The following is a 226,116-nucleotide window of genomic DNA, read 5'->3' on the forward strand; positions in this document are numbered from 1 at the left end:
AGCGGGCCGCCGGGGCGCCCGGCCGCAGGCGGTAGGAACGACCCGGCGCCCGCCTCCGGACGCCCTCCGGCCCCCGGCCGGCACCCGCCCCCGCGACACCAGCAGCACCGCCACCGCGACAGGAGAAGCCCGTGGACCGACCCGACACCGAGCCCCGCCCCAGGACCCTCGACCTGCAGGACTACCTGCGCATCGTGCGGTCGTACTGGCTGGGCGCCTTCCTCATCGTGCTGCTCGGCGTGACCGCCAGCGCCGGCTGGACCCTCACCCAGACCCGCGTCTACGAGTCGAGCGCGTCCGGCGTCGTGCGGGTGGCGGCCGGGGGCGACGCCAACCTCGCCTTCGCCGCCGACCAGCTGGCGAAGTCGCAGGCGCAGTCGTACGTCGAGCTCGGCGGCTCGCTCGCGGTGGCCGAGTCGGCCGCGGCGGCGCTCGGCGGAGCGGCGTCGCCGGCGTCGCTGCTGGGGCGCGTGACCACCTCGCTGCCCGAGGACACGGCCATCATCACCGTCACCTCCCGCGGCTCGACCCCGGCCGACGCCGCGGCGCTGACCGACGCCTGGCTCGCCGCGATGGGCGAGCAGATCGCCGCGATGCAGGAGGAGAGCACCGACACGGGCTGCTCGGCCACGTCGTTCGTCGCGCTCTCGTCGGCGTCGGTGCCGACCTCGCCCGCGTCGCCGAACGTGGAGGTGGCCCTCCTGCTCGGCGGGCTCTCGGGCCTCCTGCTCGCCGGCGTCTACCTGCTCGTCCGCAACACGCTCGACCGCCGGATCCGCTCCGCGGCCGAGGTGGAGTCGCGGTTCGGCGTGGGCGTGATCGGCACCATCCCGCAGAACGACGCGCTGGCAGAGCACGGCGGCCTCGTCGCGGCGCTGCCGAACGCCACCGCCGACGACCGGCACGTGAACTTCGCCATGTCGGAGGCGCTGCGCGAGCTCCGCACCAACCTCGCCTACGTCAAGGTCGACGCCCAGCCGCGGGTGATCGTGATGACGAGCCCGCAGCCCGGGGACGGCAAGTCGACGCTGGCGGCCAACCTCGCGGAGTCGCTCGCCGTGTCGTCCGACCAGCGGGTCGTCGTCATCGACTGCGACCTGCGTCGGCCGACCCTCTCGAAGGTGCTCGGCGTCTCCGAGGGCGCGGGCCTCACCGACGTGCTCTCCGGCCGGGCGCAGCTGCACCAGGTCATGCAGCAGACCGAGGCCGCGTCGAACCTCTGGGTGGTCGGCGCGGGGCGCATCCCCCCGAACCCGAGCGAGCTGCTCGGGTCGAAGACCTTCCAGGACCTCGTCTCGACCCTCGCCGAGCACGCGACCGTCATCCTCGACGCTCCCCCGGTGCTCGCCGTGACCGACGCCGCCGTGCTGGCGGCCAAGGCCGACGGCGTGCTGATGACCGCCTCGGCCGCGCGCACCACCTTCGACCAGCTCGACCGGGCGCTCCAGCTCGTGACGCGCGGCGGCGGCGACGTGCTCGGCGTCGTGCTGAACCGCGTGCCCACCAAGGGCCGCGACGCCCGCGAGTACGGCTACTTCGGCGGCAGCTACTACTACTACGAGGGCGACGTCGGCACGGGCGGGGAGGTCGGGCCCGGCGCGGGCTCCGGCCCGGTGGCTCCCTCGCCCGAGGCCGTGACGGCCCCCGCGCCCGTGGTCGCCGCGACGCCGGCGGCGACCCCGGAACAGGCACAGGCACCGGCTCCGGCTGCGGCTCCGGGTCCGGCCCGCGTCCCCGCCTCGCCCGGGGCCCCCGCCTCCCCCGCCGAGGCCGCCGAGGTCCCCGAGGCCCCCGGCGGCGCGCTCACCCGTCGCGAGATCCGCGAGCGCGAGCGCACGCGGTGACCGGGCCGGCCGTCGTCGTGGCCGCCGCCCCCGTCGTCGAGCTGGCCCACGCCCTCGTCGCCGACGTGGCCGGCGGCGTCGGCCTGCGGGCCCTCGTCGTCAAGGGCGACGGGGCCGCCCACCACGGCCTCCGGCCGCCCCGCGTCAGCGCCGACGTCGACGTCCTGCTCCGCGGCCGGGACGACGCCGCCCGGTTCGGGGCGGAGCTGGCACGACGGGGCTGGCGCACCCGCCCCGCCGACGCCGACCTCACGGCCTTCCCCCGCCACTCCGAGACCTGGTTCCACCCGGGCTGGAGCTGCGACCTCGACGTGCACCACCGCTTCCCGGGGCTCGACGACGACCCCGGGGCGGCGTTCGACGCCCTCTGGGCCCGCCGCGTGGTGCTCGACCGGGCCGGCCGCGACGTCGCGGTGCCCGGCCGGGTCGACACCCTCCTCGTGCTGGCCCTGCACTGCCTCCGCAGCCCCTGGGTCGAGCGCCACGCCGACGAGCACGACCGCCTGGTCGAGCACGCGCGGGCGCTCCCCGTCGCGGAGCTCGTCGACGCCGCGCGTCGCCTGCGCGCCCTCGCGCCGCTGCGCCCCTTCGTCGAGGAGGCCGCGGGTCCGCTCGACCTCGCCTGGGGCGCCCCGTCCGCGGAGTGGCGGCTGCGCACCCGGTCGGCCTCGCCCCTGACGCGTCGGCTCGTGGCCTTCCGCGACGCCGGCGCCCGCGAGCGGCTGCACGCCGTGCGCCTCGCGCTGCTGCCGCCGCGGGCGACCCTCGTGAAGGACGGCCTCGGCGCCGACCTCCGGGGCGTCGACCTGCTGCGCGCCTACGTCGTGCGCTGGGCGCGGGGCCTGCGCGGGCTGCCCGTGGCCTGGCGCGACGCGCGGCACGGCTGAGGCCCCGCCGGTCGCCTCAGGCGGCGAGCGCCGGGCGGCGGTCCTCGCGGGCCGGGTCGTCCTCGACGCTCGCGTCCTCGCGGTCCCGGCCCTGCTGCTCCGCGCGGTCCGACGCGGCCAGCGCCGCGGCGCCCGGCAGGGCGAAGAAGAGCGACATCAGCACGCCGACCCCGAGCCAGACGACGAGGTCGAAGGAGGCGCCCATGCCGAGGAAGAGCACGACCACGGCGCGGGTCAGGCGGTCGCCGCGGGCGAAGGTCACCACGGCGACGAGCAGGAAGGCCGACAGCCCCAGCACCCCCGTGGTGCCGAGCAGGTACACGTAGAAGTTGTCGACGACCTCGAGCCCGAAGGTCAGCCGGATGTGCCCGTCGCGGAACAGCCCGACCTCGCTGCCGAAGCCGGTGCCCCAGAGCGACTCCGCGAGCGGCCGGGCCAGCAGGGCGGGCACCGCCTGCACCGACTCGAGGCGGTGCACCCACGAGCCCGAGGCGAGCAGGTCGTCGACGATCTCGGAGAGGCCGAGGTCGAGCAGCAGCACCCCGCTGCCGACCACCGCCGCGATCGCGACGTTGCGCAGCCACGCGGCGAGCCGCGACCGGAGGAGGAGGTGCACGCCGACGGCCACGACGAGGCAGGCCGCGATGCTCCTCGTGCCCGAGAGCAGCACGCCGCCCGCGCACACGGCGAGCAGGGCCCACCGGGCCCGGCCGGAGAGGTGCCACGGGTCGGCCCAGACGAGGAGGACGGCGAGCCCCTCGAGCAGGCCGAGGATGATCGGGTGGCCGAGGGTGCCCTGCACCCGGTCGACGGCGTCGCCGAGGAAGGGGTTGAGGCGCGTGCCGCCGCGGAGGCCCCACAGCAGCGGCTCGCCGACCGCCAGCTCGGCCAGGGCGAGGCCGACCTGGACCACCGCGACCGCGACCACGGCGCCGAGCACGAGGTGCACCTCCCGACGGGTGAGCTGGCCGGCGACGAGCGCGACGACGACGGCGAGCCCGAAGTACGCGACGAGACGGGGCACCGAGTACGTCCCCGCGACGAGCGCGCCCACGGCGAGCCAGGCCCAGAGGCCGGAGACGAGCAGGAAGGGCACGCCGCCGACGCGCCGCTCGAGGCCGCCGCGCGCCAGGGCCACGAGGAGGAGCACCGCCGAGGAGGCGAAGCCGGCCACCCACGCGGCGGGCGGTGCGCTGTTGTTGCCGACGGCCACGACGACGGCGACGGTCACGGCGAGCGCCGCCGCACGGACGCACCAGGCGGGCACGACGAGGAGGAAGACGGCGAGCACCAGCAGGCCGGCGCTCGCGAGCAGGAGGAGGGTCATCAGCATGGGGCGGTCTCCGTTCGGGAGGGGCCATCGCACCACGTCGCCCGGCCGCCGCCGGGCCCTCCGCCCGCCTCCGCGGGGCCGGGCGGCGCCCCTTCCACCCCGCGCTTCGCCCGGGGTGAGCGCCGGGATGAAGCGCCGCGCCGGCGGCCCCGTCAGCGCCCGGGGCGACCGGGGGAGGCGGTCGTCACGCCCCGCAGGATCACCGGGTGTCGATCACCCGAGGAGGACCCGTGACCCGCTCCGTCGCACCCGCACCCGCACCCGCCCCCGCCGCCCCGCGCCCCGCACGCCCGGCCCCGCACCTCGCGCTCCGCTTCCGCCCCGACGTCGAGGGGCTCCGGGCGCTCGCCGTGCTGCTGGTGCTCGCCGACCACCTCGTCGGCGCCCCCTCCGGCGGGTTCGTCGGCGTGGACGTCTTCTTCGTCCTCTCCGGCTTCCTCATCACCGGGCTCCTGCTGCGGGAGGCCGAGACCACCGGGCGCGTCGACCTGCTGGCCTTCTACCTGCGGCGCACCCGCCGCATCGTGCCGGCCGCGCTGCTCGTCGTGGTCGTCACCGTCGTCGCGTCGGCCCTCGTCCTGCACCGCGTCGGCGCCCTCCGCGTGCTCGGCGACGGGGTCGCGTCGGTGCTCATGGTGCAGAACTGGCACCTGGTGCGGCGCGGGGTGAGCTACTTCGGCGGCGACGGCACCGGCTCGCCCCTGCTGCACTACTGGTCGCTCGCCGTCGAGGAGCAGTTCTACGTGCTCTGGCCCTGGCTGTTCGTGGTCTGGGCCTGGTCACGTCGGCGTGCGCGACGGCGCACCGCGTCCGGGTCGACGACGCCCCGCCCGGGCACCGGGCGCCCAGCGCTGATGGTGGTCGTGCTCGCGGCGACCGCCGCCTCGTTCGGGGCCTCCGTCGCGGAGACCGAGCTGCGCCAGGGCTGGGCCTACTTCTCGTTCCAGTCGCGCGCCTGGGAGCTGGGCGTGGGGGCGGCCGTCGCCGTGGCGGCCCCCGCCCTCGCCCGGGCGGGCCGGGCCGGGCGCACCGTGCTCTGGTCGGGCGGCCTGCTCGCGATCCTCGCGTCGGCCGTGCTCGTCGGCCCCGAGCACGCCTTCCCCGGCGTCGCCGCGCTGCCGGTCGTGCTCGGCACCGCCGCCCTGCTCGCCTCGGGAGGTGCCTCCGGCGGGCGGCGCCTCGCCCCCGTCGTCCTGCTCGACAACCCGCCGATGCGCTGGCTCGGCCGCGTCTCGTACTCCCTCTACCTCTGGCACCTGCCCGTGTTCGTCCTGCTCTCGGCCGTGTGGCCCGACCGCGGCCTCGCCGTCGCGGGGCTCGCGGCCACGCTGTCGGTCGGCCTCGCCGCCCTCACCCACCGGTTCGTCGAGCAGCCCCTCCGCCACAGCGCCGTCGGGCGGCGTGGCGGCTCGGCCGACCCCCGGGCGGAGTCGCGGGCAGGGTCGCGCGCGGAGGCCCGGACGGAGGCGCGGCGCCGGTCGCACGGCTTCCTGGCCGGGACGACGGTGGCGGTGGCGGTGCTCGGCCTCTCCGCCGTGCAGCTCGTCGGCCCGGCGACGTTCCCGCTGCCCGCGCGGGCTCCTGCGGAGCGTGCCGCCGCCACACCGTTCCCCGATGAGGCCGCCCTGCGCGCCGCCGTGCAGGAGGCGGCGGACGCGGAAGGCTGGCCGGCCCTCTCGCCGTCGCCGGACGACGTGTCGCCGGCCGACGGCGCGGCCGCCTCGGCGGGCCCCGGCTGCCTCGTCGACCCGGTGGGCGCCTCCCCCCGGTCCGTGGCGGAGGCCGCGGCGTCCTGCACCGCGGGCGCCGAGCACGCCGAGCGCACCGCCGTCGTGCTCGGCGACTCCATCGCGACCAGCTGGCTGCCGGGGATCACCGGGGCGCTGGTGCCGGAGGGCTGGAGGGTGGTCGGTCAGGGCCTGCAGAGCTGCCCCGCCGTCGACGTGCGCACGACCGACCGGCTCGAGCGCGCCTCCTTCGCCGGCGACTGCACGGCCGCCCGCGACGCCGCCGTGGAGCGCGTGGTGGCCGAGGCCCCCGACCTCGTCGTGCTGTCGAGCTCCCTCGGCGCGTACCAGCGGCTGACCGGGCGGGGCGACGAGGCCGACGCGGCGGGAGCCTGGCGGGAGGGCACGGCCCGCACCGTGGCCGAGCTCGCGGCGACCGGAGCGACCGTCGTCGTGCTCAGCTCGCCGCCCGAGTCCGCGCCCGCCGCGGAGTGCGCCGTGCGCCCCCGCGGGCCCGTGACGTGCCTCAGCACGCCCTCCCGCGCGTGGGTCGACAAGACGGCCGCGGAGCAGGAGGCCGTGGCCGGCCTCGCCGACGGCTCGACGCCCGGGGCGCCGCTGCGCGCCCGGTTCGTCGACACGACGCCCTGGACGTGCACGGACGAGCTGCGCTGCCCGGCCTTCGTCGGCGACGGCCTGGTCAAGGTCGACGCCGGGCACCTCGCGGAGCGGTGGTCGGCCTCGCTGGCGCTCGTCCTCCGGGCGGCCCTGCTCGACGGGGCGGGTGACGCCCGGTGAGCGGGCTCACGACGGGGCCCGACGGGGTCGGCCCGGCCGGCGGCGAGGGGCCCGGGGCGGCGCTCCGCGTGGTCCACGTGCTCGACTCGTTCACGACCGGCGGCGCCCAGGCGGTCGCCGTGCAGCTGAGCACCTGGCTCGTCGCACGCGGCGCCGAGGCGCACCTGCTCGGCGTCGACGGCCCGCTGGCCCCGGACGCCCGACGGGCCCTCGGGCCGGCGCGCGTGCACGTGCGCCCAGGGACGGTCGCCGTCGGGGGCTCCGTCGGGCGCTTCGTCGCGGGCCTGCGCGCACTCGACCGGGCCTGCCGTGAGGTCCGCCCCCACGTCCTCCACGCGCACCAGCGCCGCGAGGCCCTGCAGTGCCTCCTGGTCGGCGCGCGGCACGGCGTGCCCGTCGTCGAGCACGCCCACACCTACCTGCCCCGCGCCGGCCTCCGGGCATTGTCGTTCCGGAGCGCCGCCGTGTTCGCGGTCAGCGACCACGTCGGGGCGATGATCGCCGACCGGTTCGGTCGTCGAGACGGCGTCCTCGTCGTCGGCAACGCACCGGCCCGGACGACCGACCGGTCCGTGCTGCCCGTCCCGCCGCCGGGCGACCGCCCGCTGCGGATCGTCGGCCTGGGCCGGCTCGTCGAGCAGAAGGACCCGCTCCGCTTCGTCCGCGTGGTGGCGGCGGCGGCCCGGGTCGTCGACGTCGAGGCGGTGTGGCACGGCGACGGTCCCCTGCTCGACGAGGCCCGGGCGCTCGCCTCCCGCCTCGGGGCGCCCGTCGTCTTCGCCGGCCACGCCGACGACGTGCCGGCGAGGATCGACGCGGCCGACGCCCTGCTCATGACCTCGGCCTGGGAGGGGCTCCCCCTCGTGGTGCTCGAGGCCTTCGCCCGGCACCGGCCCGTCGTCGCGACGGCGGCCTCGGGCGCGCCCGGCGCGCTGGGCGACGGCCGCGCGGTGGTCGTGCCCGACGACGCCGACGACGAGACCGCGGCCCGCCTGCTGACCACCGCCCTCGCCGACCGGGCGAGGACGACCGAGCAGGTCTCCCTCGCCGCCGGGTGGCTGGCCCGCCGGGCCACCCCCGACGCCGTCTTCGGCCCCGTGCTGCGGACCTACGATGAACTGCGGCGCCGCGCCGCACCGAGAGGGCGACGACCGTGAGCCACCAGACCGACCCCGCCGACCTCGACGCCCTCGACGCCCTGACCGTCACCGCGATCGGCTGCCGGGTGGTGGTCGGGCTCGTGGGCCTCGACGCCGGGCAGCGCGCCGACCTCGCGACGTCGTGGGCGTGGTGCGAGCCCGTCCTCGAGCGTCGACCCCGCTCGGAGTGCGACGCCGTGGCCGTGCTCGGCGGCGGCGCAGCCGACGACGCCGACGCCGACGGCCCCGCCGACGGGCCCGTGCTCGTCGTTGCCGACGCGCTCGACCAGCTCGCGGAGACCGTCACGACCGTGGTCACGCAGCTCGCCATCGACCAGCGCCGTGACGACCTCCTCCTGCTGCACGCCGGCGGCGTCGCCGACCCCGTCACGGGCGCCGTCGTCGCGTACGTGGCCCCGTCCGGGCACGGCAAGACGACCGCCTCCCGCGCCCTCGGCCGCACCCTCGGCTACGTGACCGACGAGACCGTCGCCGTCGACGACGACGGCCTGGTGGTGCGCTACCCCAAGCCCCTCTCGGTGCGGGGCCCGGCCGCGCCGGGGACGTCGCGGCCCAAGGCGCAGGTCTCGCCCGACGCGGCGGGGCTCCGACGCGCTCCCGACGGGCCCCTGACGCTCGCGCGCGTCGTGCTGCTCGACCGCGCCCCCGCCGCGACCGAGGTGACGGTCGGCCCGATCGGCCTCGCCGAGGCCGCCGCCCGGCTCTTCCCGCAGATCAGCTACCTCGGCGCCCGCAGCCGCCCGCTGCGCCGGCTGCAGGCCCTGCTCGAGCGCACCGGCGGCCTGCTCGTCGTGCGCTACGCCGAGGCCGCGACCCTCGAGTCGGCCGTGCGCGAGCTGCTCGCCGTGTCGGCACCGGCCGCGACGCCGGGGGGCGAGGGCCCCGGGGAGGCGACGGTCGGGCTCGACGCGCACCGCGCCTCCCCGGGGGCGCCGGGCCCGACGCACGGCGGGGGCGTCCTCGCCGCGACGGCGGTGGACGACTGGGTGGCCGACGGGGGCTCCGTCGTGGTGCTGCACCGCGACTCCCTGCGGACCCTCTCGGGCATCGGCGTCGCCGTGTGGCACGCGGCCCGGGCCGGCCGCACGCTCGACGAGGCCGTGGCCGCCGTCGTGCGCGAGCACGGCCTGCCGGGCGACGGGCCCGAGGCGGTCGCCCGGGCCCGCGAGCTCGTGCTGGCCGCCGTCGCCGAGCTCGTCGCCGCCGGCCTCGTGCGTCAGCGCTGACCGGGCGGCCGCGACCGCGGCACCGTCAGCGTCAGCGTCAGCGTCAGCGTCAGCGGCGAGCGCCGCGGCGACGCCCGGCGGCCGCGGTCACGGCCGCGGCGAGCGCGCCGTCGAGGCCCCCGAACTCCGCCCGCACGTAGGCGTCCAGTCGTGCACGGGCCCCGCCGACCGCGCCCGGCCGCCGCTCGGCCAGCCCCTCGACCACCCGCGCCAGCGCCTCCGGGTCGGCGGCGGGCACGGTCACCAGCTGCCCCCCGACGAGGTCGCGCAGCTCGTCGAGCGCCGCGCTCTCGCGCGTGACGACGACGCGCCCGGCCGCGAGCCCCTGCCAGACCTTGTTGGCGATCACCGAGCCCGCCTTCTCGGAGTCGCCGAACAGGCCGAGCACGACGTCGTGCTCGCCGATCAGCTCGCCGAGGCGCTCCGGGCTCGTGGCCGGCAGGAAGGCGACGCGGTCGCCGACGCCGAGCTCCGCCGCGAGGGCCGCGGCGTCGGCCTCGCCCCCGGCCCGGTCGGCGCTGCCGACGACGGTCAGGGCGACGTCGGACCGTCGCGTCGCCGCGAACCCGCGGACGATCGTCGGCACGCCGTGCAGGGGCAGGAACGACCCGTAGAAGAGCAGGCGGAGGCGCGGGTCGGCCCTCAGGGGCCGCTCGCGCGCCCAGGTCGGCGCTCCCACCGGCAGCGACAGGACGGTCGCGCGCGGGTGCCGCCGGCCGAGGTGCTCGGCCCGCACCCGTGTGTCGACGAGCGCGACGTCGGCGGCGCGGACGGCGACCCGGTCGACGAGCGCCCAGAGCAGCGCACGCGGAGACCACGGGGCCCGGAAGCCCTGATCGCCCACGAGGGTCTCGTGCTTGCCGATGAACACGTCGACGACCAGGGGCAGGCGGCGCACCCGGGCGACGACCCACGCCGCGGCGACGAAGTCGAGCGACATCTCGGAGACGAGCACGACGTCGGCCGCCCGCGAGCGCACGACGAGCGCCCGGAGGTCGACGAGCTGGCGCCTCGGGCCTCGGGCCCGCTCGTGGAGGTCGACGCGGTGGCCGCGGGCCTCGAGGTGCTCGCGCACGCGGACGTTGCGGGGGTAGCCCGGGTCGTGCACGCGCCACTGGAGCACCCGGAGCCCGGCGCCGGTCGCCGTGCCGTGCCCGTCGCCGCCCGCCCCGGCCCCGAGCGCCTGTGCGGCCGAGCGTCCGCGCCGCTCCGCGACGGCCCGCCCGAGCGACCGCAGCTGCACGACGAGCACGGCCGCCTCGGCGACCACCTCGCCCGCGAGGGCACCGACGACGCCGCCCTGATGGCCCAGCAGCAGGATGAGCGGAACGCCGACGAGCGCCCCGACGAGCGCGCTCCGCGCGAGCCCCCGCACCTCCCCCACCACGACGAGCGCGATGCCGCCGACCGCCCGCGACAGGCTCACGACCACGACGAGGGTCGCGCTGATCGCGGCCTCGCGGTGGCCGAGCGTCGCGACGCCGGAGAACACGACGGCGGACAGCCACGGGCCGGCCACGGTCAGCACGACGCCCGCCGCGGCCCCGACCAGGCCGTTCACGACGATCGCGACGCGGGCACGGTCGAGCCGGTGCTCGACGCCGGCCGGGGCCCCGACCCAGCCCTGGAGCGCGTTCGGCACGGCCTGCAGGCCGGAGAGCAGCATGCGCTGCAGCCGCTCCGCCGCGGCGAAGACGGCGGTCACCGAGGTGCCCGCCACCGCGCCCACGAGCACCACCGGGAGGGCGATGTAGGCGGCGCTCAGCGCGCGCCCGGTGAGCGCGTGGCGCTGCCCGGCGAGGGCGCTGAGCACGCGCCGGTGCGTCAGCCCGGCCGCGTGCCGGGGCCGCACCCCGACGACCGCGAGCCCGACGACCGGGCAGACGACCGAGGGCAGCAGGCACGCCGCGACGAACCACCAGAGCGACCCGCCGAGCGACACGGCCAGGGCCGCGACCACCATCGCGGCTATGCGCGGCCCCGCCTCGACGGCGAGCACGAGCGACGGGCGCCCCGTGCCGATGAAGAGCCAGGTGGCGTTGAGGCTGCTGAGGGCGCCGCCCGCCGCGATCAGCAGCGCCTCGGCGGGGTGGCGGGGCACGAGCAGGGCGACGGCGAGGGCGACCACCGCGAGCGTCGGCACCGCCGCGACGAGCTTGGTCACCGTCACGAGCGCGAGGAGGCGGCGGCGCGCCTCCGGGCCCTGTCGCGCCGCTCGCTGGGTGCCGGTGAGGCCCCAGCCGAGCTCGACGACGACGGCCGCGGCGGCGCCGAGCGACTGGGCCACGGCGACGCTGACCCACGCCCCCTGCCCGAAGGCGGCCGTGATCGCGGGGAGGACGAGCAGGGGCGCGACGGCGGTGAGCAGCGGCAGGGCGACGAAGCCGCCGAGCCGGGCCGCGGCGGACGAGACCGGGCCGCGCGCCCCTCCGCGTCCGGGAGCGGGCGGGTGAGGGGCGGGAGGTGCAGGAGGCGCGGCGGGCGCGGGGCGGTCGGCGGCGGTCGGGTCGGGCATCGGGGCACCTCGGTCGGGGACGGTCCTCGGCGGGACGGGACGGAGCAGGACTCCCAGGGTGCGACTCCCCCGTCACGCGCCCCGCGGGCTCGGGCCTGGCCCCGCGGCCCCGGCCCCGCGACCTCACCCCGGCCTTCACCCCGGGACGCCGCGAGCCCCCCACCCGGGTCGGGCAGGGGGCTCGGGTCGCTCCGAGGCCGCGGTGGCGGCGGGTCGGCCGGGAAGGCGGCCTACGCGGGCACGGTGCCCACGAAGAGGTGCGTGCTGCCGTCGGGGGCGCCGCCGATGGCCGTGGCCGGCAGGACGGTCGGGTTCGCCCCGCTGCCGAGCTGCCATGCTCCGCGGTTGTCGGTCGCGATGTACGAGTGGCCCCAGACCTCACCGGTCGCGGTCACCATCGTGTAGGCGATCTGCGGGTCCTCGCCGGCGCGGTGGGCGCTGGCCGCCGAGATGCCGACGACGGCGCCCGTCGCGCCCTCGGCCTTGCGCGCGATCGGGTCGAAGCCGTCGCCGTACGACCAGGCGCGCCAGAGCTGGCCGCCCTTGGCGTAGTAGTGCACGCTGCCCGTCGCGTTGCCGCCGATCGCCGTCGCGGGCCGCACGGCGCCGTCGACGCCCGTGTCCTGGAGCTCCCAGGGCACCTCGTTGGCGAGCGTGCTCGCCGAGGCCCACAGCTGGCCGGTGCTGGTGATCGCCGTGGCCGCGAGCTGGCCCGCCATCTCCGGGTGGTAGGCGTCGACCGCGTCGATCTGCACGACGGCGCCGTCGACGCCGTCGAGCTGGCGCTCGGGCGAGGCCGCCGAGGCCGCGGTGCTCGTGACGAGCCAGAGCTGGCCGTCCTTGACGTAGCGGTGCTGGCTCGTGCCGCCGGGGCCGCCGACCGTGGTGGCCGGGCGGACCGACGACGAGGCGCCGGTGTCGACGAGCCGCTGACTCGTGCCGGTGTTGAACGACGCGAAGGCCCAGACCTGGCCGGTGCTCGTGACGGCCGTGAGGGCGAGGGGGGTCGACGCGCCGGAGACGTGGCCGTTCGCGGCGGAGACCTGGGCCACCGAGCCGGTCGCGCCGGTGAGGAGGCGGTTCGGGCCCGCGCCGGTGCCGGCCCCGCCGTACCACCAGAGCTGGCCGTCCTTGACGTAGAGGTGGTAGCTCCAGCTGCCCGTGTAGCCGATGGCCGTGGCGCCCTCGACCGCGGGGTCGGCCCCGGTGTCGACGAGGCCCCAGCCGGCGCCGGCGCCCCGGGTCGCGCCCAGCGCCCAGACCTCGCCGGTCGTGGTGACCGCCGTGTAGGCGACCTGGCCCGGCTGGCCGGGCAGGGTCACGGTCGCGGCGGAGACGTGCGCGATGTTCCCCGTCGCGTCGGGGATCTGCCGGGCGGCCGGCTGGTCGCCCGTGCCCGCCGTGACGGGGACGAGGAAGAGGCCCTCCTGCACGACCGTGACGGTGGCGGTGACGGGCGCGACGCCGGCTACCGTGGCCGTGAGGGTGACGACGCCTCCCTCGGCGGCGCTCGCGACGAGGCCGGTGGCGACCGCCACTCCCGCGGCGTTCGTCACCGTCGTCCAGGTGGTCGAGCCGCCGAACGAGGCGGGGCCGGTGACGGTCAGGGTGACGGTCTCGTTCGCGAGCGGGACGCCGTTCTGCGAGAGCACGAGCACGCTGGCGTCCGACAGGTCGGAGCCGAGCGCCCGCGGCAGCTCGTTCGAGAAGCCGATGGTGGCGCGGGCGTTCGACGACGCGGCGTGGGCGGGGGTCGCGAGGGCGATGCTCACGACGGGCACGGCCCAGGCCGCGGCGGTGACGACGGAGCGGCGCGAGGGCCCGGCGTGCCCCTCGACGACGGACGGCGGGGCGGCCGGGTTCACGGGCAGGGAGCGATGACGATCGGTCACGGTGGGGAGTCCTCTTCGTAAGGGGGGTCGACGACGACCAGACGTCTCCCGTCTGGCTCGTGTCGGCACCCTGGACCCTCCGCCGGGGCCGGTCACCGCGACTCCCGCGCCCCCGCGCCGCCGGCGCACCGACATTTCACCCGCTCCGTCACCTGGCGGCGACCCGCGGACGGCAGGAGTCGCGGCGCCGGCGGCGGGGCGCGGTCAGGCGCGCGGCGGCCCGGCGCTCTCGCGGACGACGAGGTGGGTCGGCACGATGCGGTCGGCCGAGGGCTCCTGCCCCTCGAGCATCTCGAGCAGCACGTGCATCGACCGCAGCCCGATCTCGCCGAAGTTCTGGTGCACGGTCGTGAGCGGCGGCCAGAACGAGCCGGACTCCTCCGAGTCGTCGAAGCCGACCACGCTGACGTCGCCGGGGATGGAGCGGCCGAGCTCGTGCAGCGCGTGCATCACCCCGAGCGCCATCTGGTCGTTCGCCGCCACGACGCCGGTGACGTCGTCGCGACGACCGATCTCGAGGCCGATGCGGTAGCCGGAGGCGGTGGTCCAGTCCCCGCCGAGGGGCGCCTCCGGCTCGAGCCCCGCGTCGCGCATCGTGTCGAGCCACGACGTCGCGCGGCGCGTGGCCGAGTACGAGGTGGCGGGCCCGGCCACGTGCACGACGCGGGTGTGGCCGAGGTCGAGCAGGTGCCGGGTGGCGAGGCGCATGCCCTGCTCTTGGTCGGTGTCGACGACGACGTACGGGTCGCCGGCGTCGGAGTCGATGATGACGACGGGCAGGCCGACCGGGACGATGAGGTCGGCGCGGTCGAGCATCTGGGCCTCGATGATGATGACGACGCCGTCGACCGCCTCCTCCTGCAGGCGGCTGAAGGCGCCGGCGACCTCGCCCTCGGTGGGGTGCGCGACCGGCATGAGGGTGATCGTGTAGCCCGCGCCCGAGGCGGCCGTGACGATGGCGTCGAGGGTCTTCATGTTGCCGAGGGTCGAGAGCGTGAACATGATGACGCCGATGCTGCGGAAGCGACCGGTCTTCAGCGCCCGGGCGGCGCTGTTCGGCCGGTAGCCGAGCTCGGCCATCGCGTCGAGCACCCGCTGCCGGGTGCCCGCCTCGACGTTGGCAGCGCCGTTCGACACCCTCGAGACCGTCTGCGACGACACCCCGGCGCGCGCCGCGACGTCCGCCATCGAGACGGTGCGCGTGCGGGAGGGGCGCCGGTTGCTCGACTTGACGATCGGCGTCGAAGGTGTCATGGTTGCGAGCATCCCAGATGTTTACGCAAACACCCAATCAGTGGCTGCGAGACGAACCCCGACGAAGTGGATGGACATGACGACGTTGTCGACACCGGCAGCCCGGCCGAAGGCCGACGCGGCCCCGAGCCCCGTGGGCGGCGGCGCCCCGATCCGTCGTGACAAGCGTCGCTGGACGGGCTGGGGCTTCGTCCTCCCCTTCCTCGCCGTCTTCCTCGTGGTGCTCGTCGCCCCGGTCGTCTACGCGATCTACCTCAGCCTGTTCCAGGAGAAGATGATCGGCGGCAACGCCTTCGTCGGCATCGCGAACTACGCGCAGGCCCTCGGCGACCCGAACTTCTGGGACGCCCTCGGCCGCGTCGCGCTCTTCCTGGTCGTGCAGGTGCCGATCATGCTGATCATCGCCCTGGTCGCCGCGTTGGCCCTCGACTCGGCCCGGCTGCACCTCACGTCGTTCTTCCGCATCGCGATCTTCCTGCCCTACGCCGTCCCCGCCGTGGTCGCCGCCCTCATGTGGGGCTTCATCTACGGCAACCGCTTCGGGCTCGTCGGCAACCTCGAGGACCTCACGGGGTGGGCGCTCCCCGACCTGCTCTCGCAGGGCTGGATCCTCGCGTCGATCGGCAACATCGTCACGTGGGAGTTCGTCGGCTACAACATGCTGCTGTTCTACGCCGCCCTCCGCGTCATCTCGCCCGACCTCTACGAAGCCGCCGAGCTCGACGGCGCCGGACCGCTCCGCATCGTGAAGAACATCAAGCTGCCCGCCATCCGCGGGGCCATCGTGATCGGCATCATCTTCTCGATCATCGGCAGCTTCCAGCTCTTCAACGAGCCGAACATCCTGCAGACGCTCGCGCCGAACTCGATCAGCACGTACTTCACCCCGAACATGTACGCCTACAACCTCTCGTTCGCAGGCCAGCAGTTCAACTACTCCGCCGCGATCGCGATCATCATGGGCGTCCTGACGATGGTCGTCGCCTACGTGGTCCAGCTCGTCGGCTCGCGGAAGGACGCCTGACCATGTCGACCCTCACCGGTTCCCCCCTCGCGGCGCCCGACGCCGGCACCCCGACCGTGACCCCGACGCGCGAGACGCGCGACCGCAAGCGCCGCGCCGGCGCCCCGCGCGACAAGCGCAGCGTGCTGCTCACGCTCGTCATGGCGCTGCTGCTCATCTACTCGGTGCTGCCCCTCTTCTGGCTCCTGGTCAACTCGACCAAGACGCAGGAGGCCCTCTTCAGCTCGTTCGGCCTCTGGTTCAGCGGCGACTTCGCCCTCTTCGACAACATCGCGGGCGTCTTCACCTACGGCGACGGCGAGTTCATCCGCTGGCTCGGCAACACGCTCCTCTACGTCGTCGTCGGCGCCGGCGGCGCCACGCTGCTCGCCACCCTGGCGGGCTACGGGCTGGCCAAGTTCGACTTCCCCGGCAAGAAGGCCGTCTTCGCCGTCGTGCTCGGCGCCGTGGCCATCCCCGGCACGGCCCTGGCCGTGCCGACCTTCCTCATGTTCAGCCAGATGGGCCTGACGAACACCCCGTGGGCGATCATCCTGCCCTCCCTGATCAGCCCCTTCGGCCTGTACCTGATCTGGACGTACGCGGTCGACTCCGTGCCGAACGAGATCCTCGAGGCCGCCCGGATGGACGGCTCCAGCGAGGTCCGCACCTTCTTCACGATCAGCCTGCGCCTCCTCAGCCCCGGCCTCATCACGGTGCTGCTCTTCTCGATCGTCGCGACCTGGAACAACTACTTCCTGCCGCTGATCATGCTGAGCGACTCGCGCTGGTACCCGCTGACGGTCGGCCTGAACCAGTGGAACGCCCAGTCGACCACCGTCGGCGGCGACCCGATCTACAACCTCGTCATCACCGGGTCGTTCCTCGCGATCATCCCGATCGTGGTCGCGTTCCTCTTCCTCCAGCGCTACTGGCAGTCCGGCCTGTCGGCCGGCGGCGTCAAGGCCTGACGCCGTCGCGGCCCGCGCCTCCCTCGTCCTCCCCCCTGCACCACCACCCGCACCATCACCACGGCACCACCTCCACGATGAAGTGAAAGGCACCACAATGTCCCGTTCCCTCCCCCGCTCCGCCAAGCGCGCCATCGCGCTGGGCCTGGGCGTCGTCCTCGCCGGCTCGCTCGCGGCCTGCTCCTCCGGCTCCGGCGGCGGCTCGAGCCCCGACACGGCGTCGGCCGACGAGCTCGCCGCGGCCCTGACGGAGAAGTCGACGATCACCGTCTGGGCCTGGGCCCCGGCCGTCGAGCCCATCGCCGAGGCCTTCGAGGCCAAGTACCCCGACATCACCGTCGACGTGCAGAACGTCGGCACCGGAGCCGACCAGTACACCAAGCTGCAGAACGCCATCAAGGCCGGCAAGGGCGCGCCCGACGTGGCCCAGGTCGAGTACTTCGCGATCCCGCAGTTCTCGCTCAGCGACTCCCTCGCCGACCTCAGCGGCTTCGGCTACGGCGACCTCGAGAGCGACTTCACCGCCTCGACCTGGAACGCGGTCTCCGACGACGACGCCGTCTACGCGCTGCCCCAGGACTCCGGCCCCATGGCGATGTTCTACCGCCAGGACGTCTTCGACAAGTACGGCATCGCCGTGCCGAAGACGTGGGACGAGTACGTCGCGGCCGCCGAGACCATGCACTCGGCCGACCCGAACCAGTTCATCACCAGCGACACCGGCGACGCCGGCTTCACCACGAGCATGATCTGGCAGGCCGGCGGCCAGCCGTACAAGGTCGACGGCGAGACCGTCTCGATCGACCTGCAGGACGAGGGCGCGAAGAAGTGGACCTCGACCTGGAACACGCTGGTCGAGAACGGCTCGCTCGCGCAGACCCCCGGCTGGACGGACGAGTGGTTCCGCGGCCTGAGCGACGGCTCGATCGCCACGCTGCTGACCGGCGCCTGGATGCCCGGCAACCTCGAGGGCCAGGCCGCCGAGGGCTCGGGCCAGTGGCGTGTCGCGCCCATGCCGCAGTACACCGAGGGCGACACCGCGACCGCCGAGAACGGCGGGTCGTCGATCGCCGTCATGCAGCAGTCGGCGAACAAGCTCGTCGCCGCCGAGTTCACCCGCTTCGCCACGGCGGAGGACGAGGGCAAGCAGATCTCGTTCGACGAGGGCGGCTTCCCGTCGACCACGGCCGACCTGAACGACCCGGCCTTCCTCGCCGAGGCCCCCGAGTACTTCGGCGGCCAGAAGATCAACGAGGTCCTGTCGCAGGCCGCCGCCGACGTGGTGCCCGACTGGCAGTACCTGCCCTTCCAGGTCTACGCGAACAGCATCTACAGCGACAGCGCGTCGTCGGCCTACTCGAACGGCACCTCGCTCGACCCCGTCCTCGAGGCGTGGGGCAAGGCGTCCGCCGACTACGGCACGCAGCAGGGCTTCGACGTCACCACGAAGTAGCGCCCGCGCTCCCGGGCACCGGGCGGGGAGGCACGACGCAGGTCGCGCCTCCCCGCCCTGCGTCCGCCGCACCTCCCCCGCACTCCCCCGCCACCGACAGGACACGCCACATGTCGAGCCCCGTGCCCGCCTCCGCCGCCACCAGCCGCCGCTTCGTCGTCGGCCCCGAGCACTTCGAGCTCGACGGCGCCCCGCACCGCGTCCTCGCCGGTGCTCTGCACTACTTCCGCGTCCACCCCGACCAGTGGGCCGACCGCATCCACAAGGCCCGGCTGATGGGGCTGAACACCATCGAGACGTACGTCGCCTGGAACGCCCACTCTCCCCAGCGTGGCGAGTTCGACGCGACCGGCGGCCTCGACCTCGGCCGGTTCCTCGACCTGGTGGCCACCGAGGGCATGCACGCGATCGTGCGCCCCGGGCCCTACATCTGCGCGGAGTGGGACGGCGGCGGGCTGCCCGGCTGGCTCTTCGACGACCCGGCGGTCGGCGTCCGCCGCAGCGAGCCCCTCTACCTGGCCGCCGTCGACGAGTTCCTCGCCCGCGTCTACGAGATCGTCGTGCCGCGGCAGATCGACGCCGGCGGCCCCGTCGTGCTCGTGCAGATCGAGAACGAGTACGGCGCGTACGGCGACGACGCCGGGTACCTGCGCCACCTCGTCGACCTGACCCGCGCCTCCGGCGTGACCGTGCCGCTGACCACGGTCGACCAGCCCACCGACGAGATGCTCTCGCGCGGCAGCCTGCCCGACCTGCACCGCACGGGCTCCTTCGGCTCGCGCGCCGACGAGCGCCTCGCGACCCTGCGTCGCCACCAGCCGACGGGCCCGCTGATGTGCTCGGAGTTCTGGGACGGCTGGTTCGACCACTGGGGCGAGCACCACCACACGACCCCCGTCGCCGAGGCGTCGGCCGAGCTCGACGCGCTGCTCGCGGCCGGGGCCTCGGTGAACATCTACATGTTCCACGGCGGCACCAACTTCGGCTTCACGAACGGTGCGAACCACAAGGGCACTTACCAGTCGCACGTCACCTCGTACGACTACGACGCCCCCCTCGACGAGGCGGGCTTCCCGACCGACAAGTTCTTCGCGTTCCGCGACGTCATCGCCCGCTGGGCGCCGGTGCCCGACGAGCTGCCCGCGCGGCGCACGCCGGCGCCCGTGCTGCGGACCGACTTCGACGCCGTCGTGCCGCTCGACCAGCTGGTCGGCGACGCGGGCGACGGCGACGCCCCCGGTGACGACGCCGGAGCGACCGCGCAGGAGTCGCGGGTCGACACGCGCGCGTCGGTCGCGACCGCGACGCGTCGCCGTGCCGCCGTGGCCCCCGCCGCCGGGCAGTGGCACCGCACCGCGGCCGTGCCCACCATGGACGAGCTCAGCGCCTTCCGCGGGTTCTCGCTGCACCGCGTGGCGCTGCCCGCCGGCGACGGCCCCCGGGCGCTCTCGTTCGCGGGCGTCCGCGACCGCGCCGTCGTCTCGGTCGACGGCCGCCGCGTCGGGGTGCTGCAGCGCGACCAGCACGAGCGCTCGATCGTCGTGCCGCCCGGCGCGCGGCTCGAGGTGCTCGTCGAGGACCAGGGCCGCGTCAACTACGGCCGCCACATCGGCGAGGCGAAGGGGCTCGTCGGCCCCGCCCTGCTCGACGGCGTGGAGCTGCTCGAGTGGGAGTCGCTGCCCCTCGACCTCGACGCGATGGTGGCGAGAGTCACCCGCCGGGTCGACCGCGCCGCGGGCTCGGTGCGGTTCCTCGACGGGCCCGTCTTCGCGCACGCGACCGTCACGGTCGAGGAGCCCGGCGACCTGTACCTCGACACGCGCTCGTGGGGCAAGGGCGTGGCCTTCGTGAACGGCTTCGCGCTCGGCCGGTACTGGACGCGCGGCCCCCAGCACACGCTCTACGTGCCCGGCGAGCAGCTGCGCGCCGGCGACAACGACCTCGTCGTCTTCGAGACCGGCGCCGCGGCGCGGCCGGAGGTGTCGTTCGTGGCCGAGCCCGACCTGGGGCACCTGGAGTCGTAGCGGGGGCGGCGAGCCCCCGAGGCGGGCCCTCGCAGGGCCTGCCTCCGCCGCCGGGCCGCCCGTATCGTCGTCGGCATGGACCCCCGAGCTGACGTGCGCGACTTCCTCTCCAGCCGCCGGGCGCGCATCACCCCCGAGCAGGCCGGCCTCGGTCGCGGCGGTGGTCGCCGGCGCGTGCCGGGGCTGCGCCGCGACGAGGTCGCGACGCTCGCCGGGGTGAGCGTCGACTACTACACGCGCCTCGAGCGGGGCGACCTCGGCGGCGTCTCCGACAGCGTCCTCGACGCCATCGCCGGGGCCCTCGAGCTGACCCGCGCCGAGCACGACCACCTCTACGACCTGGCCCGCTCGTTCGCGCCCACCCGACGCCGCGGGCCCGTCGTCGAGGCACGCGGGGCCGCGTTGGAGGCGCCGGTGCAGCACCTCCTCGACGCGGTCACCGCGGCGCCCGCGTTCGTCACGAACACGCGCATGGACATGGTGGCCGCCAACGCCCTCGGCGTCGCCCTCTACTCCGAGATGTACCGCGGCGACGAGCGGCCCGCGAACCACTCGCGCTTCATCTTCCTCGACCCGCGGGCGCGGGAGTTCTACCCCGACTGGGAGCGCGCGGCCGCCGTCAACGTGGCCATCCTGCGCCGTGACGCCGGCCGCGACCCCCGAGACCGGGGCCTCGCCGAGCTGGTCGGCGAGCTCTCGGTGCGCAGCGACGAGTTCCGCGCGCGCTGGGCCACCCACGAGGTGCGTCGGCACTACTCGGGAGCCAAGTCGTTCCGCCACCCGGTCGTGGGTCTGCTCGAGCTCGACTACCTGGTCATGGAGCTGCAGGACGCCCCGGGCCACTCGATGACCGTCTACCCGGCGGCGCCGGGCAGCCCGTCGGCCGAGGGGCTCGCCCTCCTGGCCTCGTGGGCGGCGACCGAGGGCGTCAGCGCCGTGCCGGAGCGCTCGTGAGCGCGACCCGCGCGACGGCCCCGGTCGCCCCTCGGCCGCCGCAGGGCGAGGTGACGCGCCTGCCGGTCGTCGCCCTCGCGCTGCTCGCCGCCATCGGCTTCGTGCTGGTCGCGATGGAGACCATGCCGGCCGGGCTGCTGCCGCAGATCGCCGCGGGCCTCGACACCGGCGAGGGCACGGTCGGGCTCCTGATCAGCGCGTACGCCCTCGGCACCGTCGTCGTGACCGTGCCGGCCATCACGCTGACCCGCGGCCTCCGTCGCAAGCCCCTGCTGCTCGGCGCGGTCGCGGGGCTCGTCGTCGCCAACGCCGTGACGGCGGGCTCGACCGAGGTGGCCCTGTCGCTGGCCTCCCGCTTCGTCGCCGGGGCCTTCTCCGGGGTGATCTGGGGCATGCTCGCGGCGTACGGCCGCCGGATCAGCCCGCCCTCGCGGGCGGGGCTGTCGCTCTCGATCGTCTCCACCGGCGCCCCGCTCGGCTTCGCGTTCGGCACGCCGCTCGGCTCGTGGATCGGCAGCACGCTCGACTGGCGCTGGTCGTTCGGCGGGCTGTCGCTCGTGGCCGCGGTGGTCGCGGTGCTCATCGCCCTCGTGGTGCCCGCCGCCACGGCGCCCGCGGCGACCGGCGACGCGGCGGCCCGCCGCCTCCCCCTGCTCCGCGTGGCACGGCTGCCCGGCATCGCGGTCATCCTCGCGGTGATCGCCACCTGGATGCTCGGGCACAACACGATCTACACCTACGTCGCCCCGTACCTGCGGTCGACGAGCGCGGACCTCTCGGTCGAGCTCCTCCTGCTGCTTTACGGCGTCGCGTCGATCGGGGGCGTCGTGCTGACGGGGGCCCTGCTCGACCGCCACCCGCGGCCGCTGCTGCACGGCAGCCTCGCCGTCTTCGTGCTGGCCGGGGTCGTGCTGCTCGTCGGCCGCGACGTCACCGCCGCGGTCGTCGTCGCCGCCGTGCTCTGGGGCCTCACCTTCGGCGGCGCCTCGGCGCAGCTGCAGGCCGCCCTGACGACGGCGGGAGGCGCGGAGTCGGACGTCGCGAACTCGTTCCTGCCCGTGGCGTTCAACGTCGCGATCTTCGCCGCCGGCATCGTCGGAGCGGTGCTGCTCCAGCACGCCGACGGGCTCGTGCTGCCCGTCGTCATGATCGTCGGGGGCTCGGCGGCGTTCGTGCTCACGCTGTGGGGGCGGCGCGCCGCCTTCCCCGCCAGACTGGTCGGGTGACCACACCGCACGACCTCGCCATCGTCGCCCGCCCGTACGACCACCCCGACGTGCAGCAGCTCGTCGAGGGCCTGCAGCAGCTGTACGTCGAGATCTACGGCGGCCGTGACGAGAGCCCGATCGACGCCGCCGAGTTCGAGCCGCCCCGCGGGGCGTTCGCGGTGGCGTACCTGTCGGAGGGCCCGCAGCCGGCGGGCTCGGACCGCGAGGGCTCGCCGGCGGGGCAGCCCGTCGGCATGGGCGCCTGGCGGCTGCTGCCCGACGGGCGCGGCGAGCTCAAGCGGCTGTTCGTGCGGCCCGGGCACCGCGGTCGGGGAGTCTCGCGCCGGCTGCTGGGCTGGCTCGAGGAGTCGGCCCGCGACTCCGGCGTGGCCTGGATGGTGCTCGAGACCAACACGGCGCACCCCGAGGCGATCCGTCTCTACCGCTCGGCCGGGTACGAGCCGGTGCCCGACTACGGCCACTACGCCGACGAGCCGGAGACGGTGTCGCTCGGACGGGAGCTCTGACACCGGCTCGTCGGCGGACGACCGACGGCGGGGGTCCGGCGCCGCTCGGGTGCCGGGCCCTCCGGCGGCGCGGCGTCTCCGCCGCGACGGTCGTCGCTACAGCTCGATCTTCTCGTTCTCGCCCTCGAGGGCCTCGCCGGTCACCTTCGACTTGACGAAGGAGAGCACCGAGGCGACCTTGCCGCCGGGGGTGTCCCAGTACTCGGCGCTGTCGGCGCTGAACTTCACCAGCCCGACGTTCGGGTCGGCGGGCCCGTCGGGGAACCACGCCTCGACGCGGCTGTTCCAGAGCTCCTCGAGCTTCGCGTGGTCGTCGACCACCGCGGCGGTGCCGGCGAGCGACACCCAGGAGTCGTTCGAGCTCAGCGTGACGCCGACCGTCCGCTCACGCGCCAGGTGGTGCACGGCCGAGGAGTCCTGCCCGACGATGAACCACAGGTCGCCGTCGAACTCGGCCTCCTGCACGGTCATCGGGTGGCCGACGAGGGCGCCCTTCTCGTCGATGGTCGTGAGCATCGCGAAGTCGAAGCCGCGGAGCAGCCCCGCGAGCTTGGCGACGTCGTCGTCGTGGGTGCTGGTGGTGTCGGTCACGGTGTGCTCCTTCGCGCAGGGCCGGGCACGGTGGGCGCCCGGGGTCGCCCCCATTCTGCTCTCCCCGGGGCGGGGCGTGCCCAGGCGGCGGGAACGTCGTGGCGCGACGACGCGGTCGGTGGTCAGGTCGAGGCCCCGGTCACCGCGCCCTGTCGTGGACGACGGAGACGGCACCGGTGCTGAAGTCCTCCTCGAGCTGCTCGAGCGACCGGCCGTTGGTCTCGGGGACACGGGTCACGGCGAAGAGCAGCGAGCCGGCGTTCAGAACGGCGAAGATGAAGAAGGTCGTGGAGATGCCGATGCCCGCCACGAGGACGGGGAACAGCAGGCTGACCGCGAAGTTCGTCAGCCAGAGCACGAGTGCGGTGAGCCCCATGCCGACGCCGCGGAGCCTGAGGGGGAAGATCTCGGAGAGCATCAGCCAGACGAGCGGGCCGATCGTGCCCTGCATCGTCCCGACGAAGCAGATGACGAAGATCAGCACGACGATCGCCCGGCCGAGACCTTCGGGGATGAGCAGCGACGACAGCCCGATGAGCAGGTGGAAGACGGCGATGCCGGTGAACCCTGCGATCAGCATCGTGCGTCGACCGACCCGGTTGATCACCCGGAGCGCCACCAGCATGGCGACGACGGCGATCACGCCGGCCCCGACGTTGGCGATGAGCGCGCCGCTCTGGGAGAAGCCGGACTGCTGCAGCACCTGCGTGCCGTAGTACATGATCGAGTTGATGCCGGTCAGCTGCTGCGCGACGGCGAGCCCGAGGCCGATCAGCAGGATCTTGCGCAGCCAGGGCTCCGCCACGAGGTCGGCGAACCGGGCCCTCTTCGCCTCGTGCTCCTCGTCGGCCAGGAGGCGCACCTCCGCCATCTCGGCCGTGGCGCGGTCGTCGCTGCGGATCTGGCGCAGCACGGCCAGGGCGTCGTCGTCGCGGCCCTTCGCGATGAGCCACCGGGGGCTCTCGGGCACGCGGAACATGCCGATGAAGAGGACCACGGCGGGCAGCGCCGCGACCGAGAGCATGTAGCGCCAGACCTGGTCGTGCTCGCCCCAGACGCTGCCGATCACGGCGTTGACGGCGAAGGCGGCCAGCTGCCCGGAGACGATCATCAGCTCGTTGCGGCTGACGAGTCCGCCGCGCTGCTCGGTCGGCGCCAGCTCGGCGAGGAACACCGGCACGGTGACGGACGCCCCGCCGACCGCGATGCCGAGCACGAAGCGCGCGGCCGTCAGGAACTCCCACGTCGGCGCGAGCACGCAGGCGAGGGCGGCGAAGAAGAAGAGGACGGCGAGCGCGTTGATCGTCGGCTTCCGCCCGAACGCGTCGGAGATCCGCCCGATGAAGAACGCCCCGACGGCCGCGCCGACGAGGATGGCCGAGACCATGAGGCCCTCGGTCGCGGGGGTGAGCCCCAGGCTCTCCTCCAGGGAGTCGAGCGCGCCGTTGATGACGCCGGTGTCGTACCCGAAGAGGAGACCGCCGAAGGTGGCGATGACGGCCACCGTGCCGAGGCGTCGCGTGTGGGGGCCGGAGACGAGCGCGGGCAGGGCCGGACGGGAGCCGACCGCGGGCCCCCCGCCGGGGCTGCCGCTGCCGGGGGTGCCACCGGGGGTGTTGCCGGATGTGTTCGTGACCACTGCTCCTCCATCGGTCTTTCGCGTACGTCCAGCGTGGTCCTCTTCGGGGCTCGCCGCGCTCCGTCGGGTGGAGACGAGTCCCGGGTGCGTGTCCTGTCACGGAACGGTCCCGGGGACCGGTCCCAGACCGGTCCGGTGGACCGGCGGCGATGAGGAGGAGCCTGCTCCGGTCAGCCGACCCGCGCCTCCGGGGCCCGCCGCAGGCCGACGAGCAGCCAGGCGACCCCGACGAAGGCCGCCGAGAGGACGGCGAGGATCTGCCCGCCCCAGGCGATCACGACGCTGGCCTCGCCCAGCCACACGGGCGACGTGAAGAAGAGCTGCCGCACCACGGCGAGGGCGGCCCACACGAGCAGCGACCACCCGGCGAGCGCGGGCACGACGCGCACCCGCACGACGACGACGGCGGCCAGCACGAGCGCGACCAGGCCGATGAACTCCACGGCGCTGGAGAGCACGGCGACCTGCCAGCCGAGCAGCGAGCGCGCTGGCAGCACCGCGGTCAGGGCAGGCACCACGACGAGGGCCACGGCGGCGATGCGCAGGCCGAGCCGGCCCGGGCGGCTGGGGCCCGCGATGCCCGGCTGGGACCGGCTGCCGCTCACCAGCCAGAGCGCGACCGACACGACGAGGGCGGCGGCGAAGAGCAGCACCGGCAGCACGGTGACGAAGACGAACGCCGACGACGCGGCCGCGACGACGACGAGCCGCAGGAGGACGAGGAGCGCCGCTCCGCCGAAGAGCGAGCCGGCGACGACCAGACGGGTGGACAGGGCCGGGGGCGTGGCGTCGGTCATCCCCCGACCGTACCGGCGCCCCGGCGGGCGCGGACGCCGCGTCGACGCTTTCCTGTGAGCGGGCGGCGGAAGGGGGCGTAGCGTCCATCGCTGTCCCCCGGAGGCACCTAGCCCTCGATGTACCCCGATCGATGTGCCCCACCGTCGGCTCGCTCCGACGGCGGACGGACGCCCCTCTCGGCCCGAACCGCGAGGGGCGTCACACCCTCTTCATGTCGAGGCATCGTCGTGCCCGTTCGCGCTCACAGCCTGTACTGTCTCTCTCATCGGGCGGCTCAGCCGTTCGCACGAGGTCGTGGGATTCGGGTCCCTGGCCTCGCGGTGGGGTCGCCGCGGAGGGGTCCGCGATGCCGGCCCCACCTCAGATCTCCTCCGGCCCCGGGGTGGTCTCCGTCGGGGCCGACCTCCCTGCTGCCGTCAGGTCGTGGGCCTCGCCGCTCAGACCGCCCGCACGGCGTCCAGCACGGCCTCCGCGACGACGCGCGGTGCGACCTCCGGCAGCCAGTGCCCCTCGTCGAGCTCCACGAACCGGTACGGCCCCGACACGTGACGCTCCGTGAGCTCGGCGGCGCGGCGCCCGAGCGCGGTGTCGTGGTGACCCCACAGGTACCGGGTGGGGACGGTGACGCGACCGGTCGCCAGCGACGGCCTCGCGCCTCCCCCCGGCAGCCAGAGGGCGCGGTACCAGGCGATCGCGCCGGTGAGGGCCCGGGAGTCGCGCATCGCGCCCGCGTACTCCTCCGCCCGCTCGGCGGGCAGCCCCATGCCCCGCAGCACGGGCGCCAGCCGGCGGCGCAGCAGCGCCTCGGGCAGCCACGGCAGCTGGAAGGCCACCATGTACCAGGAGCGCAGCGCCTGCAGCGACGAGATCAGCGAGGCGGCCAGGGCCGCGGGGTGCGGCGTCGACAGCACCGTGAGGCTGGCGACCCGGTCGGGGCGCTCGGCGGCGAGCTTCCAGGCGACGGCCCCGCCCCAGTCGTGGCCGACCACGTGGGCACGATCGACGCCGGCCTGGTCGAGCAGGGCCACGACGTCGGCGACCAGCTCGGTCGACCGGTAGGCGCGCCTCCCCCGCGGTCGCGCACCCGGCGAGTAGCCGCGCAGCAGCGGCACCAGGCAGCGCAGCCCCGCCGCCTCCAGCCGGGGCACGACGTCCCGCCAGCTGGCCCGCGTGGCGGGGAACCCGTGCAGCAGCACGACCACCTCGCCCTCCGCGGGGCCGGAGTCGGTGGTCTCGAACGCGAGTCCGTCACGCTCGTAGCGGGTCAGGCGGTCCATGGGCTCAGCCTAGGCAGCGAGGGCGGGCGCGTGCGCCCCGGCCCCGGCCCCGGCCCCGGCCCCGGCCCCGGCCAGGGACGCGCGTCGGCGACAGGCGGACCGACGTCGGCGCGGAGAGGCGGTGCCCCTGGAGGGACTCGAACCCCCAACCCTTTCCTTAGGACGGAACTGCTCTTCCATTGAGCTACAGAGGCTGACCCGGCGAGTCTACCGAACCCGCGCCTCCCCGCCCTCGGCCGACGAAGAACCGCGTTCCGCACGATGAACCGCACTAGAACCCGGTTCATCGTTCGGAACGAGGTTCATCGCACGCAGCGTGGGGCGGCAGCACCCGCACCTACGCGGCCGCGAGGAACGCGTCCCACTCCTCCTGCGGCCGCTCGACCCCGCGCACGACCCAGCCGACTCCGTGCGGCGCCTTCGGCTGCCAGCGCAGCGACCAGCCCATCTCGGCCGGCGTCCGGTCGCTCTTGACGTTGTTGCAGCGCAGGCAGCAGGCGACGAGGTTCTCCCAGCTGTCGGCCCCGCCGCGCGACCGCGGCTGCACGTGGTCGATGGTCGACGCCGTCGCACCGCAGTAGGCGCAGCGGTGGGCGTCGCGCCGCAGGACTCCGCGCCGCGACACCGGCACGGACCGCGAGTGCGGGATCTTCACGTAGCGCGTCAGCACGATCACCGACGGGCGGTCGTAGGCGAAGCCGGTGCTGACCACGGGGTGCTCGGCGTCGGCGGCCAGCACCGTCGCCTTCTGGGTCATGACGAGCACGAGGGCTCGTCGGAACGAGACGACCGCGAGGGGCTCGTAACCGGCGTTGAGGACGAGAGTGCGCATGCTTTCCCTTTCGAAGCACCCTGGACGGCTTCCAGGGATTCGACTGCCCTCGGTGAGAGCTGGGCCAGCAGTCCGCAGACGAGAAGAGCACCGTCACGCGTGACGGTGCTCTGGTCATCGGGCGGGGTGTCGTATGTGCTCGCTCGACGACGCACCCATGGTGCGGGCGGCGGTCGAACGGCTCATGTGACGCTCCTGGTCTCAGCAGTGCTCCGAGAGCGCCAGGTTAACCCGCGGGAGCCGCCCTGCCTAGAGGCGGGGCGGCTCTTCACAGTCCGTTCACGAGCGCGGGAGGCGCGGTGCGGGAGGCGCGGGTCGGCTCAGACCCCGAAGCGCACGTAGTGCACGGCGCTCGTCCACAGCGGGCGGACGCTGACCGAGCCGCCGGGCTTCGGTGCGTCGAGGATCATCCCGTTGCCGGCGTAGAAGCCGTCGTGCGACCCGTCGTTGAAGATGACGACGTCGCCGGGCTGGGCCTCGGAGGCCGAGATCGGCGTGCCGAGCGCGCCCTGCGCGGTCACCGAGTGCGGCATCGAGATGCCGTACTGCGCGTAGACGAACATGACGAAGCCCGAGCAGTCGAAGCCGGCCGGGGTCGCGCCGCCGAAGACGTAGGGCGTGCCGACGTACTGCAGCGCCGTCTGGTAGACGTTCGCGAGGCTGAACGCGCCGGGGGTCGCGGTCGTGCCCGTGGCGGTCGAGGTCGCCGTGGCGGCCGTGCCCGAGCCGGAGAGGTACTCCGACGCGGTGGGGCCGGTGTAGCTGTCGTACGACGCGGCGAGCTGGGCCCGCTCGGCCTCGCGCTGCGAGGCGAGGGCCACCGCGGCGGCCGCGGCGTCGAGCGACTCCTGCGAGGTGGCGGTGTAGCCGTCGCGCGACGCGTCGGCGGCGGCGACCGTGGCGTCGACCGCGACGGTCTGGCCGTCGGCCTGGCGCGACGCCGACTCGGCGGCGGCCTCGCTCGAGCCGGTCGAGGCCGGCGCCGTCTGGGCGAAGGCCGGCAGTGCCATCGTGCCGAACAGGCCGGCGGTGAGCGTCATGACGGCGGCCGTGGCGACGGTCCGCTTGCCTCGCGACCGGCGGGTCGGTCGGGCGGCGGCGGCCTCGGCGGCCGCTGCCGCGAGGGCGGCGGCACGGACGGAGGAGCGCGTCGGGAGGTCGGCTCGGGTCGGGAGAGCGCTGCGGGGCGTGAGGTCGGTGCGGGTCTGGAGGTCGGTGCGGGGAGTGCGGAGGGCGTCGGGTGCGCCTCCGGGCTGGGTGGGCTCGGTGAGGGTCAAGAGGGCGGGTCTCCTGCGTCTCGACAACCCTAGGGAAGTTGCCCCATCCGTTCGTCAGTTCACGACAAGCGACAGGAGACGGGTGCACGAGACGTCCTGCCACGGGCCTCCACGCCGGCTTCCTGGCGCGGGGACTCAGCGACCATACCCGAGGGAGTCGGTGAAATCATCCTCGAGGAGGACTTTTGTAACGAATCGGTAAAGGACCGATGTGCCCGCCGTGCGCCTCCTGGGAGCCGGCCGGGCGCCTCCCCCGGCTAGGCCGTGACGTAGATGTGCTGCGCGACCTCGGTCGGCAGCTCGAGGCCCTCGTCGTGGCCCTCGACGCGGACGAGCACGTAGGTGCCCGACTTGGTCACGGTCGCGACGCCGCCCGGGGTGACGCCCGCGTCGTGCAGCTGCTGCAGCAGCTCGGGCTCGAACTGAACCGGCTCGGCGAGGCGACGCACGGGGCGCGTGACGCCCTCGGGGTTCTCGGCGAGCACGGAGACGAGGTTGACGACGCCGTCGAGGAACCGCCCGGCCGGCGAGTCGCCGAGCTCGTCGAGCCCGGGGATGGGGTTGCCGTAGGGCGACTCGGTGGGGTGGTCGAGCATCTCGAGCAGACGGCGCTCGACCTGCTCGCTCATGACGTGCTCCCACCGGCAGGCCTCGTCGTGCACGTAGGCCCAGTCGAGCCCGATCACGTCGGCGAGCAGGCGCTCGGCCAGGCGGTGCTTGCGCATCACGTGGGTGGCCTTGCTGCGCCCCTCGGTCGTGAGCTCGAGGTGGCGGTCGCCGGAGACGACGACGAGCCCGTCGCGCTCCATGCGGGCGATGGTCTGCGAGACCGTCGGGCCGGAGTGGCCGAGTCGCTCGGAGATGCGCGCCCGGAGCGGCACGATGCCCTCTTCTTCGAGGTCGAGGATCGTGCGGAGGTACATCTCTGTGGTGTCGACGAGATCGGTCAACGGGGCCTCCCCAGGTGATGCGCGGACAACGTCGCAAGCTTACCCGGCCCGACGGGGAGCCTCGCGCGCCCCACTACGATCGACCCATGGCGGACATCTCCATTCCCACAGACCTGCTCCCCACCGACGGCCGCTTCGGCTGCGGCCCCTCGAAGATCCGCGGCGCTCAGCTCGAGCACCTCGTGACGGCCGGGGCCTCGCTGCTCGGCACGTCGCACCGCCAGGCTCCGGTCAAGCAGCTCGTGGGCCGCGTGCGCGCGGGCCTCGCCGAGCTCTTCGACCTGCCCGACGGCTACGAGGTCGTGCTCGGCAACGGCGGCTCGACCGCCTTCTGGGACGCCGCGGCGTTCGGCCTCGTCGAGCGGCGGGCCGAGAACCTCACGTTCGGCGAGTTCGGCTCGAAGTTCGCCGCCGCGACGGCGACGCCGTGGCTCGAGGCCCCGCACGTCGTCCGCGCCGAGCCCGGCTCGCGCGCCGAGGTCGAGGTGCTCGAGGGCGTCGACGTCTACGCCTGGCCGCACAACGAGACGTCGACCGGCGTCATGGCGCCCGTCACTCGGGTAGTCGGCGACGCGGGGGCCCTTACCGTCGTCGACGCCACCAGCGCGGCCGGCGGCGTCGACTTCGACGCCTCGCAGGCCGACGTCTACTACTTCGCGCCGCAGAAGAACTTCGCCTCCGACGGCGGCCTCTGGCTGGCGCTCTTCTCGCCGGCGGCGATCGAGCGCGTCGAGCGCATCGCCGCGAGCGGCCGGTACGTGCCCGAGTTCCTCAGCCTGAAGAACGCGATCGACAACTCGCGTCTCGACCAGACCCTGAACACCCCCGCCCTCACGACCCTGCTGCTCCTGGAGGACCAGACCCGCTGGATCCTCGACAACGGCGGCCTCGCCTGGGCCGACGCCCGCACCCGCGAGTCGTCGTCGGCGCTGTACGACTGGGCCACCGCCTCCGAGTACGCCACGCCCTTCGTCGTCGACCCGTCGCACCGGTCGCAGGTCGTCGCGACGATCGACTTCGCGGAGTCGATCGACGCCGCCGCCGTGGCCGCGGCGCTGCGGGCCAACGGCATCGTCGACACCGAGCCGTACCGCAAGCTCGGCCGCAACCAGCTCCGCGTCGCGACCTTCACGGCCATCGAGCCCGACGACGTGCGCCAGCTGATCCGCTCGATCGAGCACGTGGTGGGCGCCCTCTAGGCCCCACCTCGCCGAGACCGCGAGACGCCCCCGTCACCGAGAGGTGGCGGGGGCGCCGTCGTGGGCCCAGGGCCCGAGGAGTCGCGGGTCGGGTCGACCGGGTCAGCGGCGGCGACGTCGACGGCGCGGCGCGCTCTCCTCGCGGGGCGCGGCGTCGGAGTCCGCGTCGTCGTCGGAGTCGTCGTCGTCGGAGTCGTCGTCGTCGTCCGCGTCGTCGTCGGAGTCGTCGCCGTCCGAGCGGTCGTGGGCGTCGAGCCCGTCGATGTCGACGCCGTCGACGTCGCCACCGTGCACGACCGCCTGGGGCTCGCCGTCGTCCGAGTCGTCGTCGTCCGAGTCGTCATCGTCGTCGTCATCGTCGTCCGAGTCGTCGTCAGACTCGTCGTCGTCGTCGTCAGACTCGTCGTCGTCGTCGTCAGACTCGTCGTCGTCGTCAGACTCGTCGTCCTCGTCCTCGTCGGACTCCTCGTCCGCCCCCTGGGCGGCGAGGCGGTCGGCCCACGGCACCCACTCGGGCGCGACGAGCGCGTCGTCGCCGGGCAGCAGCTCGACCTCGAGCACGGTGGGCTCCTGGCCCTCGACCTGCGCGACGCTGACCGTCCACGCCCAGCCCGGGTAGCCGGGCAGCAGGGTGGCGAAGCGCACGCTGACGACGCCGTCGACCTCGTCGACCGGCTCGAGCTCGGCACCGATGGTGTCGGGCGGGGTGATCTCGGTGAGCGCCCGGCGAGCGAGCTCGGCGTGGGCCGACCCGGTCGGCTGCGCGGCGGCGTCAGACATCGAACGAGTCCGCGACGGTGCGGAGCAGCACGGCGATGCGGGCGCCGTTCTGCGGGTAGCGGCCGTGGCGCAGGTCGCCGCCGGCCTTGTCGAGCACCTTCACGAGGTCCTCGACGATGACGGCCATGTCGTCGGCGGAGCGACGGTTCATCTTGGCGAGGCTCGGGGCGGCCTCGAGCACCCGGACGGAGAGGGCCTGGGCACCGCGCTTGCCGTCGGCGATGCCGAACTCGAGCCGGGTGCCGGCCTTGACGCCCACGGTGCCGGCGGGCAGGGCCGACGCGTGCAGGAACACCTCGGCGCCGTCATCGCTGGTGATGAAGCCGAAGCCCTTCTCGTCGTCGTAGAACTTGACCTTGCCGGTGGGCATGACGTGACTCCTCGTCGGGGGTTGGTGTCGGTGCTCGGTGGGGGGTGCGCGGCCTCGGCCGCGGCTCCCGGGGGCTCCACCGCCCGGGTCTGCCGGACGGAGACCTCAGCTTAGGGCGCGCTCTCCGAGCACGCCCCACTATCCTGTGCACGTGGCAGAGATCAAAGACCCGACCGTGTCCGGCGGCGTCCATCGTACTGAACGCGTCCTGGTCTCCATGATCGCCGCCGTCGTGGGGCTCTCCGTGGTGGCCTTCCTGGCCCGCATCGTCGGCACCCTCGTCGGCGTCTCCGACTACACGGCGGGCGTCTGGCCCGCGGTGACCGTCCTGCCGCTGGTCGGCTTCCCCGTCGCGATCCTGCTCATCATCGCCTTCGTCGTGGCCACCGTCGTCCGACGCGGTCGAGACACCCGAGGCACCACACGCTAGCCGCAGCCGACGGCTGCGCGCCCCCAGGAGGACCCGCCCATGTCCAGTGCTCTCGACCTCGCCGGAGTCCTCCGCGACACCCCGCCCGACGAGCTGGTGCGGAGGCTCGCCCCGCGCCTCGTCCGCGCCTCCTCGGTGAACGACGCCTTCGACCTCGCCGACACCCTCCTCGACCCCTCGTCCGTCCGTGACGCGCTGACGCGCCTCGACCGGACGGAGCTGCTCGTGCTCCAGGCGGCCCGCGTCCCGGCCGACGTCGACGCGCTGGCCGCGCGGCTCGACACGGTCTTCGACGTCGACCGCGACGGCGTGCGGGCGGCCGGCGACCACCTCGTCGACCTCTTCCTCGCCGTCCGCACCGGCGACTCCCTCAGCACCCTCGACGCGGTGGGCGAGCGGCTCGACGACGACCCCGAGCTCTCCCCCGTGCGGCTCGGCGCCGTGCACCCGCCCGTCGTGCTCGAGAGCGTCGGCGACGTCGACCGCGCCGCCGTCGACGCCCGGTCGGCCGAGCGGCTCTACGCCGTGGTGATCGAGGTCGCCGAGATCCTGCGCGCCCTCGACCGCTCGCCGGCCCGCGAGCTCGCCAAGGGCGGGCTCGCCCTGCCCGAGACGCGCCGCCTGGCCGAGGCCGCGCACCTCGACGTCGACGACGTCCCCGTCGTGCTCGCGATCGCGGCGCGGGCCGGGCTCGCCGCCTCGGGGCCCGACGGCTACGCGACCACCGTCGACGCCGTCGACTGGCTCGCCGCCTCCTGGCCCGACCGCTGGGAGCAGCTCACCCGGGCGTGGCTCGCGACGCTGCCGACCGAGATCCTCGCCGTGCTGTCGCAGCGGGTCGAGACGTCGTGGGGCGAGCCCCTGGCCGAGTTCACCGCGTGGGCCTACCCGGCCGGAGGCGCGTGGATCGGCGAGCGCCTCGCCTCCTTCGAGCGGGCGGCCCAGCTGCTCGGCCTCACCTCGGGCGGCTCGCCGACCTCCGCCGCCGTCGCGCTCTTCCGCGAGGGGCCCGAGGCCGCGCGGGCCCGCGTCGCCGAGCTCCTGCCCGACGCGATCGACGAGGTGTACCTGCAGCACGACCTCACCGTCGTCTCGCCCGGTCCGCTCGCCCCGGCGCTCGACGCCCGCCTCCGCGTCGTCGCCGACGTCGAGAGCGCCGGCCTCGCCGCCACCTACCGCATCACCGAGGGCGGCATCCAGCGGGCGCTGACCCGGGGCGAGACGGCCGACAGCCTGCGCGAGTTCCTCTCCGGCATCTCGCTCTCGGGCATCCCGCAGCCGCTCGAGTACCTCATCCAGCAGTCGGCCGAACGGCACGGGCGCTTCCGCGTCGCCGCCGCCGACCCCGCGGCCACCGACCTGCCCGAGGGCACGGCCTCGGTCGTCAGCGCCGTCGAGCGCTCCGACGTCGACACCCTCGAGGTCGACCACGCGCTCTCGCCCCTCGGGCTGCAGCGGCTCGACGGCCAGCGCGTCGCGAGCCGCTTCGAGCGCGAGACCGTGTTCTGGGCGCTCAGCGACGAGCGCTACCCGGTCGTGCTCGTCGACCCCGACGGCGACGAGTCGGCGCCGCCGGTGCGCCGTCGCCCGCGACGGCCGGCCCCGGTCGAGGCCCGTGACCCGCTCCGCGAGATGGTCGAGCGCCTCCGCGAGGCCGGCGCCGCGGCGGCGTCGGGCGGCAGCCCCGAGACGACCGACCGCGCCTGGATCGCCCGCCAGCTCGACGCCGCCGTGAAGGGCCGGCTCACGGTCACCGTGACCATCGCCATGCCCGACGGCAGCACCACCCACCTCGAGATGGAGCCCACCGGCATCGGCGGCGGTCGCGTCCGCGGCCGCGACAAGAAGTCCGACGTCGAGCGCACGCTGCCGCTGTCGCACGTCGTCGCGGTGTCGAGCGCGACCTGAGCCGGCACCGGGCCGCTCCCCGTCACCCTGTGAGCGGTGTCGGGGGCCCCGCCTAGACTCGATCCTCATGACCGGCCCCCTGATCGTGCAGAGCGATCGAACCGTCCTGCTCGAGGTCGCGCACCCCGACGCAGGCGACGCCCGCCACGACCTCGCGGTCTTCGCGGAGCTCGAGCGTGCCCCCGAGCACGTCCACACCTACCGCATCACCCGACTCGGCCTCTGGAACGCCCGGGCCGCCGGCCACACGGCCGACGACATGCTCGGCACGCTCGAGAAGTACTCCAAGTTCCCGGTGCCGCAGAGCGTCAGCGTCGACATCGCCGAGACGGTCGCGCGCTACGGCCGCATCGTGATCGAGCGCGACGACGAGGGCGCCCTCGTGCTGCGGGGCACCGACTCCTCGGTGCTCAGCGAGGTCACGCGGGCCAAGAAGGTCGGCGAGCTGCTCGGCGTCCGCCGCAGCGACACCGAGTGGGAGCTCCTGCCCTGGGCCCGCGGCGAGGTCAAGCAGCAGCTGGTCAAGCTCGGCTGGCCCGCGGAGGACCACGCCGGCTACACCCCCGGCACGCCGCACGCGATCCAGCTCGACCCCGACGGCTGGGAGCTCCGCGGCTACCAGCAGCAGGCCATCGACAACTTCTTCGAGGGCGGCTCCGGCGTCGTGGTCCTCCCCTGCGGCGCGGGCAAGACCCTCGTCGGGGCGGGCGCGATGGCGAAGGCCGGCACGACGACGCTCATCCTCGTCACGAACACCGTGAGCGCGCGCCAGTGGCGTGACGAGCTCCTCAAGCGCACCTCCCTGACGGAGGACGAGATCGGCGAGTACTCGGGCTCCGTCAAGGAGGTCAAGCCGGTCACCATCGCGACGTACCAGATCCTCACCGCCCGACGCGGCGGCCAGTACACGCACCTGTCGCTGCTCGACGCCCTCGACTGGGGCCTCGTGGTCTACGACGAGGTGCACCTGCTCCCCGCACCGGTCTTCAAGCTGACCGCCGAGCTGCAGGCCCGGCGGCGGCTCGGGCTCACCGCGACGCTCGTCCGCGAGGACGGCCGCGAGAGCGACGTCTTCAGCCTGATCGGCCCCAAGCGCTTCGACGCCCCGTGGAAGGAGATCGAGGCGCAGGGCTACATCTCGCCGGCCAGCTGCTACGAGGTGCGGGTCGACCTGCCCCAGCACGACCGGCTCGAGTACGCCGCCGCCCCCGACGACGAGCGCTACCGCCTCGCCGCCACGGCGCCGGCCAAGCTCGACGTCGTCTCGCACCTGGTGCACCGCCACGAGGGCGAGCAGATCCTCGTCATCGGCCAGTACCTCGACCAGCTCGACGAGCTCGCCGCCGTGCTCGACGCGCCGACGCTCACGGGCGCGACGCCGATCGACGAGCGCGAGCGGCTCTTCCAGGCCTTCCGCGACGGTGAGCTCAAGGTGCTCGTCGTGTCGAAGGTGGCCAACTTCTCGGTCGACCTGCCGGAGGCGACCGTCGCGATCCAGGTCAGCGGCTCCTTCGGCTCCCGGCAGGAGGAGGCCCAGCGCCTCGGCCGCCTGCTCCGCCCGAAGAAGTCCGGCCTGCCGGCGTCGTTCTACACGCTCGTCAGCCGCGACACGGTCGACCAGGAGTTCGCGCAGAACCGTCAGCGCTTCCTCGCCGAGCAGGGCTACAGCTACACGATCCTCGACTCCCCCGCGCTGGCGGCATGAGCGACGCGCACGACCTGTCGCTGGGCGACGACGAGCTCTGGCGCGACAGCCTGCGGCGGGTGTTCCTGGCCGACCAGTCGGCGACGGCGACCTTCGGGCCGCTGGTCGCCTCCCTCGACCACGACGCCCTGGCCTTCGTCGGCCAGCAGGCCCGCGTCGCGGAGTGGGACTCCTCGGTGGTCGTCTCGGTCGAGCGCAGCTACGAGGTGCAGGGCGGGCTGCACGCCGGGTCCGTGCTGAGCGTCGTCACCTGGAGCCCCGACCCCGACGTGCTCGAGCGCTCCGACCTGCTGGCCGGCTCGCCGGTGAAGGACCACCTCTTCGCCGGCCTGAGCGCCCTCGGCGAGCTGGACGACGCGGAGGAGGCGCGGGTCGTCTCGGCCCCGGTCGAGGCCTTCCCCGGGTGGCAGATCGCCCGCGCCTCCGGCTACACCGCCGTCCTCGAGCACCGCGACGGCGTGGCCTTCACCCTCGCCGTGCCCGACGAGCTGCTCGAGCTGACGACGCGCATCGCGCTCGTGCCCAACACCGACTGGCCCGGCGAGCACACGGCCCGGTGAGGGCGGGCACGCTGCGCTCACCCGGGTGACTCGCGCTCGGCTCACAGACAACACCGAGGAGGCGCGCAGATACTTGCGTGCATGAGTGACGGCCCCAAGATCCTGATCGTCGACGACGAGCCCAACATCCGCGACCTGCTGACCACGAGCCTGCGCTTCGCCGGCTTCGCGGTCCGGGCGGTCGGCAACGGCGCGCAGGCCATCTCGGCCGTGCTCGAGGAGGAGCCGGACCTGATCATCCTCGACGTGATGCTGCCCGACATGAACGGCTTCGGCGTCACGAAGCGCCTCCGCTCGTCGGGTTACACCTCCCCCATCCTCTTCCTCACCGCGAAGGACGACACGGAGGACAAGATCACCGGCCTCACGGTCGGCGGCGACGACTACGTGACGAAGCCGTTCAGCCTCGACGAGATCGTGGCTCGCATCAAGGCGATCCTCCGCCGCACCATGAACGAGGACGAGGACGCGATCATCCGCGCCGGCGAGCTCACCATGGACCAGGACACCCACGAGGTCACCATCGGCGACACGGCGATCGAGCTCAGCCCGACCGAGTTCAAGCTGCTCCGCTACCTGATGCTCAACCCCAACCGCGTGCTGTCGAAGGCCCAGATCCTCGACCACGTGTGGGAGTACGACTTCAACGGCGACGCCGGCATCGTCGAGAGCTACATCTCGTACCTGCGCCGCAAGCTCGACCAGTTCTCGGCCGAGCCGATCATCCAGACCAAGCGCGGCTTCGGCTACATGCTCAAGGCCGCCAAGGCCTGACCGGCCGGCGCACCGCCTCCTCGGCGGCGCGCGCCCTGCTCCAGCACTCTCCCGGGCGCCTGGGGGCCTCACCGGCTCCCAGGCGCCTCGCGCTAGATTGACCCCTCTATGCACGCACGCCTGTCGCAGTGGTGGAACGAGATCTCCATCCGCACGAAGATCACCGGCATCACGGTCACGCTGGTGACCCTCGGGCTGCTCGTCGCCGGCCTGGGCACGATGACCGTGCTGAGCACGTACCTCTACGGCCAGGTCGACATGTCGCTCGAGGCCGCGGCCAAGGGCTTCACCGGGGCGACGCCGAACACGACGAACGCGCAGTCGTGCACCGTCACGTTCGGCGACACGCGGAGCAGCTACGTCGCCCTGTACCGGGCCGACGGCACCCAGATCTGCGACAACAGCGACGAGCTGGCCGCGGGCACGGCTCCCGACCTCTCGTCGGTGCACATCCCGGCCGACGAGACCAACGACGAGGCCGAGAGCGTCTTCAACGAGGCCCACGACCAGCAGTGGCGGGTCTTCGCCTACAACACCACCCTGCAGACGACGTCGGGAGGGTCGGTCGAGCGCATCGACGCGACCATCGTCACCGGCACGAACCTCGCGGTCACCACGGCCCTGATCGGCCGGTTCAGCGGCATCTTCCTGGGCTTCGGCGTCTCGGTCGTCGTGCTCGGCGCCGCGCTCACCCGCCTGCTCGTCACCTCGACCTTCTCGCCGCTGCGCGACGTCGAGGCGACCGCGGCGCGGTTCGCCGACGGCGACTTCAGCCAGCGGCTTGACTCGACGACGCCCAACACCGAGGTCGGGCGCCTCAACCGCTCGCTCAACTCCATGCTGAGCCGGATCGACAGCGCGTTCGACGACCGGGCGCGCACCATCGACCAGATGCGCCGGTTCGTCGGCGACGCGAGCCACGAGCTGCGCACGCCCCTCGTCAGCCTGCGGGGCTACGCCGAGCTCTACCGGATGGGCGCCCTGACGAAGCCTGAGGACGTCGCCCAGGCGATGGACCGCATCGAGAAGGAGGCGATCCGCATGGGCGTGCTCGTGCAGGACCTCCTGGCGCTGGCCCGCCTCGACGAGTCGAAGCCGCTCGAGCTGGGCCCGGTCGACCTCGTGACCATCGCCCGCGACTCCGCCCTCGACACCATGGCGTCGAACCCCGACCGCGACATCGCGGTGGTCGTGCACGACCCGGTCGTGTCGGAGACCGGCGAGGAGGCGCCCACCGGCCCGGACGCGCCCGCCAGCGTGCCCGAGACGGCCCTCGACCCCGGGGCGACGGGCCCCGTGTCGTTCGCGGGCGCGACCCTCGCCCGGCTGCGGAGCCTCCGCGCCCGCGCCACGCGGGCCGCCGACGAGGCCGCTGCCGGCACCGGTGACGGCACGGCCGGCCACGGCCCCGAGGCGCCCGCCGTCGTGCTCGGCGAGGAGAACAAGCTGCGCCAGGTGATCACGAACCTGATGGGCAACGCGATGCGCTTCACGGAGCACGACAGCCCCATCGAGCTCGTGGTGCAGTCCGACCCGGGCCGGGGGGTGGCGACGATCGACATCGTCGACCACGGTGAGGGGATCCCGCCACAGATCCGCGAGAAGATCTTCCAGCGCTTCTGGCGCGCCGACTCGTCGCGCACCCGCGACACCGGCGGCTCGGGCCTGGGGCTGGCGATCGTGTCGGGCATCGTGGCGGCTCACCGGGGCAGCGTCGACGTCTTCGACACCCCCGGGGGCGGAGCCACCTTCCGCGTGGCCCTGCCGCTCTTCCCCGAGAACGGCGTCCCGCCCGAGACGCCGGCGACCGGCGTGCCCGGCCAGGCCCCCGCCTCCCCCGGCTCCGTCACGCTCGCGTAGCCCGCGCTCCGCCGCCCGCTGCGTCTCGCTCGCGGCCCCTGCGCGCCTCCGGCCTGCCCGCCCCCGCCTCCCGGCTCGCGTCCCCCCGGCACGCCAGCCCCGTTCACCCGACGTTCGCCCTGTCATAATTTGAGAGGGATCGGGCGATAGAACGCCGGGGATCCCCGTGATCTGGTCGACGGCGGACGGATCGCTCGCGTTCTTCACCCGCACCGGGCAGCCCTCCTGCATGCCCAGAACGAGAGGGATGGCGGCGGCAGCCCGCGAGGACGTGGTGCCGCAGAGCCCGTGGCCCAGGATCACTCTCAGATCACGAGCCCCGACCCGAGCGGCCCGCCGGACGCGGGGAGGCCGGGCGGAGGCCGAGCGGACGGGCACACGGGGCGCACCCCGGGAACGCCGAAGGGCGGCTCCCCCGGAGGGGAACCGCCCTTGAGCGTGGAACCGTGCGGACTAGAAGTCCATGCCACCCGTGGGGTCGCCGGCCGGGGCCGCGTTCTTCTCGGGCTTCTCGGCGACGACGGCCTCGGTGGTCAGGAACAGACCAGCGATGGAGGCGGCGTTCTGCAGGGCAGAGCGGGTCACCTTGGCCGGGTCGATGATGCCGGCGGCGATCATGTCGACGTACTCGCCGGTCGCGGCGTTGAGGCCGTGACCGATCGGGAGGCCGCGGACCTTGTCGGCGACGACGCCGGGCTCCATGCCCGCGTTGAAGGCGATCTGCTTCAGGGGAGCGTCGATCGCGACACGGACGATGTTCGCCCCGGTCGCCTCGTCGCCCTCGAGCTGCAGCTCGGCGAGGGCGGTCTTGCCGGCCTGGATGAGCGCGACGCCACCACCGGCGACGATGCCCTCCTCGACGGCGGCCTTCGCGTTGCGGACGGCGTCCTCGATGCGGTGCTTGCGCTCCTTGAGCTCCACCTCGGTCGCGGCACCCGCCTTGATGACGGCGACGCCGCCGGCGAGCTTGGCGAGGCGCTCCTGGAGCTTCTCGCGGTCGTAGTCGCTGTCGGTCGCCTCGATCTCGCTGCGGATCTGACGCACGCGCCCGGCGATCTGCTCGGCGTCGCCGGCACCCTCGACGATCGTGGTCTCGTCCTTCGTGATGACGACCTTGCGGGCACGGCCGAGCAGGTCGAGCGTGGCGTTCTCGAGCTTGAGGCCGACCTCCTCCGCGATGACCTGGCCACCGGTGAGGATGGCGATGTCCTGCAGCTGCGCCTTGCGACGGTCGCCGAAGCCGGGGGCCTTGACGGCGACCGACTTGAAGATGCCGCGGATCTTGTTCACGACGAGCGTGGCCAGGGCCTCGCCGTCGACGTCCTCCGCGATGATGAGGAGCTGCTTGCCCGACTGGATGACCTTGTCGACGATCGGCAGGAGGTCCTTGATGTTGGAGATCTTCGAGTTGACGATGAGCACGTAGGCGTCCTCGAAGACGGCCTCCTGGCGCTCGGGGTCGGTGACGAAGTACTGCGACAGGTAGCCCTTGTCGAAGCGCATGCCCTCGGTCAGCTCGAGCTCGGTGCCGAAGGTGTTCGACTCCTCGACGGTGACGACGCCCTCCTTGCCGACCTTGTCGATGGCCTCGGCGATGAGCGCACCGATGGTGGGGTCGGCGGCGGAGATCGAGGCGGTCGCCGCGATCTGCTCCTTGGTCTCGATGTCCTTCGCGTCGGCGAGGAGCTGAGCGGAGACCGCGGCGGCGGCCTTCTCGATGCCGCGCTTGAGCGAGATGGGGTCGGCACCGGCGGCGACGTTGCGGAGGCCCTCACGGACGAGCGCCTGGGCGAGGACGGTGGCGGTGGTGGTGCCGTCGCCGGCGACGTCGTCGGTCTTCTTGGCGACCTCCTTGACGAGCTCGGCACCGATCTTCTCGAACGGGTCGTCGAGCTCGATCTCCTTGGCGATGGAGACGCCGTCGTTCGTGATGGTGGGGGCGCCCCACTTCTTCTCGAGGACGACGTTGCGGCCGCGGGGGCCGAGCGTGACCTTCACCGCGTCGGCCAGGATGTTCAGGCCACGCTCGAGGCCGCGACGGGCCTCTTCGTCAAAAGCAATGATCTTAGCCATGTGTTACTCGTCCCTCCCGGACGTCATGAAGCAGAGGTACTTGGCACTCACCTGCGGCGAGTGCCAGAGCGATTCTGGCACTCCCACCTTGTGAGTGCAAGCCGTCCGGGCAGGCCCACGGCGAGCCCCCGGACGTGACGACGCCGCCCGCCCCGGGGGCGGACGGCGTCGTGACGGAGAGGCCGAGGGGCCGAGGGGCGGGGCTCAGGCGAGCCGCACCGACTCCGCCTGCGGCCCCTTGCTCCCGGTGCCCACCTCGAAGACGACCGCCTGGCCCTCCTCGAGCACCTTGTAGCCGCTCATGTCGATGGCCGAGTAGTGCACGAAGACGTCCTGCCCGCCTCCCTCGACCGTGATGAAGCCGAAGCCCTTCTCCGCGTTGAACCACTTGACGGTCCCGTGTGCCATGGTGCTGCTCCCCTTGCTGTGTTCGTACGGCGGCCGGTCGGTGCCGGGGCCGGGTCGACGCAGTGGCCTGCGCACCCGAACGGTGCAGCCTCGCTCGTTCGGGGCGGGGCGGGCGGGCCGTAGGGGGCGACCAAGACCAGATGCTAGTGCGGCCCCCGGCGCCGATGACAGCCCCGAAGGCCGCAGAACGAACCCGCGGGCGCCCGTCGGCCCGATCCTTTACACGCCCGAAACAGAAGGGGCACGAGGAGGCCCCCGAGGAGGCGCGGAGCGGGGCCCGGCCCCGGTCGCGTCGACCCCCGCGCTCGCCCGCTACGACGAGAAGTCGGTGCCGAGCACGACGGTGATGGTCGCCCCCGGGAAGGCCGTGCTCTGCTGCGTCGCGTCGATGCCGAGCGACTCGGCGACGCCGAGCGCGGCCGCGCGGTCGGCGGCCGTGGCGTAGTAGACGGTGGAGGTGGCGGAGCGCTCGGGCGCGTTGCCCTGGCTGCCGACCGTCCAGCCGTCGGTGTCGAGAGTCGTCGCGGCCCGCCCGGCGAGGCCGCTCGTCGTCGTCGCGTTGAGCACGGCGATCGTCGTCGAGGCGGGCACGTCGGAGGGGTCGGCGGCGGTGGCCGTCGGGGTCGGCGTCACGGCGGGCGTCTCGCCGGCGGCGTCGGTCGACCCGTCGGTCGAGGCCCCGTCGCCGTCGGTCGCCTCGTCGGACGGCTCGGTCGTCGCGTCGCCGGCCTCGGCCGAGCTGCTCGCGCTGGGGGCCACGAACTGGAAGCTGTCGTTGAGGACGCCCAGGGCGACCACCCCGGCGCCGACGAGGAGGCCGGTGGCGAGGGCCGCCCAGGCGACGACCACCCAGCCGCGCCCCCGGCGGGGCTCGGAGCGGTGCGCCCCGACCCTCTCCAGGTCGCGGGGCACCTCGTCGAAACGGTCGCGGGGGTACTTCGGCATGGTCTCCGTGGTCTTCCGGGTCAGCGGGGCGTGGGCCCGAACGAACGGTCGGCGCGGGCCCGGGCGCGCTGGTCGCGCAGGCGCTGCAGGCGACCGACCACCAGGGGCGCGTAGGCCAGTGCAGCAGGTCGGTCGATGAGCGAGTTGAGCAACTGCTGATAGCGCGCGACGCCGAGCCCGAGCTCTCTCCGGATCAGCGCCTCCTTCTGGCCCGGCGTGGCCGGCGGCGACTGCTCCAGGTCGAGGATCGCGCGGTCGAGGGTCGACAACGCGCCCGCGCGCACGCCGGTGCCCCTGCTGCCCTCGTCGGTCACGTCCCGCCCTCTCGATCCTGGTCACCATAACGTCGGGGCGGGCCGTGACCGGGGAGGCGGGGCGCGGTTCGGCCCGTTCAGCCGACGGTCGTGAGGCGGGTGCCGTGGGCGTCGCCGACGGCGAGCGGCCGCCCGTCGAGCGCGAGCACCGCGAAGGCCGACGTGCGCTCGACGAGGGCCGGGTCGACGGCCCTGATGTCGTCGAGCAGGCCGATCCGCTCGTACGAGACCCAGGTGGCGCCGAGCCCCCGGACCGTGTCGACGAACTGCTGTCGTCGTCTGCCCGGCAGGTAGACGAGCGTGCCGGTCGAGACGACGACGAGACGTGCGTCGGCGGGCGCCGTCGCCGCGAGGGCCTCGAGGTCGTCGACGGCGTCGCCGCGGGCGACCCGGGGAGGCGCGGTGCGGGCGAGCGCGACCGCCCGCTCGAGCAGGTCGGCCCGCTCCGTCGCCCCCGGCGGCAGCAGCGCACGCAGCCAGGCGACGGCCGCGTCGTCGCGGACGTCGACGGGGTCGAGGTCGAGCCCGGCGCGCCAGACCACCTCCGGCAGCTCGACCGCGCCGAGACCGGTGCCCGCTCCGCCGGGTGCGGCGTCACCACGGCCGTCCGTCACGTCCAGCGTCAGCTTCACGGGGCTCTGCGGGTCGCCCCAGCGGACGTCGCCCGCGCGGTACGAGACGAGGTCGGGCAGGAGGCAGAGGCCGGCCGAGGCCCCCACCTCGAGCAGCGCGACCGGCTCGTCGAGGCGGCCCAGGGCGAGCGAGACCGGGCCGCTCCGGCGCAGGTCGTTCGTCTGCACGGAGCGTCGCCCGAGCTCCGCGACCACGGCGTCGGCGTGGTCGAGGAGCCAGCTCCGGAGGCGCGGCCAGGGCCCCGGGGGCGCGCCCAGCCACCGGCACGTCGCGAGCACCAGGACGGGCTGGCGCCGCGACTCCGGCGCCCTCTCGACGACGGCCAGCGCGGCCTCGTCGGCGGCGAGGCCGGCGGCCAGCTCGGCCCAGCCGGGCGACCCCTCGGCGGCGGCCTGCGCCGAGTAGGCGAGGAAGCGGTCGGCGAGCGTCACGGGCCCGAGTCTAGGGAGGGCCACGGGGGCGTCACCCGGGGAATGGGGCTCAGCGAGGCAGTGTTGGATGGGGAGTCCCCGAACGTGTCAGGAGTGCACCCATGACCAACGACAACAGCACGTACAAGGTCGAGAAGACCGACGAAGAATGGCGCCGCGAGCTCACCCCGGAGGAGTACTCGGTGCTCCGCCAGGCCGCTACGGAGCGCCCGTGGACGGGCGAGCTGCTCGACGAGGAGCGCGCCGGCACGTACGCCTGTGCCGCCTGCGGCGCCGAGCTCTTCAAGAGCGGCACCAAGTTCGACAGCGGCTGCGGCTGGCCGAGCTTCTACGAGTCCGTCCGGCCCGACGCGGTCGACCTGATCGAGGACTCCAGCCTCGGCATGGTCCGCACCGAGGTCCGCTGCGCGAACTGCGGCTCGCACCTCGGCCACGTCTTCCCCGACGGCTTCGGCACCCCGACCGGCGACCGCTACTGCATGAACTCGATCTCGCTGTCGTTCACCGAGGGCGACGCCGCCTCGACGGACTCGAAGTGACCGGCGTCGCCGACGCTGCCCGTCGGCGACGGTCACGGTCGAAGGTCACCGACGAGGCCCCGACGCGCGAGCAGCTGCTCAGCTACGTCGAGGCCGCGTCGACGGTGGCCGACCACTCGGGCCTGCACCCGTGGCGCCTGGTCGAGCTGCGCGGCGACGACCGCCGCGTGATCGGCCGGTCGCTGTCGGCGGCGACCGGGGCGGACGAGAAGTCGACCCGCAAGGCGGAGGAGAAGTCGCTCCGCGCGCCGCTCGTCATCGCGGTGGTGTCGTCGCCGGTGGAGAGCCGGAAGGTGCCCGAGTGGGAGCAGGAGTCGGTCGCCTCGGGCGTCGCCCACCTGCTCTCGCTCGTGCTCGACGACGAGGGCTGGGGCGTGATCTGGAAGACCGGGTCGGAGACCCGGCACCCGGTCGTGCAGGCCGCCCACGGGCTGACGGGCGACGAGAAGCTCCTGGGGTGGCTGTACGTGGGAGGCCACGGCGAGCGCGAGGCGAAGCCCCGCCGCCTGCTCGACCCGGCCGACTTCGTCAGGCCGCTGACCGCGGACTGACGGCGGCCGCTACCAGGTGCGGCGGCTGTTGCCCAAGACGGTCATCGGGATGCCGAACGAGGCCGTCATCAGCACGATGCCGGCGAAGAAGACGAGCGCGTTGGGCTCGCCCGAGCCGAACGAGTAGGCGAAGAGCGCGAAGCTCACGAAGAGCAGGACGATCGATCCGATCGCGGTCAGGATGTTGGTCATGGTGGCTCCTCGTCGTCACGGGCGGTGGCGCGCGGCCGACGCCGCCCGTCTACTTCACCACGTCGCCGTCGCCCGCGCCAATCCTGCGCCGAGCCTCGGCGGCGCCCCGCACCGCCCGCGACGGGCGCCGTGATCGGTAGGATGGCCGAGCCCGCCGCCTTGGCGCAGTCCGGTAGCGCAGTGCTCTTGTAAAGCGAAGGTCGTCGGTTCGAATCCGACAGGCGGCTCCCCCGGCCCCGTGCCCGCCCTCCGGCGGCACGGGGCCTCCCTCGTCCCCGCCCGGATCCCGCCCCCCTCTGACGCCCGCTCCGGCCCGACTCGGTCGACGACCGGGGTACAGCGATGCCGACAGACCCCGTCGCGCACCCCCGCGCGAGGGCGACCCGAGCTGGGGCTGACGGCCCCCGGCGGCACGGAGCACGCTGGGAGCACGCCAGGGACCCGACCTCCCCGGCGTGAGCTCCGCCCCCGGCCCGTCGTCGCGACCCGCTCCTCCCGAGCCCCGCGACCCGGTCCACCCGCTCGACGCGCACCCGCTTGCCCTTCCCACACGCCACGGAAGGGTCCACCACGCCATGAACACCCGTCACCACCGCCGGGGCATCCCGGTCGTCGCCGCCGTCACGGCGGGCCTCGTCGTCGCCACCGGCCTCGTCGCGGCGAGCACGGCCAGCGCATCGGCCGCCACCACGACCCTCGACGCGGCCGCCGCCTCCACCACCCTGGTCACCGGCGACCTGCCCGGCTGGAAGCAGGTGCTGAGAGACGACTTCAGCACGCCGCTCGCCGCCGGCTCCTTCCCCGGGCCGTACGCGTCGCAGTGGATGACGTACGACGGGTTCCCCGACACGTGGAAGATCGGCGCCTACGACGCCGACACCCTCTCGGTCAGCGGCGGGCTGCTCGACATGCACCTGCACACGGGCGCCGACGGGGTGCCGCGGTCGGCCGCGCCGATCCCGCTCGTGAACGGGCAGTGGGGCGGCCAGACCTACGGGCGCTACTCGGTGCGCATGCGCGCCGACGCCCTCCCGGGCTACGGCACGGCCTTCCTGCTCTGGGACGACGAGAACGTGTGGGCCAACGGCGAGATCAACTTCCCCGAGGGCGGGCTCGACGGCACCACCCACGCCTACAACCACCAGCTCGGCACCCCGTGGAACAACGACCTCGTGCACGACACGGGAGTCTCGTACCAGGCCTGGCACACCTACACGATCGACTGGACGCCGGGGCGCATCAGCTACCTGCTCGACGGCGTCACGGTCGCGACGACCACGACGAACGTCCCCCGCACGCCGATGCACTGGGTGCTGCAGACGGCGACGGACGGCACGAAGCCGGCCGCGTCGGTCGACGGCCACCTGCAGATCGACTGGGTGTCGCAGTACTCCTACGCACCGTCGACCGCGACCAGCGCACCGGTGACCGCGCCCGCACCGGCACCGGCTCCGAAGCCCACGCCCACGCCGACTCCCGCGCCCGCCCCGACTCCCGCGCCCGCCCCGAAGCCGACCCCCGCTCCGGCGCCGGCCCCCAAGGCCCTGACGACCACGACCCCGACGGTCAGGGGCGACGTCAAGGTGGGCTCCACCCTGCGGGCGAGCGCCGACGGCTGGACCCCGGGCACGGCGGTCACCTGGTCGTGGCGGGTCGACGGCACCCCGGTGCCCGGCGCGACCGGCAGCACCTTCCGGGTCAGGGCCGGCGACATCGACCGTCGCGTCACCGTCGTGGCGACGGGGTCGGCGGCCGGCTACACCACCGCCTCCCGCACCTCCGCGTCGCTGCTGGTGCTCCCGACGACGTACTTCAGCTGCGGCGCCCTGAACTCCGAGCACCCCGCCGGCGTCGCGAAGAGCACCAGCGCCCGCGACCAGGTGGGCACGCGGACCCTCGCCCAGCCCGCCGGCACGACCGTCTCGGCGACCGTCTACGCCGCGAACTCGAGGCTCGACGTCGACCGCGACGGCCTGGTCTGCGAGCGACGCTGACCGGCGCTCGCCCGGGGCGCTAGCCCTCGAGCTCGCGCAGCAGGGCCGGGAGGCCCCGCAGCAGGGCGTCCCGCTCGTCGCCGTCGAGGCCCGCGATCATCGCGGCCTCGGCGGCGACCTGCACGTCGAGGGCCTCGGCGAGCCGTCGGCGCCCCGGCTCCGTCGGCACGACCAGCCAGCCGCGGCCGTCGGCCGGGTTGGCCTCCCGGGCCACGAGCCCGGCGTCGAGCAGCACGCGGAGGCGCTTGGTGACGGCGGGCGCCGACAGCAGCGTCTCGTCGGCCAGGGCCGTCGGGGTCAGGGGCGCGTCGTGGCGGACGAGCGCGGCGAGCACGTCGAAGTCGGCCCGCCCGAGCCCCAGGTCGCGCAGCAGCTCGTCGCTGCGCCGCTGGATCAGGCGGCCCAGGCGCGTCACGCGGCCGACGACGAGCAGCGGCGACACGTCGAGGTCGGGCCGGAGGCGCCGCCAGCGGTCGTGGACGCGCTCGATCGCGTCGGGTGGGGCGGTGTCGGCGCGGGCGGGGTCGGCGGGGCTCACGCGTCGAGGGTACCGGTGGTTCACGGGTAAACTACCGACGACCATCTATTTCACCCGTGAAGCAGTTCGACGACGAACGCCCACCGTCGTCGAGAGGACCCCCGTGGCACCGTCCCGCCCCGAGCCCGCCGCCAGCCCTGCCCCCGGGGCTCCCGCCTCCCCCGCTCCTTCCGCTGCCCCGCCCGCCCCGGCCGCCCGCCCGGCAGTGCTCCCCCGCCCCCGCGACTTCGTGCGCCTCGGCCCGCACGACGGCGCCCACGTGCCGGCCGCGCGGGTGGCCGTCAGCGTCGTGCTCCCGCTCGCCGTGCTCGCGGCCACGGGCCACCTCGCCTGGGCGCCCTACGCCGTGTTCGGCGCCTTCGCGTCCGCCTTCGGCCGCGGGCTGCCCGTGGGCCCGCGGCTGCGGATGCAGCTCGAGGCCGGGGCCGTCCTCGTCGCCTGCGTGGTGCTCGGCGCCGTGCTCTCGACGAGCGGGGCCGACGTCGTGCTCGTCGTGGTCGTCATCGCGGCGGTCGCGGGCGTCGGGTCGCTGATCGCCGACGTGCGGCGGTGGGCTCCCCCGGGGCCCCTCTTCCCCGTCTTCGGGCTCGGCGTGTGCGCGTTCCTGCCCGCCGCCTCCTCGTCCGTGGGCGTCGCCGCGGTGGTCGCCCCGGCCAGCCTGCTCGTGGCGCTGGCGGCGTCGGCGGCCGTGCTGCTGCTGCCCTCCGGCCGACGGCGCGACCGGGCTGCGCGCACCCGTGCGGTGGCGACCGCCCCGGCCCTCGACCGTCGTCGGGCGCTCCTGCACGCCGCGGTCTGCCTCGTCGGCAGCCTGGCGGCGGGCCTCGTCAGCGTCGGGCTGGGCTTCGAGAGCCCGTACTGGGCGATGGTGTCGGCGGTCGTGCCGGTGGTCGGCCGGGCCACGTCGACCCAGCTCGTGCGCGCTGGGCACCGGCTCGTCGGCACGCTGCTCGGCGTGGGCGTCGCGGCCGCGCTGCTGGCGCTCCGCCCCGGGGAGGTCGGCCTGATCGTCGCCTTCGGCGTGCTGCAGTTCGCCGCCGAGCTCGTCGTCGCCCGCAACTACGGGCTGACCCTGCTGTTCATCACGCCGATGGCCCTGGGCATGCGGGCCCTGGCCGGGCCGGTCGACATCGCGCCCCTGGTCGTCTGGCGGGCCGTCGACACCGGCGTGGGCGTCGGCGTGGCCGTGCTGCTGCTGCTGGCGACGCACCGGCTGCGGCGGGCCGCCCTGCCGCCGGCGGCTGCGCCGGTCGCGGCGACGACGGCGGGGACGGCTGCTCCCGGCCCGGCGTCGAGTCGGGCGAGCTAGCCCTGGCGGACCGCCTCGCGGCGGCCGTCACGGCCCCACCAGACGAGGTCGGCGACGCCCTGGGCGATCAGCGCCACGGCGACCACCATGACGATCACGGTGGCGCCGGGTGTCTCCCGGTCGCTCGCGAGGGTCAGCGCCTGCACGACCAGGCCGAGCAGCCCGACCGCGATCTCGAGCGCGGGCGGCAGCACCGACCCCGTCTTGGTCAGGGTGAACCAGGGTCGGCGCAGCTCGCTCATGCCGACGACCGTAGTCGACCCGACGGCGAGCAGGGCCCCGGAGGCGCGGGCCGGGTCGGCCCCGTAGCCTGGCTGCGTGAGACGGAAGACTGTCGAGATCGACCCCGACGTGCCGAACTGGCTGCTGACGAAGCAGGGCGGCCTGGTGCGCCCCGTCGTCACGATCGTCTGTGCCCTGCTGGTCGCGGCGAGCATCGTCGCCGCCCTCGCCGTCGGCGGAGGGTCGGTGACGGTCGTCACGGTCGTCGTGCTGCTCGCCGTCGCCGGGGCCGTGGTGTGGGCGGTGGCCGACCTCGTGTGGTGGTCGCGCGACGACCGCCGCCGGGTCGTGAAGCTGCCCCGGGGTCCGCGCGCCTGATCGACCCGGGCCGGCGCGGCTCAGCTCGGCTCGGCTCGGCTCGGCTCGGCTCGGCTCGGGCGAGGGCGCTCGACCGGGCCCGCCGTGGGGCGGTCCGGCATCGCTGATCCACTCCGGAGTGGAGGAGCACCATGTCACCGGCACGACTCGCGTCCGGCTGTTCCACTCCGGAGTGGAGGAGCGTTCTCGGCGACCACTCCTGCTCCGCCCGACGGCCGAGCGCCGGAGCGCAGACGTCGGCAGGGCCCGCGGGACGCACCGTCGCGGTCGGCAGACCCACGCCTCCCGTGCCCCGTCCATGCCCTGATCGGCATGTCTGTGCCCCGGCAACCTGGCAACCGCCCAGCGACGACAGCCGTAAAGTAGGCGGGATGCACCCTCGCCGTGCACCCGACGCCCCGGCCCCCGACAGCCCCTCGCTCGCTCGTGCCCGGACGACGGTCGGACGAGACGCGCGCGGTCGCGACACAGAACCAGCAACGAGCCGACCCAGCACGACCCAGCACGACCCAGACACAGCACGCCCAGACACAGCACGCCCAGACACAGCCAGCCCAGGCACAACTCGACAGGGAGCCCCGTTGACCGGAGACGCCACGAGCGGCAACGCCACGACCCGCCACAGCAACGTCGCCCTGCTCGCCGTCACGAGCACCATGGCCGACCGGGTCACGACCTCCGCGAGCATCGACGAGAAGCTCCGCCCGGTGCTGAAGCGCCTGAAGCTGCCCACCGGCCTGCTGCAGCGCGTCGCCGGCGTGCACGAGCGCCGCAACTGGGGCGCCGACCAGAGCTTCGACGACGCCGCCGTCGACGCGGGCAAGCGCGCCATGGCCGAGGCGGGCATCCGGCCCGACCAGGTGGGCCTCCTGATCAACACCTCCGTCACGCGGCCGCACCTCGAGCCCTCCGTCGCCGTGCGCCTGCACCACGGGCTCGGCCTGCCGTCGTCGGCCACCAACTTCGACATCGCGAACGCCTGCCTCGGCTTCGTGAACGGCATGACCCTCGCCGCGCAGCTGATCGACGCCGGCCAGATCGAGTACGCCGTGATCATCGACGGCGAGGACGCCGACGACGTCCAGGTCAACACGATCGAGCGCCTGCTCACCAAGGGCTACGGGCGCGACGACTTCATGAGCGAGTTCGCGAGCCTCACGCTGGGCTCCGGCGCCGCGGCCGCCGTGCTCGGCCGGGCCGACCGTCACCCCGAGGGCCACCGCATCGTCGGCGGCGTCACGCGCGCCGCGACCGAGAACTACGACCTCTGCGTCGGCAGCGTCGACGGCATGTTCACCGACGCGAAGGCCCTGCTCAAGCGCGGCATGGAGCTCGTCGTCAGCGCCTGGCGCGAGGCGAAGCGCGACTGGGAGTGGCAGGGCATGGACCGCTACATCATGCACCAGGTCAGCGACGTGCACACGGGCGCCTTCGTGAAGGCCGCGGGCATCGACCGCGGGCGCGTCCCGCTCACGTACCCGACCCTCGGCAACGTGGGCCCCGCCTCCATCCCCATCACCCTCGTCGAGGAGTCCAAGACCCTCTCGAAGGGCGACCGTGTGCTGCTGATGGGCGTGGGCTCGGGCATCAACACGGCGATGATGGAACTCGCCTGGTGAGTCGCCTCCCCCGCGCCGCCCGGGCGACGTCGCCCGCGACGCTGCCGCCCGCGGGGCTCGACGGGCTCGACCCGGCGTGGTCCCGTCTCGTGACCGTGCCCGCGGGAACCGCAGGCCCCGCAGGCCCCGCAGGCCCCGCAGGACCCGCGGGCGGGCACGGTGCCGGAGGCGCGGAGCCGGTCGACCGCACCTGGCACCTCCTCGACACGGCGGGCTCGCTCGAGGCGCTCGGCGTCGAGCCCGTGGGCACCGTGCTCTGCGTGCACGGCAACCCGACCTGGTCGTACCTCTGGCGCCGGCTCGCCGCCCGCACCCTCGCGACCGCCGCCGCCGGCGGCCCCGCCTGGCGCGTCGTCGCCGTCGACCAGCTCGACATGGGCTTCTCCGAGCGCACCGGGGTCGAGCGCGGGCTGCCGCAGCGCGTCGCCGACCTCTCGTCGCTCACCGAGCACCTCGGCCTCGCCGGGCCCGTCGTCACGCTCGGGCACGACTGGGGCGGCGTCGTCTCGATGGGCTGGGCCGTCGACCACCCCGAGCTGCTCTCGGGCCTGGTGCTGCTCAACACGGCGATCCACCAGCCCGCCGACGAGCCGATCCCGGCTCCGCTGCGGCTGACGCTCGCCCGGGGCGTGCTGGGGCGGGCGACCGTCGCCACGACCGGGTTCCTCGACGTGACGCTGGCGATCGCGCACCCGCGCCTCCCCCCGGAGGTCGCCGCGGGCTACCGCGCGCCCTACCGCGGCGCCGAGCGGCGCGGCGGGATCGGCGGCTTCGTCGCCGACATCCCCGTCGACCAGCGCCACCCGAGCCGGCCCGAGCTCGACCGCGTCGCCGACGCCCTGACCCGCCTCGACGTGCCCGCGCTGATGCTCTGGGGCCCGCGCGACCCGATCTTCAGCGACCGCTACCTCGACGACCTCGTCGACCGCCTCCCGCACGCCGACGTGCACCGCTTCGAGGGCGCCGGGCACCTCGTCGCCGAGGACGTCGACTACGCCTCCGCCGTCGAGACCTGGCTCGGCGACCGCGTCGCGGCCGCCGTGCCCTCGGCCGCCACTGCCGCCGCGGCAAGCGACGCGCAGGAGGCGCCGCCCGCCGCGCAGGACCGACCGCTCTGGCACCACCTCGACACGCTCGCCGAGAGCGACGACACCGCCCTGATCGAGATGGTGCCGCACGGCGCGGCCCGCGCCTCCGGCCCCCGACGGGTCAGCTGGCGGCTCCTGAGCCGCCGCGTGACCGAGATCGCCCTCGGGCTGCGCAAGCACGGCGTCCGCCCCGGCGACCGCGTGTCGCTGCTGGTGCAGCCCGGCGCCGACCTCACCGCCGTGCTCTACGCCTGCGTGCGCCTCGGCGCGGTGGTCGTCGTCGCCGACGCGGGCCTCGGCGTGCAGGGGCTGACGCGGGCCGTCCGCGGCTCGTGGCCCGACCACGTCATCGGCCAGCTGCCCGGCCTCACCGCGGCGCGCGCGCTCGGCTGGCCCGGCCGGGTGGTCTCGACCCAGCGGCTGTCGCCGGTGGCCGCGGCCGCCCTCGGCGTCGAGACGTCGCTGCCCGAGATCGCCGCGCTGGGCCGTCGGGCCGGGCGGGCCCTCGCCTCGCTGCCCGACGCGCCCGCCGGCGACGCCCCGGCGGCGATCCTCTTCACCTCGGGCTCCACCGGCCCGGCGAAGGGCGTCGTCTACACGCACGGCCAGCTGACCGCGCTGCGCGACGCCCTCGCCGACCAGTACGGCGTCGGCCCCGGCACGGGCCTCGTCGCCGGCTTCGCCCCGTTCGCGCTGCTCGGCCCGGCGCTCGGGGCGACGAGCGTGACCCCCGACATGGACGTCACCTCGCCGCGCACCCTGACGGCCCGCGCCGTCGCCGCGGCGGCGGCCGCGGTCGACGCCACCGTCGTCTTCCTCTCCCCCGCCGCCCTGACGAACGTCGTCGCGACGGCCGACGAGCTCGACGCCCGCGACCGCGCCGCCCTGGCCGGGGTCGAGACCTTCCTGTCGGCGGGGGCGCCCGTCTCCGAGCGCCTCCTCGCGGCCGCCGGTGAGCTCATGCCCGGGGCGACGCCGCACACGCCGTACGGCATGACCGAGGGCCTGCTGATGACCGACGTCACGCTCGACGGCGTGCGCGCGGCCGCGGCCGACCCCGCCGCGAACGGGGTGTGCGTCGGCGTGCCGGCAGCGACCACCCGCGTGCTGCTCGCTCCCCTCGACGGGCGGGGGCGCGCCTCCGACACGGCCTCCGACGCCCCCGGCGTCACGGGCGAGATCGTCGTCTCGGCGCCGCACCTCAAGCGCGGCTACGACCGCCTCTGGCTGACCGACCGCGCGAGCGTGCGCGGCGTGCCCGGGGCCGCCGAGGGCGCGCCCGAGCGCTGGCACCGCACCGGCGACGTCGGGCACCTCGACGACCGGGGCCGCCTCTGGGTCGAGGGCCGGCTGCCGCACGTGCTCACCACCGCGTCGGGGCCGCTGACCCCCGTCGCCGCGGAGCAGGCGGTGGAGGCGCTGGCCGACGTCGGCCGCGCCGCCGTCGTGGGCGTGGGGCCCGCGGGCACGCAGCAGGTCGTCGTGGTCGTCGAGACCGCCGCCCGGTCGCGCCGCCCGGGGCTGGCCGCCGCGCCGCTCGCCGCCGCCGTGCGGGAGGCCGTGCACGCGGCCGTCGGGCACCGCGTCGCGGCCGTGCTGGTCGTCCCCGACCTGCCGACCGACGTGCGCCACAACAGCAAGATCGACCGCGCCCGGCTCGCGGCCTGGGCCGGCTCGGTGCTCTCGGGCGGGCGGATGGTGCGCCCGTGAGGCCGACGGCGGCGGGCTCGCCCGACGGTGCACGGGCGGGTTCGACCGTCCCGGGCGTCGACGCACGACCGCCCGAGTCGCACACGCCCGCCGTCGCGGCCGCCCGTGCGGGGGCAACGCCGTGAGGGTGCTCGTCACCGGCGCGAGCGGCCTGCTCGGCGGCGCCGTCGCGCGGGCCGTGGCCGCCGCCGGGCACGAGGTGACCACGTTCCAGCGTCGGCCCTCGGGCGTGCCGGGCGCTCGTGACGTCGCCGGGTCGATGACCGACCCGGCTGCCGTCGCCGCCGCGGTCGAGGGGCAGGAGGCGGTGGTGCACCTGGCCGCGAAGGTCTCGCTGGCGGGCGCCCCCGCCGAGTTCGAGGCCGTCAACGTGCACGGCACGAGGTCGCTGGTGGAGGCGATGCGCGCCTCCCGCGTGCCCCGCCTCGTGTTCGTGTCGTCGCCGTCGGTCGCGCACGGCGGAGCCTCGATCGTCGGCGACGACGCGGAGCCCGCCTCGCCCGAGCACGCCCGCGGCCACTACGCCCGCACCAAGGCCGCCGCCGAGCGGCTCGCCCTCGCCGCCGCCGGCCCCGACCTGCGCGTCGTCGCCGTGCGCCCGCACCTCGTCTGGGGCCCCGGCGACACGCAGCTCGTCGAGCGCATCGTCGACCGCGCCCGCTCGGGCCGCCTGCCGCTGCTCGACCACGGCGCGGCGCTGATCGACTCGACCTACGTCGACAACGCCGCCTCGGGCATCGCCGCCGCGCTCGAGCGCGTCGACGCCGTGTCGGGCGGCGCGTACGTGCTGACGAACGGCGAGCCGCGCACGGTCGCCGACCTGATGGGCGGCATCTGCGCCGCGGCCGGGGTGCCGGCACCGCGCCTCCGCGTCCCGGCCGGGGTGGCCCGGGCCGCAGGGTCGCTGGTCGAGCGCGCCTGGGCCGTGCGCCCGGGCAACGACGAGCCGCCGATGACGAGGTTCCTCGCCGAGCAGCTGTCGACCGCGCACTGGTTCGACCAGCGCCGCACGCAGCACGACCTGCGCTGGGCGCCGGCCGTCGACCTCGACGAGGGCCTGCGCCGTCTCGCGTCCTGGTACGCCGCGGGCTCGCCCGCCGTCTGACGGGGCGACGCGGTGCGGTGCGGTGCGGTGCGGTGCGGTGCGCCGAGTACGAACGAGGTGCCCCGATCGGGGCCCTGAGCAGCGCCCGGGGCCCAGATCGGGGCACCTCGCTGCGAGCTAGATCACGCCCTCGCTCCACGCGTCGGGGTTGCCGAAGCGGTGCGCCGTGATCGACACGGCCTGCTCGCGGAGGAACGGCAGCAGCTCGAGCCGGCCCGACGGCGTCACCGGGGCCGCGAACACCGCGACGGCGGGGTCGCCGCCGAGCGCGGAGGCGAGCTCCGAGGCGGCCGGCACCGAGGAGGCACCTCCCGCGTCGCGCACCCCGGTCACCAGCCGCACGCGCTCGGTCTGCACCGCACCCGCGCGCACCCGGTCGTGCCAGGTCGCGTCGTCCTCGACGACGAGCGAGCCGGCCGCGAGGCCGAGGGCCGGGGCGAGCCCGGCGGGCAGGCCGATCGACGTCGACACGGTGAGCGGAGCCCCGGCACGCAGCCCGGCGAGCAGCACCCGCACGGCGTCGGCGGGCGAGGCCCCCTCGGCGACGCGCACGGTCACCGGCAGGGCGCGGTAGCGCAGCAGGTCGCGCTCGAGGCCCAGGGCGCTGACGTCGCGGGCGACGCCGAACTCGTCGGCCCAGTGCTGCTCGTCGGAGGCGGCGGCCGCGGCCACCGCCGCCCGCTGCGCGGGGTCGGCGAGCAGGGGCGCCGCGGCCGAGAGGGCGGCGGAGACGGCCTGGCCGGGCCGCGCCTCCTGGGGGCCGGTGAGCTCGCCGGGCGTCCACGACCCGAGGTGCACGAGGTAGTTCGGCCCGCCGGCCTTGGCCCCGGCGCCGACCGACGACTTCTTCCAGCCGCCGAACGGCTGGCGGCGCACGATCGCCCCGGTGATGCCGCGGTTGACGTACAGGTTGCCGGCGTCGACCCGGTCGAGCCAGGTGCCGAGCTCGGCGGCGTCGAGGGTGTGCAGCCCGGCCGTGAGGCCGTAGTCGGTCGCGTTCTGCAGCTCGATCGCCTCGTCGAGGGTCTCGGCCGTCATCACGCCGAGCACGGGCCCGAAGTACTCGGTGAGGTGGAACTCGCTGCCCGGGCGGACGCCGGCGCGGATGCCGGGCGTCCAGAGCCGGCCCGAGTCGTCGAGCTGCCGCGGCTCGACGAGCCACGACTCCCCCGCGCCGAGCGTCGTGAGGCCGCCGAGCAGCTTCCCCGCGGCGGGCTCCACGATCGGGCCCATCTGCGTCGTGGGGTCGGTCGGGTAGCCGACGCGCATCGTCGAGGCCGCGTCGACGAGCTGACGGCGGAACCGCTCCGAACTGCCGACCGACCCGACGAGGATCACCAGGCTCGCCGCCGAGCACTTCTGCCCCGCGTGGCCGAAGGCCGACTTGATGACGTCGCCCGCGGCGAGGTCCAGGTCGGCGCTCGGCGTGACGATGACGGCGTTCTTGCCGCTGGTCTCCGCGAGCAGCGGGAGGTCGTCACGCCACGAGCGGAACAGGGCGGCGGTCTCGAAGGCCCCGGTCAGGACGACGCGGTCGACCGACGGGTGCGCGACGAGGTGCCGGCCGAGCTCGCCCTCCTCGACGTCGACGAGCCGCAGCACGTCGCGGGGCACGCCCGCCTCCCAGAGGGCCTCGACCATGACGGCGCCGCAGCGCTTCGCCTGGCCGGCCGGCTTGATGACGACGCTGCTGCCCGCGGCGAGCGCCGACAGCACCGAGCCGGCCGGGATCGCGACGGGGAAGTTCCACGGCGGGGTGACCACCGTGAGGCGCGCGGGCACGAACTCGGCGCCGTCGACCTCGTCGAGCTGCTCGGCGAGGTGGGCGTACCAGGTGGCGAAGTCGACGGCCTCGCTGACCTCGACGTCGCCCTCCGCGATCGTCTTGCCGGTCTCGCTCGCGGCGACCTCGATCAGGTCGGCGCGGTGGGCGCGCAGCGAGGCGGCCGCACGGCGCAGCACCTCGGCGCGGCCGCGGCCGCCGAGCGCGGCCCAGCCGGGCGCGGCGGCGACGGCGCCCGCGACGATCTCGTCCACCGTCGCGGCGTCCGTGACGCGGGCCTCCTCGATCGCGGCGGTGCCGAGCGTGCTGGTGCGGGCCCGGCCCAGGATCTCGCGGCCCCACGCCCGGTTCGCGGCGAGCGCCGGGTCGGTGTCGGGTTCGTTCTCGAAGGGGGCCGAGGCGCCGGCGACCGGCTCCGGGGAGGCGCCCCGCGCCTCCTCGAGGCGGCTCTGGACCCGGTGGGGCGCGGGCACGACGTCGTCGACCTCGGCGAGCGAGGCGAGGAACCGGCCCTCCTCCCGGGCGAACAGGGCCTCGTTCGAGGCGAGCTCGAAGACGGCCGACATGAAGTTCTCGCTCGAGGCGTTCTCCTCCAGCCGACGGATCAGGTAGCTGATCGCGACGTCGAACTCGCGGGGGTGCACGACGGGCGTGTAGAGCAGCAGCCCGCCGACGTCGGCCTTGACGAGCTCGGCCTGGCCCTCGGCCATGCCGAGCAGCATCTCGAACTCGACGCGGTCGTGCACGCCGCGCGCCGTCGCGAGCAGGTGCGCGAAGGCGATGTCGAAGAGGTTGTGGCCGGCGACGCCGACCTTCACCGCGCGCGTGCGCTCGGGCGTGAGCGCCCAGGCCAGCACGCGCTTGTAGTTCGTGTCGCTCTGCTGCTTCGTGCCGTAGGTCGCGAGCGGCCACTCGTGCAGGGTCGCGTCGACGGTCTCCATCGCGAGGTTGGCGCCCTTCACGACGCGCACCTTGATCGCGGCGCCGCCGGCGTCGACGCGGGCCGTGGCCCACTCGGTGAGGTGCTGCAGGGCGCCGAGCGCGTCGGGCAGGTAGGTCTGCAGCACGATGCCGGCCTCGAGCCCGCGCAGCCGCGGCTGGTCGAGGAGGCGCGTGAAGACCGCGATGGTCAGGTCGAGGTCGCGGTACTCCTCCATGTCGAGGTTGATGAACTTCGGCCGGGCGGAGCGGGCGGCGAGCTCGTAGAGCGGGGTGAGCTTCTCGACGACGCGCTCGACGGTCTCGTCGAAGGCCCACATCGAGAGCTGGCTGACGATCGACGACACCTTGATCGAGACGTAGTCGACGTCGTCGCGGGCGAGCAGGGCGCGCGTGCCGGCCAGGCGGTGCTCGGCCTCGCCGTCGCCGAGCACGGCCTCGCCGAGCAGGTTGAGGTTGAGGCGGGTGCCCTCGCGCTTGATGCCCGAGATGGCGGCGCCGAGCTTCGCCGGGCGGGCGTCGGCGACGAGGTGGCCGACCATGCCGCGCAGCACGCGGCGGGCGACCGGCACGACGACGCCGGGCAGCACCGGGGCGAGCACGCCGCCGCAGCGCACGGCGAGGCGCATGTACCAGGGCAGGAAGGCCGGCACGCGGTGCGCGAGGCCGGCGAGGTTGCGGGCGGCGACGCTGAGGTCCTCCGGGCGGACGACCCGGTCGACGAAGCCGATGGTGAACGCGAGGCCCGACTCGTCCTTGAGCACCTGCGCGAGCAGCTGGGCCGAGCCGGTGCTGGGGGCGCGCGACGCCTCCTGCGCCCAGCGGCGGGCGAGGGCGACGGAGGCGGCGCCCAGGTCGGCGGGCAGGGCCGGCGACCCGGCGGGGGCGGCGCTGCCGGCCGCGGGGCTCGTCGTCGAGGGAGCGGAGGACGGCCCGGCCGTCTGGTCGAGGGAGGTCATGCGAGAACGGTACGACCAGAACTTGCCACCTGGCAAGGTTCGTCACGAGACCGTAACGTGGCGCGCCGACGAGCCCTCCCCAGCCGACGGATCGTCACTGGCGCACGGCCCCGCGGGCTGATATTTTGCTGCCCAGCACGGGACCGCACCGAGGCGTTCGGTGGCGGCCCGGCGACCGGCGGAGGCCACCATGGCGATGATCGAGGCGCGGGGCCTGACGAAGACGTACCGCTCGAAGTCCGGGCCGGTGCACGCGCTCACCGGGCTCGACCTCGTCGTGCCCGAGGGCACGGTGAAGGCGCTGCTCGGCCCCAACGGCGCGGGCAAGACCACGACGGTGAAGATGCTCACCACCCTCGAGGTGCCCGACGCGGGCACGGCGACGATCGCGGGCATCGACGTCGTCGCCGACCCGCAGGCCACCCGCCGCACGATCGGCGTCTCGGGCCAGTACGCGGCGGTCGACGAGAACCTCACCGGCTTCGAGAACCTCGACATGATCGGCCGGCTCTACCACCTGGGCGCGAAGGTGTCGCGGCAGCGGGCGCGCGAGCTGATCGAGGTCTTCGACCTGAGCGCCGCCGGCGACCGCCCGGTCAAGGGCTTCTCCGGCGGCATGCGACGGCGCATCGACCTCGCGGGCGCCCTCGTGACCAACCCCCGCGTGCTCTTCCTCGACGAGCCGACGACGGGCCTCGACCCCCGCAGCCGCCTCGCCCTGTGGGAGATCATCACGTCGCTCGTCGCGGGCGGCACCACGGTGCTGCTGACCACCCAGTACCTGGAGGAGGCCGACCGCCTCGCCGACGACATCGCCGTCATCGACGAGGGCCGCGTCATCGCGGAGGGCACGGCCGACCACCTCAAGGCGCAGGTCGGCGGCCACCGGCTCGTCGTGGCGCTGGTCGACGAGGCTCGCTCGAGCCAGGCCGTCGAGGTGCTGCGGCGGCACGGCGACGCCGAGCCCACGGTCAGCGGCGACGGGCGACAGGTCGAGGTGGCCGTGACCGACGGCCCCACCGCGCTGCAGCGGTCGCTGGCCGACCTGGGCGCGGCGGGCATCGAGCTGCACGACGCGGGCATGCGCCGCCCCACCCTCGACGACGTCTTCCTCCAGCTGACCGGGCGGAGGGCCGTGGCCGACGACGACTCCCCCGACGACGCCGGCGCCCCGACCGGTCGGAAGGGCCGGTCGGCCCGGGAGAAGGAGGCCCGCCGATGACCGCCACGGCCCTCACCCAGACCCTCGTGCCGTCGTCGAGCGCCGGGCTCGGCACCTGGGCGTCCGACGGCTGGACGGTGACGAAGCGCAACCTGATCAAGGTGAAGCGCTCGCCCGACATGCTGATCTTCGCCGTGCTGCAGCCGATCATGTTCGTGCTGCTGTTCAGCCAGGTCTACGGCGGCGCCATCTCCGTCGAGGGCACCGACTACACGCAGTTCCTCATGGCGGGCATCTTCGCCCAGACCGTGGTCTTCGGCTCGACCTTCTCCGGCGCCGCCATGGCGCAGGACTTGAAGGAGGGCATCATCGACCGCTTCCGCACCCTGCCGATGAGCGCCTCCGCCGTCCTCATCGGGCGCACGGCCAGCGACCTCGTGCTGAACAGCATCTCGATGGTGATCATGATGCTCACCGGGCTGGCCGTCGGCTGGCGGGTGAACGCCTCGCCCCTGTCGTTCGTCGGCGGGGTGGCCCTGCTGCTGCTCTTCAGCTACTCGTTCAGCTGGGTGATGGCCCTGCTCGGCATGAGCGTCAAGACGCCGGAGACGATCAACAACGCGTCGTTCATGATCCTCTTCCCCCTCACCTTCATCTCGAACGCGTTCGTGCCGAGCGACACCCTGCCGACGGTGCTCCGCGTCTTCGCGGAGTGGAACCCCGTCTCGGCGCTCGTGCAGGCCGCCCGGCAGTCGTTCGGCAACGTCGGCAGCACCCCGGTGCCCGACATCTGGACGCTGCAGCACCCCTACCTCACGGTGCTCGTCGGCATCGGCGTGATGCTCGTCGTCTTCGTACCGCTCGCGGTGCGGAAGTTCCAGCGGATCAGCTCGAAGTAGGGCTCAGGGAGTCGCGGGCCGGGCAGGAGTTGCGGGCCGGGTGAGCGCGTCGCCCCGGTCGCGGTCGACGACCTCGGCCCGCACGGCGGCGTCGAGCTCGTCGGTCGGCACCGTGAGCACGGTCGCCACGACGAGCCTCATCGTCTCGGCGACGTGCACCTCGTCGCGGCGGTACAGCCACTGCAGCTGCAGGCCGTCCTGCACGGCGAGCACGACGCGGGCCGCGGTCTCGGCGGTGAAGCCGTCGCGCAGCCAGCCCCGGCGCTCGGCGACGCCGAGGTACGCCGACGTCGACGACACGATGCGGTCGTAGTGGTCGGCGTAGTAGTCGTGGGCGGGGTGGTCGCTCGACGTGGCCTCGGCCGAGGCCGTGATGAACAGCGAGATGACCGCGGGCACGTCGACGTTGTACTCGGCCAGCTCGACGAGCTCGGCGAGGCGCATGCCGCCGACGTCGTCGAAGTGCTGGCGCAGCCGCTCGTCGCGGCGGCGGAGCACCGCCATCAGCAGGGCGTCCTTCGTCGGGAAGTAGTGCATCAGCGACTGGTGCGACACCCCGCACTGCCGGGCGACCTCGCGGAGCGACGCGCCGTGGAACCCCACCTTGCCGAACACCGGCAGGGCGGCGTCGAGGATCGCCTCCCGCTTGGCGATGCCCTTGCGGTAGCGGCCCGGCGTGCGGGCGACGGGGTCGTCGGTCTCGGCGCTCATCGCGCCCAGCCTAGGTCGGGCGCCCGCGCGGCGGCGGCGTGTGACGCCGCGCGCAGGGCGGCGGCCGGGGCGAGGTGGGCGCGGGCGGCGGGCGGGCACGGGCCGCAGGCCCCGGGGGGAGCTCGCGGCCGCCGCGCGTAGAGTGCGCCGGGTGAGATGGTCGCTGCTGCGCATCCCGGCGTTCCGCGCTCTGTGGGTCGGGCGGCTGCTGTCGTGGGTCGGCAGCGGGCTCGCGCCCCTCGCCCTCGTCTTCGCGGCGATCGACCTCGGCGCCGACGCGGTGGGCGTCGGCCTCGTCGTCGCCGCCCGCTCCGTGCCGAACGTCGTGCTCGTCCTCGTGGGAGGCGCGGTGTCCGACCGCCTGCCCCGTCGCGTCGTGACCGTCGGCTCGTCGGTGCTCTCCGCGGCGTCGCTCACCGTGGCGGGCGTGCTCCTCCTCGCCGACCGCGAGACCATGGTCACCCTCGCCGTCGCCGCGGCGGTCAACGGGGCCGCCGCCGCGTTCTTCGGCCCCGCGACGAGCGCGCTGCTCCGCGACGTCGTGCCCGACGAGGCCGTCCGCGACGGGACGGTGCTGGCGCGCACGAGCATGAACGCCGGCCTCGTCGTCGGCACGGCCCTCGGCGGCGCCCTCGTCGGGGTGTTCGGCACGGGCACGGGGCTGATCGTCGGGGCCGTGCTGTTCGGGGCGGCGGCCGTCGTGTTCGTGCGCGTCCCCGGCGGGCCGTCCCGCGCCTCCGGCGGGGCCTCGCTGCTGCGCGACCTGGCCGCCGGCGTCGCGTTCGTCTCCCGCTCGCGCTGGCTCACCGCGACCGTCGTGCTGACGTTCGTCTACCAGTTCGCGTTCGCCGGCGGGGTGCACGTGCTCGGCCCGCTGATCGCCGACCAGTCGTTCGGGCGCGTCGCGTGGGGGTTCGCGGGAGCCGTGCAGACGGCCGGGCTCGTGGTGGGCGCCGTCTGGGCGGGGTCGCTGCGGGGTCGGCTGCGCCTGGCCACCGCGGCGCTCGGGGCCGTCGCGCTCGTCGCACCGCTGATGCTGCTGGCGGGCACGCTGGTCGACCTGCCGTACGTGCTCGACCCGCCCCTGATCGACCCGCTGCACTGGTTCTTCTGGCTCTGCGTCGGGCTGTTCGTCGCCAGCGTGGGCCTCGAGGTCTTCACCGTGCCGCTCGACGTGGCCGTGCAGCTGCAGGTGCCGCGCTCGTACCTGGGGCGCGTCTTCGCCTGCCTGACGCTCGCGTCGCTCGCCGGGATGCCCGCGGGCGAGCTCGCCGTCGGGCCGCTGTCTCGGGTGATCGGCGAACCGCTGACTCTCACCGCCCTCGCGGGGCTCGTGACGGTCGTCGCCCTCGCCGTCGCCGCGACGCCGCGGGTGCGTCGGGTCGACGCACCGCTCGTGCCCGCCGGGCAGCCCGGGCGCGCCGACCCGGCGGACGCGGGCCCGGCGGACGCGACGGGGGCGGCCCGACCCTGAGGTCGGACCGCCCCCGTCGTCGCCCGGTCAGCGGTAGTCGCCGCGCACGATGGCCTCGGCGTACTTGCGCACGTCCGGGCCGGGCTCGTAGTCGATGAAGCGGCCCTTGAGGCGCTCGTTGAGGGCCGCGAAGGCGTCCTCCCACGAGTCGCCCTCGCCGGTCTCGGCGGCCACGTCGCGGACGGCCTCCTGTAGGACCCGGTCGGCGTCGGTGAGGATCTTGTCGCGGGCCTCGTCGTTCCAGACGACGTCGGTGAGGTCTGCCATGGTCTTCGCTCCTACTTCTTCGCGGCGGTCAGGGCGGACTCCTTGTGGGCCGCCTCCGACCCGGACTTGTCGGACTCGACGATGAAGTACGGCTCGTCGCCCGAGGCCTTGAAGGTCTGGCCGTCGAACTCGAACTCCTTCACGCGCTTCTCCTTGACGGTGCCGTGGGTCTCGCCCTGCGGCGTGTTCCACGTCACGTGGTCGCCCTTGCTGAACGTCATCGTTGCCTCCTGGCTGGCGGCCCGGGGTCGAGCCGCGGGTCGGTGATGGTGCGGTGCCGTGCACGCTACGCCGCGCCTCCCCGGGGTTCTCGGCTCGTCGGGAGGAGGGGTACGACGACGGCCGGGCGCGGCCTACGGGCGCAGAGCGGCGAGCGCCGCCTCGACCCGCCGGGCGCGGGTGGCCTCGGTCTTCGCGTCGGTGACCGAGAGCGCCATCGCCTTCTGCTTGCCCGGAGGGAGGGCCGCCCAGGAGGCGCGGGCCCCATCGTCACCGCCGATCGCCTCGTCGAGGGCGGCGGGCAGCTCGACCGTGCGGGGCTCCGTGTCGAGCGCCAGCGTCACCTCCACCTGCTGCCCGCCCTCGACGCCCGCCGCGGTGCGGTGGGCGGCCGACAGCGGCACGAGCGACAGCCCGCCCATGACGCCGACGGTGCTGCGGTAGGTGTGGCCCGCGACGGTGACGACGACCGGGGGGCGGCCGCCCGCGCCGAGGGCGGCGACGACCTCGGGCGGGACGACCAGGCCGGTGGCCGACACGCGCGCTTGGTGCACGGTCGTGGTGAAGGTGACGGGTGCGGGGGCGGCCGGGCCGTCGGCGGGGGTGCTCACGGTCGCGATCCTAAGGCGGCGGCGCAGGCGGCCACCAGCCTGCGGGCACCCGCCGACGGACGCACCCCGGTCCGTTCACCGCACCCCCGCAGAGCGGGGTGCGATGAACGGAACGGGGTGCGCTGGCGCGCGGCGCGGCGCGGCGCGGCTAGCGGCTGCGGCGCGGGCGGCTGCGGCCGGTGCCGCGCTGGGGCCCGCCGCGGCCCTTGGCCGGCGTCTTCTTCGAGCCGGCACCGCGTGGGTCGGGAGCCGACCCCTTGCGGGCCTTCACCGGTGCGGGCTCGTCCTCGCGCCTCCTCGACCTGCTGCTGTTGGCGGTGCGGCCGCGCACGACGCCGATGAAGTCGTCGATGTCGTCGTCGAGCTGGCCGTCGGGCCAGACCAGCGCGATCGTCGTGGGGTCGAGGTCGGCGACGAAGCGGTGCGTGGTGCCCTTGACGCCGTGCAGGCGGGCGAGCGACTGCGGCATGACGGCGACGCCGGCGCCCGTGGCGACGACGGCCACGGCCTCGGCGAGCGAGAGGGCGGGGTCGAGGTCGTGGCGATGCTCGCCGTCGAGGTCGGCGAGCGCGACCTCCTCCTCCTTGCCGAGCGCCGCGATCGGGTGCTCTTTGTGCACGACGACCACGATCCGCTCCTCGTAGAGGGGGATCACCGAGAAGTCGTCGCCGGTCGGCAGCGGCAGACGGCCGAGCAGCATCACGACCGGGTCGTCGCCGCCGAGGGCCGCGAGGGGCTCGTCGCCGTCGACCTCGACGACGTCGAGGGGGAGGTCGCCGCGCCGTTCCTCCCACATCCGTGACCACTTCGCGAGCGTCACCCCGGGCACGAATGCCAGGCGGAAGGAAGCGCGGGTCGGCTCGGTCGTCATCGGCCCAGGCTACCGGTGCCCCCGTCGCGCACCGGCGGGCCCGCCGCCGCCGCCCTCGCCCGCCGCCGCCGCCGCCGCCCTGATGCACCACGTCCTCGCACCGGGACCCCGCCGCGGCGCGGTCCCGGTGCGAGGACGTGGTTCGCGGCCGCACGGTGCCGGGCCGGTACCCTGGGCGGATGAGCGACGAGACCCCCCGCGGCAAGGCCCCGCAGACCCTGAAGCCCTTCACGGCCGCGAAGAAGCTCGGGGTGCACCTGCCGGCGACGCCCGAGTCGTTCCAGTCGACCCCGATCACGCGCGACGAGTTCGCCGAGCTCACGGCGAACCCGCCCGAGTGGCTGGCCGAGCTGCGCCGCACCGGCCCGCACCCCCGCCCCGTCGTCGCGCAGAAGCTCGGCGTCACCATCTCGGGCCTCGCCCGGGGCGGCGTCGAGGAGGCGCTGACCACCGACGAGATCCACGCCCTGCTCGAGCAGATGCCGGCCTGGCTCGTCACCGAGCGCGCCAACATGGCCGAGGTGCGCGAGGAGGAGCAGCGCGTCAAGGACCGCGACGCCGGCCGCGCCGCCCTGCGCGCCGAGCGCGACGAGGCGGAGCGCCGCGAGGCCGAGCGCTCCGGCAAGTAGGCAGGCCCCGCCCCGCCCGCCCCACCCCGGCTCGCCCCGGGCGGCGGGCGGCGGGCTCCCCCGTCGCGTAGCTTCTGAGCCATGTCCTTCAACGACGACGCCCGCATCGACAGCAGCAAGGTCACGCGGCGAGGCCGCGGCCGCACGATCGGCGTCGCCGGCGGCGGGGTCGGCGTCGTCGGCGTGATCATCGTCGTGCTGATCGGGCAGTTCACCGGCGTCGACGTCAGCGGCCTGCTCGGCGGCGGCACCGGCTCCGACGGCGGTGGGCAGTCCGGCGAGCAGGGCGTCGCGAACTGCACCACCGGTGCGCAGGCCAACGAGGACGTCCAGTGCCGCATGGCCGGCGCCGCCGACTCCCTCGACACCTACTGGGCCACCGCGGCCCCGCAGCTCGGAGCGCAGTACGTGACGCCCGAGTTCGCCCTCTTCACGGCCGCCGTCGACACGGGCTGCGGCTCGGCCTCGAGCGCGACCGGCCCGTTCTACTGCCCGCCCGACCAGACCCTCTACGTCGACACCGACTTCTTCCAGCAGCTGCGCGACCAGTTCGGCGCGACGGGCGGCCCGCTCGCCCAGATGTACGTCGTGGGCCACGAGTGGGGCCACCACATCCAGCAGCTGACCGGGGCGTTCGACCGTGCCGACCGCAGCGCGACCGGGCCGGGCTCCGACACCATCCGGCTCGAGGTCCAGGCCGACTGCTACGCCGGCGCGTGGGTCGGCGCCGCCTCCACCATCCAGGACGACCAGGGCACGACCTTCCTCGAGCCGGTCACCGACGCCCAGGTCGCCGACGCCCTCGACGCGGCGGCCGCGGTCGGCGACGACCGCATCCAGGCGCAGAGCGGCCAGGTCGACCCCGACACGTGGACGCACGGCTCGGCCGAGCAGCGTCAGCGCTGGTTCGAGGCCGGGCGCGCCGGGGGCCCCGGGGCCTGCGACACGTTCAGCGTCCCCGCCGCCCAGCTGTAGGAGGCGCGGGGCCGCCCCCGCGACCACGCTGCGGCCGTCCGCGTCGCCAGCCGGTCGACGACCACTGGCCGCTCCGTGAGAACTCCCAGCCAGCTCCCGACCTGTCGTCCCCCACCGGGAGCAGACTCAGGGCACGCTGCGAGGAGGCACGACATGGCACGTTCGGGCAAGGCGGTCGAGTTCGACCGGTACGGAGACATCGACGAGCTGCACTTCGTCGCCCAGGAGCTCCCCGTCCCCGCCGACGACGAGGTCGTCGTCGAGGTCGTGGCGGCGGGGCTCAACCACATCGAGAACTTCATCCGGCAGGGCGACTTCGTCGACCGCCTCCCCCTCGAGTTCCCCGCCCGGCAGGGCTCCTGCTTCGCGGGCATCGTCAAGAAGCGCGGCGCCGCGGTGCGCGACCTCGCGATCGGGGCCGAGGTGCTCGGCCACTCGATCGGCGGCGGGGCGCACGCGACCTGGGTCACCGTGCCCGCCACGGCGGTCGTCAAGAAGCCGATGAACGTCGAGTGGGAGGTCGCCGGCGGCCTCTACCTCGCCGGGGTCACCGCCTACGACATCGTCCGCGGGCTGCACCTCGGCGCGGAGGACGTCGTCGTCGTGACCGCCGCGGCCGGCGGCGTGGGGCACATCGAGTGCCAGCTCGCGAAGGCCGCGGGCGCGACCGTGATCGGCACCTGCAGCCCCCGCAACCACGACTACCTGCGGTCGATCGGCGTGATCCCGATCACCTACGGCGAGGGCATCCAGGAGCGCATCGAGGCGGCGGTGACGCGCCCCGTCACGGCGTTCATCGACAACCACGGCGGCGACAACCCGGAGCTCGCGACCGCCCTCGGCGTGCCGGCCAGCCGGTTCAGCTCGAGCGACGACCGCCTCGACGTCGAGGTGCGCTTCATCACGGCCGAGCGCGACGACGCCGAGCCGGCGATGATCCTCGGCGCCCTCGCCAAGCTGATCGCCGAGAACAAGGTGCGCGTGCTCATCTCGGGCTTCTACCCGTTCGATGCGGTGGCGCAGGCGTTCGACGACCTCGCCGAGAAGCACTCCCGCGGCAAGGTCGTCGTCGGCATGCAGCCGGTCGAGACCGGCGCGCGGTCGCACTGGTACCTGTCGGGCAAGGCCAGGGCCGTCGCGGAGGCGCGGGACTGACGCGCTCCTAGCTCTCGTCGCCGGGGCGGCGCAGCAGCGCCCCCGGCGCGCGCACCGTCGCCGCGGCGACCGCCATGGCGTCGGTCAGCGCGGCAGCCCAGTCGGTCGAGCCGGGGCCGCTCGTGCCCGCGAGCAGGCTGGCGACGATCGACGCGAAGGTCGCGTCGCCCGCGCCCATCGTGTCGACGACCTCGCCCGCCGAGACGGCGACGTCGCGGTGCAGCACCGGGCCGCCCGCGAGCTGGAGGTCGGCCCCGTCGGCGCCCCGCGTGGCCAGCACGGCGCCGGCGCCCGACGCGAGCAGCGCCTCCTGCCAGCCCTCGAGCGAGGTGCCCGCCACGAGCTCGGCGTCGTCGGAGCCGATCTTGACGAGCAGCGAGACGGCGGCCGCACGGGCGAACCCGGCGCGGAAGTCGTCGACGTCGCGGAGGAACCCGGGCCGCGGGTTCGGGTCGACCACGAGCCGCGGCGGCTCGGCGCCGACGTGCTGCAGCAGGCGCTCGGTGAGCCAGGCGTCGTCGAACGGGTACGAGCTGACGGCGACGAGGGGCGCCACGGTGATCGCCGCGACCTGCTCGGGCGAGAAGTCGAGGCCCCGCGCGACGGCGGCCTCGGTGAACGAGTAACTCGGCTCGCCGTCGACGCGCTCGGAGACCGCGCGGCCGGTGCCGAACGCGTTGACCGTCGCCACGAGCTCGACGCCGTGCTCGGCGAGGTGCGCGCGGATCGCCGCACCGTCGGCGTCGTCGCCCACCGAGGCGAGCAGGGTGGTCGGCACGCCGAGCCGGGCGAGGCCGACGGCGACGTTGAGGCCGGCACCGCCGACGTGGTCGTCGGAGCCGGCGGGGGTGCGGATCTCGTCGATGAGGGCGTCGCCGACGACGACGACCCGGCCTGCGGTCTGGTCCATGCGGGCAGCCTACCGAGGCCCGCCGTCACGGGCGACGGGCCCCGGTACGCTGTCGCCGTGACTGACTACGCTCTCGCCGTCGACGTCGGCGGCACGAAGGTCGAGGCCGCCCTCGTGGCCGCCGACGGCACGCTCGCCCCGGGCAGCCGCGACCGCCGCCCGACCGGCCGCGCCTCGAGCAGCGACGAGCTGGCCGGGGCGGTGCGCGACGTCGTGGCGCACGCCCTGGCCGCGGTCGGGCCCGACGACGTCGTCGTCGGCGCGGGCATCGGCAGCGCCGGCCCGGTCGACCTCGTGCGCGGCACGGTCTCGCCCATCAACCTCCCCTCGTGGCGCGGCTTCCCGCTCCGCGACCTGGTCGCCGAGCTCGTCGCGGGCGTCGTCGCCCCCGACGCCCCGGTCACGCTGAGGCTCGACGGCGTCAGCCTCGCCCTGGCCGAGCACTGGGTCGGCGCGACGCAGGGGGCCGACAACGCCCTCGCGATCACGGTCTCGACCGGCGTCGGCGGCGGCCTCATCGTCAACGGCCGCCTGCTCTCGGGCGGCACCGGCAACGCGGGGCACATCGGCCAGATCCAGATCGCCGACCGGCCCGCCGGCCAGAACGCCTCGGCGGCGACGCTCGAGGTCATCGCCTCCGGCCCCAACGTCGTGGCGTGGGCCCGCGCGCAGGGCTGGCAGGGCGAGCGCGGGGAGGACCTCGCGGCCGGCTACCTCGAGGGCGACCCCCTCGCCGTCGCGGCCGTGCGCCGCTCGGCGAACGCCGTCGGCGAGGCCGTGTCGTCGGTCAGCACCCTGCTCGACCTCGACGTCGTCGCGATCGGCGGCGGGTTCTCCCGCGTCAGCGCCGACTACCTCGACCTCGTCCGCCGCACCGTCGACGAGGCCCCGGTCAACCACTACGCGCGGCGGGTGCGCGTCGTGCGCTCCGGGCTGAGCGACGAGAGCCCGCTCGTCGGGGCTGCCGCGCTCGTGTGGCAGGCCGGCCTGCTCGGCTGACCCGCGCCTCCCCCGCTGACCCACGCCTCCCCCGCTGACCCGAGCCCTCCCGCGCCTCCCCAGAAGAGCCGCGAGCCCCGCCGCGCCCGGGATCTGAGAACGGTTCCCGGCAGGAGCAGCCCCCCAGGAGGCGCGCCTAGGCTCGTGTCGTCCCCCACAGCGTCGTCGGAGATCAGCGCGCCCACAGGCGCGCGAGACACCCGCAACCCCCGGAGGTAACCCCGTGCCCACCACCGTCCCCGCTCTCGTCGCCGCCTCGGCCGGCGCCTCGTTCGAGCGCAGCACCATCCAGCGTCGCGACGTCGGCGCCCACGACGTGCAGATCGACATCGCCTTCGCCGGCATCTGCCACAGCGACATCCACCAGGCCCGCGAGGAGTGGGGCAAGGCCATCTTCCCGATGGTGCCCGGCCACGAGATCGCCGGCGTCGTCACCGAGGTCGGCTCCGAGGTCACGAAGCACAAGGTCGGCGACCGCGTCGGCATCGGCTGCTTCGTCGACAGCTGCCGCGAGTGCGAGAACTGCCTCGCGGGCGAGGAGCAGTTCTGCGTCAAGGGCAACGTGCCCACCTACAACGGCCGCGAGTACACGGGCGAAGAGACCTACGGCGGCTACAGCAAGCAGATCGTCGCGAACGAGAACTACGTGCTGTCGATCCCCGAGGGCATCGCCCTCGACGAGGCCGCGCCGCTGCTCTGCGCCGGCATCACCACCTACTCGCCCCTGAAGCACTGGGGCACCGGCCCCGGCACGAAGGTCGCCGTCGTCGGCATGGGCGGGCTCGGCCACATGGCCGTCAAGATCGCGCACGCCATGGGCGCCGAGGTCACCGTCATCAGCCAGACGCTCTCCAAGCAGGAGGACGGCCTCAAGCTCGGCGCCGACCACTACTACGCGTCGAGCGACCCGTCGACCTTCGACGAGCTGAAGAGCTCGTTCGACCTGATCATCAACACGATCTCGGCCGACATGGACATCGACGCCTACGCCCGCACGCTGCGCCTCAACGGCACCATGGTCTTCGTCGGCCTGCCCGAGAACCCGCAGTCGTTCCGCGCCGGCTCGCTCATCATGGGCCGTCGCAGCCTCGCCGGCTCCAACATCGGCGGCATCCGCGAGACGCAGGAGATGCTCGACTTCTGCGCCGAGCACCACATCGGCGCCGAGATCGAGACGATCAGCGCCGACCAGGTCGACGAGGCCTACGAGCGCGTCGTCGCCAGCAAGGTGCGCTACCGCTTCGTGATCGACACCGCCACGATCTAGTCGCTCCGCAGCACGACGACGGCCCCCTCCCGACCAGGGAGGGGGCCGTCGTCGTCCCCGGGCGGGTCCGCCGACACCGGGCGACCGCGTCGGCCCGTCGGCGTCGGGCTCGCCCGCCGTCGGCCCCGAGGAGTCGCGGGTCGCCTACCGCGGGCCGGCGGGCGTGTTGAAGCGGTGCAGCCAGCCCGAGAACTGGGCGAGCTCGTCGTCCGTCCAGCCCTCGACGTGGCTGCGGAACACGGCGCGGTTCTCGTGCCGGACCTCGAGCATCCGCGCCTCGGCCCGCTCGGTGCTCCGGAGCATCGAGACCCGGCCGTCGGAGGCGTCGGCCACGACGTCGACGAACCCGGCGTCGCGCAGCAGGGCGACCTGCCGGCTCACGGCGCCCTTGTCCATCGCCATCGCACGGACGATCTCGCCGGCCGTGCAGGGCTGGTGCTTCATCACGTAGCGCAGCACGTAGAACGCCGTCGGCGGCACGTCGGGGTCGAAGCGGGAGGCCGCGGCGGCGATGGTGCGCTTGGCCTCCACCATGAGCGAGCCGATCTCGTCGACCACGCTGGCCATCAGGCCTTCTCGGCCCTCGTCGTCGGCCTCGGGGAGGCGCGGGGCGTCGAGCACCGCGCCTCCCGGCTGGCCGTCATCGATCGGCTGCGACATCCTTCTCCTCGACCAGGGACGAGAACACCGGGCTCTCGCTCAGCTCGTCGTCGGACACGGGGTGGCCCGCCACCTCGGCGGCCCCGGTCGCGATGATCGTATCGACGGTCCCGGTGCGCGGCTGCGCCTCGGCCGGGGCGCTCGAGACCGCAGGCGCGAGCCCGGCGGTCGCCGCGGCGCCCTTGGTCGCCGGGGAGGCGGCGGCTCCGTCGACCGGTGCCGCGCCTCCCTGGGGGCCGGCCGCGGCGGCGCGCTGGATGCCCGACTTCGTGCCGAGCTCGACGTTCGGCAGCAGGCAGACGAACACGATGGTGATGATCGCGAGCGGGGCCGCGATGAGGAAGACGTCGGCGACGCCCTGGCCGTAGGCCGACTCGATGATGGTGCGGATCGGGCCGGGCACGGTGCTGAGGTCGGGGATGCTCGTGGTCGACTCGCCGCTGCCGAGCGCGCTCGGGTCGACGCCGGCGTCGGTGAGCCCGTCGGTGATGTAGCCCGAGACCTTCGTGCCGAGCACGGCGCCCATGACCGAGACGCCGATCGTGCCGCCGAGGCTGCGGAAGAACGCGACGCTCGAGGAGGCGGCGCCGACGACGCTCACGTCGACGGAGTTCTGCACGACGAGCACGAGGTTCTGCATCACCATGCCGATGCCGAGCCCCATCATCGCCATGAAGACGGAGACGACGGCGAAGTTCGTGTCGTACTCGATGGTCGACATGAGGAAGAGGCCGGCGGCGAGGAGGATCGAGCCCACGATCATGTAGGGCTTCCATTTGCCGTACTTCGAGATGAGCGCACCGGCGACCATCGACGAGATCAGCAGGCCGAGCACCATCGGCAGGGTCAGGATGCCCGCCATGGTCGGCGACTGGCCGCGGGCCAGCTGCATGTACTGGCCGAGGAAGACGCTGGTGCCGAACATCGCGACGCCGACGCTCAGCGAGGCGATCACCGCGAAGGTGAAGGTGCGGTTCTTGAACAGCGTGAGCGGGATGATCGGCTCCTTCGAGCGGAACTCCACGACCACGGCGAGGGCGAGCAGCACGGCCGCGCCCAGGCCCATCAGCCAGCTGGTGGCCGAGGCCCACTCGAACTGCTTGCCGCCGAGCGACACCCAGATGAGCAGCAGCGAGACGCCGCCGGCGATCAGCCCGGCGCCCCAGTAGTCGACGACGACCTTCTTCTTCGGCTTGGCCGGCAGGTGCAGCGTGCGCTGGATGACGATCAGCGCGGCGATGCCGACGGGCACGCCGACGAAGAAGTTCCAGCGCCAGCCGATGGTGTCGGTGAGCACGCCGCCGAGCAGCGGGCCGCCGATGGTGCCGACGCTCATCACGGCGCCGAGGTAGCCCATGTACCGGCCGCGCTCGCGCGGGCTGATGATGTCGCTCATGACGACCTGCACCAGGGCGGTGAGGCCGCCGGCGCCGAGGCCCTGGAAGACGCGGAAGGTGATCAGCGTCGCGGTGTCCTGCGAGAAGCCGGCCGCGACCGACGCGAGCACGAACAGCACGAGGGCCACCTGCAGCAGCACCTTGCGGTTCGTCAGGTCGGAGAACTTGCCCCAGAGGGGCGTGCTGACGGTCGTCGCGAGCAGCGTGGCGGTGATGACCCAGGTGTACGAGGTCTGGCTGCCGTTCAGGTCGCTGACGATGCGCGGCAGCGAGGTCGACACGACGGTCGACGAGAGGATCGCCACGAGCATGCCCATCAGCAGGCCCGACAGGGCCGTGAGGACTTCGCGGTGGCTCATGCCGGGCGCTTCGCCCGGTTCGTGGGGAGCCGCGGGCTTCGTGCCCGCGGCGGTGGTGGTCTGCGACAAGGTGCGCTCCGTGGTCGTTCTGAGATGGGGGTCGCTGACCGCCGTTGGTCAGGTAGTTGCTGAACGTCAACCATACGCCGTAGTTGACGGAACGCAACCATCTCGCTGCAGATCGTGCAGACTTTTTCCCGGGCTCCGTCCGCACAGGACGGAGGCGCGGTGTGCGTCCTCCGCACACCGCGCCTCCGGCAGGCCCTCGCGGGCTAGCGCACTTCCTCCGGCCGTTTCTTCCGGAACATCTCCGCCGGCTGGTGCTCGCCGTTCCACACCTGCGTGATGCCCCAGACCACGGCCATCAGCGGCACGGCGATGACCGCGCCGACGACGCCGCCGAGGATGGTGCCGGCGGTCAGGGCGACCAGGATGACGAGGCCGTGCAGCTGCAGGGTGCGGCCCATCAGCACCGGCTGGAGGAAGTTGCCCTCGAGCTGGTTGACGAGCACGACGACCGCGATGACCCAGATGGCGGCCACGGGGCCGTTGGCCACCAGGGCGACGAGCGCCGCGAGGATGCCCGCGGCGGTGGCGCCGACGAGCGGGATGAAGGCGGTGAGGAAGACGACCACGGCCAGGGGCAGCGCCAGCGGCACGCCGATGATCGCGAGGCCGACGCCGATGCCGATGGCATCGACGGCGGCGACGGTGGCCGTGCCGCGCACGTAGCCGCCGAGGGTGGCGACCGTCTTGTCGCCGATGCGGCGGGCCCGGGCGTACTGCTCGCCCTTGAACGGGCGGAGGAGGAACTCCCAGATTGCCGGGCCGTCCTTGAGGAAGAAGAACAGCACGACGATCATCAGCACGAGGCCGGTCGCGAAGCTGCCGATCGCGCTGGCGCCGGCGAGGGCGCCCGAGCCGAACTGCGCGCTCGTCACGAAGTCGACGACGGTGTTCCGCACGGACTCGATCTGGTCGTCGGTGATCGAGAACGGCAGGGTGGTGATCCAGTCCTGCAGCTGGTCGAAGCCCTCGGTGGCCGACTTCGCCAGGGAGGCCGCCTGGTTCTCGACGGCCCAGACGAGCAGCCAGCCGACGAGGCCCAGCACGACCACGACGCCGAGCAGGGCGATGATCGTGGCGAGGAGGCTCGGCACCCGGTGCCGACGGAGAAAGGCGATCAGCGGGTACATCGCCGAGGCGAAGATCAGCGCGAGCAGCACCGGCAGGGTGACGAGGCTCAGCGAGAGGAAGGTGTAGATCACGGCGATGCCGACGACGACGACGGCGATGATCTGCAGGCTGCGGATCGCCAGGCGGCCGAACGCGTCGGTCCAGATGCTGCTCTGGACGGCGGCGTTGTGCTCGACCACCTCGGCGTCCTTGGTGCGGAAGAGTCCCACGGTTCGTCCTCGTCGTTCTGTGTGGTGGTCATGGTGCGCGGCCGGAGGGCGTGCGACGACGTCGTGCGGTGCACGACCGTCTCATCGAACTACCTGAGGGGCCCGGAGGGCCACCAGCCACGCGGGCGACGGGAGAGGAGCCGCCGGGCGGAGCCGCGGGGCCCGTCAGGCGCGGGGCCGCAGACGACGCCAGACGGCGCGCGTGCGCAGCGGGTCGGCCCGCCACCAGCGGGTGAACGGCACCCCCGAGCGCCCGTGCACCGCGAAGACCCGCAGCGCGCGCCGCGTCCGCAGCCCCGGGTCGGCGCCCCGGTCGAACGGGCGCGCCGAGATGCCGGCCACGACGTCGCGCCGGTAGACGAGGCGGCCGCCCCGCGTCGGCGCCAGGTCGCCGAGGTGGAGGGCGAGGTCCATGTCGTCGTGCAGCCCCGTGTCGCGGCGGTGCACGACGTCGCTCACGGCGGCCCACGCCGACCGGCGCATCATCATGGTCGACCCGAACAACGGCCAGTGCGCCAGCGCCGAGCCCACGAGCCAGTGGTACGCGCCGACGTACGCCGCCGAGAGCAGCCTCTGGGCCCCCACGGGCGCGTCGTAGAAGCGGGCGTTCGTCGTGACCGCGAGCACGTCGCCGTCGGCCTCGAGGGTGCCCGCGAGCTCGGCGACCCAGGTGCGCGGCAGCACGCTGTCGGCGTCGCAGCGGCCGATCAGGTCGCCGGTCGCGGCGTCGTACCCGGTGGAGGCGGCGGCCGCGATCCCGACGACGGGCTCGGTGACGACGCGCGCACCCGCCGCGGTCGCGACCGCCACGGTGTCGTCGGTGCTGCCGTTGTCGACCACGAGCACCTCGTCGGGCAGCCGCGTCTGGCGCGCGAGCGACCGGAGGCAGGCCTCGAGGTGCCGCGCGTCGTCACGGACCGGGATCACGACGGAGACTCGCACCGGCCCAGTCAACCGCGCCTAGCCTGGGCCGGTGACCACCACCGTCGTCGTCGTGTCCGACACCCACGTGCCGCAGAAGGCCCGCGCCGTGCCCGACGAGCTCTGGGCGGCGGTCGAGGCCGCCGACGTCGTCGTGCACGCCGGCGACTGGACCGGCACCGCGATCCTCGACGAGTTCGAGCGGCGCTCCCGACGCCTGGTCGGCGTCTGGGGCAACAACGACGGCGACGAGCTCCGGGCCCGGCTGCCGGAGGTGGCTCGCGAGACGATCGACGGCGTCCGCGTCGCCGTCGTCCACGAGACGGGACAGAAGGAGGCGCGGGAGGCGCGGGCGGACCGCCTCCACCCCGAGACCGACCTGCTGCTCTTCGGCCACAGCCACATCCCGTGGGACTCGACCACCGCCTCCGGCACGCGCCTGCTCAACCCCGGGTCACCGACCGACAAGCGGCGACAGCCGCGGGCCACGTACCTCAGCCTCGTGCTGGACGCGGGCACCGTGCGCGACGTCGTGCTGCACGAGCTGCCGCTCCGGCCGACGACCCGGTCGCGCCGGGCCGACCTGCCCGCGGGGCCGGTGCGGGAGATCGACGTGATCGTGCCCCACCCGCGCCGCCGCGACTGACGGCGACGCGAGCCGGGGCGGTCGGGCCGGGAAGTCGCCGCGGCTAGGAGGCGGGAGTCTCGGCCGGGGCCGGCGTCTCGGCCGGTGCCGACTCGGTGGGCTCGGGCGTCGGCGTGGCCGTCGACGTCGCCGAGTCGGAGTAGCTGTTGCCGGCCGCGGTCACGACGAAGTTGCGGAACTCCTCGTTGGTGAACGGCAGGCTCGGGTCGTACTGCTGGCCGTTGACGAGGACGGTGGGCGTGCCGCGGAAGGTCTCGACGTCGCTGTTCGGCAGCGGCCCGTCGAGCACGCGCTCGGTCGAGGCGCTGACCCAGGAGGCGAACTCCTGGTCGTCGATGCAGGTCTCGATCGCCGAGGCCTGCTGCACGCCGTCGACGCCCGTGGCGATGTCGGCGAGCTGCGAGTCGTCGAGGCCGCGCGTGCCCTCCTCCGGCTGCTGGTCGAACATGGCCGTGTTGAAGTCGAAGAAGGAGTCGGGCGAGTAGTTCGCGACGCAGGCGGCGGCGTTCGCGGCTCGGTTCGAGTACTTCGTGCCCAGCGAGCTGTTGGTCAGGATCGCGATCGGGTGGTACTCGACCGTCGCGGCGCCCGACGACACGAGGCCGGCGATGTAGTCGTTGTTGGCCGCCTCGAACTGGCCGCAGATCGGGCAGAGGTAGTCGAGGTAGACGACGATGTCGACGGTGTCGGAGGCCGCCGTGGTCTCCGTCGCGACGGGCTCGTCGCCCGCGTCGAGCGCGGGGGTCGTCTGCGCGACGAAGTCCTGGCCGATGCGGATGCCGTCGCTGGCCATGTTGGCGGGGCCGGGGCCGGCCGGCTTGATGCTGTTCGTGATGACCAGGACGACGCCGACGACGATCGCGACGACGACCAGGCCGAGGCCGCCCTGCAGCACCCAGCGGCTCGTCCGCTGACGGCGCTTCTGCTTCTTGCGGGCGAGCTGCGCCTTCTCGCGGGCGGCGGCCCGACGCTGGTTCTTGGTCAGCGACTTGTCGTTCTCAGTCATGGGGGTGCGGTTCTCCGATGCGCGACGGGGGTCGGGGCGTCGCGTCGTTGAGGGGCAGACGGGTAGGGCGGAGCGGGTCGGAGAGCACGTGGCGCGCCTCCGGCCCCCCGTGATCCTAGGAGAGCGCGCTGGGAGATGTCCGGACACCATCCCCCCGACCCCCCTCCGGCCACCCGTCCGGGGGCCCTGCCAGGGGCCGTTCTGTGGCATGCTGAGGCGCGGTGGTCATCGTCGACCAACACGGTTGATCACCGTCCATTCACAACGGATCGTCCGGCACGTACCTGCCGGTGAAGGAGAAACGAATCATGGCGTCCGTGACGTTCAGCAAGGCAACCCGTCTCTACCCCGGCTCGACCCGCGCAGCGGTCGACGCGATCGACCTCGAGGTCGCCGACGGCGAGTTCCTCGTCCTCGTGGGCCCCTCGGGCTGCGGCAAGTCGACCACCCTCCGCATGCTCGCCGGCCTCGAAGAGGTCAACAGCGGCGACATCTTCATCGGCGACCGCAACGTCACCGACGTGCCGCCGAAGGACCGCGACATCGCGATGGTGTTCCAGAACTACGCGCTGTACCCGCACATGACCGTCGCCGAGAACATGGGCTTCGCGCTCAAGATCGCCGGCGTCGGCAAGGAGGAGCGCGCGACCCGCGTCCTCGAGGCCGCGAAGCTGCTCGACCTCGAGCCCTACCTCTCGCGCAAGCCCAAGGCCCTCTCCGGTGGTCAGCGTCAGCGCGTCGCCATGGGCCGCGCCATCGTGCGCCAGCCCCAGGTCTTCCTCATGGACGAGCCGCTGTCGAACCTCGACGCCAAGCTCCGCGTCCAGACCCGCACCCAGATCGCCTCCCTGCAGCGTCGCCTCGGCGTCACCACGGTCTACGTCACCCACGACCAGACCGAGGCCCTGACCATGGGCGACCGCATCGCGGTCCTCAAGGACGGCGTCCTGCAGCAGGTCGGCACGCCCCGCGACCTGTACGAGAAGCCGCAGAACGTCTTCGTCGCCGGCTTCATCGGCTCGCCGGCCATGAACCTCCTGCCCGCCGACGTCGTCGACGGCGGCATCAAGTTCGGCACGGCCGTCACCTCGGTCGACCGCGACACCGTCGGCCAGGCCAACGGCAAGAGCGTCACCGTGGGCGTCCGCCCCGAGGACGTCGTGGTCAACACCACCGGCGAGGGCCTCGCGGTCACGGTCGACGTGGTCGAGGAGCTCGGCGCCGACGGCTACCTCTACGGCCACACCGAGGTCGACGGCGCGCGCGTCGACATCGTCGTGCGCGTCGACGGTCGCAACCACCCGGGCCTCGGCGACACGATCTACATCACGCCGCAGGCGCACCACGTGCACGTCTTCGACACCGAGAGCGGCCAGCGCCTCGGCGACAAGGCCGTCGTCAGCGCGTAGCCCCCGCACCCCCGATCGGCCCGTCGCGTCGCCAGGAGAACCTCTCCGAGCGACCCGGCGGGCCGATCGTCCGTTCCGCCCCCGACCACACCCGATCGCCCGGCGCGCCCCGGCCGTCCGACCAGAGAAGACCCATGAGCGACTCCCTCAACATCACCTCGGCCACCGTCGACCCGGCGCTGCTCGACCTGCCGTGGTCCCTCCCCCTCGACGAGTGGCCCGACGAGGCCATCGCGGCCCTGCCGAAGGGCATCTCGCGGCACCTGGTGCGCTTCGCGCACCTCAGCGGCTACGTGATCGCGATCAAGGAGACCTCGGGCGAGATGGCCCGGGGCGAGTACGAGATGCTCCGCACCCTGCAGCGGATGGACATCCCCTGCGTCGACCCCCTGGCGGTCATCACGAACCGGCGCGACGTCGACGGCTCGCCCCTCAACCCCGTGCTCGTCACGCGGCACCTCAAGTTCTCGCTGCCCTACCGGGCGCTGTACTCGCAGACCCTCCGCCCCGACACCGCGAAGCGGCTCGTCGACGCGCTGGCCCTGCTGCTCGTGCGCCTGCACGTCATCGGCTTCTACTGGGGCGACGTCTCGCTCTCGAACACGCTCTTCCGGCGCGACGCGGGCGCCTTCGCGGCCTACCTGGTCGACGCCGAGACCGGCAAGCTCTACCCGGGCGGGCTCTCGAACGGCCAGCGCGAGAACGACCTCGAGGTCGCCCGCGTCAACATCGCCGGCGAGCTGCTCGACCTCGAGGCCGGCGGGCGCCTCGACGACAACCTCGACGCCGTCGACGTCAGCAACGGCATCGTCGCGAAGTACCGCAGCCTCTGGACGGAGCTGACCGGCAGCGAGACGTTCTCCAGCTCGGAGCGCTGGCGCATCACCGACCGGGTCGAGCGGCTCAACGACCTCGGCTTCGACATCGAGGAGCTCGCGATCAAGACGGCCGAGGGCGGCACCCAGGTGCGCATCCAGCCCAAGGTCGTGGACGCCGGCCACCACTCCCGCCGCCTGCTGCGCCTCACCGGCCTCGACGTGGAGGAGAACCAGGCCCGGCGCCTCCTCAACGACCTCGACGCCTACCGGCTGCGCACCGGCAACACCGACGCGGACGAGGAGATGGTGGCGCACGAGTGGGCCGCCCGGGTGTTCGAGCCGGTCGTCCGGTCCATCCCCCGCGACCTCCGCGGCCGCCTCGAGCCGGCGGAGGTCTTCCACCAGCTGCTCGAGCACCGCTGGTACCGCTCGCAGCAGGAGAACCGCGACGTGCCCATCGCCGAGGCGCTGACGTCGTACATCAACGACGTGCTGCGGCACCGCCGTGACGAGCGCACCGTCATCGACCCGGCCACCGAGTCGATCACCCTGCCCGACGCCGAGCTGCTCGAGGCCGAGGACGACGACGACGACTGGCGCTCCAAGGTCTGACCCGACGCGGCGCCTTCCGCGACCACGCAGAGGAGGCGCGGTGCCGGGCGACCGGCACCGCGCCTCCTCTGTGTCGGGGCTGACGAGCGCTACGAGCGCTCGGCGCGCAGCTTCGAGATCTCGTAGAGCGTGACGCTCGCGGCCATGCCGGCGTTCAGCGACTCGACGGCGCCCGTGATCGGGATCGACACGATGGCGTCGCAGGTCTCGGCGACGATGCGCGAGAGGCCCTTGCCCTCGCTGCCCACGACGACCACGAGCGGGCGGTCGGCGAGCTCGAGGCCCGGCAGCATGACGTCGCCGTCGCCGTCGAGGCCCAGCACGAAGACGCCCTGGTCCTTGAACGACTTGAGGGTCTGCGTCAGGTTCGACGCCATCGCGACGGGGATGCGCGCCGCGGCACCGGCCGAGGTCTTCCACGCCGAGGCGGTGAGGCCGACCGAGCGACGCTGCGGGATGATGACGCCCTGGCCGCCGAACGCGGCGACCGAGCGGATGATCGCGCCGAGGTTGCGCGGGTCGGTGATGCCGTCGAGCGCGACGAAGAGCGGGTTCTGGCGACGCTTGATCGAGCCCTCGAGCAGGTCGACCGGGTGCGCGTACTCGTACGGCGGCACCTTGAGGGCGACGCCCTGGTGCACCGAGTCGGGGCCCGTGAGGCGGTCGAGCTCGGGGCGCATGACCTCGAGGATCGGCAGCCCGCGACGCGTCGCGAGGTTGAGGATCTCCTTCGTGCGGTCGTCCATCTCGATGCGCGCCGCGATGTAGAGCGTCGAGGCGGGGATGCGCGTGCGCAGGGCCTCGAGCACCGAGTTGCGCCCGGTGACCATCTCGCTGTCGTCGGAGCTCTTCGGCTTGCGGCGCGGGGCGTCCTGCCCGCCGCGGCCGGCGATCGGCGACCCGGCGCGGGGGCCGTTGCCGCCGCGCCCCCGGGCGGCGTCAAGGCGCTCGCGCGCCGCCTTCGCCTTGCCCGCGGGGTGGTACGGGCGGTCCTCCGCGGCGGGAGTGGGCTTCTTGCCCTCGAGCGCCTGGCGCCCCTGGCCGCCGCTGCCGACCTGCTTGCCCTTGCTGCCCTTGCGGACGGCGCTGCTGCTCGGCCGCCCCTTGTTCGCTCCGCTGGTGTTCTTCACTGTTCGAGGCTCCAATGCGACCCGCTGGGGGTGTCTTCGATGGTGACGCCGGCGGACGCCAGCATCTCGCGTACGCGGTCGGCCTGCGCGAAGTCGCGCGCGGCCCTGGCTTCCTGGCGGCTGGCGAGGAGGGTCTCGACGAGGGTGCCGAGCGCGCGGTGCGCGTCGCCCTCGTCGTCTCCGCGCCACTCGGGCGCCAGCGGGTCGATGCCCAGCACGGCCACCATGGCGGCGACGTGCTGGCGGTCGCGGGCGGCCGTGTCGAGGTCGCCGTCGTCGAGGGCGACGTTGCCCGACCGGACGGCGTCGTGCAGCACGGCGATCGCCTGCGGCACGTTGAGGTCGTCGTCCATCGCCTCGGCGAACTCGTCGGGCACGACCCGGGCGCCGACACCGGCGAAGCGGGTGTCGGCCAGACGGCGCTCGGCCCGCGAGAGGAACGTCTCGACGCGGTCGAGCGCAGCCTCCGCCTCGACGAGCGCGCCGTCGTGGTAGTCGATGGTCGAGCGGTAGTGCGCCGCGCTGAGGAAGTAGCGGACGACGACCGGCCGCGCGAGGGCGAGGAAGTCGGCGGCGAAGATCGAGTTGCCGAGCGACTTCGACATCTTCTGGCCGTCGACGGCGACGAGGCCGTTGTGCAGCCAGTGGTGCGCGAAGGCGTCGCCGGCCGCGGTCGACTGGGCCAGCTCGTTCTCGTGGTGCGGGAACCGCAGGTCGAGGCCGCCGCCGTGGATGTCGAAGGCGCTGCCCAGGTATCGCTTCGACATCGCCGAGCACTCGATGTGCCAGCCGGGCCGGCCGTCGCCCCACGGCGACGACCAGCTCGCCGAGGCGGGCTCGTCGGCCTTCGCGCCCTTCCAGAGCGCGAAGTCGCGGGGGTCGCGCTTGCCGCGCGGGTCGGCGTCGGCCGCGGGGGCCATGTCGTCGAGGCCCTGGTTCGTCAGGGCGCCGTAGCTCGGCCAGCTCGCGGTGTCGAAGTACACGTCGCCCGAGCCGTCGGGCGCGGCGTAGGCGTGCCCGCGGTCGATCAGCGTCGCGACGATCTGCTGCATCTCGGTGACGCTCGCGGTCGCGCGCGGCTCGTAGGTCGGCGGCAGCACGCCGAGCGCCTGGTACCCCGCGGTGAACTCGAGCTCGTAGCGGTAGGCGCGCGCCCACCACTCCTCGTCGGTGCCGCTCGAGAGCGCGAGGATCTTGTCGTCGATGTCGGTGACGTTGCGCACCAGGGTGACGTCGAGGCCGCGGTAGGTGAACCAGCGGCGCCACAGGTCGTAGACCAACGCGCTGCGCAGGTGGCCGATGTGCGGCGACGACTGCACGGTGGGCCCGCAGACGTACAGCCCCACCCGGCCGGGCTCGAGGGGGACGAAGTCGACGAGCGCCTGCTCGCGGGAGTCGTAGAGGCGGATGGTCACGCGGTCAGCCTATTCAGTGGTCGTCGGCGGACGGGTCGGACGACCCGTCGTCGGTGAGCGAGGTCGGGGCGACGGCGCCCCGTGCCGGGGCGGAGGCGGAGGCAGGGCCTCGGGGAGGCGCGGTGCGCGCCGCCGGGTCGACGACCGACACCAGCGCGGTCGCGATCGCCGTCAGCCCCTCGCCGCGCCCGGTGAAGCCGAGCCCGTCGGTGGTCGTGGCCGACACGCTGACGGGAGCGCCGACGACCTGCATCAGCCGCTCCTCCATCTCGAGGCGGCGGGCGGAGAGCCGGGGCCGGTTGCCGACGACCTGGACGGCGACGTCGACGACGTCGACGCCCGCGTGCGTCAGGCGCTCGACGGCCGCGGTGAGGAAGACCTCGCCGCTCGCGCCGGCGAAGCGCGGGTCGTCGGTGCCGAACATCGAGCCGATGTCGCCGAGGCCGGCGGCCGAGAGGAGGGCGTCGACGACCGCGTGCGCGACGGCGTCGCCGTCGCTGTGGCCGGCCAGGCCCGCCTCGCCCTCGAAGTGCAGGAGGCCGAGGTGCAGCGGCGCGGCCGGGTCGAAGGCGTGGACGTCGATGCCGAGCCCGGTGCGGAGGGCGGGGTCGGGCCGGAGGCGCGGGTCGGGAGCGCCGACCGCCGCGGCCTGCTGCGCCGCGATCGTCTCGGCGCGTTGGAGGTCCCACCGGGTGGTGATCTTGAACGCGACCGGGTCGCCCTCCACGACGACGACATCGTGGCCGGCCGCCGCGAACAGGGCGGCGTCGTCGGTGTGCTCGGCCCGGGCCGCGGCGTAGGCGGCGTCGAGGGCCGCCCGCGGGAAGCCCTGGGGGGTCTGCATCGCGACCAGCTCGGAGCGGTCGACGGTGTCGAGCACCGTGCCGGCCGCGTCGACGCGCTTGATCGTGTCGCTGACGGGCAGCCCGGGCACGACGCCGCGGCCGGTGGCCTCGACCGTCGACGCGACGAGGTCGAACTGCGCGGTGGGGGTGAAGGGGCGCGCGCAGTCGTGCACCAGGACGGTCGTGACGTCCGGGGCGACCGCCCCGAGGCCGGCGGCGACGCTGGCCTGTCGGCTGGCGCCTCCCGCGACCACCACGACGTGGTCGGCGACGTGCCCGGCCGCCGTGACGACGAGCTCCGTGGCGTCGGCGAGCTGCTCCTGCGGCACGACCACGACGATCTGGGTGGGCACCGCCGAGGCGAGCACGGCGTCGAGCGAGCGGGCCAGGATGCTGCGCCCGGCCACCTCGACGAAGGCCTTCGGCGTGCCGAGGCCGAGACGCGTGCCGCTCCCGGCCGCGACGACGACGACCGCCCGACCGACCCCCGTCAGGGAGCCGACCGTGCGGTCGTCGGTGGTGCTAGGACGCAAGAACCTCGTCGAGGACGCTCGACGCCTTCTCTTCGTCGGTCTTCTCCGCGAGGGCGAGCTCGCTGATCAGGATCTGGCGGGCCTTGGCGAGCATGCGCTTCTCGCCGGCGGACAGCCCGCGGTCCTGGTCGCGGCGCCACAGGTCGCGGACGACCTCGGACACCTTGATGACGTCGCCCGACGCGAGCTTCTCCAGGTTCGCCTTGTAGCGGCGGGACCAGTTGGTGGGTTCTTCCGTGAACGGCGCACGGAGGACGTCGAACACGCGGTCGAGCCCCTCTTTGCCGATGACGTCCCGGACGCCGACCAGGTCGACGTTGTCTGCGGGTACCTCGATGGTCAGATCACCCTGGGTGACGCGAAGCTTGAGGTACAGCTTCTCTTCGCCCTTGATGATCCGCTTCTTGACTTCAGAGATCGTCGCGGCCCCGTGATGGGGGTAGACGACGGTCTCTCCGACCTCGAACTGCATGAATCAGGCTCCATTCTGCGACGCCCAGGATACCATGGAAGGTCGGTGGTAAGGCTGCCCTGACGAACCGCCCCGCTCTGCCCTCGCTAAGCTGGGGCAGACCTTTGCCGTGAACTGGATCCTGGAGGCACTCGTGCGAGTCGCATCTGCAATTGACCGTCGAGGCGCCCGCGCCCTCGCCGCCGCCACCGTGGGTGCCGCCGTGCTCGTCGTCGCCGCCGGCTGCAACTTCATCAGCCCCCAGCGCACGACCCAGTTCTACGACGCCAGCGACGGCACGAGCGTCACGGTCGGCGACGTCAAGGTGCTCAACGCGCTGGCCCTGACCGAGGACGGCGCCGAGGCCAGCCTCGTCATGTCGATCGTCAACAGCGGCGACGACGCGGCGCAGGTGAGCTTCCAGTACGAGACCGAGTCGGGCGACGAGACGCAGACCGTCGACGTCGACGCGAACTCGCAGGTCGACCTCGGCACCGAGGTCGGCCAGGAGCAGTTCGTGATGAGCGACCTCGACGTCACCCCCGGCGCGCTGCTGCCCGTCTTCGTCCAGTACGGCACCGAGACTGGCAAGAGCCTGCAGGTGCCCGTGCTGACCGGCGAGCTCTCCGAGTACGCGACCCTGCTCCCGATGCCGGGCGAGACCACGGCGCCCTCCGCCGAGTCGACGACGCTCCCGTCGCCCGAGGACGGCACGCCCTCGGCCACGCCGACCCCGTAGCGGCACGCGGCGCCCGAACGGCGCCGAGACGACGAGAGGCCCGGCCCGCGTCAGCGGGGCCGGGCCTCTCGTGCGTCGGCGGCCGGACTGAGGCCGCCCGCCGGGGGCGCCTCAGGCCTCGATGCGGTACCCGAGCCCGCGCACGGTCACGAGCGCCTTGGGCTCGGAGGGCACGGGCTCGATCTTCGAGCGGATGCGCTTGATGTGCACGTCGAGGGTCTTGGTGTCGCCGAAGTAGTCGGAGCCCCAGACCCGGTCGATGAGCTGACCGCGCGTCAGCACGCGGCCGGCGTTGCGCATCAGCAGCTCGAGCAGCTCGAACTCCTTGAGCGGCATCGCGACGTCCTCGCCGCGCACCGTCACGACGTGTCGCTCGACGTCCATGCGGATGTCGCCCGCCTCGAGCATGCCGTCGGCGAGGTCGTCGCCGTCGTCGGCCCGGCGACGGAGCACCGCCCGGATGCGCGCCAGCAGCTCCCGCGTCGAGTACGGCTTGGTGACGTAGTCGTCGGCGCCGAGCTCGAGCCCGACGACGATGTCCACCTCGCTGTCCTTCGCGGTCAGCATGATGATGGGCACCTGCGACCTCGAGCGCAGCACCCGGCAGACCTCCGTGCCGGGGATGCCGGGCAGCATCAGGTCGAGCAGCACGAGGTCGGCGCCCGACTTGTCGAACAGGGCCAGGGCGGACGGGCCGTCCTCAGCGACGGTGACGCGGTAGCCCTCGCGCTCGAGGATGAAGGCCAGGGGCTCGCTCAGCGACTCCTCGTCCTCGACGATCAGGATGTGGGTGCTCATCGGGTATCGGTGTCTCCTCGTGTGGTGACCATGACAGGGACGGAACGGGTGTCGGGGCGGGCCTCGAACTCGGGCAGCCGGATCGTGAAGGTCGACCCGCTGCCGACCTGCGACCAGACGCGCACCTCGCCGCCGTGGTTCTGGACGACGTGCTTGACGATCGCGAGGCCCAGGCCGGTGCCGCCGGTGCGGCGAGACCGGGCCTGGTCGACGCGGTAGAAGCGCTCGAAGACGCGGTCGAGCTCGTGCTCGGGGATGCCGTAGCCCTGGTCGCTCACCGCGATCGAGACGCCGCCCTCGTCGTCGACGGTCGCGCCGATGCCGATGCGCGACCCGTCGGGCGAGTAGGCGATGGCGTTCGAGACGAGGTTGTCGACGGCGGTGACGAGCATCGTCTCGTCGCCGAGCACCTGCGCCTTCTTGCCGCCCCGGACGACGAGCGAGATGCCCCGCACCTCGGCCTCGACCCGGTTGCGGTCGACGGCGGTGTCGACGACCGCCCGAACGTCGACGGGGTCGCTCGACTCGAGCGCGTCGGTGGCCTGCAGCCGCGAGAGCTCGATGATGTCCTGGGTCAGGCGGCCGAGCCGGTCGGCCTCGCGCGTCAGGCGGCCGGCGAAGTGACGGACGCGCTCGGGGTCGGCCGAGGCCGCGTCGAGCGCCTCGGCGAGCAGGCCCACCGCGCCGATCGGGGTCTTCAGCTCGTGGCTGATGTTGGCGACGAAGTCGCGGCGCATGTCGTCGAGCCGCCGGCCCTCGGTGTGGTCCTCGGCGAGCACGAGCACGTAGCGGCCGCCCAGCACGGCGGCCCGCACGCCGAGGGCGACGGTGGCCTCGGAACCGGGGAGGCGCGCCAGGGTGAGCTGCGCCTCCTGCGGGTCGTCGCTCCGCCGCGCCAGGTCGACGAGGGCCTCGACCTCGGGGTGCACGAGGTGCTCCTGGGCAGAGACCAGGCCGAGCTGACGGGCGAACGGCGAGGCCTTCAGCACGTTGCCCGACGGGTCGACGACGAGCCCGGCCGACGAGAGGGCGTCGAGCACCGCGTCGATGCCGTCCGGCAGCGTCGTCTCGACGAGTGCCGCGACGCGGGCGGCCCGGCGCTGAGCCGACACCACCACCATCACGACCGCGGCGCCGACCACGACGCCGAAGAGCAGCGAGGCCGGCACCAACCAGGTTGGTTCCATGCAGGTCACGATAGTGAACGCCCGGGGCGGGAACGGACGAGAGCCAGCCGGAGCGCTGTACTTTGGGCACTGTTGGGCCTCCCGTCACCGACCGTTAACCTCCACCCGTGAGAGTCGACGGGACTGTGCGGGCGGCTCCGCCGGCACAGCACGGGGCGGTCGCCCCGAGACCCGGACACCCCCGGAACGACGAGAGGCCCAGACTCCCATGCGCGAGGTATTCCAGCAGGAACTGCAAGAGGTGCAGGAGCGCCTCGTCGAGATCGCGGGCCTCGTCGCCGTCTCGATCGAGAACGCCACCACGGCCTTCAACGACTCCGACGTGACGCTGGCCGAGAAGGTCATCGCCGACGACGACCGCATCGACGAGCGCGCGATCGCCCTCGACGAGCTCGCCATCGACATCCTGGCCCGCCAGAACCCCGTCGCCCGCGACCTCCGCATCGTGGTCAGCGCCCTGCGCATCAGCGCGTCGCTCGAGCGCATGGGCGACATGGCCGAGCACATCGCCCAGCTCGCCCGGTACCGCTTCCCCGAGAAGGTCGTGCCGAAGTCGCTGCGCCCGACCTTCCAGGAGCTCGGCCGGCTCGACGTCGCCATCGCGAAGAAACTCACCGAGCTGCTCACGACGGAGGACGTCCGCCTCGCGGAGGAGATCCGCAACGACGACGACCGCATCGACGAGCTGCACCTCAGCGTCTTCGACAAGGTGCTCGGCGAGACCTGGAAGGGCGCGGCGGTCGACACCGTCGACTCGACCCTCGCGTCGCGCTACCACGAGCGCTTCGCCGACCACGCGGTCTCGATCGCCAAGAAGGTCCAGTACCTCGCGACCGGCGACTGGGTGGCCGCCGAGGTCTGACCCGCTGCGGGATGATGGGGGGATGGCTTCTGTCGCGATCCTCGTCAACGGTCTGCCCGGCTCGGGCAAGACCACCGTCTCGGCCACGCTGGCCGGCGTGCTCGGCTGCCCGCTGCTCGCGGTCGACCCCGTGCAGGAGGCGCTGGCCGACCTGGCCGGGCCGATGATCGCCCCGCAGGCGGTGCGGCGCATCGCCGTGGACGCCGTCTGGGCGATGGCCGGCAAGGTCGAGGCCGGCGTCGTGGTCGACGCGGGCTGGCGGCCCGACGACGACCTCGACGGCGTGCGCGCCGGCGTCGAGCGGGCCGGCTCGCCCCGCGTGCTCGAGGTGTGGTGCGAGGTGGCTCCCGAGCTCGCGCTCGCCCGCTCGGCGGCCCGCGTCGAGGGCGGCGGCCGTCACCCCGTGCACGGCACGGCCGACGAGCTGGCCGCCGGCTGGGCCGACCGGGTCGAGGGCGCGGGGCCGCTCGGCGCCTGGCCGGTCGTCCGCGTCGACACGAGCCGCGAGGTCGACGTCGACTCCCTCGTGATGGAGATCAGCGCGCACTTCGTGTGACGGGCGCTCCGTGTGACGGGCACTGCGTGTGACGCGTACGGCGTGTGACACGACGGAGCCCGCCCCCGCACGACGGCGGGGGCGGGCTCCGGTGGAGAGGACGCGCCTACAGGCCCTTCTTCTCCCCCTGCGCCGCGACGGCGGCCGCGCCGGCGGCGGCGGCCTGCGGGTCGAGGTAGCGGCCGGGGCCGGTGGGGCGGAAGTCGTCGTCGAGCTCGTAGACGAGCGGGATGCCGGTGGGGATGTTGAGCTCGGAGATCTCGTCGTCGCTGATGCCGTCGAGGTGCTTCACCAGCGCGCGCAGCGAGTTGCCGTGGGCGGTGACCAGCACGACCTTGCCCTCGGCGAGGCTCGCGGTGATGTCGCTCTCCCAGTAGGGGATCATGCGCTCGATCACGAGGGCGAGCGACTCGGTGCGCGGGGCGTCGACGCCGAGCTCGGCGTAGCGGACGTCGTGCGCCTGCGAGAACTCGCTGTCGTCGTCGAGGGGCGGCGGCGGCACGTCGAACGACCGACGCCAGGTCTGGAACTGCTCGGGGCCGTACTGCTCGAGGGTCTGCGCCTTGTCCTTGCCCTGGAGGGCGCCGTAGTGGCGCTCGTTGAGCCGCCAGGAGCGCTTCACGTCGATCCAGAGGCGGTCGGCCTCCTCGAGGGCGATGTCGGCGGTCTGGATGGCGCGGGTGAGGCGCGACGTGTACAGGATGTCGGGCTGCATCTGGTGCTCGACGAGGAGCTCGCCGGCGCGCTTCGCCTCGGCGCGGCCCTGCTCGCTGAGGCGCACGTCGACCCACCCCGTGAAGAGGTTCGCCTGGTTCCACTCGCTGTTGCCGTGACGGAGGAGGATGAGCGTCGAAGTCATGCCTCCAGCGTATCGCCGACGCCCCGGGCTGTCAGACTCGGAGCCATGCCCATCGGATCGATCACGCGCGGCACGACCGGCACCAACCGGCTCCGCCGCGTCGACCGGTGGATCGCCGCGCACCCCGTGCTGCGCCGTGCCGACGACCCGCTGGTCGTCGACCTCGGCTACGGGGCCAGCGCGACCACTCCCCTGGAGCTGCACCAGCGCCTCCGGAAGGTCCGTCCCGACGTCGAGGTGGTCGGCATCGAGATCGACCCGGAGCGCGTGCGGCTCGCGTCGCTGTCGGCGCGGCCCGGCGTGAGCTTCCGGCTCGGGGGCTTCGAGGTGCCGCTCGACGGCGGGCGGCGCCCGGCCGTGATCCGGGCCCTGAACGTGCTGCGGCAGTACGACGAGTCGCAGGTCGACGCGTCGTGGCGGCTGATGACGTCGCGGCTGCAGCCCGGCGGGGTGCTCGTCGAGGGCACCTGCAACGAGGTCGGCCGCGTCGCGAGCTGGGTGGACGTCACCGAGGCGGGGCCGCAGACGTTCACGGTCGCGCTGCACCTGGCCTCGCTCGAGGCCCCGTCGGTCGTCGCCGAGCGGCTGCCCAAGGCGCTCATCCACCGCAACGTGCCGGGCGAGCGCGTGCACGACCTGCTCGTCGACCTCGACCGGCAGTGGGCGATCGCGGCCCCGCTCTCGGTCTACGGGCCGGTGCAGCGCTGGATCGCGACGGTCGAGGGCCTGCGCGCCGCCGGTTGGCCCGTGCGGCACGGCCGGACCCGCTGGCGGCTCGGCGAGCTGACCCTGCCCTGGAGCGCGGTGGCGCCCCGCCCCTGAGCCCGCGCGGCCGAGGTCAGACGACGGCGAGGCGGCGGCGAGCCTCGTCGTGCGGCAGGCCCGTGGCCATGAGCAGGTCGATGACGAGCGGTCGCATCATCAGCACCACGATCGTCTCGGTGACCGGGGCTCCGGGCGCGACCACGGCCGGGTCGAGGCGGCGGGCGACCGCGCTGAGCGCCTCCCTCGCCGCGGGCAGCCGCTCGACGTCGTCGACCGAGCCGCCGAGCACGACGACCGCGCGGCCGGTTCTCTCGACGAGGTCGGCGAGGCCGAGCCGGTCGTGCCCGTCGCCGAGCGACGTGTCGACCCGGCGGGCGATCACCCGGAGGTTGCGCACCGCGAGGTCGACGTGGAGCCGCAGCGACTGCTGCTGACGGAGGTGCGGGAGGCGCGACCTCAGGAAGGGCGAGAGGCGCGAGATCGAGACGGCCGACTCGAGCGTAGACGCCCAGTCGTCGAGCAGCGGCTGCGTCGACCTCAGGCGCCGGAGGGCCTCGTCGGCCCGGCGGACATCGTCGGTGCGGAGCGCGACGACGAGCGCCTCGAAGGCGGACCCGACCTCGGCGAAGAGGGCCCGCGCGTCGGCCCGCGCCAACCCGACCGGGTCGCGGGGCACGATCGCCGTCACCGCGAGGGCGACGAGCCCGCCGACCGCGCCGTCGACGCTGCGCACGAAGGGGCCGCCCTCCGGATCGGGCAGCAGCATGACGAGCATCGACTGGGTGGCGGCCGCCGCGGCGAAGGCGCTGCTCGGCGACGCGAAGCGCGCGACCGCGAGCACCACCAGCAGCACGGCCGCGACCTGCCAGAGCCCCTTGCCGAGCACGAGCAGCATGACCTCGCTGAGGGCGATGCCGATCAGCACGCCGACCGCGTTCTCGAGCACGACGCGGGGCCGGGCGTCGCGGGCCAGGCCGAGCGACGAGATGGTGATCGTGACGGCGAGCAGCGGCACCGCGTGGCCGAGCCCCAGGTGCGTGATCGCGTACGACGCGCTGGCGGCCACGACGATCTGCACGATCGCCGGCATCGACGTCACCGTGCGACGGGTCGCCGCCCGGGGGTCGAAGCCGCGGGAGGCGCGCGAGGCCGCCCGCCGGACGGCACCCGGCTGCCGGGTCGCCACCCGGGCCGCCTAGCGGCGGACGGCTCCCAGGCGCGGCAGCCGGGGCACCCCGGCGGCGGCGCCCGCGGAGGCCGGCACGATCGTCTGCGGAGCGGCGGCGACGACGATGTCGGCCGAGAGCACCGCGAGGGGCGCGGTCTCGTCGGTGGCGCGCTTGACCACGGCGAGCGCGACGGGGCCGAGCTCGTGGTGGACGGCGGAGCTCGTGACGCGACCCACGGGGGGCAGGTCGGCGAGCGGGGTGCCGGCGGCGGTGGCCTCGGCGACGGCCGCCGCGGTGACGACGGGGTCGCCGGGGGCGGGCAGCACGGTGTCGGAGCCGTCGAGGTGCAGCATCACCAGGCGCCGCGGCGGGTGCCCGATGTTGTGCACCTTGGCGACGGTCTCCTGACCGCGGTAGCAGCCCTTGGCCAGGTGGACCGCGGAGCGGAGCCAGTCGAGCTCGTGCGGGATGCTGCGCTCGTCGACCTCGGTCGAGAGACGCGGGCGCCACGCCTCGATGCGCAGGGCCTCGAGGGCGAGGGTGCCGGCGGCGGGCAGGTCGGACGCCGCGAGGGCCGCGAGGTCGGCCCGGTCGACGAGCACCTCGCGGTAGCTCCAGTCACGGCCGGGGTGCGTCTCGGCGTCGGCGTAGCCGTGGCCGCCGGGGGCGACCTCGCGCCAGGGGTCGACCCAGACCACGGGCACGCCGGCGGGGGCGAGCACCGGGACGGGCAGCTCGACGTCGGCCAGGGCGCCGATCGTGGCGACGTCGGCCGTGCGGTCGGCGACCTCGACGCGGAGCATGAAGCGCATCCGGTCGAGCCAGGCGCGCAGGGGCTCCGCCTCGACGCGGTCGACGAGCAGCCAGGTGGTCTCGCCGTCGTCGACGACGCGGGCGGCGTGCTCGAGCCGGCCGTTGGCGTCGAGCAGGAGGGTCTCGGTCGACCGGCCGGGCTCGAGCCCGAGCAGGGCCTGGCTCGTGAGCGAGTTCAGCCAGCTGAGGCGGTCGGGGCCGCTGACGGTGAGCACGCCCCGGTCGGAGAGGTCGACGACCGCCGCGCCGCGGACGAGCGCCCGCTGCTCGGTGAGGGGGTTGCCGTAGTGCGCGGCGACCCCGCTGCCGTCGTCGACGAAGCCGTCGCGCGTCGCGAAGGGCGACACGACGACGAGGGCGGGGTCGGCGGACGGCGCCCCCGCGACTCCGGCGGCCGGGGCGTCAGTCAACGCGGGCCAGGCGCCCGGAGGCGTGGGTGCGGAGCTCCTGGCCGAGGGCCGCGATGTCCCAGGCCCAGAGCAGGTGGTTCTCGACGAGGCCGTACATGCGCGTGGCGGCCGAGTACTCCTTCGCGTTGCTCGAGCGGAGCACGGCGTCGGTCGACAGGTCGATGCGGGGGCCCGCGACGCGGCCGAGGTAGAGCTCGTTGACGCCCGTGGGGTGCACGAGCTGCACCTCGAGGCCGAACCCGTCGTCGGGGCGGCGGAGGATCTCGACGGTCTGCGCCGACCGGAACGGCGCGACGCCCTGGCCGGGCAGCATGCCGGGCCCGCGGTCGCCCACCTCGGCAGGGCGCTCGAGGCGCCAGTAGCCGGTCTCGCTCGCCAGGGGCGTGCGCTCGTCGTCGAGCAGCCAGCTGAACGAGCTGTAGTTGAGGTAGGGCAGGCCGTCGTGGCTGAAGCTGACGCGCTGGCCGAACTCGTGCGTGCGACGGACGGCCGGGGGCGCGCCGTCGACGGGGGCGTCGGGGTCGCCCTCGCCGATCTTGTAGTCGACGACGCCCGTGCCCTCCCACACGCCGATGAGCCAGGACAGCGGGACGAGCTCCGCCGGGAGGTCGGTGGGGATGTCGATCACGGGTCTAGCGCTGGCCCTTGAAGAGCTTGACGAGGACGACGACGGAGACGAAGGCGATGGCCAGCGACGCGAGGGCGAGGAGCCCCACGTAGAACATCTCGAGGGCGAGCAAGGAATCCATGCCGCAAGACTACCCGCGCGGCACCGTCGGCGGGAGGGGCGGGAGCCGGTGCCCAGGGGCTGCCCAGCGGCGGCGGGGCACCGGGCTCAGTGGACGAGCGCGAGCACGCCCGTCGTCACGGCGAGGATGACCAGGCTGCCGCAGAGCGTGAGGACGCAGCGCGAGACCAGGCCGTCCTTCTCGCTGGCGGCGAGCTGCAGCACGAAGCTCAGGATGATGCTCGTGGCCAGCACGAGCGGCAGCCACACGTAGAAGTCGTCGCCGGGGGCGGCGATCGAGACGACGACCGCGACGATCAGCGTGAAGGCCCACACGGGCACCACGGTCAGCGGCTTGAGTCGCACGCGGCGGCTGGTGGGCGGGACGGCCGGGGTGGTCACTGCGCGGTTCTCCGTTCGTGGCCCGAGCCCCGAGGGGCGTCGACACGTGGTCGAGCCGGGCATCACTCGTGTTTTAGACTGCCGACCATACATTCACTGGAGGTCCGTGTGGCGCAGCTGTTGGTCTTGACCTCTGCGGGCAGCCCTGACGTGCTCCCGGCTCTGGCCCTCCTCAGCCACCGTACCCGGCAGATCCCGGCCGAACCCGCACAGCTGGTGAACGCGCCCTCGAGCGACCTCATCTTCGTCGACGCCCGGGCCGACCTCGCGAGCGCCAAGTCGCTCTGCAAGATCCTCCGCACGACGGGCGTCACGGTGCCCCTCGTGCTCGTGCTCACCGAGGGGGGCCTCACGGCGGTCAACTCCGAGTGGGGCGTCGACGACGTCATCCTCGAGACGGCCGGCCCCGCCGAGGTCGACGCCCGCATCCGCCTCGTGACGGGTCGGCTGGCGCAGTCGCAGACCGGCTCGAAGATCCACGCCTCCGGCGTCGTCATCGACGAGGCGAGCTACTCGGCCAAGGTGCACGGCCGCCCGCTCGACCTCACCTTCAAGGAGTTCGAGCTGCTCCGCTTCTTCGCGACGCACCCCTCCCGCGTCTTCACGCGCGAGCAGCTGCTCAGCGAGGTGTGGGGCTACGACTACTTCGGCGGCACCCGCACGGTCGACGTGCACGTGCGGCGCCTGCGCGCCAAGCTCGGCGACCTCGAGTCGCTGATCGGCACGGTGCGCAACGTCGGCTACCGCTTCAACGTGTACGACGACGACCTGCCGGGGCCGGGCGCGTGACCCCCGCCGACGTCGAGGCGCTCGCCCGCGCGGCCCAGGCGGTCGACGGCAGCCCGCCGGTCAACGACCAGGCGCTCGTCGAGGTGCGATCGGGCGAGGCCCACGTCGTCGAGGCGCCGCACGCGGCCGCGGTGCTGCGCTCCGGCGGCGGCGGCGGCGACGACGGCCCGGCCGGCACCGAGGTCGAGCTGGTCGTGCACCCCGACCACCGTCGCGAGGGCCTCGGCGCCCTGCTCGTGCAGAAGGTCCTCGACGAGACGACCGGCCCCACCGCGTTCTGGGCGCACGGCGACCACCCGGGCTCCCGCGTGCTCGCCGCGCGCTTCGGGCTCGACGAGACCCGGCGCCTGCTGCAGCAGCGCGCGCCGGTGGCCCCGCGCACCCCGCGCCTCCGCGAGGGCGACCGCGTCGCCGCGTTCCGTCCGGGCACCGACGACGCGGCCTGGCTCGACCTCAACGCCCGCGCCTTCGCGAGCCACCCCGAGCAGGGCTCGATCGACCAGGCCGACCTCGACGCGCGCCGCGCCGAGCCGTGGTTCGACGCGGGCGACCTGTTCCTGCTCTGGCGGGGCGACGAGCTGCTCGCGTCGTGCTGGCTCAAGCTCGAGGCGGGCCAGCCCGGCGAGTTCTACGCCGTCGCGGTGAGCCCCGGCCACCAGGGCGAGGGGCTGGGAGGCGCGGTGGTCGACGCCGGCTTCGCCCGCCTCGCCGAGCGCGGCGCCGACACCGCGGCCCTCTACGTCGAGGGCGACAACGAGCCGGCCCTGAGGCTCTACGCCGGCCGGGGATTCGTCGACCACGCGGTCGACGTGCAGTGGACCCTGCGGCGCTGACGCCGCCCGGTCAGGACGACTCCAGGGGGAGAGACATGAGCGAGACACAGGGGACGCCGGCGGACGAGCCGCGCGACGGCGGGCAGGCCGGGCGGGCCGACGGGGCCGAGGGAGCCGCCGGGGTCGCGGGCTCCCCCGCGGCGCCGCGGCGCCGTCGTCGTCGGCTCGTGCTGATCGGCGCCGGCGCGCTGCTCTTCCTGCTCGCGGCGGCGGCCGCCGTCGGGGTCGGGCGGACGGCGGCGTCGCACCGCCCCGAGGCCGCCGTGGCGGCGTACCTCGAGGCCCTCCAGCAGGGCGACGCCGAGCGTGCCTTCACCCTCGACGGCACGGAGGTCGGCGACGACGACGTCCTCCTCACCGACGAGGCCTACGCCGCCGCGAGCGACCGGGTGAGCGACTTCGACGTCGCCCCGGCGGTCGTCGACGGCGAGTCGGCCACGGTGGAGGCGACGGTGCAGCAGGGCGGCGAGGCGGGCCCCCGGTGGCAGCAGTCGTTCGCCCTCGTGAGCGAAGGCCGCGACCTCCTGGTCTTCCCGCGGTGGGAGCTGCAGCCGGTGGAGCTCGGGACGCTGACCGTCCAGGTGGGAGCGCCGTCGTCCGCGACCGTCTCGGTCGCCGGCGCCGAGCTGCCGCGAGGCGACTCGGCCACCGTGGAGCTGCGTGCGCTGCCGGGCAGCTACGACGTCGAGCTCGGCGGCGGCGGCGGCGACCTCTGGGGCGCACCCGCCGCGACCGGCACGGCCTCGGGCGCCGGCAGCCGCGGCACGCCGGCGGTCCTCGTGGCCGAGCTGACCGAGGCGGGCGAGGCCTCGGCCCGGGCGGCCGTCGACGGCTGGGTCTCCGGCTGCGTCGGCAGCCCCGACCCCCGACCCGAGGGGTGCAGCTTCGCCCTGCTCAACGGCGACGGCGGCTACGAGCTCTCGAACCAGAAGTGGACCCTCGAGACGGCCCCGACGTACGACGTGGGCGCGTGGGACGGCACCGGCTGGGACGTCACCTCGGTGACCGAGGGCGCCGCCTCCTACAGCGCCGACGCCCGCGACGCGTCGGGGGCGACGGGCACCTTCGGCTCGGTCTCGCCCGTGCCCGTCCGCGTGGCCGGGGTCGTCACGGACGTCACGCCGGAGGGCGCGGCGTTCGAGGCCGGCCCCTTCCTCTAGGGCCGGGGCACGTCGGGGTACGTCGGGGTACGTCGTCGACGCCTCCGGGGGCTACTCCGGCCCGGCCTCCGGGCTGCCACCTGGCTCACAGCGCGACGGAGTGGATTGTGGGGACCGCACGATCCCCACGAGCTGCAGGAGAACACCATGAACCCCGTCCGTTTCCTCTCCGACCTCGGAGTCCAGAGCAAGCACGCCTACTGGGGCGGCTTCGCCTCCATCGTCATCGCCCTCGTGGCCTGGCTCGCGTCGCAGGGCAAGGACTCGAACGACAAGGCCCAGTCCGACCGCTGGGGCATCTTCATCGGCCACTGGGCGCCCACGTTCTTCGGGCTCGGCCTCGCGCTGAAGCTCGAGGAGAAGAAGTAGCACCAGCTCGAGCTGTGCCGAACGCCCCCGCGGAGTCGCGGGGGCGTTCGTCGTCTCCCGACCCCGTGCTCGACATGTGATATCTTCGATCTCAGTTCTGCCCGGCGTCACGATCGGGCGACCGACCGAGGGGCCCCATGCGGATCGTCCACCTGACCGACTCCATGTCGAACACCGCCAACGGCATCGTCAACGTCGTCGTGGACCTCGCCACGACGCAGGCCACCCACGGGCACGAGGTCTGGGTCGTCTCGGCCGGGGGCGACTGGTACGACCTGCTCCACGCCCACGGCGTCTCGACGGCGGAGGTCGACTTCAGCCGCCGGGCACCCCGCCAGCTGCCCGCCACCCTCCGCCGCGTCCGGGGCCTGCTCCGCCGCCTCGACCCCGACGTCGTCCACTCGCACACCCTGACGCCGGCCGTCCTCGCCTCCGTGGCCGCCCCCCGGGTGCCGTCGGTCGCGACGGTGCACAACGAGTTCCAGCGCGGCGTCGGCGTCATGGGCCTCTCCGACGCCGTCGTCTGCGTCAGCGGAGCCGTGGAGCGTGCCATGCAGCGCCGGCCCCTCGCGCGCCGCAAGACCTGCACCGTCACGAACGCCACGATCGGCAGCCCCCGGCGCCCCGGGCGCCCGGCGGCCGCCGACCTCGGGCACCCCGCCGTCGTCGCCGTCGGCTCGGTGACGCGCCGCAAGGGCTCCGACGTGCTCGTCGCGGCGTTCGGCCGGGTCGCGGAGGCGCACCCCGACGCCCAGCTCTGGTTCGTCGGCAACGTCGACGAGCCCGACACGCTGGAGGCGGCGGCCGGCGCCCCGTGGAGCGACCGCGTGCACACGGTCGGCTCGGTCGCCGACCCGCGGCCCCACCTCTACGGCGCCGACATCGCGGTCACGGCCTCACGGCGCGACCCGTTCCCCCTCGTCGTGGGCGAGCAGCGCGAGGCGGGCCTCGCCTGCGTCGTCAGCTCGGCGGACGGCCTCCCGGAGGCCGTGGACCACGGCGCGGCGGGCGTGGTCTTCCCGTCCGGCGACGTCGATGCCCTCGCGCGCACCCTCGACCGCCTGCTCGGCGACGAGGCGGCCCGGGCCGACCTCGGCGAGCGCGCCCGCCGCGGCCTCGAGCACGCGCACGTGACCCGCATGACGGGCGAGTACCTCGCCGTCTACGACCGCCTGCTGGCCGAGGGGCGACGCCGATGACCACCACCCGCACCGCCCCTGCCCCCGGCGTCGACGGCGCCCCCGCCTCCACCCGGTGGCGACTGGTCGACAGCCTGCGGGGGTTCGCCCTCTGCGGCATCCTGCTCGTCAACGTCCCCGACATCACCCGGCTGGGCAGCGCGGTGCCGTTCGACGCCGACGCCCCCGCGAGCACCACGCAGACCCTGCTCGAGTTCGCCGTGCAGACCCGCTTCGTCCCGATCTTCGTCGTCCTCTTCGGCCTCAGCCTGCAGCTCGTCGTCGACTCGGCGCGGCGCCGCGGCGCGTCCCCGTGGCTGCCGGTCGGCCTCCGCCTCCTCGCCCTCCTGGGCATCGGCTGCCTGCACGCTCTCGTCTACCCCGGCGAGGTCCTGCGCGAGTACGCGGTCGTCGGGCTGCTCGCGCTCCCCGTCGTCCTCTGGGCGCCCCGGTGGCTGACGCTGGCGCTGGGCACCGTCGGCACGGTCGCGGCCTACGCCCTGTTCGGCGGCGGACTCGCGTCGCTGCCCGGCCTGGTGCTGCTGGGGGCCGCCGGCGCCTCCTGGGGCCTCCCCCGCGCCCTCGAGCGCGGCGGCAGGCCGGTCGTGGCGACGCTGGGGGTCGCCGCCGTGGCGAGCGTGGCGGCGGTCGCGTGGCAGACCACCCAGCCCGGCGACCCCCGCTTCACGACCGCGGGAGGCGTCGCCGGGCTGGCCGTGGCCGTCACGTACACGGCAGCGTTGACCCTGCTGTGGTCCACGCGGGCGCGGGTGGTCGTCGCAGCGGCCTTCGAGCCCCTCGGCCGGATGGCCCTGTCGAACTACGTGGGCGCCTCGCTCGTCGTCGTCGCCCTCGTGGCGGCCGTGCCCGCCCTCGACTGGGCGCACATGACCTCGCCGCTGCCGGCCGTCGTCACGGCGGTGGTCGTACTGACCGTGCAGTCCGTCGCCAGCAGGGCCTGGCTCCGGCACTTCCGCTACGGCCCCGTCGAGTGGGCCTGGCGCACCGTCACGTGGCGTCGACGGGCTCCCTTCCGGGGAGGAGTGCTCTGACGCGGGCCGTCACGCTCGCGGCGTGGCCTCGAGGAGCGAGCGCGCGACGGTGCGGGCGTGCTCGAGGGGCTGGTCGAAGGTCTCCATCCCGACCGTGACGATCGCCCCCTCGTGCACGAGCATGAGCGTCCGGGCCAGGTCGTCGGGGCGGGCGAGCCCCGCCTCGCGGCAGAGCTCGGCGAAGAGCGTGAGCAGCCAGCCCTTCTGCCGCGCCGCCTCGGGGAAGACGGCGTTGCCGTCGTGCCCGTCGCCGACCTCCGCCCGCGCGTTGATCGCGCTGCAGCCCTTGCCGCCGTGCTGCCGCGACCAGTCGACGGCGGCGTCGAACACGGCGAGGACCCGCGCGACCCCGGGCTCAGGCGCCCGCGCCAGGTGGGCCGCGAGGTGCTCCCGCCACCGGGCGTCGCGGTGGCGGAGGTACGACACGACCAGCGCCTCCTTCGAGCCGAAGCGGTCGTAGAGCGTCTTCTTCGTGACCCCGGCCGCCTCGGCGATCGTGTCGACGCCGACCGCGTGGATGCCCTGGTCGTAGAAGAGGTCGGAGGCCGCGTCGAGCACGCGGCGGGCGCCCGGCGTGAGCGCGGGCAGGGCGGGGACGGCGAGGCTGCCGACGGGGCTGTCGAGATCGACCATGCCTCGACTATACCGATGTGTATAGTCGAGACCATGAGTAAACAGATCGGTGTACCGAGTGGCCTCGTCGTGGTCGGCGGGGCGGCCGCGTTCGTCCTGGCCTGGAGCTCGGGGTTCACGCTCGCCGCCCTCGCGACCGTCGACGTGCCGGCGACGACCCTCCTGGTCTGGCGGTTCGCCCCGCTCGCCCTCGTGCTGCTCGTCGCCACCGGCCTCCGGGGCGGCCTGCGCGCCGTCACCCGCGGCGACCTCGGGCAGCAGGCCGTCGTCGGGCTCCTGGCGCAGTTCGGCTACTGCGTCTTCGTCTACGCGGCCGTGGCCGCCGGGGTGGCGACGGGCACGACGGCGCTCGTCGACGCCGTGCAGCCGCTCGTCGTCGCGACGCTCGTCGGCCCGCTGCTCGGGCTCCGGGTGCGCGGCGGGCAGTGGGCGGGCCTCGCGCTCGGAGCGCTCGGCGTCGTGCTGGTGGTCGGATCGCAGCTGGGGGACTCCTCCGCCGCACCCGTGGCGTACGTGCTGCCCGCCCTGGCGATGGCCTGCCTGGTCGCCGGCACGCTCGTCGAGCGGCGTGCGCCCGTGCGCCTCCCCGTGCTGACCACCCTGACCCTGCACGTCTCCGTCACGGCGCTCGCCCTCGTCGTGCTCGCCGTCGCGACGGGCACCCTGCGGCCGCCCCTCGACGCCTCGTTCTGGCTGGCCGCCCTCCTCGCCGCGGCCCTGCCGACCCTCGCCGCCTACGGCCTGTACTGGTGGCTGCTGCGGCGCCTCGGCGTGACGGCCGTCAACGCGCTCCTCTTCCTGGTCGCGCCGACGACGGCGCTGACCGGCGCCCTCCTGCTCGGCGAGCCGTTCTCCCTCGCCACGCTCGGGGGCTTCGCCCTCAGCGCGGCGGGCAGCGCCCTCGTGCTGGGCGGGGAGCGCGGGAGGCGCGGGGCAGCACCCGAGGAGCCCTCCCCCGGTGCCCGCCCCGCGCCTCCGTCACCTGCCGTTCACCGTCGGTGACCCCGACCGGTCACCGCGGGTGGCACGATGGGGGGCATGGACAGCGAACCACGCGTCGACGGCGCCGGCGTCACCCCTGATTTCCTCGACGACTTCGACGAGATCGTCAGCTTCGAGGAGGGCACGCTGCCCGCCGAGCGGTACCTCGACCGCGAGCTGAGCTGGCTCGCGTTCAACCAGCGCGTGCTCGAGCTCGCCGAGGACCCGTCGACGCCGCTGCTCGAGCGGGCGAATTTCCTCGCCATCTTCGCGAGCAACCTCGACGAGTTCTTCATGGTCCGCGTGGCCGGCCTCAAGCGCCGCATCGCCACCGGCCTCGCCGTGCCGACCAACGTCGGCCGTGGCCCGAACGAGGTGCTCGCCGACATCAGCGCGGCGGCGCACGACCTGCAGGAGCGGCACGCTCGGGCCTTCCTCGACCTCGTGCGGCCTGCCCTCGACGACGCCGGCATCCACATCGAGAACTGGTCCGACCTCGAGGAGGCCGACCGGGTGCGCATGCGCGAGATCTTCACCGAGCAGATCTTCCCCGTGCTGATGCCGCTCGCCGTCGACCCGGCCCACCCCTTCCCGTACATCTCGGGCCTCTCGCTCAACCTCTCGGTGCGGGTGCGCAACCCCAAGACGATGCGCCAGGAGTTCGCGCGCCTCAAGGTGCCGCAGATGCTGCCGCGCTTCGTGCAGCTGCCCGACAACGACAGCGGTCGCGTGCGGTTCATCCCCCTGGAAGACCTGATCGCGAACCACCTGCAAGACCTCTTCCCCGGCATGGAGGTCGTCGAGCACCACGTCTTCCGCGTGACCCGCAACGAGGACGTCGAGGTCGACGAGGACGAGTCGGAGAACCTCATCCAGGCGCTCGAGCGCGAGCTGCTCCGCCGTCGCTTCGGCCCGCCGATCCGCCTCGAGATCACCGACGACATGGACCCGGTCACGCTCGAGCTGCTCGTGCGCGAGCTCGACGTCACCGACCAGGAGGTCTACCGCCTGCCGGCGCCGCTCGACCTCGCGGGCCTCTTCGAGATCACGAAGATGCCGCGGCCCGACCTCAAGTACCCCAAGCACCTGCCCACGACGGCCGTCCAGCTGCAGCCGACCGAGCCGAACATGAAGCCCGACATGTTCGCGAGCATCGCGCGCCGCGACATCCTCGTGCACCACCCCTACGAGTCGTTCGCGACGAGCGTCCAGGCCTTCCTGGAGCAGGCCGCGGCCGACCCGAACGTGCTCGCCATCAAGCAGACCCTCTACCGCACGAGCGGCGACAGCCCCATCATCGAGGCGCTGATCGACGCGGCCGAGGCCGGCAAGCAGGTGCTGGCCCTCGTCGAAGTGAAGGCGCGCTTCGACGAGCAGAACAACATCACCTGGGCCCGCAAGCTCGAGAAGGCCGGCGTGCACGTCGTCTACGGACTGGTCGGGCTCAAGACCCACTGCAAGCTCGCCCTGGTGATCCGCCAGGAGAAGGGCACGCTGAAGCACTACACGCACATCGGCACGGGCAACTACAACCCGAAGACGAGCCGCATCTACGAAGACATGGGCCTCTTCACCGCCGACGACCAGGTCGGGAAGGACCTGACGCGGCTCTTCAACGAGCTCTCCGGCTACGCCATCGAGAAGAAGTTCAAGCGCCTGCTCGTCGCTCCCCGCTACCTGCGGCGCGGGCTGCTCAAGCAGATCCAGACCGAGATCGAGCACGCCCAGGCGGGCCGCGCCTCCGGCATCCGCATCAAGATCAACTCGATCGTCGACGAGCAGATCATCGACGCCCTCTACCGCGCCAGCCAGGCCGGCGTGCCGGTCGACGTGTGGGTGCGCGGCATCTGCACCATCAAGCCCGGGCAGCCCGGGCTCAGCGAGACCATCCGGGTGCGCTCGATCCTCGGGCGCTACCTCGAGCACTCGCGGCTCTTCTGGTTCGCGAACGACGGCGACCCGCAGGTCTTCATCGGCAGCGCCGACATGATGCACCGCAACCTCGACCGTCGGGTGGAGGCGCTCGTGCGCCTCACCCAGCCCGACCACCTCGACGAGGTCGGCTCGCTGTTCGAGCGCGCGATGAGCGACGAGACCGCCTCGTGGTGGCTCGCCGCCGACGGCACCTGGACGCGCCACGCCCGCGACGAGGCGGACAAGCCGCTCGTCGACATGCAGAATTCGCTGATGAAGATGATCACGCAGCGGAAGAAGAGCAGCCGGTGACGGTGGCCTCCACGACGGTCGTCGCGGCGGGCGCCGTGTGCTTCCGGTACGTCGGGGGCGCCGTGCGCGTGCTGCTCATCCACCGCGACCACCACGGCGACGTCTCGTTGCCGAAGGGCAAGGTCGACCCCGGCGAGTCGACGCCGCAGACCGCGGTGCGCGAGATCCACGAAGAGACCGGCTACCGCGTCTCGCTCGGGGCGCCGCTCGGCACGGCCGAGTACGTGATGCCCGGCGGGCGCGACAAGGTCGTGCACTACTGGGCCGCCGAGGTCACCGACGAGTCGTTCGCCGCCGCGGGCACGTTCGTGCCCAACAGCGAGGTCGCCGCGATCCGCTGGGTGCCTCTCGCCGAGGCGCGGGCCGCCCTCACCTACGAGCGCGACGCCGAGGTGCTCGACCGGTTCGCCGACCGCGTCGAGCGCGGGGCGGCGCGCACCTTCGCCCTCGTGGCGCTGCGCCACGCCAAGACCACGTCGCCGGCCGAGTGGAGCGGCTCCGACGCGACCCGCCCGCTGCTGCCGCAGGGGCGCCGGCAGGCCAAGACGATCGCCCCCGCCATCGCCGCGTGGGCCCCGCAGCGGCTCATCAGCAGCACCGCGGCCCGCTGCCTCGCGACCCTCGAGCCGCTCTCCGCCCTGACCCACGTGGGCGTCAAGCAGACCGACTCGCTCAGCCAGGACGCCTTCGAGCGCCACGACGACGACGTCGTCGGGGTCGTCGCGAAGAGGCTCAAGAAGAGGGTGCCGGCGGTGTTCTGCACGCACGCCCCGGTGCTGCCGGAGCTGCTGCGTCAGATCGCCACGAGCACGAAGGGGGGCGAGCGGCTCGACCTGCGCCGCGCCTCCTCGCTGAGCCCCGCCGAGTTCACGGTGCTGCACGTCTCCGTCGAGGGCGGCGCCCTCGTCGCCGTCGAGACCCACGGGCCGGTGGGCTGAGGCCGCCCCCCACCCCGGCCCGCGGGTCGGTGCCGAGCCCCCGGGGCCGCCGTCGAGGCGGTGGCCCCGGGGGCTCCGTCGTCGACGGACGGTCGCGACGGGACGGGCGTCGGGTCGCCGGAGGCGGGCCGGACCCCCGGCCGATGTTCCCGCCTCGTTAACCTCCCGTTCACCGAGGCAGACGACCGTGGTCAACTGCCGGACGTAGCGTCACGCACGGGTCGGCACCTGGCCCGCACACACAGCCAACACATCCCACAAAGGAACCTCTGTGAACTTCAAGCGCACCGGCAGCATCTTCACGATCGCCGCGGTCGGCACCCTGCTCCTCGCGTCCTGCGCCAGCAACGAGGGCGGCGCGGAGGCCGGCGACACCGCCAGCGCCTCGGACCTCTCGGGCACCATCTCCGGCATCGGCGCGAGCTCGCAGCAGAGCGCGCAGGAGTCGTGGGTCGCGGGCTTCCAGACCTCGAACCCCGACGTGACCGTCAACTACGACCCCCAGGGCTCGGGCGGCGGCCGTGAGAGCTTCATCTCCGGCGCTGCGGACTTCGCGGGCTCGGACCGCGCCTTCAAGGCCGACGAGATCTCCGGCAGCACCTTCGCCGGCTGCACGCCCGACACCGACATCGTCGAGCTGCCCGCCTACGTCTCGCCCATCGCCGTCATCTTCAACCTGGACGGCGTCGACGAGCTGAACCTGTCGCCCGCCACCATCGCCGGCATCTTCAACGGCTCGATCACCTCGTGGGACGCCGAGGAGATCAAGGCCGACAACCCCGACGCCGACCTGCCGAGCACGGCCATCACGCCCGTCCACCGCTCGGACGACTCGGGCACCACCGAGAACTTCACCGACTACCTGCACGCCACCGCTCCCGACGTGTGGACGGCCGAGGCCGACGGCGTGTGGCCGCTCGACAGCGGCGAGGGCGCCAACCAGACCTCCGGCATGATCGACGCGGTCACCAACGGCACCGGCACCATCGGCTACGCCGACGCCTCGCGCGCCGGTGACCTGGGCGTCGCCAAGGTCAAGGTCGGCGACGAGTTCGTCGAGTACTCGGCCGAGGCCGCCGCCGCCATCGTCGACGCCTCCCCCGCCGAGGAGGGCCGTGGCGAGGGCGACCTCGCCATCGAGCTCGACCGCACCTCCGACGAGGCCGGCGTCTACCCGATCGTCCTGGTCAGCTACCTGATCGCGTGCGAGTCCTACGAGGACGCCGCCAAGGGCGAGATCGTCAAGTCGTACCTCTCGTACGTCACCAGCGAGGAGGGCCAGCAGGTCGCGGCGGACGCCGCCGGCTCCGCTCCCATCTCGAGCGACCTCTCCAGCAAGGTCGCCGCGGCCATCGAGCTGATCAAGTAGCACCCGCTCCACCGGGCCCGGGACCGCACGACGTGCGGTCCCGGGCCGTCGCCCTGACAGGGCACGCACCGCCCGGCCCCACCCTCCGTGCCGCCCCAGCACGGCCACCCGAGCACCACCCCAGACCGAGCACCCACCCGGAGGACCTCGTCCGATGACCGCCCCCGCATCGACCGCCACGAAGGTCGGCCCGCCCCGAGCACCACGGCGCCCGGCCGACCGCATCTTCTCCGGCAGCACCGTGGTCGCCGGCGGGCTGATCCTCGCGATCCTCGCCGCCGTCGCCCTCTTCCTCATCGTGCAGAGCATCCCCGCGCTCACCGCCGACCCGGCCGACATCTCGCTCTCCGGCTTCCCCGACTCGTTCTGGCAGTACGTCGGCCCGCTGGCCTTCGGCACCGTCTACGCGGCCGCGCTCGCCCTCCTGATGGCCCTCCCGGTCGCCGTCGGGATCGCGCTCTTCATCTCGCACTACGCCCCCCGTCGGCTCGCACAGAGCCTCGGCTACGTGATCGACCTCCTGGCCGCCGTGCCGTCGGTCGTCTTCGGCCTCTGGGGCAGCATCGTCCTCGCCCCCGCGATCCAGCCGTTCTACTCCTGGCTCGTCGACACCTTCGGCTGGGTCCCGCTCTTCGCGGGGCCGGTCTCGGGCACGGGCCGCACGCTGCTCACCGCCTCCGTCGTGCTCGCCGTGATGATCCTGCCGATCATCACCGCCCTCAGCCGCGAGGTCTTCCTCCAGACGCCGACGCTGCACGAGGAGGCCGCGCTGGCCCTCGGAGCGACGCGCTGGGAGATGATCCAGGTCGCCGTCCTCCCGTTCGGGCGCCCCGGCGTCATCTCGGCCTCGATGCTCGGCCTCGGTCGAGCGCTCGGCGAGACGATGGCCGTCGCGCTGGTGCTGTCGCCCGCGCTCGTCATCAACCCGGCGATCCTCACCTCGACGAACTCCTCCACGATCGCGGCGAACATCGCGCTGCGCTTCCCCGAGGCGCACGACATCGGCATCAACACCCTCATCGCCACGGGCCTCGTGCTCTTCGTCATCACGCTGATCGTCAACTCGATCGCCCGCGTCGTCATCAACCGCCGCAAGGCCTTCTCGGGAGCGAACTGATGGTCACCACCACCTCCCCCCGCCCGGTCCGGCCGGCGAACCGCACCGTCAACGCGCTCACGACGGGCCGCCTCCCCAAGATGGCGCCCCTCGCCATCCTGCTCGGCAGCTGGGTCGTCATGGGCGTCGTCTTCGCCCTGCTCCAGGCCGGAGGCGTCACCGACGGCTTCAACTGGGTCACGGCCATCATCCTCGGCACCGTGCTCTACGCCGTCCTCGTCTTCGTCGTCGCCCTGCAGGTCGAGGGCGTCCGCCGCGCGAAGGACAGGGTCGTCACGACGGCCGTCAGCGCCGCGTTCATCATCGCCCTGGTGCCGCTGGTGTCGGTGCTGGTCACGGTCGTGACCTCCGGTGCCAACAGGTTCGACGCCGACTTCTTCGCCATGTCGATGCGCAACGTCGTCGGCGCGGGCGGCGGCGGGCTGCACGCCCTCACCGGCACGCTCCTCATCACGGGCCTCGCCGCGGTGATCTCCGTGCCCATCGGCCTCCTCACCGCGATCTACCTGGTCGAGTACGGCCGTGGCCGGCTCGCCCGGGCCATCACGTTCTTCGTCGACGTCATGACGGGCATCCCGTCGATCGTCGCCGGCCTCTTCGCCTACGCGCTCTTCGTGATCTTCTTCGGCGAGGGCGTCCGCATGGGCGCGGCCGGCTCGGTCGCCCTGGCCGTGCTGATGATCCCGGTCGTGGTCCGGAGCACGGAGGAGATGCTCAAGCTCGTCCCGAACGAGCTCCGCGAGGCGGCGTACGCCCTCGGGGTGCCGAAGTGGCTCACCATCCTCAAGGTCGTGCTGCCGACCTCGATCGCCGGCATCACGACGGGCGTCATGCTCGCCATCGCCCGCGTCATCGGAGAGACCGCGCCGTTGCTCATCACGGCCGGCTTCACGGCGAGCATGAACTACGACCTGTTCGACGGCCGCATGCAGTCGCTGCCGGTGTTCGCCTACAGCTCGTACGTCAGCCAGGGCACCGACGCGGCCGCCTACATCGACCGCGCCTGGACCTCGGCTCTCCTGCTCATCCTCATCGTGATGGCGCTCAACCTCCTGGCCCGGCTCATCGCCCGCGTCTTCGCCCCCAAGCTCGGCCGCTGACGGCCTCCACCCCTCCCCGAAGGAACAGCATGTCCAAGCGCATCGAGGTCAACGACCTCAACGTCTACTACGGCAAGTTCAAGGCCGTGGAGGACGTCAACATCACCATCGAGCCCCGCACGGTCACGGCCTTCATCGGCCCCTCCGGCTGCGGCAAGTCGACCTTCCTCCGCACGCTCAACCGCATGCACGAGGTCATCCCCGGCGCGTACGTCGAGGGCGAGGTGCTCATCGACGGCAACGACCTCTACAGCCCCGGCGTCGACCCGGTGCTCGTCCGCCGTCAGGTCGGCATGGTCTTCCAGCGACCGAACCCCTTCCCCACCATGAGCATCCGCGACAACGTGCTCGCCGGCGTCAAGCTGAACAACCGACGCCTCTCGAAGGGCGACCAGGACTCCCTCGTCGAGAAGTCGCTCCAGGGCGCCAACCTCTGGAACGAGGTCAAGGACCGCCTCGACAAGCCCGGCTCCGGCCTCTCCGGCGGTCAGCAGCAGCGTCTCTGCATCGCCCGCGCGATCGCGGTCTCCCCCGACGTCGTGCTGATGGACGAGCCCTGCTCGGCCCTCGACCCGATCTCGACCCTCGCCATCGAGGACCTCATCGAGGAGCTCAAGCAGGAGTACACGATCGTCATCGTGACCCACAACATGCAGCAGGCGAGCCGCGTCAGCGACAAGACCGCCTTCTTCAACATCGCCGGCACCGGCAAGCCCGGCAAGCTCATCGAGTACGACGACACCGCGACGATGTTCTCGAAGCCCAGCGTCCAGGCCACCGAGGACTACGTCTCCGGCCGCTTCGGCTGATCGACGCCCGGCCCGCAGGGGCCGACCCTGCGACGACGGAGGCGGTCCACCGATCTGGTGGGCCGCCTCCGTCGTGCTGTGGCAGGGTCGCGTCGCCGCGGCGGGCGCCTACGCGCTGCTGACCGCCATGATCGGCTCGCTGGTCGGGGCGTCGGAGCCGCCCGCCGGCTCGACCGTGAGGCCGATGGTGGCCCCGGGCGTCATCTCGCCCTTGAGCACCTGGGTGACCGTGGAGTCGGAGGCCGTGTCGAACGTGCCGGCCGGCACGGCTCCGCGGGCCTCGTCGATGTACCAGAGCTCGTACGTCTGGTCGCCGGGCAGCGAGGTGAGGCCGTCGAAGACGACCGCCGAGCGCTTGAGGTCCTCCGACCACACCAGGGTCGCGGTGCCGCCGGTGCTGACGTCGGCCACGGAGCGCTGGAAGTCCTTCGCCGCGTAGATCTCGTCGAGGGCCGACGCGGTGGACTCGGTGCCCTGCCCGGGGCCGGAGACCTGCTGGAGGACGGCGCCGCCGCCGAAGAACAGGGCTGCGGCCGCTGCGGCCACGCCGAGCACCGCCACGGGGCGGGTGAACCAGCGGGCACGAGCCGGGCCGGTCGCCTCGAGGAGGCGGCCCGCGGTCTCGGACTCGGAGGGCTCCATCTCGGGCACCGACCGGCGGACGGGAGCGACCTCGTGGTCGTCACCCGCGCCTCCTGCGGTGTCGGGGGCGACCGAGGCCTGCTGCGCCGGGAGCTGCGGCAGGGTGCGGATCGCGTCGAGGACGCTGGAGCGGAGGGCCGCCGAGGGGGCGACCGGCGTCGCCGCGTGGGCGAGCAGCAGGACGGTCTCGCTCATGCCGGTCACCTCCTTCCTGGTGGTCTCGGAGCGGCTCATCAGAGCCTCGAAGTCGTGTCGTTCGTCGTCGCTCAGCGCGTTGAGGACGTAGCTGCCCGCGAGGGCCGCCGTCTCGTCGTCGCCGGGCTGTCGGTCGGTGCCCGTGGGCTCGTCGTGGTCGGTCACGAGGCCACCCCCATCTCGTCGCGCAGGCGGATCATGCCGTCGCGCAGTCTCGTCTTGACGGTGCCGATCGGCACCCCCAGCATCGCGGCCACCTCGCTGTGGCTGTAGCCGCCGTAGTACGCCAGCCGGACGGCCTGGCGCTGGAGTTCGGTGAGGCGCCCCAGGGCGCGTTCGACCCGCTCGTGCTCGATGCGGATCTCGACCGACTCGGTGACCGAGTCGAAGTCGGTGTCGAGGTCTCGGACCCCGATGCGCAGGTCGCGGTCACGGCCGGCCTGCGAGGCACGGACCCGGTCGACGGCGCGGCGGTGGGCCATGGTGAGCATCCAGCTCGAGGCGCTGCCCCGGGCGGTGTCGAACCGGGTGGCCGTCTGCCAGATCTCGAGGAACACCTCCTGGGTGACCTCCTCGCTCTGCGCGTGGTCCTTCAGGAGGCGCTTGACGAGCCCCAGCACACGCGGTGCGGTCTGGTCGTAGAGCTCGGCGAACGCGAGCTGGTCTCCGCCGGCGACCCTGGTCAGCAGCTCGTCGGGAGTCGACGGCCGGAGATCGTCCTCCGGAGTCTCGGTTTCACGGGTCACGAGTTTCAGCATATGTCAGGTCTCACCTCGATCCCCTGGTCGCTCGGGTCCGTCACGGGATCATGACGGTGTGGGACCGCCCCTCCGCGAGGCCGTCTGGGATGGCGATGAGGCCCGGACCCGCGGAGGGAGCAGCCCGCCCGGCGGGCCGTAGGGGGCCGTGTCGGGCGGAGGATCTGCACGATCCCTCACGTCAATGGTTCGGCACCGGGGAGCACCCGGATTGGGCGAGTTTCGCCCGGTGGACGAGAGATGCACGACGACGGTCGCGGAGCGGGGGCCTCGCCGGGAGGCGCGTGGGCCTCGACGGGGCGTGCCCGGAGGACGAGGGTGCCGGACCGCAGGAACGCCTCTCGGCGCGAGTCCGCTCGAAGCGGCTGAATTTGGAGCCCGGGGTTACTGCGGCCCGACCTGAACGAGTTTAGCCGCCCGAGCCGGGGCTCGTCACAGGGTTCGCCGGGTGCGAACGGCGGCGCGCCTCCTGGGCGGTCGTGCTGGACCGCGCCGCGGCGCGGGTCTGCTGCGCTGGTCCGCCCTGCCGCGGTGGCTACGCGAGGCCGCCGTCGCGCCAGAGCGCGGCACAGGCGGTGAGGTCGACGGCGAGCTCGGAGAAGCGGAGCGCCCGTCGGGTGAGGGTCGTGGCGAGGTCGGAGCCGATCGAGTCCTGGTCGTCGGCGACGCTCGTGGCGCCCGCGGCGGCGAGCCGGCAGAACGCCGCACCCCGCTCGAGGGCGAGGGCGAAGTCGCCCACGAAGACGCCGCGGAGGATGAGGTCGGCGAGCTCGACGACCTCCTCCGGGCTGGCCGGGGCCGGTGCTCCCGCGACGATCGGGTCGATGGTCGACGAGGCCGTCACGCCGCGGTCGAAGAGCAGGGCGACCTCGTCGGGCGCCTGCCGGATGACGGCGCGGACGAGGTAGATGCGCCAGAGCGCCCCCGGCAGCGTGTGCGCGGCGGCGTGCGCCCAGAGCTCGGCGACCGCGTCGATGCCGTGCAGGTCGGTGTAGCTGACCAGGCGGTCGAGGATCTCGGGGCTCGGGTCGTCCTTCACCCGCGCGACGAGGGCCGCGGCCGACTCGTGGGCGACCCGGTTCAGCGTCGCCGGGTCGTCGCCGCCCTGGTACGCCTCGAACTGGGCGCCGGAGAACTGGGTGGGACGGTGGAATTCGCGAGGCATCAGGCAGAGCTTAGGCGCGGTCGCCGGGCGACGTGCGGGCGGGCGCCGCCGCTTCGCTGAGGGCGGAGCGGGAGCCGGGGAGGCGCGGGTCGATGCCGGTCGGGCCACCTCGGCCCCTCCGGACTTCTCGGGGCCCTCCGCCCCTCTCAGCTCACCCTGTTCTCTCAAATTTGAGAGAGATCGACCACGAGACACGAGAACAGCGCCCTGGAACGGTCCCCCTCGGCCGGATCCCTCTCGCTTTCCGACGACACAGTCGGGGAGGCGCGGGCCGGCCGCCGAGGACGCGCGGCATCCCGTATCGTTGAGCGCGCAGGGGCCTCTAGCTCAGTTGGTAGAGCATCGGACTTTTAATCCGCGGGTCGTGGGTTCGAGCCCCACGGGGCCCACGACGCACGCGCGTGACGCACAGGAGGCCCTCCCCGACTCGGGGAGGGCCTCCGACGTGCGAGGGTGGGGCCGTCATCACGTACCCCTACGTGGCGGCCCCACCGCAGGGGCGCGGACCCGAATCCTGCCCCCGACACCGGGCGTCTGGTCACCGCCCGGTACCCGACGAGCGTACGCCATCTCGCGGCACGACGGGAGGGGATCTCACCATCTCAGGGCCGTTCCGGGGGACACCACCCGGGTGGTCTCTGCCGGGCCGGTGCCGACTTGGTGCATGACCAGCGGTTCTCCGGTGCGGGGCGTCGCCCTGGCGAACCCGGAGGGGTTCAGGTGGCCCGACCCGAATCGGGCCACCTCGCGCGGGATCCGAGAGGATCTCCTGTCGCTTACCCGAGATCGATCAAACCATCGGCGGGAGCGACCCCGCGTCCCCCATTCCGAGTGCCCCTCGCACGGGGACGATGCCCGACCGGGGCTCGACGGAGGCGCCACCAGGGCATGCCGGAGCGCCGCCGAGCAGGGCCCCGGGGAGGAAGAGGCGTGCCCCCGCCGAGCGCGGTGCGCGGGCGGGGGCACGTGCGCCGACGATGCAGGACGCCATTCGGATCAGGAAAAGAGCGGCCTGCGTCTACGTCGACGGCGTTCGTCCGGTAACCAGCCGGAACGAGTCGACACGCTACCCCGATTCGCCCCCGCCGCAGAAGGATTCCCAGCAACTTGCGCAATTAGGACAATTTGCTGGTCACCCGACCCGCGCCTCCGGACAGGGCCAGGCGGAGGCGCGGGTCGGCCCGGCTGCCGCCCCCACGCCCGACGCCCGGTCAGCCCGCGACGTGGCGGATGCCCCAGGAGCCCGACCAGCGCTCGCCCGGCTCGAGGCGGAGGAGCCCCTCGCCGGTCGCGAGGGCGTTCGGCGGCGCCGTCATCGGCTCGGCGGCCACGGCCAGGCCGAGGACGCCGTCGCGGGGGAAGTTGCGCGGGGTGAACACCTGCACGTAGCCGAACGAGGCGTCCTGCCAGAGCTCGGTCGCCGTGCCGTCAGGAGCCGTCAGGCGGGTGCGGCGGACGCCGTCGTCGCCCGGTGCGACGTCACGGTAGGGGGTGTCGAGGTCGAGGTCGCCGACCACCGGCGCGCCGCGGAGGTCGTAGGCGGTGCCCTCGACCGGCTCGGTGCCGGTGGGGACGCCGCGCTCGTCGACGACGAAGCGCGTCGCCGCGTCGAGCGACACGGTGAGGTCGGCCACGTCGACGTCGCCCACGCGGAGGAAGGGGTGAGCCCCCACCGCGAACGGCGCCGGCCGCGCGCCGACGTTCTCGACCTCGTAGCTGACCCGCAGCCCGTCGGCGACGAGCTCGTGCCGCACCGTCAGGTCGAGCTGCAACGGCCAGCCGTGCTGCGGGTAGACCGTCGCCGCCTGGGTGACCGCGTGCTCGTCGCGCTCGACGAGGCGGTAGCTGGTGTAGCGCAGCAGGCCGTGGCTGGCGTTGCCCTTCGACGGCTCGGTGATGTCGAGCTGCTGCGCCTCGCCGTCGAGCGACCAGCGGCCGCCGTCGACGCGGTTCGGCCACGGGAAGAGCGTGATGCCGCACGCCGACGGCGGCACGACCGTGTCGGGGAAGGTCTCGGTCAGCGCGCGGCCGTCGACGGTCAGCGACCGCAGGCCGGCGGCGACGGAGGTCACCACGGCCTCGACGACGCGGCCGTCGACCTCTCGGCGCAGGTGCAGCTGGTCTCCGGTGGGTGAGCTCGTCACGGTCGTCCTCTCTCGTCGTCGTGGTCGGCCTCGGCCACGGTCAGGCCCGCGGCGCGCAGGGCGGTGACCCGGTGCTCGTCGGCCCCGGCGGTCACGAGCCCCTCGAACACGTCGAGGGGGCCGATGACGCCGAGGTGCGCCTCCCCCAGCTTGCTCCCGTCGGCGACGATGTAGCTACGTCGTGACGTCGTCGTCATGAGCCGCTTGAGGTCGGTCTCGGGCAGGTTGACGTTCGTGACGCCGTGGTCGGGGTGCACCCCGGTGCAGCCGATGAAGGCGATGTCGGCCGTGATCGCCGAGAAGACCGTGGTCGCGAGCGGGTTGACCAGGGAGTGCTGGAGGGGCCGGAGCGTTCCGCCCGAGACGATCACCGTGAAGCGCGGCACCGCCTGCTCGAGGGCGAGGGCGATCGTCAGGCTGTTGGTCACGACGACGACGCCCTCGAGCTCGTGCCGCTCGAGCAGCGCCAGCGCGATCTGCGTGGTCGTCGTGCCGACGTCGAGCACGACGCAGTCGCCCGACCGCACCAGGGCCGCGGCCCGCACGCCGATCGCGTGCTTGGCGTCGATGCCGACCGCGCTCTCCTCCTCGAAGGGGCGCTCGACCACCGGGCGGTCGACCGAGAGCGCGCCGCCGTGCACGCGCGAGACGAGGCCGTCGGCGGCGAGGCTCTCGAGGTCGGTGCGGATGGTGACCTCGGAGAGCCGGAACTCGCGGGCGAGCTCGGCGGTGCGGACGAAGCCCCGGCGGCCGACGAGGTCGGCGATGCGGTCGCGCCGCCGCTCGCCCGGGAGGGGCTGTTCGGCGGATTTGGCGTTCACGGGGTCATCTTCGTATGCTTTCACCTGCTTTCGCAAATGCAGGCTGCAGTCGTGGGAGCGCCGACCCCGAGGAGGGACAATGGCACCCATCGCCGTCCGCACGTCGACCCTGGCCGACGGTCGCGAGCTGATCTGGTTCGACGACGCCGACACGACGCTCGGCAGCGAGCGCCGCGTCGACGCGCGCGTGCTCGACCCGCGGCCCGAGACCGCCTCGATGCGACAGGATCCACTCACCGGCGACTGGGTGTCGATCGCGGCGTCGCGCCAGAACCGCGTCTTCCTCCCCCCGGCCGAGCTCGACCCGCTCGCGCCCGCCAGCGAGACGAACCCCAGCGAGATCCCCGACGTTTACGACGTCGCCGTGTTCGAGAACCGCTCACCGTCGTTCGGCCCCGCGCTGACCGACCCCGAGGCCCCCGCCGGGCTCGACGACCTCGCCGAGGTCGGCCTCGGCCGCGTGCGCCGCAGCGTCGGCCGCTGCGAGGTCGTCTGCTTCAGCCCCGACACCGTCGGCTCGTTCGCGACCCTCAGCGACTCGCGCGCCCGCACGGTGGTCGAGGCCTGGGCGCACCGCACCGAGGCGCTCAGCGCGCTGCCCGGCGTCGAGCAGGTCTTCCCGTTCGAGAACCGCGGCCAGGCCATCGGCGTGACCCTGCACCACCCCCACGGCCAGATCTACGCCTACCCCTACGTCACCCCGCGGACCGCGTTGCTGCTGCGGAGCATCGAGGCCTACGGCCCCGACCTCTTCCACGACCTGCTCGAGAGCGAGCGCCAGGGGCCCCGCGTCGTGCTCGCCGGCGAGCACTTCACCGCCTTCGTGCCGTTCGCGGCGCGCTGGCCCATCGAGATCCACCTGCTGCCGCACCGCCACGTGCCCGACTTCGCCGGCCTCACGAGCGACGAACGTGACGAGCTCGCGGTCATGTACAAGACGCTGCTGCGCGGCCTCGACGCGCTCTACGGCGACGAGACGCCCTACATCGCCGCCTGGCACCAGGCGCCGGTCTCGGTCGGCCGCGACACCGTGCGGCTCATGCTGCAGATCACCTCGCCCCGCCGGGCCGAGACGAGGCTGAAGTTCCTGGCCGGCTCCGAGGCCGCGATGGGAGCCTGGGTGGGCGACCTCGTGCCCGAGGCCCAGGCCGACCGACTGAGAGAGGCGATGACGCGCGCATGACCACCACCGACACCCCGGGAGGCACGGGTCAGGCCCGCAGCTACGCCTCCGTCTTCGACTCCCCCGTGGCCGGCACGTGGTCGGCGCCCGGCCGGGTGAACCTCATCGGCGAGCACACCGACTACAACGACGGCTTCGTGCTGCCGTTCGCGATCGACAAGCGGACCGTCGTCACGGTCGGCCGTCGCGACGACCGCCTCCTCCGCGTCGCGAGCACCTTCGACGAGGGCGTCCACGAGATCTCGCTCGACGCGCTCGACCCCTCGGCCATGTCGGGCTGGTCGGCCTACGTCTTCGGCATCGCCTGGGCCCTCTCGGTCGCCCCGCAGCACGCCGACTCCCCCGCCTTCACGGCGGCCGGCGGCGACCTGTCGTCGATCGACCTGTCGGCGGCGTCCGGCCTCGACGTCTTCGTCGAGTCCGACGTGCCCATCGGCGCGGGCCTCTCGTCGTCGGCTGCCCTCGAGTGCTCCGTGGCCGTCGCCGTCACCGAGCTCTGGTCGCTCGAGGTGAACCGCCCCACGCTCGCCGCCGTCGGCCAGCTCGCCGAGAACGACGCGGTGGGCGCGCCCACCGGCATCATGGACCAGTCGGCGTCGCTGCTCGGCCGTGCCGACTCCGCGGTCTTCCTCGACTGCCGCAGCCTCGAGGCCGACGTCGTCGACCTGGGCTTCGCCGCCGCCGGGCTCGAGATCCTCGTGGTCGACACCCACGTCGAGCACGCCCACGCGACCGGCGGGTACGTCGACCGCCGGGCGTCGTGCGAGCGCGGGGCGGAGGCGCTCGGCGTCACCTCGCTGCGCGACCTCGACGTCGACGACCTGCCGCGCGCCTCCGACGTGCTCGACGACGACACCTACCGGCGCGTGCGGCACGTCGTCACCGAGAACCAGCGCGTGCTCGACACCGTGCGCACGCTGCGCACCGAGGGCCCGGCGGCGATCGGCGCCCTGCTCGACGCCTCGCACGTGTCGATGCGCGACGACTTCGAGATCTCGGTGCCTCAGCTCGACCTCGCGGTCGCGACCGCCCAGCGCTCCGGCGCGGTCGGGGCCCGGATGACGGGCGGCGGCTTCGGCGGGTCGGCCATCGCCCTCGTGCCGAGCGACCAGCGCGACGCCGTGGCCGACGCCGTCACGGCGGCCTTCGCCGAGGCGGGCTACACCGCCCCGACGATCTTCACCGTGCACCCCGCCGAGGGCGCGCGCCGCGAGAGCTAGGCGCGCCGGGCCGCGGCCGGGCCGGGCCAGTCGGCCGGTGCCGGCCGGTGCCAGCGACATCAGCCGGTGCCGACGGCACTCTCGATCACGGGCGAGTACGACGAAGGCGGGCCACCGTGGTGGCCCGCCTTCGTCGTACTCGCCCGCGGTCGGCGCGGATCTAGGCCAGCGGCCGCAGCCGCAGCCGCAGTCGCGGCCGCGTCACGCGTCACGCGTCGCGCTCGGCGGCCTCCACGACGTTCTTGAGCAGCATCGCCCGGGTCATCGGGCCGACGCCGCCGGGCACCGGCGACAGGGCACCCGCGACCTGCGCGACCGCCGGGTCGACGTCGCCCCGCAGCTTGTACTTGCCCGTCTCCTCGACGAACACGCGCGTGATGCCCACGTCGATCACGGTCGCCCCCGGGGCGACCCAGTCGGGCTGCACCAGCCCGGCCACGCCGGCCGCCGCGACGACGATGTCGGCGCGGCGCACCTCGGCTGCGACGTCGACCGTGCGCGAGTGCGTGAGGGTGGCCGTCGCCTCGAGGCGGGTGAGCAGCAGGCCGAGCGGCCGCCCGACGGTGAGGCCCTGGCCGATGATCGTCACGTGACGGCCCGCGATCGGCACGTCGTAGGCGCGCAGCATCTCGACGATGCCGCGCGGCGTGCACGGCAGGGGCGTGTCGATCGAGCCCTTGCCGCCGGGCACGGCGAGCACGAGCTCGCCGAGGTTGACGGGGTGGAGGCCGTCGGCGTCCTTCGCCGGGTCCATCAGCTCGAGCATCGCCGTCGGGTCGATGCCGACGGGCAGCGGCAGCTGGATGATGAAGGCGGTGACGGCGGGGTCGACGTTCATCGTCTCGATCGCCGCGCGGATCTCCGCCTCGCTGGCCGTGTCGGGCAGGTCGAGGCGGATGGACTCGATGCCGACCTCCGCGCAGTCGCGGTGCTTGCCGGCCACGTACGACAGCGACCCGGGGTTGGCCCCCACGAGGATCGTGCCGAGCCCGGGCACCACGCCTCGGGCGCGCAGCGCGTCGACCCGGACGCGCAGGTCGGCCTTGACGGCGGCCGCGAGGGCCGTGCCGTCGATCTTCACCGCGCTGCCCGGCCCCGCGATGAGCGGGCGGTCAGCGGGGTCGACGGGTGCCGTCGCGGGAGCGCCGGGTGCCGCGTCGACCGCGGCTCCCGGCCCGACGCCGGCGCTCACGCGTAGAGCGGGAACGCGTCGGTGAGCGCCTTCACGCGCGCCGCGAGGGCCTCGATGTCGGGCTCGGGCATCAGCGCCAGGGCGATGACGTCGGCGACCTCGGCGAACTCCGCGTCGTCGAAGCCGCGGGTCGCGAGCGCCGGCGTGCCGATCCGGACGCCCGAGGTGACCATCGGCGGGCGAGGATCCCACGGGACGGAGTTCCGGTTGACGGTGATGCCGACCTGGTGCAGGAGGTCCTCCGCCTGCTTGCCGTCGACCTCGCTGGCGCGCAGGTCGACGAGCACGAGGTGCACGTCGGTGCCGCCGGTGAGCACGTCGATGCCGGCCGCCTTCGCGTCGGGCGCGGTGAGGCGGGCGGCGAGGAGCTGGGCGCCGCGGATGGTGCGCTCCTGGCGGTCCTTGAACTCGGGCTCGGCCGCGAGCTTGAAGGCCGTGGCCTTGGCCGCGATGACGTGCATCAGCGGGCCGCCCTGCTGGCCGGGGAAGACCGCGGAGTTGAGCTTCTTGAAGAGCGGCTCGTGGTTCGACAGGATCACGCCCGAGCGCGGGCCGGCGAGGGTCTTGTGCACCGTCGACGAGACGACGTGGGCGTGGGGCAGCGGCGACGGGTGCAGGCCCGCGGCGACGAGGCCGGCGAAGTGCGCCATGTCGACCCAGAGGTACGCGCCGACCTCGTCGGCGATGGCGCGGAAGGCCGCGAAGTCGAGCTGGCGCGGGTAGGCCGACCAGCCGGCGATGATGACCTTCGGCTTGTGCTCGAGCGCCTGGCGACGCACGGTCTCCATGTCGATGAGGTACGTCTCGGGGTCGACCTCGTAGGCCACGGCCTTGTACATCTTGCCGGAGAAGTTGAGCTTCATGCCGTGGGTCAGGTGGCCGCCGTGGGCGAGCTCGAGGCCGAGGATGGTGTCGCCGATGCTGGCGATGGCCGAGAGCACGGCGGCGTTGGCCTGGGCGCCCGAGTGCGGCTGGACGTTGGCGAAGTCGGCGCCGAACAGCGTCTTGGCCCGCTCGATGGCGAGGTTCTCGGCGACGTCGACGAACTCGCAGCCGCCGTAGTAGCGACGCCCCGGGTAGCCCTCGGCGTACTTGTTCGTCAGCACCGAGCCCTGCGACTCGAGCACGGCCCGCGGCACGAAGTTCTCGGAGGCGATCATCTCGAGGTAGTCACGCTGACGGCCGAGCTCCTGCTCGAGCACCGCGGCGATCTCGGGGTCGACCTCGCTGAGCGGGGCGTTGAAGGTCGAGGGCGTCTTCTGGGGGGTCATGGCAGGGCTCTCTCTACACGGTCACGGGACGAGGGCGGCACGAGGTGCCGGTTCTTCAGGTGGCGTGGTGGCCCAGGCGTACGGCCACGTACCGTGTGTGCGTCGCTCCCCGATGGTCGACCATCTGAACGCCAGTCGCGACCCGTCGAGCATACCTCCGCGGGCAGGGGCGCGGGAGGCGCGGAGGCGGTCGTGCGGACCGCCGCGGCGTGGCACGCTGGGGGCGTGACGCAGACCCTGGACGACACGCGCGTCGGCACCGAGACCGACCCGCGCCTCCTCGTCGCGCCCGACCGCCCGTGGGTCACGCTGGTCTGGGACGACCCGGTCAACCTGATGTCGTACGTGAGCTACGTCTTCCGCAGCTACTTCGGCTACTCGGCCCGCGAGTCGGAGCGGCTGATGATGCAGGTGCACACCACCGGCAGGGCCGTCGTCGCCACCGGCCCGCGCGAGGAGATGGAGCGGCACGTCGAGGCGATGCACGACTTCGGCCTCTGGGCGACCGTCTCGAAGGCCGACGAGTGATCCCTTTCCGTCGCGGCCGGGACGGCATGGAGCTCACGCTGCCGGACCACGAACGTGCCCTGCTGGCCGACCTCGTCGCGCAGCTCGTGAGCGTGCTCGAGGGCGGCGACCCCGGCGACCCGGCCGTGGCGCGCCTCCTGCCCTCCGCGTACCCGGACGACGAGGAGGCGGCGGCCGAGTTCCGCAGGTTCACCGCCGACGACCTGACCGCCCGCAAGGTCGCGAACGCCCGACGGGTGCTCGACGACCTCGGCCCGCCGCCGACCTCGCGGCTCGACGAGGCCGCGCAGCAGTCGTGGCTGCGCACGCTGACCGACCTGCGGCTGGTGCTCGGCAGCCGCCTCGGCGTCACCGACGATGGGCCGGCGCCGACGGACGACCCGCAGCTGCTGGTGATGCACGACGTGTTCGACTGGCTGGGCTACCTGCAGGAGAGCCTCGTCCAGGCGCTGACGGGCTGACGGGCCGGGCCCTGCCGACCGCGTCGGCGACGGGCCTGGCGCAACGGGCCCGGGCCGCTAGCGCTCCTTGGGGAAGAGCACCCACAGCACCACGTAGAGCAGCACCTGGGGGCCGGGGAGCAGCAGCGACGCGACGAAGATCACGCGGACGAGGAACGGGCTGAGCCCGAAGCGGTTCGCCAGGGCAGCGCAGACGCCCGCGATCATCTTGCCGCGGCGGGGACGAGTGAGGGTGGCCATGCGCCCCAGCGTGCCAGCCGAGGCTGGGGCGTGCCCGAGCGTCGGCGACTCCTCGGCCGAGGCTCGTCCCTCCCCAGGGCGTGGCCGTCCCGAGGAGCACGCCCGACCCGGCCCCGACCTCGGGGCTCGCCCTCCGGCCTGGGATGATGGGGGGATGAGCGCATCACTCGTGGCCAAGGGCCTCGCCGGCGGCCACGGGCACCGCACGCTGTTCGACGACCTCGACCTCACGGTCGCGCCGGGCGACGTCGTCGGCGTGGTGGGCGTGAACGGGGCCGGCAAGTCGACGCTGCTGCGCCTCCTCGCGGGCGTCGACGAGCCGCAGGCCGGCAGCGTCACCCTCAGCCCGGGCGACGCCTTCGTCGGCTGGCTGCCGCAGGAGCACGAGCGCGTGCCGGGCGAGACGGTCGCCGGGTACATCGGGCGCCGCACCGGCAGCACGCAGGCCACCGCCGAGATGGACGCCGCCGCCGCGGCCCTCGGCGAGGTCGACGCGGCACCGCGCGCCGACGGGCTCGACCCGGCCGACGTGTACTCGACGGCTCTCGACCGCTGGCTCGCGAGCGGGGCGGCCGACCTCGACGACCGCCTCCCCCAGGTGCTCGCCGACCTCGGGCTCGACAGCGACGGCGACGGCGCGGTCGGCCCCGCGTCGCTGATGACCGCGCTGAGCGGCGGCCAGGCCGCCCGCGTGGGCCTCGCGGCGCTGCTGCTCAGCCGCTTCGACGTCGCCCTGCTCGACGAGCCCACCAACGATCTCGACCTCGACGGCCTCGAGCGGCTCGAGCGCTTCGTCGAGGGGCAGCGCGGCGGCATCGTGCTGGTCAGCCACGACCGCGAGTTCCTCGGCCGGTGCGTCACGAAGGTGCTCGAGCTCGACCTCGCCCAGTCGTCGAACCGGGTCTTCGGCGGCGGCTACGACTCGTACCTGGAGGAGCGCGAGACCGCGCGGCGTCACGCCCGCGAGGCGTACGACGAGTTCGCCGACAAGAAGGCCGACCTCGTCGGCCGGGCCCGCACCCAGCGCGAGTGGTCGAGCCAGGGCGTGCGCAACGCGATGAAGAAGGCGCCCGACAACGACAAGATCCGTCGCAAGGCGTCGGCCGAGTCGAGCGAGAAGCAGGCGCAGAAGGTGCGTCAGATGGAGAGCCGCATCGCCCGGCTCGACGAGGTCGACGAGCCCCGCAAGGAGTGGCAGCTCGAGTTCACCATCGGCTCGGCGCCGCGGTCGAGCGCGGTCGTGTCGACGCTCAGCGGCGCGGTGTTCCGCCAGGGCGACCCCGAGACGGGCGAGTTCGTGCTCGGGCCGGTGTCGCTGCAGGTGGCGGGCGGCGACCGCATCGGCATCACCGGGCCCAACGGCGCCGGCAAGTCGACGCTGCTGCGCGGCCTCCTCGGGCGGCAGGCGCCGACCGAGGGCGGCGCGAGCACCGGCACGAGCGTCGCCGTCGGCGAGATCGACCAGGCCCGCGCGCAGCTCGCCGGCACCGTGCCGCTGGCCGAGGCCTTCGAGGCGCTCGTGCCCGACTGGCCCCAGGCCGAGGTCCGCACGCTGCTCGCCAAGTTCGGGCTCAAGGCCGACCACGTGTCGCGCCCGGTCGACGAGCTCTCGCCCGGCGAGCGCACCCGAGCGGGCCTCGCGCTGCTGCAGGCCCGCGGCGTCAACGTGCTCGTGCTCGACGAGCCCACCAACCACCTCGACCTCGCGGCCATCGAGCAGCTCGAGCAGGCGCTCGAGACGTACGAGGGCACGCTCCTCCTCGTGACCCACGACCGCCGGATGCTCGAGACGGTCCGCCTCGACCGGCACTGGCGGGTCGAGGGCGGCAGGGTGACCGAGTCGTGAGGGCCGCACCGCGACTCCTCTCGCGCCTCGGCCTCGTCGCGGGCCTGGGGCTGCTCGGCCTCGGGCTGACGGCGTGCACCACGGGCGAGACGGCGCCCGCCGCGGAGACGTCGGGCTCGGCGAGCTCACCCGCGCCGAGCGCCACGGGCCCGTCGGGGGCCTCCGGGTCCTCCTCGGCCGACGCCTGGGCGACCTGGGACGCGGCCCTGGCCGCCGTCGACGACGAGCCGGCCCGCTGGCTCGCCGTGGGCGACTCGATCACCGAGGGGCAGGGCGCCTCGTCGCTCGGCACCCGCTGGGTCGACCTCACGCGGGACGGGCTGCGGGCGGCGCACCCGGTCGAGGGAGTCGCGGGCGGGGTCGGCTACCGCCCGGCCGCCTTCGCGACGTACGGCCCCGACTCCCCCTGGGCGCAGTGGGCCACCGCCCGCGACGGCCGCACCACGGCGGTCTCCGACGTGGCCGACCTGGGGCACCGCGCCGTCGAGCTCGAGGCGGGCTCCAGCCTCCGCTACGACACGGTCGGCACCGACCTCGACCTCTGGTGGACGCCGGGCGAGGGGGCGTTCTCGTACCGCGTCGACGCGCAGGCGGAGGTGGTGGTGGACACGGCGGCCGGCGGCTCGGGCGGCTCGAGCGGCGCGGATGCCTCGGACGGCTCGGATGCCTCCGGCGCGGTCGGCGTGACCGAGGTCACGGGGCTCGCGTCCGGGCCGCACGTCGTCACGATCTCCGTCGCCGACGACGCCCCGGCGAGCGTGGTGCTGCAGGGCCTGGCCCAGTTCGACGGAGACCGCGGGCGCGGCGTCACCCTGTACGACTCAGCACGGTCGGGCGCGACGGTGTCGACGTTCACCGACGACCTCGACGGGTTCCTCGCGGCGGCCGGGGCGGCTCAGCCCGACCTCGTCACCGTCACGCTGGGCGCCAACGACGCCGTGACGACGAGCCCCGACGACCTCGCGACCGGCTACACCACGCTGATCGAGGGGCTGCAGGGCCTCGACTCGGCACCCTCGGTGCTGATCGTGGACGAGTTCACGCCGGCGCTCAGCGTCGCCTCGGCGTGGAACGGCCCCGCCGCCGACTACCGGAGCGCCGTCGAGGAGGTCGCCCGGCAGACGGGCGCCGCGCGCGTGACGATCGACGAGGCCCTGGCCGGATCGGGGGTCACCGACCTCGGCTCGCTGCTGTCGGCCGACGGGCTCCACCCGAACGACGCGGGGCAGCGCGTGCTGGCCGACTACCTGACCGCGACGCTCGCGCGGGGCTGAGCAGCGCCGTCGAGCCGCACGAGAGGCACGCCCTCGCCGCGGGACCAGGCCACAGCATGGCCCCGGGCGAGGTCGTGGTCCCGTCGGCGGCCCGGCTAGTCGAGCAGGGCGTACGTCAGCGCGAGCGTGTCGTCGGTCGAGAGCGGCTCGTCGCCCTCGCCGGCGGCGGTCGAGCCGACGATGACGAGGCCGTGCGGCGTGATGACGCTCGCCTGCGTGGTGGGCACGTCGGCCTGGTCGATCGTCGACACGAAGGCGCGGCCGCCGACCGCCGAGGCGAGGCCGTCGTCGACGGACTCGGTGCCCTCGGACGCGGTGATCTGCGAGACCTGCTCGTCGATGGCCGCGGCGTCGAGCTCCTGGGCGCTGGCGAGGGCGATGATCGCCGAGCCCTCCTGGGGCTCGACGCCCGGCGTCGACCAGATGCACTGGACGCTGGAGGCGCTGGTGCTGCCGCCCTCCTGCAGCTCGAGCCCGTCGATCGCCCCGCCGAGCGCGGTGCCGACCTCGTCGCACGAGGCGAAGGAGGTGAGCGTGCCGCTCTCGGGAGCCTCGGCCTCCGGGGCCGAGCCGTCGGAGCCGCCCGCGCTGTCGCTGCTGCTGCTGCTGTCGCCGCTGCCCTCGCTGCTGCCGCCGCTCACGTCGCCCGAGTCGTCTCCCCCGGCCGTGCAGCCGGTGAGCAGCAGTTCGAGCGCGAGGGCCCCGGTGGTGAGGGCGGTCAGCGCCGCCCTCGAAGTCGTCGTGGTCATGGGTCCCCCTGCTGTCGCCGGCGACGCTCGTCGTCGCCGGACCGGGCCACCCTACGCGGCGGGGCGTCCGCTGGCCGCCGGCCGCTGGCCGCGTAGCGCGCCCGGCCGGACGGCTCCCGGCGACGGCGGGTACCGTCGACCGCCCACGACCACCACGAAGGAGACCCTCATGGCCTCGCTGCTCCGCCGCCTCGCCCCCCTGCTCATCCCGATCATCATCCGCCAGGTCCAGAAGCGCACCGGCAAGGGCGGCTCGACCGGCAAGGGCGGCAGCACGCGCCGTCGCTGACCGACGCCACGGGCGACCCGTCACCTGAGGGAGGCGCGGTGCCGGCACCGGAGCAGGGGCGCGTCGAGCGCGACCTGGCTGCAGTCCCGGCACCGCGCCTCCGTCGTGTCCGGCCGTGCCTCCGTCGTGTCCGGCACCGCGCCTCCGTCGCGTACCGGCGCCGCGCCTCTGTCGTCCGGCAGGAGCCCGACGTGCGTCAGCGCGGCGAGCGCCGCATCAGGACGGCGTCGGTGACCAGCACGACGACGAGCATCACCGCGGCGACGACCACGTAGAGCAGCGGGAGCACGTCGAGACCGGCTCCGTCGAGCACGAGGGCGCCGATCAAGGCACCGCCGCCGATGCCGGCGTTGAAGCCGGTCGTGTAGAACGCGCTCGCGATGTCGCGGAGGCGCGACGGGGAGACCTGCAGCATCTTCGTCTGGAACAGCGGCGGCAGGGCCCCGAACGTGACGCCCCAGACGACGAACGCGACGAGCGACGGGCCGGGCTGCCCCTCCAGCGCCACCATCGCGAGCACGGCGACGACGACCACGGCCATGCCGACCGGGATGGTGATGCGCGGGCGCTTGCCGAGGAACCACCCGACGAGCAGCAGGCCGACTCCGCCCGCGATGCCGAACGCGAAGAGCGCGAGGCTGAGCTGCGACTCCTCGATGCCGGTCGAGCGCACCAGGTACGGCGCGATGTAGGTGAAGAACGAGTAGTGGCCGACCATGAAGACGGCGGTCACGACGCAGCTGAAGACGATGCCGAGCACCGACGGCGCGGGCATGCGGCGGCGTGCCGCGGTCTTCGCCGACGGCGTGGTCGCGGAGGCGGAGGCTGCGGCCGTCGAGTCGGCCGCGTCGATGGTCGGCACCGCCCCGGTGACGGTGCTCGGGTCGGGGGCGGGCACCGGCGGCAGCAGCCGCCAGACGAGCAGCGCGCCGAGCGCCATGGCTCCCGCGAGCACGCCGAACGCCGCTCGCCAGCCGAGGGCCTGGCCGAGCGCCGTGCCGAGCGGCACGCCCAGCACGAAGGCGAGGGTGCCGCCGCTCATGGCGACGGCGAGCGCGCGGCCCACCTGCTCACGCGGCACGAGGTGCGCCGCGTAGGCGCCGCCGATCGCCCAGAACATGCCGTGCGCGAGGCCGCCGAGGATGCGCGACGCCACGACCAGCTCGTAGCTCGGCGCGATCGCGGTGAGCGCGGCGCTCACCGCGAGCACGGCGATCAGGCCGACGACGAGCAGGTGCCGCGGCAGGCGGCGCGTGAGGTGCGTGAGGGTCGTACTGGTGAGCACGACCGTGAACGCGAAGACGCTGACGAGCAGGCCGATGGCCGACTCGGTCACGCCGAGCTCGCTGCTCATCTCGGGCAGCAGGCCCGTCGGCAGCATCTCGCCGGAGATGGAGAGGAAGGTCGCCACGGCGAGCGCGAGCAGGCCGGCGAGGGGGAAGCGGGTGGAGCGTCCGTCACCGGCCGGGAGGCGCGGGGGACGCGGAGGTGCGAGGGTCATGGAGGGTCTCGGTCAGTCGGCGGGCGCCGTTCTCTCGACCCGTGGTGCACGGGGAGGATGGTGATCCCGACTGCGCGCTGTCGTGCACGCCCGGGGCCGCGCGTGACGCACGACCACCGTCGAGGGTACGCGACGCGGCCGCGAGGCGCCAGGGTGCGGAGCTCGGGTGCGGCGGGCACGTCCGAGGCACGGGCGCGGCGGGCGCGTTCGCGGAGGTGGGCGGAGGAAGACGCGAGTGATCCGGCGATCGGCCCCGCGCCTCCCGCCTGTTCTCGTCATCGAGCGGCTGATCTCTCTCAGATTTGAGAGGAGAGGAGGAGAGGAGGAGAGGAGGAGCGGCGGCGCGGAAGAACTGAGGCGCGGAGGCGCTGGGCGGGGGCTCGGTGCTCGGGCGGCTCACGGAGGCGGGGAGCAGCATGGGGCCATGCCCGAGCACGACGAGAAGACCTGCCGCTCGTGCGGCCGCCGCATCGAGTGGCGCAAGAAGTGGGCCGCGAACTGGGACGAGGTCGCGTACTGCAGCGACGCGTGCCGTAAGCGCAAGGTGTCGGCGCTCGACCGGGAGCTGGAGGAGCGCATCCGGTCGCTCCTCGCCAGCCGGGCCGCCGCCTCCACCATCTGCCCCTCCGACGTCGCCCGGTCGATCGCTCCCGACGACGAGGCCGCCTGGCGCGACCTGATGGAGCCGGTGCGCCGCGCCGCCCGCCGCCTGGTCGCCGCGGGCGAGGTCGACATCACCCAGGGCGGGTCGGTCGTCGACCCGTCGACGGCGAAGGGGCCGATCCGCATCCGTCGCCACCGCGGCTGACGCCTGCACGCGGCGTGGGCGGGCTCGTCGCCGCGTCAGGCACCACGTCCTCGCACCGGAACCACGCCGCGGCGTGGTTCCCGTGCGACGAAGTGGTTCGTCGCCCCTCGGGGCCGCCCGCAGTAGCGTGAGGGGGTGACCGCGCGCCGCTTCCCCTCGTCCGTCTACGGCGTGGGCAGCGAGCCCGACGCCCGCTTCACGCTGGCCAACGAACGCACCTTCCTCGCGTGGATCCGCACCGCCCTCGCCCTGCTCGCCGGCGGCGTCGCCCTCGAGGCGCTCGGGCTGGGCCTCGAGCCGCACCTCCGGCTGGCCGCCTCGCTCGTGCTCATCGCCGCCGGCGTGGCCACCCCCGTGCAGGCCTGGTTCGGCTGGGCCCAGGCGGAGCGCGCGCTGCGTCTCGGCCGCCCGCTGCCCTCGGCTCGGCTGGCCCTGCCGATCGGCGTCGCCGTCGTGGTGGCCGGGGCGCTCGTGCTGCTCGCGGTGGTGCTCGCGTGACCCGGGCGGTGGCTGGCAGGTGCCGAGTGGCGACGCCGCGCACGTCGGCTGCGGCGCCGCACGGGTCGGCTGCGGTGGGCACGGGCGCGGCGGCGCGCAGGTCGGCTGCGGCGTGAGCGAGGGAGGCGCGGGTCGGGTCGACTGCTCCGCCCGCCCGTTCGACCCCGGGCTCCAGCCCGAGCGCACCGCGCTCGCCTGGCGGCGGACGGCCCTCGCCCTCCTGGTCGGGTCGCTCGTCGGGCTCCGCGTGCTGCCCCTGCTGCTCGGCGACGGCGGCGTGACGTACGCGGTCGCCGGGCTCGGGGTCGCGGCGTCGGTCACGGTGCTCGTGGGAGCGCACCGGCGGTACCGGAGGGTGCACCGCCTCCTCACCTCCGGGGCGGACGACCGTGCTCCGATCGGCGGCGGGCTGCTGCCGGCGGCGGTCGCGCTGCTGACGTTCGCGGCGGGCGTCGCGGCGCTCGCGCTGGCGCTGGGCGGTGCCGTGGGGGCCGGGCGGGGCTGAGCCGCCGCCGTCACCGTCGCCGCGTCGCCGCGGCCGCCGCGGTCGCCGTCGCCGCGGAGTCGGCGGGTCGCCGTCACCCGCGGCGGGGCCCGAGATCGAGTCGGCGGGCCCGCGTCGCTCTGGGCGGGTCGGCGCCCGCCCGCCCAGGACGACACCGACCCGCCGCACCTCAGCGACGCACGTCGTGGAGGTGGTGCACTGGGTCGTGCACGAAGTAGCGCGCGAGCGACTCGACCGTGAAGGCCGAGCCGTCCGACCGGAGGCCGGTGCGCCCGAGCTGCTCGTCGGCCACGGCCTCGAAGCGGGCGGCGACGACCTCGGCCGCGGCGACCAGCTCGGCGGCGACCGCGGCCGGCTGCTGCTCGGAGTAGCGGTCGGCCAGGGCGGTGGCGTCCTGGTCCCAGTTCGCGAAGGCGGGCGCCTCCTCGCGGAGCATCAGCGCGAGCCGCTCGTCGAACACCCGGAAGACGTCGCGCACGTGGGCGCCGTACTCGAGGGCCGACCAGGTGCGGTCGTCGGGGCGGACGGCCGCGTCGGGGGCTGCGAGCACCCCGGGCCACGCCGCCGCGTTCTCGCGGACGAGGCGGGGCACCTCGCGGAACTCCGTCCCCGGCCCGTCGTACCCGCAGTCGCTGCAGGTCTCGTCGAGCACCCAGGTCCAGTTCTTCGTGTCGGGGACGATCGCCATGTCGCGACGCTACCGACGCCCCGGGAGGCGCGCCACCGACATCCTGCCGACCAGCGACGAGCGCCTGCCGCGGCCGGGCGAGCGAGGCTCGTTCGCCTCCTCTGGCGCCGCAATTCCCGACCATCTGCACCCGAGGGCACACCTGGTGCGGGAAAGATCACGTATTGCAGGCTCGGCGGTCGGCATTTGCAACCACCGGCACGCGAGCAGCGGCGGCGGCGCGGGTCAGACGGGCTGGAGCGGCGGCGGCGCGGGTCAGACGGGCTGGAGCGGCAGGGGCTCGCCGGCGGGCAGCTCGACGACGACCTCGTCGCCCGCACGCACGGCGCCGCCGACGAGCACGACCGACATGACGCCGGCGCGGCGCTCGACCTGGCCGTCGGGGCCCCGGCCGACCATCTGCTTCAGGAGCCCGGGCTCGAAGCCCTCGATCTGCGTGCAGGGGTTGCGCAGCCCGGTCACCTCGACGACGGCCTCCGCCCCGAGCCGCAGACGGGTGCCGGTCGGCAGGCCGAGCAGGTCGACGCCCCGGGTGGTGACGTTCTCGCCCATCTCGCCGGGCGAGACGTCGAGGCCGGCCGAGCGCGCCTCCTCGAGGACCTCCTCGTGCATCAGGTGCACCTGCCGCAGGTTCGGCTGGCTCGGGTCGCGCCGCACGCGCGACCGGTGCTGCACCGTCGTGCCGGAGTGCGCGTCGCCCTCCACGCCGAGCCCCGCCACGAGCGTGATCTCGTCGACCACCGGCTTGCTGAAGCGGTGGGCGGAGTCGCGGCTGACGGAGACGACGGAGGCGCGGGTCATGACCACATCCTCCCCCCGGTCGACGACGGGGTCACCCCCTCCGCCCCATCTCAGCGCACGGCGGGGGTGACGAGGATCACGACCGAGGCCAGGGGCTCCCAGCCGAGCGACCCGTAGAGCAGGGCGCCGTCGACCGAGGCCACGAGCAGTCCGCGGGTCGCACCGCGGCGCCGGGACTCCGCGACGAGGGCGTGCACGACGGCCCCGCCGAGGCCGCGACGGCGGTGCTCGTCGTCGGTCTCGACGCGGTCGAGCACGGCAGTGCCCACGGGGGTGAGGGCCGCCCGGCCGGTGGCGGCGTCGTCCCCCTCGCCGGGGTGGCCCTCGCCGACCCAGGCGGTCGCCCGCAGGACGGTGGCCGGGGCGGGAGCGAGCTCGGCGTCGACCCGGGCGACGCCGACGGCCGCTCCGACCTCCTGCACGTCGAGCTCGTACGGCGCCGGCACCTCGCGCACGGCCTGCTGGTCGAGGGCGATGCCCATCAGCGACTCCTCGGCGCTCCGCACCTCGAAGCCGGAGCGCCGGCCGGCCGCCACGACGGCCTCGGGGTCGTGGCCGACCACGGTCACCCAGACACGGTCGCCGAGACGCCCGACCTCGGCGGCCTCGGCGAGCACGGCGGCGAGCTGCTCCGTGCGCGCGGCGCGGGACGCGGCCGAGGAGGACGAGCGGGAGGCCGCGTCGCCCGCTCCGGGGCCGCCGTCGAGCGGCACGACGAACTCGGCCCAGCGGTCGGGGTGCCCGAACGGCACGCGCCACGAGCCGTCGCGCTCGACGGCGACGACCCCGCGCGAGGCCGTCCAGCCCGCGACCCAGTCGGCGACGACCTCGCGGAGGGGACGGGCGGAGGCGGGGGTCGGCACGGCGGGGTCGGTCACCCCCCGAGTCTGCCGCAGCCGGGCGCGGGCCCGCGGCAGGCCCGCGCCCGCAGCAGGCCCGGGCCCGGGCGCCGGGTACGATCGGCGGACCCGCCCGCGCGCCCCGCGCGCCCTCCTCCGAGGAGCCCCCGTGTTCGAGATCGCCGACCGCCTGCTCGCCCGCCTCGACGCGGGAGAGCGCGTCGCGGTCGCGACCGCCGTCTCGGTCGTGGGCAGCGCGCCCCGCACGGTCGGCACCTCCATGGTCGTGACGGCCGACGGCACCGTGATCGGCAGCATCTCCGGCGGCTGCGTCGAGGGGGCCCTCTACGAGGCCTGCGAACGGGTGCTCGCCGACGGCGTGCCCGTGCTCGAGTCGTTCGGCTTCAGCGACGAGGCCGGCTTCGAGGTCGGCCTCAGCTGTGGCGGCACCATCGAGGTCGTCGTGCAGCGGCTCTCCGCCGACGACGACGAGGTCGTCCGCCAGCTGCGGGAGGCGCGGGCCGGCCGCCCGGCGTCGCTCACGCGGGTCGTCGGCGCGGCCGCCACGGCCGACGGGCGCGACGCCGCCGCCACCGACGGGCGCGACGCCGCGGGCACCGCCGGGAGCGCGGGCACCGCGGGCACTGCCGGCAGCGCCGGCACCGCGGGCAGCGCCGACGCCGCCCGCCTCGGCGACGTCGTCGACCCGGCCGACCTCGACGCGTGCGCGGGGCTCCGCCTGGTGACCGAGCGCTCGGTGCCGGCCCCGCGACTCCTCGTGGTCGGGGCCGTGGAGTTCGCGGTCGCCCTCTGCGCCGCCGGCTCCGCCCTCGGCTACCGCGTCACCGTCTGCGACCCGCGGCCGGTGTTCCTGACCGCCGAGCGCTTCCCCTCCGCCGAGGAGGTCGTCGTCGCCTGGCCGCCGACCTGGCTCGCGAGCACCGAGATCGACGAGCGCACCGTCGTCGCCGTGCTCTCGCACGACGACCGGTTCGACGCCGAGCTGGTCGCGGCGGCGCTCGCCTCCCCCGCCGCGTACGTCGGCGCGATGGGGTCGCGCGGCACGCACGAGCGGCGCGTCCGTCAGCTGCGGGCCCTCGAGGTCGACGAGGAGTCGCTGGCCCGCCTGCACTCCCCCATCGGCCTCGACCTCGGGGCGAGCACCCCGGAGGAGACCGCGATCTCGGTGCTCGCCGAGGTGCTCGCGGTGCGCTCGGGAGCGACGGGCGTCCGGCTGCGCGACCGCTCCGACGCCATCCACCGCTGACGGGCGCCCCCGCTACCCTCGCAGCATGACCGAGCCGAGCCCCGCCGCGAGCGCTGCCGCCCACCCCGCCGCGCAGCCCGCCTGGGACCACGTCGTCGTCGGGGCCGGCGTCGTGGGCGCCGCGACGGCCCGGGCCCTGGCCCGCTCGGGCGCCCGCGTGCTCGTCGTCGAGCGCTTCGCCCGCGGCCACGAGGCCGGCTCGTCGCACGGCGCCACCAGGATCTTCCGCCGCGGCTACACCGCCGACGACTACGTCGCGATGACCGGCGCCGCCATCGCCGAGTGGCGCGAGCTGGAGCGCGAGACCGGCCGCGACCTGCTCGACCTCACCGGCGCCGTCGACCACGGCGACCCCGCCGTGCTCGACGCGATCCAGGCCGCGTTCGAGCGCGCCGGCGTCGCGCACGAGCGCCTCGCCCCCGCCGAGGCCGAGGCCCGCTGGCCCGGGCTCCGCATCGACACGAGCGCGCTCGTCCACGCCGAGGCCGGCCGCCTGCGCTCCGCCGACGCGATCGAGGCGATGCTCGACTCCGCGGTCGCGCACGGGGCCGAGCTCCGCTTCGAGACCCGCCTGCGCGACCTCGACCTGACCGACGACGGGGCGGTGCTCCGCCTCGAGGGCGCAGGAGGCGCCTCCTCGGTGGTCCGCGTCGCCAGCGTCGTGCTCGCGGTCGGCTCGTGGGCCCACGACCTCGTCGCCGAGCACGCCGTCGCGGCGGGCACCCCGCTGCCCCCGGTGCGCGTGACGCAGGAGCAGCCGGCGCACTTCGCCTCCGCCCTGCCCGACGAGGCGTGGCCGAGCTTCGTGCACTACCCCTCCGACCCGGCCCTGCGCTCCGTGGTGAGCAGCGTCTACGGGCTGCTGACGCCGGGCGAGGGCGTCAAGGTCGGCACCCACGGCACGGGCCGCGAGGTGCACCCCGACGAGCGCGACTTCGCCCCGACCGCCGAGGGCACGGCCGTGCTGCGCGAGTACGTCGCGCAGTGGGTGCCCGGCGTCGACGTCGACAGCCTCGTGCCGATCAGCTGCCTGTACGACACGACCCCGACCGAGGACTTCGTGCTCGACCGGGTCGGTGCCGCGACCGTCGCGACCGGGTTCGCGGGGCACGGCTTCAAGTTCGGGCCCCTGCTCGGCACGCTGCTCGCGGGCGTCGCGACGGGCACTCCGGCGCCCGGGAGGTTCCGGCTCGGGGTGGTCGCGGCGAGCTGACGCGCCGGGGCCGCCCTCCGCGGGCAGCCGGGCGCTCAGCGCAGCTCAGCGCAGCTCAGGTCAGCCCTGCGCCTGGCTCTCGCCGCCGCCCGGGCGCACCTTGGCGGTGTCGGCGACGTCGATGCGCGTGACGCCGTCGGGGCGCTCCTCGGTCGTGATGCGCGGAGCCGCGTCCGTCTCGTCCGACTTCGGCGCCCGGGTGAGCTGGTCGTGGCGCTTCTCGTCGGCGGTCATCCCCCTGCTGTCGGGGGCGTCGTGCTCGCTGTCGTGGCTCATGCTGCGACGCTACGCGACCCGGTCGCCGCGCGGCCGGGGTACACCCTGGGACGACGCCCGGGCGGACCGGGCGCAGGCTGGGGGCGACCGCGGGGAGCACCGCGGCGCCACCGACGCAGAAGGAGAACACCATGGCAGGCATCGCCGACAAGGCCGGAGACTTCCTGAACAGCGACAAGGGCGAGAAGGTCTCGGACACCGGGCTCGACAAGGCCGGCGACGCCGCCGACAAGGCCACCGGCGGCGGCCACTCGGAGCAGATCGACAAGGCCACCGAGGCTGCCGACAAGAAGGTCGGCCACTGACCCACGCCGCCCGTCACGAGACCCGTCGCCCCGCCTCGCGGGGCGACGGGTCTCGTCGTCTCGGCCCTCGCACTGCTTTACGTTGCGTTGCGTCCAACCGAGTTGTGCGCGATGTGGTAGCGTCATGGCCATGACGACGACGAGCGCGACCCCGGTGGCGGAGGCGACCACCGCCTCCCCGGCGACCGCTCCCCTGCTCGACGAGCAGATCTGCTTCGCCCTCTACGCGGCGTCGCGCGCCCTGACCGCCCGGTACCGTGAGCTGCTCGAGCCGCTCGGCCTGACCTACCCGCAGTACCTCGCCATGCTCGTGCTCTGGGAGCAGGGCCCGACCGGCGTCTCCGCCCTCGGCGAGCGCCTGCACCTCGACTCGGGCACCCTCTCGCCGCTGCTCCGCCGCCTCGACGCCCAGGGCCTCGTGACCCGGGTGCGCGGCGGCCGCGACGAGCGCGCGGTGACGGTGTCGCTGACCCCGGCGGGCGACGACCTGCGCGGCTCCGCCGCGCGCATCCCCGAGAGCATCTGCGCCGCGACCGGCCTCCGGCCCGCCGACATCGCCGACCTGACCGAGACCCTCGGCGCGGTGGCCGACAGCGTGCGCGCGGCGTCCTCGTAGGCCGCCCCGCGACTCCTCGGCCCTCCCCCCTGACTCCTCCGACCACCCGCGACACCCGACCCACACCGACGAAAGAGAGACAGCATGCCCACTCGCACCGCTCGCACCGCCTGGAACGGAAGCCTCGAGACCGGCGAGGGCCAGGTCGAGATGACCAGCTCCGGCGTCGGCACCTACGACGTGTCGTTCCCGAAGCGCGCCGCTGACGAGGCGAACGGCTCGACCAGCCCCGAGGAGCTGCTCGCCGCTGCCCACTCCGCCTGCTACGCCATGCAGTTCAGCGCCGTGCTCGGCGCGGCCGGCGGCACCGTCGAGGCGCTCGACGTCAAGGCCGACGTCACGCTCGGCCCGGACTCGGCCGGCGGGTTCCGCCTCACGGGCATCGCCCTCACCGTCCGTGGCGAGGTCTCCGGCATCGACGAGGCCGCCTTCCAGGCCGCCGCGCAGGACGCCAAGGAGACCTGCCCGGTCAGCAAGGCCCTCACCGGCGTCGAGATCACGCTCGACGCGACCTTCGAGGGCTAGGCAGCCGCACCGCCTCCCTCCCGGGCGCCCCGTCACGCAGGTCGTGGCGGGGCGCCCGTGCGTGGTGGGCGCGAGCACGGCGCCGGCACCGCCCCGGCACAGTGTCGGCACCGCGCCGGCACCGCCCCGGCACCCGGACTGGGGACGCCGCCGCACCCAACCCGGCGCGGCCGCGCCCCGAAGACTCCTCGACCGCCCGCCCCGACGACACCAGGAGGACACGATGACCCCGCGCGACTCCTCCCTCGACCGCCCCGCCCGCTGCGCCGAGTGCGGCGGCCCGGCCCGTCTCGTGCGGAACCCGTTCTTCGGCTCGGGGCTGTCGGTGCACCCCGAGCTGCTGACCTGCACCTCGTGCCGGTCGGTCACCTTCGTGCCCGCGCCGCCGCGGCGGGCCTGCACGCCGCCGGCCGGCCGACGCCGCGGCCTCCGTCGCGTCGCGCGCTGGTTCTGCCGCCGCTGACGCGCCGCCGCCGAGCCGAGCTGAGACACACCACGTCCTCGCCGGCGAACCACGCCGCGGCCTGGCTCGGGTGCGACGACGTGGTTCGTCGCCGTCCGACCGCCGCGTCGGCGCTCAGGCGCCGAGCCGCCCGATCACGCGCCGAGCCGCCCGATCACGCTGTCGTCGAGGCCGCGCAGCAGAGCGGCCACGTCGTCGACGACCTCGGCCGCGCCGGCCTCGGTGAGCTCGCTGCGCGACATGCCGCCGGTCAGCACGCCGACGCAGGCGACGCCGGCCCGACCGGCCGCCTCGACGTCCCACACCGCGTCGCCGACCATGACGGCGTGGTCGGCGTCGACCCCGGCCTCGTCGAGCGCGGCCTGGACGATGCCGGGGTCGGGCTTGGCCGTCTCGGCGTCCTCCGACGAGGTGACGGCCCAGAGGGCGCCCTCGACGTCGAGCAGGGGGCGCAGCACCTCGAGCTCCTCCTCCGGGGCGCTGGTCGCGAGCACGACGCGGTGCCCGCGGCGGCCGATCTCGGCGAGCAGCTCGGGCACCTGGTCGAAGACGTGCAGGTCGGTGTCGCCGTGGGGCAGGTAGTGCGCGGAGTGGCGCTCCTTCGCCTCCTCGCCCCGCGCCTCCCCGACGTCGTCGCCGAGGAGGGAGCTGAGCAGCAGCGAGCTGTCCTTCCCGATCGCGCGGTGGATCCGCCAGCTGTCGACGGGGTGCCCGATGTCGGCGAAGGCCTTCGCCCAGGCGTCGACGTGCGCGTAGTTCGAGTCGACGAGCGTGCCGTCGATGTCGAAGAGGACGGCGGTCGTCGGGGCGTCGGACCCGGCGGAGTCGCGGGTCGGGTCGGAAGAGGAAGAAGCAGAGGAGGCCTGGGCGGAGGCGCGGGTCGAGTCGGTCATGCACCCAGCCTGCGCCTGCAGACCGTGCACCGTTCGGGGCTGGACACGCGCCTCCCGCGTCCTGTCGGGACGGGCGACACGGCTGGGCACCGCCTCCGAGGTGGCTGGGAGCGGGAACACGCGGCCGCCCGACGGGCGTTGGCTGACGACATGACCACATACGGAATCATCGGAGCAGGCAACATCGGCAGCCAGGTCGCCCGGGCCCTCATCGCCCAGGGGCACGACGTCGTCATCAGCAACTCGCGCGGGCCCGAGACCCTCGGCGACCTCGTCGCCGACCTGGGCGACAACGCGCGCGCCGCGACGTCCGAGGAGGCGGCGGAGGCCGGCGAGGTCGTCGTCGTCACGGTGCCGCTGAAGAACTACGAGCAGGTGCCCGTGGCCCCGCTCGCCGGCAAGGTCGTCATCGACACGAACAACTACTACTTCGAGCGCGACGGGCAGATCCCCGCCCTCGACAACGGCCTCGACACCGTGTCGGGCATGCTGCAGCGCCACCTGCCCGAGAGCAAGGTCGCCAAGGGCTTCAACCACATCATGGCGAAGGACATCACGACCGACGGCAAGCCCGCGGGCGACCCCGACCGTCGTGCGCTCGCCACCTCGAGCGACTTCGAGGAGGCCGCCGAGCTCGTGCAGCGCCTCTACGACGAGGTCGGCTTCGACACCGTCAACGTCGGCCCGCTGAGCGAGAGCTGGCGCGTCGAGCGCGACCAGCCCGCCTACGTCGTCTCGCAGACCCGCTCGGAGCTCGTCGAGAACCTCGCGAAGGCCACCCGCGCCACCGCGACCGCCGAGCCGGCGCCGCACCCCTCCGAGGCGTAGCCCCCTCGCCCCGCCCGGCGTGAGCCGAGCGGTGCGGCCGGCACCACGCGTCGAGCCCCGGACCGGACGCCGCACCCTGATCACAGGGCGCGGCGACCGGACCGGGGCCCTCTCGTTCCCGCCGGCCTAGCGCGTCACGACGACGAACCCGCCGGCCTTGACGAGCACCACGCTGCGGCCCGACACGGCCTTCTCCGACACGAGCCGGCCGCGCGAGTCGTAGCTCGACACCGTCGACCGGGTGCCGGATGCCCCGACCGTCGCCGGCAGCGGCAGCCGCGACGTCGACGACACCAGGTCGGTCGCCCGCCCGCCGGCCCCGGTCAGCGACAGCCGCTGCACGAGCGGCCGCACGATCAGCGCGTCGATCGTCACGGGCTGCGAGCCCCGGGCGGTCACGGTGACCGCGGTGGCGCCCGGCCCGACCGGCACGGGCAGCGTCTGCGGCAGCAGGGCCCCGGAGGCGCCGTTCACGCCCTGGGCACCGACCCGCGTCGACAGCGTGCCGAGCGGCACCTTCCCGGCACGCCAGACCGAGGTCGAGACGACTCCCTCGGCACCGAGCAGCACGGGCTCGACGTGGCGGAGCCCCGACCCGGCGGGCACCGTGATGGTCGCGGTCTGCCCGGGCTGGAGCGTGAGCGCCGAGCCACCGCTGAGCTGCGACTCCCCCGTCCACGCCGACTCGGGCGTCACGACCGTGCCCGTGGTCGCCGTGGCGGCCTCGGCCTCGACCGTCGTGAGGCCGTCTCGGGCGGCGACCGTCGTCGACGCCTGCGCGAGCGCCGACACGTCGGGCGCACCGTCGAGCGCGATCATCGAGAGCAGGCCGTGGATGGTGCTCTCGGCCCCGCTGTTGCGGTTGACGCTGCCGTCGGCCTGCACGCCGTCGTTGGTCACGCCCGTCGCCCGGTCGTAGACGGACTGCCCGGAGCGGTTCGTGCCGAAGTACCAGCTGGCGGCCACCGCCGCGACCTCCCGGAACCCGGCACCGCCCGAGGCGTCGGCCACGGCGAGCGCCGACTGGAGGCGCGAGTCGGCGCCGTAGGCGATCTGCGTCTGGTCGACCGGGGTCGGGTACCAGGCGTTGTCGGGGCCGCTCGCGGTGAGCAGGGTCGTCGTGAACGACGCCGTGTCGACGACGGCGGGCGCGAGCAGGTCGGCACGGCCGAGCACGGTCGAGGCCCGCGCGAGCGCGGCCGGCATCTGCGACGCCCACGAGTGCCACATCGACCGCGAGTTCGTCCAGGGCAGGACGGCCCCGTAGGGCCAGGTCTGCGGGTCTCCGGAGGCCATGCGGGCCACGCCCTCGGCGAGCTGCGTCGTGGCCGTCCGCACGACGGCGTCGTCGGGGGCCGCGGCGACGTACGCGCCCAGGCCGAGCACCGCCTCCGCCGTGGCGTCCGCGCCGTCGACGATCAGCCAGGCGGGCACCTGCACGCCGTCGGCGACGTCGTACTGCCCGTACCGCGAGAGGGTGTCGCCCTGCAGCGCCGCGACGCCGAGCTGGAGGCGCTGCTGCAGGAAGGCGGCGAACTCCGGGTCGTCGTCGCGGAAGGCCGCGAAGCCCTCGCCGAACGCCCAGAGGCTGCGGGCCAGCCAGTAGCTGTTGCCGCTGTCGGACGGGTCGGGCAGCTCGACCGGCACCGGGCTGCGGTTGAACGTGCCGTCGGGCTGCATCCACAGCACGACGTTGCCCGCGGCCGGGCCGGTGGTGGTCTGGAAGTACGCGGTCGCGCGCAGCAGCTCGTACGCCTTCTCACGGCTCGCCTCCGCCCCGGTCAGCTGCCAGTCGCGCAGGTAGACCACGGCCGCCCGCGAGACGTCGTCGGAGTTGTACGCGCCCTGGCCCCAGTACCCGGTGGCCGGGTCGAGCGGCCCGCCGCCCACGCGGGCGAAGGCGCCGCCGTCGCGGGCGTCGGCGTACGTCCACGGCAGCGTCAACGCCGGCTCGGAGTCGAGCCGGTAGGAGGTGTGGCCCTCCTCCGGCGCCGGCGTCGCCTGGTCGAGGAGGAAGTCGAGGTGGGCGAGGTTCGTCAGCGGTGCCGGGGCCGCCGCGGGCGCGCCGGCCGCCGGGGCGGGAGCCGCCGGGGCCGCCGGGGCGGGAGCGGCGGGAGGCACGGCGGAGGCGGGCAGCGCCCCCGTCACCCCCAGCGCGAGGGCTGTCGTGGCGGCCAGGGCGAGCCCTGCCCATCGTGCGGTGCGTGCGGTCATCGTCGACCGCCTCCTTCTGTCTCGTCGTGCGGAGTGGTGGGAGTCGTGCGGGGTGGTGGGAGTCGTGCGGGGTGGTGGGGGTCAGGCGTGGTCGAGGCGGGCGACGCCGATCTTGGAGTCGGCCATGCCGTAGAAGACCCACGGCACCCCGTCGACATCCTCGATCGCGGTCGGGAAGACGACGTTCGGCACGATGCCGGCGCGCTCGTCGTCGGTCTCGGCCTCGAGCAGCGGCTCGGCCGAGCGGGCGAGCACCCGGGAGGGGTCGTCGGCGTCGAGGATCATCCCGCCCGCGGCGTAGTTGACGTTCTGCTGCTGCGCGAAGGCGTCCTCGATGACGCCGGTGACGCCGTGGTGCAGCAGCAGCCAGCCCTCGGGCACGCGGCGCGGGGGCGGGCCGCCGCCGATCTTGAGCTCCTCGAACGGGGCCGCGGGCCCGGCGACCGGCCGGTGCTGCCCCCAGCGGGCGAGGGCGCGCAGGTCGCGCTCGACGGCCTCGACCGGCACGTAGCTGATCCAGATCGAGTGGCGGCCGTCGGTCACCCCCGCCGGCAGCGGGCTGCCCTCGCCCGGCACGGTCGCGCCGATGTGCCACATCGGCCGGTGCAGCACGGCGAAGCTGCGCACCCCGTCGGGCGCCGTCACCGGCTCGGGGAAGAACGTCGTGTCCTTGTTGTGGAAGAGGCCGAGGTCGGTGTCGAGCTCGTCGACGTAGTCGAACGTCACGGGCCCGAGCCGGCGCCACTCGCGCAGGTCGTCGCTGACGGCGACGGCGGTGCGCGGGCCGAGCGGCCCGTACGCGACGTAGGTCATCACGTGCAGGCCGAGCTCGTCGACCCGCGTGACGCGGGGGTCCTCGACGCCCGAGTGGGTCGCCCCGCGCTCCCAGCCGCGGTCGGGGGCGAGCACGACGCCCTGGCGCTCGACGCCGACGGGCACGCCGTCGTCGACGAGCACGCGGGCGAGGCCGACGCGCGAGACGTTGCCGGCGGCGACGAGCCGCGGCAGCAGGTACAGCTCGCCGTCGGGCCCGCGGCCCGAGCCGGGGTTGAGCACGCCCTCGGCCTCGAGCGGGTCGCCCGGGTCGGGGGTCATGACGACCCCGGCGCGGGTCAGCCGGTAGGGGAAGGCGCCCGGCGCGACGGCGGTGGCGGAGCCGCCCGAGGGGCCGGTGGAGACGGTGGAGGCGGTGGAGGCGGTGGTGCGGGATGCGGTGGTCACGGGGATCTCCTGTCAGCCCTTCACGCTCGAGCCGACGTCGGTCGAGATGAAGTAGCGCTGGAACACGATGAACAGCACGACCACGGGCGCCGCGAGCACGACGGCCCCGGCCAGGGTCGCGCCGAAGGGGTTGGCGGCGGTCGCGGCGACGTTCGAGATGTAGTTCGCCAGCGAGACCGCGAGCGGCTGCATCGACGCCTCCTTCGTGATGAGGAACGGCCAGAGGAACTCGTTCCACGGCCCGATGAAGGTGAGCAGCAGCGCGGTGACGAGGGCCGGCCGCACCAGCGGCAGCGCGATGTTCCACAGCAGCCGGAACTCGCCGGTGCCGTCGATGCGGGCCGCCTCGAACAGCTCGCGCGGCAGCTGGAGGAAGTACTGCCGGAAGATGATGACCGCCGTCGAGTTGATGGCGAACGGCAGGATCATGCCCAGGTAGCTGTCGCTGAGGCCGTAGTTGCGGGCGATCAGCACGTAGAGCGGGATGACCAGCAGCTGGAACGGCACGACCTGCACGAGCAGCGCGAGCGCGAACGTCACCCCGCGCCCCCGCCACTGCAGCACGGCCAGCGCGTAGCCGACGAGCACGCCGAAGACGACGGTGCAGATCAGCACGCCCCCGGTGAAGATGCCCGAGTTCACCAGCCCGGTCAGCAGACCGATGCGGCTGTCGATGGCGGCGTAGTTCGCGCCCGTCAGGTTCGACGGGTGCGGGAAGGCCCCGGCGACGGTGGGGTCGGGCTTCGTCTGCAGCGAGCCGATCACCATGTAGTAGAAGGGGAAGAGGAACGCGAGCGCCCCCACGGCGAGGACGACGCCCCGCAGCACGACCTGGAACCTCGACATGTCAGTCCTCCTTCCCGCCGGCGAAGCGGTTCTGCAGCAGCGCGATCACGAGCACGAGCACGACGAGCACGACGCCGATGGCGGCCGCCTGGTCGGGGTTCCCCTGCTCGATGCCCTTCTGGTACATCAGCAGGACGGGCGAGGTCGACGCGCCGTTCGGCCCGCCTCCCCCGGTCAGCAGGTAGGGCTCGGTGAACAGGTTCGCGCCCGTCACGGTCGAGACGAGCAGCACGAGCACCGTCGCGGGCCGGACGCCCGGCACGGTCACCGTGAAGAACGACCTGACCACGCCGGCGCCGTCGCTCGACGCCGCCTCGTAGAGCTCCTTCGGCACGTTCTGCAGCGCCGCGAGGTAGAGCAGGATGTAGAACCCCAGCTGCTTCCACGTGACGAACAGCGCGATCGAGGGCATCGCCCAGGCCGAGTTGATGAGCCACGACGGCGACGGCGCCAGCGGCCCGAGCACCTGGTTGACGAGCCCGTTGCCGTTGAACAGGAAGAGCCACACCGCGACGACCGCGACGCTCGCCGTGAGGTACGGCACGTAGTAGGCCACCCGCAGGAAGCCCTTGAACCGCACGACCTTGTTGAGCGCCGTCGCGAGCACGATGCTCAGCACGACCGTGAGCGGCACGTTGATGACCAGGAACACGCCGACGTTGGCGAACGACCGCAGCACGGCCGGGTCGGTGAACGCGGTGACGAAGTTCTGCAGCCCGACGAACGGGCGCTCGACCTGGGCGCCGGGGGCCGTGAAGAAGTAGTCGTGGAAGGCGATGTACACCGCGTAGCCGAGCGGGTACGCGAAGACCGCGAGCACGAAGACCAGGTACGGCGCGCTGAAGAGCAGGCCGAGGGGGTTCTTGCCGAGCGGGCCGCCGCGACGGCGACGCACGGGGCCGCGACCGCCCGACCGGGCCCCGCCGGGGCGGGGGCGGCCCGAGGAGGCGCGGGGCGCCTCCTCGGAGCCGCCCCCGGCCGCCGGCGTGGCCGGCTCGGCGCTGAGGGTCGACACGGCCTAGCCCTGGGCCGCGAGCTCGTCGACCTTCGTGGCCGCGTCGCCGAGGGCCTGGTCGACGTCGCCCTCGCCGAAGATGACGCTCTTCGACCAGGCGTCGCGGAGGGCCTGCAGCTCGGCCACGGTGTTCGGGCCGGACGGCACCTCGATGGTGCGGGCCGCCTGGTCGCCGAAGAGCGCGTAGGCGGGGTTGGCCTCGAAGTAGTCGGCGTACGTCGTCGCGAGGTCGGTGCGGATCGGCATCTGGCCGGTCGTCTCGAGCAGGGCGCGGTCCTGCTCCTCGCTCGTGGTGAACTTCAGGAACTCCCACGCGGTGCCCTGGTTCTCGCACGCCGTGTACATGCCGACGTTCTTGGCGTCGCTGAAGGTGTACGTCTCGTCGGCGGGCGTGCCGTCCTCGGTCGGCACGGGCACGGCGCCCCAGTTCACGTCGGAGTAGACGTTGACGGCCCACGGCCCGACGATCGACATCGCGGCCTCGCCGTCGGCGAACGAGTCGCCGGTGTACTGCTCCTGGCCGGCGAGCCCCTGGTCGTAGAGGTCGCGCCAGAACCCGGCGACGGTCTCACCCTCGTCGTCGGCGAAGGTGGCCTTGCCGTCCTCGACGAGACCGGTGCCGCCGGTCGCCGCGGCGTAGAGCGGCATGAAGTCGAACTGCGTCTGGAAGAACTCGCTGGTCGGCGCCGGGTGGATCGCGTAGTCGGAGACGCCCGCGTCGACGAGCGTCTTGCTCGTGGCCAGGAAGTCGTCGTAGGTCGAGAGCGCGGGGGCCTCGGCGTCGAGGCCGGCCTGCGTGAAGAGGTCCTTGTTGTAGAAGATCATCACGGGGTTCGACTTCCAGGGCAGCTGGTAGTACTTCCCGTCGGCGTCCTGGTACTGCTCGGCGAGGTCGCCGCTGCGCTCCTCGACGTAGTCGGCGCCGTCGTCGAAGCTCGACAGGTCGACGAGGCCGCCCTGCTTCTGGAACTGGCCGACGGCGCTCGGGGCCGTGTTGTAGACGAGGCAGGGTGCGTTGCCGGCCGTGATGGCCGCGCCGATGACCTCTTCGCTCGACTTGCCGGCGGGGATCTCCTGGCCCTTCACCTGCTCGTCGGGGTGGTCGGCGTTCCAGGCCTCGACGGCGGCCTTGCCCCAGGCGACCTCCGACTCGTTGTTCGAGTACCAGATCGTGATCGGGCCCTTCGCGGTGAGGGCGTCGCCGCCGCCTCCCCCGCCGCCGGAGCAGGCGGTCAGGCCGAGGCCGGCGAGCAGGACGGTGGCGCCGATGAGTGTGGTGCGTCGTTGCACGGTGTTCTCCTTGATCGGGTGGTGCGCTGTGAGGGGGTGCCGCCACCGGCGAGCCGGCGCGGGCGGAGGTCAGGAGGCGCGGGTCGGGCCCGCCGCCTCGCGGTAGACGTAGAGCTCGCGGCGGCCGGGAGGCGCGTCCCAGCCCTGCGCGAAGGTCCAGCGGCCGTCGACCCGGCTGAGCCCGCCCCAGCTGAGCGAGCCGCCCGGCGTGAGGTCGAGCTGCTCGAACGGCCGGTCGACGTCGTAGCGGGCCTGGCTCGCGGCGAAGCGGCCGTCGACGTCGTGGAAGACGTCGAGCACGAGGTGCCCGTCGCCCGTGACGATCGCCGCGGCGACCTCGTGCAGGTGGCCGCCGACGCTCGACAGGTCGAGGTAGTCGACCGGCTCGAAGGCCCAGGTGCGCATGTCGTCGGAGCGGCCGACGTGCAGCACGCCGTCGAAGCCCTCGCTGACGAACATGAGGTACTCGCCGCCGAGGCGGACGGCCTCGCCGTGCTCGTCGCGGGGCACCACGGCGCCCTTCGCCCAGAGCCGCGTCTGCTCGGGCGGGGCGATCGGGCCGAGGCGCTGCCAGGTCACGAGGTCGTCGCTGACGGCGAGCATCATCTCGCAGCCGACCGCCCCGACGGGGTAGCCCGTGCTCGGGAACGCGGCCCGCGCCTCCTCGGTGATCGGGTGGACGCCGTTGTAGAACAGCCACCAGCGGCCCTCGGCGCGGTAGACCTTCGGGTCCTCCGTGCCGAGCAGCTCGAGGTCGTCGGTCGGGCGGACGACCGGGTTGGCGGGGTCGTCGACCCACGAGGCGCCCGGGGCCGTGAGGTCGAGGGTCGCGTGGCCGATGCGGCTGCCGAGGCTCTCCTTGACGGGCGACGCCCGGTAGAAGAGGTGCAGCGTGCCGTCGTGCTCGACCATCGAGGGGTTGTAGAGCGACGAGCTCGTCCAGCCGATGCCGTCGGGGTCGCCCCACTGGCCCTCGAGCGTGAAGGTCAGGGCGGGGTCGGGCTCGAACGGGCCGACGGCCCAGTCGGGGCGGTCGGGGCCGTAGGCGGCCGGGCCGGAGAAGGTCAGCTGCGCGAGGGCGCCGGTCTGCTCGTTCTCGTGCACCAGGGCGTCGTCGAGCACGGCGCGGAGGGCGTCGGGCGTGAGCGGCTCGAGGCGACGGGCTGCGTCGGTGCTGGTGTTGCTGCTGCTGCTGCTGGTGCTGGCGGGGGTCATGGGGCTCCGACTTCGTCGTCGTGGCGGTCTGGCTGGTGTGGCGAGTGGTTACCGAAACGTTTCGGTAGACAGGAAGCTAACACGGCGGGGCACCGAGCGGAAGGGGCTCGGCCGACGAGGCGCGGGGCTCAGCGCGCGGCGGGGGCGGTGGAGTCGCGGACGAGCAGGCGGGCCGGCGCCACCGAGGCGTCGGGCCCGGCCTGGCCCTCGACGGCCGCGAGCAGCAGCCGGGCGGCCTCGGCCCCGATCAGCCGGGGCGTCGTCGTGAGGGTCGTCAGCGCGGGGCGCACGTACGAGCCGAGCTCGATGCCGTCGAACCCGGCGACGCTGACGTCGTCGGGCACGCGCACGCCGAGCCGGTCGGCCTCGGCCATGAAGCCGATGGCGGCCAGGTCGTTCGCGCAGAAGACCGCGGTGGGCCGCTCCGGGCGCGACAGGAGGTCGGCCGCGGCCCGACGCCCGCCGTCGTAGGTGAAGTCGGCCTCGACGACGACGCCGGGGTCGTGGCCGACGGCGACCAGCGACTCCTGCCAGGCCTCGACGCGGTGGACGGCGTGCACGAAGCGGGCGGGCCCGGCGACGTGCGCGAAGCGGCGGTGCCCCAGCCCGACGAGGTGGTCGACGAGCTCGCGCACGCCCGCGGCGACGTCCTGCCGGACCGCCGGCAGGGGGAAGCCGGGGGCGGGGTTGACGCCGACGGCGGGCAGGCCGAGCTGCTGCACGAGCGGCACGCGCGGGTCGTCGACGACGAGCTCGTTGAGGAAGACCCCGTCGACGCGGCGCCCGGCGGCGAGGCGGCGGTAGCGGTCGAGGGTCTCGTCGGCCGCGGAGCCCATCTGCAGGATGAGCGCCCAGCCGCGGGGGTCGAGCACCGACTCGAGGCCGCCGATGAAGCTGCCGAAGAACGGGTCGCTCTCGAGGACGAACGGGTCGCGGTGCACGACGAGGCCGACGGTGAAGGCGCGGCCGGAGCTGAGCGAGCGGCCGCGCACGTTCGGCACGAAGCCGAGGTCGGCGGCGGCCTGCTTGATGCGCGCCCGGGTCTGGTCGGAGACCCCGGGCCGGTCGTTCAGGGCGCTCGACACCGAGCTGATCGCGACCCCGGCGCGGGCGGCGACCTCGACGATGGTGACCCGCTGGGTCATGTCGCGCCTCCTCGCCTCGCCCGTGACGGCTCCGCCGCGGCGAGCGCCGCGGACCGGGACGATGCTACGGCAGGCGTCACGGCACCTCGCGGAGTGGTCGTTCAGCGCGCGTGCACGCGCGGGTCTGCGGACTCACAGCCGTTCCATCGGATCCCGCCAAGAGACTGCAGGACATGCACCTTCCCTGGCACCGCGGGCGCGCGGACGACGACGCGGCCACCTCGACGGGCTCCGCCGACCTCGACGTGTCGGTCGCGCCTCCCCGGGCCCCTGCCGCGACGGTCGCGCCGGAGGCGCGGGTCGCCTCCGCGGGCGCGGTCGTGCCGGAGGCGGCGGTCGCCTCCGCGAGCGCGGTCGCGCCGCCTGCCCCCTCGCCCCCGGCCGCCTCGGCCGTCCCGCCCGCGATGCAGCTCGCCGGCGCCTGGGGCTGGCGGCTGCTCGCCGTCGCCGGCTGCCTCGCCGTCGCGGGCTGGCTGATCGCGACCCTCGAGGAGATCGTGGTGCCGCTGCTCATCGCGATCCTCATCTGCGCCCTGCTGCAGCCGGTGGTGCGCCTGCTGACGCGCCGCCGCCTCCCCCACTGGCTGGCGATCGTCATCGCGCTGCTCGGCCTCGTCGTCGTGGTCGGCGGGCTGCTCGTGCTCGTCGTCACGCAGGTGCGGGCCGGCGCGGACGACCTGACGGCGAAGGGGGTGGCGTCGTACGACGCGCTGCGGGAGTTCCTCCGCACCTCGCCGCTGCAGCTCACCGACCGGGAGTTCGACCAGTACGTCGGCCAGGCCGGGCAGGCCCTGCAGGACGCGAGCCAGCAGATCCTGAGCGGGGTGGCGGCCCTCGGCTCGGCGGCCGGGCACGTGCTGGCGGGCGGGCTGCTGACGCTGTTCGCGACGATCTTCCTGCTGATCGACGGCCGCGGCGTGTGGCACTGGGTCGTGGCGCTGTTCCCGCGCGCGGCGCGGCCGGCCGTCGACGGCGCGGGCCTCGCCGGGTGGCAGACGCTCGCGTCGTTCGTGCGGGTGCAGGTAGTCGTGGCCGCGGCGAACGCGGTGGGCATCGGGCTGTTCGCGGCGTTCCTCGGGCTGCCGCTGGCCATCCCGATCGCGATCCTCGTCTTCCTCGCGTCGTTCATCCCCGTCATCGGCGCGATCGTGACCGGGGCCCTGGCCGTGCTGCTCGCGCTCGTCGTCGCGGGCCCGGTGCAGGCGCTCGTCATGCTCGGCGGGGTGCTGATCGTGCACCTGCTCGAGGCGCACGTGCTGCAGCCGCTCGTGATGGGGGGCGCGGTGCGCGTGCACCCGCTCGCCGTCGTCTTCGCGGTGGCGGCCGGGTCGCTCGTCGCGGGCATCCCCGGCGCGCTGTTCGCCGTGCCGACGGCGGCGACGGTCAACGTCATGGTCAAGCACGTCGCCTCGGGCCGGTGGCGGGCGGCGGTCGAGGGGCCCGCCCTGCCCGACGGCACGCCCGCGAAGGGCGCCTAGCGGCGGGCGGGCCCCCGGGCCGGCCAGGGGTCGACGGAGCGCGAGCCCGCACGGGAGCGCTGCTCGGAGCGGAGCAGCCAGCGGCCGAGACGGCCCCGGAGGGTCGCCTTCTGCGCGGCGTCGCGCGCCCGTCGCTCATCCACCGACGCGAGGATGGCACGAGCCATCTCGATCGTCTCCGGGTGGTCGTGACGATCCCAGGTCATGGCCTTCCTCCGTCTCCGTGGTCGCGGTCAGCGTGCTCGATCTCTGATGAGATCACGGCTGCGATGTCATCATCCTCACTCGTCGCCCAGGGCAGCGCAAGCAGCACCCGCATCATGGCGACCCCGGTCCGCCGATCGTCAGCGTCCGGCCCCAGGCACCTCTCCAGGGTCCACGACCACCTCGTCCACCACTGCTCACGGACGGTCGCGGCGTCGAGGCGGCGTCGTGACCGGCGAGCGTCGGCCACGGTCACCCCGACGCTGACGACGGCGTGCTTCGCTGGGCGGATGCGCATCGGTGTGTTCGTCTCGAGCTGGGAGCAGGGCTGCTGCGGCAGGGCGGCCGACGTCGGCGACGAGGTGACGTGGGAGCTGACCTGGGGCCGCGAGTGGATCGAGCAGTCGTACGGCCCGGAGGAGGCGGCCGGCGTCGACTTCGCCGAGACGCACCACGGCGGCGACGACGCGCCTCGGGTCGCCGTGACCGGGCGGATCGCCTCCGTCGACGCCGTCCGACAGCGCTCCCACCGGCCGGACCCCGCGGGCCCGTGGACGAACGTCGTCGGCGAATCGACCAGCGTCGCCGTCGAGCGCCTCCCCGGCCACGGCGAGGGCGAGGACGTCGCCGGGTGGAGGGTCCAGCTCGACGTCGACGACGGCACGGCCCTGCCAGAGGCTCGCTGACGGACGCTCGTCGACGTCGCGCCCCGGCACGGCCCAGACGACGACCGTCGGCGTACTCTCGACGGGACGACGACACGCGTCGCACAACTGCGGCGGTCGTCGTGACGTGCAGGACCTACATCGACGGCAAGGGAGCCACGACATGGAACGACTGACAGACAAGATCGCCCTCATCAGCGGAGGCGCGCGGGGCATGGGCGCCTCGCACGCCCGAGCGATCGTGGCGGAGGGGGGCAGGGTCGTCGTGGGCGACCTGCTCGACGACGAGGGCCGGGCCCTCGCGGCTGAGCTGGGCGACGCGGCCCGCTACGTCCACCTCGACGTCACCTCGGAGGCCGACTGGGCCACGGCGGTGTCGACGGCCGTCGACGAGTTCGGCGGGCTGAACGTGCTCGTCAACAACGCGGGCATCGTCAACTTCGGCCGACTCGGCACGTACACGCTCGACCAGTGGAACCTCATCCTGAGCATCAACGTGACGGGGGCCTTCCTCGGCATCACGGCCGCCCGCGACGCACTCGTGGCGTCGGCACCCTCCTCGATCGTCAACATCTCGTCGACGGCGGGCCTGCAGGGCACCACGGCGCTGCACGGCTACGTCGCGTCGAAGTTCGCGATCCGCGGCCTGACGAAGTCGGTCGCGCTCGAGCTCGGCGCGGAGAACGTGCGCTCGAACTCGGTGCACCCCGGCGTCATCCGCACGCCGATGACCGACGGCCTCGAGCTCGGCGACCAGCTCGGCGCCCTGCACCGCATCGGCGAGCCGGCCGAGGTGTCGAACCTCGTCGTCTACCTCGCCAGCGACGAGTCCAGCTTCCAGACCGGAGCGGAGTTCGTCATCGACGGCGGCGAGCTCGCCGGCGAGAGCGACAGCGTCAGCGAGTGACCCGCCCGGGGCCGCGTCGTCACGGCGCGGCCCCGGCCCGGCCTCAGCCCCGCCCCTCCCCCACCGGCAGCCACACGCGCATCGTCGACGGCCCGCGGTTGCCCCACGAGGCGTAGGGCACGAGGTCGACGCGGCCGAGCTGCTCGACCGTCGCCGCGACGGGCTGGCCGTACGGCCAGGGCGTCGGCCGGGTCCAGCTGCGGGTCAGCGCCACGCGGGCGCCGGTCGGCGTCGTGACCGGGGCGACCCGCGTGTCGACGAGCACGTCGGCGACGCTGCCCGAGGGCAGGTCGACCGACTCCAGCGCCAGCACCAACGGCCCCCGCTGCACGGCCACCTGGCCGCGCACCGCGTCGATCCGCGGGTCGGGGTGCACCCAGGAGGCGCGGGTCGGCAGGTCGAGGACGACCACGTCGCCCGCGGCGAACGCCCGCCGCACGACCACGGTCGAGGTCGCGTGCCGGCTGACCTCGCCGTCGGGCGCGATCAGGGTGACGGCCGCGCCCTCCGTCCACGACGGCACCCGGAGCGTCAGCTCGACCTCACGGTCGGTGGCCTCCCGCCAGGTCACCTCGACGCGGCCGTCGAACGGGTACCCGCTCGCCACCGAGAGGGCGACGGGCGTGCCGTCGGGCAGCTCGACGTCGACGTCGTAGCTGCCGTACTGGTGCAGCTGCACGCCGTCGTCGGTGCGGGTCGCGAAGTACTGCTCCACGCTCGCCAGCGTCCGCGCGACGTTCGTCGGGCAGCACGACACCTCGAACCAGGGTGCGCGGAGGCTCGACAGCGCACGGGCGTTGACCTCGAGCTCGTCGGGCACGGTGCCCTCGGTGCGCTGGTGCAGCGTGTTCGTGTAGAAGAACGCGTGCCCGTCCTCGCGCGGCGACGCCAGCACGACGTTGAGCAGCGTCCGCTCGATCAGGTCGGCGTACCGGGCGTCGCCGTCGGCCAGGAGCAGCCGCCACGACAGCATCGTGGAGGCGATGCCCGCGCAGGTCTCGGAGTACGCGCGGTCGGGCGGCAGCTCGTGGTCGGCGCCGAACGCCTCGTCCTGGTGGTGGGAGCCCATGCCGCCGGTCACGTACGTGCGGTGCGCGACCGTCGCCTCCCACTGTCGGCGGACGGCGTCGGCCAGCTCGTCGTCGCGCGTCTCGACGGCGACGTCGAGGGCGCCCGCCGCGAGGTACAGCGCACGCACGGCGTGGCCGCGCAGCACGTCGGCCTCGCGCACGGGCCGGTCGTCCTGGAAGTACTCCGCGCCGTACTCGATCTCGGCGAGCAGGCCGCGGCCGCGACGGTCGACGAAGAGCCGGGCGAGCTCGACCCAGCGGGGCTCGTCGAGCGCGCGACCGAGCTCGGCCAGCGCCACCTCGATCTCGGGGTGACCGCAGATCGCGACCCGCCCCTCCGGCCCGAACTCACGCCACAGGTGCTCGGCCAGGCGGCGGCCGACCTCGACGAGGCGGGGTCCGGTGCCCGTCCGCTCCGCGGCGACGACGGCCTGCAGGAGGTGCCCCATCGAGTACAGCTCGTGGCCCCACTCGAGGTCGCTCCACCGGGCGCGCTGCCAGGGGCGGCCGAAGCTGGTGTGCAGGTAGCCGTCGTCGTCCTGCGCGCCCGAGACGCGCTCGACGAGGTCGTCGTAGCGACGCTGCAGGTCGGGGTCGTGCTGACGGCCGAGCTCCCACGCCATGCCCTCGAGCAGCTTGTAGACCTCGCTGTCGACGAACTCGATGCCGGAGTGCGGCCACTCCTCGTCGGGCTGGTCGCGGCCCGCGGCGGCGAGGTCGAAGTTGCGGATCCAGCCGATGCGCTCCATCCAGTCCTCGCAGTGCCGCAGCACGACGTCGGAGTTCAGCTGCTGCTTCTCGGCCCAGAACCCGCCGGTCAGGCGCACCTGGGTCGCGTCGAGGGGGGTCAGGGTCGACGTGCGGGGGTCGACGGGCCCGGCGAACCGGCGCCGGTCGCCCGCGAGCGTGGTGGGGCGGGGGGAGGTGGTGGTCACGGTGGTGCTCCTGGTCTCGGGGGGTACGGCGAGGGGCTGCGCGGCGGCGGTCACGGTCAGTCCTTGACGGCGCCGGCGGTGACGCCGGCGGCGACGTAGCGCTGGGCGACGACCAGCAGCACCGTCGCGGGGATCGAGGCGACGACCGCGGTCGCCATGATCGAGTTCCACTCCTGGTTGTTGTTGCCGATGTAGCGGTAGATGCCGAGGGTGATGGTCTGCGCGTCGCCGCCGCTGTTGAGGGTCGACGAGAAGACGAAGTCCGACCAGGCCCAGAGGAACGCGAAGAGACCGACGGTCACGGCCGAGTTGCGGCTGACCGGCAGCACGATCGAGACGAAGGTGCGCCAGGTGCCGGCCCCGTCGAGCTTCGCGGCCGAGAGGAGCTCGTCGGGGATGCCCTGCATGAACGCGGTGAAGATCAGCACGCCGAAGGGCACCGCGAGGGTCGAGTCGGCGATGACGAGGCCCCACCACTCGTTGAGGATCCCGAGGTTGAGGTAGATGGCGTAGAAGCCCATCGCCATGATGACCTGCGGGATCATCTGCGCGACGATCATCACGAAGCTCAGGGCTCCGCCGCCGACGGGCCGCAGCTTGGCGAGCGAGTATGCCGCGGGGGCCGACAGCGCGATCGTCACCACGACGGTGCCGAGCCCGACGAGCAGGCTCGTGCCGAGGTAGGGCAGCTGCTCGCTGACGACGGCTCGGTAGCCGTCGAGGGTCGGCTGCGCCGGGAACCACGACGGCGGGCTCTGCCGCATCTGCGCGGTGGGCGTCAACGACACGTTGATCATCCAGTAGATCGGGAAGAGCATCACCGCGGTCAGCGCGACGCCGACGACGGTGGTGCCGAGGCTGCGTCGGCCGAGGCGCCTCGAGGAGGCGCGGCGGGCGTCGCTGGGCCTGCTCGCTGCCCCGGTGGGCCGGGTGGTGGTGGCGGCGGTCACGAGTTCGCCTGCTTCCTCTGCACGCGCAGGTAGACGAGGCCACAGATCAGGGCCATGACGATGAGGAGGTTGCCCACGGCGGCCGCGGGCCCGAAGGTGGGCAGCGTCGAGCCGAAGCCGAGCTGGTACGACCAGATGGCGAACGTGGTCGAGGCGTCGCCCGGCCCGCCGCGCGACATGATCCAGATGATGTCGAAGACCTTCAGCGTGTAGACGAGGCCGAGCAGGATCGTGATCGCCGAGACCGGCCCGAGCAGCGGGAAGGTGATGCGCCAGAAGGCCTGCCACGCGTTCGCGCCGTCGAGCGAGGCGGCCTCGTAGACGTCCGCCGAGATGTTCTGCAGCCCGCTGTAGAGGATGACGAGGTTGAACGGGATGCCGATCCAGATGTTCGCGATGATCACGCTCGTCAGCGCCCACTGCGGCGAGGTCAGCCAGTTGACCTGCTCGCCGCCGACGGCGCGGATGACGGAGTTGACGACGCCGCTCTCGCTGTTCAGCATCCACGACCAGGTCGACGCGCTGACGATGAGCGGCAGCAGCCACGGCACGAGGAAGAGCGCCCGGAGCGTCGACGAGAGCGGGAACTTCTGGAAGAAGAAGACCGCGAGGGCCATGCCGATCGAGAACTGGAACGCGATCGAGATCGATGTGAAGAGGAGGGTGTTGACGAGAGCCGGGCCGAAGGTGGGGCTCTGGAAGACCTCGACGAAGTTCTGAAGGCCGATGAACGGCGCGGTGCCGTCGATGAACGACCGCACCGTGTAGTCGCGGACCGAGAGGTCGACGTTCCGCAGCAGCGGGTAGACGTAGAAGACGGCGAGGTAGGCGACCACGGGGGCGAGGAACGCCCAGGCCGCGGCTTGGCCGGGCTCGACGCGTCGACGGCGGCGCGCCGCGGAGGGGGCCGGCGGGGCGCCGGGGGCCGGCGGGGAGGCCGGCCGTGCTGCTCGGGTCGCCTCCGGGCGGGGGACGGTGTCGGTGGTCATCTGCTGCTGCTCCTCGTCGGGGGACGGTGCGGGGGTGTCGCGGGGGCCGGGGCGCCGTGCGCGCCCCGGCCGGGTGCCAGGCCGGGGCCTCGCTACTTCGTGGCGGACTCGGCGGCCTGCTGCGCCTCCTGCAGGGCCTCCTCCGGGGTCGACGACCCGCTCAGGCTGTTCTGCACGGCCTTCCAGAGCTGCTCCGAGATCTTCGGGTAGTCCGTGCCGAGGTCGTCGCTGGTGCGGCCCTTCGCGTCGGCGACCGCGTCGACCCAGGGCTGGAGGTCGGGGTCGGCGGCGACCTGCGCCTCCTGCGCCTCCGTCGTCGGGGCGACGTACGAGAGCGTCGTGTCGGTCGCGACGAGGTTGTCGGTGCTCGTCAGGCAGGCCTGGATCTTCTCGGAGACCGCGTAGCGCGCGTCGTCGGACTGCACGGGCACCGTCAGGAACTCGCCGCCGGTCGGGGCCGGGGCGGCGCCGCCGTCCTTCGAGGGGATGGAGATGATGCCGTAGTCGATGCCCGACTCCTTGACCCCGGCCAGCTGCCAGGTGCCGTTCTCGCCGAAGGCGTAGTCGCCGGTGAGGAACTCCTGCCAGCTGGTCGTCTGCGTGTTGCCGATCACCGAGTTGGGGGCGTAGCCGGCGTCGACCCAGTCGGTCCACAGGGCGAGGGCCGACTGCCCGTCGTCGGAGTCGAGCGTGGTCAGGTCGGCGCCCGAGCCCCAGAACCAGGGCAGGAACTGGAAGCTGCCCTCCTCGGTGCCGATGGCCGAGAAGGTGATGCCCTTCTTCCCCGCCGCGGTGACCGCCTCGAGGGCGGTGGTCAGGCTGTCCCAGTCGGTGATCGAGGCCGGGTCGACGCCGGCGGCGTCGAGGACGCTCTTGTTGTAGTAGAGAGCGAGCGTGTTGGCGCCGATCGGGACGCCGTAGGTCTTCCCGTCGAGCTGGCCCGCGGCGAGCAGGTTCGCCTCGACGGCGGAGGTGTCGGCGCCGGTCTCGTCGGTGTCGGTGAGCAGGCCTGCCTCGGCGAGCGTGGAGACGACGGGGTTGTCGACGAGCAGCAGGTCTGGGCTGTTGCCCTGCTGGCCGGCGAGGAGCGCCTTGCTCGTCAGGTCGGAGGTGTCGTAGCCCGTGCGCTCGATCGTGACGCCGGCGTCGGTGCCGCACGAGCTGACGAGTTTGGCCCAGTCGCTGGAGTCGTCGAACTGGGGGTACGGGTCCCAGAAGGTGTAGGTGCCCGACGCGGCGTCGGACGAGCCTCCGCCCGATCCGCCGGCGCAGCCGGTGAGCGCGGCCGCGGTGGCGAGCCCGACGACGGTGACGATGGCGGCCTTGCGGCGAGTGTTCGTGTTCACGGTGATCCTCTCTGGTGCTGCAGGGATCTCGCAGAGAGGCCGCGCGGTCCGCGCATCTCACCGTCGAGAAAGTAGGGGGTGTCGGCTCCGGTGCGGGGCGGACACCGAAACTGGTTTCGGGGATGAAGCTATGCCTGCTCGGCTTGCTTGTCAACACAGACATGAACTAATTTCGGTACATGGCCACGACAGGGGACAGGGCGGGGTCGACGACGGTCACCCTCGCCGACGTGGCGCGGGTCGCGGGGGTCTCGGTGGCGACGGCATCGAAGGCCCTGAACGGCCGGGCCCAGGTCGCGGCCGGCACGCGGCTCAAGGTCGAGGAGGCCGCGGCGGCCCTCTCGTTCACCCCGAACTTCTTCGCGAGGGCCCTCAACTCGGCTCGCACCGGCACCATCGGCATGGTGACGAGCGACCTCGACAACCGCTTCGTGCTGCCGATCCTCCTCGGGGCGGAGGACGCCTTCGGCTCCGGCTCGCTCTCCGTGCTGCTGGCCGACGCCCGCGACGACGCCCTCCGCGAGCAGCTGCAGATCGACTCCCTCCTGACCCGACGGGTCGACGGCCTCCTCATCGTCGGCCGGACGACGAACCCGCGGCCGCCCGCCGCCGTGCCCCCCGACGTGCCGGTGGTCTACGTGTACGCGCCCTCGACCGGCGACGGCGACGTGTCGTTCACGCCCGACAACGTCCAGGCCGGCACCGCCGCGGCCGAGCACCTGCTCGGCCTGGGCCGCCGGCACATCGCCCTCGTCAACGGCGAGGCGTCGTACGCCGCCGCCCGCGACCGCGCCGCCGGGGTCGCCGGGGCCCTGCGCGCGGCCGGGCTCGGCCTCGTCGGCGGCGACTCGCTCTACGGGCAGTGGGGCGAGGCCTGGGGCCGCGACTGCGCGCGCTTGCTCGTGCGCGGCAGCGACCCCCTCGACGCCGTCGTCGCGGGCAGCGACCACATCGCCCGGGGCGTGCTCGACACGCTCCGCGACGAGGGCCTGCGGGTGCCCGACGACGTCGCGGTCGTCGGCTTCGACAACTGGGACCTCCTCGTTCGGGAGTCCCGCCCCCCGCTGACGAGCGTCGACATGGAGCTCGAGGTGCTCGGGCGCACCGCGGCGCAGCACCTGGTCGACATCATCGAGGGGACCGTCTCCGCCGGCGTGTTCCCGCAGCCGGTGCGCGTGCAGGCGCGAGCGTCGACCGTGCCGCGCACCGACGCCGGGGCGTGACGCCCGACGTGAGGCGCTGAGCCCTCGCGTGCCCTGAGCCCGGCGCCGTCGCCACTCCGCGACCCGGCCGCGAAACCACTTCAGGGCCCCTTCTTGTTTAGTGCGTATGCCTCTGCCAGTCTCAGCGAAAGCGGTTTCGGACAATGCCGTCCCACACGGCGCCGCTCGTCCACGCGAAGGAGCACAGGATGAGAAAGACCAAGAAGACCATGGGGGCCGTCCTCGCCCTCGGCCTGAGCGCAGCCGTCGTCGCGGCGCTCGTCACCCCGGGGGCGACGGCCAGCGCCGCCGGGAACACGCTCGTCGTCGACGCGTCGAGCAGCATCCGGCCCGTCACCCACGTCGGGGCCGGCGGCCTGTACGCCGTCTCGAGCACCACGGAGCCGGCACCGGGCCTGCTGACCCCGCTGCGGCTCAAGCAGCACACCCAGCCGGCGCCCGGGGTGCAGCAGCTCGGCAACGGAGCCACCGTCCCCTCCGGCGACGTCCTCGTGACGGCGCCCGCGTTCACGCGCGACGGTGCGCAGTCGTACGCCCGCATGCCCGACGTGTACCCGGACTTCCCGTACCGCTGGATCAGCTGGGCCGACTGGACCCAGAAGATCGACACGATGGTGAAGGCGCGCGTCGACGCCACCGGCACGACGAACATCAACGGCTGGGAGCTCTGGAACGAGCCCGACGGCACCTGGGACACCGCGAAGGCCGGCCCCTTCCTCGACGGCTGGACCCGCACCTACCGCCAGGTGAAGCTGCAGGACACGACGACGCCCATCGTCGGCCCGAGCTACAGCCGCTACTACCCCGACCTGATGCGCGACTTCATGGCCCGGGCCAAGGCCGACGGCACCCTGCCCGACGTCGTGGTCTGGCACGAGCTGGAGGACGAGACCTACAACACCGTCGATGAGCACGTCGCCGACTACCGGGCCATCGAGCGCTCGCTCGGCATCAGCCCGCGCCCCATCTCGATCAACGAGTACGGCTCGCCGTCGCAGGTCGACACCCCCAGCGTCGCGGCGCACTACATCGCCCAGTTCGAGCGCACCGGCATCAACGACGCCGAGCGGGCGTACTGGTACGAGTCGGGCACCGTCGGCGGGCTCGTCTGGAACGGCGCCCCCACCGGCTCGTACTGGCTGTACAAGTGGTACGGCGAGATGGCCGGGAACATGCTCGCGGTCACGCCCTCGGGCGACCTCGACGGCTTCGCGTCGTACGACTCGACCCGCAAGATCGTCAACGTCGCCCTCGGGGGCACCTTCGGCGACAACGCCGTCCAGGTGAAGGGGCTCGCCTCGTTCGGCTCGCAGGTGAAGGTCACCGTGAACTACACGCCACGCTCGGGCCGCATGACGAACGTCGCCGCCCCGACCCAGATCTCGAGCACGACGGCGACCGTCGTGGACGGAGCCGTGACGGTGCCGATCACGAACCAGGACTACCTGGGCGCCTACCAGGTGGTCGTCACGCCGGCTGCCGGGCCGACGACGTCGTACCAGCAGGTGTACGAGGCCGAGAACGCCACGGTCGTGAACGCGCAGCGCCTGTCGTCGGCCACGGCCTCGAACGGCGGCTACGTCGGTCGCATCGACGGCCTGGGCGACGGCCGCTCGAACAGCTTCGTCGACTTCGTCGTCGAGGTGCCGACCGCGGGCGCCTACTCGCTGACCACCCGGTACGCCAACGGAGGCGCGGCCACGTCCACCCAGGGCCTCGCCTACAACGGGGGCGCGTTCTCGACGGTCTCGTACCCGACCACGGGCGGATGGGGCCGGTTCGCCGACTCCGCCGCCGCCCCCCTCACCCTGAAGGCCGGCTACAACGTCATCAGGCTCGCGAAGGGCTCGCCGAACTACGCCGGCGGCAGCGGCTTCGCGGAGATCGACTCGATCACGGTCCGGCCCCGCTGACCCGGGCCGGGCAGAGCCGACGGCCACGTCACGGGAGCCCCGTGACGTGGCCGTCGGCCTGTGCGGTGGCCACCGCCGCGGCTGGTGCCCGGAGGGGGGCGTGAGTCCCGTCGAGGTCGGCGCCCGAGGGGCGTCCCCGACGCCTCGATTGGTCCTTCTGCCTCAAAAGTCAGAGAATTGCTCCTCATGTCAGGAAACCAGCAGGCCCCCCGACCTACCGATCCGCCCGGCGACCACCGCCACGACCGCACCGCCGGAGGCGCGCGACGCCTCGTCCGCGACTTCACCGAGCCGCCGCCGAGCGGGGTGCACCCCGCCCTGATCCCGGGCCTCGGCGTCGAGCAGACCGGCCGCGTGTTCCGCACCGACCGCACCGTCTTCGGCGTCGCCATCCTCTTCGCGGTCGCCTTCCTGGCGTGGGGCGTCCTCGGCGGCGGGAGCCTCGCCTCCACCGCCTCGGCCGTCCTCGCCTGGGTGATCGAGTACACCGGCTGGTTCTTCACGTCGATCGCGACCGTGATCATGGTCTTCATGCTCTGGGTCGGGTTCGGCCGCTTCGGGCGCATCCGCCTCGGGCGTGACGACGAGGCACCCGAGTTCTCGATGTTCTCCTGGATCTCGATGCTCTTCGCCGCCGGCATGGGCATCGGCCTCGTGTTCTGGGGCGCGGCCGAGCCGCTGACCTTCTTCGAGACGCCTCCCCCCGGCACCGACGAGGCCGAGACGGTGGAGGCGATGCACACGGCCCTGACGCAGGTCCTGTACCACTGGGGCCCGCAGGCGTGGTCGTTCTACGCCCTCATCGGCGGAGCGATCGCCTACGGCGCGTACCGCCGCGGCCGCACCCCGCTGATCTCGTCGATCTTCGCGTCGCTGCTCGGCGAGGGCCGCACCCAGGGCCCCCTCGGCAAGACCATCGACATCTTCGCCATCATCGTGACGCTCTTCGGCACGGCCGCCTCGCTCGGCCTCGGCGCCTTGCAGATCGGCCACGGCGTCGAGCTGATCAGCGGCATCGGCCAGGCCGGCAACACGCTGCTGGTCGGCGTCATCACCGTGCTGACCATCGCCTTCATCATCTCCGCCGTGTCGGGGGTCTCGCGCGGCATCCAGGCCCTCTCGAACATCAACACGGTCGTGGCGCTCCTGCTGGCGCTCTTCGTGTTCTTCGTCGGCCCGTCGATGCTGATCCTCAACGTGATCCCCTCGGTCGCCGCCCAGTTCGTCGGCGACCTGCCGATGATGATCGGGCGCTCCGGCTCGCAGGGCGAGGAGGCCCAGGCCTTCCTGTCGAGCTGGACCATCTTCTACTGGGCGTGGTGGATCTCGTGGTCCCCCTTCGTCGGCATGTTCATCGCGAAGATCTCGCGCGGCCGCACGCTGCGCCAGTTCGTCTCCGTCGTCGTGGTCGTGCCGTCGATCGTGTCGTTCATCTGGTTCGCGATCTTCGGCGTCACCGCCATCGACCAGCGCATGAAGGACGCTCCGCTGCCCAGCAGCCCGCCCGAGGAGGTGCTGTTCGGCATGCTCGGCGGCCTCCCGCTGGCGGGCGTCACGACGGTCATCGCCGCGATCCTCGTCGCGATCTTCTTCGTCACCGGCGCCGACTCGGCGTCGCTCGTGATGGGCACGCTGTCGCAGCAGGGCCGCCCCGAGCCGTCGCGTTGGGTCACCGTGACCTGGGGCGTGCTCGTCGGCGCGATCGCCGCGGTGCTGCTCGTCGCCGGCGGGGAGGACGGCGCGGGGCTGAGCGCGCTGCAGAACGTGACGATCATCGCGGCGCTGCCGTTCGCCATCATCATGGCGTTCATCATGATCGCGTTCCTCAAGGACCTCCGCCGCGATCCGCTCATCCTCCGCGACCAGTACGCCGAGCGCGTCGTGCGCCACAGCGTGCGCAACGGCCTCGAGGAGTTCGGCGACGACTTCGCGCTGGTGCCGGCCGCGTACGACCACTCGAAGGACGACCTCGCCTGGGTCGAGCACGACGCCGACGAGGGGCTGAGCGCCTCCTACGCGGCGGTCGAGGCCGACGCGGCCGCCGAGGCCGAGGCCTCCGAGGCCGCCGAGGCTTCCGGTGCGGACGAGACCCGGGGAGGCGCGGACGACGCCTCCGTCGCCGAGGGAGCCGTCCCCGGCAGCGGCGAGCAGCACCGCTCCTAGCCGTCCACCACCCGAGGGCGCCCCGCACGACAGCCGTCCGGGGCGCCCTCCGTGCGCCCGGCGGCGCCGAGCGAGGTCGTGCCGACTCGACGGGGCCCCTTGCGGTGACCTGGGACGTTGCTAGCGTGTCGTGATGAACACCGCCACGGTCGTCGTGACCCTCATCGTCCTGGGCATCATCGCGGCCACGGCCGTGGTCGTCCTCCGCGAGCGCCGGTCGCGCGCCCTCGCCGCACGGCTCGACGCGCAGGAGCACGAATCGGGCCTGCGCGCCCAGGCCGACGCCGAGCGACAGCAGGAGGGCCCGCGCGGCGAGGCCGGCGGCATGTCGTGGTCGGCCGGCGGGCACAACTCGGCCTGAGGGTGGGGGCGGCCGTCGGGCCGTGCCTCGACGATGTCCGCCCCCGCGAACTCGTCGCCTGATGTCGACAGTGGCCTAGCCTGACCGCATGTCGACGAAGAACGAGGGGGCGGCCGCACTCGCCGTGCTGGCCGTCGTCGGGGGCCTGCTCCTGACCGGCTGTGCGTCGGGGAACGCGGCGGCCGGGGCTCCGTCGCAGACGTCGTCGCCCCAGGCCGCCGTCGACACGGGCGCCGGCGACGACGACTGGCCCGACGGCGCCGACGCGAGCACGCCGGCGTGCCAGGACGCGGCGGCCGCGACCCTGGCCGTCGTCAACACGTCGCTGCACGAGTCATCGGTCGCGAACGGCACGGTCGAGTCCGTCCTGCCGTGGCTCAGTGCCCGACCCGACACCGACCTCGGCACGTGGACGCTGACCGGCCTCGTCGAGAACGCGCAGACCGCACAGGGCACGGAGGGCGGCTACTTCGTCGTCTTCGCGACCGACTCGGACCCCACCTCACCGACGTTCGACGGTCAGGTCTCGGCGGTCGGCGGCGCCAGCGCCGCCGTGACGACGCTGCCTCCCCTCCAGCCGGCCTACGTCGGGCCGACCGACATGGACGACGTCCCGGCGGGCGCGCTCGCCTGCGGGACGCAGCGGTCACGGGAGCCCTGACCGCGCGACCCCACGACGAACGACGTGCCGCACACCCGAGGGGCATGCGGCACGTCGTGTCTCCGGAGCTGACCTAGCGCGGGTCGCGCACCGCCTCGTCGGCGGCGTCCTGCGTCGCCGTCAGGGGCTCGAGACCACGGCGCCGGGCGACGACCGCTGCCGAGCCGAGGCCGAGCAGGGCGAGCGCCAGCATCGCCAGGACTCCGGTCGCGACGCCGGGGCCGGTGTACGCGAGGTCGGAGGCACCGGCACCGGAGCCCGGGCGGGCCGTGATCGGCGTGGCACCGGAGGCCGCGGGCACGACCGGCACCGCGACTCCTGCACCCGCACCCGCACCGGGCGCACCCGGGGCCGGCGCACCGGGCGTGCCCGGGTCGACCGGAGCCGGGTCGCCGGGCGTCGGCACGACGGCCTCGGCACCCACGCGGTAGCTCGCCGTCGCGGTCAGGCCGGAGCCCGCCCCGAGCGCGCTCACCGTGCGGACCCCGTCGGGGGCGTCGGCCGCGATCGTGCTGACCAGCGCGAAGGAGCCGGCCGAGTCGGCGATCACGGTCTCGACGAGGGGCTCGCCCTCGTCGACCACCGCGACGGTCGGCGCGCCGGGGGCCGTGGCGGCCTCGGGGGCGATCGTCACCGCGACGGCCTCGCCGACCCGGAAGCCCGAGCCCGAGATGGTCAGCGACTGGCCCTGCTGCACGACGTCGTCCGACACCGTGAGCGTGCCGGCCTCGGCCTGCGCCTCGGCGCACGCGTCGCCCTGCACCCCGACGGCCGGGGCCATCGGCAGCACCGTCGCGGGCACGGTCGCCGTCGGCACCGTCACCACCGCGTCGTCCTCACGCACCGTCACCCAGCCGAAGCTGTCGCCGATGGTCGAGCCCTCCTGCGTGTTCGAGATCGTCGCGCGGAACCGCGTCGTGGCCGTCGGGCTCGACAGGTCGTCGCCCGTCGTCGGCACCGTGACCACCTTGCAGGTCTCGCCGGGCGCGAAGGTCAGGGGCCGCATCGCGACGTCGACCTTGCCGCTCGGCGTGCCGATCGCGCTGAACCACGCGGTGGTCGGAGCGTCGGAGGCGCGGCTGAGCAGCACCGGGACGTCCACCGACCCGAGGCCGTCGCCCTCCTCGATCGCCACGTCGGGCACCGAGACGAACGGACGGGTCGAGATCGCGGCCGTGCCGACGCTCGGCGCCGCGAGGAACGACAGGTCGCTGAGCAGCGCACCGCCGGCGACGCGGGGAGCCGTGAAGCGCACCTCGCGCACGTCGGCCAGGTCGACGCCGGTGAACGACGCGACGGGGATCTCCAGCTGCTGGAGCAGCAGCTTGCGGAGCGGCGCCTTCGTGCCGGGCAGCACCTGCAGGGCGTCGCCGAACTCCGAGGCGGGCAGGCTCGCCGAGCCGCCCTTCCCGTCGACCAGCGTGACGACCAGGTCGGTGCGGGCCGCGACGGTCTCGTCGGGGCTCACCCGGACCGACAGCCGTTCGTAGCCCGAGACGTCGGTCGGGCCGCCGGGCATCGGGACGCGCAGCTCCGCCGGGGCGGCGGTCGCCGACGCGGGCTCGGTCCAGGTGAACCGCAGCGACGGCGTGGTCGGCACCGACGGCGCGAAGTTCGCCGGGGTGAAGTCGGGCACCTGGGCCGACAGCAGCGAGGTGGCGCAGTAGGGCTGCGTGCCGGGCACCGGGCGACCGGCGAGGCTGGCGCACCAGGCGTACGTGCCGGCGCCGGCCACGCGCACGGCGGGGTCGGGCACGGCGAACGTCTGCACGTCGAGGCGGGTCGAGGCGGGCTGCGAGGCGGTGACGCGCACGTCGGCGCGGCCGGCCGAGGCGGGCACCTCGTCGGAGCCGTCGAACATCGGCAGGAACTGCTGCTCGCCGCCCATGGTCAGGCGGAAGAAGCCCGTGAGGTAGGCGGTGCCGACGTCGTACTGCTCGTCGTCGGTGAGGCGGGCGGGCGCCGTGCCGTAGCCGCAGTCGGGGTCGACCTGCTGGCGGTCCTGCGCGGCCCAGTCGTCGCTGGCCGAGTAGGCGTACTTGCTCGGCGTCCACGTCGTGTTGTAGAAGTTGTGGTTCGTGCCCATCACGAGCACCGACGAGCGCAGCACGTCGTCGCCGTAGGCGAGGCGCGAGTCGTCGAAGAAGTGCTGGCCCTGCAGGTTCGACACGTCGCCGTCGCAGTACGGCAGCACGACGGCCATCGGCACGTCGGGCAGCGTCATGCGGCCGAAGTCGGTCGGCGCGAGCGGCAGCACGGCCTCGATGCCGAAGGGCTCGGGCAGCTCGGCGTTCAGCAGCGCGGCGCGCACGGCGCCGTCACCGCCGCGCGAGTGGCCCATCAGACCGACGTGGTCGAGGTCGAGGCGCCCGGCGAGGGCGGGGCTGAGGCCGACGGCCGTGCCGGAGTTCGCCTGCTCGAGCAGCGCGAGGTGGTCGAGGATCAGCTGGGCCCGGGCGACCGCGCCGTTGTCGTCGGAGAGCGTGCCGTCGAGGGCGTTGATCGCGTTGGCCGAGATCGAGACGACGGCGTAGCCCTGGCTGGCGAGCACGTCGGCCGAGTCCTGGTACCCCCGGTAGCTCTCGACGTCGACCTGGTCGGGGCCGCAGGGCCAGGCGAGCGGGTTGCGGGTGCCGCCCGAGCACGAGGTGTGACGCCCGTGCAGGAACATCACGACCGGACGCTCGCCGGTCGCCCCGACGGGCATCGTGACCGACGCGCGCATCTCGCCGAGGCGCCCGAAGCCGCGGATCTCCTCCGCCTCGTCGCCGAGGTCGTAGTCGAGCCGCTCGGTGCCGTAGGCGCCGGTCGTCGCGGGGTCGGCCGCGAGCAGGCGCTGCGCGTCGGCGACGCCGTCGTCGGGCACGGCGTCGGTGGTGGGGGCCGGCGCGGGCGCGGCCTGGCGCCGCTGGGCCTGGCCGCCCGAGGCGCGGGCCGGGTCGCCCTCGCCCGTCCAGCCCGCCTGCACCGAGGAGGCGGTGGCGGCGGCGGGCAGGGTGGTCACGACGGTGAGGGTGAGACCGTCGAGGCTCTCGGTCGCGACGCCGAGCTCGACGCCGTCGGCCCACAGGGTCGGGGCGGCGCTGCGCTGCTCGACGGGGGCGTCGAGCGTCTTCGTGACGACGTACCCGCCGGCGGCGGGCGTGACCGACCAGTCCGAGCCCTGGGCGAGGGTCGTGACCGTGGGAGGCGCGGCGGAGGCCGGGGCCCCGAACGCGAGCGTGCCGGCGGCGACGCAGAGGGTGGTGGCGACGGCGACGCGTCGCCAGAGGCGGTCGAGCGGACGCGACGGGGCGCGACCGACGGAGGGCCTGGGGGCAGGCCGAGGGGCAGACGAGGGCACGGGTCTCCTGGGTGAGGGGGCGATGACGGACGGTCGTCCGCCCCCGGGCTCCGTCGGCGGCGTGCTCTCCGACGCCCCGGCTCTGGGCGGATCCAGGGGAACCATAGAGCCGTTCCACAGGCCCCCACGTCGTTTCGTATACGTTCTTCACACAGCCGAAACGGGGCCGTAACACCGGGTGCCAGAAGGCGAACGGAGCCCCGCCCACGAGGGAGGGGCCCTAGAGTCGGCCCCATGCTCATCGCCCTGATCGCCGGCGCCCTCGCCGCGCTGCTGCACGTCTACATCTTCGTCATGGAGTCCGTGCTGTGGACGACCCCGCGGGTCCGGGCCACGTTCGGCATCTCGAGCGACGCCCAGGCCGAGCACACGAAGCCGCTCGCCTACAACCAGGGCTTCTACAACCTCTTCCTCGCGATCGTCACCGTGGTCGGCGTCGTGCTGATCGCGTCCGACGACTCGGCGGGCGCCTCCCCCGCGGGCGTGGCCCTGCTCGTCGCGGGCACCGGCTCGATGCTCGCCGCCGCCCTCGTGCTCGTGCTGAGCGACCGCACGAAGGTGCGCGCGGCGACGCTGCAGGGCGTGTTCCCGCTGGTCTCGCTCGTGGCGCTGCTCATCGCCACGGTCGCGTAGCACGCCCGCCGCCCGCACTACCCTGGGCTGGTGACCGACCCGACCAGCGACTCCCCCACCACCACGCACTGGACCTTGACGCTGGTCTGCGAAGACCAGCCCGGCATCGTGCACGCCGTCAGCGGGGCCGTGGTGGAGGCGGGGGGCAACATCACGGAGTCGGCCCAGTTCTCGAGCCACGACACCGGCACCTTCTTCATGCGCCTGCAGGTCGAGGCCCCCGGCGAGCGCGCCGCCTTCGAGGCGCAGCTCGCCCCGGTCGTCGAGCGCTACGGCATGCAGCACGCCCTCGACGTGGTCGGGCGCCCGACGCGCACCCTGGTGCTCGCGAGCAAGGCCGCGCACTGCGTCAACGACCTGCTCTTCCGGCAGCGCGCCGGGCAGCTGCCGATCGAGGTGCCGCTCATCCTCGCCAACCACGACGACCTGTCGGGCCTCGCCGAGTTCTACGGCAAGCGCTTCGAGCACCACCCGGTCACCGACGCGGAGTCGAAGGCCGCCTTCGAGGCCCGTGTGCTGCAGGTCGTCGACCGCTACGACATCGAGCTCGTCGTGCTCGCCCGCTACATGCAGATCCTCAGCCCCGAGCTCTGCGCGGCGCTCGAGGGGCGGGCGATCAACATCCACCACTCGTTCCTGCCCGGGTTCAAGGGCGCGAACCCGTACCGCCAGGCCCACGCCCGCGGCGTCAAGCTGATCGGCGCGACGGCCCACTTCGTCACGAGCGACCTCGACGAGGGCCCGATCATCGAGCAGAACGTCGTGCGCGTCGACCACACCCGCAGCGCCCCCGAGCTGATGGCGATCGGCCAGGACGAGGAGAGCCGCACGCTCACCCAGGCGGTGCGCTGGTTCGCGGAGGACCGCGTGCTGCTCGACGGGGCCCGCACGATCGTCTTCCGCTAGGAGCGGCGCGGCGCGGCGCGGGTCGGGTCGGCGCCGACGCTCGGGCCGTCCCGCCCGCGGTGCCGGGGCGGGCGCCGAGCCGCCGGACGTACGCTGGCCCGGTGACACCGACCTCCTCCGCGCCTCCCCCCGGCCCCTCGCGCACCGGGCCCGTCACGCCGCTCGGCGTGCTGCGCGTCGCGACGATGGCCTTCGGCCTGCTGAGCCTCGCGGCGTGGGGCTACCTGGCGTGGCCGTTCCCGTGGCCGGCGGTGCTGGCCATGGTCGCCGCTCCGCTGTTCGCCGTCGTCGTGTGGCTGCTGTTCCGGTCGCCCCGCTCGGTGGTGCGGACCGACCGGGTCGGCAAGACCCTGGTCGAGACGGCCGTCGTCGGCGCGGTCGTCGTCGTCTGGGTGCAGCTCGGCTACCCCGTGGTCGCGGTCGTCGTCGCGGTCGTCGCGCTCGTGACCGGCGTGCTGGTCGCGAGGCGGGAGGGCGACTCCTGACCGTCCTGTTCCGCGGAGCGCACGCGGTCGACGCCACGGGCGAGCGGCCCGGCACGTGGTTGCTCGTCGACGGTGACCGCATCGTCGCGACCGGTCGCGAGGGCGACCTCGACGTCGACGCGGAGCCCCGGGCCTCGGCGCCCGGGCAGCCTGCAGAAGGCGCGGTGCCGGTCGCCGACGCGACCGTCGACCTCGCGGGGGCCCACCTGACGCCGGGGATGGTCGACCTGCACTCCCACGGGGCCGGAGGCGCGTCCTGGGACGACGACCTCGCCGACGTCGAGAGCGGCCTGGCCGTGCACCGCGCGCACGGCACCACGCGCTCCGTCCTGAGCCTGGTCTCGGCGCCCCTCCCGCGCCTCCGGCGGTCGCTCGAGCGGGTCGCCGCGCTGCGGGAGCGCAACCCGCTCGTGCTCGGGGCGCACCTCGAGGGGCCGTTCCTCGCCCCGGGGAGACGGGGCGCCCACGACCCGCGCCACCTCGTCGCGCCCTCGCCGGAGGCGGTCGACGCCCTGCTCGCCGCTGCGCCCGGCGTGCTGCGGCAGGTGACCGTCGCGCCCGAGCTGCCGGGCGGCCTCGAGGCGATCGAGCGGTTCGTGGCGGCGGGCGTCGTGGCCGCCGTGGGCCACACGGAGGCCGACCACGCGCTGACGGCCGCGGCGTTCGAGCGCGGGGCGACGGTGCTCACGCACGCCCTCAACGCGATGCCCGGGCTGCACCACCGGGAGCCCGGGCCCGTCGGGGCGGCGGTCGGCGACGAGCGCGTGACGCTGGAGCTCGTGCTCGACGGGCGGCACGTGCACCCGCAGGTGGCGGCGCTGCTCTTCGCCACCGCGCCCGGCAGGGTCGCGCTGGTGACCGACGCGATGGCCGCCGCGGGCGCGGGCGACGGGGCGCACCTGCTGGGCGGGCTCGCCGTCACCGTGACGGACGGGCGCGCCGTGCTGGCGGGCACCGACACGCTGGCCGGGTCGACCCTGACGCAGGACGCGGCCCTCCGCCTCGCCCTCGGGCCCGCGCGGCAGTCGCCGGTCGCGGCCGTGACGGCGCTGACGCTGACGCCGGCCAGGGCGCTCGGCTTCGCGGCGGCGGCCGCAGGATCGGCGGGTGCGGGTGCGGGTGCGGGTGCGGGTGCGGGGGCCTCTGTGCCCGGGGGCGCCGCGGCGTCCGCCACTGGGGCAGCCCCTCTCGGGCTGTTGGCGCCCGGCCACGCCGCCGACCTCGTCGCCTGGACCGACGACTGGCACGTCGCCCGCGTCTGGGCCGCCGGGGTCGAGCTCGCAGCCGGCCGTGCCGCCGGAGGGCGGTGACCGGATCCCGACGCCGTCCGGCCGCCGGATGCCCGGCGGGCGGAGGTCGCCCGACGGGGCGGCGGTCGCCCGACGGCGCGGCGGTCGCCCGACGGGCCGGCGATTGCGCCACGGGCCGGCGATCGCCCGACGAGGCGGCGGTTGCCCGGCGAGGCGGAAGCGACGGTCCAGGACGCTCGATCCACTCCGGAGTGGAGCAACCGCCCGCCCGGTCCGCCCGCCCAGATCCGCCCCTCCACTCCGGAGTGGAACAGCGAACCGCCCGCGCCCCCACCGCTCATCCGCTCCTCCGCTCCAGAGTGGAACGGCGATCCGCCTGCGCCCCCGCCCCCGCCGCGCCGGCACTCGCACTGCACGACCGCTCCTTCCACTCCAGAGTGGAACAGCGATCCGTCCGCGCCCCCACCGCTCCTCCGCTCCTCCACTCCAGAGTGGAACAGCGATCCGCCCGCGCCCCTACCGCTCTTCGCTCCTCCACTCCAGAGTGGAGGAGCGATGCCAGGGGGTCGCTCCGGCGCGGGACACAGCCGTGGCGACGGGGACGCACCACGTTCTCGCACGGGAACCACGCCGCGGCGCGGTTCGGGGGCGAAGAAGTGGTGCGTCGTCATCAGGCGAGGCAGATGTTGCCCACGACGCGTGGGCACGTGGCGAGGCACCCCGTCTTCGCAGGCGAACCCCGCCGCGGCGGGGTTCGGGTGCGAAGACGGGGTGCGTCACCGCCGGGCGGGCGCCACGCGCGCCGCGCCGCGCCGCGCTAGAGCGTGCGGCCCGCGTTCGCGTCGAGCCAGGCCTTCGGGTCGACCTGCGTCGAGCCCCCGACGAGCACCTCGAAGTGCAGGTGCTCACCCGTGGCGACTCCGGTGCGGCCGACGGCTCCGACGAGCTCGCCGACCCCCACCGACTGGCCGGTGACGAGCGGGCTGGAGCCGAGGCGCATGTGCGCGTACAGCGTGCTGATCTTCTGCCCGTCGATCACGTGGTCGATGACGACGTACTGGCCGAACTGCGCGTGCAGCCCCGAGACCCGCACGACCCCGTCGGCGACGGCCCCGATCGGCGTCCCGCCGCCGGGCGTCATGTCGAGCCCCATGTGCATGCTCGAGCAGGCCGCGCACGGCGCCGCCCGCGGGCCGAAGCCCGAGCTGAGCACCACGGTGCCGGGGAACGGCCAGCGGATGTCTCCGGTGCCGCTGTTCACGATCGTCCCGGCGCCGGACGCCGCACCGCGCGGTGCCGCACCCGACGAGCTGCGCGCCGACGACCCGCCCTGCGTCGCGGTCGACGACTCGGCGGCCACCTCGACGGGCGGCGGCGGCGGGGGCGGAGGCGGCGGGTCGGTGACGCCGAAGCCGTCGCGGTCGTCGACGGTCAGCACGACGAGCGACGCCGCGAGGGTCTGGCCGGGCAGCGGCGCCGTGGCCGACGTCTGCACGCCCGAGCCGCCGAGCTCGGTCGCCGTCGCCGGCGTGACGTTGGAGGAGAAGAAGAGGGTGACGGCGACCAGCGCCAGCGCGGGCACGGCGGCGTCGCGGACGCTCCGCAGCGCACTCCGCACCGAGCGAGCCGGGCGAGCGGGGAACGGGGCCGGAGAAGCGCTCGAGGCGGCAGCGGCCTGCGAGGCCACCACCGACCGCAGCGACGCCGGCTGCCGGAGGCGCGGTGCCGGTCGACCCGACGCCTCGCCCCGGGGCACCGAGACGGGGTGGCGCGTGGTCACCGTGCGCCGAGCGGCGGCCGGCAGGACCACGGGCCCCGCGGCGGGCGGGTCGACGGGCTGGACGATCGAGGGCACGACGGGCTCGAGACCGGACTCCGACGCGTCGCGCGCGGGCTCGACGGCCCCGGCGGCGGCCGCCTCGGCGGCACGCTCGAGGGCCCTGGCCTCACGCCGCGTGAGCGGCACGGGCGACGATGCGGGGTCGGTCACGAGAGGCCTCTCACCGGGCTCGCGCTGCTGATCACGGTTCTCCTCGTCGACGGACCTTCCGACCCTAGTCACCATCCTGCCCGCTGACCAGCAGCTCAGGCCGATCCGACGGCACCGCCGACGCCCCCAGAGCGGGCGACGAACGGACGACGAGCGAGCGGGGGCCGCGCTCAGCGCACCCGCAGCTCCGGGAAGTCCTCGTCGCGCCACTCGCCGTCGAGGCGCTCGCCCGACCGGGCCGCCGCCTCCTCGCGCTCCCGCAGCTCGACCCGGCGGATCTTGCCCGAGATCGTCTTCGGCAGCTCGTCGGTGAACTCGACCCGGCGCACGCGCTCGTAGGCGGGCAGGCCGGTGCGGGCGTGGGCGAGCACGGCGCGCGCCGTCTCGGCGGTGGGCTCCCAGCCCGCGGCGAGCGTGACGTAGGCCTTCACGACGGCGAGGCGCACGGGGTCGGGGGCGGGCACGACGGCCGACTCCGCGACCGCCGGGTGCTCGATCAGGACGCTCTCGACCTCGAACGGCGACACCTTGTAGTCGGAGGCCTTGAACACGTCGTCGGTGCGGCCGACGAAGGTGATCATGCCGTCGGCGTCGCGGGTGGCGACGTCGCCGGTGTGGAAGAGGCCGTCGCGGGTGGCCGCCGCCGTGCGGGCCTCGTCGCCGAGGTAGCCCGTCATGAGGTTGACGGGCCGCACCCGCAGGTCGAGGCAGATCTCGCCCTCGTCGCCCTGCTCGCCGGTGACCGGGTCGACCAGCACGACGTCGACGCCGGGCAGCGGGCGGCCCATCGACCCGGCGACGACGCGGCCGCCGGGCGGGTTGGCGATGATCGCCGTCGTCTCGGTCTGGCCGTAGCCGTCGCGGATGTCGAGCCCCCACGCCTGCTGCACGCGGTCGATGACCTCAGGGTTGAGGGGCTCGCCGGCCGACAGCGCCTCGCGCAGCGCGACCGGCGCCTCCCCCAGCGACGACTGGATCAGCATGCGCCAGACCGTCGGCGGCGCGCAGAACGAGGTCACGCGGGCCCGGTCGAGCTGCTCGCGGAGGGCCGCCGCCGAGAACCGCGCCTGGTTGTGGACGAAGACGGTGGCCTCGGCGATCCACGGGGCGAAGAAGCAGCTCCAGGCGTGCTTGCCCCAGCCGGGCGACGAGATCGTCAGGTGCACGTCGCCGGGGCGCAGGCCCAGCCAGTAGGTCGTGCTGAGGTGCCCGACCGGGTACGACGCGTGGGTGTGCACGACCATCTTCGGCTTGCTCGTCGTGCCCGAGGTGAAGTAGACGAGGCAGGGGTCGTCGGTCGCCGTCACGACCTCCGGCCGGGCCGGGGAGGCGCGGTGCGAGTCCTCGAAGGAGGCCCACCCCTCGAGCTCCCCGCCCACCACGATGCGGCCGACGCCGGGGTCGACCCCGTCGAACTTGGCCGCGTCGGCGACGTTGACGAGCACGTGCCGCACGTCGCCGCGCACGACGCGGTCCTCGACGTCGTGGTCGGCGAGCACCACCGAGGTGGGCAGGATGACCGCACCGACCTTCATGACCGCGAGCATCGCCTCCCACAGCTCCACCTGGTTGCCGAGCATCAGCAGCACGTGGTCGCCGGGGCGCACGCCTCGCTCGACGAACCAGCTCACGACCTGGTCGGAGCGGCGGCGCATCTCGTCGAAGCTGACGGTCGTCTCGCGGCCGTCCTCCTCGACGATCCAGAGCGCGGTGCGGTCGTTGCCCTCGGCGATGACGTCGAACCAGTCGACGGCCCAGTTGAAGCGGTCGCCGACGTCGGGCCAGCGGAAGGAGTCGCGGGCCGCGTCGTGGTCACCGGCGGCGGCCGCCGAGGCGAGCGAGTCGCGCGCCGCGCGGAACGCGTCGGTCGCGGCCGGGTCGCGCGGGGCGGCACGCGGCGCGGGGGCAGGGCTGGGGGTCGAGCTCGGGTCCGCGATCGCGGTCGGGTCTGCATCGTCGAGGGGCACGCCACCATGATGCTCGCTCGCCCATGCCGACGACGGAATGCGCCGCCCGCCGCTCAGAGCGTGACGACGAGCTTCGTCGCCGACACCCCCTCGCCGAGCCGGTCGAGCGCCGCTTGCACGTGCTCGAGCCCGTGCCCGACGACCTCGGCCCGGGGCGCCGGCACGAACCGGCCCTCGGCGAGCGCGGCGGGCAGGTAGCCGGCCCAGAGCATCGGGCCGACCTCGTCGTGCATCAGCGAGCTGCCCCAGACGAAGGTCGCCCGCACCCCGCGGAGGCGGCTGCGCACCATCACCGCGGCGGTGCGGCTGCCGAGCGCGACGACGGTGCGCACGAGGCCGAGGCTCAGGCCGGGTCGCCGGGGCACGCCGCCGAACGAGACCGAGGGGCTCGCCATGCTGACCCGGGGCGCGCCGGTGCGGGCGGCGATCGTCACGCACGGGCCGGCCGACCCCGTGCCGATCGCGAGCACGCCCGCCACCCGGCGACCGTGCAGGGCGGCCACGACGTCGTCGACGACGCCCGCGTCCCGGTAGTCGAAGAGCTGCGAGGCGCCGAGCGCGCGCAGCCGCTCGTGGTTCGCGGGCGAGGCCGTCGCGACGACGTCGTAGCCCGCAGCGACGGCGAGCTGGATCGCGGCGCTGCCGACGCTGGTCGTGCCGCCCCAGACGACGACGACCTCCCGGGCGCCCTCGATCGGGGCGGGCCCGGCGCCGACGGGGTGCCGGAGCCCGAGCTGGCCGCCCTGGAAGAGCGCGCTGGCGGCGGTGCTGACCGCCAGGGGCAGGACCACCGCCTCCTCGAACGCCGTGCCCGCGGGCACGGGGGCGGCGAGCGCCTCGCGCACGAGCACGAGCTGCTGGAAGCCACCGCCGGGGGCGTGCTCCTCGCCCTTCTCGACGCCCACGGCGAGCGCCACGACCCGGTCGCCGACGGTGAACCGGGTGACGGCCGAGCCGACCGCGACCACGTCGCCCGCGACGTCCTCGCCGAGCACGGCGGGGGCGGGCAGCCAGCGGTACATGAGGTCGCCGGTCGTCTGCTTGACGACGTCGACCGGGTTCACGGCGACGGCGCGGGCCCGCACGAGCAGCTCGTGCGGGCCGGGCGCGGTGACCGGGGCGGGGCGCACCGTGAGGTCGGCGAAGGGCGCGTCGAGCCAGGCGGCGGCGTTCGTCAGCCCCGCGAGGTCGGGGCCGGAGGCGCGGGCGGGGGTGGTGGCGTCGGTCACGGTGTCCTCCTGGACGTCGGCGAGGTGATGTCACCTCGTGTCGTCACTGTACACACGATGTCACTCCGTGTCATCACTAGGATGGGCGCATGAGCAGATGGCAGCCCGACGCCCGCGGGCGACTGGAGCAGGCCGCGCTCGAGCTCTTCCGCGACCGGGGCTTCGCCGAGACGACCGTGCCCGAGATCGCCGCGCGGGCGGGCCTGACCCCGCGCACCTTCTTCCGTCACTTCGCCGACAAGCGCGAGGTGCTGTTCGCCCGCCAGTCGGAGGTGCCCGCCCTCGCGCGGCGGATGATCGCCGAGGCGCCCGCGTCGCACTCGCCGATGCGGATCATCGCCGAGAACCTCGACGCCGTCGCCGCCGCGCAGTTCCCCGACGGGGTCGAGGCGGTGCTCGCCCGCAAGGTCGTCATCGACGGCGACGAGGGCCTGCGCGAGCGCGAGCTGCACAAGATGTCAGCCCTCGGCGACGCGCTCCGTGAGGGCTTCGCCGAGCGGGGGGTCGACCCGCTCACGGCCGCGCTGACCGCCCAGGTGACGATGACCGTGTTCGGCGTCGCGATCGGCCGCTGGCTCGCGGGCGGCGACGACGACGCGCTGCCCGGGCTGCTGCACGACACGCTCGAGTCGCTGCGCGGGCTGCTCGCCGACGGCTAGCGGCCCGTCCGTCACGGGCGGCTCCGTCGCGGGCCGGTCCGTCACGGGCGGCTCCGTCACGGGCCGGCACCGCGCCTCCGCCCGGCTGCCTCGTCGCTCGACCCGCGACTCCCCCGGGTCCCGCCGCGCCACGCCGGGCGGGCGCGCCGCCGCCCCGCCGCGGGTGCACAGTGGAGCGATGACGCAGAAGACCCTCCTCGTGATCGGCGGCACCGGTCAGATCAGCGCCTCGTGCGTCCGGCTGGCCGTGCGCGACGGCTGGGCCGTGACGGTCGTGAACCGCGGCAGCACCTCGATCCGTGCGCTGCCCGCCGAGGTCGAGCACCTGACCGCCGACGTCCGCGACGAGGAGTCGCTGGCCGGCGCCCTGCGAGGCCGCCGGTTCGACAGCGTGGCCGACTTCCTGACCTTCACCCCCGAGCAGCTCGCGACGATGCTGCGCGTCGTGGCCGCCAGCACGGGGCAGTACGTCTTCGTCGGCTCCGCGTCGACCTATCAGAAGCCGCCCGCCGTGCTCCCGATCACGGAGGCGACGCCGCTGTTCAACCCGTGGTCGCAGTACGCCCGCGACAAGATCGCCTGCGAGCGCCTGCTGCGCGACGAGCACCTCGCCGGGCGGGTGCGCGCGACGGTCGTGCGCCCCTCGCACACCTACGACGAGACGCACGTGCCGCTGCTGGGCGGCTGGACGGTCATCGACCGGATGCGCCGCGGCGAGCCCGTCGTGCTGCACGGCGACGGCACCTCGATGTGGGCGATGACGCACTCCGACGACTTCGCGCCCGCGTTCGTCGGGCTGCTCGGCCGCGACGAGGCGCTCGGCGAGGCCTACAACATCATGGGCCCCGAGCTGCTGACGTGGAACGGCATCGTCCGCTGCCTGGCCGACGCGGCGGGCGGGTCGCTGCAGCTGGTGCACCGCACCACCCACGACCTCGTCGAGCTCGCCCCGGAGTGGGACGCCGACCTGCGCGGCGACCGCAGCCACCCGGCCCTGTTCGACACGACGAAGATCCGCGCGCTGGTGCCCGACTGGGAGCCGCGGGTGCCGTTCGCCGAGGGTGCGCGCCAGATCGTGGCGTGGCACGACGCCGACGCGTCGCGCCGTGTCGTCGACCCCGCGGTCGACGCGCTGCACGACCGGCTCAGCGCGTAGCTCGCGGCGGGTCGGGAGGGGCCGGGGGCTCCCTGGCGCCCCAGCGGGCCGCCCCGGGCCGGCGTCCCCGGCGGCCGTCGGCCTAGGCGCCGGTGACCACGGCCGTCCGCCGCACCCAGGCGTCGTCGCCGAGCTGGGCGAGCATGAAGCGGGCGACGTCGCCGCGGCTGATCGAGCCCGACGCCCCCTCGGGCAGACGCTCCCCCACGGCGACCTCGCCGGTGGCGGGGCCGTCGAGCAGGCGCGTCGGGTAGACGAGCGTCCAGTCGAGGTCGCTGGCGCGCACCTCGGCGTCGGCGACCTCCTTGGCCTCGTAGACCTTGCCGAGCACGGTGTGGAAGAACATCTTCTGGAGGGCGTTCGCGTCGCGCTCGGAGTCGCCGACGCCGAAGGCGGAGCAGACGACCAGGCGCCGGACGCCCGCCGCCGCCATCGCGGGCAGGAGCGCCCGGCCCACCTCGACCTCGACCGGGTGCCGCACCTGGCGCGATCCCACGGCGTTGACCACCGCCTCCTGCCCGGCGACCGCGGCGGCCACGTCGGAGGCCGACGTCGCGTCGCCGACCACCACGCGCACGCCGTCGTCGACGTCGAGCTGCGACGCGTCGCGCACCAGCACCGTGACCTCGTGGCCGGCCGACAGCGCGAGGCGCAGCACGTGCGACCCCACTCCGCCGGTGGCGCCCAGCAGCAAGACCTTCATGGTGCCTCCTCGTCGACGGCGGTCGGGCCCGCCCGTCTCGCTCGTGTCGCCACAGCGAACACCGTCGGGCCAGGAGCGGGCCGAGAGGCCGCTGCACGGTCGCCGACGGGCGCCGGGTCGGTGCCGGCCGGTGCGGGCCGGGCGTGCCTGCGCGAGGGCCAGCGGGCGGGCGGGCCGGCGGGCGGGGTCAGCCCTCGAGCAGGTACGTCCGCACAGGCAACCCGAGCAGCGGGTGTTCGTGCAGCTCGCCGTGGGGCCGCCAGCCGTGCGCCTCGTAGAGCCGCACCGCCGGAGCGTTGCTCGGCATGACGTGCAGCGAGAGGCGGGCGTGCCCGGCCGCGCGGGCGTCCGCCGCGACCGCGTCGAGCAGCGCGCCGCCGAGGCCGCGGCGCGCGTGGCCCGGAGCGACGCCGAGCATCGACAGGTACGCCGCGTCGGGCGGGTCGGTCGGGTAGCCCGAGCCGGGCGCGGTGACCAGCGCTAAGCCGAGGAGTCGCGCCGCCGGAGAGCCCGCCGCCCCCGCACCCGGGGCGGTCGGGTCGCGCACCCCGCGGCTGGCGACCCACGGGGCGGCGAACTTGGCGGCCGCCCGCTCCGCGGTGCCCCGCGCCGGCTCCGCCCCGTCACGCTCGCGCAGCGCCGCGAGCCAGACCTCGACGCAGGCGGCGGCGTCGCCGGGCTCGAGGGGGACGGTGGGGACGGGCTCGGTCACGGCAGGCACGCTCCCATGCTGCCAGGGCAACCCCCTCCGCCACGGCTGGTGCGCCGCCGGGACCGCCACTAGCCTGGGCCCATGACCGGCCTGCGCCTCGAAGAACTGTCCGCCTCCACCGTCGTGGCGGCCAACAACCTGACGCTCAAGCCCGGTCAGGAACAGTACGTCGCCCCCGTCTCGCACTCGATCGCCGAGGCCTACGTCAACCCGACGACGGCCTGGCCGCGCGTCGTGGTCGACGACGACGAGGTGGTCGGCTTCATCATGGGCAACTTCGACGCCGAGAGCGACGACGACACCCTCCGCAGCTGCATCTGGCGCATGAACGTCGCCGCCGACCAGCAGGGCCAGGGCATCGGCCGGTTCGCCGTGCACGCCCTCGCCGACGAGGCCCGGCTCCGGGGCTTCGACCGCCTCACCGTGGTCTACGAGCCCGGCGACGACGGCCCGGAGGAGTTCTTCCGGCACATCGGCTTCGAGGTCGTCGGCGAGACCCCCTACGGCGAGCACGTCGCCGCGCTGACGATCGCCCCCTCGCCGCACGCGGAGTGACCGCCGCGGGGGCGGCGTCTGGCGACGAGCTGTCCGGCGGCGAGCCGTCGGGCGGCGAGCCGTCGAACAGCGAGCCCGTCGGCGACCTGACGGGCGCGCCGTCGGCCGGAGACGACTTCGCCTCGCGGGTGGTCAGCGTGGTCGAGGCGATCCCGCCGGGCCGCGCGATGACGTACGGCGGCGTCGCCGCGGCCGTCGGGTCGCGCTCCTCCCGCGGGGTCGGCCAGGTCATGGCCCACGCGGGGTCGGAGCTGCCGTGGTGGCGGGTGGTGCGCGCCTCGGGGCTGGCGCCGCAGGGGCACGAGCAGCGCGCCCTGGAGCAGTACCGGGTGGAGGGCACACCGCTGCGCTGGGCGCGGACGGGCACCTTCCGGGTCGACCTGACCCGCGCCTCCTGGTGGCCCGAGGGCTGACCGGCCCTCCGGGCGGCGCCGGCCGGGCCCCGGGTTCCCGCGTGCCCGCGTGCCTGTCTGCCTCGTCGGGGAAACGGAGAGTGATCCGGCCTCCGGGGCCCTGGGAAGCCTGTTCCTCCGGGGCTGACAGCCGGATCACTCTCAAATTTCGAGGGGGCGAGCGGGTCGCCCGGCAGGAGCAGGAGCGCGACCGGCTCAGACCAGCGAGTCGCGCCAGGCGGCGTGCAGCTGGGCGAACCGGCCCGTGCCGGCGATGAGGTCGGCGGGCGTGCCGTCCTCGACGACGCGGCCGTGCTCCATGACGAGCACCCGGTCGGCGATCGCGACCGTCGACAGGCGGTGCGCGATGATCACGGCGGTGCGGTCGGCGAGCAGCGTCTGCAGCGCCTCCTGCACCATCCGCTCGGAGGGGATGTCGAGCGACGCCGTGGCCTCGTCGAGGATGAGCACCGCCGGGTCGGCGATGAACGCCCGCGCGAACGAGAGCAGCTGCCGCTGGCCGGCCGACACCCGCCCGCCGCGCTTCGCGACGTCGGTGTCGTAGCCGTCGGGCAGCGCCATGACGAACTCGTGGGCGCCCACGGCCCGGGCGGCCCGCTCGATCTCCTGGCGCGTCGCGTCGGGCTTGCCCAAGGCGATGTTGTCGGCGACGCTGCCCGAGAAGAGGTACGCCTCCTGCGTCACCATGACGATCGCGCGGCGGAGGTCCTTCGGGTGCAGGTCGCGCAGGTCGACGTCGTCGAGGGTCACCGCGCCGCGGGTGGGGTCGTAGAACCGCGACATTAGCTTCGCGAGCGTCGACTTGCCCGCACCGGTCGAGCCGACGAGCGCGATGGTCTGGCCCGCGGGCACGTGCAGGTCGAACTGCGGCAGCACGACGGCGTCGGCCGAGTAGGCGAACTCGACGTCGTCGAAGTCGACGGCGCCCCTCGCGTGCCGCAGGTCGACCGGGCGCACGGGGTCGGGCACGCTCGGCTGCTCCTCGAGCACGCCCGAGATCTTCTCGAGCGCGGCGGAGGCCGACTGGTAGCTGTTGTAGAACATCGCCATCTCCTCCGCGGGGTCGAAGAAGCGCTTGGCGTAGAGGGCCACGGCGAGCAGCGCGCCGATCTCGAGGGTGCCGCCGATCACGCGGAAGCCGCCGAACAGCACCACGGCCGCGAGGGTCGCGTTGCCGATCAGCACGAGACCGGGGTCGAAGGTGCCGAAGAGCGTGAACACCTTCGAGTTGGCGCCGCGGTTGCCCTCGACCTCGCCCGCGTACTCGACCTCGTTGCGCGCCTCCTTGCGGAAGGCCTGCACGGCCCGCATGCCGGTCATCGTCTCGACGAAGTGCACGATCACCCGGGCGCTCGTGACGCGCGTCGCCCGGAAGAGGCGCTGGGAGCGCACCTGGAACCACCGCGTCAGCGCGACCAGCGGCACGAGCGCGACGGCGAGCACGAGCCCGCTCGGGGCGTCGAGGCTGACGAGCGCGACCGCGGTGAAGACCATGTAGAGCAGGCCCTGCACGAGCTGGTTGATGCCCGAGTCGAGCAGCTCGCGGATGGAGTCGAGGTCGCTGGTCTGCCGCGAGATGATGCGGCCCGACGTGTACGTCTCGTGGAACTCCAGGCTGAGCCGCTGGGTGTGGAGGAAGAGCCGCTTGCGCAGGTCGAAGAGGATCGCCTGGCTGATGCGCGCCGACAGCACGGTGTACTGCGCCATCAGCACCGCGCCGACGACGCCGGTCGCGAGGTAGACGCCGACGACGAGCAGCGCCGGCGCCCAGTCCTGCTCGCTCATCAGGGCGGGCAGCGCGCGGTCGATGCCGGCCGCGATCAGCGCCGGCCCGGCCACCTGGCACGCCGTGCTGACCACGACGACGAGCGCCATGACGACGAGGCGCCAGCGCAGCGGCCGCACCAGCGACCCGAGGAGGCGCAGCGAGCGCCCCCGGAGCCGCTTGCTCTCGGCCGCGGTGAAGTCGTCCCTCTCCTCGCCGCGGACCCCCTCGGTCGAGGAGCCCTGCCCGATCCGCTTCTGCGCGGGCGTGCGGCCGTCGAGCTCGGCGTGCTCGGCGGGGGCGTCGGGGCGGTCGCCCGGGAGTGCCTGGTCGCTCACGCGAGCACCTCTTCTCGGCTGGGGACGTCGCCGTCGTCGAGCGACGAGATGACGTAGCGGTAGTGCTCGTTCGTGGCGAGCAGGTCGGAGTGGGTGCCGACCGCGGTGACGACGCCGTTCTCGAGCAGCGCGACGCGGTCGGCGAGGGTGACGGTCGACGGGCGGTGGGCGACGATCAGCGACGTGGTCGACGCGAGCACGCGCCGGAGCCCCGCCTCGACCCGGGCCTCGGTGTCGACGTCGAGCGCCGACAGCGGGTCGTCGAGCACGAGCACCGCGGGCCGTGCCGCGATCGCGCGCGCCAGGGCGAGCCGCTGCCGCTGGCCGCCCGAGAGGCTGAGCCCCTCCTCGCCGACGCGCGTGTCGACTCCCTCCGGCAGCTCGTCGACGAACTGCGCCTGCGCGATGTCGAGCGCCTCGCGCAGCACCCGCTCGGACTCGACGGGGTCGTCAACCAGGTCGGGGCGGCCGAGCAGCACGTTCTCGCGCACCGACGCGCTGAACAGCGTGGCGTCCTCGAAGGCCATGCCGATGTGGCGGCGCAGCTCGGCCCGGGTGAGGTCTCGCACGTCGACGCCGTCGAGCAGCACGCGGCCGCCGGTGACGTCGTAGAGGCGCGGCACGAGGGCGAGCAGGGTGGTCTTGCCCGAGCCGGTCAGGCCGACGAGGGCCATCGTCTCGCCGGGCTCGACGACGAGGTCGACGCCGTTGACGAGGTCGTCGAACTGCGCCGGGCTGTCCTGGTAGCGGAAGTGCGCGGCCTCGAACTCGAGCCGGCCCTGCGGCTCGGCGATCGTCTCGGGGTGCTCGGGGTCGGTGACGGTGTTGACGCTGTCCATCACCTCGAAGAAGCGGTCGACCGCGGTGCGGGTGTCGAAGGTCATCGACAGCAGGAACCCGATCGACTCCACCGGCCAGCGCAGCACGGTCGCCGTGGCGAAGAACGCGAAGAGCTGGCCGACCGTCAGCTGGCCGTCGGCGGCGAGCCAGATGCCGCCGAGCAGGCAGAGCGCGAAGGCGACGTCGGGCACGAGCAGCAGCCAGAGCCAGAGCTGCGAGATGGCCTTCGCCTTCTCGATCTCGGTGCCGCGCAGGTCGTCGGCGCGCTTCGCGAACTCGCGCAGCGAGTGCTTACCCCGCCCGAACGCCTTGAGCACGCGGATGCCGTGCACGCTCTCCTCCACGCTCGTGGCGAGGTCGCCGACCTGGTCCTGGCTGCGACGGGCCACGACCGAGTAGCGGTTCTCGAACGCGAGGCTGACGACGAAGACCGGTATGGAGGCGACGACGAAGATCAGCGCGAGCACCCAGCTGTAGAAGAAGAGCACGACGAAGCCGACGACGATCGTCAGCAGGTTGACGACGAGCAGCACGACGCCGAAGGCCAGCCAGCGACGGATGAGCGACAGGTCGCTGACCGACCGGCTGAGCAGCTGCCCGCTCTGCCAGCGGTCGTGGAAGGCCACCGGCAGGTCTTGCAGCTTGGCGTACAGCGCGTTGCGCATGGTGGCCTCGACGTGGGTGCTCGGGGTGAGCACGAGGCGGCGGCGTGCTGCGATCATGCCCGCCTCGACGACGCCGAGCACCAGCACGACGGCGAAGGCCGGCCACACCTGCGCGGTGTCGCCGCTCGAGAGCGGACCGTCGACGAGCAGCTGCAGCACGGCGGGGATGACCAGGGCGACGACGGCGGCCAGCAGCGCGGCGACCATGCCGAGCACGATGCGCGGCAGGGCGGGCGCGACGTAGGGGCGGAGGCGCGCGAGCGACCGGACGGTCGAGGGGCGACCGGGCTCGGAGCGCGCGGGGGCGGAGGGCTGGCGTGACATGGGTGGTCCAAGTGTCGTGATCGGAGCGCGACGCCGGGTCGCGGCGTCGCGGAGCGTGGAGCGGAGGGCCGCCGGGGCACCTGGGGGGGGAGCGGGGCGGGCGGCCGCCGGAGGTGCCGGTCGGCGCGGTGGAGGAGGGACGGAGGCGACGGTCGTCGGCTGCGGGCAGCCTCACAGACTATGTGATGCGCCACGCACCCCGCAAGACCAGGTGGTTCGGACGAACGAGCCGGACGCCGGACGACGGCCGCCCCGCCACGACGGGTCGTGACGGGGCGGCCGGAGAGCGACGCGGGCGGCGTCAGTGGAAGAAGTGGCGCTCCCCCGTGAAGTACATCGTCACGCCCGCGGCCGTCGCCGCGGCGACGACCTCCTCGTCGCGGATCGAGCCGCCGGGCTGCACGACGGCGCGCACGCCGGCCTCGAGCAGCACCTGCAGGCCGTCGGCGAACGGGAAGAACGCGTCGGAGGCGGCGACCGAGCCGGTGGCCCGCTCCCCCGCCCGGGTCACCGCGAGGTGGCACGAGTCGACCCGGTTGACCTGGCCCATGCCGACCCCGACGGAGGCGCCTCCGTCGGCCAGCAGGATCGCGTTCGACTTCACGGAGCGGCAGGCCCGCCAGGCGAACTCGAGGTCGGCGCGGGTGGCGGCGTCGGCCTCCGGCCCGGCGACCAGCGTCCAGCCCTCGGACGAGAAGGCGTCGAACGAGTCGACCTCCTGCACGAGCAGGCCGCCGGAGACCTGGCGCACCTCCTGCGTCGGGCGGGCGAAGCCCTCGGGCAGGACCAGCAGGCGGATGTTCTTCTTCGTGGTCAGGACCTCGAGCGCCTCGGGCTCGAAGGCCGGCGCGATGACGACCTCGGTGAAGATGTCCTTCACGACCTCGGCCATGGCGCGCGTGACCGGGCGGTTCGCGGCGATGACGCCGCCGTAGGCCGACACCGGGTCGCAGGCGTGGGCGCGGCGGTGCGCGTCGGCGATCGCGTCGGCGGCGTCGGGCGAGGCGACGGCGATGCCGCAGGGGTTGGCGTGCTTGATGATCGCGACGGCCGGCTCGGCGAAGTCGTACGCGGCACGGAGGGCCGCGTCGGCGTCGACGTAGTTGTTGTACGACATCTCCTTGCCGTGCAGTTGCTCGGCCTGCGCGATGCCCGTGCCCGCGGGCGAGGCGTAGAGGGCCGCCGCCTGGTGCGAGTTCTCGCCGTAGCGCAGGGTGGCGAGGCGGTCGCCCTCGAGGGCGACGTGCTCCGGGAAGCCGACCCGCGCCTCCTCGGTGCCTGCCTCGGTGCCCGCCTCGGTGCCCGCGGCGGCGTGCTCGGCGCGGACTCCGACGTTGTCGGCGAACCAGGCCGCGACGGCCGTGTCGTAGGCGGCGGTGTGCGCGAAGGCCTCGCCGGCGAGGCGCTGACGCTGCGCGAGGGTCGTGCCGCCGAGCGTGAGCGACTTCACGATCTGCGCGTAGCTGGCGGGCGAGACGGCGATCGCGACGTTGGCGTGGTTCTTCGCCGCGGCGCGCACCAGGGCGGGGCCGCCGATGTCGATGTTCTCGACCACCGCCGGGGCGGCGGCGCCCGAGGCGACGGTCTCGACGAACGGGTAGAGGTTGACGACGACGAGCTCGAACGCGGCGATGCCGAGGTCGGCGAGCTGCTGCTCGTGCGACTCGAGGCGGAGGTCGGCGAGCACCCCGGCGTGGATGCCCGGGTGCAGCGTCTTGACGCGACCGTCGAGTGACTCGGGGAATCCGGTCACGGCGCTGACGTCGGTGACCGGGAAGCCCGCGTCGCGGATCGTGGAGGCGGTGGAGCCGGTCGAGACGATCTCGACGCCGGCGGCGGAGAGCGCCTCGGCGAGGTCGAGCAGGCCCGTCTTGTCGCTGACGCTGATCAGCGCCCGGCGCACCGGCACGGCGTCGCGGTCGCGGTAGAGGGCGGGGTCGATGGCGTGACCGCTCATGCGGTGGGCTCCTGTTCGAGGTCGATGGTCTTCGTGGCGATGTCGTGCACCGTGCGGACGAGCAGCTCGCGCTCGACGATCTTGATGCGGTCGTGCAGCGACGACTCGTCGTCGCCCGGCAGCACCGGGATGCGGCGCTGCGCGAGGATCGGCCCGCTGTCGACGCCGGCGTCGACGACGATCACGCTCGCGCCGGTCTGCTCGACCCCCGCCGCGATCGCGTCGCGGACGCCGTGGGCGCCGGGGAACTCGGGCAGGTAGGCGGGGTGCGTGTTGATCAGGTGCGGGCTGAGCGCCTCGACCACGCGCGGCGGCAGCAGGCGCATGAAGCCGCTGAGCACGACGAGGTCGGCGCCCCAGCCGGTCAGTTGCGCGAGCAGCTCGTCGCCCCAGCTCGCGCGGTCGGGGAACGCCGTGAACGGCACGGTGAAGGTCGGGATGCCGAACGCCTCCGCGTGCTCGAGCCCGTCGGCGTCGCGGTCGGCCCCGACGGCGACGACCCGCGCGGGGTAGTCGACGTGCTGCGCGGCCTCGAGCAGGGCACGCAGGTTCGAGCCGCCACCGGAGATGAGCACCACGAGCTTCAGCACCCGGCAAGCCTAGCGGTGGGCCGACGGGGCCCCGGTCAGCGGGTCAGGCCGTCGATCTGCTCCGTGGCGTCGCCGTCGTCGTCGCGGGCGCCGCGTCCGGTGCCGCTGGGCTCGGGCGGGGTCGCGACCACGTCGATCGGGCCGGTCGCGTCGTCGTCGTGCTCGCGGCGTCGCCGCGACGGGATCGACGGCAGGCTCGGCAGGCTCGGCAGCGACGGCAGGGAGGCGCGGGTCGGCAGCCGAGGGAGCCGGCGTCGCGAGGGCGTCGCCTCCGCGTCGCCGTGGTCGACGGTGTCCTCCGGCCCGACGGCGTGCACCTCGTCGCGGTCGCGCCCGGCTCCGGCGGCGGGGAGGTCGTCCTCGCGCCGCGCGTCCTCGCGCCGCCGGTCGTCGTGCCCCTCGTCGTCGTGCCGCACGTCGTCGCGGCCGTCGCGGCCGTCGTCGTGGTGCCCCTCGTCGTCGTGCCCCAGGAACCGCCGGATCGACACCGTCAGCGCCAGCGCCGCGGGCAGCCCGACCTCGAGCGCCGCGAAGGCCCCGACGAGCAGCGGGTCGGGGCCGACGTCGACGAGGCGGCCGGGCCCGGCCGAGCCGGAGGCGGCCCAGGCCAGCAGCCCGACCGCGAGGCCCGCGACGACGCCCGCGGCGACGCCGACCACGACGCGGCGCAGCAGGTCGTCGACGCCGGCCCGGCGCAGAGCGGCGTGCACCCGGCCGCGCAGCAGCGTGGCGACGACGAAGGAGGCGACCACGGGCACGAGCAGCCCGACGAAGCCGAACGGGAGGTCGGCCGTCGGCAGGGCGCCGAGGAAGGGCACGGCGGGCAGCGGCCCGACGGTCGTGCCGAGCGGCGAGACGCCCGAGCCGGTGCCGAGCGCGAAGCCCGGGCCGACGAGCCAGGAGGCCGCCCAGACGACGAGGTCGGGCAGCAGCGCGAGCTGGCCGAGGGTGAGCGCGAGGCCGCCGAGGAACCCGCCGTGGGCGCCCTCGTAGAGCGTGATGAGCTCGGCGTAGCTGGTGACGAGCAGCAGGCCGACGACGAGGCCCGAGACGGCGAGCAGCACGGCGGCGCTGCCGACGCCGATGCGCAGGGCGGCGGCCGTCACGACTCGGACGGCGTCGGGGAGCCGGCCGACGGTGCGGGTCACCCAGCCCGTGACCGGGTCGGGCTCGGCGTCACGGCGACGCCGCGTCACCTCCGCCATGGCGACGAGCGGCACGGCGTAGACGAGCGTGGGCAGCACGATCCCCTGCACGAACGACGGCGTCGCGAGCTCGTGCCGGGCGCTGGCGGCGAGGCCGGTGCTGAGCAGGGCGAAGGCCCCGATGCTGACGAGGACGCCCATGACGCGGTGCGGCGTCTCGGCGATCGCCCGGCCCGCCCGCACGGCGAGCAGCACGGTCAGCACGGAGAAGCCCAGGGCGGCGATCGTCACCGAGATGGGCGCATCGGCGCCGGCGACCCCGGAGGCCGCCGCCGTGGCGGGGCTGAGCTGGAGGGTGAGGTCGACGCCGTGCCCGACGAGCCAGACGTCGACGGCGGCGCGCCAGAAGACGACCCAGTCGATCTGCAGGCCGTACTGGAAGGCCCAGAGCGAGCTGAGCACGACGACCGGCAGCCCGACGCCGATGCCGACGACGAGCAGGGCCTCGAGGGCCGCGAAGACGGCGGTGACTGGGCGGTTCATCGGGCTCGACTGTACCGGGGCCGCGCGGGGCCGCCGACCCGCCCCGCGGGCGCGCCGCGCCCGGGCGGGGAACGACGAACGGGCGTGTGCGACATCTGCGGGCGGTCGTGACCGCCCGCAGATGTCGCACACGCCCGTCGTGCCGACCGGGGTCGGAGGGGCCGGCGAGGGCAGGCGAGGGCGTCGCGCCTAGAGCGCGGCGTAGACCTCGCGCAGCAGGGCCGCGGTCTCGCTCGGCGTCTTGCCGACCTTGACCCCGGCGGCCTCGAGGGCCTCCTTCTTGGCCTGTGCGGTGCCCGCCGAGCCCGAGACGATGGCGCCGGCGTGGCCCATGGTCTTGCCCTCGGGCGCGGTGAAGCCGGCGACGTAGCCGACGACCGGCTTGGTCACGTGGGCCGCGATGTAGTCGGCCGCGCGCTCCTCCGCGTCGCCGCCGATCTCGCCGATCATGACGATCGCCTTGGTGTCGGGGTCGGCCTCGAACGCCTCGAGGGCGTCGATGTGGGTCGTGCCGATGACGGGGTCGCCGCCGATGCCGATGGCGGTCGAGAAGCCCAGGTCGCGCAGCTCGAACATCATCTGGTAGGTCAGGGTGCCCGACTTCGAGACGAGGCCGATCGGGCCGCTGCCCGAGATGCTGGCCGGCGTGATGCCGACGAGCGACTCGCCCGGCGTGATGATGCCGGGGCAGTTCGGGCCGATGATGCGCGTGGTGCCCTTGGCCTTCGCGAGCGACCAGAACTCCGCGGCGTCCTGCACGGGGATGCCCTCGGTGATGACGACGACGAGCGGCACCTCGGCCTCGATGGCCTCGATGACGGCGTCCTTCGCGAAGGCCGGGGGCACGAAGACGATCGAGACGTCGGCGCCCGTCTTCTCGACGGCCTCGACGACCGTGCCGAAGACGGGCAGCTCGACGTCGCCGTGGGTGACGGTCGTGCCGGCCTTGCGGGCGTTGACGCCGCCGACGACCTGGGTGCCGGCCTTGAGCATCAGGGCGGTGTGCTTGGTGCCCTCGCCGCCGGTGATGCCCTGGACGATGACCTTGCTGTCGCGGGTGAGGAAGATCGACATTGTTCTGAGGTCCTTTACTTCGAAGCCAGCTCGGCGGCCTTGTCGGCCGCCTCGTCCATGGTCGCGACGACGGTGACGAGCGGGTGCGCCGCCTCCGCCAGGATGCGTCGGCCCTCCTCCACGGCGTTGCCGTCGAGGCGGACGACGAGGGGCTTGGTGGCCGAGTCGCCGAGGATGCCGAGGGCCGCGACGATGCCGTTGGCGACCGCGTCGCAGGCCGTGATGCCGCCGAAGACGTTGACGAACACGCTCTTGACCTGCTCGTCGCCGAGGATCACGTCGAGGCCCGCCGCCATGACCTCGGCGCTCGCTCCGCCGCCGATGTCGAGGAAGTTGGCGGGCTTGACGCCGCCGTGCGCCTCGCCGGCGTACGCGACGACGTCGAGGGTCGACATGACGAGCCCGGCGCCGTTGCCGATGATGCCGACCTCGCCGTCGAGCTTCACGTAGTTGAGGCCCGAGGCCGCGGCCTTGGCCTCGAGCGGGTCGGCCGCGTCGGCGTCCTCCAGCTCGGCGTGCGCGGGGTGGCGGAACGCGGCGTTCTCGTCGAGCGAGACCTTGCCGTCGAGGGCGACGACGTCGCCCTGCTCGGTGAGCACGAGCGGGTTGACCTCGACGAGCGTCGCGTCCTCCCCCTCGTAGACCGCGTAGAGCTTGACGATGACCGGGGCCACCTTGCCGACCAGCTCGTCGGGGAATCCGCCGGCGCGGGCGATCTCCTCCGCCTTCGCGAGGTCGATGCCGGCGCGCGCGTCGACCTCGACGCGTGCGAGGGCCTCGGGCTTCTCGACGGCGAGCTGCTCGATCTCCATGCCGCCCTCGACGCTGCAGAGCGACAGGTACGAGCGGTTCGCCCGGTCGAGCAGCACCGAGAAGTAGAACTCCTGGGCGATCTGGGCGCCGCCCGCGACCATCACTCGCTTGACGACGTGGCCCTTGATGTCGAGCCCGAGGATGGCCTCCGCCGCGGCCTGCGCCTCGTCGGGGGTCTTCGCGACCTTCACGCCGCCGGCCTTGCCGCGACCGCCGACCTTGACCTGGGCCTTGACCACGGTGACGCCGCCGAGCCGTTCGGCCGCCGCGCGCGCCTCCTCAGGGGTGTCGGCGACGATGCCCGGCAGGACGGGCACGCCGTAGGACTCGAACAAGTCCCTGGCCTGGTACTCGAAAAGATCCACGCTGTTCTTCCAATCCGCATCGCTGCGCCAGTGCTAGCTCGGTCGTGCCGCAGGGCGGCACCGGCCTCGTCACGGCTCAGCCGAAGTGTCTCGACGTCGTGACGAACAGGCCTCGGCCAGCCTAGCGCCTGGCCTGTGAGCCGCCCTCGGGAGCCGTGACGGGGGTACTCTCCCCGGCCGGGGTACGGATGGGGAGGGATCTCTGCCGATCGCCTGTGCAGCCCGAGCGTGTCGCCGGGGCCGGGAATCTCATGGTCCCTCCCGGCGCACCACGGCGCCGCCCGCACCACGAGGACCGCCATGAGCCGCACCGCGATGAAGCCCGCCGACACCGCCCGCACCGCCCCCGACGCCGCCGCGATCGCGGAGACCGCCGCCCGCCTCTTCGAGTGGGACGAGCTGCGCCCCGCCCAGGCCGAGGCGATCACCGCCGTGCTCTCGGGCCGCGACACGTTCGGCATCATGCCCACGGGCTCGGGCAAGAGCGCGATCTACCAGGTGGCCGGTGCGCTGCTCGACGGCCCCACCGTCGTCGTCTCGCCGCTGATCGCGCTGCAGGCCGACCAGGTCGCCGGGCTCGTGGGGCACCCGGACGCTCCCCCGGCCGCCGACGTCAACTCCGGTCACTCCGACGCGGAGAACGACGAGAGCTGGCGCCGCATCGAGGCGGGCGAGATCACCTACGTCTTCCTCGCGCCGGAGCAGCTGGCCCGCGACGAGACGGTCGAGCGGCTGTCACGGGCGGGCGTCGCCCTGTTCGTCGTCGACGAGGCGCACTGCGTGTCGTCGTGGGGCCACGACTTCCGCCCCGACTACCTGCACCTCGGCGAGGTCGTCGAGGCCCTGGGCCGCCCGCCGGTGCTCGCGCTCACGGCGACCGGCTCGGGCCCCGTGCGCGACGAGGTCATCGAGCGCCTGCGCCTCCGCGACCCGCTCGTCATCAGCCGCGGCTTCGACCGCCCCAACCTGTCGCTCTCGGTCGTGCGCCACGAGGACGACGCCGAGAAGCGCCGTGCCGTCGTCGAGCAGGTCGCGGAGCTCGTCACCCCCGGCATCGTCTACGTCGCGACGCGCTCCGAGAGCGAGCGCTACGCCGACGAGATCGGCGAGCGCTGCCCCGACCGCACCGTCGAGGCGTACCACGCGGGCCTCCGCTCGGCGGAGCGCGGGGCTCTCCACGAGCGCTTCCACGCCGGCGAGATCGACGTCGTCGTCGCCACGAGCGCCTTCGGCATGGGCATCGACAAGCCCGACGTGCGCTTCGTCGTGCACGCCGACGTGCCCGAGTCGCTCGACGAGTACTACCAGGAGATCGGGCGGGCCGGGCGTGACGGCGAGCCCGCCGACGCGACGCTGCACTACCGGCCGGAGGACCTGGGGCTGCGGTCCTTCTTCGCGTCGGGGCTGCCGTCCCGTGCCGAGCTGCGGTCGGTGTACGAGGCGGTCCGCGCCTCCTCGGGTCCAGTGCGGCGCACGGCGATCGCCGAGGCGACCGACCTCAAGCCGCGGCAGGTGTCGCGCCTGGTCGACCTGCTGCTCGAGGCGGGCACCGTCCGGGAGGAGAAGGAGGGGTACACCGCGACCTCCGGCGTCGACGCCGAGACGGCCGCCGAGCGGGCGAGGGAGACCGCGGAGGCGCGTGACCGGGTCGAGAAGTCGCGCATCGCGATGATGCGCAGCTACGCCGAGGGCCGGGGCTGCCGCCGACGCTTCCTGCTCGGCTACTTCGGCGAGGAGGCGCCCGAGCGCTGCGGCGGCTGCGACGACTGCCGCGCGGCCGAGGAGGCTCCCGAGCTGCCGGCCGCCGAGGAGTCGCGGATCGGGTCGGATGCTCCGGCCCCGCTCTTCGACGCCGACACCCGCGTCACGCACCCCGCGTGGGGCGAGGGCACGGTCATGAGCACGGAGGACGACCGGTTGACGGTCTTCTTCGAGAGCGAGGGCTACAAGGTGCTCGCCGTCGAGGCCGTCGTCGAGCACGACCTGCTCAAGGCCGTCTGACACCCCGGCGGAGTAGACGGGGAGCGACCCGAGCACCACCCCCGACCACCGCACCAGGACCACTAGGAGACACGCATGTCGAAGGACAAGAACATCGCCACCCAGCAGCTGATCGGTGAGATCCTCACCGCCCGGGAGGTCGACCGCCTCGGCGAGGGCTTCCACGCCGACGTCGTCGACCACGACCCGGCGCCGGGCGCGCCCGCGGGCGTCGCGGGCATCAAGGCGTTCTGGAGCGACTTCTTCACGGCCTTCCCCGACGTCGACCTCGCGGTCGAGACGCTCGTGGCCGACGACGAGAACGTGACCGCCGTGTTCACGATCTCGGGCACGCACACGGGGCCGTTCCAGGGCCACGAGGCGACCGGGAAGTCGTTCACGGTGCGCGGCATCCAGGTCGGCCGTTTCGACGACGACGGCCTGCTCGTCGAGCGCTGGGGCGCCACCGACGAGGCCGGCCTGATGCAGCAGCTCGGCCTGAGCTGAGCGGCTGCCTCTCCCCCACCACCCATCCATCCCTGACCCACCACCGGAAGGACGCACCATGAGCGACACCCACGTGCCCGCCGCCTCGGGCGACGAGCCCTACGACGAAGAGACCGAGTTCGAGGAGAGCCAGCAGATCGTCACGAACGACGCGGTCGCCGGCGAGACCGTGCTGCCGGGCCTCGGCGACGGCAACGACGGCCCCACCGGCGGGTCGCCGCGCGAGGCCGAGCCGGGCCTCGCTGACAACGACCTCGCGGGCGAGGACATCGACCTCGACGAGACCGACTGACGCCTCGACGCTGCACCACCGGACGGGCCGTCCGCCGCTGGCCGCGGCGGGCGGCCCGTCCAGCGTGGCGGCCCGGCCCGGTCCCTCCCCCGGACGGGCTCGGCAGCGCTCGTCCACACCGTGACGTCGGTGGCGCCGACCGCGGGGGCCCGCCTCGACATCGTCGTCGTATGACCTCAGCTGACCGCCCCACCGGGCCACCTCGTCCTGCTCTCCTTACCGCCCTCCTGATCGTCCTCGCCCTCGTGGCCGGGCCGCTCTGGCTCGCGGCGCCCGCCGCGGCCGTCACGGGCGCGGGCCTCGGCACCGGCCACCTCTGGCGCGGCGACGGCGTCTCGTACCTCGGCACCTACCGACTCGACGACGGGCGTCAGGCCTTCTGCCTCGAGGCCGGCAAGTCGTCGCCCGTCGGCAACCACTACGACACGGAGACCGGCACGGAGGTGGTCGGCGTCTCGACCGCCGACCACGCTCGCCTGGCCTACATCGCCCGCACCTGGGGCGACACCACCGACGCCGACACGGCCGCTGCGGGGCAGCTCGCGGTGTGGACGATCACGGGGCTGAACGGGCACACCCAGCGGTACTACGCGGGGCGCGCCAACGAGCGCTGGCCGATCGTGCTCGACCGGTCCAACGAGATGCTGGCCGAGGCGACGGCCGCAGCGTCGACCTCCGTCACGGCGTCGACCTCCGTCGAGCTCCGCGACGACGGCACGGGCACCCTCCGCTCCGACCTGACCGTCGACCGGGTCGGCGGCGGGCCCGAGCTGCTCACGCCGCAGCACGACGGCACCGTCGCCCTCACGGGCGGGGCGTTCGCCGACGGCTCGACGACGGCGGTCGTGCAGAACGGCGTCGACCTCGACTTCCGCGCGACCGGCGACCTCGCCCAGGTCGAGGTGTCGGCCGACACACGCTTCGACGGGCTGCCCTACGGGCGCATCGTCACGGCCGGAACGAGCCCGGCCGGCTCGCAGCGCATCCTCTTCTCCGGCGGCACCAGCGTCGAGGCCTCGGGCGCGGCGAGCGCCGAGGCCCTCTCGCCGCTGCCCTTCCGCCCCCGGGTCGAGACCCGCACCAGCGACGTCGTCGCCGAGCCCGGCACGACGGTCACCGACCAGCTCACCGTCGACGTGCTGCCGGGCGAGGGGCTCCTCTCGGAGTGGGGCCGCCACGACGTCGCGGGCACGTGGCAGCCCGTCCCCGTCACCGTGCGCAGCCGCCTCCTCGGCCCCTTCCGGGAGCCCGTCGCGCGCGCCGACGACTGGCCCTCCGACGCGCCCGTCGTCTGCGACGTGAGCGTCGTCGTCGACGAGGGCCCCGGCACCTACACGACGCCGGGCTGCGAGCTGCCGAGCGGCGGCTGGTTCACGTGGGTGGAGACGATCGACCCCTCCGACACCCCGGTCGACGCGGGCCGAGACCGCGTGCAGGGCTGGCGCTCTCCGTTCGGCACCGCCTCCGAGACGACCTTCGTCCCGTGGGCGCCCGAGGTCTCCACCACCGTCGTGGGGGCCGACCAGGTCGAGCCCGGCGCCTGCGTCAGCGACGAGCTGACCGTCTCCGAGTGGAACGGCCAAGCGTCGGAGGCGCGGGTCGACACCGTCCTCGTCGGTCCCTTCCCCGAGGCCCTCGCCGCCGGTCACGACCTCGGCCCGATCGCGGAGATCGACGAGGCCCTGCTCGCCGGCCGGGCCAGCACCACGGTGAGCGGCGACGGCACCTACGAGTCGCCGTGCCTCCCGGTGGAGCGCGAGGGCCACTACGTGTTCCTGTTCACGTCGGAGGGCTCCGTGCCTGACGACGACGGCGTCCAGGTGGTGCCCGCGTTCGCCGACACGACCGTGCACCTCGCGGAGTCGTTCAGCGTGGTGGCCCCCGAGGTCCCCGTCGAGACGCCCGCGCCGGCGGCGGCACCGGCGGGGCTGGCGTTCACCGGGTCGGACGGCAGCCTGCAGGCGGGTGCGGCGGCGCTGGGCGTGACGCTCGCCGGGGCCGTGATGCTCGTGACCTCCCTGGTGCTCCACGTCCGTCGCCGCCGACGCGGCCACGGAGACATCGCCGAGGAGCTGCTGGTGACGGGCGCTCCCTGACGTCCTCACGGCGCACCTGCGGGACCGTGGGCCTCCAGGCCCGCGGTCCCGCAGGCCTGAGGGCCCAGGCCTGGCCGCTCCGCCCGCGAACGTCAGCCGCGGGGCACCGTCACGGGCACGGTGACGCCGTCACCGAGGTGCACGTGGGCACGACCCGGTCGGGGGCGAGCCGACGTCGCGCTCCGGGCCAGCTGCGCACCGACGAGCTCCCCGTCCGAGGTCGCCCTCGGGCTGAGCACCGCGCCGCAGCGGTTCCGGCGGAGGTCGGCGTGCCAGCCCATGAAGCCGACGCCGAGGTCGGCGGCCGACCCCGCGGCCACCAGGGCACCGGGCCCGTCGGCGCACGAGCGCACGAAGTCGGCGAGCCACGCCGCCGCCGGGGCGTCCTTGACGAGCTCGGCGTCGTCGACGACCAGCACCCGACCCGCCGGTGCCTCGTCGCCGAGGACGGCGTCCAGCTCGTCGGCGCGGAGGTCAGAGCCGCGCAACACGGCCACCACCCCGGGCAGCCCGTCCAGGCTCCGGAGCGGTGACGGCCTCGGCGTGACGACGACCACCTCGAGCCCCTGGGCGAGGAGGGAGCGCACCATGCTCACGAGGACGGTGCTGCGTCCGCTCCGCGGCGGGCCGCCGACGAGGAACGTGCCCGGAGCGTCGGCGAGGCGCGGGCCGACCGGCACGAGGTCGTCGCCGCCGATCCCCACCATCGCGAAGGCGGCGCCGAGGGCCGCGGGGTCGTGACGCGACCACGCGCCGTCGAAGGTCAGGTCGCCCTCCAGCCGGTCGAGCCGGAACGGCCTGCGGCCGGGCGGCACGGCGAGGTCACGGCGGACGGCCTCGCCCGCCGCCGCGCGGAGGGCCTCGGCCTGGGCGCTGCCGGAGGGGTCGGCACCGACCACCGCCACCTGGGTCTCGGCGCCGCTGACGGTGTCCGCTCCGCGCCCCGGGCCGGGCTCCTCGGGCATCGATCGCGGGTCGAGCCCCGCGAGGCCGTAGTCGGCGCGGTCGGCCATGCGCAGGACGAGCTTGCGCTCGACGAGCGTCGCCATCCTGCCGCTGACGAGGAGTCGGTCCCCCGTCACGACGAGGTGCACGCCGACGGCCGCCCCCTCGCGCAGCAGGAGCGTGACGAGCTCCACCGGCTCGCCGAGGTCGAGGTCGCCGAGGCTGGCGACGAAGCCCTCCCAGGGGTCGATCATCAGCACGACGTGGGGCAGGCGGTCCTCCTCCGGAGCGGCTCGTCGCTGCTCCGTGACGCTGGCCCAGCTGCCGGTGGCGAGCACCGTCTGCCGCCGGAGCGTCTCCTCCACGAGGCGTGCCAGCAGGCGGCGCGCCCGCTCGACCTCCGTGCGGCGCACGACGGCGCCGGTGTGCGGCGCCGACGCGAGCGGGAGCAGCGCCCCGCTGCCGCAGTCGATGCCGTAGAGGTGCACGTCGGCGCTCGAGGTGTGGCGGATGATCGACGCCGCCAGGGTCCGCAGCACCTGCGACCTCCCGCTCCGGGCGGCGCCCGCGACGAACAGGTGCCCGTCGACGTCGAGGTCGAGTGCTGCTGTCCGCCGGGCCTGTTCCCGAGGGTGGTCCTCCAGCCCGAAGGGCAGGGGCGGCAGGGTGCGCGGTGGCCCGCCGCCTCCGGCCTCGGCACCGACGAGGTGCTCCAGCTCGACGAGGGCAGGCAGCGCGTCCAGCCAGGGCCGGTGCGGCCGCTCCCCGCCGCGGAGCGCCTCGGCCTCCACCACGGCGGCGACGAACTGGACCAGGTCGGTCGTCTCGTGGTCCTCGACGGCGGCGGTCGCGGGCGGCCGGGGCGCCGGCCCGGCCGCCCCGTCCCACGACAGCCGGGCCGACCAGGTGCCGTCCGGTCGGGAGTCGCGCTCGGCGCGGCCGCCGACACGCCCGGCCTGGAACGGCACGAGCGCCCCCGCGCCGAGGCGCACCAGGGCGCGCCCCGGTGCGGACCGGGGGATGCGGGAGGCGTCGGCGGCGTCGATGACGTCGGTGCTCTCGCCGGCGTCGGTGACGCGCAGGGCGATGCGCAGGTTGGTGTTGGCCCTGATCTCGGACGACACCACTCCCGACGGTCGCTGCGTCGCGAGCACGAGGTGGATGCCGAGGGAGCGCCCCCGCTGGGCGACGTTCACGAGCCCGGTGACGAAGTCGGGCAGCTCCCGGGCGAGGCTCGCGAACTCGTCGATGACGATGAGGAGGCGGGGCAGGGTCGGGAGCGTTCCGCCCTCGGACCGGCCACGCGCCTCCTCGTAGTCCTCCAGGTCCTTGGCCTCGGCGAGCGCGAGCAGCTGCTCCCGACGGTGGAGCTCGGCGCCCAGGCTCGTCAGCGCCCGCTGGACGAGGTGCGGGTCGAGATCGGTGACCATGCCCACGGTGTGGGGCAGCGGGCCGCAGTCGCGGAACGCGGCGCCGCCCTTGTAGTCCACGAGCACGAAGGTCATGGAGTCGGGGGCGTTGGAGGCGGCGAGCGAGGCGACGACGCTCTGCAGCAGCTCCGACTTGCCCGAGCCCGTCGTGCCGGCGACGAGGGCGTGGGGTCCGTCCCGCCTCAGGTCGATCGAGAAGGGACCGTCCACGCCCTCGCCGAGCAGCACCTCGGTGCTGGGCGCTCTCTCGGCCCAGCGCGCGAGGACGGCCCTGCCGCTGGGGCGGTCGAGGCCGAGCACGTCGAGGAGGCGGGAGGACGTCGGCAGTCCGCCGGCGTCGCCCCCGTCGTCGACGTCGACGACGGGGGCGAGCGCCCGCGCGACGAAGTCGTGCCAGCCGGCGGGCAGGGCGTCGACCCGCACGTGCTGGACGTCGGCCTCGCGGTGGGCGGAGAGCTCGTGGGCGCTGCGCCCGGCCTGCACGACCGTGACGCACTCCTCGGGCAGTGACCGTCGGTCGGCGTCGAGGCAGAGTGCGACGACCCCGACGCCCGGTCCGTCGCGGAGCACCGTGACGAGGCCCGGCAGCCCCCGGAGCCGGCGTGACCCGTCGACGACGACGAGCACGTCGGGGGCGTCGAGCACGGCGCCGCTCGACTCCCGGCGAGCCCGCTGTCGCGCGTCGACGACGGCGGCCAGCTCGGTGAGCCTCCGGGCGACGGACTCGGAGTCGTTGCCGAGGCGGACGCGGCTGTCCGCGGCTCCCTCGTCGGGGCGGGCGTGGGGCACCCAGGCGAGCCAGCCCCAGTGCTCCTCGGCGTCGCGGTCCGTCAGCACCACGACCATGAGGTCTCGAGGGCTCTGGAGGACGCAGAGCTGGGCCACCATCCACGCGGCGAGCGCGCGACGTTCGGGCGTGCGCCCGTGCAGCCCCACGACGCCCCGGTCGGCGAGCGCGACGGTGACGGGCACGGCCCGCGCGGGGCTGGCGACGGTGCGTCGGTGCTCCAGCAGGTCCGGGTCGTCGAGGGTGACGCCGGAGGGCAGGTCGGCGACGCCGATCCGCACGGTCAGGTGGTCGGGGTCGTCCCGGCGCCGTTCCCAGAGCCGGGCGCGACGCCGGACGGCCAGGTCGAGGAGCGTCGCGGCGTCCGGGCAGCTGGACCGCAGCTCGTCCTGCCGACGCACGACCGCCTCCGCGGCGTCGGCGGCCACCGCCTCGCGGGTGGCCGCGTGCGACGCGAGGGCCTCGCGGTGCGTCACCCGGCCGTTGCGCCGGTCGTACAGGTAGTTGCCGATGAGGATCACCGGCGAGAGCAGTCCGAAGACGAAGAAGGTCGGGTTGTCGAGCACCAGCACCATGACGCCGCCCATGACGAGCGGGGCGGCGGCGGCGACGATCGGCAGGGGGCGCCGTGGGGGCGCCTGCGGCTGCGCCGGGTGCCGGAAGGCGGTCGTGGGGGGCTCGGGCAGGAGTCGCGGTGGGCGGGCGTGCTCCAGTCGCCCTCCGCCCTCGGCGAGGCCGATCGCGGCGGAGGCCGTGCCGGCGTCCGCGACGCCCAGCAGCACCTCCCCCAGCTCGACCGCCGACGACGGCGTCAGCGCGATCGTCGTCGTCAGCGGGACGCCGTCGACGGTGACGGGCGGGACGTCGGGGTCGTCGCAGGCCACGGGAGTGATCGAGAAGCGCGATGCTCCGTCGAGCTGCACGAGGGCCGCGACCGGGGCGACTCCTCGCGCGGCGAGACGGACCGTCGCCTCGGGCGCCGATCCGACCACGACGGTGCCGGGATCGACGTGGAAGACCGTCCCGGCCCCGGGGCCGCCCACGATGCGGATGCTGGGCAGGTCGGGCGGCAGTGCGGCGACGCCGGGAGGACCGCCGATCGTGAGGACGCTGCCCTCGAGCACCGTTCCCTCGGCGATGCGTACGCTCTCGGCGACGCGGGCGCCGTCGACCGTGACGGCGGTGCCGAGAGCTGCGGCATCCGGACCGTCGGCGCGGATGCCGACCAGCGGTGCAGCCTGTGCGACGAGCTCCCCCACCGTGGTGTCAGGCGAGGTCTCGAACACGACGTCGGCCGAGGCGCCCGTCGCTCCGTCGCGGACGGTGACCGTGAGCCTCACGTCGCCCTGACGACGCTGATGCCGTCGACGAAGGCTCGCGCCACCGGCACCTTCACGGGGACGAACTCGGGCGGGCCGACGTCGCACGTGACCCGGAGGTCGAACGGCCCCGAGCGGAACGCGAAGATGCTGGTGACCGTGATGCCGCCGTCCAGCTCGGCGTAGCGCAGCCCGTAGACACCGAGGCCGAGGGAGTCGGTGGTCACGTCCTCGAGGACGGGCGGCTCGATCCCCGGCAAGTCGCTCTCGAGGACGAGCTCGCGGAGGGTCGCCTCCCGGTCACCGTAGACGAGGCCGAACTGGATCCGGAGCAGGCTGAGCTCGCTGCTCAGCGAGGGCAGGTACATGAACTTGAGCTCATTGGGCGTCTGCCAGGTCGCGAGCCGGTCGAGCACCTTGACGAGCCACTTCTTGCCGGCCCGGGTCGGGGCCGCCGTCCGGGCGACGACGTCGCGAACGGTGGCGGCGATCCACGACCTGGCGGTGTCGTGCCCCTGGTGGGGCCATCGGGCGGGCAGGGCGATCCAGAGCCCGGGGTCGTGCTCGACGAGCACCTCCCACCCGTCGGCGGTGCGGGGATCGAGGCCGTCGTCGCCCGTCGGCTGGATGTCGTCGGAGGTGAGTTCGTGGTGCGTCATGCCTGTTCCTTCTCGAGAGGGGCGGGCGGGTGCGCCCGTCATGTCGTGGGTCGATCGGTGATGACGCGCCCCTGGTCGTCGAGCCAGCGAACGGTGGTCATCATCGCGTCGAAGAGCTCGACCAGCGCGTCGGCCACCGCCTGGGTCTCGTCCTCCGAGACGTCGGGCGATGCCGCAGCGCCGAGCTGGGCCACCAGCAGTGCGAACGAGATCACGACCTCGTCGTCGCCGGGAACTCGGCTGAGCACCGTCTTCGTCCTCAGGACCCGCCCGACGCCGATGAGCGAACGGCCCGCGGTCGAGAGGGGTGCCTCCAGGACGACGGCTGCTTCGCCACCGACGGTCAGCGCCGCGCGGCCGAGGCCGCCGTGGTGAGCTAAGTCCGCGGTCATGCCGTGCCGCTTCTCCTGTGAGAGCGAGGTCGCCGACACCACGATGCTCATCGCGAGGCCGCAATCCGGCAGGACACCAGCCGTGACGTAGCTGTCCAGCACGTCTGTTGCAGCGCGGGGTCCGGAGGCAGAGAGGGCCGCCACCGCTCGACCGACCTCAGCCGCGAGGTCAGCGCGGTTGAGCTGTGTCTCGATCAGTGGCAGCTGATCGAGAATATGTCCGGGCAAGCGAAGCACGCCTGGCGGGACGGCCAGGCGGTACGAGACCCCTCGGGCGCCTCCCGCCCGCGGCACGAACGTCTCAGCGGTCATCCCGCGGCCTCCGACAGGCCCGTCTCGTGACCCGACCGCGCCACGGCCTCCCTGAGCAGAAGCCCCACCGTCACGATGCCGCCGGCGAGGAGGCAGCTGAGGCCACTGACTCCCCACAGGGCGATCGCCACGGAACTGGGCTCAGGACCTGGGCCGAAGAGCACGTGCGCCATCGTCAAGGACGGCACGGCCGACATCACCCAGAGGAACGCGGAGAGACCCGGCTGCAGAAGATGGACGTGCGCGGTAGGAAACCGGATGTACCGGACGAGCACGGCGGCCTGCAAAGCGATTCCGGTGGTGAGGAGGACGAGCAGGCCCAGGAGCGCTGACACGCTGAAGTTCATGGTCTCCCCGCCGTCCCCATGCCGTCCGTTCGCCATCAGGACGAGACGACGGATGATCATGAAGGCGGCTCCGACGCCGAAGTTCCAGAGCCCTGCAATCCGAACCAGGAGAACCGAGCGACTCAGGACGGATTCTGAGGGACTGTCCGAGACCTCCCGCATCACCACGGAGTCCCGTTCACGAGTCGAAGCGTCGTAGCCTCCCGCAGGTCCCCCAGGAGGGGCTCAGCCCACCCTGTCGCCGTGTCAGCGGCGCGCGCCGTGGTGACGACCAAACTCGTCGCTCTCACTGTGGTCGTCGCGTTGAGCAGGAGGTCGAGTTCCGCCATGGCCCGTGATCCGGTGTGGGCCAGGGCCGCCCCGGACTCGCGGCTCCACATGAAGAGGCGGCCTAGTTCAGGATCACCGAGAGCCCGGATCTTCGCCGCGAGGCTCAAGGGGGCCTTCATGACCGCTCGATGCTCGCCGTTCACGGCCTTGAGGGCTGTCTGAAGCGGCACTCCTCCTCGTTGCAGCTCAGCGACCCTCGCGAGACCAAGCTTGGCGACCGAAGTCTTGGCTGCAGTCTTGAGGACCGCGCCACCGACGCCGAAAGTAGCGAGCGAGACGACACTGATGCCCAACTCGAGGAGGCTTCCCGTGCCCGCGGCTGCTCGAGCCGCTTCCGTGGTCGTGGACAGGATCATCACCGCCATCGCTGGCCAGGCGATCCAGGCAGTGCCGGGGAAGGCCAGAGCAGCGACGACCAGAAGCGCTCCCACCCAGCTCAGGATCTCCAGGACGTCCTGGATCCACCAGTCGTTCTCCTCCATCCACGTCCGGAAGGCGTCGTAGGCGGTGCCTGCGGCCCCGCGGACGTCGTCCCACCACGAGTCGCCGAGGCCGTCGGCGCCGAGGTCGTCGAAGCAGGCGATTGCCGCCGTCGCGGCGGCCTCGAGGTCGGTGACGGCGTCGTCGACCTGACGGCCGTGCTTCACCACCCGTCCCGATGCTTCCTCCTCGCGGAGGCGCTGCACGCGAGCGAGCTCCTGGTAGTCGAGCTGCGCCTCCTCGCTCGTCGCCAGGAGGGCCATGCCCTCGTAGCGGTCGGCGAGCACGGTGGCTGCGTCGCGGTCGGCGACCGCAGTCTCGTGCTCTCGGACGGCCGGGCCGGCCTGCTCCTGCGCGTGCCGCAGGGCAGTCGCGTAGGTCCGGAGCGCGTCGGAGGCGCCGACGTACCGCCGGTGCACCTGCCGCAGCTGCGTCTCGACCTCCCCCGCCTTCGCGAGGAACGCCTCGATCGCATCGCTCTGTGCGGCCTCCACGTCGAGTTGGTGGAGCCCCTCAGCCGCGGACGCGATCAGTTCGGCGGTCTGCCCGAAGCGCGTCGCGGCGGCCGACACCATGTCGGGGTCACCCGCGACACCTGCCTTGGACAATGCGCCGTCCACCCTCACGAGGACGCCTCCTCCTCCGGCAACGCGGCGGCGAGGCCCTCGTCCGCCGCCGTGAACCCGTCAGCGATGGACGTCGCGGACGTGCTCAGTCCACCGATCTCGTCGCTCAGGACCCGCCGGGTGTCGTCCCAGCTCCGGGTGAAGGAGTCGATCCGCTGCGCGAGGCGGGGGTGGCCGAGGTGCTCGGGCGAGACCGTCGCCGCTCCAGGGGCGTCGAAGACGGTCTTGACGCCGCTCAGGGTCGTGGACAACCGCCGCAGCGCCTCAGCGTCGAACGACAGGGTCGCTCTGGTCATGTGTGCTCCTCAGGAAGGTGGCCATGCCGTCGCCGGCACGGCCACCGGGGTGGTCAGCGGTCAGCGGTCAGCGGTCAGCGGAGGCTGGCGGCCAGCTGCTCGTCGGCCGCCTGCAGGGTCTCGGCCGCGTTCTCGAGGAACCGCGCCATGCTGTCCAGGGCAGCGATGGTCGTGCTCGCACCGGTGCTGAACTCGCCGTACGTGGTCGCGAACGCCTTCGAGGAGCTGTCGGTCACGTAGCCCGAGGCCACCAGGTTGTCGATCTGCCCCTTGAGGCGTGAGAGCTGCTCCTCGATCGACGCCTGCCCGGTGCGCAGGTGGGTCGCCTGCGTGCGCAGGTCGTCGTAGGTCACGGTCACGTTGGCCATGGGTTCTCCTGTCTCGTCGAGCCGTCAGGAATGACGACTGCCATGAATATTCCACATGAGACAGACTGGTCGCACCACTTTCCACAGAATGGACGAGAAATGACCAGAAGAAGGAGCCTGGGGAGGCGCGGGGCGCCACCCGAGAGCCCGATCGTCGTCGACGCCGCGGCCGTCGCTGCGCTGCGCGACCAGGGCCTGCTGTCACGGGTGCAGACGCTGCCTCCGCCGCCTCCCGAGGGTCTGGTCACAGCCGTTCCCGCGGCGGCCGCCGTCATCCCGCCAGGCCCCGCCGTGCCCCCTCCCCGACGGCACGTGCCCTCGCCCGCGCCCGCCGACCTCGACGACCCCGACGACCTCGACGACCTCGACGACCTCGACGTGACGGTCCTCCGTCCGCGCTCCTACGAGCTCGTCCTCCCCGACGGCGAGGGCGTCCCTGTCGACCGCGACGGCGTCGTCGTGGGCCGGCGCCCGCGGCACGCCGCGCCGCCACCCGGCGTCTCGACCGCCGCCGCCACGGCCGCGACAGCCCCCGCAGCAGCCCTCACCATCGCGCCAGCTCCCCCGGCGTCGATCACCGTCACGGACGAGACACGTCAGCTGTCGCGCGCCCACTTCCGTGTCTGGGCCGACGACGCAGGGGCCGTGGTGATCGACGACCTCCACTCCGCGAACGGCACGACGCTCCTCCGCCCCGACGGAGGGCTGGTCACGGTCGAGCCCGGGGTCGGCACGCGGCTGACGCCCGCCGACACGATCGTCGTGGGCCACCACCGCTTCACGCTCCGGCGGTCACGCCCCGCCCCCTGACGACGAACCACGTCGTCGCACCCGAACCACGCCGCGGCGTGGTTCCCGTGCGAGAACATGGTGCGTGCCGCGGAACCGCCGGTGGAGACCGCTAGATCTTCTCGATCGGCGCGACCTTGATCAGCAGCTTCTTGCGGCCGGCGGTGTCGAACAGCACCTCGGCGATGCGTCGGGCCCCGACACCGGTGACGGCCATCACACGCCCCTCACCGAAGTCGACGTGCGAGATGCGGTCACCCTGCTCCAGCTCGAGGTCACCGTTGTCGCGCACCGTGCCCGTGACCCGGTTCGACCACTCCGTCTTCGGCTTGGTCTTGGCCGCCGCGGTCGCGCGGTCGTAGCTGCCGCCGCCGTAGCCGCCGCTGGCGCGCGGGGTCGAGCCGAGACGGTCGCCCGCACCGCCCTCGCGACGCGCGTTGAGCGCCCTCGGCTGCGTGCCTCCTCGGCTGTTGGCCATGCCGGGCGACTGCTTCCAGTCGATCAGCTCGACCGGGATCTCTTGCAGGTACCGCGACGGCATCGCCACGTTCACCTCGCCGAACTGGGCCCGCGTCATCGCCAACGACAGGAAGAGGTGCTTGCGGGCGCGCGTGATGCCGACGTAGAACAGCCGTCGCTCTTCAGCAGGGCCGCCGGGCTCGCTCGCCGACATGCGGTGCGGCAGCAGGTCTTCTTCGACGCCGGTGAGGAAGACGGCCTCGTACTCGAGGCCCTTCGCCGTGTGCAGCGTCATCAGCGACACGGTGCCGCTCGTGTCGTCGAGATCGTCGGCCGCGGCGACCAGCGTGACCTCGGTGAGGAAGTCGAGCAGGGTGCCGTCGGGGTTGTTGCGCTGGAACTCCTTCGTCACCGCCACGAGCTCGTCGATGTTCTCGGCACGGGCCTCGTCTTGCGGGTCACGCGACGCCCGCAGCGCCTCGATGATGCCGCTGCCCTCGATCAGCGTGGTGAGGATCTCGTGCACCGGCGCCGTCGCGGCCGTGGCCTGGACGCCGTCGAGCAGCTGGCCGAGGCCCGTGATCGCCCCGGTGACCTTCGGGCCGAGGCCCAGCTGGTCGGCGTTGCGCAGCGCCTCGCGGAGCGGCGCCTCGTGCTGGTCGGCCCAGCGCTGCATCGCCGTCTCGGTCGCCGGCCCGATGCCGCGCTTCGGCACGTTCATGATGCGGCGCAGCGCCATCGGGTCGAGCGGGTTCGCGACGGTGATCAGGTACGCCATGGCGTCCTTGATCTCGGCGCGCTCGTAGAACTTCGTGCCGCCGAGCACCCGGTACGGGATGGCCGAGCGGATGAAGATCTCCTCGAGCGCTCGGGTCTGCGAGTTGGTGCGGTAGAACACGGCCATGTCTTTGTAGGCCATGCCGCCCTCGCGCAGCTTGGCGATCTCGTCGGCGACGAACTGGGCCTCGTCGTGCCCGGTGTAGCCCGTGAAGCCGGTGATCTTCTCGCCCGCGCCGACCGTCGTGAAGAGGTTCTTCGCCTGGCGGTCGAAGTTGTTCGAGATGACGGCGTTGGCCGCGTCGAGGATGTTCTGGGTCGAGCGGTAGTTCTGCTCGAGCAGGATGACCTTCGAGTTGGGGAAGTCACGCTCGAACTCGACGATGTTGCGGATGTCGGCGCCGCGGAAGGCGTAGATCGACTGGTCGGAGTCGCCGACCACGGTGAGGGAGGCGCCGGGGATCCGCCCGCTGCCGTCGCGCATCGACTGCACGTACTGGCCGCCGCGCTCGAGGTCGTCGACGATCTCGGGGTCGACCGGTCGCGTCAGCTCGCGGATCAGCGCGTACTGCGCGTGGTTCGTGTCTTGGTACTCGTCGACGAGGATGTGCCGGAACCGCCGCTGGTAGAGCGCGGCCACGTGCGGGAAGGCCCGGAAGAGGAAGACCGTCTGCGCGATCAGGTCGTCGAAGTCGAAGGCGTTCGCCCGCTGCAGCTCGCGCGTGTACTGCCGGAAGATCTCGAGGAACATCACGTCTTGCGGGTCGCCCGCGTTGATCTGGCGCGAGTAGGTCTCGACGTCGGTCAGCTCGTTCTTGAGCTTCGAGATCTTGCCCGACGCCTGGCTGACCGTGAAGCCGAGCGAGTCGGCGTCCAGCTCTTTCAGGATGCGCTTCAGCAGCGCGCGGGAGTCCGCCGAGTCGTAGATGGTGAAGCTCTTCGTGAAGCCGAACTGCTCGGCCTCGCGCCGGAGGATGCGCACGCAGGCGCTGTGGAACGTGCTGATCCACATGCCCTCGCCGGCCTGGCCGACGAGGTGGCCGACGCGCTCGCGCATCTCGGCCGCGGCCTTGTTCGTGAAGGTGATGGCGAGGATCTGGCTCGGCCAGGCCTCGCGCGACGCGATCAGCCCGGCGATGCGCCGGGTCAGCACGCTCGTCTTGCCCGAGCCGGCACCGGCCACGATCAGCAGCGACTGCCCGCGGTACTCGACCGCTTCTTTCTGCTGGGGGTTCAGCCCCGCGGTCAGAGGGTCGCCGGAACCGCCGGCAGCGTCAGAGGGCTCGAGCACGATCGTCATGGCGGGCCCAGTCTAGGCGGGGCCCCCGACACCGGGCAGGGGGCCGCCCAGCGCCTCCTCAGAGCCCGTCGCGCACCGCGATCGCGAGGTCCGGCTGGTCGGCGAAGACCCCGTCGACGCCGAGCTCCATGAGCGCCTGGAACTCCGACTCGTAGTCGCCCGTCGCGGCCTTCCCGCCGGCCTGACGGTTCGCCTTCGCGAGGAAGTGGTTCTCGATGCGCAGCGTCCAGGTGAAGACCTCGAGGCCCGCCGCGTGTGCGCGGTCGACGACCCGCGACTCCGTCGTGCCGTCCGGGGCGACCAGGGTCGACTTGTCGAGCGAGACGCCGTGCAGCCCGGCCGCGGCGAAGGCCGCCAGCGAGACCTCGTCGAGCTGGTCGACGTAGGGCGTCGCCGCCGAGCCGTCGCGGGCGACGAGGTCGGCCGCGGCGCCCGCCTTCTCGAGCAGGTAGACCTGCCGGCCGCCGACCCCCCGCTCGCGCAGCTGGCCGAGCACCGTCTGCTCGAAGCTCTCGACGGTGAGGCGCGGGTCGTCCGTCCAGCCCGCGGCGGCGAGCTCGGCGGCGAGCAGCTCGTCGAGCGGCAGCCCGATCGAGGCGAACCACGTCGCGTGCTTGACCTCGGCCACGAGCCCGACCGGGCGGTCGGCCCCGTCGAGGATCGCGAGGAGGTCGCTGAGGCGCTGCACGCGTCCCTCCCCGTCGTGCGCGGCGCTGCCGGGCCGGAGCTGCGGCAGGCGTTCGCGCACCCGGAGGGTCGACAGCTCGGGCCAGGTGAAGTCCTCAGTGAACCAGCCCTCGACGACCCGGTCCTCGATCTCTTTGGTCGTGCGGCGGTCGGCGAACTCGGGCCGGTCGGCGACGTCGGTCGTTCCCGAGACCTCGTTCTCGTGCCGGAGCACGAGCACGCCGTCGCGCGTCGCGACGAGGTCGGGCTCGATCGCGTCCGCGCCGAGCTCGACGGCCAGGCGGTAGGCGGCCTCGCCGTGCTCGGGGCGGTAGCCGCTCGCGCCGCGGTGGGCGATCACGAGGGGCGCGGCGGCGCGCGAGGAGGCGGTGGTCGAGGAGGCGGGGGAGGTCACGTCGGCCACGCTAACCGCCCCCGCCCGGCCGACGCCTCCGTGGGGCCCGCGGACCGCCCCCATCCGTGCAGACAGTGCACGTTCGCCCGTCGCGAATGTGGCTCTCATCAGGCAGATCCCCAGCCCGCGCCCGGCCGACACGCGTTAGCCTTCCCCCACGGCGACACGGGCGAGCGAGAGCGACCCCGCACCGGGCCACCTGGCCCGGCGGCGATCCGGCTGCACCGCTCCGGGCCGCCACGTCACCGTCGACAACGCGATCAGAAGAGGAACCCCTTGGCATTCTCGAATCCCGGCTTCAGTCAGTCGCCGGCCTTCTCGGAGAAGGGCGGGCCCGTCATCCGCCAGCAGCAGGCCGACGCCCGCACCGTCGCCTACGACGGCATGACGGCCGAACAGCTGCAGGAGCTCTACACGAAGCCCGCGGCCGGCCCCGACCAGACCGACCGCATGACCTACGAAGACACGATCACGAAGACGCTGATCGCGTTCGCCGTGGTCGTCGTCGGCGCGGCCGTCGGCTGGTTCATCCCCGCCCTGGCCTTCGTGGGCGCGATCGCCGGCTTCGTGCTGGCCCTCGTCAACATCTTCAAGAAGAAGCCGTCGCCCGGCCTCGTGCTCGCCTACTCGGCCGCGCAGGGCCTGTTCGTCGGGGGCATCTCGAGCATCTTCGAGGCCCAGTGGGACGGCATCGTCACCCAGGCCCTGATCGGCACCGTCTCGGTCTTCGTCGTCACGCTGCTGCTCTTCAAGAGCGGCAAGGTGCGCGAGTCGGCCCGGGCCACCAAGGTCTTCATGATCGCGATGATCGGCTATGCCGTCTTCTCGCTGCTCAACGTCGGCCTGATGCTCTTCGGCGCCAACACCAACCCGTGGGGCCTCCGCGGCGCCGAGATCTTCGGCATCCCGCTCGGCTTCATCATCGGCATCCTCGTCGTCGTCATGGCGGCGTACTCGCTGGTGCTCGACTTCACGCAGGTGAAGACGGGCGTCGAGCGCGGCGCCCCCCGCATCTACGGCTGGTCGGCCGCCTTCGGCATCGTCATGACCGTGATCTGGCTCTACGTCGAGATCCTGCGCATGCTCGCGATCCTGCGGGGCAACGACTAGCCGACACGGCTGCACCACATCGAGCGGGGCTCGTTCCGAGAGGGGCGGGCCCCGCTCTTGTGTGCGGGGAGGAGTCGTTCACGGCGTTGGTGGGCACGCGGCTGCGGTCGGGGCCGAGGCCGGGGACTGGCACCCAGTTCTCGCACGGGAACCCTGCCGCGGCGGGGTTCGTGTGCGAGGACGGGGTTCGGGACGGGACGGGGGTGGGCGGGACGGGTGCGACCCTGGAGTGTGTGAGCCTGGATGGCTGGGGCGGGCGTGGCCTATGCCGCCGTAGGTACCGGGTGGGGACGCTACCGGGTGGGCACCGGGGGCGGGGGCGGGGGCGCCCCCGGAATGAGAGAGCCTGAACGCTTCGCGTTCAGAGCGGCTCGGTCGGGCGTGGCCTATGCCGTCGTAGGTACCGGGTGGGGACGCTACCGGGTGGGCACCGGGGGCGGGGGCGCCCCCGGAATGACCGGGGCTGAACGCTTCGCGTTCAGACCGCCCCGGGGCGGGCGTGGCCTACGCCGTCGTAGGTACCGGGTGGGGACGCTATCGGGTGGGCACCGGGGGCGGGGGCGCCCCCGGAATGAGAGAGCCTGAACGCTTCGCGTTCAGAGCGGCTCTCTCATTCCCATTCGATGGTTCCCGGGGGCTTGCTGGTGACGTCGAGGACTACTCGGTTGACGCCGTCGACCTCGTTCGTGATGCGGTTCGAGATCTTGGCGAGCACGTCGTAGGGCAGGCGCGTCCAGTCCGCCGTCATGGCGTCCTCGGACGAGACGGGGCGCAGCACGATCGGGTGACCGTACGTGCGGCCGTCGCCCTGAACGCCGACCGAGCGGACGTCGGCGAGGAGCACGACCGGGCACTGCCAGATCTCCTCGTCGAGGCCGGCCGCGGTGAGCTCGGCACGGGCGATCGCGTCGGCCTTCCGCAGCAGCTCGAGGCGCTCGTGCGTGACCTCGCCGATGATGCGGATGCCGAGCCCGGGCCCGGGGAAGGGCTGACGGCCGACGATGACCTCGGGCAGGCCGAGCTCGCGGCCGATGGCGCGCACCTCGTCCTTGAAGAGCGTGCGCAGCGGCTCGACGAGCTCGAACTGCAGGTCCTCCGGCAGGCCGCCCACGTTGTGGTGGCTCTTGATGTTCGCCGTGCCCGTGCCGCCGCCGCTCTCGACCACGTCGGGGTAGAGCGTGCCCTGCACGAGGAACTTCACCGTCGCGTCGCCCTCGGCCGCAGCCTCGAGCACGAGCGCCTCGGCGGCGCCCTCGAAGCTGCGGATGAACTCGCGGCCGATGATCTTGCGCTTCTGCTCCGGGTCGGTCACACCGGCCAGGGCGTCGAGGAACTGCTGCTCCGCGTCGACCGTCACGAGGCGGACGCCCGTCGAGGCGACGTAGTCCTCCTCCACCTGGCGACGCTCGTCGGCGCGCAGCAGGCCGTGGTCGACGAAGACGCAGACGAGCTGGTCGCCGACGGCCTCGTGCACGAGGGCGGCCGCGACGGCCGAGTCGACGCCGCCGGAGAGGCCGCAGATGACGCGCGACGAGCCGACCTGCTCGCGGATGCGGGCCACCTGCTCGGCGATGACGTTGCCGCTGTTCCAGTCGGCGGGGATGCCCGCGGCGCGGTGGAGGAAGTTCTCGAGCACGGCCTGGCCGAACGACGAGTGCTTGACCTCGGGGTGCCACTGCACGCCGTAGAGCTTGCGGGCGTCGCTCGAGAAGGCGGCGACGGGGGTCGCGGCGCTCGAGGCGAGCACGTCGAAGCCCTCGGGGGCCTTCGAGACCGAGTCGCCGTGGCTCATCCACGTCGTCTGCGAGGTCGGCTGCCCCGAGAGCAGGGTGCTCTCACCGGCGGCGAGGGTCACGTCGGTGGCGCCGTACTCGCGCTGGCCCGTCTGCGCGACCTCGCCGCCGAGGGCCTTCGCCATCGCCTGGAAGCCGTAGCAGATGCCCAGCACGGGCACGTCGAGCTCGAGGATCGCCGGGTCGAGGGCGGGCGCGCCCTCTTCGTAGACGCTGGACGGGCCGCCGCTCAGCACGATGCCGACCGGGTTCTTGGCCGCGATCTCGGCGGCGGTGATCGTGTGCGGCACGATCTCGGAGTAGACGTTGGCCTCACGCACCCGTCGGGCGATCAGCTGCGCGTACTGCGCGCCGAAATCGACGACGAGGACGGGGCTCTGCGCCGTCTCGGTGGCTTCTGTCACGCGGGGGCTCCCTGGGTCTTCGGGGTGGGCTCGGCGACCAGCTCCGCGTGCTCACGCAGGGCCAGCTTGGTCATGTGGCTCTCGACGAAGAACGAGAGGAAGGGCACGACACCGCCGAGCGCGATGATGATGAACCGCGAGAACGGCCAGCGCATCAGGCTCCAGAGACGGAAGTCGGCGAAGAGGTAGACGACGTAGAGCCAGCCGTGGGCGATCAGGATGGCCGTCGAGAGGTTGAAGCCCTCGGTGATGCTGTCTTTCGGGACGAGGAAGCCGCCCTGGCCGCCGAGCTGCATCTCGAGCTGCAGCGGCGTGTACTTGAACACCATCTCGAAGACGAGCAGCAGCAGCATCACGCCCGTGACGTAGGCGGAGATCTTGTAGAACTTCACGGCACCCGGGATCTTCGGGATGTCGCGTTGCCGGGGCTTCAAGGGCATGGGATCGATCCTACTCGGGGCGGGACGGGGGTCGAGCGCCGCTGCGGCGGGTGACACGGGGGTCGGGAGGGGAGGCGGGAGGAGCGGGTCAGGCGGCGACGTCGGCGGCCAGTCGCGCCTCCTCCGCCTCGTCGATCTCGCGCTCGAACGCGTCACGGACGAGGCGGAACCAGAGGAAGACGGCGAAGCCGGCGAACACGACCCACTCGATCGCGTAGAAGACGTTCAGCCAGTTCAGCGACACGTCGTCGACCGGCGCCGGGGAGTAGATGGCGTCGAGGCCGCCCCACGGCTCGGAGGCCACGACGTAGCCGGCGTAGACGTCGCCGCTGAAGTCGGACCACTCGTTGACGAGCGCCGCGACCGAGACGACCGTCTCACGGCCGTCCTGGTAGGCGCCGTCGGAGGGCGCGTCGCTCGGCGAGTACCGGCCGACCAGCGACACGTCGGAGCCGACCGGCACGGCGGCCTCGGCCGCGACGGCCTCGTCTTCGGTGGGGGCCCAGCCGACCGCGACGGCCACGGAGGCGCCGTCGGAGTCGTCGACCAGGCGGCCGATCAGCCACCAGCCCCGGTCGCCGTCGTTGACGCGGTCGCTGACGACGCGGAAGTCGTCGGCGTCGAACTGGCCGGCGACGCTGACCATCTGACCGCCGACGCGGTCGAAGAACGGGGACTGCGGCTCGACGGTGTCGGAGAGCACCTTGACGGTCTCGGTCTCGGGATTGACGACCTTGCCGCTCTCGATGCTGCGCTCGATCTGCCAGTGGCCCAGCCAGGCGAAGATGCCCGCGATGACGAGGGCGAGCGCGAGCATGGCGATCCAGCGCGGCCGACGGGCCACCTGCCACATCGAGTCGGGGAGGTCGGAGCCGTCGGGAGCGCTCGTGACGGGATGGACCTCGAGGCGACTCACGAGGGTCATCGTACCGTCGGCCCCCGACGGTCCCGCTGTGCGTCCGCTGCGCTCAGCCCGGCGCTCCGCGTCGGCCAGCACCCCTCATGACGCTCAGTACTCGGGGTCGCGCTGCCGCGTCGCCCGCTGGTCGGACTGCTGCCCGGCCTGCTCGGCCCACATCGCCCGCTCGGCCGCGCTCATGCCGTCGACCTCCGAGTCGTCGTCGAGGTCGCCGTCCGGGTCGCCGTCGCCGCCGGCGGCGCCGGTCGGCGAGGTCGCCACGTCGAGCTCGTCCACGACCGGCCGTGCGTGGTCGAGCTCGTCGACCACCACGGTCCGTCGACGGCGGGGCACGGGCGGGTCGTCGAGGTCGGGGTCGTCGAACAGGCCGGAGTCGGGGTCGGGGTCGCGAGCGATCGTGTCGGCGGGCTCCTCGCCGGCGAGCGCCGCCTCCATCAGGGCGATCTCGTCGGCGTGACGCCCCTCGCGCTGCTGGCGCCGCGCCTCCGCCGCGGCCTTCTCCGCCCGGTGACGCGACCGGAACAGCACGGCGCCGATGCGCTCGGAGTTGGCGGCGAGCAGAGGGCCGATCACGGCCATGATCAGCACGTAGAGGCCCGCGAAGGGCTGCAGCAGCGGGTTCAGCCCGGCGCCCGCCGACAGCGTCGCGAGGATGAGCGCGAACTCGCCGCGGTTCTGCAGGATGAACGAGGTGTTCAGCCCCGCCTGCGGCCCGAGCTTGTTGAGCCACGCGACGAACTGGCCCGCGACCAGGTTCAGGCCGATCGTGATGCCGACGGCCGCGGCCACCGGGCCGAGCACGCTCGGGAAGAGCGACGGGTCGAGACCGAGCCCGAAGTTGAGGAAGAAGAAGGCGCCGAAGACGTCGCGCATCGGCAGCGCGAACTGCTCGACCCGGTTGCGGTACTTGGTCGCCCCGATGATCAGGCCGATGAGGAAGGCCCCGATCGCGTCGGTGACGCCCAGCACCTCGCCGAGGCCCGCGAAGAGCACGGCGAGCCCGAAGAAGAGCACGGTGAACAGCTCGTCGTCGCGGGTGCGCATCAGCTTCGACACGACGCGGCCGCCCCAGCGCGCGACGCTGAACATCACCACGAGGAAGACGAAGGCGATGCCGAGCTTGAGGATGACGGGGCCGGGGTCGGTCTCGCCGCTCAGCACGACGGAGACGATGGCGAGGTAGATCGCGATGAAGATGTCCTCGACGACGGTGACGCCGAGGATCATCGGCGTCTCGCGGTTCGCCAGGCGGTTCAGCTCGATGAGCAGCTTCGTGACGATCGCGCTCGACGACGTCGCGGTCATGCCCGCGACGATCAGGGCCTCGCGGGTGCCCCAGCCGAGCATGAAGCCGAAGGCCAGGCCGACGCCCATGTTGACGGCGATGTAGGTGCCGCCGGAGACGATCAGCCTGCCCGCGTTCGAGAAGAACTCGTCTTGATCGAACTCGAGGCCCAGGTTGAACAGCAGCAGGATCAGGCCGAAGATCGCGATCAGCTCGATGCTGTGCGCGTCGAAGCTGAGCGGGAACCAGCCCGTGTTCGTGCTCGCCAGCAGCCCGACGAGCATGTAGATCGGGATCGACGGCAGGCCGATCAGCTTGCCGAGCCGCCCGAGCACGTAGGCGAGCAGGAGGAGGATGCCGAGGACGATCAGCTCTTCACCCAGGTGCACCGGCGATCAGCTCCCGGGCGGCGAGTCGACCGGGGCGCGGTGCCCGAACGTGCCCGTGCGGTACCAGGAGAAGGCCTTGGCGACCTTCTCCGGCGACCCGGCTACGACGAGCGTGTCGCCCGGGAACACCTTGAAGTCGCCCGACGGAGCGGGGTTCGCGGCGTCGCCGCGGACGACGGCCACGACCGTGAGGCCCACGACGCCCTTGGCGCCGAGGTCGCCGAGCGGCTGCCCGGCGATGTGGTCGTCGTAGTCGACGGTGAACCAGTCGATGCTGAGGCCGGGGATCTGGTCGAGCGCGGAGAGCGACTCGGTGATGCGCGTGCCGCCGAGCAGCTCGGCGAGGGTGTGCGCCTCGTCTTCGCTGAGGCGCAGGGAGACCTTCGTGACGTCGGCCCCGTCGGCGTCGTCGCTGAAGGTGATCAGGTCGCTGTGGCCCGAGCGGTGCGTGATGACGCCGCACTTGCCGCCGTCGTCGGTGATGAAGGTGTGCAGCACACCCACGCCGGGGAGCTTGACTCGACGCACGTCAACCATGGTTGGTCTCCAGGAGGATCGGGGGCAGTCGTCTCAGCCTAGCGGCGGGCTCCGTCGCGCTGGCCGGGCTGCTCATGGTGGGCACAACAGGGCCCCGGGCCCCGGTGTTCCCGCCTCGTGGCCGCGTTCTCGGCGGGCGGACCTGCGGGAGGCGCGGTGCCCGCCCCACGGGCACCGCGCCTCCTGCAGCTTGGTCGCGTCGCGACCCCGCCTCGTCTTGGGCTCAGCCCTCGCGGCCTCCCGGCTCGCTGGCGCGCGCCGGCTCGTCGGCGGGCGTGCCGGCCGGCTCCGCCACCGTCTCGCCCGGCTTCGGCGCGCCGCCCTGGTCGGCGCCCGGCACCTTCATGTCGTCCTCGTCGAAGCCGAACGTGATGTCGGGCGCCTCGAGGCGCACGCGGTCGGCGGAGGCGTCGTCGGGCTCGAGCTGGCTGGCCCGCTCGGCGGCGACGCGCTTGAGGTAGTTGCCGACCTCCTCCTCCGTCTCGGAGTCGGACCAGCCGTGCACCTCGGCCATGAGGCGGGCGGCCACGGGCGCGGCGGACTCGCCGCGGTCCCACGCCTCGATCGAGATGCGGGTACGACGGGCCAGGACGTCCTCGAGGTGCAGGGCGCTCTCGTGGCTGGCCGCGTAGACGACCTCCGCGGCGATGTAGTCGTCGGCGCCGGGCAGCGGCTCGGCGAGCTCGGGCCGCTCGCGGATGAGGTCGAGCAGCTCGTCGGTGAGCGTGCCGTAGCGGTTCAGCAGGTGCTCGATGCGGACCTTGTGCACGCCGAACGCCTTCGCGATCTTGCCGCGCTTGTTCCAGGCCGCGTGGTAGCCCTCGGCGCCGAGCAGCGGGATCTCCATCGTCGTGCTCTCGGGGATGCGACCGTCGAGGGCGGCGACGGCCTCGTCGATGGCGTCCTCCGCCATGACGCGGTAGGTCGTCCACTTGCCGCCGGCGACGACGACGAGGCCGGGCACGGTGTGCGCCACGATGTGCTCGCGCGACAGCTTCGAGGTCTGGTCGGACTCGCCGGCCAGCAGCGGCCGGAGCCCGGCGTAGACGCCCTCGACGTCGTCGCGCGTCAGCGGTACGGCCATGACGCGGTTGACGTGCTCGAGGATGTAGTCGATGTCGGCGGCCGTCGCGGCGGGGTGCGCCTTGTCGAGGTCCCAGTCGGTGTCGGTCGTGCCGACGAGCCAGTGACGGCCCCACGGGATGACGAACAGGACGCTCTTCTCGGTGCGGAAGATCATGCCCATGTCGGAGTGGATCCGGTCGCGGGGCACCACGAGGTGCACGCCCTTGGAGGCCCGCACCTTGAACTGGCCGCGCTCCCCCACCATCGCCTGCGTGTCGTCCGTCCAGACGCCGGTCGCGTTGACGACCTGCTTGGCGCGGATCTCGAAGTGCTCGCCGGTCTGGTAGTCGTGGGCCTTCACCCCGACGACGCGCTCGCCGACCTTCACGAAGCCCTCGACGCGCACGCGGCTGGCCGCGTGGGCGCCGTAGCTCGACGCGGTGCGGACGAGCGACGAGACGTAGCGCGCGTCGTCGACCTGGGCGTCGTAGTAGGTCAGGCCGCCGACGACGGCGTCCTTCGAGAGGCTCGGTATCGCGCGCAGCACCTGGGTCTTGCTGAGGTGCCGGTGGTGGGGCACCCCGGGCGGGCGACCGCCCGTCCAGCTGAAGATGTCGTAGAGGGCCATGCCGGCGCCGATGTAGAAGCGCTCGTAGACGGGCTTGCTCAGCGGGTAGAGGAAGCGCACGGGCTTGACGAGGTGCGGGGCGAGCCGCTGCAGCAGCAGGCCGCGCTCGATGAGCGCCTCGCGCACGAGGCGGAAGTTGAGCTGCTCGAGGTAGCGGATGCCGCCGTGCACGAGCTTCGACGACCGGCTCGACGTGCCGGAGCCCCAGTCTCGTGCCTCGACGATGCCCACGCTGAGGCCGCGGGTCACGGCGTCGAGGGCGGAGCCCGCCCCGACGATGCCACCCCCGATCACGAGGATGTCCAGCTCTTTCTCCTTGAGCGCCTCGATGGCGTCGGCCCGTTCCTCCGGACCGAGCTTCGAGGAGAGGGATGCGGACGCGGTCGTAGCCATGCGGGGCCTCCATCGTTGGATCGGCGCGGGCCTGAGCCCGCCTCATCGCCCATCCAACGCCCGTCAGCCTGACAACGGCGCGTGAGATCGCCCCGCTGGGGACGGATCGAGGTCTAGTGCGGCTGGTAGGGGGCCACGACGACCTCGCTGCGCTGGAACTCCTTGAGGTCGCTGTAGCCGGTCGTCGCCATCGCGCGACGCAGGGCGCCGACCAGGTTGGCCTGGCCGTCGACCGTGGAGGCCGGGCCGTAGAGGATCTTCTCGAGCGGGCCGACCTGGCCGACGTGCACGCGACGGCCGCGGGGCAGCTCGGGGTGGTGAGCCTCGGCGCCCCAGTGGTAGCCGCCGCCGGGCACGTCGGTGGCGCGCGCGAGGGCGGCACCGAGCATGACGGCGTCGGCGCCGCAGGCGACGGCCTTGACGATGTCGCCCGAGGTGCCGAGCCCGCCGTCGGCGATGACGTGCACGTAGCGCCCGCCCGACTCGTCGAGGTAGTCGCGGCGAGCGCCCGCGACGTCGGCGACCGCGGAGGCCATCGGAGCGTGGATGCCGAGGGAGGCGCGGGTCGTCGAGGCAGCGCCGCCCCCGAACCCGACGAGGACGCCGGCCGCGCCCGTGCGCATGAGGTGCAGCGCTGCCGTGTACGTGGAGGCGCCTCCCACGATCACGGGGACGTCCAGCTCGTAGATGAACTCCTTGAGGTTCAGGGGCTCGGTGCTCTTCGACACGTGCTCGGCCGAGACGGTCGTGCCGCGGATGAGGAAGAGGTCGACGCCGGCGTCGACGACGGTCTGGTAGAGCTCCTGGGTGCGCTGCGGGCTGAGCGAGCCGGCGACGGTGACGCCGGCGGCGCGGATCTCGGCGATGCGCGCGGTGACGAGCTCGGGCTTGATCGGCTCGGCGTAGATCTGCTGCATGCGGGCGACGGTCTCGTCCTCCGGCAGGTCGCGGATCTCGGCGAGGACGGACTCGGGGTCGTCGTACCTCGTCCAGACGCCCTCGAGGTCGAGCACGCCGAGGCCGCCGAGCTGGCCGATGCGGATGGCCGTCTCGGGGCTGACGACGGAGTCCATCGGCGCGGCGATGATCGGCGAGTCGAACTGGAACGCGTCGATCGACCAGCTCACCGACACGTCTCGGGGGTCGCGGGTGCGCCGGCTCGGGACGATCGCGATGTCGTCGAACGCATAGGCGCGGCGCGCGCGCTTGGAGACGCCGATCTCTACCTCAGTCACCGTGCCACCCTACCGGGTGCCGCCCCGCGCCGAGCCCGGCGGCCCGCGGCCCGCCCCGCGGCCCGTCCCCCGCGCCCGGCCTCCGCCGCCCGGGACGACGACGGGCGAGTCCGAGCCGGGCGGGCGCCCGTGGACGCCCGCTCGGGTCGAACTCGCCCGGGGTCGGCGAGGGCGCCGGGCTAGCGGCGGTAGTTGGGGGCCTCGACGACCATCTGCAGGTCGTGCGGGTGGCTCTCCTTGAGGCCGGCCGCGGTGATGCGGACGAACTTGCCCTTCATCTTCAGCTCGTCGACGGTGCGGCCGCCGACGTAGAACATCGACTGACGGAGGCCGCCGGTGAGCTGGTAGACCACGTTGCTCAGCGCACCGCGATAGGGCACCTGGCCCTCGACGCCCTCGGGGATGAGCTTGTCGTCGCTGGGGACGTCGGCCTGGAAGTACCGGTCCTTCGAGTACGACGTGTTCTTGCCGCGCGTCTGCATGGCGCCGAGCGAGCCCATGCCCCGGTACTTCTTGAACTGCTTGCCCGCGACGAAGACGAGGTCGCCGGGGCTCTCGTCGCAACCGGCCAGCAGCGAGCCGAGCATGACCGTGTCGGCGCCGGCGACGAGCGCCTTCGCGATGTCGCCCGAGTACTGGAGGCCGCCGTCGGCGATGACCGGCACGCCGGCCTCGCGGGCCGCGAGCGACGCCTCGTAGACGGCGGTGACCTGCGGCACGCCGACGCCGGAGACGACGCGGGTCGTGCAGATCGAGCCCGGCCCGACGCCGACCTTGATCGCGTCGGCCCCGGCCTCGATGAGCGCCTCGGCGCCCGAGCGGGTCGCGACGTTGCCGCCGATGACGTCGACGGCGGCGAAGGTCGGGTCGGCCTTGATGCGCTTGATCATGTCCAGCTCGCCGGCGCTCTCGCCGTTGGCCGTGTCGACCACGAGCACGTCGACGCCGGCGTCGCGGAGCGCGCACGCGCGCTCCCACGCGTCGCCGAAGAAGCCGATGGCGGCGCCGACGCGGAGCCGGCCCTCGTCGTCCTTCGTGGCGTCGGGGTACTTCTCGCTCTTGTCGAAGTCCTTGACGGTGATGAGGCCGCGGAGCTTGCCCGCCTCGTCGACCAGGGGCAGCTTCTCGATCTTGTGCTGGGCGAAGATCGCGATCGCCGAGTCGGGGTCGACGCCCTCGGGGGCCGTCACGAGGGGGGCCTTCGTCATGACGTCGCGGACGAGCGTGGTCTCCATCTCGAAGGGCGAGACGAAGCGCATGTCGCGGTTGGTGATGATGCCGACGAGCGTGCCGTCCTCCTCGACGACCGGCAGGCCGGAGACGCGGAACTGGCCGCAGAGGGCGTCGACCTCGGCCACGGTGGCGTCGGGCGTGGTGGTCACCGGGTTGGTGATCATGCCCGACTCGCTGCGCTTGACCTTGTCGACGTGGGCCGCCTGGTCGGAGATCGAGAGGTTGCGGTGGATGATGCCGATGCCGCCCTGACGCGCCATCGCGATGGCCATGCGCGACTCGGTCACGGTGTCCATCGCGGCGGAGAGGAGGGGGACGGCGACGCGGATGCGCTTCGTGAGGCGGGACGAGGTGTCGGCCTCGCTCGGGATCACGTCGGTGCGCCCCGGGAGGAGCATGACGTCGTCGTACGTGAGTCCGATGAATCCGAACGGATCCGGCTGGTCCATGAGTCCCCTTCGAAGGAGCGAGATGAGGTGGTCGGTGGCACCGGATCGCCGTCGACTCCGGTGCTCCATGTTAAGCCGCCCCGTGCCTCCGGAATTCCGCCCTCGGAGGACGCTCCCGTGCGTCGATGTCGCTATTTCGTAACGAATTGTCGTCATTGGCCTGTGTCCTGCACGAAACACGGCCGACACACAGCGAAAGTAGCGTCACCAACGACGGTCGCCAGCGGCACCCGGGGCATCGCCCCGACTGGCACCTGTCCAGGAGGTCCCGTGAAACCCGACACGACCATCGCAGGCAGAGCTCCGCTCCGCCCTGCCCTGATCGTCACCGTCCTCGCTCTGCTGCTCGGCCTCGCCGGCGCGTTCGTCTCGGTGACCCTGGCTCCCTCGGCCGCCCACGCGCAGGGCGGGGCCACGGCCTCGTGCCAGGCCGACGCGAGCACGGGCTGCATCCAGGGCAGCATCAGGGACTCCGACGGCGAGCCGGCCACCGGCGTCGTCGTCGACGTCACGGGCCCCGGCGGCTTCGAGGGCACGGCCGAGGTCGACGGCACCGGCCGCTGGGCCGTCCCCGTCACCGAGGCCGGCGAGTACGCCGTCCAGCTCGACGAGGAGTCGCTGCCCGACGGGCAGTTCCTCCGCAACGCCGAGACCGAGCGCAGCGTCGACGCGACGCTCGGCGCCAACAAGAGCGTGATCTTCCAGCTCACCCAGACCGAGGGCGAGGTCTCCGGCGCCGCCGCCTCCTCCTTCAACTGGGACCGCCTCGCGCAGCAGTTCGCGTCGGGCATCCGCCTCGGCCTGCTGCTCGCCCTCGCCGCGATCGGCCTCTCGCTGATCTACGGCACCACCGGCCTCAGCAGCTTCTCGCACGGCGAGCAGGTGACCCTCGGCGGGCTCCTCGCCTACGTCTTCGCCAACCAGCTCGGCATGAACATCTTCCTGGCCGCGACGATCACGGTGATCCTCTGTGCGGCCACCGGGTTCATCCAGGACTGGGCGATCTGGAAGCCGCTCCGACGGCGGGGCCTCAGCCTCACCCAGCTCATGATCGTCACGATCGGTCTGTCGATCGCCCTGCAGTACGCGTTCCAGTACTTCTTCGGCGCCGCGACCGTCCGCATCCAGACGGCCAACCCGACCACGGTCACCTTCGCGGGCGTCACGCTCACGGTGCAGTCGTACGTCGCCATGGGGATCTCGGTGATCGTGCTCGTGCTCACCGGCCTCTTCCTCACGAAGACCCGCACCGGCCGCGCCACCCGCGCCGTCTCCGACAACCCCGCCCTCGCGGCGGCGTCGGGCATCGACGTCGACCGCATCATCCGCCTCGTGTGGACGGTCGCGGCGGGCCTCGCCGGCCTCTCGGGCGTCATGCTCGGCCTCGTGCTCAACGGCGTCAACTGGATGACCGGCCTGCAGATCCTGCTGCTCATGTTCGCGGCGGTCACGCTCGGCGGGCTCGGCACCTCCTTCGGCGCCCTGGCCGGCTCGCTCATCATCGGCGTCATCGTCGAGCTGACCAACCTGGTGCTGCCGGGTGACTTCAAGTACGCCACCGCGCTGCTGATCCTGATCGTGATCCTGCTGTTCCGTCCGCAGGGCATCTTCGGTCGCGCCGAGCGGATCGGTTAAGGGGACAACACATGGACTACGTCATCGACCTCATCCGCCAGCTCACCGGCGAGGCGCTCGCCCCGACCACGGCCGCGTTCGCGATCGCCGCGATCGGCCTCAACATCCACTTCGGCTTCACCGGCCTCATCAACATGGGCCAGGCGGCGTTCCTGCTGCTCGGTGCCTACGGCTTCGCGATCTCGCTGACCAGCGGCCTGCCGCTCGGGCTCGCGGTCCTGATCGGCATGGCCTGCGGCCTCGTGTTCGCGCTCATCCTCGGCGTCCCGACGCTGAAGCTGAGGGGCGACTACCTCGCCATCGTGACCATCTGCGCGGCGGAGATCATCCGCATGGTCGGCCGGTCGAGCATCCTCACCGACGTGACCGGCGGCTCGAACGGCATCACCGGCTCGTCGTACCGCGACCCCTTCACGGCGCTCTCCCCCCTGCCCGACGGGCAGACCACCGTGCTGTGGTTCACGTACGACAACAACGGCGTCAACGGCTGGTGGATCCGCATCGTGGCCTGGGCGCTCGTCGCCCTGCTCTGCGTCATCGTCTTCCTGCTCAGCCGCAGCCCCTGGGGCCGTGTGCTCAAGGGCATCCGCGAGGACGAGGACGCCGTGCGCAGCCTCGGCAAGAACGTCTTCTCGTACAAGATGCAGGCGCTCGTCTTCGGCGGCGTGATCGGCTCGCTGGCGGGCATCATCTACGTGCTGCCCTCGTCGGTGCAGCCCGACGCCCTCGGCCGCTCGACGACGTTCTTCATCTGGACGGCGCTCCTGCTCGGCGGCGCGGCCACGGTGTTCGGCCCGGTGCTCGGCGCGATCCTGTTCTTCGTCGTCCGCCTGCTCATCCGCACCCTGGCCGGCGACTTCATCCCCGCGAGCATCATGAGCAACCAGCAGGCCGACCAGTTCTCGTACGTGCTCGTCGGCGTCGCCCTGATGTGCCTGATCATCTTCCGACCGCAGGGAATCCTCGGCAACAAGAAGGAGCTGTCGTTCAGTGTCTGAGACCACGACCACCGGCACGGCCGGAGCGCCCTCGGGCCGGGACCGCAAGCCCGGCTACGACTACGACCGCACCGTGCTGCGCCAGAAGCTCACGACCGTCGGGCGCACGCCCGGCTCGTCGAAGCCCGACCCCATCCTCACCGTCGACAACGTCGTGCGTCGCTTCGGCGGCATGACCGCCGTCGACGTCGGGCACGTCGAGGTGCAGCGCGGGGCGATCACCGCGCTGATCGGCCCCAACGGCGCCGGCAAGACGACGTTCTTCAACCTCCTCACCGGCTTCGACAAGGCGTCCTCCGCCCCGACCGCGTTCAAGCGCGGCGAGGGCACGGCGAAGTGGGTCTTCGACGGCAAGCCGATGGGCAACGTCGGCGCCGCCAAGGTGGCCCGAGCCGGCATGGTGCGCACCTTCCAGCTGACGAAGGCGCTCTCACGCCTCACCGTGATGGAGAACATGCTGCTCGGCGCCCGCGACCAGCCGGGCGAGAACTTCTTCGTCGGCATCGTGCCCCCGCTGTGGAAGGCCCGCGAGCGCGAGATCACCGTCAAGGCGGAGGAGCTGCTCGCCCGCTTCAAGCTGCTCGAGAAGAAGGACGACTACGCCGGCAGCCTCTCCGGCGGCCAGCGGAAGCTGCTCGAGATGGCGCGCGCCCTGATGAGCGACCCCGAGATGATCATGCTCGACGAGCCGATGGCCGGCGTGAACCCGGCGCTGACGCAGTCGCTGCTGGGCCACATCCAGTCGCTGCGCGACGACGGCACGACCGTGCTCTTCGTCGAGCACGACATGCACATGGTGCGGCACATCTCCGACTGGGTGATCGTCATGGCCGAGGGCAAGGTCGTGGCCGAGGGCCCGGCCGACACCGTCATGGACGACCAGGCCGTGATCGACGCCTACCTCGGCGCGCACCACGACACCGACCTGGGCGACGACTCGCTGCTCACCGACGAGGCGTTCGACCAGATCGAGGAGGAGGTGGCGGCGGAGGACGCGGCCCGCGAGGGCGACCCGACCCGCGCCTCCTCGACCACCACCGCCGGCGGCGTCGCCGGGCGCGACCTGCCGGGCTCGCCCGACCCCTCCACCCCCACCGCGACGAACGCGGCCGACGACCAGCAGAGCGGAGACAGGGCATGAGCGCCTCGACGACGGAGATGCACCCCGGCACGGAGAAGTTCGCCGGCACCGAGCCGATCATGAACGCCAGCGGCCTCGTGGCCGGCTACCTGCCCGGCGTCAACATCCTCAACGGCTGCGACCTCGTCTGCTACCCCGGCGAGCTGATCGGCATCATCGGCCCGAACGGCGCCGGCAAGTCGACGCTGCTCAAGGCCCTGTTCGGCCTCGTGAAGATCCACGAGGGCAGCGTCACGCTCGGCGGTGACGACATCACGAACCTCAAGGCCAACAAGCTCGTGCAGGCCGGCGTCGGCTTCGTGCCGCAGACCAACAACGTCTTCCCGTCGCTGACCATCGAGGAGAACCTGCAGATGGGCATGTTCCTCCGCCCGAAGGCCTTCGCCGAGCGGCTCGAGTACATCTACGACCTCTTCCCCGTGCTCGGCGACCGTCGCGGCCAGCGCGCCGGCTCGCTCTCGGGAGGAGAGCGCCAGTCGGTCGCCATGGCGCGCGCGCTGATGATGGACCCGAAGGTGCTGCTGCTCGACGAGCCGTCGGCCGGCCTCTCGCCGGTGCGCCAGGACGAGACCTTCATCCGCACCCGCCGCATCAACAAGGCCGGCGTCTCGGTGATCATGGTCGAGCAGAACGCTCGCCGCTGCCTGCAGATCTGCGACCGCGGCTACGTGCTCGACCAGGGCCGCAACGCCTACTCGGGCACGGGCCGCGAGCTCGCCGACGACCCGAAGGTGATCGAGCTGTACCTCGGCACGCTCGCGAAGGACGTCGACGAGACGCACTGAGCCCGGCGCCGAGCGCCACGAGGGCCCCCACGCTGTGGCGTGGGGGCCCTCGGGCGTCGTGGGGGGGCTCGTGTGGCGGGAGGCTCGTGCGGCGGGGGCGCTGGGCCTGCGGGAGGCGCGGTGCCGGTCCCACGCACACCGCGCCTCCCTGCGGCCCTCGCTGCGGATCGTGGCCGGTGCGGCGGGTCGGCGTCACTCCCGGCGGGCCCGCGCCGGCCCGCCCCTGAGGACACCGACCCGCCGCACCCGGGGCTCTGCCGTAGAACGCGAGGGATCCGTCGGGCGCCGACGCAGGAAGGCGGGCCGCCGAACCGCCGCAGCACGGATCACGCTCAAATTTGAGAGCACGAGGCTGTGGGAGGCGCGGTGCGGGTCCGGCGCACATCGCGCCTCCCCGGGGTTACCCGTAGAGCGAGAGCGATCCGTCGGGCGCCGACGCAAGAAGGCGGGCCGCCGAACCGCCGCAGCACGGATCACGCTCGAATTCGAGAGCAGGGGGCTGTAGGAGGCTCGGAGTCCGTCCCGCGCACACCGCGCCTCCTGCAGGCCCTCGGTGGTGGACCGTGGCCGAAGCGGCGGGTCCCCGTCACCCCCGGCGGGTCAGCGCCCACCCGCCCAGGAGGACACGGACCCGCCGCACACGCCTGCACCGCACCCCGGGCACCGCACACGGAGAAGGCCCCGACGCCGGAGCGTCGGGGCCTTCAGGGTGCAGCAGGTGCCGCGGTCGGGCTAGTCGCCCGCGGTGCCCTCGACGGCCGTCTGGTAGACGGGCTTGTTGTCGCCGTCGAACTGGTAGATGCCGATGAAGGCCGACGACGGGTCGTTCTTGTCGTCGAACGGCCCGATGCCCGAGGGGCCCGTGTAGTGGATGTCGCCGCCGCCGTCGAGCGCGGTGACGCACTCCTCGAAGGTCGAGCACTCGGTGCCGTCGGTCGCGCCGGAGACCCCGGCCATGTTGGCCTGGATCGTGCCGGCGTCGGTGCCGCCGCCCTTCACCGCGGCGAGCGCGGCGAGGATGGTGGCGTCGTAGGACTCCTGCGCGTACGAGTAGTCGGCGAGGGGGCTGCCGGCCGTGCGCTGGTAGAAGTCGCTGAAGCGCGCCTGCAGGTCGGTCGACGGGAACGCACCGGGGATGGTGCCCTTGGCGCCCTCGAGGGTGCCCGGGTCGAAGTCCTCGCTGTAGTCGGCCGTGTTGCCGTCCGACATGTAGACCTTGCTCATGTCCCAGCCCTGCGAGACGAGCTCGGGCACGATCGACGCGGTCTCGTCGAAGGCGAGGATGACGATGGCGTCGGGGTCGGAGCCGATCGCGGCGGTCACCTCGGACGAGAACGTGGTCTGGCCGGGCGGGAACTCCTGGCCCTCGCCCTCGGCGCCGTAGACGACGGTTCCGCCGGAGGACTCGATCGAGGCCTGGGTCGAGTTGCGGAGGCCGGTGCCGTAGGTGTCGTTGAAGACGATGAACGCGACGTTGGCGTTGCCGTCGTCGACGATCTGCTGGCCGAGCGCCGAGCCCTGGACGGAGTCCGGCGGCGCGGTGCGGAAGTAGTACGACGAGTAGCCGCTGAGGTCGGTCGCCGTGTTGGCGGGCGAGATCTGCACGATGCAGGCCGCGGTGATCTGGTCGATGACGTTCAGCGTGACGCTGGAGGACTCCGCGCCGATCGCGACGGGCACCTTCGCGTCGATCAGCTGCGTCGCTGCGGCGCTCGAGACGGTGAGGTCGTTGCTGTCGCCCGAGTCGGTGCTGGGGTCGATCGTGACGTCCTGGCCGAGCACGCCGCCGGCGGCGTTGATGTCCTCGACGGCGAGGCCGACGCCGGACTCGGCGGGCGGGTTGAGGTACGCGAGGGTACCCGTGCTCGGCAGGATGGTGCCGATGCGGAGAGCGTCCTGGCTGGGGCTGCTGGGCGCCTCGCAGGCGGCAGCGGGGTCGGTCTTCGCCGACGCCGACGCGCTCGACGAGGAGGTGTCGTCGCTGGGCGTCGAGGTGGACGAACAAGCGGCGAGGAGGACGGAGGCGGCTCCTGCGAGCGCCAGAGCCTTCAGCCCTTTGGTGGATCGGATCATCCGTGGTCCCTTTCTGGAAGCGCGTGCAGCCGGACCGCCACTAGGCAGACGGTCCTCGCGATTGAGAAGAAACTAGGGCTCGATTGTTTCCGGCGCGTGTTCTGGTCGTCACTCAGGGGTTTCGTTAGCAATTCGTGACATGCCCTCAGGAGGCGCGGTGCGGGCCCCCGACGGACGTCACGCCACAGCGGAGCGCGGTCGTGCCCGGCGGCTCGCCGACACCATGTCGACGGTCAGCACCACGAGGGCGACCCAGACGATCGCGAAGCCGACCCAGCGGCTGGTCGGCATCTGCTCGTGGAGCAGGACGACGCCGACGACGAACTGCAGCACGGGCGCGAGGTACTGGGTGAGCCCGATCGTCGCGAGGGGCAGTCGTCGCGCGGCGGCCGCGAAGAGCAGCAGCGGCACCGCGGTCACGACGCCCGAGCTGATCACGGTGAGGGTGTGCAGCAGGCTCACCGAGCCGAACACGACACCGCCGTCGACGCCGGTCGCGGCGATCACGACGAGGGCGACCGCGGCGACGGGCGCGACCGCGAGCGTCTCGAGGGTCAGGCCGCTGACGGCGTCGACGCGCCCGCCCATCTGCTTCTTCACGAGCCCGTAGGCGCCGAACGAGAACGCCATGATCAGCGAGGCCCACGGCACGCCGCCGGTGCCGAGGGCGATCACGACGACGGCCACGGCGCTGAGGCCGATGGCGGCCCACTGGGCGGGCCGGAGGCGCTCCCGCAGCACGAGGACGGCGAGCAGCACGGTGACGATCGGGTTGATGAAGTAGCCGAGGGCCGCCTCCACGACGTGCCCGGCGAGCGTCGCGACGATGAAGGTCGTCCAGTTGACGACGATGAGCACGCCCGCGAGCGCCATCGGCGCGACGACGCAGCCCTGGCGCAGCAGCGCCAGGAAGGCCGGGAAGCCGCGCGTCACGGCGAGCAGCACCAGACAGAACGCCAGCGAGAAGAGGATGCGCCACGAGACGATCTCGAACGGCCCCGAGGGCGACATGAGCAGGAAGAAGATCGGCAGCACGCCCCACAGGCCGTAGGCGCTGACCGCGTAGGCGAGGCCGGAGCCGGCTCGCTCGACCGGGCCCGAGGGCCGGGCGGGGCCGGCGGGCTCGACGGGGGCGGAGGAGGCGCGGGCACGGTCGTCGGTCACGTCACGACTCTAGGGCGAGCCCCCGTCGCCGACCGGTCCGGTGCTGCCGTCGACCGTGCCGCTCCTGCCGATCTCGCGCACGGCCCGGTCGCCGAGGCGCGTCCCGCGCACGACGAAGGCCCCCGCCGTGTGGCGGGGGCCTCCGGGTGGAGCAGGGTGTCGACCGACTAGCGGACGATGACGGCGAGCACGTCGCGGGCCGAGAGGACGAGGTAGTCCTGGCCGTCGTACTTGACCTCGGTTCCGCCGTACTTGCTGTAGATGACCTTGTCGCCGACGGCGACGTCGAGCGGGACGCGGTTGCCGTTGTCGTCGATGCGACCCGGCCCGACCGCCACGACCTCGCCCTCCTGGGGCTTCTCCTTGGCGGTGTCGGGGATCACGAGGCCGGAAGCCGTGGTCTGCTCGGCTTCGACCTGCTGGATGACGATGCGATCTTCGAGCGGCTTGATGGAGACCGACACGGTTGACCTCTGCTTTCTCGGAACTTCGTAGAACGTGGGGTGGCACTCACCACGTGCGAGTGCCAGGAACAACTGTAGGGGCCTGCTGGCACTCGGTCAACACGAGTGCCAGCGGCACGGCGTCGATGCGCGAGACTGGAGCCCATGGACACCACCGAGCTGCTCGAGATCCTCTCGCCCGAGGGGCTCCGGCTGCTCGACTCGCTGCCCGTGCGGCGGAGCGACGACGACGTCGTCGGCACGGTCGCGGCGCTCCGCAAGCAGGGCCACTCCCCCGCGCTCGTCGCCGCCGTGCTGAGCCAGGCCCGGCTCCGGGGCCGTGCCGTCGCCAAGTTCGGCGACTTCGCCAGCCGCATGCTCTTCACCGAGGCGGGCCTCGAGCAGGCCACGCGCCTCCCCGTGGCCGCCCGGCACGCCGGCCGGTTCCGCGCCGCCGGGGCCCGGCGGGTCGCCGACCTCGGCTGCGGCATCGGGGGCGACGCGATGGCCCTGGCGGCCCTCGAGCTCGACGTGCTCGCGGTCGAGCGCGACGAGGTCACCGCCGCCGTCGCCGCGTACAACCTCGCCCCCTGGTCGGGCGCCCGCGTCGAGCACGCCGACGCCGCCGACGTCGACCTCGCGGGCGTCGACGCCGTCTTCCTCGACCCGGCCCGACGCACGGCCGGGCACAGCGGCACGAAGCGCCTCGCCGACCCGGCCGACTGGTCGCCCTCGCTCGACGTCGCCTTCGGGCACGCCGAGCACCGACCGACCGGGGTCAAGCTCGGCCCCGGCATCGACCGCGAGCTGCTGCCCGCCGACGCGGAGTGCCAGTGGATCTCCGTCGACCGCGAGGTCGTCGAGCTCGGGGTCTGGTTCGGGGCGCTCGCGCGGCCCGGCGTCGGGCGGTCCGCCCTCGTGGTCACCGCCTCCGGCACCGCCGAGCTCACCGCGCCCGCCGACTCCGACGACGTCGAGGTGGGCGACCTCGGCGAGTGGCTCTACGAGCCCGACGGCGCCGTCATCCGGGCCCGCCTGATCGGCGACCTCGCCCGGAGCCTCGGCGCCCGGACGGTCAGCCGCGACATCGCGTACCTCACCGCGGACGCACCGGTCGAGACGCCCTTCGCCCAGGT

At 73.8% G+C, this 226,116-nt stretch carries 202 protein-coding genes, 3 tRNA genes, 1 pseudogene and 1 riboswitch (1 of these 207 running past the window's edge); of the genes and pseudogenes, 100 read left to right on the forward strand and 106 right to left on the reverse strand.

What is annotated here, in order from left to right; translation table 11 throughout:
- Window positions 1-131: 131 nt before the first annotated feature.
- Both FHR77_RS16630 and FHR77_RS10280 read left to right on the forward strand, forming a co-directional pair.
- Entirely contained in the window at window positions 132-1,844 is a 1,713-nt protein-coding gene (locus FHR77_RS16630; RefSeq protein ID WP_167260078.1) for a polysaccharide biosynthesis tyrosine autokinase, read from the forward strand.
- Entirely contained in the window at window positions 1,841-2,731 is an 891-nt protein-coding gene (locus FHR77_RS10280; protein WP_167260080.1) for a nucleotidyltransferase family protein, read from the forward strand. Before FHR77_RS16630 ends, FHR77_RS10280 begins: the two co-directional genes overlap by 4 nt.
- A 16-nt stretch (window positions 2,732-2,747) precedes the next feature.
- Here the strand turns inward: FHR77_RS10280 and FHR77_RS10285 are convergent, their stop codons facing one another.
- The gene (locus FHR77_RS10285; protein ID WP_167260082.1) at window positions 2,748-4,064 is read right to left on the reverse strand and encodes an O-antigen ligase family protein; all 1,317 of its coding nucleotides are present in this window, start codon (window positions 4,062-4,064) and stop codon (window positions 2,748-2,750) included.
- A 230-nt stretch (window positions 4,065-4,294) separates the two neighbouring features.
- On the opposite strand from FHR77_RS10285, the gene FHR77_RS16635 reads away from it, so the two are divergent.
- The 3 genes from FHR77_RS16635 to FHR77_RS10300 are packed head-to-tail and all read left to right on the forward strand — an operon-like array spanning window position 4,295 to window position 8,975.
- The gene (locus tag FHR77_RS16635) at window positions 4,295-6,589 is read left to right on the forward strand and encodes an acyltransferase family protein (protein WP_167260084.1); all 2,295 of its coding nucleotides are present in this window, start codon (window positions 4,295-4,297) and stop codon (window positions 6,587-6,589) included.
- Entirely contained in the window at window positions 6,586-7,746 is a 1,161-nt protein-coding gene (locus tag FHR77_RS16640; protein WP_208380785.1) for a glycosyltransferase, read from the forward strand. The genes FHR77_RS16635 and FHR77_RS16640 overlap by 4 nt, the downstream gene beginning before the upstream one ends.
- The gene (locus FHR77_RS10300) at window positions 7,743-8,975 is read left to right on the forward strand and encodes a hypothetical protein (RefSeq protein WP_167260086.1); all 1,233 of its coding nucleotides are present in this window, start codon (window positions 7,743-7,745) and stop codon (window positions 8,973-8,975) included. The genes FHR77_RS16640 and FHR77_RS10300 overlap by 4 nt, the downstream gene beginning before the upstream one ends.
- A 49-nt stretch (window positions 8,976-9,024) precedes the next feature.
- Here FHR77_RS10300 and FHR77_RS10305 read toward each other — a convergent pair whose 3' ends face one another.
- The 3 genes from FHR77_RS10305 to FHR77_RS10315 form a co-directional block, all read right to left on the reverse strand.
- Window positions 9,025-11,490, reverse strand: coding sequence for a hypothetical protein (locus FHR77_RS10305; protein WP_167260089.1), 2,466 nt, complete (start codon window positions 11,488-11,490; stop codon window positions 9,025-9,027).
- Window positions 11,491-11,720: 230 nt separating this feature from the next.
- A complete protein-coding gene (locus tag FHR77_RS10310; RefSeq protein ID WP_167260091.1) occupies window positions 11,721-13,382 on the reverse strand; it encodes an Ig-like domain-containing protein in 1,662 nt (553 codons plus the stop codon).
- Between the two features lie 204 nt (window positions 13,383-13,586).
- The gene (locus FHR77_RS10315) at window positions 13,587-14,636 is read right to left on the reverse strand and encodes a LacI family DNA-binding transcriptional regulator (protein ID WP_208380787.1); all 1,050 of its coding nucleotides are present in this window, start codon (window positions 14,634-14,636) and stop codon (window positions 13,587-13,589) included.
- 76 nt (window positions 14,637-14,712) lie between these two features.
- On the opposite strand from FHR77_RS10315, the gene FHR77_RS10320 reads away from it, so the two are divergent.
- The 7 genes from FHR77_RS10320 to FHR77_RS10350 all read left to right on the forward strand — a co-directional run bounded on the left by FHR77_RS10320 (window position 14,713) and on the right by FHR77_RS10350 (window position 22,776).
- The gene (locus FHR77_RS10320; protein WP_167260095.1) at window positions 14,713-15,660 is read left to right on the forward strand and encodes a carbohydrate ABC transporter permease; all 948 of its coding nucleotides are present in this window, start codon (window positions 14,713-14,715) and stop codon (window positions 15,658-15,660) included.
- 2 nt (window positions 15,661-15,662) lie between these two features.
- Window positions 15,663-16,610, forward strand: a complete 948-nt coding sequence (locus tag FHR77_RS10325) for a carbohydrate ABC transporter permease (protein ID WP_056056922.1) — start codon at window positions 15,663-15,665, stop codon at window positions 16,608-16,610.
- A 97-nt stretch (window positions 16,611-16,707) separates the two neighbouring features.
- A complete protein-coding gene (locus tag FHR77_RS10330; protein ID WP_167260097.1) occupies window positions 16,708-18,063 on the forward strand; it encodes an ABC transporter substrate-binding protein in 1,356 nt (451 codons plus the stop codon).
- Between the two features lie 110 nt (window positions 18,064-18,173).
- Complete coding sequence (locus FHR77_RS10335; RefSeq protein ID WP_208380789.1) at window positions 18,174-20,087, forward strand: glycoside hydrolase family 35 protein; 1,914 nt, start codon at window positions 18,174-18,176, stop codon at window positions 20,085-20,087.
- 75 nt (window positions 20,088-20,162) lie between these two features.
- Window positions 20,163-21,041 (forward strand): helix-turn-helix transcriptional regulator, encoded by an 879-nt coding sequence (locus FHR77_RS10340; protein WP_167260099.1) that lies wholly within the window; start codon window positions 20,163-20,165, stop codon window positions 21,039-21,041.
- Complete coding sequence (locus tag FHR77_RS10345; protein WP_341777323.1) at window positions 21,038-22,267, forward strand: MFS transporter; 1,230 nt, start codon at window positions 21,038-21,040, stop codon at window positions 22,265-22,267. The genes FHR77_RS10340 and FHR77_RS10345 overlap by 4 nt, the downstream gene beginning before the upstream one ends.
- Window positions 22,264-22,776: a GNAT family N-acetyltransferase gene (locus tag FHR77_RS10350; RefSeq protein ID WP_208380791.1), complete on the forward strand. Its 513-nt coding sequence runs from the start codon at window positions 22,264-22,266 to the stop codon at window positions 22,774-22,776. Before FHR77_RS10345 ends, FHR77_RS10350 begins: the two co-directional genes overlap by 4 nt.
- Before the next feature lie 96 nt (window positions 22,777-22,872).
- Here the strand turns inward: FHR77_RS10350 and FHR77_RS10355 are convergent, their stop codons facing one another.
- From FHR77_RS10355 to FHR77_RS10390, 8 genes are all read right to left on the reverse strand, one after another.
- Entirely contained in the window at window positions 22,873-23,367 is a 495-nt protein-coding gene (locus FHR77_RS10355; protein WP_341777324.1) for a pyridoxamine 5'-phosphate oxidase family protein, read from the reverse strand.
- A gap of 139 nt (window positions 23,368-23,506) precedes the next feature.
- Window positions 23,507-24,916 carry a sugar porter family MFS transporter gene (locus tag FHR77_RS10360; RefSeq protein ID WP_167261328.1) on the reverse strand — a complete coding sequence of 470 codons (1,410 nt, stop codon included), beginning with the start codon at window positions 24,914-24,916 and terminating at the stop codon, window positions 23,507-23,509.
- Between the two features lie 260 nt (window positions 24,917-25,176).
- Window positions 25,177-25,803, reverse strand: coding sequence for a hypothetical protein (locus FHR77_RS10365; RefSeq protein WP_167260103.1), 627 nt, complete (start codon window positions 25,801-25,803; stop codon window positions 25,177-25,179).
- Between the two features lie 438 nt (window positions 25,804-26,241).
- On the reverse strand, window positions 26,242-27,081 hold the full coding sequence (locus tag FHR77_RS10370; protein WP_167260105.1) for an alpha/beta fold hydrolase: 840 nt from the start codon (window positions 27,079-27,081) through the stop codon (window positions 26,242-26,244).
- A gap of 122 nt (window positions 27,082-27,203) precedes the next feature.
- A tRNA-Arg gene (locus FHR77_RS10375) sits at window positions 27,204-27,275 on the reverse strand.
- Between the two features lie 143 nt (window positions 27,276-27,418).
- A complete protein-coding gene (locus FHR77_RS10380; RefSeq protein WP_056056958.1) occupies window positions 27,419-27,913 on the reverse strand; it encodes an HNH endonuclease in 495 nt (164 codons plus the stop codon).
- 320 nt (window positions 27,914-28,233) lie between these two features.
- Window positions 28,234-29,190, reverse strand: a complete 957-nt coding sequence (locus FHR77_RS10385; protein WP_167260107.1) for a C40 family peptidase — start codon at window positions 29,188-29,190, stop codon at window positions 28,234-28,236.
- 257 nt (window positions 29,191-29,447) lie between these two features.
- Window positions 29,448-30,140 (reverse strand): iron-dependent transcriptional repressor DtxR, encoded by a 693-nt coding sequence (locus FHR77_RS10390; RefSeq protein ID WP_056056961.1) that lies wholly within the window; start codon window positions 30,138-30,140, stop codon window positions 29,448-29,450.
- A gap of 86 nt (window positions 30,141-30,226) precedes the next feature.
- Here FHR77_RS10390 and serC point away from each other — a divergent pair, with 86 nt between their 5' ends.
- The gene (serC, locus tag FHR77_RS10395) at window positions 30,227-31,339 is read left to right on the forward strand and encodes a phosphoserine transaminase (RefSeq protein WP_167260109.1); all 1,113 of its coding nucleotides are present in this window, start codon (window positions 30,227-30,229) and stop codon (window positions 31,337-31,339) included.
- Between the two features lie 102 nt (window positions 31,340-31,441).
- Here serC and FHR77_RS10400 read toward each other — a convergent pair whose 3' ends face one another.
- A complete protein-coding gene (locus FHR77_RS10400) occupies window positions 31,442-32,119 on the reverse strand; it encodes a DUF3027 domain-containing protein (RefSeq protein WP_167260112.1) in 678 nt (225 codons plus the stop codon).
- On the reverse strand, window positions 32,112-32,489 hold the full coding sequence (locus FHR77_RS10405) for a cold-shock protein (RefSeq protein ID WP_056056967.1): 378 nt from the start codon (window positions 32,487-32,489) through the stop codon (window positions 32,112-32,114). Before FHR77_RS10405 ends, FHR77_RS10400 begins: the two co-directional genes overlap by 8 nt.
- A 151-nt stretch (window positions 32,490-32,640) precedes the next feature.
- Here FHR77_RS10405 and FHR77_RS10410 point away from each other — a divergent pair, with 151 nt between their 5' ends.
- The 6 genes from FHR77_RS10410 to FHR77_RS10435 all read left to right on the forward strand — a co-directional run bounded on the left by FHR77_RS10410 (window position 32,641) and on the right by FHR77_RS10435 (window position 39,726).
- Window positions 32,641-32,919 (forward strand): hypothetical protein, encoded by a 279-nt coding sequence (locus FHR77_RS10410; RefSeq protein WP_167260114.1) that lies wholly within the window; start codon window positions 32,641-32,643, stop codon window positions 32,917-32,919.
- A gap of 39 nt (window positions 32,920-32,958) precedes the next feature.
- Window positions 32,959-34,827: a helicase-associated domain-containing protein gene (locus FHR77_RS10415; RefSeq protein ID WP_167260116.1), complete on the forward strand. Its 1,869-nt coding sequence runs from the start codon at window positions 32,959-32,961 to the stop codon at window positions 34,825-34,827.
- A gap of 67 nt (window positions 34,828-34,894) precedes the next feature.
- Window positions 34,895-36,532 carry a DNA repair helicase XPB gene (locus FHR77_RS10420; protein ID WP_167260119.1) on the forward strand — a complete coding sequence of 546 codons (1,638 nt, stop codon included), beginning with the start codon at window positions 34,895-34,897 and terminating at the stop codon, window positions 36,530-36,532.
- Entirely contained in the window at window positions 36,529-37,092 is a 564-nt protein-coding gene (locus tag FHR77_RS10425; RefSeq protein WP_167260121.1) for a hypothetical protein, read from the forward strand. The genes FHR77_RS10420 and FHR77_RS10425 overlap by 4 nt, the downstream gene beginning before the upstream one ends.
- Window positions 37,093-37,173: 81 nt before the next feature.
- Window positions 37,174-37,866: a response regulator transcription factor gene (locus FHR77_RS10430; RefSeq protein WP_056056979.1), complete on the forward strand. Its 693-nt coding sequence runs from the start codon at window positions 37,174-37,176 to the stop codon at window positions 37,864-37,866.
- A 108-nt stretch (window positions 37,867-37,974) separates the two neighbouring features.
- Window positions 37,975-39,726 (forward strand): sensor histidine kinase, encoded by a 1,752-nt coding sequence (locus FHR77_RS10435; protein WP_167260123.1) that lies wholly within the window; start codon window positions 37,975-37,977, stop codon window positions 39,724-39,726.
- Window positions 39,727-40,179: 453 nt separating this feature from the next.
- Here the strand turns inward: FHR77_RS10435 and groL are convergent, their stop codons facing one another.
- The 5 genes from groL to FHR77_RS10460 all read right to left on the reverse strand — a co-directional run bounded on the left by groL (window position 40,180) and on the right by FHR77_RS10460 (window position 44,530).
- Window positions 40,180-41,799 (reverse strand): chaperonin GroEL, encoded by a 1,620-nt coding sequence (groL, locus tag FHR77_RS10440; RefSeq protein WP_167260126.1) that lies wholly within the window; start codon window positions 41,797-41,799, stop codon window positions 40,180-40,182.
- 204 nt (window positions 41,800-42,003) lie between these two features.
- Complete coding sequence (locus FHR77_RS10445; protein WP_056056985.1) at window positions 42,004-42,207, reverse strand: cold-shock protein; 204 nt, start codon at window positions 42,205-42,207, stop codon at window positions 42,004-42,006.
- 312 nt (window positions 42,208-42,519) lie between these two features.
- On the reverse strand, window positions 42,520-43,152 hold the full coding sequence (locus FHR77_RS10450) for a LytR C-terminal domain-containing protein (RefSeq protein ID WP_056056987.1): 633 nt from the start codon (window positions 43,150-43,152) through the stop codon (window positions 42,520-42,522).
- A gap of 20 nt (window positions 43,153-43,172) precedes the next feature.
- Entirely contained in the window at window positions 43,173-43,466 is a 294-nt protein-coding gene (locus FHR77_RS10455) for a DUF3263 domain-containing protein (RefSeq protein WP_156370092.1), read from the reverse strand.
- Window positions 43,467-43,543: 77 nt separating this feature from the next.
- The gene (locus FHR77_RS10460; RefSeq protein WP_167260128.1) at window positions 43,544-44,530 is read right to left on the reverse strand and encodes a DUF2332 family protein; all 987 of its coding nucleotides are present in this window, start codon (window positions 44,528-44,530) and stop codon (window positions 43,544-43,546) included.
- Between the two features lie 101 nt (window positions 44,531-44,631).
- Here FHR77_RS10460 and msrB point away from each other — a divergent pair, with 101 nt between their 5' ends.
- Entirely contained in the window at window positions 44,632-45,069 is a 438-nt protein-coding gene (gene msrB / locus FHR77_RS10465) for a peptide-methionine (R)-S-oxide reductase MsrB (protein WP_056056991.1), read from the forward strand.
- A complete protein-coding gene (locus FHR77_RS10470; RefSeq protein WP_167260130.1) occupies window positions 45,066-45,620 on the forward strand; it encodes a nitroreductase family protein in 555 nt (184 codons plus the stop codon). Before msrB ends, FHR77_RS10470 begins: the two co-directional genes overlap by 4 nt.
- 9 nt (window positions 45,621-45,629) lie before the next feature.
- Here the strand turns inward: FHR77_RS10470 and FHR77_RS10475 are convergent, their stop codons facing one another.
- A complete protein-coding gene (locus FHR77_RS10475) occupies window positions 45,630-45,812 on the reverse strand; it encodes a hypothetical protein (protein ID WP_056056995.1) in 183 nt (60 codons plus the stop codon).
- Between the two features lie 153 nt (window positions 45,813-45,965).
- On the opposite strand from FHR77_RS10475, the gene FHR77_RS10480 reads away from it, so the two are divergent.
- Together FHR77_RS10480 and FHR77_RS10485 are read left to right on the forward strand one after the other, a co-directional pair.
- A tRNA-Thr gene (locus FHR77_RS10480) sits at window positions 45,966-46,039 on the forward strand.
- 348 nt (window positions 46,040-46,387) lie between these two features.
- Window positions 46,388-47,806, forward strand: coding sequence for a family 16 glycosylhydrolase (locus tag FHR77_RS10485; RefSeq protein WP_167260132.1), 1,419 nt, complete (start codon window positions 46,388-46,390; stop codon window positions 47,804-47,806).
- 19 nt (window positions 47,807-47,825) lie between these two features.
- On the opposite strand, the gene FHR77_RS10490 is transcribed toward FHR77_RS10485, so the two are convergent.
- Window positions 47,826-48,344: a MarR family transcriptional regulator gene (locus FHR77_RS10490; RefSeq protein WP_167260135.1), complete on the reverse strand. Its 519-nt coding sequence runs from the start codon at window positions 48,342-48,344 to the stop codon at window positions 47,826-47,828.
- Between the two features lie 103 nt (window positions 48,345-48,447).
- On the opposite strand from FHR77_RS10490, the gene FHR77_RS16420 reads away from it, so the two are divergent.
- Window positions 48,448-49,653 carry an FUSC family protein gene (locus tag FHR77_RS16420; RefSeq protein ID WP_167260137.1) on the forward strand — a complete coding sequence of 402 codons (1,206 nt, stop codon included), beginning with the start codon at window positions 48,448-48,450 and terminating at the stop codon, window positions 49,651-49,653.
- Here the strand turns inward: FHR77_RS16420 and FHR77_RS10500 are convergent.
- A complete protein-coding gene (locus FHR77_RS10500; RefSeq protein WP_167260139.1) occupies window positions 49,650-49,895 on the reverse strand; it encodes a hypothetical protein in 246 nt (81 codons plus the stop codon). The genes FHR77_RS16420 and FHR77_RS10500 overlap by 4 nt on opposite strands.
- A gap of 76 nt (window positions 49,896-49,971) precedes the next feature.
- On the opposite strand from FHR77_RS10500, the gene FHR77_RS10505 reads away from it, so the two are divergent.
- The 4 genes from FHR77_RS10505 (at window position 49,972) to FHR77_RS10520 (ending at window position 55,775) form a co-directional block, all read left to right on the forward strand.
- Window positions 49,972-50,253 (forward strand): hypothetical protein, encoded by a 282-nt coding sequence (locus tag FHR77_RS10505; RefSeq protein ID WP_156370098.1) that lies wholly within the window; start codon window positions 49,972-49,974, stop codon window positions 50,251-50,253.
- 656 nt (window positions 50,254-50,909) lie between these two features.
- The gene (locus FHR77_RS10510) at window positions 50,910-51,872 is read left to right on the forward strand and encodes a 3-oxoacyl-ACP synthase III (protein WP_156370250.1); all 963 of its coding nucleotides are present in this window, start codon (window positions 50,910-50,912) and stop codon (window positions 51,870-51,872) included.
- On the forward strand, window positions 51,869-54,670 hold the full coding sequence (locus FHR77_RS10515) for an alpha/beta fold hydrolase (RefSeq protein WP_424955876.1): 2,802 nt from the start codon (window positions 51,869-51,871) through the stop codon (window positions 54,668-54,670). The genes FHR77_RS10510 and FHR77_RS10515 overlap by 4 nt, the downstream gene beginning before the upstream one ends.
- Before the next feature lie 121 nt (window positions 54,671-54,791).
- A complete protein-coding gene (locus FHR77_RS10520) occupies window positions 54,792-55,775 on the forward strand; it encodes an NAD-dependent epimerase/dehydratase family protein (RefSeq protein WP_167260143.1) in 984 nt (327 codons plus the stop codon).
- A 117-nt stretch (window positions 55,776-55,892) separates the two neighbouring features.
- On the opposite strand, the gene FHR77_RS10525 is transcribed toward FHR77_RS10520, so the two are convergent.
- A complete protein-coding gene (locus tag FHR77_RS10525; RefSeq protein WP_167260145.1) occupies window positions 55,893-59,456 on the reverse strand; it encodes a bifunctional proline dehydrogenase/L-glutamate gamma-semialdehyde dehydrogenase in 3,564 nt (1,187 codons plus the stop codon).
- Window positions 59,457-59,646: 190 nt separating this feature from the next.
- Here FHR77_RS10525 and FHR77_RS10530 point away from each other — a divergent pair, with 190 nt between their 5' ends.
- Together FHR77_RS10530 and FHR77_RS10535 are read left to right on the forward strand one after the other, a co-directional pair.
- Window positions 59,647-60,678 carry an ATP-binding cassette domain-containing protein gene (locus tag FHR77_RS10530; protein WP_167260147.1) on the forward strand — a complete coding sequence of 344 codons (1,032 nt, stop codon included), beginning with the start codon at window positions 59,647-59,649 and terminating at the stop codon, window positions 60,676-60,678.
- Window positions 60,675-61,517, forward strand: a complete 843-nt coding sequence (locus FHR77_RS10535) for an ABC transporter permease (protein WP_167260149.1) — start codon at window positions 60,675-60,677, stop codon at window positions 61,515-61,517. Before FHR77_RS10530 ends, FHR77_RS10535 begins: the two co-directional genes overlap by 4 nt.
- Before the next feature lie 3 nt (window positions 61,518-61,520).
- On the opposite strand, the gene FHR77_RS10540 is transcribed toward FHR77_RS10535, so the two are convergent.
- A complete protein-coding gene (locus tag FHR77_RS10540; RefSeq protein WP_167260151.1) occupies window positions 61,521-62,228 on the reverse strand; it encodes a TetR/AcrR family transcriptional regulator in 708 nt (235 codons plus the stop codon).
- 151 nt (window positions 62,229-62,379) lie between these two features.
- On the opposite strand from FHR77_RS10540, the gene FHR77_RS10545 reads away from it, so the two are divergent.
- Window positions 62,380-63,702 carry an MFS transporter gene (locus FHR77_RS10545; RefSeq protein WP_167260153.1) on the forward strand — a complete coding sequence of 441 codons (1,323 nt, stop codon included), beginning with the start codon at window positions 62,380-62,382 and terminating at the stop codon, window positions 63,700-63,702.
- Window positions 63,703-63,729: 27 nt separating this feature from the next.
- On the opposite strand, the gene FHR77_RS10550 is transcribed toward FHR77_RS10545, so the two are convergent.
- The 4 genes from FHR77_RS10550 to FHR77_RS10565 all read right to left on the reverse strand — a co-directional run bounded on the left by FHR77_RS10550 (window position 63,730) and on the right by FHR77_RS10565 (window position 65,670).
- Window positions 63,730-63,969, reverse strand: a complete 240-nt coding sequence (locus FHR77_RS10550; protein WP_056057020.1) for a hypothetical protein — start codon at window positions 63,967-63,969, stop codon at window positions 63,730-63,732.
- An 11-nt stretch (window positions 63,970-63,980) separates the two neighbouring features.
- Window positions 63,981-64,190: a hypervirulence associated TUDOR domain-containing protein gene (locus FHR77_RS10555; protein ID WP_056057022.1), complete on the reverse strand. Its 210-nt coding sequence runs from the start codon at window positions 64,188-64,190 to the stop codon at window positions 63,981-63,983.
- A 132-nt stretch (window positions 64,191-64,322) separates the two neighbouring features.
- On the reverse strand, window positions 64,323-64,799 hold the full coding sequence (locus tag FHR77_RS10560) for a DUF1905 domain-containing protein (RefSeq protein ID WP_167260155.1): 477 nt from the start codon (window positions 64,797-64,799) through the stop codon (window positions 64,323-64,325).
- A gap of 148 nt (window positions 64,800-64,947) precedes the next feature.
- Window positions 64,948-65,670, reverse strand: a complete 723-nt coding sequence (locus FHR77_RS10565; protein WP_167260157.1) for a LysR substrate-binding domain-containing protein — start codon at window positions 65,668-65,670, stop codon at window positions 64,948-64,950.
- Between the two features lie 179 nt (window positions 65,671-65,849).
- Here FHR77_RS10565 and FHR77_RS10570 point away from each other — a divergent pair, with 179 nt between their 5' ends.
- From FHR77_RS10570 to FHR77_RS10580, 3 genes are all read left to right on the forward strand, one after another.
- Window positions 65,850-66,299, forward strand: a complete 450-nt coding sequence (locus FHR77_RS10570; protein ID WP_056057024.1) for a DUF5997 family protein — start codon at window positions 65,850-65,852, stop codon at window positions 66,297-66,299.
- An 81-nt stretch (window positions 66,300-66,380) separates the two neighbouring features.
- Window positions 66,381-67,274 (forward strand): KPN_02809 family neutral zinc metallopeptidase, encoded by an 894-nt coding sequence (gene ypfJ / locus FHR77_RS10575; protein WP_167260159.1) that lies wholly within the window; start codon window positions 66,381-66,383, stop codon window positions 67,272-67,274.
- A gap of 153 nt (window positions 67,275-67,427) precedes the next feature.
- Window positions 67,428-68,429 carry an NADP-dependent oxidoreductase gene (locus FHR77_RS10580; RefSeq protein WP_167260161.1) on the forward strand — a complete coding sequence of 334 codons (1,002 nt, stop codon included), beginning with the start codon at window positions 67,428-67,430 and terminating at the stop codon, window positions 68,427-68,429.
- 7 nt (window positions 68,430-68,436) lie between these two features.
- Here FHR77_RS10580 and FHR77_RS10585 read toward each other — a convergent pair whose 3' ends face one another.
- On the reverse strand, window positions 68,437-69,339 hold the full coding sequence (locus tag FHR77_RS10585) for a carbohydrate kinase family protein (protein WP_167260163.1): 903 nt from the start codon (window positions 69,337-69,339) through the stop codon (window positions 68,437-68,439).
- 57 nt (window positions 69,340-69,396) lie between these two features.
- On the opposite strand from FHR77_RS10585, the gene FHR77_RS10590 reads away from it, so the two are divergent.
- Entirely contained in the window at window positions 69,397-70,338 is a 942-nt protein-coding gene (locus tag FHR77_RS10590) for an ROK family protein (RefSeq protein WP_167260165.1), read from the forward strand.
- 223 nt (window positions 70,339-70,561) lie between these two features.
- Complete coding sequence (locus FHR77_RS10595) at window positions 70,562-71,605, forward strand: alcohol dehydrogenase catalytic domain-containing protein (RefSeq protein WP_167260167.1); 1,044 nt, start codon at window positions 70,562-70,564, stop codon at window positions 71,603-71,605.
- 144 nt (window positions 71,606-71,749) lie between these two features.
- On the opposite strand, the gene FHR77_RS10600 is transcribed toward FHR77_RS10595, so the two are convergent.
- The 4 genes from FHR77_RS10600 to FHR77_RS10615 all read right to left on the reverse strand — a co-directional run bounded on the left by FHR77_RS10600 (window position 71,750) and on the right by FHR77_RS10615 (window position 76,369).
- Entirely contained in the window at window positions 71,750-72,265 is a 516-nt protein-coding gene (locus FHR77_RS10600; protein ID WP_167260169.1) for a MarR family winged helix-turn-helix transcriptional regulator, read from the reverse strand.
- The gene (locus FHR77_RS10605) at window positions 72,246-74,021 is read right to left on the reverse strand and encodes an MDR family MFS transporter (protein WP_167261332.1); all 1,776 of its coding nucleotides are present in this window, start codon (window positions 74,019-74,021) and stop codon (window positions 72,246-72,248) included. Before FHR77_RS10605 ends, FHR77_RS10600 begins: the two co-directional genes overlap by 20 nt.
- A 272-nt stretch (window positions 74,022-74,293) precedes the next feature.
- Window positions 74,294-75,427 (reverse strand): AI-2E family transporter, encoded by a 1,134-nt coding sequence (locus tag FHR77_RS10610; RefSeq protein ID WP_167260171.1) that lies wholly within the window; start codon window positions 75,425-75,427, stop codon window positions 74,294-74,296.
- Between the two features lie 165 nt (window positions 75,428-75,592).
- A complete protein-coding gene (locus tag FHR77_RS10615; protein WP_341777326.1) occupies window positions 75,593-76,369 on the reverse strand; it encodes a glycosyltransferase family 2 protein in 777 nt (258 codons plus the stop codon).
- 31 nt (window positions 76,370-76,400) lie between these two features.
- On the opposite strand from FHR77_RS10615, the gene FHR77_RS10620 reads away from it, so the two are divergent.
- Window positions 76,401-76,994 (forward strand): metallophosphoesterase family protein, encoded by a 594-nt coding sequence (locus FHR77_RS10620; RefSeq protein WP_082514587.1) that lies wholly within the window; start codon window positions 76,401-76,403, stop codon window positions 76,992-76,994.
- Window positions 76,995-77,037: 43 nt separating this feature from the next.
- Here the strand turns inward: FHR77_RS10620 and FHR77_RS10625 are convergent, their stop codons facing one another.
- The gene (locus FHR77_RS10625; RefSeq protein ID WP_167260176.1) at window positions 77,038-78,000 is read right to left on the reverse strand and encodes a DsbA family protein; all 963 of its coding nucleotides are present in this window, start codon (window positions 77,998-78,000) and stop codon (window positions 77,038-77,040) included.
- Between the two features lie 308 nt (window positions 78,001-78,308).
- Between FHR77_RS10625 and FHR77_RS10630 the strand changes: the two genes are divergently transcribed.
- Window positions 78,309-79,409, forward strand: a complete 1,101-nt coding sequence (locus tag FHR77_RS10630; RefSeq protein ID WP_056057042.1) for an ABC transporter ATP-binding protein — start codon at window positions 78,309-78,311, stop codon at window positions 79,407-79,409.
- Window positions 79,410-79,543: 134 nt separating this feature from the next.
- The gene (locus FHR77_RS10635; RefSeq protein WP_056057045.1) at window positions 79,544-80,839 is read left to right on the forward strand and encodes a DUF4032 domain-containing protein; all 1,296 of its coding nucleotides are present in this window, start codon (window positions 79,544-79,546) and stop codon (window positions 80,837-80,839) included.
- An 89-nt stretch (window positions 80,840-80,928) separates the two neighbouring features.
- Here the strand turns inward: FHR77_RS10635 and rlmB are convergent, their stop codons facing one another.
- The 4 genes and pseudogenes from rlmB to FHR77_RS10655 all read right to left on the reverse strand — a co-directional run bounded on the left by rlmB (window position 80,929) and on the right by FHR77_RS10655 (window position 85,234).
- Window positions 80,929-81,969, reverse strand: a complete 1,041-nt coding sequence (gene rlmB, locus FHR77_RS10640; RefSeq protein ID WP_056057046.1) for a 23S rRNA (guanosine(2251)-2'-O)-methyltransferase RlmB — start codon at window positions 81,967-81,969, stop codon at window positions 80,929-80,931.
- Window positions 81,966-83,384 (reverse strand): cysteine--tRNA ligase, encoded by a 1,419-nt coding sequence (cysS, locus tag FHR77_RS10645; protein WP_167260178.1) that lies wholly within the window; start codon window positions 83,382-83,384, stop codon window positions 81,966-81,968. The genes rlmB and cysS overlap by 4 nt, the downstream gene beginning before the upstream one ends.
- Window positions 83,385-83,532: 148 nt before the next feature.
- Window positions 83,533-84,762, reverse strand: a pseudogene (gene ispD, locus FHR77_RS10650) (2-C-methyl-D-erythritol 4-phosphate cytidylyltransferase); the annotation flags it as partial.
- Window positions 84,752-85,234, reverse strand: coding sequence for a CarD family transcriptional regulator (locus FHR77_RS10655; protein ID WP_043597211.1), 483 nt, complete (start codon window positions 85,232-85,234; stop codon window positions 84,752-84,754). The pseudogene ispD and the gene FHR77_RS10655, both read right to left, overlap by 11 nt.
- 109 nt (window positions 85,235-85,343) lie before the next feature.
- On the opposite strand from FHR77_RS10655, the gene FHR77_RS10660 reads away from it, so the two are divergent.
- On the forward strand, window positions 85,344-85,952 hold the full coding sequence (locus FHR77_RS10660) for a hypothetical protein (RefSeq protein WP_167260180.1): 609 nt from the start codon (window positions 85,344-85,346) through the stop codon (window positions 85,950-85,952).
- A 111-nt stretch (window positions 85,953-86,063) separates the two neighbouring features.
- On the opposite strand, the gene FHR77_RS10665 is transcribed toward FHR77_RS10660, so the two are convergent.
- Entirely contained in the window at window positions 86,064-86,750 is a 687-nt protein-coding gene (locus FHR77_RS10665) for a response regulator transcription factor (RefSeq protein WP_056057051.1), read from the reverse strand.
- On the reverse strand, window positions 86,747-87,937 hold the full coding sequence (locus FHR77_RS10670; protein ID WP_167260182.1) for a sensor histidine kinase: 1,191 nt from the start codon (window positions 87,935-87,937) through the stop codon (window positions 86,747-86,749). Before FHR77_RS10670 ends, FHR77_RS10665 begins: the two co-directional genes overlap by 4 nt.
- Before the next feature lie 208 nt (window positions 87,938-88,145).
- Here FHR77_RS10670 and phoU point away from each other — a divergent pair, with 208 nt between their 5' ends.
- The gene (gene phoU / locus FHR77_RS10675) at window positions 88,146-88,799 is read left to right on the forward strand and encodes a phosphate signaling complex protein PhoU (RefSeq protein WP_056057055.1); all 654 of its coding nucleotides are present in this window, start codon (window positions 88,146-88,148) and stop codon (window positions 88,797-88,799) included.
- A 22-nt stretch (window positions 88,800-88,821) separates the two neighbouring features.
- Window positions 88,822-89,355 carry a P-loop nucleotide/nucleoside kinase family protein gene (locus tag FHR77_RS10680; protein WP_167260184.1) on the forward strand — a complete coding sequence of 178 codons (534 nt, stop codon included), beginning with the start codon at window positions 88,822-88,824 and terminating at the stop codon, window positions 89,353-89,355.
- Between the two features lie 106 nt (window positions 89,356-89,461).
- Here the strand turns inward: FHR77_RS10680 and FHR77_RS10685 are convergent, their stop codons facing one another.
- The gene (locus FHR77_RS10685) at window positions 89,462-90,214 is read right to left on the reverse strand and encodes a phosphoglyceromutase (RefSeq protein ID WP_056057060.1); all 753 of its coding nucleotides are present in this window, start codon (window positions 90,212-90,214) and stop codon (window positions 89,462-89,464) included.
- 45 nt (window positions 90,215-90,259) lie between these two features.
- Here FHR77_RS10685 and FHR77_RS10690 point away from each other — a divergent pair, with 45 nt between their 5' ends.
- Window positions 90,260-91,036 (forward strand): class I SAM-dependent methyltransferase, encoded by a 777-nt coding sequence (locus tag FHR77_RS10690; RefSeq protein WP_056057063.1) that lies wholly within the window; start codon window positions 90,260-90,262, stop codon window positions 91,034-91,036.
- 16 nt (window positions 91,037-91,052) lie between these two features.
- Here FHR77_RS10690 and FHR77_RS10695 read toward each other — a convergent pair whose 3' ends face one another.
- From FHR77_RS10695 to FHR77_RS10710, 4 genes are all read right to left on the reverse strand, one after another.
- Window positions 91,053-92,165, reverse strand: coding sequence for an FUSC family protein (locus tag FHR77_RS10695; protein ID WP_167260186.1), 1,113 nt, complete (start codon window positions 92,163-92,165; stop codon window positions 91,053-91,055).
- Window positions 92,166-92,174: 9 nt separating this feature from the next.
- Window positions 92,175-93,308, reverse strand: coding sequence for a CAF17-like 4Fe-4S cluster assembly/insertion protein YgfZ (gene ygfZ / locus FHR77_RS10700; protein ID WP_167261336.1), 1,134 nt, complete (start codon window positions 93,306-93,308; stop codon window positions 92,175-92,177).
- 55 nt (window positions 93,309-93,363) lie between these two features.
- A complete protein-coding gene (locus tag FHR77_RS10705; RefSeq protein WP_167260188.1) occupies window positions 93,364-93,999 on the reverse strand; it encodes a heme-binding beta-barrel domain-containing protein in 636 nt (211 codons plus the stop codon).
- A gap of 207 nt (window positions 94,000-94,206) precedes the next feature.
- On the reverse strand, window positions 94,207-94,500 hold the full coding sequence (locus FHR77_RS10710; RefSeq protein WP_167260190.1) for a hypothetical protein: 294 nt from the start codon (window positions 94,498-94,500) through the stop codon (window positions 94,207-94,209).
- Window positions 94,501-94,608: 108 nt separating this feature from the next.
- Between FHR77_RS10710 and FHR77_RS16065 the strand changes: the two genes are divergently transcribed.
- The 6 genes from FHR77_RS16065 (at window position 94,609) to FHR77_RS10740 (ending at window position 99,881) form a co-directional block, all read left to right on the forward strand.
- Window positions 94,609-95,289: a winged helix-turn-helix domain-containing protein gene (locus FHR77_RS16065; protein WP_056057071.1), complete on the forward strand. Its 681-nt coding sequence runs from the start codon at window positions 94,609-94,611 to the stop codon at window positions 95,287-95,289.
- Window positions 95,286-96,122: a mycothiol synthase gene (mshD, locus tag FHR77_RS16070; protein WP_167260192.1), complete on the forward strand. Its 837-nt coding sequence runs from the start codon at window positions 95,286-95,288 to the stop codon at window positions 96,120-96,122. Before FHR77_RS16065 ends, mshD begins: the two co-directional genes overlap by 4 nt.
- A gap of 35 nt (window positions 96,123-96,157) precedes the next feature.
- A complete protein-coding gene (locus tag FHR77_RS10725; protein WP_167260194.1) occupies window positions 96,158-97,282 on the forward strand; it encodes a hypothetical protein in 1,125 nt (374 codons plus the stop codon).
- A 147-nt stretch (window positions 97,283-97,429) separates the two neighbouring features.
- Window positions 97,430-97,651 (forward strand): hypothetical protein, encoded by a 222-nt coding sequence (locus tag FHR77_RS10730; RefSeq protein ID WP_056057078.1) that lies wholly within the window; start codon window positions 97,430-97,432, stop codon window positions 97,649-97,651.
- A gap of 137 nt (window positions 97,652-97,788) precedes the next feature.
- Complete coding sequence (locus FHR77_RS10735) at window positions 97,789-98,850, forward strand: glycosyltransferase family 4 protein (protein ID WP_167260196.1); 1,062 nt, start codon at window positions 97,789-97,791, stop codon at window positions 98,848-98,850.
- Complete coding sequence (locus tag FHR77_RS10740; RefSeq protein WP_167260198.1) at window positions 98,847-99,881, forward strand: DUF418 domain-containing protein; 1,035 nt, start codon at window positions 98,847-98,849, stop codon at window positions 99,879-99,881. Before FHR77_RS10735 ends, FHR77_RS10740 begins: the two co-directional genes overlap by 4 nt.
- Before the next feature lie 9 nt (window positions 99,882-99,890).
- Here FHR77_RS10740 and FHR77_RS10745 read toward each other — a convergent pair whose 3' ends face one another.
- Window positions 99,891-100,514 (reverse strand): TetR/AcrR family transcriptional regulator, encoded by a 624-nt coding sequence (locus tag FHR77_RS10745; protein ID WP_167260200.1) that lies wholly within the window; start codon window positions 100,512-100,514, stop codon window positions 99,891-99,893.
- A gap of 33 nt (window positions 100,515-100,547) precedes the next feature.
- Here FHR77_RS10745 and FHR77_RS10750 point away from each other — a divergent pair, with 33 nt between their 5' ends.
- The 7 genes from FHR77_RS10750 to pstB all read left to right on the forward strand — a co-directional run bounded on the left by FHR77_RS10750 (window position 100,548) and on the right by pstB (window position 109,054).
- The gene (locus FHR77_RS10750; RefSeq protein ID WP_167260202.1) at window positions 100,548-101,516 is read left to right on the forward strand and encodes a DMT family transporter; all 969 of its coding nucleotides are present in this window, start codon (window positions 100,548-100,550) and stop codon (window positions 101,514-101,516) included.
- Between the two features lie 36 nt (window positions 101,517-101,552).
- Complete coding sequence (locus FHR77_RS10755; protein ID WP_056057086.1) at window positions 101,553-103,721, forward strand: RNA degradosome polyphosphate kinase; 2,169 nt, start codon at window positions 101,553-101,555, stop codon at window positions 103,719-103,721.
- The gene (locus FHR77_RS16425) at window positions 103,718-104,659 is read left to right on the forward strand and encodes an NUDIX hydrolase (RefSeq protein ID WP_167260204.1); all 942 of its coding nucleotides are present in this window, start codon (window positions 103,718-103,720) and stop codon (window positions 104,657-104,659) included. Before FHR77_RS10755 ends, FHR77_RS16425 begins: the two co-directional genes overlap by 4 nt.
- 271 nt (window positions 104,660-104,930) lie before the next feature.
- Window positions 104,931-106,028 (forward strand): extracellular solute-binding protein, encoded by a 1,098-nt coding sequence (locus FHR77_RS10765; protein WP_167260206.1) that lies wholly within the window; start codon window positions 104,931-104,933, stop codon window positions 106,026-106,028.
- A gap of 154 nt (window positions 106,029-106,182) precedes the next feature.
- Complete coding sequence (pstC, locus tag FHR77_RS10770; protein ID WP_167260208.1) at window positions 106,183-107,145, forward strand: phosphate ABC transporter permease subunit PstC; 963 nt, start codon at window positions 106,183-106,185, stop codon at window positions 107,143-107,145.
- Window positions 107,145-108,245: a phosphate ABC transporter permease PstA gene (gene pstA / locus FHR77_RS10775; protein ID WP_167260210.1), complete on the forward strand. Its 1,101-nt coding sequence runs from the start codon at window positions 107,145-107,147 to the stop codon at window positions 108,243-108,245. Before pstC ends, pstA begins: the two co-directional genes overlap by 1 nt.
- 29 nt (window positions 108,246-108,274) lie before the next feature.
- Window positions 108,275-109,054: a phosphate ABC transporter ATP-binding protein PstB gene (gene pstB, locus FHR77_RS10780; RefSeq protein ID WP_167260212.1), complete on the forward strand. Its 780-nt coding sequence runs from the start codon at window positions 108,275-108,277 to the stop codon at window positions 109,052-109,054.
- A 108-nt stretch (window positions 109,055-109,162) separates the two neighbouring features.
- On the opposite strand, the gene FHR77_RS10785 is transcribed toward pstB, so the two are convergent.
- The 3 genes from FHR77_RS10785 to FHR77_RS10795 form a co-directional block, all read right to left on the reverse strand.
- A complete protein-coding gene (locus FHR77_RS10785; RefSeq protein WP_167260214.1) occupies window positions 109,163-110,056 on the reverse strand; it encodes an anti-sigma factor in 894 nt (297 codons plus the stop codon).
- Window positions 110,053-110,649, reverse strand: a complete 597-nt coding sequence (locus FHR77_RS10790; protein WP_082514589.1) for a sigma-70 family RNA polymerase sigma factor — start codon at window positions 110,647-110,649, stop codon at window positions 110,053-110,055. The genes FHR77_RS10785 and FHR77_RS10790 overlap by 4 nt, the downstream gene beginning before the upstream one ends.
- Before the next feature lie 535 nt (window positions 110,650-111,184).
- Entirely contained in the window at window positions 111,185-111,814 is a 630-nt protein-coding gene (locus tag FHR77_RS10795; RefSeq protein ID WP_167260216.1) for a DNA-directed RNA polymerase subunit beta, read from the reverse strand.
- Between the two features lie 316 nt (window positions 111,815-112,130).
- Here FHR77_RS10795 and FHR77_RS10800 point away from each other — a divergent pair.
- Window positions 112,131-112,203 (forward strand) — tRNA-Lys (locus FHR77_RS10800).
- 822 nt (window positions 112,204-113,025) lie between these two features.
- Here FHR77_RS10800 and FHR77_RS10805 read toward each other — a convergent pair.
- Window positions 113,026-113,958 (reverse strand): aldose epimerase family protein, encoded by a 933-nt coding sequence (locus FHR77_RS10805; protein ID WP_167260219.1) that lies wholly within the window; start codon window positions 113,956-113,958, stop codon window positions 113,026-113,028.
- A complete protein-coding gene (locus FHR77_RS10810; protein WP_341777327.1) occupies window positions 113,955-114,779 on the reverse strand; it encodes a DeoR/GlpR family DNA-binding transcription regulator in 825 nt (274 codons plus the stop codon). The genes FHR77_RS10805 and FHR77_RS10810 overlap by 4 nt, the downstream gene beginning before the upstream one ends.
- Window positions 114,780-114,858: 79 nt before the next feature.
- Here FHR77_RS10810 and galT point away from each other — a divergent pair, with 79 nt between their 5' ends.
- The gene (gene galT, locus FHR77_RS10815; protein ID WP_167260224.1) at window positions 114,859-115,962 is read left to right on the forward strand and encodes a galactose-1-phosphate uridylyltransferase; all 1,104 of its coding nucleotides are present in this window, start codon (window positions 114,859-114,861) and stop codon (window positions 115,960-115,962) included.
- Window positions 115,959-117,182 carry a galactokinase gene (galK, locus tag FHR77_RS10820; RefSeq protein ID WP_167260226.1) on the forward strand — a complete coding sequence of 408 codons (1,224 nt, stop codon included), beginning with the start codon at window positions 115,959-115,961 and terminating at the stop codon, window positions 117,180-117,182. The genes galT and galK overlap by 4 nt, the downstream gene beginning before the upstream one ends.
- Before the next feature lie 208 nt (window positions 117,183-117,390).
- On the opposite strand, the gene FHR77_RS10825 is transcribed toward galK, so the two are convergent.
- Window positions 117,391-118,284 carry a bifunctional methylenetetrahydrofolate dehydrogenase/methenyltetrahydrofolate cyclohydrolase gene (locus FHR77_RS10825; RefSeq protein WP_167261338.1) on the reverse strand — a complete coding sequence of 298 codons (894 nt, stop codon included), beginning with the start codon at window positions 118,282-118,284 and terminating at the stop codon, window positions 117,391-117,393.
- Window positions 118,285-118,370: 86 nt separating this feature from the next.
- Window positions 118,371-119,645, reverse strand: a complete 1,275-nt coding sequence (glyA, locus tag FHR77_RS10830) for a serine hydroxymethyltransferase (RefSeq protein WP_167260228.1) — start codon at window positions 119,643-119,645, stop codon at window positions 118,371-118,373.
- A gap of 63 nt (window positions 119,646-119,708) precedes the next feature.
- A riboswitch (ZMP/ZTP riboswitch) is annotated at window positions 119,709-119,794 on the reverse strand.
- A gap of 76 nt (window positions 119,795-119,870) precedes the next feature.
- Here glyA and clpS point away from each other — a divergent pair.
- A complete protein-coding gene (gene clpS / locus FHR77_RS10835) occupies window positions 119,871-120,173 on the forward strand; it encodes an ATP-dependent Clp protease adapter ClpS (RefSeq protein ID WP_056057109.1) in 303 nt (100 codons plus the stop codon).
- Entirely contained in the window at window positions 120,170-120,634 is a 465-nt protein-coding gene (locus FHR77_RS10840) for a DUF2017 domain-containing protein (RefSeq protein ID WP_341777328.1), read from the forward strand. The genes clpS and FHR77_RS10840 overlap by 4 nt, the downstream gene beginning before the upstream one ends.
- A gap of 57 nt (window positions 120,635-120,691) precedes the next feature.
- Here the strand turns inward: FHR77_RS10840 and FHR77_RS10845 are convergent, their stop codons facing one another.
- Window positions 120,692-120,874, reverse strand: coding sequence for a PspC domain-containing protein (locus tag FHR77_RS10845; protein WP_167260230.1), 183 nt, complete (start codon window positions 120,872-120,874; stop codon window positions 120,692-120,694).
- Window positions 120,875-121,028: 154 nt separating this feature from the next.
- On the opposite strand from FHR77_RS10845, the gene FHR77_RS10850 reads away from it, so the two are divergent.
- Both FHR77_RS10850 and FHR77_RS16645 read left to right on the forward strand, forming a co-directional pair.
- Window positions 121,029-122,720, forward strand: coding sequence for an ABC-F family ATP-binding cassette domain-containing protein (locus tag FHR77_RS10850; protein ID WP_167260232.1), 1,692 nt, complete (start codon window positions 121,029-121,031; stop codon window positions 122,718-122,720).
- Window positions 122,717-123,994 (forward strand): GDSL-type esterase/lipase family protein, encoded by a 1,278-nt coding sequence (locus FHR77_RS16645; protein WP_167260234.1) that lies wholly within the window; start codon window positions 122,717-122,719, stop codon window positions 123,992-123,994. The genes FHR77_RS10850 and FHR77_RS16645 overlap by 4 nt, the downstream gene beginning before the upstream one ends.
- A gap of 95 nt (window positions 123,995-124,089) precedes the next feature.
- On the opposite strand, the gene FHR77_RS10860 is transcribed toward FHR77_RS16645, so the two are convergent.
- The gene (locus FHR77_RS10860) at window positions 124,090-124,743 is read right to left on the reverse strand and encodes a hypothetical protein (protein WP_167260236.1); all 654 of its coding nucleotides are present in this window, start codon (window positions 124,741-124,743) and stop codon (window positions 124,090-124,092) included.
- A 485-nt stretch (window positions 124,744-125,228) separates the two neighbouring features.
- Entirely contained in the window at window positions 125,229-126,533 is a 1,305-nt protein-coding gene (locus tag FHR77_RS10865; protein ID WP_167260238.1) for an MFS transporter, read from the reverse strand.
- Window positions 126,534-126,957: 424 nt separating this feature from the next.
- Here FHR77_RS10865 and FHR77_RS10870 point away from each other — a divergent pair, with 424 nt between their 5' ends.
- The 3 genes from FHR77_RS10870 to FHR77_RS10880 all read left to right on the forward strand — a co-directional run bounded on the left by FHR77_RS10870 (window position 126,958) and on the right by FHR77_RS10880 (window position 128,344).
- Complete coding sequence (locus tag FHR77_RS10870) at window positions 126,958-127,341, forward strand: DUF2256 and DUF3253 domain-containing protein (RefSeq protein WP_056057139.1); 384 nt, start codon at window positions 126,958-126,960, stop codon at window positions 127,339-127,341.
- Window positions 127,342-127,476: 135 nt separating this feature from the next.
- Window positions 127,477-127,839, forward strand: coding sequence for a DUF202 domain-containing protein (locus FHR77_RS10875; RefSeq protein ID WP_167260241.1), 363 nt, complete (start codon window positions 127,477-127,479; stop codon window positions 127,837-127,839).
- Between the two features lie 112 nt (window positions 127,840-127,951).
- Window positions 127,952-128,344, forward strand: coding sequence for a DUF202 domain-containing protein (locus FHR77_RS10880; protein WP_167260243.1), 393 nt, complete (start codon window positions 127,952-127,954; stop codon window positions 128,342-128,344).
- Between the two features lie 169 nt (window positions 128,345-128,513).
- On the opposite strand, the gene FHR77_RS10885 is transcribed toward FHR77_RS10880, so the two are convergent.
- The 3 genes from FHR77_RS10885 to FHR77_RS16650 all read right to left on the reverse strand — a co-directional run bounded on the left by FHR77_RS10885 (window position 128,514) and on the right by FHR77_RS16650 (window position 130,711).
- Window positions 128,514-129,032: a DinB family protein gene (locus tag FHR77_RS10885; RefSeq protein ID WP_167260245.1), complete on the reverse strand. Its 519-nt coding sequence runs from the start codon at window positions 129,030-129,032 to the stop codon at window positions 128,514-128,516.
- A 255-nt stretch (window positions 129,033-129,287) separates the two neighbouring features.
- On the reverse strand, window positions 129,288-129,833 hold the full coding sequence (locus FHR77_RS10890) for an MOSC domain-containing protein (RefSeq protein WP_167260247.1): 546 nt from the start codon (window positions 129,831-129,833) through the stop codon (window positions 129,288-129,290).
- Between the two features lie 50 nt (window positions 129,834-129,883).
- The gene (locus FHR77_RS16650; protein ID WP_167260249.1) at window positions 129,884-130,711 is read right to left on the reverse strand and encodes a GNAT family N-acetyltransferase; all 828 of its coding nucleotides are present in this window, start codon (window positions 130,709-130,711) and stop codon (window positions 129,884-129,886) included.
- Window positions 130,712-130,841: 130 nt separating this feature from the next.
- Here FHR77_RS16650 and FHR77_RS15635 point away from each other — a divergent pair, with 130 nt between their 5' ends.
- A complete protein-coding gene (locus tag FHR77_RS15635) occupies window positions 130,842-131,939 on the forward strand; it encodes an XdhC family protein (RefSeq protein WP_341777329.1) in 1,098 nt (365 codons plus the stop codon).
- A gap of 25 nt (window positions 131,940-131,964) precedes the next feature.
- Window positions 131,965-133,152, forward strand: coding sequence for an FAD-dependent oxidoreductase (locus FHR77_RS10905; RefSeq protein WP_167260251.1), 1,188 nt, complete (start codon window positions 131,965-131,967; stop codon window positions 133,150-133,152).
- Window positions 133,153-133,212: 60 nt separating this feature from the next.
- On the opposite strand, the gene FHR77_RS10910 is transcribed toward FHR77_RS10905, so the two are convergent.
- Window positions 133,213-133,428, reverse strand: a complete 216-nt coding sequence (locus FHR77_RS10910; protein ID WP_167260253.1) for a hypothetical protein — start codon at window positions 133,426-133,428, stop codon at window positions 133,213-133,215.
- A gap of 131 nt (window positions 133,429-133,559) precedes the next feature.
- Here FHR77_RS10910 and FHR77_RS10915 point away from each other — a divergent pair, with 131 nt between their 5' ends.
- The 4 genes from FHR77_RS10915 (at window position 133,560) to FHR77_RS10930 (ending at window position 135,337) form a co-directional block, all read left to right on the forward strand.
- Window positions 133,560-133,733, forward strand: a complete 174-nt coding sequence (locus FHR77_RS10915) for an antitoxin (protein ID WP_167260255.1) — start codon at window positions 133,560-133,562, stop codon at window positions 133,731-133,733.
- Window positions 133,734-133,863: 130 nt separating this feature from the next.
- Window positions 133,864-134,349 carry a MarR family winged helix-turn-helix transcriptional regulator gene (locus FHR77_RS10920; protein ID WP_167260257.1) on the forward strand — a complete coding sequence of 162 codons (486 nt, stop codon included), beginning with the start codon at window positions 133,864-133,866 and terminating at the stop codon, window positions 134,347-134,349.
- An 84-nt stretch (window positions 134,350-134,433) separates the two neighbouring features.
- Window positions 134,434-134,874, forward strand: a complete 441-nt coding sequence (locus FHR77_RS10925) for an OsmC family peroxiredoxin (protein ID WP_056057151.1) — start codon at window positions 134,434-134,436, stop codon at window positions 134,872-134,874.
- Between the two features lie 223 nt (window positions 134,875-135,097).
- Complete coding sequence (locus tag FHR77_RS10930) at window positions 135,098-135,337, forward strand: hypothetical protein (protein ID WP_056057152.1); 240 nt, start codon at window positions 135,098-135,100, stop codon at window positions 135,335-135,337.
- Between the two features lie 134 nt (window positions 135,338-135,471).
- Here FHR77_RS10930 and FHR77_RS10935 read toward each other — a convergent pair whose 3' ends face one another.
- The gene (locus FHR77_RS10935) at window positions 135,472-136,230 is read right to left on the reverse strand and encodes an HAD family hydrolase (RefSeq protein ID WP_167260259.1); all 759 of its coding nucleotides are present in this window, start codon (window positions 136,228-136,230) and stop codon (window positions 135,472-135,474) included.
- A 150-nt stretch (window positions 136,231-136,380) separates the two neighbouring features.
- Between FHR77_RS10935 and FHR77_RS10940 the strand changes: the two genes are divergently transcribed.
- Window positions 136,381-137,058 (forward strand): NADPH-dependent F420 reductase, encoded by a 678-nt coding sequence (locus FHR77_RS10940; protein WP_243861650.1) that lies wholly within the window; start codon window positions 136,381-136,383, stop codon window positions 137,056-137,058.
- 126 nt (window positions 137,059-137,184) lie between these two features.
- On the opposite strand, the gene FHR77_RS10945 is transcribed toward FHR77_RS10940, so the two are convergent.
- The 7 genes from FHR77_RS10945 to FHR77_RS10975 all read right to left on the reverse strand — a co-directional run bounded on the left by FHR77_RS10945 (window position 137,185) and on the right by FHR77_RS10975 (window position 146,004).
- Complete coding sequence (locus FHR77_RS10945; RefSeq protein ID WP_167260261.1) at window positions 137,185-139,272, reverse strand: hypothetical protein; 2,088 nt, start codon at window positions 139,270-139,272, stop codon at window positions 137,185-137,187.
- An 81-nt stretch (window positions 139,273-139,353) separates the two neighbouring features.
- Window positions 139,354-140,367, reverse strand: coding sequence for a glycoside hydrolase family 130 protein (locus FHR77_RS10950; protein ID WP_167261343.1), 1,014 nt, complete (start codon window positions 140,365-140,367; stop codon window positions 139,354-139,356).
- A 138-nt stretch (window positions 140,368-140,505) separates the two neighbouring features.
- On the reverse strand, window positions 140,506-141,339 hold the full coding sequence (locus FHR77_RS10955; protein WP_167260263.1) for a carbohydrate ABC transporter permease: 834 nt from the start codon (window positions 141,337-141,339) through the stop codon (window positions 140,506-140,508).
- A gap of 1 nt (window position 141,340) precedes the next feature.
- Window positions 141,341-142,354, reverse strand: coding sequence for a carbohydrate ABC transporter permease (locus FHR77_RS10960; RefSeq protein ID WP_082514596.1), 1,014 nt, complete (start codon window positions 142,352-142,354; stop codon window positions 141,341-141,343).
- A 3-nt stretch (window positions 142,355-142,357) separates the two neighbouring features.
- Window positions 142,358-143,644 (reverse strand): extracellular solute-binding protein, encoded by a 1,287-nt coding sequence (locus FHR77_RS10965; protein WP_167260265.1) that lies wholly within the window; start codon window positions 143,642-143,644, stop codon window positions 142,358-142,360.
- A gap of 69 nt (window positions 143,645-143,713) precedes the next feature.
- Window positions 143,714-144,859, reverse strand: a complete 1,146-nt coding sequence (locus FHR77_RS10970; RefSeq protein WP_167260267.1) for a glycoside hydrolase family 130 protein — start codon at window positions 144,857-144,859, stop codon at window positions 143,714-143,716.
- 128 nt (window positions 144,860-144,987) lie between these two features.
- Window positions 144,988-146,004, reverse strand: a complete 1,017-nt coding sequence (locus tag FHR77_RS10975; protein WP_167260269.1) for a LacI family DNA-binding transcriptional regulator — start codon at window positions 146,002-146,004, stop codon at window positions 144,988-144,990.
- 173 nt (window positions 146,005-146,177) lie between these two features.
- Between FHR77_RS10975 and FHR77_RS10980 the strand changes: the two genes are divergently transcribed.
- Window positions 146,178-147,482 carry an AI-2E family transporter gene (locus FHR77_RS10980; RefSeq protein ID WP_243861652.1) on the forward strand — a complete coding sequence of 435 codons (1,305 nt, stop codon included), beginning with the start codon at window positions 146,178-146,180 and terminating at the stop codon, window positions 147,480-147,482.
- On the opposite strand, the gene FHR77_RS10985 is transcribed toward FHR77_RS10980, so the two are convergent.
- A complete protein-coding gene (locus FHR77_RS10985; RefSeq protein ID WP_167260271.1) occupies window positions 147,479-147,688 on the reverse strand; it encodes a hypothetical protein in 210 nt (69 codons plus the stop codon). The genes FHR77_RS10980 and FHR77_RS10985 overlap by 4 nt on opposite strands.
- 288 nt (window positions 147,689-147,976) lie before the next feature.
- Between FHR77_RS10985 and FHR77_RS10990 the strand changes: the two genes are divergently transcribed.
- Together FHR77_RS10990 and FHR77_RS10995 are read left to right on the forward strand one after the other, a co-directional pair.
- Complete coding sequence (locus FHR77_RS10990; protein WP_167260273.1) at window positions 147,977-148,372, forward strand: DUF6578 domain-containing protein; 396 nt, start codon at window positions 147,977-147,979, stop codon at window positions 148,370-148,372.
- A 142-nt stretch (window positions 148,373-148,514) separates the two neighbouring features.
- Window positions 148,515-149,258 (forward strand): SDR family oxidoreductase, encoded by a 744-nt coding sequence (locus FHR77_RS10995; protein ID WP_167260275.1) that lies wholly within the window; start codon window positions 148,515-148,517, stop codon window positions 149,256-149,258.
- Window positions 149,259-149,301: 43 nt separating this feature from the next.
- On the opposite strand, the gene FHR77_RS11000 is transcribed toward FHR77_RS10995, so the two are convergent.
- The 4 genes from FHR77_RS11000 to FHR77_RS11015 all read right to left on the reverse strand — a co-directional run bounded on the left by FHR77_RS11000 (window position 149,302) and on the right by FHR77_RS11015 (window position 154,548).
- Complete coding sequence (locus tag FHR77_RS11000; protein WP_167260277.1) at window positions 149,302-151,263, reverse strand: beta-L-arabinofuranosidase domain-containing protein; 1,962 nt, start codon at window positions 151,261-151,263, stop codon at window positions 149,302-149,304.
- Between the two features lie 56 nt (window positions 151,264-151,319).
- Window positions 151,320-152,081, reverse strand: a complete 762-nt coding sequence (locus FHR77_RS11005) for a carbohydrate ABC transporter permease (RefSeq protein WP_167261346.1) — start codon at window positions 152,079-152,081, stop codon at window positions 151,320-151,322.
- Window positions 152,082-152,209: 128 nt separating this feature from the next.
- Window positions 152,210-153,202 (reverse strand): carbohydrate ABC transporter permease, encoded by a 993-nt coding sequence (locus FHR77_RS11010; protein ID WP_167260279.1) that lies wholly within the window; start codon window positions 153,200-153,202, stop codon window positions 152,210-152,212.
- A gap of 92 nt (window positions 153,203-153,294) precedes the next feature.
- Complete coding sequence (locus FHR77_RS11015) at window positions 153,295-154,548, reverse strand: sugar ABC transporter substrate-binding protein (RefSeq protein WP_167260281.1); 1,254 nt, start codon at window positions 154,546-154,548, stop codon at window positions 153,295-153,297.
- Between the two features lie 179 nt (window positions 154,549-154,727).
- Here FHR77_RS11015 and FHR77_RS11020 point away from each other — a divergent pair, with 179 nt between their 5' ends.
- From FHR77_RS11020 to FHR77_RS11040, 5 genes are all read left to right on the forward strand, one after another.
- Window positions 154,728-155,771 carry a LacI family DNA-binding transcriptional regulator gene (locus FHR77_RS11020; protein WP_167260283.1) on the forward strand — a complete coding sequence of 348 codons (1,044 nt, stop codon included), beginning with the start codon at window positions 154,728-154,730 and terminating at the stop codon, window positions 155,769-155,771.
- Between the two features lie 188 nt (window positions 155,772-155,959).
- On the forward strand, window positions 155,960-157,684 hold the full coding sequence (locus FHR77_RS11025; protein ID WP_243861654.1) for a CBM35 domain-containing protein: 1,725 nt from the start codon (window positions 155,960-155,962) through the stop codon (window positions 157,682-157,684).
- A 186-nt stretch (window positions 157,685-157,870) separates the two neighbouring features.
- The gene (locus FHR77_RS11030) at window positions 157,871-159,847 is read left to right on the forward strand and encodes a BCCT family transporter (protein ID WP_167260286.1); all 1,977 of its coding nucleotides are present in this window, start codon (window positions 157,871-157,873) and stop codon (window positions 159,845-159,847) included.
- 133 nt (window positions 159,848-159,980) lie between these two features.
- The gene (locus tag FHR77_RS11035) at window positions 159,981-160,208 is read left to right on the forward strand and encodes a hypothetical protein (RefSeq protein WP_167260288.1); all 228 of its coding nucleotides are present in this window, start codon (window positions 159,981-159,983) and stop codon (window positions 160,206-160,208) included.
- Between the two features lie 88 nt (window positions 160,209-160,296).
- Window positions 160,297-160,869 carry a hypothetical protein gene (locus FHR77_RS11040; RefSeq protein ID WP_167260290.1) on the forward strand — a complete coding sequence of 191 codons (573 nt, stop codon included), beginning with the start codon at window positions 160,297-160,299 and terminating at the stop codon, window positions 160,867-160,869.
- Window positions 160,870-160,942: 73 nt separating this feature from the next.
- Here FHR77_RS11040 and FHR77_RS11045 read toward each other — a convergent pair whose 3' ends face one another.
- Entirely contained in the window at window positions 160,943-164,212 is a 3,270-nt protein-coding gene (locus FHR77_RS11045) for an alpha/beta hydrolase (RefSeq protein ID WP_167260292.1), read from the reverse strand.
- Window positions 164,213-164,446: 234 nt separating this feature from the next.
- Between FHR77_RS11045 and FHR77_RS11050 the strand changes: the two genes are divergently transcribed.
- The 4 genes from FHR77_RS11050 to FHR77_RS11065 all read left to right on the forward strand — a co-directional run bounded on the left by FHR77_RS11050 (window position 164,447) and on the right by FHR77_RS11065 (window position 167,546).
- Complete coding sequence (locus FHR77_RS11050; protein WP_167260294.1) at window positions 164,447-164,845, forward strand: DUF1304 domain-containing protein; 399 nt, start codon at window positions 164,447-164,449, stop codon at window positions 164,843-164,845.
- A 30-nt stretch (window positions 164,846-164,875) separates the two neighbouring features.
- Entirely contained in the window at window positions 164,876-165,751 is an 876-nt protein-coding gene (purU, locus tag FHR77_RS11055; protein ID WP_167260296.1) for a formyltetrahydrofolate deformylase, read from the forward strand.
- Window positions 165,752-165,852: 101 nt separating this feature from the next.
- A complete protein-coding gene (locus tag FHR77_RS11060; RefSeq protein WP_167260298.1) occupies window positions 165,853-166,236 on the forward strand; it encodes a DUF2568 domain-containing protein in 384 nt (127 codons plus the stop codon).
- A 59-nt stretch (window positions 166,237-166,295) separates the two neighbouring features.
- Window positions 166,296-167,546, forward strand: a complete 1,251-nt coding sequence (locus tag FHR77_RS11065) for an N-acetylglucosamine-6-phosphate deacetylase (RefSeq protein WP_243861656.1) — start codon at window positions 166,296-166,298, stop codon at window positions 167,544-167,546.
- A gap of 757 nt (window positions 167,547-168,303) precedes the next feature.
- On the opposite strand, the gene FHR77_RS16655 is transcribed toward FHR77_RS11065, so the two are convergent.
- The 3 genes from FHR77_RS16655 to FHR77_RS11080 all read right to left on the reverse strand — a co-directional run bounded on the left by FHR77_RS16655 (window position 168,304) and on the right by FHR77_RS11080 (window position 172,672).
- Window positions 168,304-169,476 carry a peptidoglycan DD-metalloendopeptidase family protein gene (locus FHR77_RS16655; protein WP_167260300.1) on the reverse strand — a complete coding sequence of 391 codons (1,173 nt, stop codon included), beginning with the start codon at window positions 169,474-169,476 and terminating at the stop codon, window positions 168,304-168,306.
- Window positions 169,477-169,646: 170 nt separating this feature from the next.
- Window positions 169,647-171,443, reverse strand: a complete 1,797-nt coding sequence (locus FHR77_RS11075) for an AMP-binding protein (protein ID WP_341777331.1) — start codon at window positions 171,441-171,443, stop codon at window positions 169,647-169,649.
- A gap of 53 nt (window positions 171,444-171,496) precedes the next feature.
- Window positions 171,497-172,672, reverse strand: a complete 1,176-nt coding sequence (locus tag FHR77_RS11080) for a zinc-binding alcohol dehydrogenase family protein (RefSeq protein ID WP_341777332.1) — start codon at window positions 172,670-172,672, stop codon at window positions 171,497-171,499.
- A gap of 89 nt (window positions 172,673-172,761) precedes the next feature.
- Here FHR77_RS11080 and FHR77_RS11085 point away from each other — a divergent pair, with 89 nt between their 5' ends.
- Entirely contained in the window at window positions 172,762-173,331 is a 570-nt protein-coding gene (locus FHR77_RS11085; RefSeq protein ID WP_056057194.1) for a TetR family transcriptional regulator, read from the forward strand.
- A gap of 178 nt (window positions 173,332-173,509) precedes the next feature.
- The gene (locus FHR77_RS11090) at window positions 173,510-174,487 is read left to right on the forward strand and encodes an NAD-dependent epimerase/dehydratase family protein (protein ID WP_167260303.1); all 978 of its coding nucleotides are present in this window, start codon (window positions 173,510-173,512) and stop codon (window positions 174,485-174,487) included.
- 82 nt (window positions 174,488-174,569) lie between these two features.
- On the opposite strand, the gene FHR77_RS11095 is transcribed toward FHR77_RS11090, so the two are convergent.
- Together FHR77_RS11095 and FHR77_RS11100 are read right to left on the reverse strand one after the other, a co-directional pair.
- Complete coding sequence (locus FHR77_RS11095) at window positions 174,570-175,190, reverse strand: NAD(P)-dependent oxidoreductase (protein ID WP_167260305.1); 621 nt, start codon at window positions 175,188-175,190, stop codon at window positions 174,570-174,572.
- Between the two features lie 187 nt (window positions 175,191-175,377).
- On the reverse strand, window positions 175,378-175,902 hold the full coding sequence (locus tag FHR77_RS11100; RefSeq protein ID WP_208380801.1) for a GNAT family N-acetyltransferase: 525 nt from the start codon (window positions 175,900-175,902) through the stop codon (window positions 175,378-175,380).
- Window positions 175,903-175,983: 81 nt separating this feature from the next.
- Between FHR77_RS11100 and FHR77_RS11105 the strand changes: the two genes are divergently transcribed.
- Entirely contained in the window at window positions 175,984-176,457 is a 474-nt protein-coding gene (locus FHR77_RS11105; RefSeq protein WP_056057201.1) for a GNAT family N-acetyltransferase, read from the forward strand.
- Entirely contained in the window at window positions 176,454-176,870 is a 417-nt protein-coding gene (locus FHR77_RS11110; protein WP_341777333.1) for an MGMT family protein, read from the forward strand. The genes FHR77_RS11105 and FHR77_RS11110 overlap by 4 nt, the downstream gene beginning before the upstream one ends.
- Window positions 176,871-177,065: 195 nt before the next feature.
- On the opposite strand, the gene FHR77_RS11115 is transcribed toward FHR77_RS11110, so the two are convergent.
- From FHR77_RS11115 to sucC, 7 genes are all read right to left on the reverse strand, one after another.
- The gene (locus tag FHR77_RS11115) at window positions 177,066-178,886 is read right to left on the reverse strand and encodes an ABC transporter transmembrane domain-containing protein (RefSeq protein ID WP_167261360.1); all 1,821 of its coding nucleotides are present in this window, start codon (window positions 178,884-178,886) and stop codon (window positions 177,066-177,068) included.
- A gap of 83 nt (window positions 178,887-178,969) precedes the next feature.
- The gene (locus FHR77_RS11120; RefSeq protein ID WP_167260307.1) at window positions 178,970-180,802 is read right to left on the reverse strand and encodes an ABC transporter ATP-binding protein; all 1,833 of its coding nucleotides are present in this window, start codon (window positions 180,800-180,802) and stop codon (window positions 178,970-178,972) included.
- Between the two features lie 301 nt (window positions 180,803-181,103).
- The gene (gene purH, locus FHR77_RS11125; protein ID WP_167260309.1) at window positions 181,104-182,759 is read right to left on the reverse strand and encodes a bifunctional phosphoribosylaminoimidazolecarboxamide formyltransferase/IMP cyclohydrolase; all 1,656 of its coding nucleotides are present in this window, start codon (window positions 182,757-182,759) and stop codon (window positions 181,104-181,106) included.
- The gene (purN, locus tag FHR77_RS11130; protein WP_167260311.1) at window positions 182,756-183,349 is read right to left on the reverse strand and encodes a phosphoribosylglycinamide formyltransferase; all 594 of its coding nucleotides are present in this window, start codon (window positions 183,347-183,349) and stop codon (window positions 182,756-182,758) included. Before purN ends, purH begins: the two co-directional genes overlap by 4 nt.
- Window positions 183,350-183,384: 35 nt before the next feature.
- The gene (locus tag FHR77_RS11135; RefSeq protein WP_167260313.1) at window positions 183,385-185,037 is read right to left on the reverse strand and encodes a cell division protein PerM; all 1,653 of its coding nucleotides are present in this window, start codon (window positions 185,035-185,037) and stop codon (window positions 183,385-183,387) included.
- A gap of 189 nt (window positions 185,038-185,226) precedes the next feature.
- Window positions 185,227-186,111 (reverse strand): succinate--CoA ligase subunit alpha, encoded by an 885-nt coding sequence (gene sucD / locus FHR77_RS11140; protein ID WP_056057209.1) that lies wholly within the window; start codon window positions 186,109-186,111, stop codon window positions 185,227-185,229.
- 14 nt (window positions 186,112-186,125) lie between these two features.
- Window positions 186,126-187,289 (reverse strand): ADP-forming succinate--CoA ligase subunit beta, encoded by a 1,164-nt coding sequence (gene sucC / locus FHR77_RS11145; RefSeq protein WP_167260315.1) that lies wholly within the window; start codon window positions 187,287-187,289, stop codon window positions 186,126-186,128.
- 300 nt (window positions 187,290-187,589) lie between these two features.
- Here sucC and FHR77_RS11150 point away from each other — a divergent pair, with 300 nt between their 5' ends.
- The 4 genes from FHR77_RS11150 (at window position 187,590) to FHR77_RS11165 (ending at window position 192,164) form a co-directional block, all read left to right on the forward strand.
- Entirely contained in the window at window positions 187,590-189,290 is a 1,701-nt protein-coding gene (locus tag FHR77_RS11150) for a RecQ family ATP-dependent DNA helicase (protein WP_208380803.1), read from the forward strand.
- A 75-nt stretch (window positions 189,291-189,365) separates the two neighbouring features.
- The gene (locus FHR77_RS11155) at window positions 189,366-189,776 is read left to right on the forward strand and encodes an ester cyclase (protein WP_167260317.1); all 411 of its coding nucleotides are present in this window, start codon (window positions 189,366-189,368) and stop codon (window positions 189,774-189,776) included.
- Window positions 189,777-189,834: 58 nt separating this feature from the next.
- Window positions 189,835-190,068 (forward strand): hypothetical protein, encoded by a 234-nt coding sequence (locus FHR77_RS11160; protein WP_167260319.1) that lies wholly within the window; start codon window positions 189,835-189,837, stop codon window positions 190,066-190,068.
- A 170-nt stretch (window positions 190,069-190,238) separates the two neighbouring features.
- Window positions 190,239-192,164: a hypothetical protein gene (locus FHR77_RS11165; protein WP_167260321.1), complete on the forward strand. Its 1,926-nt coding sequence runs from the start codon at window positions 190,239-190,241 to the stop codon at window positions 192,162-192,164.
- Between the two features lie 92 nt (window positions 192,165-192,256).
- Here FHR77_RS11165 and FHR77_RS11170 read toward each other — a convergent pair whose 3' ends face one another.
- The 7 genes from FHR77_RS11170 to FHR77_RS11200 form a co-directional block, all read right to left on the reverse strand.
- Window positions 192,257-196,666, reverse strand: a complete 4,410-nt coding sequence (locus FHR77_RS11170) for an FtsK/SpoIIIE domain-containing protein (RefSeq protein ID WP_167260323.1) — start codon at window positions 196,664-196,666, stop codon at window positions 192,257-192,259.
- Complete coding sequence (locus FHR77_RS11175) at window positions 196,663-197,304, reverse strand: hypothetical protein (protein ID WP_167260325.1); 642 nt, start codon at window positions 197,302-197,304, stop codon at window positions 196,663-196,665. Before FHR77_RS11175 ends, FHR77_RS11170 begins: the two co-directional genes overlap by 4 nt.
- A 38-nt stretch (window positions 197,305-197,342) precedes the next feature.
- On the reverse strand, window positions 197,343-198,008 hold the full coding sequence (locus tag FHR77_RS11180; protein WP_167260327.1) for a hypothetical protein: 666 nt from the start codon (window positions 198,006-198,008) through the stop codon (window positions 197,343-197,345).
- Window positions 198,005-198,415, reverse strand: a complete 411-nt coding sequence (locus FHR77_RS11185; RefSeq protein WP_167260329.1) for a hypothetical protein — start codon at window positions 198,413-198,415, stop codon at window positions 198,005-198,007. The genes FHR77_RS11180 and FHR77_RS11185 overlap by 4 nt, the downstream gene beginning before the upstream one ends.
- 101 nt (window positions 198,416-198,516) lie before the next feature.
- The gene (locus FHR77_RS11190; RefSeq protein WP_167260331.1) at window positions 198,517-199,791 is read right to left on the reverse strand and encodes a hypothetical protein; all 1,275 of its coding nucleotides are present in this window, start codon (window positions 199,789-199,791) and stop codon (window positions 198,517-198,519) included.
- Window positions 199,788-200,087: a hypothetical protein gene (locus FHR77_RS11195; protein ID WP_167260332.1), complete on the reverse strand. Its 300-nt coding sequence runs from the start codon at window positions 200,085-200,087 to the stop codon at window positions 199,788-199,790. Before FHR77_RS11195 ends, FHR77_RS11190 begins: the two co-directional genes overlap by 4 nt.
- A 74-nt stretch (window positions 200,088-200,161) precedes the next feature.
- A complete protein-coding gene (locus tag FHR77_RS11200) occupies window positions 200,162-200,455 on the reverse strand; it encodes a WXG100 family type VII secretion target (RefSeq protein ID WP_056057240.1) in 294 nt (97 codons plus the stop codon).
- Between the two features lie 99 nt (window positions 200,456-200,554).
- On the opposite strand from FHR77_RS11200, the gene FHR77_RS11205 reads away from it, so the two are divergent.
- A complete protein-coding gene (locus tag FHR77_RS11205) occupies window positions 200,555-201,265 on the forward strand; it encodes an FHA domain-containing protein (RefSeq protein WP_167260334.1) in 711 nt (236 codons plus the stop codon).
- 91 nt (window positions 201,266-201,356) lie between these two features.
- On the opposite strand, the gene FHR77_RS11210 is transcribed toward FHR77_RS11205, so the two are convergent.
- Together FHR77_RS11210 and FHR77_RS11215 are read right to left on the reverse strand one after the other, a co-directional pair.
- Window positions 201,357-203,780, reverse strand: a complete 2,424-nt coding sequence (locus FHR77_RS11210) for an ATP-dependent helicase (protein ID WP_167260336.1) — start codon at window positions 203,778-203,780, stop codon at window positions 201,357-201,359.
- A gap of 58 nt (window positions 203,781-203,838) precedes the next feature.
- Window positions 203,839-204,861, reverse strand: coding sequence for a glycerophosphodiester phosphodiesterase family protein (locus tag FHR77_RS11215; protein WP_341777334.1), 1,023 nt, complete (start codon window positions 204,859-204,861; stop codon window positions 203,839-203,841).
- A 276-nt stretch (window positions 204,862-205,137) separates the two neighbouring features.
- On the opposite strand from FHR77_RS11215, the gene FHR77_RS11220 reads away from it, so the two are divergent.
- Entirely contained in the window at window positions 205,138-205,971 is an 834-nt protein-coding gene (locus FHR77_RS11220; protein WP_056057249.1) for a Bax inhibitor-1/YccA family protein, read from the forward strand.
- A gap of 610 nt (window positions 205,972-206,581) precedes the next feature.
- Here the strand turns inward: FHR77_RS11220 and guaA are convergent.
- From guaA to guaB, 8 genes are all read right to left on the reverse strand, one after another.
- Window positions 206,582-208,168 carry a glutamine-hydrolyzing GMP synthase gene (gene guaA / locus FHR77_RS11225; RefSeq protein ID WP_167260340.1) on the reverse strand — a complete coding sequence of 529 codons (1,587 nt, stop codon included), beginning with the start codon at window positions 208,166-208,168 and terminating at the stop codon, window positions 206,582-206,584.
- A complete protein-coding gene (locus tag FHR77_RS11230; RefSeq protein WP_056057264.1) occupies window positions 208,165-208,608 on the reverse strand; it encodes a DUF3817 domain-containing protein in 444 nt (147 codons plus the stop codon). The genes guaA and FHR77_RS11230 overlap by 4 nt, the downstream gene beginning before the upstream one ends.
- Before the next feature lie 88 nt (window positions 208,609-208,696).
- The gene (locus FHR77_RS11235; RefSeq protein ID WP_167260343.1) at window positions 208,697-209,524 is read right to left on the reverse strand and encodes an SURF1 family cytochrome oxidase biogenesis protein; all 828 of its coding nucleotides are present in this window, start codon (window positions 209,522-209,524) and stop codon (window positions 208,697-208,699) included.
- Window positions 209,525-209,617: 93 nt separating this feature from the next.
- Window positions 209,618-211,201: a cation:proton antiporter domain-containing protein gene (locus FHR77_RS11240; protein WP_167260345.1), complete on the reverse strand. Its 1,584-nt coding sequence runs from the start codon at window positions 211,199-211,201 to the stop codon at window positions 209,618-209,620.
- A gap of 6 nt (window positions 211,202-211,207) precedes the next feature.
- Window positions 211,208-211,738, reverse strand: a complete 531-nt coding sequence (locus tag FHR77_RS11245) for a cation:proton antiporter regulatory subunit (RefSeq protein WP_056057274.1) — start codon at window positions 211,736-211,738, stop codon at window positions 211,208-211,210.
- A 223-nt stretch (window positions 211,739-211,961) separates the two neighbouring features.
- On the reverse strand, window positions 211,962-213,824 hold the full coding sequence (locus FHR77_RS11250) for a glycerol-3-phosphate dehydrogenase/oxidase (RefSeq protein ID WP_082514601.1): 1,863 nt from the start codon (window positions 213,822-213,824) through the stop codon (window positions 211,962-211,964).
- A 113-nt stretch (window positions 213,825-213,937) separates the two neighbouring features.
- Window positions 213,938-215,059 carry a GuaB3 family IMP dehydrogenase-related protein gene (locus FHR77_RS11255; protein WP_056057277.1) on the reverse strand — a complete coding sequence of 374 codons (1,122 nt, stop codon included), beginning with the start codon at window positions 215,057-215,059 and terminating at the stop codon, window positions 213,938-213,940.
- A 179-nt stretch (window positions 215,060-215,238) separates the two neighbouring features.
- Window positions 215,239-216,741, reverse strand: coding sequence for an IMP dehydrogenase (gene guaB, locus FHR77_RS11260; protein ID WP_167260347.1), 1,503 nt, complete (start codon window positions 216,739-216,741; stop codon window positions 215,239-215,241).
- A 270-nt stretch (window positions 216,742-217,011) separates the two neighbouring features.
- On the opposite strand from guaB, the gene FHR77_RS11265 reads away from it, so the two are divergent.
- The 4 genes from FHR77_RS11265 to FHR77_RS11280 all read left to right on the forward strand — a co-directional run bounded on the left by FHR77_RS11265 (window position 217,012) and on the right by FHR77_RS11280 (window position 221,300).
- On the forward strand, window positions 217,012-218,376 hold the full coding sequence (locus FHR77_RS11265) for a branched-chain amino acid ABC transporter permease (protein WP_341777335.1): 1,365 nt from the start codon (window positions 217,012-217,014) through the stop codon (window positions 218,374-218,376).
- An 11-nt stretch (window positions 218,377-218,387) separates the two neighbouring features.
- Window positions 218,388-219,374: a branched-chain amino acid ABC transporter permease gene (locus FHR77_RS11270; protein WP_056057285.1), complete on the forward strand. Its 987-nt coding sequence runs from the start codon at window positions 218,388-218,390 to the stop codon at window positions 219,372-219,374.
- A 73-nt stretch (window positions 219,375-219,447) separates the two neighbouring features.
- A complete protein-coding gene (locus tag FHR77_RS11275; RefSeq protein WP_167261366.1) occupies window positions 219,448-220,515 on the forward strand; it encodes an ABC transporter ATP-binding protein in 1,068 nt (355 codons plus the stop codon).
- Window positions 220,516-220,532: 17 nt separating this feature from the next.
- On the forward strand, window positions 220,533-221,300 hold the full coding sequence (locus FHR77_RS11280) for an ABC transporter ATP-binding protein (RefSeq protein WP_167261368.1): 768 nt from the start codon (window positions 220,533-220,535) through the stop codon (window positions 221,298-221,300).
- Between the two features lie 732 nt (window positions 221,301-222,032).
- Here FHR77_RS11280 and FHR77_RS11285 read toward each other — a convergent pair.
- The 3 genes from FHR77_RS11285 to groES all read right to left on the reverse strand — a co-directional run bounded on the left by FHR77_RS11285 (window position 222,033) and on the right by groES (window position 225,001).
- The gene (locus FHR77_RS11285; RefSeq protein WP_056057288.1) at window positions 222,033-223,373 is read right to left on the reverse strand and encodes an ABC transporter substrate-binding protein; all 1,341 of its coding nucleotides are present in this window, start codon (window positions 223,371-223,373) and stop codon (window positions 222,033-222,035) included.
- Window positions 223,374-223,550: 177 nt separating this feature from the next.
- Complete coding sequence (gene rarD, locus FHR77_RS11290; protein WP_167260349.1) at window positions 223,551-224,537, reverse strand: EamA family transporter RarD; 987 nt, start codon at window positions 224,535-224,537, stop codon at window positions 223,551-223,553.
- 167 nt (window positions 224,538-224,704) lie between these two features.
- The gene (gene groES / locus FHR77_RS11295) at window positions 224,705-225,001 is read right to left on the reverse strand and encodes a co-chaperone GroES (RefSeq protein ID WP_056057293.1); all 297 of its coding nucleotides are present in this window, start codon (window positions 224,999-225,001) and stop codon (window positions 224,705-224,707) included.
- 144 nt (window positions 225,002-225,145) lie between these two features.
- Here groES and FHR77_RS11300 point away from each other — a divergent pair, with 144 nt between their 5' ends.
- Window positions 225,146-226,116, forward strand: partial view of a class I SAM-dependent methyltransferase gene (locus FHR77_RS11300; RefSeq protein ID WP_167260351.1) — the 5' portion only. The gene runs 217 nt beyond the window's last position; 971 of the gene's 1,188 nt are visible here — the first part of the coding sequence; it begins with the start codon at window positions 225,146-225,148; its stop codon lies off the right edge, out of view.

The sequence above is a fragment of the Frigoribacterium endophyticum genome (genome assembly GCF_011759585.1).
Classification (GTDB): domain Bacteria; phylum Actinomycetota; class Actinomycetes; order Actinomycetales; family Microbacteriaceae; genus Frigoribacterium; species Frigoribacterium endophyticum.

Excerpts from the sequence above, each read along its gene's own strand:
- FHR77_RS11020 (WP_167260283.1), top strand. The coding sequence starts at position 154,728 with ATGGCCACGACAGGGGACAGGGCGGGGTCGACGACGGTCACCCTCGCC.
- FHR77_RS11025 (WP_243861654.1), top strand. The coding sequence starts at position 155,960 with ATGAGAAAGACCAAGAAGACCATGGGGGCCGTCCTCGCCCTCGGCCTG.
- FHR77_RS10525 (WP_167260145.1), bottom strand. The coding sequence starts at position 59,456 with ATGACCTCCCTCGACCAGACGGCCGGGCCGTCCTCCGCTCCCTCGACG.
- FHR77_RS11200 (WP_056057240.1), bottom strand. The coding sequence starts at position 200,455 with ATGGCCAACGTGACCGTGACCTACGACGACCTGCGCACGCAGGCGACC.
- FHR77_RS10865 (WP_167260238.1), bottom strand. The coding sequence starts at position 126,533 with ATGACCCTCGCACCTCCGCGTCCCCCGCGCCTCCCGGCCGGTGACGGA.
- FHR77_RS10325 (WP_056056922.1), top strand. The coding sequence starts at position 15,663 with ATGTCGACCCTCACCGGTTCCCCCCTCGCGGCGCCCGACGCCGGCACC.
- FHR77_RS10725 (WP_167260194.1), top strand. The coding sequence starts at position 96,158 with ATGAGCGAGACACAGGGGACGCCGGCGGACGAGCCGCGCGACGGCGGG.
- galT (WP_167260224.1), top strand. The coding sequence starts at position 114,859 with ATGGCACCCATCGCCGTCCGCACGTCGACCCTGGCCGACGGTCGCGAG.
- FHR77_RS10415 (WP_167260116.1), top strand. The coding sequence starts at position 32,959 with ATGTCCAGTGCTCTCGACCTCGCCGGAGTCCTCCGCGACACCCCGCCC.
- FHR77_RS10750 (WP_167260202.1), top strand. The coding sequence starts at position 100,548 with ATGAGTAAACAGATCGGTGTACCGAGTGGCCTCGTCGTGGTCGGCGGG.
- FHR77_RS10790 (WP_082514589.1), bottom strand. The coding sequence starts at position 110,649 with ATGCTGAAACTCGTGACCCGTGAAACCGAGACTCCGGAGGACGATCTC.
- FHR77_RS11155 (WP_167260317.1), top strand. The coding sequence starts at position 189,366 with ATGTCGAAGGACAAGAACATCGCCACCCAGCAGCTGATCGGTGAGATC.
- FHR77_RS11085 (WP_056057194.1), top strand. The coding sequence starts at position 172,762 with ATGAGCAGATGGCAGCCCGACGCCCGCGGGCGACTGGAGCAGGCCGCG.
- guaB (WP_167260347.1), bottom strand. The coding sequence starts at position 216,741 with ATGGACCAGCCGGATCCGTTCGGATTCATCGGACTCACGTACGACGAC.
- pstB (WP_167260212.1), top strand. The coding sequence starts at position 108,275 with ATGTCCAAGCGCATCGAGGTCAACGACCTCAACGTCTACTACGGCAAG.
- FHR77_RS10890 (WP_167260247.1), bottom strand. The coding sequence starts at position 129,833 with ATGACCCGCGCCTCCGTCGTCTCCGTCAGCCGCGACTCCGCCCACCGC.
- FHR77_RS11185 (WP_167260329.1), bottom strand. The coding sequence starts at position 198,415 with ATGATCATCCGTCGTCTCGTCCTGATGGCGAACGGACGGCATGGGGAC.
- FHR77_RS11205 (WP_167260334.1), top strand. The coding sequence starts at position 200,555 with ATGACCAGAAGAAGGAGCCTGGGGAGGCGCGGGGCGCCACCCGAGAGC.
- FHR77_RS11250 (WP_082514601.1), bottom strand. The coding sequence starts at position 213,824 with ATGGCTACGACCGCGTCCGCATCCCTCTCCTCGAAGCTCGGTCCGGAG.
- FHR77_RS10500 (WP_167260139.1), bottom strand. The coding sequence starts at position 49,895 with ATGAGCGAGCTGCGCCGACCCTGGTTCACCCTGACCAAGACGGGGTCG.
- FHR77_RS11095 (WP_167260305.1), bottom strand. The coding sequence starts at position 175,190 with ATGAAGGTCTTGCTGCTGGGCGCCACCGGCGGAGTGGGGTCGCACGTG.
- FHR77_RS10435 (WP_167260123.1), top strand. The coding sequence starts at position 37,975 with ATGCACGCACGCCTGTCGCAGTGGTGGAACGAGATCTCCATCCGCACG.
- FHR77_RS10670 (WP_167260182.1), bottom strand. The coding sequence starts at position 87,937 with ATGGAACCAACCTGGTTGGTGCCGGCCTCGCTGCTCTTCGGCGTCGTG.
- FHR77_RS10380 (WP_056056958.1), bottom strand. The coding sequence starts at position 27,913 with ATGCGCACTCTCGTCCTCAACGCCGGTTACGAGCCCCTCGCGGTCGTC.
- FHR77_RS10405 (WP_056056967.1), bottom strand. The coding sequence starts at position 32,489 with ATGCCCACCGGCAAGGTCAAGTTCTACGACGACGAGAAGGGCTTCGGC.
- serC (WP_167260109.1), top strand. The coding sequence starts at position 30,227 with ATGGCGGACATCTCCATTCCCACAGACCTGCTCCCCACCGACGGCCGC.
- FHR77_RS10925 (WP_056057151.1), top strand. The coding sequence starts at position 134,434 with ATGCCCACTCGCACCGCTCGCACCGCCTGGAACGGAAGCCTCGAGACC.
- FHR77_RS10905 (WP_167260251.1), top strand. The coding sequence starts at position 131,965 with ATGACCGAGCCGAGCCCCGCCGCGAGCGCTGCCGCCCACCCCGCCGCG.
- FHR77_RS10915 (WP_167260255.1), top strand. The coding sequence starts at position 133,560 with ATGGCAGGCATCGCCGACAAGGCCGGAGACTTCCTGAACAGCGACAAG.
- FHR77_RS10420 (WP_167260119.1), top strand. The coding sequence starts at position 34,895 with ATGACCGGCCCCCTGATCGTGCAGAGCGATCGAACCGTCCTGCTCGAG.
- FHR77_RS10980 (WP_243861652.1), top strand. The coding sequence starts at position 146,178 with ATGCACCTTCCCTGGCACCGCGGGCGCGCGGACGACGACGCGGCCACC.
- FHR77_RS10735 (WP_167260196.1), top strand. The coding sequence starts at position 97,789 with ATGCGGATCGTCCACCTGACCGACTCCATGTCGAACACCGCCAACGGC.
- FHR77_RS10315 (WP_208380787.1), bottom strand. The coding sequence starts at position 14,636 with ATGACACCTTCGACGCCGATCGTCAAGTCGAGCAACCGGCGCCCCTCC.
- FHR77_RS10950 (WP_167261343.1), bottom strand. The coding sequence starts at position 140,367 with ATGACCCCCGACCCGGGCGACCCGCTCGAGGCCGAGGGCGTGCTCAAC.
- FHR77_RS10285 (WP_167260082.1), bottom strand. The coding sequence starts at position 4,064 with ATGCTGATGACCCTCCTCCTGCTCGCGAGCGCCGGCCTGCTGGTGCTC.
- FHR77_RS11285 (WP_056057288.1), bottom strand. The coding sequence starts at position 223,373 with ATGATCCGATCCACCAAAGGGCTGAAGGCTCTGGCGCTCGCAGGAGCC.
- FHR77_RS10585 (WP_167260163.1), bottom strand. The coding sequence starts at position 69,339 with ATGGACCAGACCGCAGGCCGGGTCGTCGTCGTCGGCGACGCCCTCATC.
- FHR77_RS10600 (WP_167260169.1), bottom strand. The coding sequence starts at position 72,265 with ATGTCGCAGCCGATCGATGACGGCCAGCCGGGAGGCGCGGTGCTCGAC.
- phoU (WP_056057055.1), top strand. The coding sequence starts at position 88,146 with ATGCGCGAGGTATTCCAGCAGGAACTGCAAGAGGTGCAGGAGCGCCTC.
- glyA (WP_167260228.1), bottom strand. The coding sequence starts at position 119,645 with ATGACCCCCCAGAAGACGCCCTCGACCTTCAACGCCCCGCTCAGCGAG.
- FHR77_RS11210 (WP_167260336.1), bottom strand. The coding sequence starts at position 203,780 with ATGACGATCGTGCTCGAGCCCTCTGACGCTGCCGGCGGTTCCGGCGAC.
- FHR77_RS10540 (WP_167260151.1), bottom strand. The coding sequence starts at position 62,228 with ATGAGCGCCGAGACCGACGACCCCGTCGCCCGCACGCCGGGCCGCTAC.
- FHR77_RS11010 (WP_167260279.1), bottom strand. The coding sequence starts at position 153,202 with ATGACCACCGACACCGTCCCCCGCCCGGAGGCGACCCGAGCAGCACGG.
- sucD (WP_056057209.1), bottom strand. The coding sequence starts at position 186,111 with ATGTCGATCTTCCTCACCCGCGACAGCAAGGTCATCGTCCAGGGCATC.
- FHR77_RS10530 (WP_167260147.1), top strand. The coding sequence starts at position 59,647 with ATGGCGATGATCGAGGCGCGGGGCCTGACGAAGACGTACCGCTCGAAG.
- FHR77_RS10990 (WP_167260273.1), top strand. The coding sequence starts at position 147,977 with ATGCGCATCGGTGTGTTCGTCTCGAGCTGGGAGCAGGGCTGCTGCGGC.
- FHR77_RS10580 (WP_167260161.1), top strand. The coding sequence starts at position 67,428 with ATGGCACGTTCGGGCAAGGCGGTCGAGTTCGACCGGTACGGAGACATC.
- FHR77_RS10930 (WP_056057152.1), top strand. The coding sequence starts at position 135,098 with ATGACCCCGCGCGACTCCTCCCTCGACCGCCCCGCCCGCTGCGCCGAG.
- FHR77_RS10685 (WP_056057060.1), bottom strand. The coding sequence starts at position 90,214 with ATGACTTCGACGCTCATCCTCCTCCGTCACGGCAACAGCGAGTGGAAC.
- FHR77_RS10535 (WP_167260149.1), top strand. The coding sequence starts at position 60,675 with ATGACCGCCACGGCCCTCACCCAGACCCTCGTGCCGTCGTCGAGCGCC.
- FHR77_RS11230 (WP_056057264.1), bottom strand. The coding sequence starts at position 208,608 with ATGCCCTTGAAGCCCCGGCAACGCGACATCCCGAAGATCCCGGGTGCC.
- FHR77_RS11165 (WP_167260321.1), top strand. The coding sequence starts at position 190,239 with ATGACCTCAGCTGACCGCCCCACCGGGCCACCTCGTCCTGCTCTCCTT.
- FHR77_RS10330 (WP_167260097.1), top strand. The coding sequence starts at position 16,708 with ATGTCCCGTTCCCTCCCCCGCTCCGCCAAGCGCGCCATCGCGCTGGGC.
- FHR77_RS11120 (WP_167260307.1), bottom strand. The coding sequence starts at position 180,802 with ATGTCACGCCAGCCCTCCGCCCCCGCGCGCTCCGAGCCCGGTCGCCCC.
- FHR77_RS10945 (WP_167260261.1), bottom strand. The coding sequence starts at position 139,272 with ATGACCGCACGCACCGCACGATGGGCAGGGCTCGCCCTGGCCGCCACG.
- FHR77_RS11135 (WP_167260313.1), bottom strand. The coding sequence starts at position 185,037 with ATGAACCGCCCAGTCACCGCCGTCTTCGCGGCCCTCGAGGCCCTGCTC.
- FHR77_RS10985 (WP_167260271.1), bottom strand. The coding sequence starts at position 147,688 with ATGACCTGGGATCGTCACGACCACCCGGAGACGATCGAGATGGCTCGT.
- FHR77_RS10400 (WP_167260112.1), bottom strand. The coding sequence starts at position 32,119 with ATGTCTGACGCCGCCGCGCAGCCGACCGGGTCGGCCCACGCCGAGCTC.
- FHR77_RS10510 (WP_156370250.1), top strand. The coding sequence starts at position 50,910 with ATGGCCGACCGGGTCACGACCTCCGCGAGCATCGACGAGAAGCTCCGC.
- FHR77_RS11175 (WP_167260325.1), bottom strand. The coding sequence starts at position 197,304 with ATGACGCACCACGAACTCACCTCCGACGACATCCAGCCGACGGGCGAC.
- FHR77_RS10885 (WP_167260245.1), bottom strand. The coding sequence starts at position 129,032 with ATGGCGATCGTCCCCGACACGAAGAACTGGACCTGGGTGCTCGACGAG.
- FHR77_RS11040 (WP_167260290.1), top strand. The coding sequence starts at position 160,297 with ATGTCGACGAAGAACGAGGGGGCGGCCGCACTCGCCGTGCTGGCCGTC.
- FHR77_RS10940 (WP_243861650.1), top strand. The coding sequence starts at position 136,381 with ATGACCACATACGGAATCATCGGAGCAGGCAACATCGGCAGCCAGGTC.
- FHR77_RS10625 (WP_167260176.1), bottom strand. The coding sequence starts at position 78,000 with ATGACTGAGAACGACAAGTCGCTGACCAAGAACCAGCGTCGGGCCGCC.
- groL (WP_167260126.1), bottom strand. The coding sequence starts at position 41,799 with ATGGCTAAGATCATTGCTTTTGACGAAGAGGCCCGTCGCGGCCTCGAG.
- FHR77_RS10680 (WP_167260184.1), top strand. The coding sequence starts at position 88,822 with ATGGCTTCTGTCGCGATCCTCGTCAACGGTCTGCCCGGCTCGGGCAAG.
- FHR77_RS10485 (WP_167260132.1), top strand. The coding sequence starts at position 46,388 with ATGAACACCCGTCACCACCGCCGGGGCATCCCGGTCGTCGCCGCCGTC.
- FHR77_RS10850 (WP_167260232.1), top strand. The coding sequence starts at position 121,029 with ATGAGCGCATCACTCGTGGCCAAGGGCCTCGCCGGCGGCCACGGGCAC.
- FHR77_RS10425 (WP_167260121.1), top strand. The coding sequence starts at position 36,529 with ATGAGCGACGCGCACGACCTGTCGCTGGGCGACGACGAGCTCTGGCGC.
- FHR77_RS10745 (WP_167260200.1), bottom strand. The coding sequence starts at position 100,514 with ATGGTCGATCTCGACAGCCCCGTCGGCAGCCTCGCCGTCCCCGCCCTG.
- FHR77_RS11030 (WP_167260286.1), top strand. The coding sequence starts at position 157,871 with ATGTCAGGAAACCAGCAGGCCCCCCGACCTACCGATCCGCCCGGCGAC.
- FHR77_RS10860 (WP_167260236.1), bottom strand. The coding sequence starts at position 124,743 with ATGACCACGACGACTTCGAGGGCGGCGCTGACCGCCCTCACCACCGGG.
- pstA (WP_167260210.1), top strand. The coding sequence starts at position 107,145 with ATGGTCACCACCACCTCCCCCCGCCCGGTCCGGCCGGCGAACCGCACC.
- FHR77_RS10430 (WP_056056979.1), top strand. The coding sequence starts at position 37,174 with ATGAGTGACGGCCCCAAGATCCTGATCGTCGACGACGAGCCCAACATC.
- FHR77_RS11005 (WP_167261346.1), bottom strand. The coding sequence starts at position 152,081 with ATGCTCTTCCCGATCTACTGGATGATCAACGTGTCGTTGACGCCCACC.
- FHR77_RS11280 (WP_167261368.1), top strand. The coding sequence starts at position 220,533 with ATGCACCCCGGCACGGAGAAGTTCGCCGGCACCGAGCCGATCATGAAC.
- FHR77_RS10365 (WP_167260103.1), bottom strand. The coding sequence starts at position 25,803 with ATGACCGACGCCACGCCCCCGGCCCTGTCCACCCGTCTGGTCGTCGCC.
- FHR77_RS11245 (WP_056057274.1), bottom strand. The coding sequence starts at position 211,738 with ATGGTTGACGTGCGTCGAGTCAAGCTCCCCGGCGTGGGTGTGCTGCAC.
- FHR77_RS10665 (WP_056057051.1), bottom strand. The coding sequence starts at position 86,750 with ATGAGCACCCACATCCTGATCGTCGAGGACGAGGAGTCGCTGAGCGAG.
- FHR77_RS10550 (WP_056057020.1), bottom strand. The coding sequence starts at position 63,969 with ATGGCAGACCTCACCGACGTCGTCTGGAACGACGAGGCCCGCGACAAG.
- FHR77_RS11090 (WP_167260303.1), top strand. The coding sequence starts at position 173,510 with ATGACGCAGAAGACCCTCCTCGTGATCGGCGGCACCGGTCAGATCAGC.
- FHR77_RS10475 (WP_056056995.1), bottom strand. The coding sequence starts at position 45,812 with ATGACCAACATCCTGACCGCGATCGGATCGATCGTCCTGCTCTTCGTG.
- ypfJ (WP_167260159.1), top strand. The coding sequence starts at position 66,381 with ATGTCCTTCAACGACGACGCCCGCATCGACAGCAGCAAGGTCACGCGG.
- FHR77_RS10935 (WP_167260259.1), bottom strand. The coding sequence starts at position 136,230 with ATGACCGACTCGACCCGCGCCTCCGCCCAGGCCTCCTCTGCTTCTTCC.
- FHR77_RS11035 (WP_167260288.1), top strand. The coding sequence starts at position 159,981 with ATGAACACCGCCACGGTCGTCGTGACCCTCATCGTCCTGGGCATCATC.
- FHR77_RS10870 (WP_056057139.1), top strand. The coding sequence starts at position 126,958 with ATGCCCGAGCACGACGAGAAGACCTGCCGCTCGTGCGGCCGCCGCATC.
- FHR77_RS11050 (WP_167260294.1), top strand. The coding sequence starts at position 164,447 with ATGCTCATCGCCCTGATCGCCGGCGCCCTCGCCGCGCTGCTGCACGTC.
- FHR77_RS11105 (WP_056057201.1), top strand. The coding sequence starts at position 175,984 with ATGACCGGCCTGCGCCTCGAAGAACTGTCCGCCTCCACCGTCGTGGCG.
- FHR77_RS10635 (WP_056057045.1), top strand. The coding sequence starts at position 79,544 with ATGAGCGACTCCCTCAACATCACCTCGGCCACCGTCGACCCGGCGCTG.
- FHR77_RS10795 (WP_167260216.1), bottom strand. The coding sequence starts at position 111,814 with ATGCCTCGCGAATTCCACCGTCCCACCCAGTTCTCCGGCGCCCAGTTC.
- FHR77_RS10445 (WP_056056985.1), bottom strand. The coding sequence starts at position 42,207 with ATGGCACACGGGACCGTCAAGTGGTTCAACGCGGAGAAGGGCTTCGGC.
- FHR77_RS10335 (WP_208380789.1), top strand. The coding sequence starts at position 18,174 with ATGTCGAGCCCCGTGCCCGCCTCCGCCGCCACCAGCCGCCGCTTCGTC.
- FHR77_RS10570 (WP_056057024.1), top strand. The coding sequence starts at position 65,850 with ATGAGCGACGAGACCCCCCGCGGCAAGGCCCCGCAGACCCTGAAGCCC.
- FHR77_RS10975 (WP_167260269.1), bottom strand. The coding sequence starts at position 146,004 with ATGACCCAGCGGGTCACCATCGTCGAGGTCGCCGCCCGCGCCGGGGTC.
- FHR77_RS10970 (WP_167260267.1), bottom strand. The coding sequence starts at position 144,859 with ATGACCCCCGCCAGCACCAGCAGCAGCAGCAGCAACACCAGCACCGAC.
- FHR77_RS10730 (WP_056057078.1), top strand. The coding sequence starts at position 97,430 with ATGAACCCCGTCCGTTTCCTCTCCGACCTCGGAGTCCAGAGCAAGCAC.
- pstC (WP_167260208.1), top strand. The coding sequence starts at position 106,183 with ATGACCGCCCCCGCATCGACCGCCACGAAGGTCGGCCCGCCCCGAGCA.
- FHR77_RS10910 (WP_167260253.1), bottom strand. The coding sequence starts at position 133,428 with ATGAGCCACGACAGCGAGCACGACGCCCCCGACAGCAGGGGGATGACC.
- msrB (WP_056056991.1), top strand. The coding sequence starts at position 44,632 with ATGACCAACGACAACAGCACGTACAAGGTCGAGAAGACCGACGAAGAA.
- FHR77_RS10920 (WP_167260257.1), top strand. The coding sequence starts at position 133,864 with ATGACGACGACGAGCGCGACCCCGGTGGCGGAGGCGACCACCGCCTCC.
- FHR77_RS10655 (WP_043597211.1), bottom strand. The coding sequence starts at position 85,234 with ATGCAGTTCGAGGTCGGAGAGACCGTCGTCTACCCCCATCACGGGGCC.
- FHR77_RS11160 (WP_167260319.1), top strand. The coding sequence starts at position 189,835 with ATGAGCGACACCCACGTGCCCGCCGCCTCGGGCGACGAGCCCTACGAC.
- FHR77_RS10370 (WP_167260105.1), bottom strand. The coding sequence starts at position 27,081 with ATGGACCGCCTGACCCGCTACGAGCGTGACGGACTCGCGTTCGAGACC.
- FHR77_RS10845 (WP_167260230.1), bottom strand. The coding sequence starts at position 120,874 with ATGGCCACCCTCACTCGTCCCCGCCGCGGCAAGATGATCGCGGGCGTC.
- FHR77_RS10320 (WP_167260095.1), top strand. The coding sequence starts at position 14,713 with ATGACGACGTTGTCGACACCGGCAGCCCGGCCGAAGGCCGACGCGGCC.
- FHR77_RS10955 (WP_167260263.1), bottom strand. The coding sequence starts at position 141,339 with ATGTCGAGGTTCCAGGTCGTGCTGCGGGGCGTCGTCCTCGCCGTGGGG.
- purH (WP_167260309.1), bottom strand. The coding sequence starts at position 182,759 with ATGAGCGGTCACGCCATCGACCCCGCCCTCTACCGCGACCGCGACGCC.
- FHR77_RS10995 (WP_167260275.1), top strand. The coding sequence starts at position 148,515 with ATGGAACGACTGACAGACAAGATCGCCCTCATCAGCGGAGGCGCGCGG.
- FHR77_RS10340 (WP_167260099.1), top strand. The coding sequence starts at position 20,163 with ATGGACCCCCGAGCTGACGTGCGCGACTTCCTCTCCAGCCGCCGGGCG.
- FHR77_RS11195 (WP_167260332.1), bottom strand. The coding sequence starts at position 200,087 with ATGACCAGAGCGACCCTGTCGTTCGACGCTGAGGCGCTGCGGCGGTTG.
- FHR77_RS11180 (WP_167260327.1), bottom strand. The coding sequence starts at position 198,008 with ATGACCGCTGAGACGTTCGTGCCGCGGGCGGGAGGCGCCCGAGGGGTC.
- galK (WP_167260226.1), top strand. The coding sequence starts at position 115,959 with ATGACCACCACCGACACCCCGGGAGGCACGGGTCAGGCCCGCAGCTAC.
- FHR77_RS10755 (WP_056057086.1), top strand. The coding sequence starts at position 101,553 with ATGGACAGCGAACCACGCGTCGACGGCGCCGGCGTCACCCCTGATTTC.
- FHR77_RS10305 (WP_167260089.1), bottom strand. The coding sequence starts at position 11,490 with ATGCCCGACCCGACCGCCGCCGACCGCCCCGCGCCCGCCGCGCCTCCT.
- FHR77_RS10740 (WP_167260198.1), top strand. The coding sequence starts at position 98,847 with ATGACCACCACCCGCACCGCCCCTGCCCCCGGCGTCGACGGCGCCCCC.
- FHR77_RS10630 (WP_056057042.1), top strand. The coding sequence starts at position 78,309 with ATGGCGTCCGTGACGTTCAGCAAGGCAACCCGTCTCTACCCCGGCTCG.
- FHR77_RS11270 (WP_056057285.1), top strand. The coding sequence starts at position 218,388 with ATGGACTACGTCATCGACCTCATCCGCCAGCTCACCGGCGAGGCGCTC.
- FHR77_RS10605 (WP_167261332.1), bottom strand. The coding sequence starts at position 74,021 with ATGAGCCACCGCGAAGTCCTCACGGCCCTGTCGGGCCTGCTGATGGGC.
- FHR77_RS10690 (WP_056057063.1), top strand. The coding sequence starts at position 90,260 with ATGCCCATCGGATCGATCACGCGCGGCACGACCGGCACCAACCGGCTC.
- FHR77_RS10450 (WP_056056987.1), bottom strand. The coding sequence starts at position 43,152 with ATGCCGAAGTACCCCCGCGACCGTTTCGACGAGGTGCCCCGCGACCTG.
- FHR77_RS11150 (WP_208380803.1), top strand. The coding sequence starts at position 187,590 with ATGAGCCGCACCGCGATGAAGCCCGCCGACACCGCCCGCACCGCCCCC.
- FHR77_RS10565 (WP_167260157.1), bottom strand. The coding sequence starts at position 65,670 with ATGACGACCGAGCCGACCCGCGCTTCCTTCCGCCTGGCATTCGTGCCC.
- FHR77_RS10555 (WP_056057022.1), bottom strand. The coding sequence starts at position 64,190 with ATGACGTTCAGCAAGGGCGACCACGTGACGTGGAACACGCCGCAGGGC.